Genomic DNA, 230,686 nt, shown 5'->3' with positions numbered 1-230,686 from the left:
ACTGGATGCTGGACGAGCGCGAGCCCCATGAGCTGTGCGCCTCATGCCGTCTGACGCGGGTGATCCCCAATCTGGAGGAGGGTAATAATCGCGTGCTCTGGAGTCGGCTGGAAACGGCCAAGCGGCGCCTGCTGCATTCGCTGTGGACCTTGCAGTTGCAGCCGGTGCCGAAGATGGAGGATGAGGAGGCCGGGCTGGCCTTCGAGTTCATGCAGGATCTGCCGCACGGTGAACGGGTGCTGACGGGGCATGCCGACGGTGTCATCACCATCAACATCGCAGAGGCCGATCCCGCCTATCGGGAGCAGGCGCGGGAGCAGATGGCCGAGCCTTACCGCACGCTGCTGGGGCATTTCCGGCATGAGAGTGGTCACTATTATTTCGACCGGCTGGTTGCGCCTACGGAGTGGTTGGCGCCGTTCCGGGAGCTGTTCGGTGACGAGCGTCAGGACTATGGCGAGGCGTTGAAAACGCATTACGAGAACGGTCCGCGCGCGGACTGGGATCAACATTTCGTCAGCGCCTACGCCAGTAGCCATCCCTGGGAGGACTGGGCCGAGACCTGGGCGCATTATCTTCACATGTTCGATACCCTGGAGACGGCCTATGCCTGCGGCGTGCAGCTGAGGCCGCGTCATGAGGGCGAGCAGAAGCTGGTGATCAAGGCGCCGCCAGTGGCGGCGGGCTCGTTCGACGAACTGGCGCGGGAGTGGTTTGCGCTGACCTATGTGCTCAACAGTCTGAACCGCAGCATCGGAATGCCGGATTCCTATCCCTTCACCTTGACCACGCCAGTATTGGAAAAGCTGCGCTTCGTTCATGAGGTCGTCAATGGGAAGCGGAAGGTGGGCATGGCTGCGGCGCAGGAGCAGGCGGCATAGTGCATTGCCATGCGGCCTTCGGGTGCGCAGCCATAAAAAAACCCGGAAGCAGCTTCCGGGTTTTTCTTTGGGCGGGCCGCTGCTGCGGCCTGGCCCTATGGTTCAGTCCTCCCTGGCTTCGAGTGCACGGTTCAGGCTCAGCGCAGCCAGCGAGCCTACGGCGCCGGAGAGCAGGTAGAAGCTCACGTAGGCCATGCCGAAGTGGGCCGACAATCCCAATGCCACCAGCGGTGCGAAACCGGCGCCGACCAGCCAGGCGAGATCTGAAGTCAAGGCCGCGCCGGTATAGCGATAGCGGGTCTTGAAGTTGGCGGTCACCGCGCCGGCTGCCTGGCCGTAGGACAAGCCCAGCAGGGCAAAGCCGATCAGGATGAAGGTGTTCTGGCCCGATTCGCCGCCATTCATCAGGCTCGGGACGAAGGCGGAGAGGATGGCGATCAGCAAGGCCATGGAGCCCAGCGTGTTGCGGCGGCCGAAGCGGTCAGCGACCAGGCCCGACACCACGATGCCCACCGCCATGATGAGGCCGCCCCAGATCTGGATGACCAGGAAATCGGCGGCTTCACGCAGCGAATACAGCTTGATCCACGACAGCGGAAACACCGTCACCAGGTGGAACAGGGCATAGCTGGCCAGCGCGGCCAGGGCGCCGATGATGATGTTGCGGCCCTGGGTGGTGGCCAGCTCTACCACGCCGGCCGGTTCCAGCTCGCGTTCATCAAGCAGCTTGGCGTATTCCGGCGTCGAGACCAGGCGCAGGCGTGAGAACAGGGCGACCACGTTGATGGCGAAGGCGACGTAGAACGGATAACGCCAGCCCCATTCGAGGAAATCGGCCGTGGTCAGGCTGGAGAGCATGTAGGCGAACAGGCTGGCTGCCACGACGAAGCCCAGCGGCGCGCCCAGTTGGCCCAGTGCGGCGTACCAGCCACGCTTGTGCTCCGGAGCGTTCATCGCCAGCAACGAAGGCAGGCCATCCCATGCGCCACCCAACGCCAGGCCTTGACCAACTCGTAAAAGCGAGAGCAAGATGATCGCCCAGACGCCAATGTGATCAAAAGTTGGTAACAAGGCAATGCCCGCAGTCGAAAAGCCGAGCATGAACAACGCCAGCGTCAGTTTCACCTCTCGGCCGTAGTGCTTTTGAATCGCCATGAAGATCGTGGTCCCGATGGGGCGGGCCAGGAAGGCGAAGGAGAAGATCACGAAGGAGTAGAGCGTGCCTTCCAGTTTCGGATCGTTGGGGAAGAACAGGGTCGGGAACACCAGCACCGAAGCCAGCGCATAGACGAAGAAATCGAAGTATTCGGACGCTCGTCCGATGACCACGCCGACGGCGATTTCACCGGGTTCGATCCTGGCGTGGTCGTGGGAAGTGGAAGGTTGGTCCGATTGCGGTCTGAATTCACCCGAACCTTGACTGTTGTGGATGCTGGTGCTTGCCATGGCTTTGTCTCCCACTGTTAGAGGTTTAGTCGCAGTACGTACTACTAATCCCAACCTGGCAGGTGGCAGCTGACAGGGTGGGACAAAACGTCCAATCGCCAACACACTTTATTGGCGTTACATTACCACGCTCTGATACATACGACTGGAATTTTCCTTCATGGTTTCTCAAATCCTTCGTCGCGGATTGCTCCTGCTTCCTGCGCTTTTGTTGGCTGGGTGCAACACCGTCGTGATGAATCCTTCCGGCGACATCGCTAACCAGCAAGCGCGCCTGATCGTCATCTCGACCGCCTTGATGTTGCTCATCATCGTTCCGGTGATCATCTTGACGCTGCTGTTCGCATGGCGTTATCGCAAGAGCAACACTTCTGCTCCCTACGAGCCGGACTGGGATCACTCGACCCGTCTGGAGCTGGTCATCTGGGGTGCACCCCTGCTGATCATCATCGCCCTGGGCCTGTTGACCTGGATCACCACCCACACCCTGGACCCGTACCGTCCGCTCTCGCGTATCGACGCCGAGCGTCCGCTGGCTCCGCAGGTCAAGCCGCTGGTGGTGGAAGTGGTGGCGCTGGACTGGAAGTGGCTGTTCATCTATCCGGAACAAGGCATCGCTACTGTCAATGAGTTGGCCGCGCCGGTGGATGTTCCCATCCAGTTCAAAATTACTGCGTCCAATGTGATGAATTCCTTCTACATCCCTGCATTGGCCGGCCAGATCTACGCCATGCCGAGCATGGAAACCAAGCTGCACGCGGTCATCAACAAGGCCGGCGAGTACGACGGTTTCTCCGCCAACTACAGCGGCGCCGGCTTCTCGCACATGCGCTTCAAGTTCCACGGCCTGGACCAGGCTGGCTTCGACGCCTGGGTGCAGAAGGCCAAGGCTGACTCCAGCAAGCTGGACCGTGCCGAGTACCTGAAACTGGAACAGCCCAGCGAGCGCGAGCCTGCCCGCCTGATCGGCAGCGTCGAGCCGAACCTGTTCCACGCCATCGTGAACCGCTGCGTGGCTGCCAACACAGTTTGCATGGACAAGATGATGGCCACCGACCTGAACGTGAAACCGGGCCAGCAAAAGGCTGAATGATTTCCTTGCCTGGTAGCCGTATCAGCGCAGCAGAACACCGCTGCGCCCCAATTTCCTTTTTCCCCGGGAAGTAAAGATGTCTGACAATTTTGACCTGATAAAGCTGATCTTCGGTCGCCTCAGTCTGGAAGCGATTCCATACCATGAGCCGATCCTGATCGGTACCTTCGCCATGGTGGCGCTGGGCGGCATAGTGGTACTGGGCCTGCTCACCAAATATCGCCTGTGGGGCATGCTGTGGCGCGACTGGTTCACCAGTATCGACCACAAGCGCATCGGCATCATGTACATCGTGCTGGCCATCGTCATGCTGCTGCGTGGCTTTGCCGATGCGGTGATGATGCGCGCACAGCAGGCCATCGCCTTCGGCGACAACGCCGGCTTCCTGCCGCCGCACCACTATGACCAGGTGTTCACCGCCCACGGCGTGATCATGATCTTCTTCGTGGCCATGCCCCTGGTGACGGGTCTGATGAACTACGTCGTGCCCCTGCAGATCGGTGCGCGCGACGTGGCCTTCCCGTTCCTGAACAACTTCAGCTTCTGGATGACCACCTTCGGCGCACTGCTGGTGATGGCCTCGCTGTTCGTGGGCGAATTCGCCCGCACCGGCTGGCTGGCCTACCCGCCGCTGTCGGGCATCCTGTACAGCCCTGACGTGGGGGTGGACTACTACATCTGGGCCTTGCAGGTGGCCGGGGTAGGGACACTACTTTCCGGCATCAACCTGGTGGTGACCATCGTCAAGATGCGCGCCCCGGGCATGAACATGATGAAGATGCCGGTCTTCACCTGGACCTCGCTCTGTACCAACGTCTTGATCGTGGCCGCCTTCCCGGTGCTGACCGCCGTGCTGGCCATGCTGTCGCTGGACCGCGTCTTCGGCACCAACTTCTTCACCAACGACATGGGCGGCAACGCCATGATGTACGTGAACCTGATCTGGATCTGGGGTCACCCCGAGGTCTACATCCTGGTGCTGCCGGCCTTCGGCGTGTTCTCTGAAATCGTCTCGACCTTCAGCGGCAAGCGTCTGTTCGGCTACACCTCCATGGTCTATGCGACCGTGGTGATCACCATCCTGTCCTACCTGGTGTGGCTGCACCACTTCTTCACCATGGGTTCGGGCGCCAGCGTGAACTCGTTCTTCGGCATCACCACGATGATCATCTCGATCCCGACCGGTGCCAAGATCTTCAACTGGCTCTTCACGATGTACCGTGGCCGCATCCGCTTCGAAGTGCCGATGCTGTGGACCATCGGCTTCATGATCACCTTCGTCATCGGTGGCATGACCGGCGTTCTGCTGGCCGTTCCCCCTGCCGACTTCGTGCTGCACAACTCGCTGTTCCTGATCGCTCACTTCCACAACGTCATCATCGGTGGCGTGGTGTTCGGCATGTTCGCCGGCATCAACTTCTGGTTCCCGAAGGCCTTCGGCTTCAAGCTGAACCAGTTCTGGGGCAAGTGCTCGTTCTGGTTCTGGTTCGTGGGCTTCTACCTGGCCTTCATGCCGCTGTACGTGCTGGGCCTGATGGGCGTGACCCGTCGCATGAGCCACTTCGACGACCCGTCGCTGCAGATCTGGTTCGTGGTCGCCGCGCTGGGTGCTGGCCTGATCGCCCTGGGCATCGGTTCCTTCATCATCCAGATCGCCGTCTCCATCCGCGATCGCAAGAAGCTGGCCGACGTCACCGGCGACCCGTGGGATGCCCGTACCCTGGAATGGTCGACTTCCTCGCCGCCGCCTGTCTACAACTTCGCCTTCACCCCGGTCGTGCATGACAACGACGCCTGGGCTGACATGAAGAAGAACAAGTATCAGCGTCCGCTGGGTGACTTCGTGGAAATCCACATGCCCAAGAACACCGGTGCCGGCTTCATCATCGCTGCGCTGTCGGCAGTGCTGGGCTTCACCCTGATCTGGCACATGTGGCTGCCGGCCGTGGCAATCTTCGTCGTACTGGTTGCCGCCACCATCATCCACACCTTTAATTACAACCGCGACTACTACATCCCGGCCGACGAAGTCGTCCGTGTCGAAGCAGAGCGCACACGTCTGTTGAATAGCCATGTCTGAAGCAATCAACCACACGGCCGACGCGACGCCTAGCTCGCGCTATTTCGTCCGCCATCACCATCCGGAGAACGGCACCCTGCTGGGCTTCTGGATCTACCTGATGAGCGATTGCCTGATCTTCGCCTGCCTGTTTGCGTGCTATGCCGTGCTCGGCCGCAACTACGCAGGCGGCCCGACCGGCGCCGAGCTGTTCGACCTGCCGCTGGTGGCGCTGAACACCGCGCTGCTGCTGCTGTCGTCGATCACCTACGGTTTCGCCATGCTGGCCATGCAGGCCAAGAAGCAGCAGAACACCATCATCTGGCTGGTCATCACCGGTCTGCTGGGTGCCGGCTTCATCTACTTCGAGCTGTATGAGTTCCTGCACCTGATCCACGAAGGCGCCGGCCCGACCCGCAGCGGTTTCCTGACCTCGTTCTTCGCCCTGGTCGGTACCCACGGTCTGCACGTCACCTTCGGCATCATCTGGCTGGTCGTGCTGCTGTTCCAGATCAACAAGCATGGTCTGACCGAAGCCAACGGCCGTCGCCTGATGTGCCTGTCGATGTTCTGGCACTTCCTGGATGTGGTCTGGATCGGTGTCTTCACCTTTGTCTATCTGATGGGAGTCCTGCCATGAGCCGCGGCCACCAAGAACACCCGGCCCGTCCGATGGGCCACCACGATGACCATGGCCACGGTCATGGTCATGGCGACCACGCCGCCCACGGCACGATGAAGGATTACGTCACCGGCTTCGTGCTGGCCGTGATCCTGACCGCGATCCCGTTCTGGATGGTGATGAACAAGTCCATCTCCAGCTCGGCCACGCTGGGCATCGTGCTGCTGGCCTTCGCGGCCGTGCAGATCGTGGTCCACATCAAGTACTTCCTGCACATGAACGGCAAGTCCGAAGGTGGCTGGAACATGCTGGCGATGATCTTCACCATCGTCATCGTGGTCATCACCCTGTCCGGTTCGCTGTGGGTCATGTATCACCTGAACCACAACATGATGCCGACCATGTCGCCGGAAAACATGCCGACCGAAACTGTCCCGCAATCGATGCAGGGCATGCAGGGTATGCAACACGGCGCAGCCCAATCGAAATGAGCCCGACGCCGAATCAAGGCGTGAAGCAGGGCAAAGAAAGCGGAGCGGCGCAAGCCGCTCCGGTATCCCGCACAAAGGCCAGCCTGCTGTTGCTGACCCTTTTGGCGGGATTTTTCTTTCTGGTCTTCGCCGCGCTGGGAAGCTGGCAGGTCTACCGCCTGCAATGGAAGCTGGACCTGATCGCCAAGGTCGATGCCCGCGTGCATGCTGCACCCGTGCCCGCCCCTGGCCCCCAGGAATGGCCGCAGGTCTCGGCCGAACGTGACGAATATCGCCGCGTAAGCCTGTCCGGCCGCTACCTCTACAGCCAGACCGTGGCCGTGCAGGCCAGCACCGACCTGGGCAGCGGTGCGTGGCTGCTGACGCCCTTGCAGCTGGCCGATGGCACGCTGGTCCTGATCAATCGCGGCTTTGTCAACGTCTCGCCGCTCAAGCTGGATGCCAACGGCCTGGCCGATGCACCGGCCGGCCAGAGCACACAAGTAGTCGGGCTACTGCGCATGAGCGAGCAGGGTGGTGGTTTCCTGCGCAGCAATGACGCAGCCCAGAATCGCTGGTATTCACGCGACGTCAAGGCCATCGCCCAGGCGCGTGGCCTGTCGGGCGTGGCACCGTACTTCGTGGATGCCGACAAGCCTTCGGCCGAAGCCAACGCCGCCGTGGCACCGGACGCGCAGAAACCGGTCGGTGGCCTGACCGTCATCGCCTTCCACAACAGCCACCTGGTCTACGCCCTGACCTGGTATGCCCTGGCCCTGATGTCGCTGGGCGCAGGTTACTGGGTGATCCGCGATGAGCGCCGCTGGCGCCAGCGCATCCAGGACGCCCGCTCCAAGGGCTGACACGCATGACCGCCGCCGACACCTTCGCCAAGCGCAAGACCCTGCGCGAGCGCTGGCAGCGCCTGCGCCAGGGGGAGCAGAACCCGGCCGGCCACCAGAACATGCTGCTGCTGATCCAGCTGCGCTGGCTGGCGGTGCTGGGGCAGGTGTCCACCATCGCCTTCGTGGTGCTGGTGTTCGACCTGCACCTGCCGCTGCCGCACATGCTGGAGGTGCTGTCCTGCCTGATCGCCTTCAACATCGCCAGCCACCTGCGCTGGCATGAACGGCGCATCGCCACCAACGCCGAACTGTTCCTGGCCTTGCTGGTGGATGTGGCGGTGCTGACCTTCCAGCTCTATCTGAGCGGCGGCATCACCAATCCCTTCGCCTTCCTCTACCTGATGCAGATCATCCTCTCGGCCGTGCTCCTGAAGCCCTGGTCGAGCTGGGCCATCGTCGGTGTCACCATGGTCTGCCTCGCCGGGCTGGCGCTGTTTTCCGAACCGCTGGCCCTGCCGCCGGACCACAATGCCGGCCTGCTGAGCCTGTATGTGGAAGGTACCCTGATCTGCTTCCTGCTCAATGCCGGCCTGATGGTGTTCTTCATCACCCGCATCAGCAGCAACCTGCGTGCCGGCGACGCCTTGCTGGCTGACCTGCGCCAGCGTGCCGCCGAGGAAGACCACATCGTGCGCATGGGCTTGCTGGCCTCCGGCGCCGCCCATGAACTGGGCACGCCGCTGGCGACCGTCTCGGTCATCCTCGGCGACTGGAAGCGCATGCCCGAGATCAGCCAACGCCAGGACATGCTTGACGACATCGCCGAAATGGAAGCCCAGCTGCAGCGCTGCAAATCCATCGTCAGTGGCGTGCTGCTCTCGGCGGGTCAGGCCCGTGGCGAATCCTCGATCAAGACCACCCTCAACACCTTCCTCGACAGCGTGGCCGAGGACTGGCGCAAGACGCGCCCGGTGGAGGTATTCCAGTACCGCAACCTGATCGAGCAGGATGTGCCGGTAGCCTTCGACTCGGCCATCAAGCAGATGCTGGGCAACGTACTGGACAATGCCTTCGAGGTCTCGCCGCACTGGCTGGCGCTGGAAGTCAGGCGCGAGGGCGATCTGCTGTTGATGGAAGTGACCGACCAGGGCCCGGGCTTCCCGGAGTGGATGATCAACCAGATCGGCAAGCCCTACCAGTCCACCAAGGGCAAGCCGGGTCGTGGTCTGGGCCTCTTCTTCGTGGTCAACGTCGCGCGCAAGCTGGGCGGACGCGTCTGGGCCAGCCATCGCAGTGGTGGCGGCGCCTGCGTCACGCTGGAGTTGCCGCTGTCGGCCATCAGCCTGGAAAACCCGCCCGAGGCTGCACCAGGCAGCGTGGCGCCGGATTTTCCGACCGGCGCTTGATGTGCCGCAATGTGCCGCAAGCCGCGCCCACCGGGCGTTTGACTGCCATCATTCCTTTTTCTTTTGCTCGCTGCCATGCCGGGCGCCGTCTCGACATACAATAGCGCCCTGGGAAAGCAGATAGAAGAAATAGGGAATGTACATGCCGGCTGATCGCCTGCTCCTGATCATCGAGGACGATGCCGCCTTCGCACGCACCTTGGGGCGCTCCTTCGAGCGCCGTGGCTACACCGTATTGCTCGCCGCCAGCCAGGAAGAGGCGGCGGCCCATCTCAAGGAACACCAGCCCGGCTATGCCGTGGTCGACCTGAAGCTCGGTGGCAATGCCTCCGGCCTGGCCTGCGTGCAGATGCTGCATGCCCACGACGAGAACATGCTGATCGTGGTCCTCACCGGATTTGCCAGCATCACCACGGCGGTGGAAGCCATCAAGCTGGGCGCCTGCCAGTATCTCGCCAAGCCCTCCAATACCGACGACATCGAAGCCGCCTTCGGCCACGTGGCCGGCGCCTCCGAGGTTGAATTGCCGGCCCGCGCCACCTCCATCAAGACCCTGGAATGGGAGCGCATCCACGAGGTGCTGGTGGAGACCGATTTCAACATCTCCGAAACCGCCCGCCGACTCGGCATGCACCGCCGCACCCTGGCGCGCAAGCTGGAGAAGCAGCGGGTCAAGTAAGCCAAGCAAGCATCAGCAAGCATTCAAGCAGCGACCCAGGCAGCGCCAGACCAGGGCAGCAGTGGTTATCATGGCGCCCGCAGATCAGGCAAGGCCATCTCATCAAAAGGGAATGACGTGAAACAGTTCAACTTCCAGTTCGACTTCCAGCGCAACATCCTGTGGGCGGCCAGTGCCGCCATCCTGTCCCTGGCCGGCGCCAGTGCCACCGTCACCGCCAGCGCCCAGGAGACCATCAGGATCGGCGAGATCAACAGCTACAAGGCGCAACCGGCCTTCCTGGAGCCCTACCGTCGTGGCTGGGAAATGGCCCTCGATGAAGTCAATGCCGCCGGTGGCGTGCTGGGCAAGAAGCTGGAAGTGATCGCCCGCGACGACAACGGCAACCCCGGCGACTCCGTGCGGGTGGCCGAGGAATTGATGGCCCGCGAGCGGGTGGCCTTGCTGTTTGGCGGCTTCCTCTCCAACACCGGCCTGGCGCTGACCGATTATGCCCGCCAGCACAAGGTATTCTTCCTCGCCGCCGAACCGCTGACCGACAAGATCGTCTGGCAGAACGGCAACAAGTACACCTACCGCCTGCGCCCCTCCACCTACATGCTGGTGGCCTCGGTGGTCAAGGAAGCCGTCAAGCTGAAAAAGAAGCGCTGGGCCATCGTCTACCCCAACTATGAATACGGCCAGTCGGCCGTGGCCAGCTTCAAGACCCTCATGAAGCAGGCCCAGCCCGATGTGGAGTTCGTGGTCGAACAGGCGCCGCCGCTGGGCAAGATCGATGCCGGTGCAGTGACCCAGGCCCTGGCGGACGCCAAGCCCGATGCCATCTTCAACGCACTGTTCGCGGCCGACCTCGGCAAGTTCGTGCGGGAAGGCAATACCCGCGGCCTGTTCGATCATGTGGAAGTGGTGTCGCTGTTGACCGGCGAGCCGGAATACCTGGACCCGCTGAAGAACGAAGCCCCGCAGAACTGGATCGTCACCGGCTATCCCTGGTATGCGATCAATACGCCCGAGCACAAGAAGTTCGTCGAGGCCTACCGCAAGAAATTCAATGACTACCCCCGTAACGGCTCACTGGTCGGCTACAGCGCCCTGATGTCGATCGCGGCCGGCATCAGGAAGGCCGGCAGCACCGATGCCGACAAGCTGGCCGCCGCCTTCTCCGGCCTGAAGGTCGACACCCCGGTGGCCAGCATCGTCTATCGCCCGCAGGACCACCAGTCCACCCTGGGCGCCTTCGTCGGTCGCACCGGCATCAAGGATGGCAAGGGCATCATGACCAGCTTCAGCTACGTTGACGGCGCCAGCCTGCAATTGCCCGACGACGAGGTCAGGAAACTGCGCCCGGCCGATTGAGTGTCGTCGTGGTGATCTTCCTTTCCGGCGAGCGCGCGTGACGCCATGACCCTGGCCAGTCTCACCGTGCAGATGGTCAATGGCCTGGCCGATGCCTCCGCGCTGTTCCTGGTGGCCGTCGGCCTGTCGCTGATCTTCGGCGTCACCCGCATCGTCAACTTCGCCCATGGTTCGTTCTACATGCTGGGCCTGTACCTGGCCTATAGCCTGGTGGAACGGCTGGGCGCGAGCGCACTCGGCTTCTGGGGCGCCGTCCTGCTGTCGGCCCTGATCGTGGCGGCACTCGGCGCGCTGGTGGAGGTCGTGGTGCTGCGGCGTATCTATCGCGCGCCCGAGCTGTTCCAGCTGCTGGCCACCTTTGCGCTGGTGCTGGTGATCAAGGACGCCGCCCTCTGGTATTGGGGCCCGGAAGACCTGTTCGGCCCGCGTGCCCCGGGCCTGGGCGGGGCCGTGCCACTGCTGGGACGGCGCCTGCCGCAATACGACCTGCTGCTGATCTTCATCGGCCCGCTGGTGCTGGCGCTGCTGTGGCTGCTGCTCAACCGCACCCGCTGGGGCACATTGATCCGCGCCGCCACCCAGGACCGTGAAATGCTGGGCGCACTGGGCGTGAACCAGGCCTGGCTGTTTACCGCCGTATTCGCCTTGGGCTGCTTCCTGGCCGGCCTCGGTGGCGCGCTGCAGGGGCCGCGCATGCCGGCCAACCTGGCCCTGGACCTGGATACCATCGGCAACGCCTTCGTGGTGGTGGTGGTCGGCGGCATGGGCTCCATCGGCGGTGCTTTCGCGGCCGCGGTGCTGATCGCCGAAGTCAAGGCACTCTGTATCGCCGTGGGCAATGTCTCCGTCTTCGGCTTCGACCTCTCCCTTTCGCGGCTGACGCTGGTGGTCGAATTCCTGGTGATGGCCGTGATCCTCGTCCTGCGCCCCTGGGGTCTGTTCGGCAAGCCGCTGGCGGCGGTGCGCGTGGCGGCGGCCCATGCCGCGCCGCTGGAAGCAGGCGGGCGCGTCGCGCGCCTGGCCGGGCTGGCATCGCTGCTGTCGCTGCTGGCCCTGCCGCTGTTGGCGGGGCGCTTCCCCTATCTGCCGGTATTGATGGTGGAAATCCTGATCGCCGTGCTGTTCGCCGCCAGCCTGCATTTCCTGATGGGGCCGGGGGGCATGGTGTCCTTTGGTCACGCCGCCTATTTCGGCCTGGGCGCCTATGCCGCCGCGCTGGTCTCGTTGCGCCTGCAGTGGCCGCTGCCGCTGGCGATGGTCAGCGGCGCGCTGACGGCGATGCTGGCCGCCCTGTTGTTCGGCTGGTTCTGCGTGCGCCTGTCGGGCGTGTACCTGGCCATGCTCACGCTGGCTTTTGCGCAGATCGTCTGGGCCGGCATCTTCCAGTGGGATGACCTGACCGGCGGCAGCAATGGCCTGGTCGGTCTGCGCCCGGGCGAGGCGCTGGCTTCCCCCGTGGCGTATTACTACCTGGCGCTGGCTTGCGCCGCACTGGGTGTTTACCTGTTGCGACGCGTGGTGCAGGCGCCGTTCGGCCTGGCCCTGCGCGCCGCACGCGATGCGCCGGTGCGGGCCGAGGCGCTGGGCATGGATGTGCGCGCCTTGCAGTGGGGCGGCTTTGCCGTGGCCGGTCTGTTCTGCGGCCTGGCGGGCGTGCTGTTCGCGTTTTCCAAAGGCAGCATTTCTCCCGAGGTGGCCAGCGTGGGGCGCTCGGTCGATGGGCTGGTGATGGTGCTGTTGGGCGGCGTGCAGAGCCTGCTCGGACCCTTGCTCGGCGCTTCGCTGTTCGTCTGGCTGCAGGACCTGGTGGCACGCGAGACCGATTACTGGCGCGCCTTGCTGGGCGGGGTGATCCTGTTGCTGGTCCTGCTCTTCCCGGGTGGGATCGTGGGTGCCTTGCGCGGCTGGCGAGGACGGGGGGAGGGCGCATGAGCCTGCTGCACGTACAACACCTGTCCAAGACCTTCGGCGGCGTGGCCGCGCTGGATGATGTGTCTTTCGAACTCCAGGCTGGCCAGATGCTGGCCCTGATCGGCCCCAATGGCGCCGGCAAGTCCACCTGCTTCAACCTGATCAACGGTCAGTTGCGCCCCGATGCCGGCGCGGTGCTGCTGGCGGGCGAGGACATCGCCGGCATGCCGGCGCGCCATATCTGGCAGCGCGGTGTGGCCCGCACCTTCCAGGTATCGGCCGCCTTCGGCTCCATGACCGTGCTGGAAAACGTCCAGGCCGCCTTGCTCTCGCACCGGCGTCAGTTGTGGCGCTGGTGGCGTCCTGCGGCTTCCTGCCTGCGTGATGAAGCCATGGCGCTGCTGGAGCAGGTCGGCATGGCAGTGCAGGCGCGCCGTGCCTGCGGGGTACTGGCCTATGGCGACATCAAGCGGGTGGAACTGGCCATGGCGCTGTCCAACGCACCACGGCTGCTGTTGATGGACGAACCCACCGCCGGCATGGCGCCCCGCGAGCGCCAGCAATTGATGGCCCTGACGCGGCGCCTGGTCAGCGAACGCGGGCTCTCGGTCCTGTTCACCGAACACAGCATGGACGTCGTCTTCGCCTTTGCCGACCGCATCATCGTGCTGGCACGTGGCCAGTTGATCGCCCAGGGCGAACCCGAGTCGGTGCGGCGCGATACCCGTGTGCGCGAGGCCTACTTCGGCAGCGGTGCCAGCTTCGGCGAGGCCAATATGGGGAGCCCGGCATGAGCGCAGCCTTGCTGCAGGTCGCGGCGCTGAACGCCTTCTACGCCCGCGCCCATATCCTCTTCGATGTCAGCCTGGAGGTGGGCCGGGGCGAAGTAGTGGCCCTGATGGGCCGCAATGGCGCCGGCAAATCCACCACCCTCAAGGCCGTGATGGGGCTGCTGGAGGGGACGCGTGGCAAGGTCAGTTTCGGTGGTCGCGATCTCACCCGCCTGGCACCGTATCAACGTGCGCGGCTGGGCCTGGGTTTCGTCCCGGAAGATCGTCGCATCTTCACAGAACTGAGCGTGCTGCAGAACCTGGAAGCAGGGCGCCAGCCACCGCGTGCCGGTGCGCCGGTCTGGACACCGCAGGCGGTGTTCGATCTCTTTCCCAACCTGGGCGCCATGCCTGAACGCCCGGGTGGCCGCATGAGCGGTGGCGAGCAGCAGATGCTGACCATCGCCCGCACCTTGATGGGCAATCCCCACCTGCTGCTGCTGGACGAGCCTTCCGAAGGGGTGGCGCCGGTCATCGTGGAGCAGATGGCGACCATGATCATCCGGCTCAAGGAACGCGGCATGTCGGTGTTGCTGTGCGAACAGAACACCCACTTCGCCAGCCTGGTCAGCGACCGTGCCTACCTGCTCGATCAGGGCCGTATCCTCCATCACGGCACACCGCAACAGGTGCAAGCTCATCAGCAGCAGTCCGGCCTGTAGCAAGGGCTTCAAAAGGATGTAACAAAGCACCGTCGCGCTTGTTGCAATTGCGGGGGAACCGTTGAGCCTGCCTGTGTCCAAACTCCTGAAAACAGCTTGTTTCAGCTCGCCTTTTCTTGCCACGCTGCAACCGAGCCCACCCATACGGAGAAGAACACAATGCCCACACTTGCCAAGCGCCCTCCGGTGCATTGGCCTGCCGACGACTACAACGATGCAGGATTACGTAACGACCACGCCAAGGTCGCGGTAGGCGATGACGCCAACGATATCTTTTTTGCCGCCGTCGAAATGACGCGCATGCCGATGATCGTGTCCGATCCGAACCAGCCGGACAACCCCATCATCTTCGTCAACAACGCCTTCATCAACATGACTGGCTACAGCCGGGCCGACGTGATCGGCAAGAACTGCCGTTTCCTGCAAGGCCCGGAAACCGACCGTGCGGTGGTGGCGCAGGTGCGCGAAGCCGTGCTCGAACGGCGCGAGATCGCCACCGAGTTGCTGAACTATCGCAAGAACGGTTCCACCTTCTGGAATGCGCTCTTCATTTCACCCGTCTATGACCAGCATGGCGAACTGAAATACTTCTTCAGCTCGCAACTGGACATCAGCCGCCGCCGGGACGCCGAACAGGCCCTTGGCCAGGCGCGCAAGATGGAAGCACTGGGCCAGTTGACCGGCGGGATCGCGCACGACTTCAACAACCTGCTGCAGGTGATCAGCGGCTACCTGGACATCATCAACCTGGCCCTGCGTAGTCCGGTGCCGGATCTGGGCCGCGTGGCGCGCAGTACCGACAGTATCCGCAAGGCCTCCGGCAAGGCCGCCATGCTGACGCAGCAGTTGCTGGCCTTCGCCCGCAAGCAACGACTGGAGGGGCGCACCATCAACCTCAACTCGCTGACCGAGGGCTTTACCGATCTGGTGCAGCGTACCCTGGGAGGCGATATCCATGTACGCACCGCACTGGCGCCTGGCCTCTGGAATTGCCGTCTCGACCCGACCCAGATGGAGGTGGCGCTGCTGAACATCCTCATCAACGCCCGCGACGCCATGTCCGGCAAGGGAACATTGCGCATCCAGACCAGCAATGAAGACCTGAGCAGCGATGAACCTGCCTTGCAGCTGGGCTTGAAGCCGGGCCTCTATGTCTGCCTGGCCGTGGTCGACGACGGCCCCGGCATTCCGCCCGACATCCTGCCGCGCGTGATGGACCCCTTCTTCACCACCAAGGACGAAGGCAAGGGGACCGGGCTGGGCCTGTCCATGGTGTATGGCTTCGTCAAGCAATCGGGCGGTTCGGTACGGATTTCCTCGGGGCCGCAGGGTGGCACGACGGTAGCGATCTACTTCCCGGCCACGCAGGACCAGGTCGGCGGCAGCTTCGAGTATGACAACCGCACCCAGAGCCAGGGTGGTCACGAGCACATCCTGGTGGTTGACGATAGAATCGAGGTCGCCGAACTGGCCCAGGACATGCTGGAAAGCCTGGGCTATCGGGTGCGCATGGTCAATTCCGCCAACGAAGCGCTGCAGTTGATCCGTGCCGGCGAGCCGGTCGATCTGCTCTTCACCGACCTGATCATGCCCGGCCACATGAATGGCGTGGTACTGGCGCGGGAGGCGCGGCGCATGTTACCTTCGCTCAAAATTTTATTGACTACCGGTTACGCCAGCGAATCGATAGAACGGCATGGAGCCGACGGAGAATTCCCCGTCCTCGACAAACCGTATCGTCATGATGAGCTGGCCCGCAAGATCCGCATTGTCCTCGACGGCGCCACTGGCGTGAGCTGAAAACAATAACAACAAGCCGTCCGCCTCTGCCCGCTCTGCCCGAACAAAGGGAGTCGTCCATGCAATTGGATCATCTGTTGGCCAGGGCACAGTCCCTGGCCTACCGCATTTCCGCCGATTTCAACGGCCAACCGCTGCCGCCGGACCGCCGCGCCATCGCTGCCATCGGCTGCCTGACGGTGGCACAACAACATCACTGCGGCATCATCCTGCTGCTGCGCGATGACATGCCGGTGCACGCCTCGGCCTTCGCACTCATCGGTCATCAGATCGAGACCGCCTTCAATGCCCTGTGGCTGTGGTATTGCGCCAGCGATGAGGAACTCGGGCGCTTCCTCGCCGACGGCAGCGGCAAGACCATGCGCCAGCTGGTGGCGCAGGTCGATGGCGTGCTGGCCGGCAGCGACGGGCCGGAGGCAGCGCTCCTGCGCGATCACTGGGCGCGCCTGAGTGACTTCGTCTTTTCCGGCGAGCGTCGCATCCGCCACTGGCTCAACGCCAATGAGGTCGATGCCATGTATGCCGAGGAGGCCGTCATCGAACTGCTGGAACTGTCCAATTCCATCGCCGAACTGGGCCTGGCCAGTTTCCGCACCATCCACGACAAGCATTTCACCGCACCGCGCAGTGGCGAGGCAGCACCGGTCAGGCTGGATCTGGCCAAGTAAGCCGTGCCGCCGCCTGCGCCGCACTCATCCCGGGTGACCAGGGCAGGCAGCCCAGCAGCGGTGCCTGCAGGCGCTGCGCCAGGCTCTCGATCATGGCCTCGGCCTGATCTTCCTGCGCATCGATCAGGTTGGCGACCCAGCCGACCAGCGGCAAGCCCCGCGCCAGCACCGTCTGGCACGTGAGCAGTGCATGATTGATGCAGCCCAGGCGAATTCCTACCACCAGCACCACCGGCAGCCCCAGCCTGGCCACCAGATCATCGCTGTTGTGGCGCTCATCCAGCGGCACCATGAAGCCGCCGGCCCCTTCCACGATCAGCACATCGCAGGCCTGCATCAGCTGCGCATGACATTGCGCCAAATGGTCGAGATCGATGCGTCGTCCTTCTTCGGCTGCGGCGATATGGGGGGCCGTGGCGCGCCGGAATAGATAGGGGTTCACCAGCGCTGCCGGCAGTGTCACGTTGGCGGCCGCCTGCAAGGCCAGCACATCCTCGTTGCACCACTGCCCAGCCTGCAGGAAGGCACCCGAGGCCACCGGCTTCATGCCGCCAACGCGCGCGCCCCGCGCCGCATGCAGATGGATCAGTGCCGATGCCACCAAGGTCTTGCCCACGCCGGTGTCGGTACCGGTGACGAAATAGCTGCGTCCCATCATGCTCCCCGCATCTCGGCAAAGGTGGCATCGAAGGCGGCATGCAGGCGTTCGCCCAGCCACTGCGCCTGGTCGGCATCGAGGATATAGGGCGGCATCACATAGACGCTGGACCCGATCGGCCGCACCAGCAGTTCGCGCTGTGCCGCCTGTGCCGCCAGCCGGCGCGAAAATCGATGGCTGGCCGCCTGAGCCGCATCAAGGCCATCGACACCGTCAAGCACGGCATCACAGGCCCAGATCAGGCCGCGCTGGCGCACGTGGCGCACCCGGTGGTCCTGTGCCAGCGGGGCCAGACCTGCCGCCAGCACCGGGGCGAAGTCGCGGTTGCGCTGCAGGACCTGTTCATCCTCGAAGATCGCCAGGGTCTCCAGCGCGGCACGGCAGGCCAGGGGATTGCCGGTATAGGAGTGCGAATGCAGGAAGCCGCGACGCACATCGTCATCATAGAAGGCCTGATAGATCGCCTCGCTGGACATCACCAGCGACAGCGGCAGGTAGCCACCGCTGATGCCCTTGGACAGGCACAGCAGATCCGGCCAGATACCGGCCTGCTCGCAGGCGAAGAAGCTGCCGGTACGGCCGCAGCCGACCGCGATTTCATCGGCGATCAGGTGCGCGCCATAGGTGTCGCACAGGCCACGCAGGCCGCGCACATAGGCCGGGTCATGCATGGCCATGCCCGCCGCGCATTGCACCAGCGGTTCCACGATGACGGCAGCGATGCGTCCCTCGCCCTGTTGCAGCAGTCTTTCCACATCGGCCAGCGCCTGCCGGGCGACATCGGCCGCGCTTTCGCCATCGCGGGCCTGGCGCGCATCGGGCGAGCGGGCCACGTGGGCCGGCCGCAGCAAGGCTTCGTAGGAGGCGCGGAACAATGGGGTATCCGTCACGCCCAGCGCCCCCACGGTCTCGCCGTGATAGCCGCCGGCGATGCAGATGAACTCGTTCTTGCCGGTCTGCCCCGCGTTGCGCCACGCATGCACGCTCATCTTCAGCGCGATCTCCACCGCCGAGGCGCCGTCGGAGGCGTAGAAGCAATGCCCCAGTGCCTGCCCGGTCAGCGCACCCAGACGTTCGGACAAGCGCACCACCGGCTCATGCGTGAAGCCGGCCAGCATCGCATGTTCCAGCCGGCCCAACTGATCGACCAGGGCAGCATTGATGCGTGGATTGGCATGGCCGAACAGGTTGACCCACCACGAACTGATCGCGTCCAGATAGCGTCGGCCCCCGGTATCGACCAGCCACGCACCCTGGGCGCGGTCGATGGCGATGGGGGGCGTGCTTTCGTGACGGCGCATCTGCGTGCAGGGATGCCAGACGCTGCGCAGGCTGCGGGCGGCCAGGGAGTCATGCGGTGTCATGCGTGGGTTCCTTCGTCCGCCAGCGATCGCAGGGCGGCGATCAGGTGGTCGACCTGTTCGGGCGTATGCACGGCCGACAGGCTGATGCGCAGGCGGGCGCTGCCCTTGGGCACGGTCGGTGGGCAGATCGCCGGCACCCAGATGCCGCGATCGCGCAGCGCGGCCGCCAGTGCGCGGGCCGCCGCGTTGTCGCCGACGATCAGGGGCTGGATCGCGGTGGAAGAGGGCAGCAGCGCCCACGGCAAGCCGGCCAGCCCCTGCCGCAATTGCGCAGCCAGTTCGCGCAGACGTTCGCGCCGCCAGTCGTCCCGGGCCATCAGGGCCAGGCTGGCCGAGGTGGCCACCGCCAGGGCCGGCGGATGGGCGGTAGTGAACATGTAGGTACGTGCGCGCTGCGTGATCCATGCAATCAGTGACGCCTCGCCCGCGACAAAGGCGCCCGCCACGCCGGCCGCCTTGCCCAGCGTCCCCATGCAAAGCACATGGGGCGAACGCACCGCGGCCTGTGCCAGGCTGCCGCTGCCGTGCTGGCCCAGCACACCCAGGCCGTGGGCATCATCTACCAGCAGCCAGGCATCGTGCTGCGCGCACACGGCGGCCAGTTCGGCCAGCGGCGCCAGGTCGCCGTCCATGCTGAAGACTGCATCGGTCACCACCAGCCTGCGCCCGGTGGGACAGCGCGCCAGCACCTGCGCCAGCCGCGCCACATCGTTGTGGGGAAACACCTTCAGGCTGGCCCCGGACAAACGGGCGCCATCGATCAGCGAGGCGTGCGCCAGCCTGTCCACCACCACCGTATCGCCGGTCCCCACCAGCGCGCCGATCACACCCAGATTGGCCATGTAGCCACTGGAAAAGGACAGCGCCGCCGGCAGTCCGACGAAGCGTGCCAGTTCCTCCTCCAGCTTCTCGTGGGCCGCACTGTGGCCACTGATGAGCGCTGACGCGCCAGCCCCCATGCCGTATTGCTGCAAGCCCGCGATACCGGCCGCCACGATCTCGGGATGCCTGGCCAGCCCCAGGTAGTCATTGCTGCAGAAGGACAGCAGCTGCCGTCCTTCCACCATCAGCAGCGGCCCTTGCGGACCATCCACCACGCGCCGCGTGCGCAGCAGGCTCTGGCTGGCCAGTTGGGCCAGCTCATCGGAAAAATCATGCATGAAAGGTCTTTCAGAACACCAGCGGCAGGTGATCCAGCGCGCTGTAGGCGGCATGCTGCTGCCGCCGGGGTGGGGTGGCCGACAGTGCCAGGGTGGGCAGGCGTTGCATCAGCGCGGTGAAGGCGATTTCCGCCTCCAGCAGGGTCAGCGCCGCACCCAGGCAGACATGCGGCCCCTGGCCGAAGGACAGGTGCATGCCTTCATCGCGCCGGATGTCGAAGTGCTGCGGCCCGGTGAAGCGGCGTCCATCATGATTGGCCTGCCCGATATGCAGGATCACCAGTTCACCCTGTCGCAGCGTCCGGCCCGCCACCTGCAGATCGGTCAGCACACGGCGCCCGGTGTATTGCACCGGGCTGTCGTAGCGCAGCATCTCGCGCAAGGCCGTGCGCAGCAGGGTGGGATCTGCCTTGAGCGCCGTCCATTGCGCAGGATGCTGCAGCAGTGCCAGCAAGCCATTGCCCAGCAGATTGCGGGTGGTCTCGTAGCCGGCAAAGAGCAGGGTGCAGCACTGCGCCAGCATTTCGTTGCGGTTGATCCGTTGTTCCCGCTGCGCCTGCAGCAGGCGCGCGACCAGGCTGTCGGGCGGCAGGGTGTCGGCATCGTTCACGACTTCGCCAAAGAAGTCGCACAGGGCTGCCATCGCCGCCTGGGCCGCCAGGGTCTGGCCCGCATCCGGCGTGGGGCTGCCGATGAAGGCGGCCAGATCAGCAGCCCAGTCGATGAAGGCCGCTGGCACACGGTCCGGCAATCCCATCAGGCCGGCGATGGCCAGCGCCGGCAGTGGCCGGGCGAAACGGCTGACGAAATCGAAACCCTGCGGCGCCAGCGGATCGGCCACGATGGCATCGATCAACTGACCGGCAATGCGCGTGATGGCAGGCCGTTGAGACTCCAGGTCGGTCGGCTTGAAACCCGGGTTGAGCACGCCACGCAGACGTCGATGGGCGCGGCCGTCGAGCAACAGCACCGAGCGCGAAAAGAGTCGCTTGAAACGGTGTTGTGCTTGCAGTTCGGCCGGCGCCGGGTCCAGTGCATCCAGTCCAGCCAGGCCACTGTTGATCCAGCGCGCCCCGCGTCGCACCGACAGGCGCGGATCGCGCAAGCCCGCCGCCACTGTCTCGTAATCGCTGATGAGCCAGGCGCCACCGCAATGCGCGGCGCTCCATTGCACGCTCATCAGGCCGTCGCCGGGGCGGCCTGCAGGCCCAGCCGCGACAACAGGTCGAGGTCGGATGAAACGGGTGCATTGGCCGTGGTCAGCAACCTGGCCCCGAGGAAGATGGAATTGGCGCCGGCCGCAAAGCACAGCGCCTGGGTGGCCTCGCTCATGCTCTCGCGTCCGGCTGACAGACGGATCACCGCGTGCGGCAAGGCAATACGCGCCACCGCCACGGTCCGTACGAATTCGAATTCATCCAGCGGCGGTACGTCCTCCAGGGGCGTGCCGGCAATCGGTACCAGATGGTTGATCGGCACCGATTGCGGTGGCACCGGCAGGCGTGCCAGCTGTGCGATCAGGCCGGCGCGCTGGGCGCGGGTTTCGCCCATGCCGATGATGCCGCCGCAGCAGACTTGCAGGCCCGCCTGCTGCACTCGCTGCAGGGTATCGAGCCGGTCCTGGTAGCTGCGGGTGGAGATGACCTGCCCGTAGAAATCGGGAGCAGTATCCAGATTGTGGTTGTAGTAGTCCAGACCGGCCTCCTTCAGGGCCTCGGCCTGCGCCTGCTCCAGCATGCCCAGGGTCATGCAGGTTTCCAGGCCGAGGGCGCGCACCTCGCTGACCATGCTGGTCAGTGCCGCCATGTCGCGCTCCTTGGGATTGCGCCAGGCCGCGCCCATGCAGAAGCGGGTGGCACCCTGCTCGCGGGCGGCGCGGGCCGCCTGCACCACCTCGTCTACCGCCATCAGCTTGCCGGCCGGCACGCTCGCCTCCTTGTGATGCGCCGACTGCGAGCAATAACCGCAATCCTCGGCGCAGCCACCGGTCTTGATCGACAGCAGGCTGGACAGCTGCACCTGGTTGGCCGGGTGGTGCTGGCGATGCACGCTCTGCGCCTGGAACAGCAGATCCAGGAAGGGCAGTTCGAACAAGCGTTCAACCGCCGGGTTGGACGCCGGGACGCTGGCCTGCGGCGGCAGGAAGTGCAGGGGAGCGCTGGCCGGGACGGTCGCGGAGGAAGGGCATTGGCTCATCGATAAAATCCGGTTCGTGAGTAAAAAGGCTTAGAATTTCGTTCCGGCGGATTCTATCTTCGTCCAATTTCGTTTAACAATTTCTTTTTTAATAGATTATCTATACTTTGGCTGTATGAAAAACGACCCAGGCAGTACCGTCTCTCGCATCGCCGAGGTTTTGCGCACGCGCATCATTCGCGGCGAAATCGCAGGCGGGGCGGCCCTCCGGCAGGATCACGTGGCGCAGGAATTCCAGTCCAGCCACGTGCCGGTGCGCGAGGCCTTTCGTCAGTTGGAAGCAGAAGGATTGCTGCTCACATTGCCCCGTCGCGGGGTACGGGTAAGCATGGTGGACCGCGCAGCGGTGAAGGAAAATGCGGAGATGCGTGGTGCCCTGGAGATCCTGGCGCTACGCCATGGCGTACGCAAATTCACCAGTGAACACATCGCCCGGCTGGAGCAGGCGCAGGACGACTGTGCGCGGGCGGCCTCGCTGGTGGAGTGGGATGCCGCCAACAACCTGTTCCACGACATTCTCTCCAGCGAATGCGGCATGCCGCGCCTGCTGGCGGTGTTGAAGCAGCTGCAGCTGACCAATTCGCGCTACCTGTTCTCGACCGGCTTCAAGCGTGGCTGGCAGCCGCGTTCGGATCACGACCACATGCTCATCATCGACGCCCTCAAAGGCAAGAAGACCGATCGCGCCGTGCAATTGCTGAGCATGCATATCGGCACGATGGAACGGGTCGGCTTCGTGGCGGCCTAGTCGACTCGGGTCAGCCGGGGCAGCCAGGTGCGCTAGCCCGGCAAGCCGGACAGGCTGAACTGCGACGGCGGCACGCCCACATGACGCGTGAAGGCCACGCTGAAGGTGGAGGCCGAGCTATAGCCCACCTGCTGCGCCACCTCCGCCATGCCGGCGTCGGCCCGCAGCAGCAGGCGCTTGGCCAGTGCCATGCGCCAGGCCAGCAGGTATTCCATCGGCGCCAGTCCCACCTCGCGCCGAAAGCGTTCGAAGAAGGACGAGCGCGACAAGGCCGCCTGCCGTGCCAGCATGACCACGTTCCAGTTCTCGGCCGGCCGCGCATGCAGGGCACGGATCGCCTGCGCCAGGCGGGCATCGGCCAGACCGCGCAGCAGGCCCGGCGTAGGCGCCGCACCGGCCTCGGTGGTCGAACGCAAGGCCTCGATCAGCAGCACTTCCAGCAGGCGTGCCAGCACCATCTCCCGCGCCGGCCGGGCGGCGCGGAATTCCTCCCCCACCAGCTGGGCCAGCGTGCTCAGGCGCGCATGGGCGCGCACCACCACCAGATCGGGTAGCAGCGACAGCAGCAGCGGCGTATCGGGCGAGTCGAAGACGCAATGACCCACCACCAGTTGTACTTCCGGCGCCAGGTCCAGGGGGCCGAGGTGATAGCGGCCATCGGGCAGGCGGGGTGGCGGGTTGTCTTCGTCCAGCAAGGCGGTGTCGCTGTCCTGCAGGCTGGACAGCGTAAAACCCTCCAGCGCCGGCGCCAGCACGAAATCGCCCGCTTCCAGGACGATATCCTTGCCATCGTCGCGCAAGATGCGGCAACTTCCCTCGATAACGGTGCAGTAGAACGCCAGGTCGGAACGCGAACGGCGCACCCGCCAGCCGCCTGCCGCTTGTACGTACTTGGTATAGCGGGCCGCCGGTTGCAGCAGGGTGACGACCTCGGCCAAGGGATCGATGGAATCGGACATCTCTGGACGATGGCAAATGAATGATGGACTCTGGATTGTAGCAAGTCCGGTGCGCTGCGCCTATTCTTCGTCCTGTCGTTCCCATCCATTCAAAGGAGTCCATCATGAAAACCATCCTCATCACCGGCTGTTCTTCCGGCTTCGGCCTGGAAATCGCACGTTACTTCCTCGACCGCGACTGGAACGTGGTCGCCACCATGCGCAGTCCGCGCCAGGACCTGCTGCCGGCCTCGTCCAGGTTGCGCATCCTGCCGCTGGACGTTACCGATGAGGCCAGCATCCGCGCCGTGGTCGCGCAGGCCGGCCCGGTCGACGTGCTGGTCAACAATGCCGGCATCGGCGCCCTGGCCGCCGTGGAAGCCCAGTCACCGGCGCAGGTGCGCGAGATCTTCGAGACCAATACTCTGGGCAGCATCGCCATGTGCCAGGCCTTCATCCCGCAGATGCGCGAGCGCGCCCAGGGGGGGGTGATCAACGTCACGTCCTCGGTGACCTTGCGATCCTTGCCCTTGCTGGCGGTCTATACGGCCAGCAAGGCCGCCGTCAATGCCTTTACCGAATCGATGGCGCTCGAACTGGCCAGTGTGGGCGTACAGGCGCGCCTGGTCCTGCCCGGCCGCGCCCCGTCCACCCGGTTTGCGGAAAATGCCCGGCCGCGCTTGGAGGGCGCCATCCCCGACGCCTATGGCGCGCTGGCGGCCCAGGTGTTTGCCAACTTCCAGGACAACACCCAGGTCACCCATGCCAGCGACGTGGCCGAGGCGGTGTGGCAGGCAGCCACCGATCCGGGCGCTCCGATGCGTATTCCGGCCGGGGAAGATGCCCGGGAATGGGCGGCGACAGCGGTGTGAATGATGTCCGGGTGTCCTGAAACGGGATTCCAGACATCGGCGGACGCATGGAGCGAGTCGAGGAAATGAAGCGGCACAGGCTGGCCTGGAACGTAGCTCTGACGAGCGGATGAAGTGAAAGTCGGGGTAGGGTGGTGATGTATGGATTTGTGTTCCCATTAAATCCATACTAATATCGGCGTGGTCACGTTGGCCTGCCTCTTTCCCTCTTACCCTTCTTCACGTTGGTTCGCTTCATGAAAAAATCCGCACGTCCGCAGGACTGGGTCGGCAGCTTTGCCGCCAATGGCGGCCCACGCTATCTGCAGATCGTGGGCTTCATGGAACAGGCCATTTCCGACGACCGCTTAAAGCCCGGCGACCGTCTGCCCCCGCAGCGCCAATTGGCAGATCGTCTGGACGTGGACCTCACGACCGTCACCCGCGCCTATACCGAGGCGCGGCGACGCCACCTGCTCGAAGCGCGGGGCGCGGCCGGCAGCTTCGTGGCCGCTCCCAAGGTGGACCTGAGCCAGGTGCTGGACCTGTCGATGAACATTCCGCCTCCGCCTGCCGGCATCGACCTGGACGATCTGCTGCGCCAGGGTGTCTCGCAGGTCCTGATCCATAGCGACGCCGACCTGCTCATGACCTATCACCTGGGTGGCGGCAGCAGTGCCGACCGCGCTGCCGGCGCGATGTGGTTGCAGGAGCCTTTGGGCCACATCGACGAAAGCCGGGTGCTGGTCTGCCCCGGGGCGCAATCGGCGCTGGCCGCCTTGCTGTTGTCGCAGACCCACCCGGGTGAGGTGATACTGGCCGAACCGCTGGCCTATCCGGGACTGCTGACAGCAGCGGCCCAACTGGGACGCCGGGTGGTGGCGGTGGGTGTGGATGGCGAGGGCATGCGGCCGGACCTGCTGGTGACGCTTGCACGCAAGCACCAGGCGCGGGTGGTCTATCTCAACCCGACCCTGCAGAACCCCACCACCCATACCATGCCGGCCACGCGCCGGGCCGAGATCGCGGCCGTGGCGACCCGGCTGGACCTGCGCATCATTGAGGACGATCCCTACTGGCGCTTCGCCGCCCAGCCGCCCCGGCCGCTGGCCTACTATGCGCCACGGCATGTGTTCCATGTCTCGACCTTGTCCAAATGCCTGTTGCCGGGGCTGCGCACGGCCTATGTGGTGATGCCCGAGGGCCAGGAGCAGGAAGAGGTGCTGGGGGCGCTGCGTTCCTTCGTGCTGATGTCGACCCCGCTGATGACTGCGCTCTCGACGCAGTGGGTGCACGATGGCACGGCCACCTCCTTGCTCGAAGGGATCCGCAACGAAGCCTGGGCCCGTCAGGAGCTGGCCCTGCGTACGCTGGGAGATCCCGGGCTGGCCGGGTCGGGCGGGATTCATCTGTGGCAGGCGCTGCCGCCCCATTGGAGTGGCCAGGAGTTCGTCATCAGGGCCGGCCAGGCCGGCCTGAACGTGGTCTCGCACAGCAGTTTCGAGGTGGAGCCGGCGCCGTCGGGCCCGGGCTTCGGAGGCGGCGGTGCGGCGCATATCCGCATCTCGCTGGGACGCTCGCGCAGCCGCTTCGAACTGGTCAATGCCTTGCGCCGCCTGAGCGAGCTGACCCGCCGCCGCAGTATGCGGGAAGTGGTGGTGTAGCGAGGGGAGTGAGTCGCTAGTGCGGCGCTAGTGCGGCGCTAATGTGGCAAGGCCGAGGCCCCCGGGGACATCCCCGTATGGCGACGCGCTGCCGCCAGGATCTCGAAAGCGGCCTCATCTTCGGAGTGGGCCGCCAGCGGCAAGGAGCCGCGGCTGATCTCGGTGCGATCCTTCAGGATCGCGTAGGAGCCTTTCCAGCGGCCTTCGCTGTCGTCGGCCTGATAGACCAGCAGATAACCGTCGAACTCGATTTTCTTCATCGTCATTCTCACCAGGGCAATGAGGTGTCCGAGCTGCCTGAGGTATCTGACTCCGCCGTCAGGGCGGGCGGTCAGCTCAACAGCAGCAGTTTGCCGAAGTATGCCGCGCAGATTGGCGGCTGGATGTCGTCCGCCTGCGCAATCGTTTGTAGGACAAGAGCTATGGCATCATGCGCGCTGAATTGTCGCCTTGTTTGCTAGCTTCGCTACCTCCGCCACCTTCCTTCGCCACCATGGAAATCCGCCAGCTCCGCTATTTCGCCAGCATCGTCGAACACGGCAGTATCGGCAAAGCCGCCCTGGAGCTGGGCATGGTCACATCGGCCCTGTGCCAGCAGATCACCCGCCTGGAGACCGAGCTGGCCACCCGTCTGCTGCAGCGCACCTCCACCGGCGTGGTGCCGACCGCAGCGGGCATCGCCTTTCTGAAGCAGGCCCAGCTGGCACTGCGCCACATCGACGATGCCGCCCTGGCGGCGCGACAGGCGCGCCTGTCCGGGCATGTCAGCGTGGGCATGGCCTCCAGTACGGCGGGGGTGATGGGGCTGGCCTTCATGCAGGCCATGCACGAACGCTATCCGGAGGTGCGTCTGCGTATGGTGGAAAGCCTGTCCGGTCACCTTGGCGCCATGCTGGGCGCGCGCCAGATCGACCTGGCCATCCTGTTCCAGGAAGAACCGGCGCAACGCTGGAGCGTACTGCCCCTGCTGGATGAGCGGCTGTTCGTGATCGGCGCCCCCGCGCTGGCCAGCATGCCCGTTGCGCGCCAGGCGCGCCTGGGCAAGCTGGGGGATCTGCCCCTGATCCTGCCGACCCGCAAGCATGGGCTGCGTTCGCTGTTGGATTCGGCCTTCCGCCATGCGGGCTACACACCCAATATCGTCCTTGAGGTGGATGGCCTGCCGATGTTGATGGACGCCGTGCGCGCCGGCATGGGGGCCACTATCCAGCCTGGTGCGGTCCTGGCCCGGGCCGAGAATGCCGACCTGGCCAGCGTGCCGGTGGCCGATGGCGACGCTTCCCGCCCCAACCTGATCGTCAGCGTCTCCGATGACGAACTGTCTCCTGCCGGGCTGGCCGCCAGGGTGCTGCTGGCCGAGGTGGCGCGTACCCAGGTGGGGCAGGGCCGCTGGCCCGGTGCTACCCTGCGCGGCACCGGTCTTCACGAAAACTGAACACCCCTTGCCGGCGCGCCGATAGCGGCGCACCGGCAGGCTGCCTATAGTCGCCTCCCTGGACATATCACAAGGAGGGGACGGCGATGTTGGACGTTCTGGTTATTGGCGGTGGCAACGCTGCCCTGTGCGCGGCCCTGATGGCACGCGAGGCCGGCGCCTCGGTCATGCTGCTGGAATCGGCGCCCCGCGCCTGGCGCGGGGGCAACTCACAACACACTCGCAACCTGCGCTGCATGCACGACGCACCGCAGGACGTGCTGGTGGAGGCCTATCCGGAAGAGGAATACTGGCAGGATCTGCTGAAGGTCACCGGCGGCCTCACCGACGAACACCTGGCGCGCCTGACCATCCGCGCCTCGGCCACCTGCCGGCCCTGGATGCGCAAGCATGGGGTACATTTCCAGCCGCCGCTGTCGGGCGCGCTGCACGTGGCGCGTACCAATGCCTTCTTCATGGGCGGCGGCAAGGCGCTGGTCAATGCCTACTACCGCAGTGCCGAGGCACTGGGCGTGGACATCCGCTACGAGACCCCGGTGGACGCCATCGAACTGGATGGCACGCGCTTCGTCGCTGCCCGCAGTGGCCGCCAGCGTTTCACCGCCCGCACCTGCGTGCTGGCCGCTGGCGGCTTCGAATCCAATCGCGAATGGTTGCGCCAGGCCTGGGGCCAGAACGAGCGCGGCGAATGGCCGGCCGACAATTTCCTGATCCGCGGCACCCGCTTCAACCGTGGCGAGCTTTTGCGCCACATGATCGAGGCTGGCGCCGACAGCATCGGCGATCCCACCCAGGCCCACATGGTGGCCATCGATGCCCGCGCACCGCTCTATGACGGCGGCATCTGCACCCGTATCGACTGCGTCTCGCTGGGCGTGGTGGTCAATCGCGACGGCCGGCGCTTCTACGACGAGGGCGAGGATTTCTGGCCCAAGCGCTACGCCATCTGGGGCCGCCTGGTGGCGCAACAGCCGGGCCAGGTCGCCTATTCCATCATCGACAGTCAGGCCATGGGACACTTCATGCCACCGGTGTTCCCCGGCGAGAAAGCCGAGACCCTGGCCGACCTGGCACGCCAGCTGGGGCTGCCGCCGGCACAGTTCGAACAGACCGTGCGCGACTACAACGCCGCCTGCCGCCAGGGAAGGTTCGACCACACCGTGCTGGACGACTGCCATACCGACGGCCTGCAGCCCCCCAAGACCCACTGGGCGCGGCCGCTGGAGCGGGCGCCGTTCTACGGCTATGCACTGCGACCTGGCGTGACATTCACCTACCTCGGTTTGAAAGTGAACGACAAAGCCCAGGTGCATTTTGCCGGCAGGCCCAGCGACAACCTCTTCGTGGCAGGCGAAATGATGGCCGGCAACGTGCTCGGCAAGGGCTACACGGCCGGTGTGGGCATGTCCATCGGCACCGCCTTCGGGCGTATCGCCGGAGTGCAGGCCGCCCAGTTCGCCACCCGATCTTCCGGAGTTTCCCATGCAGCAGCTTGAAGCCCTGACCGATGCCGCGCGCCGCGACGCGCAGGCCTGTTCTGCCAGCGTTGCCCCGGGCGGGGCCCGCATCATTCCCATCCTCCCCGTCAAGGCGGCACCGGCCATGAACGCCGACGAGGCCGAAGTGGCCCGGCAGATGCAGATCTGCAATGCCTGCCGCTATTGCGAAGGGTTCTGCGCGGTGTTCCCGGCCATGACACGCCGTCTGGAGTTTGCCAAGGCCGATGTCCATTACCTGGCCAACCTGTGCCACAACTGTGGCGCCTGCTATCACGCCTGCCAGTACGCGCCGCCCCATGAATTCGCGGTCAACGTTCCCAAGGCCATGGCGCGGGTACGACTGGACACCTATTCAAGCTATGCCTGGCCGGCCGCCGCCGGCGCACTGTACCGGCGCAATGGCCTGACCCTGGCCCTGGCGCTGGCGGGCAGCCTGGCCCTGTTCCTGTTGCTGGCCCTGGCGGTCAACGGCACGCTGGCCAGCAGCCCGGCAGGCGGCAATTTCTATGCGGTATTCCCGCATGGACAGCTGGCGCGCATGTTCGGCGCGGTGTTCGCCCTGGCGGTGCTGGCGCTGGGCATGGGTGTCAGGCGCTTCTGGCGTGATATCACGGACGGCACGGCCGGTGCCCCGGGCAGTGCAGCGGCGGCCGAGGCCACCCGCGACGTGCTGGCCCTGCGTTATCTGGATGGCGGCCACGCAGAGGGCTGCAACGAGTCCGATGACGGCTACACGCTCATACGCCGACGCTTCCATCACTTCACCTTCTACGGTTTCATGCTGTGCCTGGCGGCCACCTCGGTGGCGACCCTGTACCACTACCTACTGGGGCTGGAGGCGCCATACCCCGTGCTGAGCCTGCCGGTACTGCTGGGCACGGCGGGCGGCATCGGCCTGCTGGTCGGCCCCGCCGGTCTGCTGTGGTTGAACCTGCGGCGGCATCCGGAGCAGGGCGACCGTCGCCAGCGGCCCATGGATCGCGGCTTCATCGTCCTGCTGCTGCTGGTCAGTGCCACCGGTCTGGCGCTGCTGGCCTGGCGTGACAGCGCTGCCATGGCGGCCCTGCTGGCCCTGCACCTGGGCTGCGTGATGGCCCTGTTCCTGACCCTGCCTTACGGCAAGTTCGCCCACGGTATCTATCGCAGTGCCGCATTGCTCAAGTCCGCCATCGAGAAGCGGCAGCCCCTGCGGCACGACCCCGGATCGGCCTGATCCCGGGCCGGCCAGCGCGCCGGCCCACCCGGTTTTTCATGAACACAACAGCAAGGAGACTTTCAGCATGAGCACCCAACCCGAGACGCGCGGTTCGCGCGCAGGCGCCGTCCTGCGCGTGACCAGCGGCAATTTCCTGGAACAGTTCGATTTCTTCCTGTTCGGCTTCTACGCGACCCACATTTCCAAGGTCTTCTTCCCCACCAGCAGCGATTTCGCTTCGCTGATGCTGACCTTCGCCGTGTTCGGTGCCGGTTTCCTGATGCGGCCACTGGGTGCCATCGTGCTGGGCGCCTATATCGACGGAGTGGGCCGCCGCAAAGGTCTGATCGTGACCCTTTCCATCATGGCCAGCGGCACCATCCTGATCGCCTGCGTGCCTGGGTACGCCAGTATCGGCCTGCTGGCGCCGCTGCTGGTCCTGATCGGACGTCTGCTGCAGGGTTTCTCGGCCGGGGCCGAACTGGGCGGGGTATCGGTCTACCTGGCCGAGATGGCCACGCCCGGCCGCAAGGGCTTCTACACTGCCTGGCAGTCGGCCAGCCAGCAGATCGCCATCGTCATGGCCGCGCTCATGGGCTATGCCCTCAATCTCTGGCTGGATGCAACGCAGATCGCTGCCTGGGGCTGGCGCATTCCCTTCTTCGTGGGCTGCCTGATCGTGCCGTTCATCTTCCTGCTGCGTCGTTCCCTGCAGGAGACCGAAGCCTTCAAGGCACGCGCCCATCGTCCTGCCTTGGGCGAGGTCTATCGCACCATGCTGGCGAACTGGAAGACCGTGATCGCCGGCATGCTGCTGGTGGCCATGACGACCACCACTTTCTACCTGATCACCGTCTACACGCCGACCTTCGGCAAGTCGGTACTCAAGCTCTCGACCCAGGCCAGCCTGGTGGTGACCTTGCTGGTGGGGCTGTCGAATTTCTTCTGGCTGCCCATCGGCGGCATGGTGTCCGACCGTATCGGGCGGCGCCCGGTGCTGCTGAGCATTACCGTGCTGGCGATTCTGACCGCCTATCCCGCACTATCGTGGCTGGCCGCCGCACCCAGTGTGGAACGCATGCTGCTGGTGCTGCTGTGGCTGTCGTTCTTCTTCGGCATGTACAACGGCGCCATGGTGGCGGCACTGACCGAGATCATGCCGGAGCAGATCCGCGTGGCCGGCTTCTCGCTGGCCTTCAGCCTGGCCACCGCCGTATTCGGCGGCTTCACCCCGGCCATCTCCACCTGGTTGATCGAACTCACCGGCGACAAGGCTGCGCCCGGCTACTGGCTGACCTTCGCTGCTGTCTGCGGCCTGTCGGCTACGCTGATTCTCTATCGTGGGCAGGCCGTTGCGGTGCGGGCAGCCGCCTCGCGGGCAGGCTGAGCGCCGCCCGGCATCTGCCGTTTCCGGGCATTCAATGCATTTAATGCGTTCAGTGCACCGTAGCCGGCACCAGCAAACCATTGAGCGCATCGCCGACGATCAGTGAGGGCAGGGAGCGATGGTCGTTGGCGAGGATGACGCTGTCCTTCTCGACATCGCCCGGCAGCACCAGCTGCGCGATGTAGCGGCAGTCGCCGCTGCAGGTGTAGCGCAGCACGGTCTGGCCGCGCACCGCCTCCAGGATGGTCTGCCCGTGTTCCACGCCGTAATAGCGCACGCTCACCAGTTGCTGTGAGGCGTCGGCATCGGGGTCGCGATAGAAGTACGTGCCGCGTTCGACCCGCGTGTAATGCGGCCACGGCATGCTGCCGGCTGGTGCCAGGCCGTCGATCTGGCGCGCATCCAGCCCCAGCCGCAAAGCTTGGGGGAGTGGCACCGGTACGGCGGCTTTGCCCTGGTCGCTGATATCGGCCTGGCCTGCGGCGGCGGACAGTTCGGCCTGACGCCGACGGTACCAGTCCAGCAGGCAGGCGCGGTCACTGCAGTGCTGCTCGCGCCAGCGCCATTGCGCATCACTGGCGGCGCGAAAGGCGCGCTTGTCGGGGGCCATGTCGCGGGCCTGGCGGAAGGCCCGGCCCAGGGCGTCATCCATGGCCGATAACTGGGCATCGCCACAGATGGTCTTTTCGTTGCGGGAAGCGGCCTTGCCGCAATCGAAGCTGGCGGCCAAGCTGCCGGAGGCGACCAGGAGCGCCAGCAGGGCCGGCAGTGCTGGCAAAGCGAGATGGGAAAGCTTGTTCATGGCGAGACTGTCCGTATTGCGAGCGAATGACGGGCGCCAGCTTCGCATTGCGCGCCCCGACGCAAAACGCGGAGAAGACAGGGAAAATTTCCAAAATCTTTGCAACTGAAAAAGCGTGTTGGGTTTGTCTTCACATTCATCGTGCTGCCTGCCTGCGCAGGCCATGTCACATGGCAGTAGAATCGCGGTCTTCATGCCATTTGCGCGATCCGCGCAAGGCACATAACCAGCACACAACCAGCACGCAGCAGACCGGTGACAGGCACAGAGGACAACACCCCGCAATCGCAATTGCGCCCAGGCGAACGTGCCGGCTTCATCCTGAGCCGACACTGGCGCGACACGCCGGCGGGCGTCGAGATCGAGCTGTGGCTGGCCACTGACAATGGCCCGCAATGCCTGCGCCTGCCGCCGCAGGAAGCGGTGGCCTTCGTGCCGCAGGCGGAGGCCGAACGGGTAGACGCCCTGATCGCCGGCGAGCGCGGCATGCAGTTGCGTCCGCTGGAACGACTCAAGGACTATGGCCAGCGGCCGGTGATGGGCCTGTATGGTCGCCATTACCGCAAGCTGCTGAAGATCGAAAAGGCGCTGATCGCTGCCGGCATCCCCGTCTATGAAGCCGATATCCGGCCGCCCGAGCGCTACCTCATGGAGCGTTTCATCAACGCGCCGCTGGCCTTCCAGGGCGTCGACGATGGCCAGGGGGGGCTGATCGAGGGCCGCATCCGCGCCTTGCCGGGCTACCGCCCGCCGCTGAAGCTGGCTTCGCTGGATATCGAGACCAGTTGGCAGGGCGAGCTCTACAGCATCGCCATCGAAGGCTGTGGCCAGCGCAGCGTCTATGTGCTGGAGCCGGACAGCGGAGCTGCCCGGCAGTCAGGCGAGGCGGTCGCCAAGGCGGCCGAGGCCGGTTTTGCGCTGCAGTTCTGCGACAGCCGTGTCGGGCTGATCGAAGCCCTCAACGACTGGATGGCGCGCCATGATCCGGATGCCCTGATCGGCTGGAACCTGATCCAGTTCGACCTCAACGTGTTGCAGAAACAGGCCGACAAATATCGGGTTCCGCTGCGCCTGGGGCGGGCCGGACGGGCCCTGGAGTGGCGCGAACACGGCCTGCGTGCCAACCACCTGCTGGTATCGGCCCCGGGGCGGCTGGTGATCGACGGCATCGAAAGCCTGCGTTCGGCATTCTGGAATTTTCCGTCCTTCAGTCTGGAAAACGTAGCGCAGACCCTGCTGGGAGAGGGCAAGGCAATTGCCACCCCCTACCAGCGCATGGACGAGATCGACCGCATGTTCGCCGATGACAAGCTGGCCCTGGCCACTTACAACCTCAAGGATTGCGAGCTGGTCACGCGCATCTTCGTGCACACCGAGATCCTGTCCTTCCTGCTGGAGCGAGCCAGCGTCACCGGCCTGCAGGCCGACCGCAGCGGCGGTTCGGTGGCGGCGTTCACCCATCTCTACCTGCCGCACATGCACCGCAAGGGCTATGTAGCGCCCAACCTGGGCGATGCCGAGCCGCTGGCCAGTCCCGGCGGCTTCGTCATGGATTCGCGCTCGGGGCTGTATGACTCGGTGATCGTGCTGGACTACAAGAGCCTGTATCCGAGCATCATCCGTAGCTTCCTGATCGACCCGGTGGGGCTGGTCGACGGCACCCTCAACGAGCCGGAAGAGCAGACCGTGCCCGGTTTCAACGGTGGGCGCTTCTCGCGTCGCAGCCACAGCCTGCCGGCCATCATCGAGCAGCTGTGGCAAGCCCGGGAAGCGGCCAAGGCACAGGGCAACAAGCCCTTGCAGCAGGCGCTGAAGATCATCATGAACTCCTTCTACGGGGTGCTGGGTTCGACGGTGTGCCGCTTCTTCGATTCGCGGCTGGCATCGTCCATCACCCGGCGCGGGCATGAAATCATGCATCGCACGCGTGAACTGATCGAGGAAGAGGGCTTCGAGGTCATCTATGGTGATACCGATTCGACCTTCGTCTGGCTGCGTCGCACCCACGACGACGAACAGGCGCGCCGGATCGGCCTGCGCCTGACCGGCCGCATCAATGACTGGTGGCGTCAGCACCTGGCCGATGAGTACGGGCTCGAGAGCGCGCTGGAACTGCAGTACGAGGTGCATTACCAGCGTTTTCTGATGCCCAACGTGCGGGGCGCCGATACCGGCAGCAAGAAGCGCTATGCCGGCTATGTCCGCAGCGCCGACGGCCAGGACAAGGTGACCTACAAGGGGCTGGAAACGGTACGCACTGACTGGTCGCCGCTGGCGCAGCGCTTCCAGCAGGAGCTGTATCTGCGCATCTTCCGGGGCGAACCCTATCGCGACTACATCGTCGGCTATGTCGCCGACCTGTTCGCCGGCCGGCTGGACGAGCTGCTGGTCTACCGCAAGCGCCTGCGGCGCCAGCTGGACCATTACGAAAAGAACGTGCCGCCACACGTGCGGGCGGCGCGCATGGCCGACCAGGTCAACCAGCAGGACGGGCGGCCCCTGCAATACCAGCAAGGCGGCTGGATCAACTACGTCATGACCACGGCCGGCCCGGAACCGCTGGAAAAGCGCAGTGCCGCCATCGATCATGGGCACTACCTGGAGCGCCAGCTGGCCCCGGTGGCCGATGCCATCCTGGTCTTCGTGGGCGACAGCTTTGCGGCCGTGACCTCACCCCAGCAGGAATTGTTCTGAAGCGCCGCAGAATGAAAAAAGGCCGGATTCGATGAATCCGGCCCTGCTTGCCTGCGCTAGCACTGGTCAGTGCAGGCGCGAATCCGACTCACGTCCCGAGCGCGGGTCGTACTGGACGCGCAGCGGCACCGGCTGCTGGCGCGGCTTTTGGTACAGCTTGTGGCGCAGGAACAGACCGAAGGCCAGCACGCCCGCGACCACATAGAACGCATAGAAAGCCGCGAGATAGCTACCGTAGTGAAGCAGGGTGTCGATGATGGCCATAGGTCCTCCTTGGGGAGTCATTCAGTGTCGATGGCCTCATCGTATGCCGGGACGTCGGTGCCGGATATCAGGGTTTTTCTGATGTGTGTCGCTGCAACGGCAACTGTACCCACAACCTGCCGACGCTCCATCAGCGCCCCGGACCCGGCTGCGCCATGGCGGCGGCAGGCGGCACTTGCAGATGTTGCAACAGCTTGGACACCATCAGGATCACGGTCAGGCTGACGATGCAGAAGAACACCGCCAGCGGCGTGAGGCTATCGATGGACACGAATCCGGCCAGCCCCATCATCCCCGAGGACACCAGCAGCAGCGCAAAGCCGAGGATGGCACTGGTCAGCCCGGCGATATGCGGGAAGATCGAATTGCCCTTGGCCATCAGCGTGGGATACATGGCCCCGGCGCAGAAGCCCATCACCAGCACCGGCGTGATCAGCGTCCACACCTGCAGGCCCACGGTCAGGGCCAGCACCAGCATGACGAAGGCGGCACCGGCCATGACCCGCGCGCCGATGCGCAGGCGCGCTTCGGCACTGGGCAGGCGGCGATGCTGGATGCGATTGGAAATGCCGCCCAGGAAATACATCATGCCGATGGCCAGCGCCATGTAGCCGAAGAAGGTCGGTGGCTGATGCAGGGTGTTCTGCACCATGAAGGGGCCGACGATGTTGAACACCAGCAGGATGCTATAGCACAGGCCCTGGGCCAGGAAGCAGCTCTGGAACACCGGGCTGGCCAGCACCATGCGGGCATTCCTGAACAAGGTCCTGGGGTGCAGGTGCACTGGCTGGGCCAGCGTCTCCCGGTAACGCCACAGGATGGCCCACATGGCGAAGGAGTAGATCAGCAGGAACACCAGGCAGGAGCGCCAGCCGAAGGCTTCCTGCAGGTGTGCGCCGATCACCGGGGCGACGATGGGCGCCAGGCCCCAGGCAATGGCCATGTAGGTGTAGGCATGCACCAGCGCCTGGCCGGCAAAGGAGTCGGTGATGATGGCCTTGGCCAGCAGGTTGGTGGCGGCGATGCCGAAGCCCTGCAGGATGCGGGCAGCGACGAAGGTTTCCAGGTTGGGCGCCACCAGGGTCAGCACGCAGCCCAGCGTGAACAGGCCCAGCCCCAGGGCCAGGATGCGTTTGCGGCCGAAGGCGTCGGCCAGCGGTCCGAACACCAGCTGTCCGAAGGCATAGGCGATCAGGTAGCCGGTCACGCTGGTCTGGATGGCCTGGGCCGAGGTGGCGTAGTCGATCGCCATCTCCGGCAGCGCCGGCACGTACAGATCGATGGCCAGCTGGCCGGCCGAGGCAAAGGCGCAGATCAGGAACAGCAGGAAGCGCGGGTGGTTCGGAGACGGCTTGGCAGAAGAGCTCATGAAGGGGGATGCTGCGTAGACAAAGACCGCTATTGTGAACCTTGATGCAGTTTTCTGCTGGCAGCGGCTCAGCTCGGCCGGACGGTCTGCATAAAGTTTCATTCCTGATCAGAGCAGAATGGCAAGTTCTGATGCCTGTAAAACATCATCTTGTAGAAATAATTCGAGACGAGAGCAGTAAACTTTCGATATTCGACTCTCCTCGTTCCCACGGACGTATCGTCTGCCGACCGCAAGCCAGCGCGCCTGCCGCGGCAGGTGGCGCGGCGGCGGCTGCCAATTCCTTGGGGGAGGGAGATATCGTGAATTTCATTTTTCGCCGGTTTTCGATCCGGCAGATCTTTATCGCGCTGGTGACGGTGATTGCCATGCTGATGGCGCTCATCGTGCTGGCCGCCTATGAGGAGGAAAACGCCAACATGGCCCTGAACCGGGCCAATGAGCAGCGTTTCAGCTCCTTTCTGCTGGCCGCCGAGCTGCGCCAGAGCTCGGACGACCTGACCCGGCTGGCGCGCACCTACGTGGTCACCGGCGATCCGGTCTACGCCCAGCACTACCAGACGGTACTGGACATCCGCGACGGCAGGCGAGCACGTCCTCAGCACTACGAGCGCATCTACTGGGACTTCTTCGATGCCGAGGGGCGTGCGCCGCGTCCGGACAGCAATGTCAGTGCGGCGCTCACCGATCTGATGCGCGAGAACGGCTTCACCGCCGCCGAGCTGAGCAAGCTGACCGAGGCCAAGAACATTTCCGATACCCTGGTCCAGATCGAGACCCGTGCCATGGAGATGGTCAAGGCGCAGCGCGCCGCCGGTGCCAGCGCCAACCGCAACGAACTGGAACAGGCACGGCAGATGATGCATGACGCGAGCTACCACCAGAACAAGGCCCGGATCATGCACCCGGTCGACGAGTTCTTCGCCATGCTGGACCAGAGGACGGCCGGCCAGGTGCAACAGGCGCAGGAAGCTGCAGACCGCATGACGCGGGTGGTCTACCTGCTTATCGGCGTCAGCCTTGTGGTGCTGACCGGCACGCTGCTGGTGGTGTACAAGGCCATTGCCGGTCCGCTGGCGGGGGCGGTGGAGGTTGCCCGGCGTGTCTCCCATGGCGACCTGACGGCGCCGATCGATGTCGGCTACAAGGGAGAGACCCGCATGCTGCTCTACGCCCTGAAGGAAATGCGCGACGGGCTCACCTGCATCGTGCGGCAGGTCCGGGAGGGGGCCGACTCGATCCGCGTATCAGCGGCCCAGGTCGCCTCGGGTTCCCAGGACCTGTCCTCGCGCACTGAAGAGCAGGCCGGTTCGCTGGAAGAGACAGCAGCCTCGATGGAGCAGATGAATGCCAACGTGCAGCGCAACGCCGGCAACGCCCAGCGCGCCAGCCAGCTGGCTGGTACCGCCTCGCAGGTGGCGCGCGAGGCAGGGTCGGTGGTGGCCGAGGTGGTGACGACGATGGCCTCGATCAAGGATTCCTCGCACCGTATCGTGGAGATCATCACGGTGATCGACGGGATTGCCTTCCAGACCAACATCCTGGCGCTCAACGCGGCGGTGGAGGCGGCCCGGGCCGGTACCCAGGGCCGCGGCTTCGCGGTGGTGGCCGGCGAAGTGCGCAACCTGGCGCAACGTGCCGCAGCCGCTGCCAAGGAGATCAAGCTATTGATCGACAATTCGGTGGACAAGGTCGAGAGCGGCAACCTGCTGGTCAAGAAAGCCGGCCAGACCATGGCGGAAGTGGTCGAGAGCGTGCAGCGGGTCAACGACCTTATGGGCGATATCGCCAGCGCGAGTGTGGAGCAGTCCAGCGGACTGCAGCAGATCTCGATGGCGGTCAAGCAGCTTGACGACGTCACCCAGCAGAACGCCACCCTGGTCGAGCAGACCTCGTCGGCCTCCGATTCAATGCAGGAACAGGCCGACCGGCTGGCGCAGCTGGTCGGGGAATTCAAGCTCTTGCCCAACTTAGACGAGGAAATCCCGCTGCTGCTGGTGGATTAGGGTACTTTCACAAGCTCAGCTGACCAGGCGCGCGCGCAAGGCATCGAAGCGCGCCGGCCATTCCCGGCGCCAGCGCTCGCGCAGGGCCGGTGCCATCCAGGCGGCGTCCAGGCCGTTGAGCATGAAGCCGCGCAGGGCATCGATGTCGGCGCCCAGCTGCAGCATCATCAGCCAGGCCCCGGTGGGTGTGACCAGATGCAGGGTCGGGTCGTCGGTGTTGGGGTGCAGGCGCAGGCCGGCGGCCAGCATCTGGCGGATCGGATGGTCCTGCGCCCAGCGTTGTGGCGCCAGCGTGCGCAGGTAATAGGAATTGGTCGGCACCACGGTAAAGATCAGGCCGCGTTCGATGCAGCGCTGCAGCAGTGCCGGGTTGTCGACGATGGTATAGCCGTGGTCGACGCGGTCCACCTGCAGCAGGTCGATGGCGGTGGCCACGTTGTTCCAGGGCATGCCGAATTCGCCGGCATGCGCGGTGGTCTTCAGGCCAGCTTCACGCGCCAGGCGGTAGGCGGTCTTGAACAGCTCGGGGGGGCGGTCGTTCTCGCGGTAGTCCATGCCGATGCCCACCACCTGCGGCGCCGGATGCTGCAGCATCCACTGCACCATGCTCAGGGCCTCGTCGGGGCTGGCTTCGCGGTCGATGCTGGGGATCAGGCGGCCGATGATGCCGATGTCCCGTTCTGCAGCCACGATGGCGCGCACGATGGCGTCTTGTGCGGCATCGTAGGCGATGCCCGAGACCCGCACCGTGCCGGTCGGATTCCAGAAGAATTCGCTGTAGGCCACGCCGTGCTGCCAGGCGTCCTGCAGGTATTCGTAGGTGATGCGGTAGAGGTCGTCGGGCTGGCGGATCAGCACGGCATCGAGGGCGCGCAGCACGCGCAGCACGCCGACCGGCTTTTCGCCGCGGGTGTAGAAGGCTTCGATCTCTTCGGCCGAGACCGGATGGCCGGCACGCGCGGAAAGTTCGCTGAAGGTCTGGCGGCGCACCGCGCCGAACAGATGGCAATGCAATTCGACCTTGGGCAGGGCGCGCACGAATTGTTCGAGCGTCAGCGGGCCGGTATCGGTGGGGTCGTTAAAACTCATAGACGAAACATCGCGGAAGATCGGTTCAGGGAGGAGTGGCGGGGGCGTCTTCAGGACAGCGTGCCCAGCAGCTCCTGCATCATGCATTGCATGGCACGCGGGCCGTCGACGGTCATGGCGACCTCGGTATTGGCCGGGGCGCGCCGGGGTACCCGGAATTCGCACACCGTCATGCCCCGCGTGAGCCGGCCCTGCAGTTCGATATCCACCCGCGCCGAGCGGAAACTGAACAGTTCCGGACGCTTGAGCCAGATCGCCACCGCCGGGTCGTACATCGGCATGGGCACCGAGCCGTCCGGACTGCGGATGCGCAGGTAGGCATCGAAGTAGCCGGCCAGCCAGCGGGCGCGGGGCGTGCCCAGGGCGCGCACCTGCTGCACCTCGTCGGCGGTCACCAGCAGTTGACGGCACAGGTTCAGCCCGAACATGCGCAAGGGGATACCGGATTGGAACACCAGATCGGCCGCTTCGGGATCGGCAAAGATGTTGAATTCGGCGGCCGCCGTGTGATTGCCCTGGTCGGCCGAGCCCCCCATGAGGATGATTTCCTTGACCATGGAGGCGATCTCGGGCGCACGCTGCAGGGCGATGGCCACATTGGTCAGCGGCGCGATGCACATGAGGGTGATCTCGCCGGCGTGCAGGCGGATCGCCTCGATCATGGCATCCACCGCGTGCGGCAGCGGCGAACGCTGCAGTTGCTGCGACTGGCGCGCTTCGAGTTCGGCGATGTCGACCTGCGGCAAGGCGTCACCGGTGGTGGCCATGCCGGCCTGGCCGAGGATGGATTGCGCGGTCTCGATGTTGCCGGCCAGCGGCTTCTCGCAACCGGCATAGACCGGCACATCCAGCTGATAGTGCTGCTTGATGCGCAGCGCATTGTCGTAGGTGGTCGCCAGCGGCGCGTTGCCCGCCACCACCGACACGCCCAGCCAGTTCACGTCGAGGTTGGCCGACAGCATCAGCATGGCCAGCCAGTCGTCGAAGCCGGGATCGGTATCAAGCCAGATCTTGTGCATGTTCTTGTTTTCCTTGGAGGGTAGGGGCCTGCTCAGGCCGGCAGCGTCAGGGCCTGTTCCAGCGGCAGGTGGAAGGCCACGTCGTCGCCTTCACGGGCTAGTGCCTGGGCGGCCGGGGCCATGCCGCGCACTTCGCCCAGGGCAGTCTGCAAGAGATATTCCACCGATTCACCCAGGAAGCCCCGTGACAGCACGCGGCCCTGGTAGCTGCCGCTGCCGACCTGGACCTGCTGCACGCGCCAGCCGGCGCAGGCGGTGCCAGCGGGCAGGCCAGGGCAGGGCAGGCTGCCATGTTGGCCATGTTGGCCGTGGAGGGCGCCGTCGCGGTATTCGAACAGGTTTTCGAAACCCATGAAATTGGCGACGAAACGGGTGCGCGGGGCATTGAAGAGGCGCTCCGGCGTATCCAGTTGCTCGATCTTGCCGCCGTTCATGACCACGATGCGGTCCGACATCGCCAGCGCTTCATCCTGGTCGTGGGTGACGTAGAGCATGGTGATGCCCAGTTCACGCTGGATGCGGCGCAGCTCGGCGCGCATCTGCACGCGCAGCTTGGCGTCGAGGTTGGAGAGCGGTTCGTCCAGCAACAGCAGCTTGGGCTCGATCACGATGGCCCGTGCCAGCGCCACGCGCTGCTGCTGGCCGCCCGACATCTGCGCCGGCAGGCGAGCTTCGAAACCGGCCAGGCCGACGGCGGCAATCACCTTCTCCACCCGCTGGCGCAGTTCGGCCGCAGGTACCTTGCGCAGGCGCAGTCCGAAGGCCACGTTGTCGAACACGTTCAGGTGCGGGAACAGGGCATAGGACTGGAACACCAGACCGATGTCGCGCTTGTTGGGCGGCAGGCGGCTGATGTCGCGTCCGTCCAGCGTGATGCTGCCGGCGCGCAGCTCGATCAGGCCGGCGATGGCGCGCATGGTGGTGGTCTTGCCGCAGCCGCTGGGGCCGAGCAGGGAAATCAGCTCGCCCCGGGCCACGTCCAGGTCCAGCCCTTGCACGGCGGTCTTGGCGTTGCCATAACCGAGGGCGACTTGCTGCAGTGTCAGGTAACTCATCACGTTCTCACATCACATGTATTTGGAAATGCCCAGCACCTTTTCGGTGACCAGCACGAAGGCCATGGTGAACAGCACCAGCAGCGTGGACAGCGCCGCGATGGAGGGATCGAAGCTGTTTTCCATGTGGCCCAGCATCTCGATGGGCAGGGTGCTGATGCCAGGTCCGGTCAGGAACAGCGATACCGGCACCTGGTTGAAGGAGGTCACGAAGGCCAGGAAGAAGGCCGCGATCACGGCGCCCCGGATATTGGGCAAGACCACCAGGCGGAAGGTCTGGGCGCGGGTGGCGCCGAGGGTGATGGCGGCTTCCTCGATGTCCACGCGCAGATTGGCCAGGCTGGAATAGACCACCCGCACCGCATAGGGCGTCAACAGGCCGACGTGGCCGATCAAGAGACCCAGGAACACCGGCGCGTCGATCACCAGCACGAAATGGCGCAGCAGGCCCAGGCCCACCAGCATGGCCGGGATGATCAGGGGCGAGGTCAGCACCTGCTTGATCACCGCCATGCCGGGCGGCGGCATGCGTGACATGGCATAGGCCACGGGCACGCCCAGCAGCAGGGCGATCACGGTCGCCAGCAGGCCGATTTCCAGGCTGGTACCGAAGGCCTGGCGGAATTCGTCGGCCTGCAGCACCGCCACGATCCAGCGCAGCGAATAGGAGGGCGGCGGGAAGGCCAGCGTCTCGCCGCCGCTGAAGCCAGCCAGGAAGACGATGATGAACGGTCCCAGCAGGAACAGCATCACGGCCCACAGCACCAGGCGCGGGAACAGTCCTTGTTTCATGTCGTCCTCCGGGGAGCGGCAATGCGTTTCAATCCAGCGTTGACGGCCAGCGTCATCGCCACCAGGATCACCGCGATCACGTTGGCGGTGCCGAAGTCACTTTCCACGCTGACCTTCTGGTAGAGCAGGGTCTCCAGCATCAAGACCTTGGGGCCACCCAGCAAGGCCGGGGTGACATAGGCGGTGACGCTGCCGGTGAACACCAGCGTGCCGCCCACGATCAAGCCCTCCTGGGTCAGCGGCAGGGTGACGCGGGTAAAGACCTGCCAGGCATTGGCGCCCAGGGTGGAGGCCGCCAGCGCCAGGTCGGCGGAGATGTTTTCCATGGCGCTGACCAGCGACATCAGCATCAGCGGCAGCAGCAACTGCAGCAAGCCCACGAACACCGCCATCTCGGTAAAGAGCAGGCGTTGCGGTTCATCGGTCAGGCCCAGTTGCAGCAGCACGGCATTGACTGCGCCATTGCGCCCGAACAGCACGATCCAGGCATAGGTCCGCGCAATGGGCGAGACCATCAGCGGCAGGATCATCATGCCCAGCACCAGTCCGCGCCAGCGTGGTGCCACCCGGACGATGGCTTGCGCCGCGGGATAGCACAGCAGGGCCGAGCACAGGGTGACCAGGGCGGCGATGCGCAGGGTGCGCCACAGCACCTGCAGGTGCAGCGGCTCGGCGAAGAAATCGGCGAAGCGGGCCAGGCTCCATTGCAGCGGGCCGCCGTCCAGGCTGTCCGGGCCGCCGGTGCGGAAGGCCCCCAGCAGCAAGGCAGCCACCGGCAGCAGGAAGCAGACCACGGTGAAGATCAGCGCCGGCGTGACCAGCATCAGGCCGAGGCGGGTTTTGGATTGGGCGAGCATGTTGGGCAAACGATGTCAGGAAGATGAACGACAGCGACGGCCGCCATCCCGCAGGAGAGCGGCCATCGACGATGGCGTCGGGCGTGTCGGCCGGATTACTTGCTGATGCCCTTGTTCCACTGTTCCAGCCAGCCGGAGCGGTGCTTGAGCAGGTCTTCCGGCTTGACGAACTTGAGCGAGGCGATATGTTCGCCGCCATAGGTATTGAATTCGGCCTTGTCCTTGGGCAGCACCACCTGGGTGTTCACGGGTGAATCCACCAGTTCCATCGCCAGCGCGGTCTGCACGTCCTTGGACAGCCAGAAATCCATCAGTTGGTAGGCCAGGTCGGCGTTCCTGGACTTGGCGACGATGCCCATCACATTCATGCCGGCGGCCTGGCCTTCGGCGGGGATGGCCCACTTCAGCGGCATGCCGGTCTTCATCAGTTGCGACCAGGTGAAGCGCGCCACTGGGGCGACCCAGATTTCATCCTGGGCAAAGAGCGAGGACAGCTGCGCGCTGTTCTTGGTGAAGGTGACCACGTTGTTCTTGATGGTCAGGATCTTCTGCATGCCGGCGGCATAGTCGCCACCCTTGCCACCCCAGGCCAGATCGGCCATCTGCAGCGCCAGCGGGCCCTGCGTGGTGCTCACATCCGGCAGGGCGATGCGGCCCTTCAGTTCGGGATTCCAGAGGTCCTTCCAGGACTTGGGTGCGGCGGTCTTGTCGCTGCGATAGACCAGACCCACCGAGTAGATGGTGTAGCCCACGGCGTAGTTGCCGCCGATGGGATTGCGTGCGAAGGGATAGATCTGGCTGTAGTTCTTCAGCTGGCTGTAGTCCAGCGGCTGCACCAGACCCTTGCGGGCGGCTTCCAGCATGCCGAAGTCCGACAGCAGCACCAGGTCCACCACCGGGTTGTTGCGGCGGGCATCCAGCTTGGCGATGCGGTCGGCATTGTTGCCGGTCTCGACCACGATCTCGCAGCCGCATTTTTCCTTGAACGGTGCATAGACCAGCTTGTTGAACAATGGCTGCGAAATCGGGTAGGCCGACAGCACCAGGGTGCGCTTTTCCGCGTGGACCGGCGCGCTCAGCAGGGACAGGCCGAGGCCGGCAGTGACCAGGGCGGCCGAAGCACGGGTGAAGGGGACTTTGTTCAACATGACTATCCTTGAAACCGACAAAAGACTTGTATTGTAGGCCCGACCGCCGCGGGAGCCAGCGGCCAGGCCTGGGGAGAACGATCAGAAGACGTGACGCACGCCCAGCATCAGCACCGCCTGCTTCTTGTCACTGGAGGACGGGAAGCCGAAGACGGTGGCCTTGGTGGCATCACCAGCGGCCATCTGGTAGCTGTAGGTGATGGCCACGTCGGTACGCTTGGACAGGAAGTAGTCAGCCTGGAAGTTGACCTGGTGCCACTTGGGGTTGGTGTTGATGGTGTCGTACTTGCCGGTGGTATAGAAGTAGGACGCGCCCAGGTTCAGTTGCGGCGTGTAGTGGTGCACCAGGTTGATGTCCACGTTCTGCAGGGTCAGCTTGGTGTTGTCCAGGTATTCATACTTGACGTTGCTGTACATCGCGCCGAAATCGGTATTGCCCACGATGTAGAAGCCGCCGGTACCGGCGATGCGCTGGCGGCGCACGCCGGCCGAGCTGTTGACCGCGCTCTTGTTGAAGATCAGCAGCGAGCTGGCGTAGTCGTTGCCCATGGCGCCGTCCGGGCTCTTGCTGCTGTTGGGCTGATCCATCTGGGTGTAGGCCACGGCCCAGCGGAAGTTGCCGCCCTTGTAGCCGGAACCGATGCTCATGACGCGGTTCACGGTGGCGTCGCCGGCCGCTTCACCGAAACCATAGACGGCGGTGACGTTGAAGTTGTTGAAATAGGGGCTGACGTACTTGACCGAATTCTGCACGCGCAGATTGTTGTAGCCGTTGTCGTTGTCGCCGATGTGCACGCCGTTGCTGGCGATGACCACGGGGCCGAGGTAGTCCTTGACGGCTTCATACTGGCGGCCCAGGGTCACGGTGCCCATGCTGTTGGAGGACAGGCCGACCCACGACTGGCGACCGAACAGGCGACCGTTCTGGGCGGCGCCGCCGGTCATCATGTTGAAGCCGTTTTCCAGGTTGAAGATGGCCTTGTTGCCGCCGCCCAGGTCTTCCTGGCCGCGGAAACCGATGCGCGGGTTCTGGTTGGTGCCGGACAGCGCCTCGAAGTTGTGCGGACCGCCCTGATTGCTGAGGTAGCCCACGCCACCCGAAATCAGGCCGTAGATCTCGACCTTGCTTTGTGCTTGCGCCTGTGCGCCTGCCAGCGCTGCCGGAATAGCCAGTGCGCCGATCATCCAGTGTTTTTTCATTCCTGCCCCTGTGGTGAGTCTTGATGAGGTCTTGCGACCGTTGTTTATGGTGGTACTGCAAACGGTGTGGAGGATAGGACAAGTGCTTAAATAATATAATTTGTTTATATTTATAATTTCATAAACTGAATTTATAACCGAGACGGTTTTCCTGCCCTGTCTTTTTGGCAATGCCATGATCAAATTGAATCAGAAAGTCACCCTTCGTCACCTGCAGGCGCTGGTCACGCTGGCCGACACCAACAGTTTCAGCCGCGCCGCCGATGCGCTCGCGGTGACCCAGCCGGCCCTGTCGGCGTCCATCAAGCAGCTCGAAAACCAGCTTGGGACGCGGCTTTTCGACCGCACCACGCACCAGATCAGCCTCACCGCGCAAGGGGCCGTGGTGCTGGAATACGCGCGTCACCTGCTCAATACGGCCAGCAATATCTTCGACGATATCGAGCATGCCATCGGCACCGGACGGCACCGTATCCGGGTCGGCGCCATCCCTTCGGCGGTCACGCTGACGGCGGCGGTGATCGCCCGTTACAACCAGGCGCACGACGAGCATGTGGAAATCCTGCTACAGGACATGCCCAACGACGCCCTGCTGGACGCCTTGCACTCGGGCAAGCTGGACTTCTGCGTGGGTATCAAGCCACCCGACTCGCTGTCGTCCCAGACGCTGGAAACGGTGACCCTGTTCGAGGATGAGCTGGTCCTGATCGTCTCCCGCCACCATGCCCTGGCCGGGGCCAAGGAAGTGCAGTGGCGGCAGATGGCCGGGGAAGAGATCGTGCTGTTCACCCAGGGCAGCGTGTGGGAATTCGCCTCGGCAGCGCTGATGCAGCACGGACTGGCGTCCTCGCGCCGCTATCAGGTGGTGCACAGCGAATCGCTGTACGGAGTGGTACGGGCCGGCATTGCCATCGGCATCATGCCCAGCCTCTACACCACCTACCTGCGCGACGACAGCCTGCACGTGGCGCCGCTACGGCAACCGACCCTGAAGCGCAAGATCGTGCTCATGCGGCGCAACGAGATCAGTCGCAGCGACTGGACCGACCATTGCTTCCGTGAACTGCGCAGTGACCTGAAGCAGGCCAATCACTGGTTCTGAGAGACTGCCGCTCAGTAGCGCGCATCGGCGGGCTTCTTGTCGCGGGGCCAGTCGTTGACCTTGGGTGCGAAGTCCGGACGCGGCTGGTGCGTGAAATATTCGGCCACATCCAGCGCCTCCTGATCGGACAAGCCTCCTTGACCAAGCGGAAAGCGGTCGTGCAAGGCGATCGGCATGTTGCGCTTGACGAAGGCTGCCGCAGTGTAGGTGCGCGCCATGCCGGCACCGATATTGAACGAGGCATCGCCCCACAGCGGTGGGTATACCCACTGGCCGGCCTGATTCTTGACGCCTTCGCCCTGTTCACCATGGCACAGTGCACACTGCGCGGTATAGACACGCTGGCCGTTGACCGGATCAGGCTTGAGCCGGGGATCGATCTTGCCCACGCCACGGCCTGCGACCTTATCCTCGGCTCGGGTATCGCGCCGCATCCAGTCGATGTAGGCCAGCATGGCCTTCATGTCTTCCGATCCCGCCGGTAGCGGCTTGCCGTTCATGGAGCGCTGGAAGCATCCGTTGATACGATCTTCCAGCGTAATGAGACGCCCGGCGCGCGCGGCATAGCTGGGGAAGAAAGACGACACGCCCACGTACGGCGAACCGTCGGCCACGGTGCCGGCATTGAGGTGGCAACTGGCGCAATTGAGTGCGTTGCCGACGTGGCCGGGCAGCATGCGGCTGGTCTCGATGTTCAGGCGCGCGCCGCGTGTCAGCTGGGAGGCGTTCTTTTCACCGAGCATGTCGGCCAGGCGCGGTGTGACGAAGGTCGCAACTTTGGCCTTGTCCATGCCGATGCTTTCACTCAACTGGGCGCGCATGCGGCGCACCATCGTTTCACTGATGTCGGCCTTGGTGGTGCGGCCCCAGCTGGCGCGGGCGAAGTTGAGGATCTCGGCGATCTCGCGGTCGCTCAGTGCAGCGAACGGCGGCATGGTCATCGCCCGTGAATGCGCCTGGGTGCTCGCCGAGCGCCAGCCGGTGAGCATGATGTGGATCAGGGAGGACGGGTCTGCCGAATGCAGCGCAGGATTGTTGGCCAGGGTGGGGAACACGTCTTTTACCCCGGCGCCGTCCGGGCGATGGCAATCAGCGCAGAATTGCACGTAGCCCAGTCCTCCCCGGCTGCCGTAGAGTTTGTCAGGCGACGGAGCTGAGCTGAGCGTAGTCGGCATCTGCATTGGCAACTCGCCGGGGGCAGGCTGCAGCGAGGCCAGATAGATGCCGATGGACTGCAGGTCGTCGTCGCTGAGGTACTGGGTGCTGTGCTGTACCACATCGACCATGTTACCGGCCACGCTGCCGAAACGGTTGCTGCCGGTCTTGAGCAAGCGGGCCACATCGTCCGGCTTCCATAGGCCGCGCAGGCTCAGGGCACGCCAGTTTTCCACGGTTTCGCCGCTCAGGAAAAACTGGCCGTTTCGGCCACCGTCGCTCATGGCCTTTTCCTGGAAACCGATGCCGCGTGGTGTATGGCAGGCACCGCAATGGCCCAGCCCCTGGACGATGTAGGCACCCCGGTTCCACTGGTTCGACTGCGACAGATCCGGCTGGAACGGAGTGCGGTCGAGGAAGGCCATGTTCCATAGGGCCATGCCCCAGCGCTGGTTGAACGGAAACGACATGCCCAATGCCTGGTTGGCCTGTTGCACCGGCTTTACCCCTTGCATCAGGTAGGTATAGAGCGCTCGCATATCCTCTTCTGTCATCTTGGCATACGACGGATAGGGCATGGCCGGGTAGAGATGATGGCCATCCGCGGCGACGCCTTCGCGCATGACACGGTCGAACTGGGCGAAGCTGTAGTTGCCGATGCCAGTCGCGCGATCCGGCGTGATATTGGTGGAATACAGTTTGCCGAAGGGCGTGTCCAACGGCAGCCCGCCGGCCATCGGCTTGCTCCTTTCGTGGGTATGGCAGGCTACGCAATCGCCCAGGCGCGCGATATAGCGCCCGCGCATTATCTGTTGCCGGGTACCGGCATCCTGTGTGGCGCTGTAGTCGGCGGGCAGATCGTCGATGACGTCGTTCGACGGTGGGGCGGAGGGCGGCAATGAGGTCGCCGCGACTGGCCGCAACGTCGCTGTGACAGACAGGCAGAGCAACAGCAGGCCTGCCGGCACGGACAGGGTAAGGCGGCGGAAGGGGGCGGACGGTAGCTGCATGATCGTGGCTCGCTGAGTTCAGATGGTATCGAGCAATATTTAACGCCCGTCCTCTCCCACCGACGCGGCGGTGATCCCAACCGCCTTGATATGCCGCAAACAATGGTAGTGATGCGCCGTCGCGGGTTTTGCCAGATCGCACAATAGCGCATGCCATAAGAAACGCCGTTCGGTATGAACAGCACCGGACGGCGTTTCATCCAAAGGGTGGTCTATTTGCCGGAAGACCGCAGCGACATGCGCTGCAGGATGGGCATGCGATCGAAGAACTGGTGCCACAGCGCGCCCAGCACATGCAGGCCCACCAGGAAATAGACGGCATTGCCCATGAATTCATGGACTTCCTTGATCGGCCCGCGCAAGGCCATGTCCTTGGCCAGGATCACCGGCAGGGTGCTCCCGAAGAACACCACCTCGCGGCCACCGGCCTGGGTGAAGAGGATGCCGGTCACCGGCAGGCCGATCATCACCACGTACAGCAGCAGGTGTACCGCATGCGCCCCCAGACGTTGCAAGCGGGGCAAGGACAGTTCGGGCGGCACGCCCAGCATCTTGCGGGCGATCAGGCGCACCACCACCAGGATCAGCACAAGCTGGCCGGCGTGCATATGCACCGTGCGCAGCAGGTCGCGCAGGGGATCGCCCTTGGGAACATCGTCGCGATATTCGATGGTGGCCAGCGCCACCACGAACAGCAGGAACATCAGCCAGTGCAGGGCGGCCGAGAGCGGGTGATAGCGTGTTCGTTGCAGGGTGTCGGGATATTGGTTCATGCTGGCTCCTCCTTGGCTGGCGAAACCGGAATAGTAAAGGCAGAAACTTAGACCGGCATTAGCCTGGCTCAAGAAATCGTGCGGCAGGCAGAGTCCTCGCCGGCAGGAATATCGAGGATCACCCGCAGGCCCTGGCCTGTAGACGCATCAGCGTGCTCCAGCCGCAGGCCGATATCCAGTCGCGCCGCGAGCGATTGCACGATGGAAAGTCCCAGCCCGGAGCCTGGCGCGCCCGCCGGGTCGATGCGATAGAAGGGCTCGAATACCCGCTCCCGCTGCTCGGCGGCGATGCCCGGGCCGGTGTCGCTGATTTCCAGGCGCACCTGACCTGCCTGGGTGGCGGCCTCGCCTGCAACGGCGATGCTGACGCGCCCGCCGGGCGGGGTATAGCGCACCGCATTGTCGATCAGGTTGTTCAACAGCAAGCCCAGTTCCAGCGGGTTGGAGCAGACCTCGACCTCCAGGCTGCCATCGACGCCCAGGTCGATATCCTTCTGTTGCGCCAGCGGCAACAGGTCTTCCAGTACCGGTCGTACCGCCTCGCGCAAGATGAAACGACGACATTGCGAGGCATTGGCCGACTCACCGGACTCGCCACCCTGGGCCCGTGCCAGGGCCAGCATCTGCGCCACCAGCGCCTTGCTGCGTTCGATGCCGCTGCCCAGGCGCAGCAAACGTTCGCGGGCGGTGTCGGACATCTCGCTCTGCTGCAGCCGCTCGGCCTGCAATGACAAGGCTGCCAGCGGGGTACGCAACTCATGGGCGGCATCGGCCACGAAACGCCGCTGGCTGCGCATGGCACCTTGCACCCGGGCCAGCAGGCGGTTGATGGCCTCCACGAAGGGAAGGATTTCGGTGGGCAGGGCGGTGGTGGCGATGGGTTCCAGCTGATCATCTCGGCGCTGGTCGATGTCCCGGCGCAGGCTCTGCAGCGGGGCGAACAGCTTGCCGATGATGCGTTGCAGGGCCAGCAGCAGGACCGGCACCAGGATCAGCACCGGGATCAGCGCACGCCAGGCATTGCGGTAGGCAATGCGATCGCGGACATCGGTTTCCTGCGACAGGGCGATGCGCCGACCCGATTCCAGCGCTTGCACGTAGACCCGGAAATTCTCGTGATGCATGAAGACGGTCTGCAGACCGTCATGCAGGTCCGCCGGCAGCGGCAAGGGGCGCTGCCCGTGCTCGGCCTGGGCCGTCGTCTCTCCCGGTAAGGCTAGCCATTGCACGGCGATGCGAGATTCGTGATCGCCACCGGGATAGCGGCCTACGGCACCGGCCTCGGGCAATGTGCCGCCCATGCGGGCGATCAGGGCGCCCACCTGGCGCAACATGTCATCCTGCATGCGGATCGAATCGCGATAGGCACTAATGAAGCCGAAGCAACCCGCGCCCACCGCCACCAGCAGGATGGTCGCGGTCAGTGCCAGCGACAGGCGCGCCTGCAGGGAGCGGCTCATACTGGACGCGCGACCATCCATCCCATGCCCCTGACGTTTCGGATGGCGTCCTTGTCCAGTTTCTTGCGCAATGCATGGATCAGGAATTCGACGGCATTGCTCTCCACTTCCTCGCCCCAGCCGTAGATGCGTTCTTCCAGATCGCTGCGCGAGAGAATGGCGCCGGGGCGTTGCATCAGTGCCTGCAGCAAGGCGAACTCACGGGCCGACAGGCTCACCGGTGGCGATTGCTGCCAGCGGGCGGTCTTGGTGCCCAGGTCCAGTTGCACGGCGCCATTGTCCAGCAGGTCGGTGGCGGCCCCCGATTTGCGTCGCATGACGGCGCGCAGGCGGGCCAGCAGTTCGCCCAGGGCGAAGGGCTTGAGGACATAGTCGTCAGCCCCTGCATCCAGGCCATCGATGCGATCCTGCACGCCATCGCGGGCGGTGATGATGAGCACGGGAATATCGCAGCCACTGCGCAACTGGCGCAAGACGGAGAGACCATCGCGACCAGGCAGTCCGAGATCGAGCAGGGCGGCCGCGTAGACCGGTTGGTGGGTGGCCGACAGGGACGAGGCAGACGACAGTGCGGAGAGTGCGGAGAGGGCAGCGGCCCCGTCACGTACCCAGTCGACCGCATACGAAGCCTCGCGCAGCGCCGCGCGGACCTCCTCGCCGATCATGATGTCGTCTTCTACCAGCAGTATTCTCATCGCCTTGCCTGGGTGGAGCCGGGACGTTGTACCGGCGGCGTTAGAGTCTACGGCAAAAGTGTGGGGGAAAGGAAATGCTGGCGGGGCCTATCCTGCCGATGGTATGGCTTGCATGACGGAATAGCGGACGCAGGTGGCGGTGCGCCTGCGCCTCAAACCGCTGATCAGAGCCGGCCGTTGCCAATGCGCTGCGCTGCGAACGCCCGTGCGGCTTCAATGGCCTGTTCGCGGCTGTGGGCCGGCAGATTGGTTTCCACCCGCTGCCGTTGGACCACGCAGATACTGCGGCGCGAACCTGAACGGCCGCGGTAGATGGTGACGAAAGGCATCCAACCGGTATTGGACAGGTTGGAAAACGCCTCCAGCACGATCTCGTATTGCCCCATCACTTCGATATCCATTCTTCCTCCGTAGTCGGTTTCCCTTCATCTGGCGCGGGCCGGGAACAGCCGGGATGGACGCAGGATAGAAAGCCTGCGGCCTGCGCGCCACACCATGGCGTGCTGTGCTGTAGCGCGCAGGGCCGCATCTGTACTGCTTTTGCGGCTGTTGTGGTGGTTTTTTCGCGACTGCGAACTGTGTTCCCCCCGGCTGACGGGCTGTGTATGTACCGCGCCCGTGGTGCCGACCCTAGACTGCGTTCCAATCGACCCAATGGCGCCCGCAATGGCGTGAGGAAGGAACCGCATCATGAGAACCAACAGGCAGGGAGGCGATGGCTACAGTCGCACCATGATCGAATGGTGTGCCTATGCGGCCGCACTGGGTTTTTCGGCCTTGCTGATCGCCAACTTCGTGTGGTCCGAGCGGCGTCTGATCCATGCCGACGAGACCACGCGCATGCAGACCCAGGCCCGCATCATCGAAGAAAATCTGGCCCATCAGTTCCAGGGCGTGCGCAATGCGCTGGAGAGTGCCCGCAATGCCCAGGCCGACGGTGCCAGCTGTCATGCGGATTGCCAGAGCCTGCTGCTGCAATCGCTCAAGCGCGCCATGCCGGGTGTGCGCGCCATCGTGGTGCTCAATGGCAGCGGCCATATCGTGCGCTCGGCTGACGACATCGCCGATCGCCGTCTGGACGACCGCGATTTCCTCTCGCAGATCCCGCGCATGTCGTCGGGGCAGGTGATGTATGTCTCGCAGCCCTTCGAAAATACGCCGGGCGTGTTCAACATCAAGCTGTCGCTGCCCATCACCACGGCCGATGGCCGCGTCGAGGGCGCGGTCAGCGCCATCCTCAATCCCGAATACTTCGATGCCGTGATGCGTTCGGCGCTCTACGCCGACGACATGAGCATTGCCATCACCGGCGAAGACGGGCGGCGCCTGCTGTTCGTGCCGGCCAATGCGGCGCAGATGCGACAGGCCGGGCAGGGCCGCGCGGGGCCGGACGATTTCCTGCGCCAACATCTGCGCAGTGGCGAGATCACCAGCGTGCAGACCGGCAAGGACGCCCAGGGCCAGGCGCGCATGATGGTGCAGCGGACCATCACCAGCCGCGAGCTGGGGCTGGACAAGACCCTGGTCATCAGCCTCTCGCGTAGCGTCGACCATATCAATGCCGGCTGGCATGAGCCGGCACATTCGTTCCTGCTCATGTGGCTGCTGTTCGCTCTGGCGGCGGCGCTGGTGCTGGCATTGCTGCAGGGACGGCGGCGTGCGGTGCAGGTGCTCACCCACCAGCGCGAGCTGCAGCATGCGGAGATGACCGAACGCATGGAGCTGGCCTTGTCCGGCGCCAATCTGGGCCTGTGGGACTGGCATATCCAGGCCGATACGCGCAGCGTCGACGGGCGTGCCAATGCCATGCTCGGTTATCCGCCCGAGCGCCAGTTCGACGCCCCCGGCGAATGGCGCACGCTGGTCAACCCGGAACACATGGCGGCCCTGGATCACGCGTTGCGCCTGCATCTGGCCGATAGTCGCCATTGCTTCGAGGCCGAATACCAGATGCGCCACAAGGAAGGGCACTGGGTCTGGATACAGTGTCGCGGCAAGCTGGTCGAGCGCGATACGCACGGCCGTCCGCTGCGCATGGTGGGCACGCGCATGGACATCAGCGCACGCAAGGCGGCCGAGGAGGAGATTGCGCGCCTGGCCTATTACGATGGCCTGACCGATCTGCCCAACCGGCGCCTGCTGCTGGATCGCCTGTCGCAGGCGGTAGCGCGCTATGCCCGCGCCGGGCAGTATGGCGCGGTGATCTTCGTCGACTTGGACAACTTCAAGGGCCTCAACGACACCATGGGTCACGATACCGGTGATCGCCTGCTGGAACTGGTGGCCATGCGCCTGCAGCAGGTCACGCGCGAAATCGATACCGTGGCCCGGCTGGGTGGGGATGAATTCGTCATCCTGCTGGAAAACCTGGGCAGCCAGATCGAGGAAGCGGAGAACAATGCCGAATGCGTCTGCCGCAAGATCCTCACCGCGCTCAATGCCGGTTACGAACTGCAGGGCAGTGAGGTGCGCAGTACGCCCAGCCTGGGGGTGGTGCTGTTCGGAGCCGGCCGGCATACCGTCAATGACCTGCTGCGCCAGGCCGACATGGCGATGTACGAGGCCAAGGCCGCCGGGCGCAATACCTATCGCTTCTTCTGTCCCTCCATGCAGGAAGTGCTGGACCAGATGGCGATGCTGGAAAACGATCTGCGTCACGCCCTGGTACGGCGCGAACTGCGCCTGCATTACCAGCCCATCGTGCGTGCTGACGGCAGCCTCGCCGGTGTAGAGGCGCTGATGCGCTGGCAGCATCCGCAACGCGGGATGGTGTATCCGGCGGCCTTCATCGGCCAGGCGGAAAAGGCCGGTCTGATCGTAGAGTTCGGACAATGGGCGCTGACCACTGCCTGCGAGCAGCTGGCCGCCTGGGCTGGCGATGCGCAGACGGCCCACCTGACCATCGCCGTCAATGTCAGCGCGCGCCAGTTCCGCCAGCCTGACTTCGCGCAATGTGTGCTGGACATCCTGGAGCGCACCGGTGCCAATCCGCGCCGGCTCAAGCTGGAGTTGACCGAAAGCATGCTGCTCACCGACGTCGATACGCTCATCACGCGCATGGCCATGCTCAAGGAGACCGGTCTTGGCTTCTCGCTGGATGATTTCGGTACGGGCTACTCGTCGCTGAGCTATCTCAAGAAACTGCCGCTGGACCAGTTGAAGATCGATCGATCCTTCGTGCAGGACATGCTGCAGACGCCGCATGCCTGGTCCATCGTGCAGACCATCGTCAACCTGGCGCAAGGCCTGGGGCTGGATGTGGTCGCGGAAGGGGTGGAGACCAGCGAGCAGTGGGCGGCCTTGCGTCGTCTGGGCTGTGCCGGTTTCCAGGGCTATCTGTTCGGCAAGCCCATGCCGCTGGAGGAGTTGCGGATGGGCGTGACGCTGGCCGCACCGGGCCATTCGGAGGGCGGCGAACCGGGTACCGGCGCGCCGCGCAGCATTCATCTGGCGCTGATCAGTCCGGTGGCGGGCGGCTGAAAGGCCATCGGGCTCAGTCCCGCTTGCATCTCCCGCTCGGCACGCCCTGCACTTGCGACCATGTCGTGACAGAGTTCACCCAGGGTGCGCACAGCTGCTTCGACGTCGCGTTCCCAGGGGAAGCTGTAGTTCAGGCGGATGCAGTGATGGAAGGCCGGATCACTGCTGAACATGTCACCCGGCGCCACGCTGATGCCGGCCTCCTGGGCGCGCGCGTGCAGTTCGATCGCCCGCACCGAGCGCGGCAGGCTGACCCACAGCAGATAGCCCCCTTGCGGCTGCGAGCAGTGGGTGCCGGCGGGGAAGAACCGCAACACCGCCGAACGCATGATGCGTTCGCGCTGCATCAGTAATTTGCGCAGCCGCCGCAGATGGAAATCATAGCCCTCGTTCTGCAGGTATTCCGCCACCGCCCGCTGGGGATGGGTGGGCATGCTCACGCTGTTGAGGAACTTGAGCTGCTCCACGGCCTGCCGATAGCGGCCTGGCATAGTCCAGCCGATGTGCTGCTCCGGGGTGAGGCTCTTGGAGAAGGAGCTGCAATACAACACCAGACCCTGCTCGTCGTAGCTCTTGGCCGGGCGTGGGCGCTGGTCGCTGTAGTGCAGTTCGCCATAGACGTCGTTTTCCACCAGCGGCAACTGGTAGGAAGCCATCAGTCGCACCAGCGCCTGCTTGCGCGAGTCTGGCATCAGGTAGCCCAGAGGATTCTGGAAGTTGCTCATCACCACCGCACCGGCCACCTCGCCACTGGCCAGGGCACGGTCCAGCGAAGGCAGGTCGATGCCCTGGCCGGGATCGGTCGGGATGGGCAGGGCGCGCATGCCCGCACGTTCGATGGCGTGCAGCAGGGCGTAGTAGGTCGGAGACTCCACGGCGATGGCCGCACCCGGCCGGGCGATGGCCTGGAGGCAGAGCTGCAGGGCTTCGGTGGCGCCCTGGGTGATGATGATTTCGCTGGCCTGGACCGGCAGTCCGGTCTCCAGATGGCGACGCGCGATCTGGCGGATCAGGTCGAGGTTGCCGGGTGGCAAGGTGCCGATCAGTTCGCGCTGTTCGCGGCGCTTGTAGAAGCCCTGTGCCAGCTGCGTGATCCGTGCCGACGGGAACAACGCCGGGTCGGGGTAGGGCGAACCCAGCGGGATGCGGGCATTGCAGTTGATGGAGCGCAGATTGTGCAGCACCAGCGCTGCTGGCGTGGCATCCGCAGGTGGCACCGGCAGGCAAGCGGGGCGCGCCGGTATCGGCACGGGGCCGGGCGGGCAGGCCGCTGCCTGGCGCATGCGTACGAAATAGCCCGACTGCGGGCGGCTCTCGATCAGTCCCTGACTCTCCAGCAGGAGGAAGGCCCGGATCACCGTGGAAATGCTCAGGTGGTATTGCTGGCTGGCGCGACGGACGGAAGGAATCTTCTCGCCCGGCAGCATCACGCCTTCCTGGATCTGGCGCCGGATGGTGTCGGCGAGGGTTTCGTAGAGCTTCATGGGTTTTCCCGTAGCAAAGCAATCGGATGGACGCATCCTAGGACCGCGCTGTCAGGACGCCAATCATACGAAGGTATGGACGCTTGCCGGTTTCACCCGCGCTTCCCCATGCCATGAGAGCGGCCCCGCTCCAGGCCTGCGCCAGCGGCCGGTTTTCATCCGATGGGCACCCTATACTTTGGTGTAATACATGTGCTTTGTCCGCCTTGCAGGTTATATACTCGCGTCCGGAAGGAAGGATCGCCATCCGCGGTCCTGACCATCATTCAGGGACCACAACCGGTCCACATAAAAACAGGCAAGCCAGCAGGGGGGAGCAGTATGTACCGATTCAATCGTTCGCCGGCAGTACCGGCCGCGGCCGCGGCACTGACGGTAGCGATCTTTGCCGTGGATGCACTCACCGAGCTGGACGTGGCCATTGCCGTGCTCTACGTCGGCGTGGTGCTGATGTCGGTCTGGATCTGGCCACGGCGCGGCGTGATCGCCGTGATGCTGTTCTGCATGGGGCTGACACTGCTCGCTTATCTGATCTCCCATGGTTTCTTCAAGGATGAGGCGGCCCTGACCCGTTGCCTGGTCAGTCTGGCCGCCATCGCCATTACCGGATTTCTGGCCGTCAAGGGGCAGGATGCGACCATTGCCCTGCTGCAACGGGAAGAAGCCCTGAACCAGGCCCGCAGCCAACTGGCCCACGCCAGTCGGGTGAGCACCTTGGGTGAACTCACCGCCACCATCGCCCACGAAGTCAATCAGCCGCTGGCGGCCATCGTCACCCACGGCCAGGCCGGCCTGCGCTGGCTCAACCGCGAGGAACCGGTACTGGAGGAAGTGCGACGCGCGGTCGATGCCATGCAGCAGAACGCCAAGCGGGCCAGCGAAGTGATCCAGCGCATCCGCAGCATGGCGCGGCCCTCGGCGCCGACCTTCGTGCCGCTGGATGTGAGCCAGATCAGCGCGGAAAGCTGCGACATGCTGGGCCGCGAATTGCAGCGCCTGCGTGTAAAGCTGCGGCTGAACCTGCCGCCAGGATTGCCGGCCGTGCTGGCCGACAAGGTGCAATTGCAGCAGGTGCTGATCAATCTGGTCATGAACGCAGCCCAGGCCATGCACGAGGCGCGGACCATTGCGCCGGTGATCGAAGTGCGTTGCGGCCTTACGCCGGAGGGCATGCTCTTTATCGAAGTGGCCGACAACGGTCCCGGATTCACCGAAGAGCAGCTCAAGAAGTTGTTCGACGCCTTCTTCACCACCAAGAAAGAGGGCATGGGGATGGGGCTGGCGATCTGCCGCTCCATCCTCGAATCGCTCGGCGGCACCATCGTCGCCGCCCATCGCAAGCCACAAGGAGCCTTGATGACTGTCCAGCTGCCGCCGATCCAGGGAGATGAACAATGAGTTCGGTGGCGCGCGTAGCCGCTGCCGAGTCCGCACCCGCGGTGCCGGTGGTATATATCGTCGACGACGACCCGGCCCTGCGCGAGGCGCTGGACAGCCTGCTGCGCTCGGTGGGCCTGCAGGTGTTCGGTTATGCCAGTGCCATCGAATTCCAGCAGCGTCCGATCCAGAGCAGTCCATCCTGCCTGCTGCTGGATGTCCGTCTGCAGGGCGTGAGCGGGCTGGATGTGCAGGCCGAACTGGTGCGCAGCGGCGTGGACATGCCGGTGATCCTGATGACTGGCCATGGCGACATCCCCATGAGCGTGCGGGCCATGAAGGCCGGTGCCATCGATTTCCTGACCAAACCTTTCCGCGAGCAGGACTTGCTGGACGCCGTGGCCACCGCCCACGAGAAGGACCGGCTGCAGCTGGAGCAGCGCCTGGCGCGTACCGGCCTGCAGGCACGCTATGCCAGCCTGACGCCGCGCGAGGCCGAAGTCATGTGGCTGGCCGTCAGCGGGCTCCTGAACAAGCAGATCGCCGGAGAGCTTGGCACCAGCGAGGTGACGGTGAAGATCCATCGCGGCCACGCCATGAAGAAGATGCAGGCACGTTCCTTCGCCGACCTGGTGCGCATGGGTCAGGCCCTGGAGCAGCAAGGGCTCAAGCCGCGCGCCTGAAGCCTGGCGCAATGCCACGGCAGGGTGCCGGCCGGCCAGGCCGAATGGCGTGTCGGCGCCCGTCTTACCCCCGCTCATACCAATGTATGATTCCCGCCCCGGCCCGGGCTTGATAACCTGCAATCAAGAATTCGTCTCATCCATGCGGATGCAGAAGACAGGCCGGCGCTTCGAGCCGGCATCGCCAAGGGAATGCAGTGAACCAGCCAAGCAAGATTGCCGTAATCGATGATGACGCCTCCATGCGCGAGGCCCTCTCGGCGCTGATGCGCTCAATGGGATGGACGGTGCAATGTCACGCCAGCGCCGACGACTTTGTCGCCGAACAAGCCTATGAAGCCATGGATTGCATCGTCACCGATGTCCAGATGCCCGGCATGAGCGGCGTGGAATTGCTGGAATGGCTGCGCGGCCGCCAACTGGCCATGCCGGTGGTGGTAATCACGTCGTATCCCACCGTGGCGGTAGCGGCGCGTGTGGTGGCGGCCGGCCGCTCGGCCTTCCTCGGCAAGCCCTTCGATGGCGACGAGATGCTGCAGACGGTGGAAACTCTACTCAAGCAATGACCCGGGGGGGAAGATGGAAAATCTGATGCAGCAGACCCAAGCCATGCCACGCCGCTGGAAAGACAGCCTGCGCAGTCTGGTGACCGCAATCGCACCGGCAGCCCAGGAGATCAGCCTGCGGCAACGCCTGGCCCGTCATTCACGCTGGCCCATCTACCTCTTGCTTACCCTGGTCGTGGCGTGCGGCGCCAGCCTGTCCATGGTCATGCAGAACACCGTGGAAAACATCCGCCATGCCGCCGATCCCCTGGTGCACTGGACCCTCAATGGCATGGGCATGCATGACGTGACCGAACTGCTGCGCGAGGGCGGCATGGTGGACCTGAACCTGAACCGCATCGCCCGTCTGGTGCACTGGTTCAATCTGCTGGCACTGGCCACGGCGCTGTTCATGATGTATCACATCCGCGCCCGCTTCCGCTCCGAAGACGCGCTGGCACACCAGGCCGCGCACGATCCGCTGACCGGCCTGGCGCACCGCCGCTCGCTCGAACACCGCTTGCTGCACCTGCGTGGCCGCAGTCATACCCTGGTGCTGGGCAGCGTCGATCGCTTCGAACGCGTCATCGGCGCCTACGGCCATGAATTTGCCGACGCCATGATCACCGATATCGCATCCCGCCTGCGCAGCATTGCCGGGGCCTATCACGGCGAGGTCTTCCGCCTGGATGGCGCCAATTTCGTGATCCTGTATCGCCACCATGTCGACTCCGAGGATTTCTCGCGGGCGCTGGTCGCCCTGCAGGCCGGCATGCAGCGGCCTTTCAGCTGCCGCGCCCACGAAGTCTATTCCAACCTGAGCCTGGGGGCGGCCGAGTATCCGCGTCATGGCGGCGACGCCGTGCAACTGCTGCGCAATGCCGACGCCGCGCTGCAATCGGCCCGTGCACAGGGTGGCAACATGCTGGTGGCCTATTCGGAAGCGCTCAACGCCGAAGCGGTGGCCCGGGTCGAACTGGAGGCCCAACTGGTACACGCCCTGGAGCGCAACGAACTGGAACTGCACCTGCAACCCCAGCAATCGCTGCAGGACGGCAGCCTGGTCGGATTCGAGGCGCTGGTGCGCTGGCGTCGCCATGGCCAGCTGGTGCCGCCGGGCGATTTCATCCCCGTGGCCGAGGAATCCGGCCTGGTCATCGCCATCGGGGAATGGGTGCTGGAACGTGCCTGTGCCCAGATCCACACGCTGCGCAACCTGAGCGGACGCGACATGGTGGTGGCCGTGAACATCTCGGCGCGCCACTTCGGCCACCCCGATTTCCTGGCGCGCATGCAGGCGCTGCTGGCGCGCACCGGCATCAATCCCGCCTGCCTGGAACTGGAAATCACCGAAGGCGCCGTCATGGAGCACACCGAGGCTGCCGTGCAACTCTTGCACGAATTGCGCGCACTGGGACTGAAGCTGTCGATCGACGATTTCGGCACCGGCTATTCCAGCCTGGCCTACCTGAAACGCTTCCCCATCGACAAGCTCAAGGTCGACCGCTCCTTTGTCAGCCAGCTACGCCCCAATTCGCAGGACGCTGCCATCGTGCAGGCGGTCATCGGCCTGGGCCATACGCTGGACATCAAGGTCATTGCCGAGGGCGTGGAAACGGTGCAGCAGCGCGAATGGCTCAAGCGCCTGGGTTGCGACGAAATCCAGGGCTACTTCTACAGCCGCCCATTGGCGGAGCCGCAGCTGCTGGGTTTCGTGATCGGCCAGATGCGCGAAGAAGCGGCGGCCTGAACGGGCAGGGCACACGGTCTTCAGGGGCCGGACGCGATGCGACCGGGGCGGTCTTTGGCGGGATCGGTGGCGTGCATTATGATAGCCACCCGGCGGACGAGACCAGCGCTATCTGCTTCACCTGCGCGGCCGTCGGATCGAGCATTCCAGCCCGGTTCAGAAAACCAGAAAGTGAGCCCTTGCGTCATGTCGCACGAAGAAACCCCATTGCCATCGGAAGAAGGCGCGCGCCGCGGCAGTCCCGGTGAAGTCCTGCGTGTCTTCCTCAAGCTGGGGCTGACTTCATTTGGCGGACCGGTGGCGCACCTGGCGTATTTCCGCGACGAGCTCGTGGTGCGCCGCCGCTGGATTGGTGAAAGCAGCTATGCCGATCTGGTCGCGCTGTGCCAGTTCCTGCCCGGCCCGGCGTCCAGCCAGGTCGGTTTCGCCCTGGGCCTGTTGCGTGGCGGCCCGTGGGGCGCCCTGGCAGCCTGGGCGGCATTCACCTTGCCATCGGCGCTGTTGCTGCTGGTCTTTGGCCTGGTCGCTGGGAGCATGTCGGGTGTCCTCGGTACCGGTCTGCTGCACGGTCTGAAGATCGTGGCCGTGGCTGTGGTGGCCCAGGCGGTCTGGGGCATGGCGCGCACCATCACGCCCGACCGCCAGCGCATCAGCATCGCGCTGGGTGCGTTGATGATCGTGGTCGGCGCCGGCAGCGCCGTGGGCCAGATCGCCGCCATCCTGTTTGGTACCGTGGCCGGCTTGTTGTTCTGTCGCGACCTTGCCGTGACTCGCCGGGGACAATTGGGATTCGGCGTGTCGCGCGGTGTCGGCCTGGCCTGCCTGGCTGCTTTCCTGCTGTTGCTGGTCGGCTTGCCGCTGGTGGCGACGTGGTCCGGGCTGCATGCTGTTTCGGTGTTTGATGCCTTCTATCGTTCGGCCTCACTGGTCTTCGGCGGTGGACATGTGGTGCTGCCCTTGCTGCAGGCCGAAGTGGTCGGCCCCGGCTGGGTCTCCAACGATGTCTTCCTGGCCGGTTATGGTGCCGCGCAGGCGGTGCCGGGTCCGCTCTTTACCTTCGCCGCCTACCTCGGCACGGTGATGCAAGCCTTCCCCAATGGCGTGGCAGGTGCCGTGCTGTGCCTGCTGGCGATCTTCCTGCCGGGTTTCCTGCTGCTGTTGGGCGCGCTGCCGTTCTGGGACGACTTCCGGCAACGGCCGCTGGCCCAGGCCGCCATGCGCGGGGCCAATGCCGCCGTAGTCGGCCTGCTGGCGGGGGCGCTCTATAACCCGGTGTGGACCAGTGCAGTGTTCAATGCCCGCGATTTTGCGCTGGCCGTGACCGGCATGGTGCTGCTGATGGCCTGGCGCCTGCCGCCATTGGCGGTGGTGGTGATCCTGGCGCTGAGCGGGGTCCTGCTGCAGGCGCTCTGAAGCCTGGCTGCTGTTGCCGGGCTTGCAATCAGGAAACCCCTGATGGCGTGCGCGTGGTTGCCGTCCTATCGTGAATCCACGATAAGGAGGGGACCATGTGTACCAACGCCATGAGCATCGCACGCCGCCATCTGGGCATCATCGTCCGGCTGTGCGACATGTCCGAACAGGATGAACCGGTCGCCGAACTGGTGCGCGCCACCGTGAGGAACTGCCTGCTGGCGATGCAGACGGCCGGCACCGAAGCGGCCGAGGCCAGCGAGATCATCGGACAGCTGCTGCAGCATGAACTCGCCGGCGTCCCGGCCGACCGGGACAAATACCGCAAGGTACTGGAAGCGGCCCACCTGCATGCCGAATACCTGATGCTGGCCGATCGCAGCGCCGCCCACTGAACGTCGCCACTGCCGGCCGCCGGCCGTCATGGCCTATCCCGTGTGATCAATAGCTGCCGTCGAACTGCTCGGCCGGTACCGGCTTGCCGAACAGGTAGCCCTGGTAGCGGGTGCAACCCAGGGCGGCCAGGAATTGCTGCTGCTCGCGGGTCTCGACGCCTTCGGCAATGACTTCCAGACCAAGCGCATCGGCCAGGGCGATGATGCTCCTGGCGATGGCGACATCGCTGGGTGTGGCCAGCAATTCACGGACGAAGGACTGATCGATCTTGAGCTGGTCCAGCGGTAGGCGCTTGAGCAGCGACAACGAGGAATAGCCGGTACCGAAATCGTCCAGCGCCAGCGTCAGCCCATGGCGCTTCAACTCCAGCATCTTGTCGATGGTGGCTTGCACGTCCTCCACCATGGCCGACTCCGTCAACTCTAGCTTGAGGTGGGCAGCCTGAGCGCCGGTCTCTTCGATGGTGCGCAGGATGTCCTGCACGAAATCCGGCTGACGCAGCTGGAGCGCGCTCACATTGACCGCGATGACCACCGGTGGCCGATTGCCGTTGTCGCTGCGGTTCCAGCGCACGGATTGGCGACAGGCCTGCTCGAACACCCAATGGCCCAGTGGCAGGATCAGGCCCGAGGCCTCCGCCACGGGAATGAAGAGGCCAGGCGAGACCGGGCCCCGGAAGGGATTGTGCCAGCGCGCCAGGGCTTCCACGCCGATCAGGCTACCGGCCTGGTCACGCTGCGGCTGGTAGTGCAGGCTGAACTCTCCGTTCTCGATGGCGCGGCGCAGGTCGTTCTCCAGGCCGGTGCGGAAATGCAGGGCCGATTCCATTTCCTGGTTGAACAGGCAGAAGGTATTGCGTCCCGCCTTCTTGGCCGCGTACATGGCCAGATCGCCCTGGCGCAGCAGGTCCTGTACGCTGGCATGCGGGTCCTGCATCAATGCCACGCCGACCGAGCAGGTCGCGAAATGTCCGACGCCATGGAAGTCGAAGCGCGCTTGCATGGCATCGATGATGCGCTGGGCGAACTGGCTGGCCAGCAACTGGGCCTGTTGTGCCGGCAGTCCATCCAGCAGCACCACGAATTCGTCTCCGCCCAGACGCGCCACCATGCCGGTACGGCCGACCAGGTTCTGCAGACGCTGCGCCACCTGCTGCAAAAGCTGGTCGCCAACGGTGTGGCCCATGGCGTCATTGAGGTCCTTGAAGTTGTCGACGTCGACGAAGAACAATGCTCCCACGCCTTGACCGCTCTCAGCCCTATGGCCACGGTGGCTGGCGGGCTGGATCTTCTCCAGCAGCAGGCGGCGGTTGGGCAGGCCGGTGAGCGGGTCGTAGAAAGCCAGTTGACGGGTTTCCTCCTGCAGGCGCTTCTGGCTGCTGATGTCCAGCAGCGTCCCGACATAGTGACTCACACCACCGGCGGGGTCATTCACCGCGGTCAGCGTGAGCACGGCATGGAATTCGTCGCCACCGCGACGCTGTACGCAGAGCTCGCCCTGCCATTTCCCCTGGCTCTGGATCAGGGCCCACAGGCTGGTCCGGAAATCCCGGTCTTCCTGCTCCTGACGGCAGGGCGGCATCCCCTGGGCATCCAGGTCAAGGTCGCCCTGTCGATAACCGGTCAACTCGGTGAAGGCGGCGTTGACATCGAGCACGCTACGATCGGCACCCATGACCCAGATCGCCTCCGAAGAATGGAAGGCCGCCGCAGCGATACGCAATGAGGCTTCGCTTTGCCTGAGCCTGGCGGTGCGGCGGGCGACTTCCCGGCGCAGGTAGGCGGCGATCAGCAAGGCGCAGACCAGCAGCGCCAGAGCGCCGCCCAGCAACCACCAGACGTAGGTCGGCAGCGAGGTCGCGCCACGGCCCCATTTGCGCAGGATATCGAAGTAGATGGACTGCGGATCGGCCTGCCACTGTGACAGGGCGCGGTCGATGGCCGCCAGGGTCTCCGGGGGCTGTTGCCTGCTGCTGACGAAATACAGCTTGACCGGCTGGAACACGATGCTGGTGTCGGCCAGACGATAGCGGTCGGCCAGCATGTCGCCCGCCTGCTGGCTGGCGATGATGCCATCGATCTCGCCGGCGGCGGCCATGCGGAAACCTTCTTCCACGTTTTTCAATGGCACCAGGGTCAGTTTGATCCCGGAGTTATCCATCAGGGCGCGGAAATAGCTGGCCTGCACCGAGCTGTCGAGCAGGCCGATCTTCTTGCCCTTGAGATCGAACACCGAATCGATCACCACGGACTGGTTGCGATACAGGATGGACCAGCTGTAGAGCGCCGGCACGGCGGAGTATTGCAGCACTTTTTCACGCTGCTCGGTCCAGGCCACATCGGGGAGGATATCGATCTTGCCTTCTTCGGCCCATTGCAGGCAGGTCTGCCATTCGCAGGGCACGAAACGCAGTTGCCAGTCCTCGCGGCTGGCGATCTGGCGCAGCAGGTCGATGTGCAGACCCGAGGCGGTGCCGGCACTGTCGAAGAAGATCTTGGGTGGATTCTGGTAGACGCCGACCGACAGCACCTTGGCCTGGCCCTCGGAAAGGGTCAGCAGGCAGCACAACAGGAGCAGGAGGCGCCATGGACGCCACCTCTTGCTCCACCCCTTGCGCTGCACGCCCGCGGCCACACCCTGGCCCGGCTGCCTTGCCTCTGTCGCAGGCGGATTGCTGGCCGACATGTTTGCCACAGCGATGTGTTCCTTATTTGGTTTTTTGTCTACTTTATAGAACATCAAACCAAATTGGAACGTTTACCGCCATTGCCAGTTACGTCGGTTTGTTGGCATCAGCCGGGGCAAGGGGAAAACGCGGGGGCGTAGCGTACGCCCCGCGCTCTTAGAAGAATCCCTGGGTTGGCAGGCGGACCTGGTTCGCGCTCAGGTTGCCCAGTGCAAAGGCCTTGTGCGAGGTCGGGTTGTGGGTGGAGATGGTGCGGATGTTGCGCCAGTGACGATCCAGATTGGCCGAGGTGAGGGTGGCCGAGGCTCCGGCGATGTCGAACAGGGCCGTGGCGGCGTGATGGGCGATGCGATCCACCACCACCTTGGCGCGTGCGGCGGCAGCGGCGGCATCCTGCAGGCGGTCATCGGCATCGGCCGCATTGCTCTTCAGGGCGGCATAGGCGCGGTCGGCCTCGCTGGCGGCGGCCAGCACGATGGCGCGGGTGGCAAAGGCATCGGCATCGCGTTCGCCCAGGGCGCTCAGCAGGATAGGGTCATCGGCCGCCGCAGGTGTGGGGGCGTAGTAGTAATTGCGCTTGCGTTTGGACAGCAGCGCGCTGGCGTCGCGTGCCACTGCGCTGACCACGCCGGCTATGACCGCCGTGAGGAATAGTTGCGCAATGGTCGAGCCCAGCACCGCCTGGCGCGCTGGTACCTGATCCGGCAGCAGCACTTCGTGCGGGGCCACCAGGACATTCTCGAAGTTGGTGGTGCCGCTGCCGGTCAGGCGCTGGCCCATGCCGTACCAGTCATCCACGGTCTGCACGCCTTCGCGCTGGCGGGGCAGCAGGACCACCGCGCGGCGGCCGTCTTCCACTGACACCGTCACATGCAGCCAGTCGGCAAAGAGCGAACCGGTCGAATAGAACTTCTGGCCGTTGAGCACATAGTGCTCACCCTGGCGGACCAGACGCGTAGACAGCACACCGGTGCCGCCGATCTGTGCCTGTCCCAGTTCGGTATGGGAGGCGCCGATCAGGTCGCCGGCACGCACGCGCTCGCGCAGTGCAGCCACGCCCGGATGTTGCAGCGGTGCGTTGAGCACGCGTTCCAGGGCCACATGGTGATTGCGCCAGATGTGGGCGATGTTGGGATCGGCCGCCCCCAGTTCGATGGCGGCCTCCAGGGTCTGAACGAAGGTGGCGCCACCGCCACCGTAATCGGCGTCGAGCCGCCTTGCACCGAATCCGGTGGCCTTGATTTCTTCGATCAGGGCAAAGGGTTGTTCACGTTGTGCATCGCGCTGGGCTGCGCCGTCGGCAATGCGCTGCAGGAGGTCGGAGGGAAGTGTGCTCATGAGGTCGATGGTGTCCGGGAGAATGGATGCCGCAGGCCGGATGGCCGGGATGAGCACATCATAGAGCTCCGGGCAGGCAAGCCAAACTGCGCATTTCGCATTAGCTTGCTTGGGCCAGTCATATGCGGCCGATATGGCCGATATGGCCGATATGGCCGATATGGCCGATGTGGCCGATGTGGCCGATGTGGCCGATGTGGCGGACACCAGCGCTCAGTTTTCGCTTACGGTGGTTGGAGAACGTCTGAACCGGGCGATCAGGAACTTTGCGCATTCATAAGCAGGGAAGGCAAGGACGCCCCAGGCAAATGCCATGACAAGCTCAGGCAACGGCAATGACGAGAAATGGAAGGCCTCGGTCAGTGCCGGAACGTACAAGGCCGCCAGCAGCATGGTCACGGCGAGCGCCGAAATAATCAGTGCCGCACCATTGCTCGGGTAGAGCGCCTGCAGGAAGTGGCGTCCAGGGGCCAGCGCCGAAAACATCAGACTGAGATTGAGCACGACCAGCACGATGAACCCGGCAGCACGGGCCTGGCCTGGCGCGAGTCGTTCCAGAAACCAGGCATAGCCACAGACCGCGAATGCCAGGGCCAGACCGCCCTGCATCACCGCCAGCAGGAGGGTGCGCGCTTCCAGCAGCGGCGCGTTGCCGTCGCGACCCGGCGCACTGCGCTCGCTGCCGTCCGTTGCCGCATTCTCAAAGGCCAGCGTACAGGCAGGGTCGACGATCAGCTCCAGGAATGCAATCTGCATCGGATAGAGGATCAAGGGCCAGCCGCAGATGACAGGCAGCAATGCCATGCCGGCGATAGGCACATGCATGGACAGGACGTAGGTCATCGCACTGCGCATTCTGGAAAAGATCCGCCGCCCCGTCAGGATGCCCTCCACGATGGAGGAAAAGTTGTCGTCCAGCAGGATCAGCGAGCCGGCTTCCCTGGCGACATCGGTACCGCGCCCTCCCATGGCGATACCGACATGCGCGGCCTTGAGCGCAGGCGCATCGTTGACGCCGTCGCCGGTCATGGCGACGATCTGGCCGTCGGCCTTCAGTGCCGCCACGATGCGCAACTTCTGGTGGGGCGTGATGCGCGCGAAGACGCTGGTGGTGCGCAGCCGGCGGGTGAGTTCGTGCTCATCCAAGGCCTGCACCTCATCGCCCAGCAAAATCCGGTCGGCACTGATGCCGGCCTCCCTCGCGATGGTCTGCGCCGTGCCGGGATGATCACCGGTGATCATGATGACCCTGATCCCGGCCCGATGACAGGCCTGGATCGCCGCCGGTACGGCCTCTCGCAGGGGATCGGCCAGTGCCAGCAGGCCCAGGTAGCGCAGCGCGAAGCCGGTCTGCGAGGCCGGTAGCGGACCGCTCCAGTTGCAGCTGGCCACGGCGATCACGCGCAAGCCATGGCTGGCCAGGTGCAGGACATCGTGCTGCATCTGTTGCACTTCTGCCGGCGCCAACCCACACAAGGATGCAATCGCCTCCGGCGCCCCCTTGGTCGCTACCAGCAAGGGGGTGTCTGCATCGCCTTTCCAGACCAGCGTCATCGCCCGCAGCTCGGGACTGAGCGGGTATTCCTGCAGCAGCTGCGTGACCGCTGGCGGTGCGAAGCGTTTGGCGCTTTCCCCGGCCAGCTGATGAAAGGCCTTCTCCATGGGATCGGTGGGACGCTGGCTGCTCGCCAGGGCGGCGGTTTCCAGCAGCGTGCGCCACTGCGGCGAGGTGATGCCGACGTCGCTCTCATCGAAGTAGAGATGGTGCCCGGCGCTCATCGCCTGTACGACACGCATCCGGTTCTCTGTCAGCGTTCCGGTCTTGTCGGTGCACAGGACCGTGATCGAACCCAAGGCCTCGACCGCCGACAGGCGTCGCGTCAGCACATTGGCACGCGCCATGCGCCATGCCCCGATGGCAGGAAAGACCGTGAGGATGATGGGAAGCTCTTCCGGCAGCAGCGACATCGACAAGGCGATTCCCATCAACATGGCCTCGGTCCAGCGGCCATGGGCATAGCCTTCGAGAACCACGAGAAGGGCGCTCAGCGCCAGGCCGGCTACGGCAAACACCTTGACTGCACGAGCCACGTGCCGCTGCATCGGGCTCGGTTCCTCGACCAGCTCATGCAGCAGACTGCTGATCTTTCCCAGTTCACTGCGGGCGCCTGTGGCGCTCACCCGGGCGATACCACTACCTCGTACAACCAGTGTGCCTGATCGCACCAGCATCGCGCTGTCGGTTTGCGCAGGGGAGGGCTGATGCCATTCGGGTGTCGTTGGTAGGCCGCGCTTTTCGACCGGGCAAGCCTCTCCGGTCAGCAATGATTCATCGATCTGCAGATTGGTGGCCTCAAGAACGTCCGCATCTGCCGGCACCCGGGCGCCTTCCTCCAGAAGGATCAGGTCGCCCCGCACCAGATCCTGGCTGGGCACGCGCACCGTCCGACCCGCGCGGATTACAAGGGCGGTGGGGCTGTTGAGCACGCGCAGGGCGGACAGCGCATGCTCGGTCTTTCCCTCCTGATAGAGTGTCAGCGCCACGGTGAGCGCAACCATGAACAATAACAACAAGCCTTCGCGCAGATCGCCCAGGGCCAGATAGATGGCAGCGGCCGACAGCAGGAGCACGAACATCGGCTCCTTCAGAACATTGATCAGAGCCCGTCCCATCCGGCGCCGTTCGGATGTCAACACGTTCGGCCCGTCCTCGGCAAGGATGCGCGCCACTTCGGAAGGTAACAGGCCTTGGTAATCATCCTTCGACTCTCGCATCCGAACCTCCCTCGATGTGCATAGCGATATTGCTTCGGCCGATTTATCTGATCTGCATCAGTTCTTCGTCGCGCATGTCGCCCATCATGGACGGCAGCTATTTCGGCTCGGGCGCGGTTCCTGCCCTGGGTCACCGACGTCAGGACAGACAATGCGAATGTTGACTATTTCCCTATTGGCGAGCATGGCACTCTTGATCATCTATGTCGTTTTCTACTTCGTCGTTCAGTACGTCGTTCAGGACTGAATTTCAAGGCAGTGAATACGGACCACTCCCATCACGGCGGGATGGCCCGGTAGTGCTGCGCAACCAGGCGCGCCACGGCGCAGGAGGCCAGCCGTGTTTCACGTGAATCGGCGCGGCTGGTCAGCACCAGCGGCAGGCGTGCTCCAAGCACCAGACCGGCACTGACGGCACCACCCAGATATTCCAGTTGCTTGGCCAGCAGATTGCCGCTTTCCAGATCGGGGACCACCAGGATATCCGCCTGTCCCGCCACATCCGAGACGATGCCCTTGACCCGTGCCGATACCGGCGAGACCGCATTGTCGAAGGCCAGCGGGCCATCCAGTACGCCGCCGGTGATCTGCCCGCGATCGGCCATCTTGCATAGCGCGGCGGCGTCCAGCGTGGCCGGCATCCTCGGATTGACCGTCTCCACCGCCGCCAGGATGGCCACCCTGGGCAGCTTGACGCCAATGGCCTGGGCCAGGTCGATGGCGTTGCGGATGATGTCGGCCTTTTCTTCCAGCGTCGGTTCGATGTTCACGGCTGCATCGGTGATGATGAAGGGCCGCGGGTAGGAGGGCGTCTGCATCAGGTAGCAATGGCTCATGCGGCGCTTGGTGCGCAGCGCCGGGCTGGCCACCACGGCGCTCATGAATTCGTCGGTATGCAGGCTGCCTTTCATCAGCATCTCCACCTGTCCCTGGCTGGCCAGTTCTACCGCACGTGCAGCCGCCGCGTGGCTGTGGGGAACGTCTTCGATGGGGAACGCGGAGATATCCAGCTTCTGCTGCGCCGCCAGGGCCAGCAGCTTGGCCCGGGGCGCCACCAGTACCGGCAGGATGATGCCGGCGGCATGGGCGTCCAGTACCGCCGACAGGCTGGCCGCGTCGCAGGGGTGGACGATTGCGACCTTGACCGGCCCCAGCTGGCGCGTATGGTCGAGCAACTGTTGCAGCTCGCCATCGCCCATCTTCATGCTGACTTCCGGCAAGGTGGTCCGGCGTCGCACGATGGATTCGGTGGGTGCGATGACGTCGGCCTCGCCTTCGATCACGATGACATTGTCCTGATTGACGCAGGCGCATTTGAGCGTCAGCCGGTGCCGGGCCTCGTCACGTGCGACCACGGTGACGCTGGTCTGCAGCGTATCGCCGATGCGGACCGGATGCAGGAACCGCAGGGTCTGGCCGAGATAGATCGTGCCTGGCCCCGGCAGCCGGGTCCCCAGTACCGCCGAGATCAATGCGCCGCCGAACATGCCATGCGCGATCAGCCCGTGGAACCGGCTTTCCTTGGCGAAGGCGGCATCCAGATGCTGGGGATTGGCGTCACCGGAGATGACGGCGAAGAGCTGGATGTCGGCCGAGGTGAGCGTGCGGGTGATGGTGGCAGTGTCACCGATGGCGATTTCCGCGAAGACCCGGTTGCGGATCAGGCCGAGCAGGTCGTCGCTGGCGTGCGTTTCTGTCATGTTGGCGGGGCTGCCTGATGATGCTTGGGTCATGGTGTCCTCGGGTGGGAATGGGCCGGAGCGGATTCGGCGATGTGGCGCTCACGCTTGCCCGGGGCGTTCATGCGACGATGTGATAGCCCGCATCGACATACAGGGTGTTTCCGGTGATGACGCTGGACGCATCGCTGGCCAGAAAGCTGCACAGGTCACCGACATCGTCGATATTGGCCAGCCGGCGCAAGGGCGAACGGCGGGCGGCGTCGGTCAGAAACTCCTCGAAACAATTCAGTCCGGAGGCCGCCCGCGTGGCCAGCGGCCCCGGCGACACGGCATTGACCCGAATGCCAGCCGGGCCCAGGTCGCTGGCCAGATAGCGTACGCTGGCTTCCAGCGCCGCCTTGACCGGCCCCATCACGCCGTAGTTGCTGACGACCTCGTCGGCACCGACATAACTCATGGTGATCAGGCTACCGCCATTCTTCATCAGGGGCTGAGCCAGGCGGGCCATACGGATGAAGGAATGGCAGGATACGTCCATTGCCTTGGCAAATCCCTCGGGCGAGCAATTCACGACGCGGTCGTGCAGATCCGCCGCTGGTGCAAAGGCGATCGAATGCAGCACGAAGTCCAGCCTGCCCCAGTGCGTCGTGATCAGTTCGAACAGCTGCTCCATCTGGCCAGGTTGACTGACGTCCAGCGGGCTCATGATGGTGGCCCGCACCTGATCCGCCAGGGGTTCCACATAATGGCGCGCCTTGTCGTTGAGCCAGGTCACGGCCAGCTCGGCGCCGGCCGCGTGCAGTGCACGGGCACAGCCCCAGGCGATGCTGTGCTTGTCGGCGATGCCGACCACCAGGCCTTTTTTTCCTTCCAGCGAAAGCACCATCCTATTTCTCCATGATGTAGGCTCCGGGCGCATCGTCCATCCGCCCGGCTTTTGCGCCGCCCAGACGGGGCGGAGTGGTGGGCTCGCCCGAATGCTGCGCCAGCCAGGTTTGCCAGGCGGGCCACCAGGAGCCTTCGGTGACGGGAGTCTCTGCGGCCCATTGATCGGGCGGGCAGTAGGCGCCACCGGCCGGCCGGGTGCGCATCTGGAACTGGCTGCGCGGATGCCCCGGCGGGCTGACGATGCCGGCATTGTGGCCGCCGCTGACCAAGACGAAGGTGATTTCCGCAGGGCACAGATAATGCAACTTGAAGACCGAGTGCCAAGGGGCGACGTGGTCGCGGACCGTTCCCACCAGGAATACCGGGGTATTGATGTCACTGAGCGCGACTGGCTTGCCGTCTACGGGATAACGGCCTTCGCTCAGATCGTCATCAAGGAACAGCCGGCGCAGGTATTGCGAATGCATGCGAGCCGGCATGCGGGTGGCGTCCGCATTCCATTCCATCAGGTCGCTGTTGCGGGCCGGCGTACCCATCAGGTATTGGCCGATCACGCGTGACCAGAGCAGGTCGTAGGAGCGCAGCATCTGGAAGGCGGCCGCCATCTGCGTCTGGCTGAGCGTGCCGGCCTCTTGCATCTGGGCCTCCAGCAGGCTGATCTGGCTTTCGTCGATGAACAGGCCCAGTTCACCCGGCTCGCTGAAGTCGGTCTGGGCAGCCAGCAAGGTCAGCGATGCCAGGCGCGGGTCGCCGTCGCGTGCCATCGCGGCCGCTGCAATGGCCAACAGGCTGCCACCCAGGCAATAACCGGCGCCATGTACTTTCTGACCGGGCACGATGCGGTTGACCGTGTCGAGGGCGGCATGCAGACCAGCGTTCAGGTAGTCGTCCATGCCCAGGTCGCGGTCTTCGGGACCGGGGTTCTTCCAGGAGACGCAGAATACCGTGTGACCGCGCTCGACCAGATAGCGGATCAGCGAGTTCGCCGGTGACAGGTCGAGGATGTAGTACTTCATGATCCAGGCCGGAATGATCAGCAGCGGCTCCGGATACACCGCCTTGCCGGCTGGGGCGTACTGGATCAATTCCATGAGGTCGTTGCGCAGGACCACCTTGCCGGGCGTGATCGCCACATCCTTGCCGGGCAGGAAGCTGCGATCGGTACTGGTGGGCTGTTCCAGCAGCAGACCGACCATGTCGTTCATGCAGTTCTGCAGACCGAGCAGGAGATTGTTGCCGCGTTGTTCAGCGGTGACGCGAAGGACTTCCGGATTGGTCAGCAGGTTGTTGCCTGGAGAAAAGAGGTCCAATAATTGCCGTGCGGCGAAACTGACCACATCAGCGTGGTGCTTTTCCACACCCCAGACATCGCGCGTGGCGGCGCTCCACCACTGCTCAGTGAGCAGGAAGCCCTGGTGCCACAGGTTGTAGGGCCAGCGCTGCCAGTCCGGTGCGGCAAAGCGGCGGTCCGCGACCGGCAGATCGGAAGCCTGGGTGTGGGCACTGCCCATGTAATGCAACAGTCGGTTGCCCTGCTGCAGGGCCAGGCACAGTAATTCAAGGCGTTTGCCGGGCGAGACAGCCAGGTGCGCGGCCCAGTCGATGGCGGCCAGCAGTCCCGACGCCAGCGACAGCGAGCCGCTGGAACGGGCCAGAGCCGCATGCACCTGCGCGTCCAGGCGCTCGGTCGGGCTCAGTGGTGAAGCTGCGTCAGTATCAGCGGCTGCGAGCGTTCCTGGCCCGGCGGGCCAGCGTTGTTCCGGGGCGTTCATGCGTTGAGGCGGGCGCGGCCGCGTTCATGCTGTTGCTGGCAGGCGAGACAGCGCTTGGCGGTGGGATAGGCAAACAGGCGTTCAACTTCGATCTCGGCGCCGCAATCCACGCACAGGCCGTAGCTGTTGTCCGTCAGCCGTGAACGGGCCTCGGTGATGTCCAGCAGTTCGTGCAATTCCTGGTCCGACATCACCTGCTGGATGCCGAGCCGGTCAGACTGCTCGTCATCGGCGAAGTCGTCTGTGCGCATGCGCTGGCGCAGCGAGGTTTCGGCTTCATCCAGCAAGGAACGAAGCCGGATGAGCTGGGTGGTCGAGAGATGTCGCATGGGCGCTCCAAGAACTTGCCCCGAAGCCAATCGTGCCGGGGATTGCATGTGGCAACTCTGCGCCTTGCCCCGCCAGAGGCTACTGATTTAGGTCAAAACGCGCGGGAGGGGCCGATGCCTTCCCCTGTTAGAACTTGACCTGCATCAGTTTTACGCCTGGTGCGGTCCGTAAAATCTTCATATAACTTCCAGACATTGTGAACGTTGCGGGTGTGCAGACACTCGTCGGCCGCCCCTGCGATCGGGACTCGGCATTGATTGCGACCCCAGGAGAAACTCCATGCGCACATCCACCCGGGAACTCATCTTCTTCGAAATCGAAGAGATGGCGAGAGAACATCGGCAGATTCTGGAAGGCTTCGCCCAGTTGGCAGCAGTGCCGGAGGCAGAATTTGCAGCGTCCTACGGACGGCTGCTGGACCAGATCGAAGCCGACTTCAGGGCCGAGGAAAGCATCATGGAAAAGATCTGCTATCCGGACCTGCGTAACCATCTGCGGGACCATGCCAGCCTGCTGGGAATCTTGCACAAGGCCCGGCCCTATATCGACGAGGGCGACATGTCCTTCGCCGACATGGTCAGAGGGACGATGCCGCTGATGCTGGTGCATCACATGACCGTGATGGACATGACACTGGCCGACGCGATTGCTGGCTTCGTCAAGAACGAAGTTGAACAAGGCCGGTGATGACGGATGCGCTGGCGATCATGTCGCGATGATCTGACGCAATTCTGTACTCATCAATCATCAATCATCAATCAGTACCAATTTCGGAAAGGAAATCCCATGGCTGCCCCCAATATGGATAAGTTTGCTGATCTCTGGCTGGCCTGTGCCAGCCATCAGATCGAGTCCGGTGTCGAACTCGGCGCCAGTGCGCTGGATTGCATGAGCAAGATCTATGATCTCGACACCAACTTCCTGCGCCGCGAGACAGGCAATGCGATTCTGCTGGCCAAGCAATGCGTGGAGGCAAGGACACCGGTGGAAGCCGCTTCGATGATGGCCGAGCGCTGGCGCGGTGAGATGCAGGAAAGCGCGGTCTTTGCCAAGCAGTTGGGTGAGTTGCTCGGCGATGTCACCGTCAAGCTGAATCACTCGATGCAACAGCGCATGATCGCTGTCAACAAAGAATGCGTCAGTTGCCTGCATGGCGCCGGCAATCACCGCTTGCCTGGCAATGCTGATATGGCGCATCTGTTCGACAAGAGCTTCCAGGAACTGCCGGGCATGTTCGGCAAGATGATGGAAAGCGGCAAGCAGATCACCGAGGCCTGGAGCGACGGCCTCAAGCACGTGGTACCGCAGATGCTTGCCGCAGCCAACGTGGCCAACGATCATGCCGCCAGGAAATCGGCGGGCAAGGTCGCCAAGGCCGAATCCTGATGCGGGGCGCTACCTGCGTGCTTGCCTGACGATCTCAGTGCGAAGGCAGCGCCCAGTCAGGCCGCTCAGGCGTTTCCGTGTCCACCACGATGACGTAGCGGCCTGCCCCTGTCACGTCACCGACCGGCATGCTCGGCACGATGCGCATACCGGCGTTCCTGGCGGCCTGGTACTCCGCATCCAGCACTCCGTGTTCGTCCAACAGTTGATTCAGGGACGCCGGAATGCGGATGCAGCCCTTGGACTGGCGGGTCCCCAGCAGGGGTTCGAGCAGGTCGGGATCAGTCGCGTGCATCTGCAGACGCATGGTGCCGACGCCGCCCTTGCCCCATCCACGGGTGGCGTTCTGCCACCCAAGGTCGAATACACGCATGCCGCGCACGCCATAGCCCCGAATGCCGTGCGAATTCCTCGTTCCCAACGCACGGTAGTCGGGATTGTCGACGGCGTGCCGATGAACGCCGGTCGGCGTCAGGAAGTGATCAAAACCGCCAGGGCGGCCAGTCGATACCGGTGTCGCGCCGATCAGCCGGCTTGGCTGCCCGTTATCCACCCAGTAGGGGGCCAGCCGAGATAAGGCCAATGTTCATACATAAGCCTAAAAGTAATGAAGGTCTGTGCCCTTATAACTCAATCAATCTTTTGGTGCGAGTGCCTCAAGGGGCTCTATTGAGCGCTGCCAACCACGCATAACCCCTACGACGCGTTGAATGCAGCTGATTGTGTCAAATACCATCTCTGGTAATGAGTCCTCCCCTGTCGGCACAGAGAGACCCGCGCCGTTTAAGACGGTGTGTGCCATCCCATGCAGGCGAAGTAATTCGTCGCGCAATCCGTCTTCTGAGCGCAGCAAATCTATGACCTGATCAAGTTCATCGACGATAGTTAATAAAGCCGAAGTGTCGAATTCCTGCTGAAGTTTTTTTAGAGCACTGTTATCTACCAATCCATAGGCCGTTTTTATGTTTTCGTGTTCTTTAGTCATGCGCCTCCCTCTGCGCCTTTTGGTGCTTCCGCTCTAGCTCTCTTGGCAGCCTGTTTGAATAGTGCCTCCTTAAGCCAAGCCTCCGGCGGACGTTTCATATCAAGGAAATAGTTTCCGAAGCGTTTGACGCCCGTGGTGCCATAGGGACTCATATATGTTGCATCTTCAACGGCAATTTGCTCACCTTCTGCATAAAGCTCCTGGATGATTCGCATCATATCCACCGTGTTCTGCAAAATGACAGCAGAAGCCACTAGGTCGATATATCTCACTCTCTTTTGCTGCTCGTTCAAGTCGTTTTCGGTGATGACGTCACCGCCAAAATCGAGCCATTTGGTGAAGGCATGGTAAGACTCGATTTTATTGGTCGTAGCGGTCACTTCTTGACGCATCTCCTTTTGCGAAATCCAGCGCAACAGGTAAATGGTGCGCAATACTCTGCCCAGCTCCCTTGCGGCGGCAAAAAGTCGATTGTGGCGGCCGTCATGACTCAATTTTCGAAGGAGCATCGGAGACGCCACCTTCCCTTGCTGGATCGAGATCGCTACTTGCATGAGATCTTGCCAGTGGTTCTGGATTACTTTCCAGTCCACGACATCACTAAACAGTCTGTCGATGTGCTTGTACTTAGTGGCCTTGTCAGCTTTATAGAATTTTAGATCCTTCCAGTTACGAATTCGAGGCATTAGCTGGATGCCATTCAGATAGGTGAATGCAAATACGACCTCAGATTGCCCGTGCGTGTCCGAATAGACCGTGTCTGGCTGGACGCTCAGACCCGCTTTCATCAGACCTTCAATGACATATATCGCTTCCAGCATTCCCGGCGGGATAAAGCTGCGGAAATTCGCAATGTAGTTGTCCGCCACATGACGATATGCCACCGCGCCCATCCGCTTGTATCGGAAGTGCATGCCGACAAGGAGATTTTGTTCGTAAAAATTGTGATGAGTGGCGTCAGCAGCCACCTTCGTTCCGTCTCCCCAAAGTTTCGGCAGTTCCAATCTGAGGTATAGCTCCGTAAGGTCGCGACAAGCGTTGTCTAGTTGTTCCAGGCTCATATGGCGCTGGTTGACATAGGAAAGCTGATGAGGCGTGACGCCATTGGACAGATGTCGAGCGGCCTGATGCGGCCCAAGGTTGCATCCCATTGCGAATACGGTCAGCAGGTAACGTTCGCGAGCATTGCGTAATTTGGGGTCGTCACCGGACTGCGGCCCGAAATTACGAGTGAACCCCGTCCAATGCTCAATGTTGGCGAGGATGTCGAGCAGATTGCGAGGCACGAGCCGGCTATCTATCGCAGCTTGCAGCGCAATGGCTGAGGCGGGAATCTCGCGGGCGGTGACGCGCCTCAAAGTCGGCTCCCCATTGGCGCCGATCGATACGTCGCCGGCGTGCTGAGGAAATTCGCTATCCACCTGCGCAGCCGTGTCCGCCAACATGCTTTTGAGGTTTTCGACGAACGCTTGAGGATTGGCAACAATACCAATCCGGTCGCAATAATCTGGGAGTAGTGCCTCGCACTCCTTCCAAGAGAGAAGCTGGCCACGGTAATCGGCAAATGAACCAGCACCTTCGATACACACGTCGCCACTACGCAGATCACTGGCCAGATGGGAGAAGACGCAAACTTCTAGGTAACGACGATTAGTCGGGTTTCCAAGGCCGTGAGAACGTCGGACAAGTTTATGCCATCGTTCTGAAGCAAACGATAGATCTACCTCATCGGCGATCCACTCTGCTTTCCGGTGTTCGTTTTCCATTACGATATCCAAAGCTTTGAGAAGAGCCTTGTCCTGCGTGGCCGGATGAAAAACCAGCACCTTCGCCATCTGGAACATGGCAGCTCGCCAAGATTTGAAAGGCTTCCAGAGCAATGGAAGATGATTTCCCCCACTCCAAACTCGGATTGCCTCACAATCGCCCTGCAGCCGTTCCAAGCTGCCATGTGGGGCCAAGAGGTCGCGGATACGTCTTCCTGTCGGAGCATCTTCCATACCTTCAGCGAGAATCTCCACAACCTGTTCTAAGGTTGCGACAAGCTCTTCACTGAGCTCCCGCTGCCGCGCCTGCAGAACCTGCAATTCTTCCCGCGCGCTTTTGTGAATAGCGCTGATGCGTCGAATGAACATCTCGGCAATGTCGTCCCGGGCACCGATCCGCATGTGATAAATAAGAGCCAGAATAAGCGTTTGTCTTTTCGCTGGGTTGTAATCTTTCATTTCTGCCGCATCGAGGACGGCTGCACGGTCGGAGAGATGCCGCAATTTGTTGGCCGGCACATCTTCCAACAGCGTTCCGGGATCGGGCAATGACTCTAGCCAATTTAGCTGGTCCAAGACTAAATCGAGATGCTTGCGAGAAGCCTTCTTAGCAGAGCGCTTAATCTGGTGATAAAGGGATCGGCGCTGTGGTAGTTCCGTATCTAGAAGGCTGTCAAGCCACTGCCTTTGGGCAGAGGACAAGCGTTGGGAGATCTTTTTGTAGAGCGCGGACTCCACTGCAGCGTGAGCTTTTTCGGCAATAGTGTCCAGGGTGCTAAATGCAGGGAGCTCGTAACCTGACCGTACCAATTCCTCGACCGTGATATTGATGATGTCTACACGAGTATCAACGATGGCGGCCGCACGTTGGGAGATCTCGACAGTAATCGGCCTGGTCTTCACATGCTCATATGGCGTTACCCCGAGTAGCGTGCGGATTGCCTTGTGATGGCGATAAGGAGATATGTTTGAGTCGGGGTATGAAATCGCATGAACGGGCTGCATACCAAGACTCGCAGAAATATGCTCCACGATTTCCGCGGGAATAGCATCAATGGCAGGAAAGTAGCGCAAAAACTGAAAGCATTTCAGATTCACCAGTAAGGCCAGGCGCCGCGGCGCGGAGCGGGCGAAACCGGCGGCCCATTCTATTTCTTCAGGCCGCGGCGTGAAGGTTGCATGAAGATCTTTAAGTGTCAGCGTACGTGGAAATCTAGGATACGCAGTCCGTTCGATACTGGCCATGGTAAGGGGATCCTTGGCAGGGTCGTTCAAAGGCGAAATCGTTGAAAAATCGGAGTGACATCAACAGGCTCCACGGACATTGCATCAGCCGAAGGTTCGTTGTCAATGGCAAGTTTTCACGCTCTCAGATATTCTTTGTAGGTTGACCAGACTCAAGTCACGACATGAATATATTGTGACCACGAGATGCTATAAACTGTGGAATGAAATGATCCAAAACGTGATCGTCTTTGATCAAAACTGCACAATCGAGCTTGCATGAAAAAACGTCAAACCTACTCGACCATCCTTGAACGCGGCGGCAAAGTCTCGTGGCCGAAGGCATTGACAGACTGGAAGATAGGCCAACGTGTTTTCCTGTCCATTAAGGACGGAGCTATTGCCGTGACTACCCGGCCGGCGCGCTCAATGGACGGGCGAATATTTTCCGCCCGCGTCGGTCGCAAATTCAGCAGCAGGCATTTCTCAGCTAGCTGATAGCTACCAGCTAGCCTCCAAGTTGAGCCGGCTCAAGTTGCGAAAGCAACAGATCCTTTAGTCACTAAAGGCAGCAATTTCGCGTGCGAAATTGTCCTCCCGCCGGACCAACTCCATTATCAAGAGGATCACGTGGCAAGAATTCTCGTTGTCGACCTCGAAGCGACCTGTTCGGACGACGGCAGCATCCCGCCGGAAGAGATGGAAATTATTGAAATCGGTGCCTGCTGGGTCACCGAACGTGGTGTGGTGCTGGAACGGTTTCAGCATCTGGCGAAGCCGCTGGTGCGGCCGGCCCTTACGCCATTTTGCAAGAAGTTGATCGGCATCACCCAAGAGGAAATCGATCAAGCGCCCCTGTTTCCTGTCGCAGCGCAGGCGCTTCAGGCCTTCGTCAGGGAGGTAGTGTCCAGCGATACTGTCTGGATGAGCTGGGGAAACTACGATCACAAGCAACTGACCAGAGAGGCCCAGCGCCACGAGATTACGATGCCCTTGGCCATGCCCCATCAGAATGCCAAGCGGTTGTTTGCGAAGGTTCAGCGCATTGGCAAGGAGGTTGGCATGGCGCGGGCGTGTGCGCTGGCGGGCATTCCTCTGGAGGGGCAGCATCATCGTGGGCTGGACGATGCAGTCAGTATTGCCAAGCTGATGCCATGGGTATTGGGGCATGCCACACTTTCGGGCCAGAGCCATGTCCCTGAAGTTCACAAATGAGGGAGCATACGATGTCGTTCAACGTCTTCATCGACACTGAGTTCACTGACTTTCTCGACCCGCAGTTGATCAGCATCGGCCTGGTCGCACAAAGCGGCGAGGAGTTTTACGCCGAGCTGCCTTACGAGGTGCGTGAGTGCAGCGAATTTGTCAAGGCCGCGGTCCTTCCACTCTTGGGATACGCACCGCATGCGGAAATGACCAAGGACGACCTTTACCTGCAGATGACCAATTGGCTTAAGTTGGTAAGGCCGAAGGATCAAGAGGTCTTCATTTGCTACGACTACCAGACGGACTGGGATCTCTTCTACGATGTCTTGGATGGACGGGGGCCGCCGTGGTGCAAACGTCGACTGGTCGCCGATCGCATCAATGAGCTATTGCGGTACGAGTTCCACAAGCAGCATAATCTGCCCGAGCACCACGCCCTCAATGATGCCAAGGCGAATTGCTACGCTTTTCGTGAATTGCCACCGGCCTCTGTTGGCGAGACCATTGCATAGATCGTCTGGACATCTCCATAGACGCTGCTAGATCACCATATGGGGGAATCGCAGAGTGAAGCGCGTTTTCTTCTGCGCCGAGCGTATGGTGACATCCCCTTGGTGAGCCCGCATGATGGCCAGCGTAATGGATAAGCCAGCCGAATCCGTGTCAACCTTGGTGCGGGACTTGTCTGCTCGATAGAACCGGTCAAACAAGTGAGGCAGATGCTCCATCGGAATCTCGGGGCCGTCATTCTTAACGGCTGCTAGAGCCTTCAGACCTGTCGATCGACACGACGATACTGCCGGCCGCTGGCATGTAGCGCATGGCATTGGAGATCAGATTGCTCGATGCGCGGCGGACCATAAGGCGATCTCCACTGATGGTGGCATCGCCCGCCAGATGCACCCCTTTTTCCTCTGCCAGGGCATCATAGAAGTCGAAAAACTCGGTAATTTCCTCCTGGAGCTGGAGCGGCTCATAGCTAGGCAGGATGATGCCTTTTTCGGTCTGCGCCAAGAACAGCATGTCGGAAATGGTTCTGGCCAGACACTGCAATTCCTCGGCATTCGAGGAAAGCGTGTCCCGATAGGCCTCATTGGTGCGCTGCTGGCTCAAGACCACATCCGTTTGCGCCAGCAAGTTGAAGGTCGGCCGAGATTCTAGAAATTTTGCAGGCATTAACTTAAATCTTCGATTTTTATGCCAATTTTGTGGCGACAATTTGTTCCGCCCCCTGTTTTAGGGCTGGAGAATATGGTGCTGAAATTTATTATCAGCTCCATTTTTAAGGTGCATTCCGTCTTAAATTAAGAGCACCGCCACATTTCAATAGTTCTAATTACATTGCATAGATGTAACTATCTAGTAGCAAATCAGTCATGCCTACCTCCCTAAAATGGGTTTATCGCTAAGGCGATTATTCAACTAAAAGGAGGTATTTATGAAATTCAACTTGTTTGTTGGCACAGTCTGCTCTGCGCTTTTCATGTCCCTTGCCGCTGCTAATTCAATGGCACAAGTGTCAGATCCCTATGGAACGGTTGCGAGTCAGGCGTTGCCAGACCGCATAGTTCAAGTCGATGGTGGAACAAAGTTCATCAATGTTCACCAGGGGGAAGTAATCAAGTTCGTTTTCCAAGATCAAAGCTTTACTTGGAAATTCGATACATTCAATCGGATGTCGTTCGAATTTGGTGTAATTGCACCGAAGAACTTCGCCAATTCCAAGGCAGTGATATACCTTGATCCCAATCCGCTGTATACAGGTTGAATCAGATGGAATATAGCTGCTGGTAAGTGCTGCTAATTTCGAACATAGCTTCGGTCTCACTTATTGAGGGCGAAGCTTTTTTTCTAGATTGTCCGTATTTAGCGAGCATTAAGTCCCGTCTTATGCAGATTCCTTACCGCGTAACAGTTGGCTCTCGCGTCATTTAAGGCATGGTGTGTTGATTCGCTCGCGGATTTGACCGTCTCCCTTTGCCCCATCTTCCATCGCCTACCAAAGGCTGCCACACGGCCGTACGCCCCCTCATATCCCAGTTCTTTCAGATCCAGGAACATCTGTTTCGGGTTCTTCGTTGCTTGCGAGATTTAGCGGATTCAGCGCTCAGCCAAGCGGAGAACCTGGGAGCAAACTCATCAAGAGAGCCAGGCGAATGCCTTGCTGGGTATCCTGATTCGATCGCGTCTGACCGAATATAACTGTGAACCGTATTGCGGGAGATGTCCAGGCGGCGGGCGATTTCACAGATTGAGATCTGCTCTCTGATGTACCAACGTCGAGTAATTCCAAGTAGGGCCACGTTTGTCACTCCGTTCTCCCGCTCACTGTCATGAGCAGGATTGTGGTCTAAACATGGGCAAACTTAAGATGCAAAATTCCTAAGTGGATCACATTTCAATGCTATTCAACAACGCTTAATCACATTTTAGTCAGAAGAGACGACGAGACCAAGCGGCCGAAGTAGCTTCTTCATACCATCCGTACTCATCATTTCAATCTTAGGTGTCACTGTTGCGAACAACTCAAGCAGTTGATATTGCACGTAAACATTATCCGTTGCTATGACGTCCATAGTTACATCTGGTACTTTGGCAGTCACCACTCGGATCGAATGACTTCCCGCCTCAACTTTCAGCCGCGCAAACGTCATAGGCCCTAATTTAGCCTCCAGTTTCCCATCAACAAACACGTCCGATGCTTCACTTCGTTGTTGTGCGTAAGGGCGTACCACATAAATGTAGGAAGCCCCCGATTCAGCCCGTTGTAAGGATTTTGCCTGCGCCTCATGTTCGGCATCCTGTACCGGAACAGCGACACAGTGGCCTGCCTGTTGGAGAATAGTGCAGTGAACAAGCCCTTGGTGTTCGGTAGCGCAGCCGACCACGAAGAGGCAAACGGCGATCATGGATGTTTTCCCTAGCGACTCAGTTATTGTCGTCATTTCGAAATCCCCTCCTTTTGAGTGAACGTATGTGTATGGTGTCGATAAATTCAGGTGATCTTGGACACACTCAGTTACGCCTTGACGAACGTGCATTAAGCGATACGCTACGGGCATGACAAACATCGAAAGCAATGGAGCGGTAATCATACCGCCGACCATTGGCGTTGCAATCCGGCTCATGGCCTCGGAGCAGGCGCCGCTTCCCCACAGAATTGGAACCAGGCCCGCCAGGATGACGGCCACGGTCATCGCCTTTGCACGGCCCCTGAGCACGGCACCTTCGCGGATTGCATCCTCCAGTACCGGGACTGAGATAGCGCCTATGCATACAAACTTCCATCGCAAAAACTGATTTCACTGTGAACCCAGCGTTGCAAAAAAATCCGGAATTTGCATTACTGACTTGTAATCGACCGGCAATCTGTCTGTGCGACGCCGTTTTCTATAATTCATTTTAACGATTGGCCACCAAATGCCAATTAAAGCAGCTCCAGTATCGATGGAGCTTTCTGAAATGATTTATGGAGAATTGATATGACCCAAGCCACCACCCGTGTGTTCGCCTTCTCACTGCTGGCATTTGTAGCGAGTGCCGCGTTTGCTCAAAGCGGCACCCCTGAAGTCAATCAGCGCGATGCTGCTAACGTCGTAGCACGTAATAACTATCCGATCGTCCAGTTCGTCAGCACGAAGACCCGTGCTGATGTGCTCGCTGAGCTCCAGCAAGCCCAACGCGAGGGCTTGATCACGAATGGCAATGACTATCCGATCGTTCGTCAAGCATCCTCCCAAAAGACTCGTGCCGAAGTGCAGCATGAGGTGTCGACAGCTGGCAGTGTTGCATCCTCCCTGTATCAGGGCGCCTGACTTCATCCAGCGCCGGGATGTGTCGGTGCCTAACAATCTCCCCTGACTTGGCCACTGCCGCTCTGAACGGCAGTGGCATTTTTTTGCTATGGCGTATGTTGAATTTAGTCGCTAAAGCCTTTAGGCAGATCGGGGCGCAATTCTGGGGAAGTGCAAGGTAAAGCGCGTATTGCCCTGCGCTGACACCACGGATACATCCCCTTGGTGTGCTCGCATGATTGCCTTGGTAATGGATAGGCCTAGTCCAGCAGAATCGGAATCCATCTTGGTGCGAGATTTGTCGGCTCGGTAGAAGCGGTCAAACAAATGCGGCAGATGTTCGACCGGTATATCGGGCCCATTATTTTCGACTTGTACCAATGTGCCGTCCTCTGAACGCAGGAGCGCCACGACAATCGCGCCCCCCGGCGGCGTGTAGCGCATTGCATTGGATATCAGATTACTTAGGGCCCTACGTACCATCAACCGATCGCCTTTGATCAATGCCTCCCCAACAAGATTCATTCGAACATCTTTTTCCTCGGCCAATGCATCGTAAAAATCGAACAGTTCTGTAATTTCGTCATGCATATTAAGAGGTTCATAGCTGGGCAAGCTGATTCCGTTCTCAGTCTGCGCTAGAAAAAGCATGTCAGAGATCGTACGAGCCAGTCTCTGCAATTCTTCTGCATTTGATGACAGCGTATCCCGGTAGGCATCATTGCTGCGATGCTGGGTCAACACAACGTCCGTCTGGGTCAGCAAATTTGTAATGGGGGTGCGAAGTTCGTGGGCAATATCGGTCGAAAAATTGGTGATGCGATTGAAGTCGAGCTGAAGCCGTTCCAACATGGCGTTAAGCTTGCCAGCTAAATCTGCAATTTCAACTGGTAAAGTCTCGACCTGCATGCGCTCACCAAAATTATGCGAAGAGATCACCTGTACTTTGTCTGACATTGCGCGTAGCGGAGAAAGTCCGCGGCGGGCAGCCCACCAGCTCAACAGAACGACGATCAAGGCGGAACCGGCAATGTATATAACAAGCGTCGTCTGAAAATTGCGCATGAAATGGTCGTGCATCTCGGTATCGACAGCGACAATCACCTGTAAATTCCCTCCGCTCAGATCATCCCTCAATGGTGCTTTGATCGCCTGAAACTCCTGGTGACCGTTTATCGCCACCGCGAAGGAACGGCTGGAGGTAGCCTTTCGCGCTGCCGCGATGACCTGCTCGGCAGACTCGCCGAGCGTTGAATACAACGCTTTCCCGTCAGAAGAGCTAATATGAACGTAGAAGCCAGGATGGTTATGTAAGGCTTCGCCGAAAGTCGAGTTAATGGCGTTTGCGCCCCTCTCATCGACAACCATGCGGATAAGCTGCAGTTCCTTTTCCAGTAGCAGCTCGTCCTGATCCGTGAAGTGTTTGGCTACGGTGGAGATGATCAAGAGTCCCAGGCCCACCAGAACTGCCGTTGACGCAAGGGCAAATAATGCCGTCAGCCGAACCGTGAGGGAGCGTTGACGGATCATGTGGAACTTTCCACATGATCGGGCGCATCTAGGATATAGCCCACGCCCCGGACAGTCAAAATCAGCTTCTGCTCAAAGCCATCATCTACTTTCGCCCTCAGCCGTCGGATAGCCACATCGATTACGTTCGTGTCGCTATTGAAGTTGATATCCCATATCTGGGAGGCAATCAAGGAGCGCGGCAATACCTCGCCGCGGCGTCTGGCCAGGAATTCCAGCAGGGCAAATTCCTTGTTCGTCAATACCAGCTTACGGCCGCCGCGGCTTGCGGTGCGACGCGGCAGGTCCAGGACCAGATCAGCGACCGCTAGGCGGTCTTGAAGAACAGCGCTACTGCCTCTGCGCAGCAACGTACGCACCCTGGCTAGTAATTCGGAGAAGGCAAATGGCTTGACCAAATAATCGTCGGCCCCTATCTCCAGCCCTTTGACACGGTCGGACACGCTATCGCGAGCTGTAAGAAACAGTACGGGTACCGTTTTTTGGGATTCGCGCAATGATTGAACAATTCGCCAGCCATCCACGTCTGGCAGCATCACATCAAGAATAACCAAGTCATATGGCTCTGTCATGGCGAGGTGGAACCCGTCCAGACCATTTTTTGCCAGGTCAACAACGAAGCCAGCCTCGTTGAGACCGCGCTGGATGTACTCGCCGGTTTTCGGCTCATCCTCGACAACAAGAAGTTTCATGATGAAAACATGTAGGGAGATAGCTACATGGTACGTCCTGCGAACAAGAATGACGAGTTCATTACAGGAATGTAATGATCGGGTAATCCAACTGATCGCCAGGCGTACTTATCATCAGCGGCATACATCGTCACTTCGGAGAGTTTCATCCTATGTCGAATTCATCATCCCTGCAGAGCTCACGCCGCCGCTTCGTAAAGGGCCTTGCCGCCGGCGGCGTGCTACTGGGGTTGTCCTCGCGAGCACTCCAAGCCGTTGCCCAGACTGTTGAGAAGCCAGCCAGCCCTTCGGCTGCCCCTGTGCTGACAGGTAACGTTTTCGATCTGGTGGTCGCCGAGTCGGTGGTCAATTTCACCGGTAAGCAAACCGTCGCTACAACCATCAACGGGTCGCTTCCTGCGCCGACACTTCGTTGGAAGGAAGGTGAAATGGTCACTATTAACGTGACCAATAAGCTCCGCGAGCACACATCTATCCATTGGCACGGCATCATCTTGCCTTTTCAGATGGACGGAGTACCCGGTATTAGCTTTGCGGGCATTGCTCCTGGCGAGACCTTTACCTACAAATTCAAGGTCAAGCAAAGTGGCACCTATTGGTACCACTCCCACTCTGGTATGCAAGAACAAACCGGGATGTACGGAGCAATCGTCATCGATCCCATTGAAAACAGTAAAAAACTGGCCGATCGAGAACATGTGGTGCTGTTCTCAGACTGGATGGACGACAACCCCATGTCGGTCTTGTCCAAACTCAAAAAGCAGGGGGATTTCTATAACCTGAACCGACTAACCGCTGCGGACTTCATTCGCGATGCTCGCAAGGATGGTGTCAAAGCAGCAATGGATAATCGTGCGATGTGGAACGAGATGCGCATGAATCCGACTGATCTGGGCGATCTTTCTGCAGCCGCACTGACGTTTCTGGCAAACGGCGTGACGCCAGCGGGAAATTGGACCGCGCTGTTCAAACCAGGTGAGAAAGTGCGCCTGCGCTGTATCAACGGCTCTGGCAATACTTTTTATGATGTGCGCGTTCCTGGACTGAAACTAAAAGTTATTCAGATCGACGGCGTTGATATCGAGCCGGTGAGCGTTGACGAGTTTCGCTTTGGGCCTGGCGAAACTTGCGATGTGGTGGTGGAACCCAAAGAAGACGCTTATACGGTATTTGCTCAGTCCATGGAGCGTACCGGCTACGCCATGGGTACTTTAACCGTTCGAGCAGGTTTGAGCGCCCCCGTGCCGGCAGTCGACAGGCCCGAGTGGCTGAGCATGGCCGACATGATGGGTGATATGTCTTCCATGGGTGGAATGGATCACGGATCTATGGGGCAGATGAATCACGGTGCGATGGGCAATATGTCATCCATGAGTATGGACTCAATGTCCAGCATGGATTCCATGGATAGTAATGTCCCGATGCAGAACATGGGCGCACAACCCATGCAAGGCATGGATCATAGCCAACATCAGATGGCTGCTGCCAGTCCATTGAAGGTTCCGAGCAAAAAAGCGCGGCATGCGAGCACTGAATATGGGCCTAGTACTGATGCGCGTGTCGATTCTGCTCGGACCAACCTGGACGATCCCGGCGTCGGTCTGCGCAATAACGGCCGCCGAGTGCTGACTCTGGCCGACATGCACACCATCGGCGGACCATTGGATAACCGGGGCCCGGAGCGTGAAGTTGAACTTCATCTGACCGGAAATATGGAGCGCTATGCCTGGTCACTCGACGGCCTGGAATTCGGTAAGTCGACTCCCATTCATTTCCGTTATGGAGAGCGCCTACGGGTCATCTTACACAACGACACAATGATGACCCATCCCATGCACTTGCATGGGATGTGGAGCGAACTGGAAATGCCTAACGGCGATTTTCTCGCAAGACGTCACACCATCCCTGTGCAGCCTGCTCAACGCATCAGCTTCCTCGTCACTGCAGACGCCTTAGGCCGTTGGGCTTGGCACTGCCACCTCATGTACCACATGGATATGGGCATGTTCCGTGAAGTCGTCGTCAGCTAACCAGGATCTGCACCGAAAGGCATACCCAGAATGACTCTTACCCGTTACTCAACTCAGATTCTCGTGTTGGCGCTCGCATCGGCTAGCATGAACGCAGCTTTGGCCCAGACCCACGAAGGACATGCAGCGTCCGCGGGCGACTCAGCTTCCCAGCCAGCAATCACGACCATGGACAGTATGGACTCGATGAATGGTGGTTCGGCCATTCCCCCGGGATCAATGGACCACGGCGCCATGAATCACTCCGGCATGAATCATGGCGGTATGAACATGGGCGGGATGGATATGGGATCTAGCTCGACAGCTCCATCGGACGCCCGCGATCCGCATGGCTATTCCAATGGCTACACCCTCGATACGGGGCCCTACGCCCAGAAAGACACGGGCGCGTTAGTGATGTCGGACATGCACTCCTTTGGCTCCTTCCTGGTAGACCGGCTGGAACGCGTCCATACCCGAGATGGCAATTCGATCGCTTACGACACGCAAGGCTGGATCGGCAATACCTACGACAAGTTCTACATCAAGGCCGAAGGAGATATTGAGAAAGGCCGGGTGGGCGATTCCCGGACCGAATTGCTATGGAGCCACGCCATCACGCCTTATTGGGATAGCCAACTCGGTTTGCGCGTCGACGTAGGGAGCAATCGTCCAGGTCGTAACTGGCTAGCGTTCGGTGTTCAGGGCTTGGCACCTTACTGGTTTGAAGTTGAAGCCACCGGCTACGTTGGCGACCAAGGTCGCACCGCATTAAGACTGGCCGCTGAGTATGAAGTGCTGCTGACCCAGCGTTGGGTACTGCAGCCTCGTATCGAGGCAAATCTGTATGGCAAAGAAGATCCGGACCTGGGAATAGGTCGAGGACTGTCCAGTGCAGCCTATGGCATGCGTCTACGATATGAATTTTCCCGCCAGTTTGCCCCATATGTCGGGATTGAACGTAATCAAAACTTTGGCAAGACTGCCAGCTATGTTCGTGGTGCTGGCGGCAATGTTGGCGAAACCAAGCTTGTTGCAGGTGTACGTATTTTGTTCTAACCCCTCATTTTTTCTGATCATCCACAGGAGAGTTGTCATGTCTTATCAGTCCTTTATCGCCAAATCGGTTGTCACCATTGCTGCTGCAGCTTTTGCCACTGCGGCGTTCGCGCATCCCAAACTTCTGGGCTCCAACCCTGAAGACAATTCAACTGTAAGTGCCCCGGAAAAAATCGAATTGCGGTTCTCCGAGAACCTTTCCAAGCAGTTTTCCGGAGCTAATGTAATGATGACAAGCATGCCGGGCATGAGCCATGGCTCCCCCATGAAGGTGGCGGCAAAAGTTTCTGGCGCTGACGATCCGAAAATCATGATCATTACACCCAGTCAGCCACTGATGCCAGGTGTCTATAGCATTGAATGGCGAGCTGTGTCCTCGGATACCCATCCGATCACCGGCAAGGTCACTTTCACGGTGAAGTGAGCTAGCGATGGATTGGATGACCGTTGTGGTGCGCTTCGCGCTGTATGTGGACTTGATGCTTGTGTTCGGCTTGCCCTTGTTTCAATTGCACGCCATGCGCAAACCTGAACGTTCATCCGCATTAGCTGGGAAGTTCTCGAACCTAACCATTGGTGCCACCATTGCCGGCGTGATTTTGTCGGCTATAAGCATGATTTTGATGGTCAAGGCAATGAGCGGCGCGGCCGATTTCAGTTCGATCGAGCAGCATATGATCGAGATGATGCTTACAGATACGCCGTTCGGAATGGCTTGGTGCTTACGAATGGCCATGCTGGTAATAAGTGTCTTGGCGGGGATACTTCTTACGCGAATGCCCACCTTGAAATTTGTAATGATGAGTTTGGCGGGGGGGATCGCATTGGCAACTCTATCTTGGGGGGGCCACGGCGCAATGGATGAAGGGGTGCGCGGGCAGTTGCATCTCGTTGCAGACATTATTCACCTGTTAGCAGCTGGTGCATGGGTTGGTGCCCTCGCTGTGTTCATTCTTATGTTGATACTGCGTTACGGTAATGATGCCGCTGATATCTCGGTGCTGAGCCGCACTCTTAACGGCTTTGCGCTCATGGGCACGGCCATTGTGGGCTCATTATTGATAACGGGCGCGCTCAATTACTGGCTCATCGTAGGTCCGACCATAAACGGTCTATTCTCGACGACCTATGGACAGCTGCTGGTTGCCAAACTGGTGCTGTTCGGCATGATGCTGCTTCTGGCGGCAGCTAACCGCTACCGCTTGAGTCCTTTGCTCGAACGGGCGCATCTAGTTGGCGAGTACGGAGAAGCAATTGCAGCCTTGCGTAGAAGCCTATTTATTGAGACATGCTGTGCATTCCTGATTCTTGCTCTCGTTGCCTGGCTAGGAACTTTAGGGCCAATGGCAGAATGACTCCATGATGGAGGGCACGATCCTATGGCTGCGATGTTGATGGGATCTTGCTCTGCTCATAAGTCTGAATTATTTATATGAAATTAAATGAGAAATTTTCTCGTTGCACAAGTCCTCTGCCTGGTTTCTCTTTCGGCAAATGCATCTGCTGAGGTAATCACCATATATAAAGACCCAAATTGCGGCTGCTGTATTGCGTGGGCTGAACACATTAGTCAGGCTGGCTACGCGATGAAAGTGATCGACCGGGGAGATATTTCGGAGATCAAAAAGCAGCTCGGCGTACCGGAATCACTCCGGTCGTGTCATACCGGCGTAATTGGCGCTACTGGTCAAGTAATTGAGGGGCATGTTCCAGCGACCGTGATTCCGAGGCTCATTGCCTCTCGGCCGACCCAAGGCGTTGCGGTACCTGGTATGCCCGCCAACTCCCCAGGAATGGGGAGGATGGATGGAAAACTCGTGACCGTCGATTTCTCGGGCAGAGAGTTTTCTCGGAACTAATCGGTCACTTAGCGCTTGACCAAGCATAGGACTCAAAGCGAGCAGGACGTTGGCCAGATTGCATCACTATCCTGCGGTCTGATCGCCCGTAGCATCGGGTGAGACCGATCTCTAACCCGAGGAGCGCATGATCCATGGATGAACACCATCGCCATCGTACGGGGCCCAACACGAGCCCAGCGTTCAGCGCAATCGAAGAAAAAAGCCAGACTGATCCGGTTTGCCACATGAAGGTGGCTCCCGATCCCTACCGGAGGATTGAACACGGCGGGAGAGACTTTTACTTCTGCGGTGACAAGTGCATGGGGAAGTTTCGTACAAATCCAACCGCATATGTCGGAGATTCATCAAAACCCGAGGCAAGCACGGTATCGTCTGACGGAACTGTCTATACATGCCCCATGCACCCGCAAGTCAGGCAGCCATCGCCGGGAAATTGCCCCATCTGTGGGATGAGCCTGGAGCCGCTGCTACCATTGGACCAAGAAGAGGAGAACCCTGAGCTGCGGGACTTCCAAAGGCGATTCTGGCTGACGTTACCCTTGACGGTGCTTGTCACGGTGCTGGCCATGGCCGGCAGCCGCCTATTTCCACATGGCCTGACCGGTCAAAGCTGGATCGAGCTCGCGCTCGGTACACCCGTGGTCCTCTATGCCGGATGGCCGTTCTTGACACGGGGTGTCGACTCGATTGTCCGCCGCAGCCCCAATATGTGGACCCTGATCAGCACGGGCTTGGTAGCCGCCTATGGCTATAGTGTGGTCGCAACTGTCTTCCCCGAGCTATTCCCCAAGGCCTTCATCGAACACGGGCGGATCGGTGTCTACTTCGAAGCCGCGGCCGTCATCATCTCACTGACCCTGCTGGGGCAGATCCTGGAACTACGGGCGCGCTCGCAGACCTCTGCCGCCATCAAATCACTGCTCGGCTTGGCACCTAAAACAGCTAGACGGATCGCTGCAGATGGTACGGAAGAAGATATCCCCTTGAGTAACGTTCACATTGGAGACCTGCTACGGGTCCGACCAGGCGAAAAAGTCGCTACTGACGGGGTGGTCGTTGAGGGAGAGAGCGCCATTGACGAGTCGATGTTGACTGGCGAACCGGTCCCCGTTACCAAGCGACCAGGTGACAAGGTTATCGGGGCAACGATCAATGCCAGCGGAAGCCTGATCATCCGCTCCGAGAAGGTCGGATCGCAGACCATGCTTTCGCAGATCGTTCAGATGGTTGCCCAAGCCCAGCGCTCGCGCGCCCCCATGCAGCGGTTGGCCGACGTTGTTGCCGGCTACTTCGTCGGGATCGTGGTCGGCATTGCTGTGCTGACGCTGCTTAGCTGGGGATTCTTTGGGCCACAACCCAGCTGGGTCTATGGCTTTGTCAACGCGGTTGCGGTGCTGATTATCGCTTGCCCGTGCGCGCTTGGCCTGGCCACACCCATGTCCATCATGGCCGCCACTGGCCGGGCCGCAACCCAAGGCATTCTGTTCCGAGACGCAGCGGCCATCGAAAGCATGAAAAAGCTCGATACGCTCATCGTCGACAAGACTGGCACCCTGACGGAAGGAAAGCCAGCATTCGATCGGATAGTCGCCGCACCGGGCAGTCAAGAGACGGAAGTGTTGCAGCTGGCGGCAAGCCTCGACCAGGGAAGTGAGCATCCACTAGCGCACGCTATCGTGGCCGAGGCACGCCGGCGCCAGCTTTCCTTGATGACACCCAGCAGCTTTGAATCTTCCAGTGGAATAGGTGTTCGAGGCGTGGTCAACGGCGAGCGGATGGCGCTGGGCAATACCGTGCTGATGGAATCTGAAGGCGTCTCTTCGACACCGCTGCTGGCTGAAGCAGAAGCTTTGCGTGCCGAAGGTGCCAGCGTGATGTATCTAGCGAGAAATGGCGTGCTTTTGGGGCTGCTAGCAGTCTCTGATCCCGTGAAGGAAACTACACGGGAAGCGCTGGCCAGTCTAAAAGAAGCCGGGCTCACGGTGGTCATGGCCACCGGTGATGGCACAACCACGGCGAAAGCTGTTGCCGGGAAGCTCGGCATCTCTGAGGTCTACGGGGAGGTCAAGCCCCAAGACAAGCTCGCGCTCGTAGAACGTTTCCAGGCCGAAGGCAAGATCGTCGGGATGGCGGGCGATGGGATCAACGATGCTCCGGCGCTAGCCAAGGCAAATGTCGGAATTGCCATGGGGACCGGTACCGACGTGGCAATCAATAGCGCTCATGTCACCCTGGTGAAGGGCGATCTGCGCGCCATCGCGCGTGCAAGAGGATTGTCGGTAGAAACCGTGCGCAACATGCGACAGAACCTGAGCTTTGCTTTCCTCTACAACGCATTGGGCATTCCGTTGGCAGCCGGGTTGCTATTTCCCTTTACTGGACAACTTTTGTCTCCAATGGTGGCGGCGGTAGCGATGAGCCTGAGCTCGGTATCGGTGATCGGAAACGCGTTGCGCCTAAGGGGTACCGGCACTGAGAGCGACCATCGGGAGACCTCAAGCCGCATGTAGTCAGTCAGGTCATTTCATAGGGCCTGATTAGCATGGTTGAGCTAGAGCCGGATTTTTGTTTCTGGTAGTGAGGTTTTCAAAATCTCCCGGATACGGGGGCGAATTCTGTGAACATCGTGCCCTGGACTTACTCCTATGGTCAGTAGGTTTTCGATCACTCGACCCAAGGAGGCCATATGTCCATCTCATCAAAAGGCGTATTGGTAACAGTAGCATTCATCGCCTCAACGATGGCGTTTTCGCAAACGAAATTCTCCGGTGCTCATCCAGACGAGGCACCGGCAAAGAGCAATCTCGATGGTCACATGAAGAAAACGGCATCGATTGCGTCGTTCGACGAGCAGTTTCTCGACACCATGGCAAAACACCACGAAGAGGCCGTCAAGATGGCCGAGCTGGTCGATAGCCGCAGTGCGCACGACCAGCTAAAGCAAATGGCGAAGAAGACCATTGAAGACCAGGGGGCCGAAATTGCACAGCTACGCGAATGGAAGTCGCAATGGTTTCCCAACAAAGGCAGTGCTGTGAACATGAAGCTGCCCGGCATGATGCAGTCTATGAAGGGCATGTCGATGGAAAAGCTTCAGTCGAGTCAAGGCGATGACTTTGATGTCATGTTTCTCGACATGATGATCAGGCATCACCGCGGGGCGCTAGCGATGGCGCAGGACGCCATCAAGAAAGCTCGTCATCCAGAAATTGTTGCCTTCTCCAAGAAGGTCATCGCACAACAACAAGAAGAAATTTCCACGATGAGTCGCTGGAAAAAGGAATGGAAACCAGGAACCCCCTGAGGGGGAATCACCTGGTTATCTGCTTGCCTTGGCTCTGGCGTTCGCCCGAGCGCAATCCGGGCGGTCAACCTGCCCATTTACCAAGGAGATCGAAATGTCCCGTGAAGAATTTCGCGCCTGTATCGAGGCCTGTTACGCGTGTGCGGCAGCTTGCGACCAATGTGCCGCCGCCTGTTTGAAGGAAGAGGATGTCAAGATGATGGCCCGGTGCATTGCCACCGATACCGACTGTGCCGACATTTGTCGAACTGCGGCTGCTCTGATGGCGCGCAGCAGCGAGTTCGCCCAGCAGGTATGCAAACTCTGCGCACAGATTTGCAAGGCATGCGCTGAAGAGTGCGCCAAACATAAGGCAGAGCATTGCCAGGTGTGCGCACAAGCCTGTACGCGTTGTGCTGAAGCGTGCAGTCAAATGGCGGTCTGACGTCGCGTTCTAGGTCCGGTCACCCCACTGGATAAGGAGGTGTAAGCTATTTTTTGCGAGGCGACAGGCCGGCGTCTCGCCAATGAGCGCGCAATTCCGCGCTGAGGCTTTCATGCGCGTCCAGCTTTGCTTGCAGGGCTGCGCGTTCGATTTCAGCTGCCTTCAACAACTGAGCCGCTGTCGCATTTTCTTCCTCCGCACGTCCCAGACTGGCCTGCAACCGCTCGTTGGCAGCGCTCCTATCGGCGAGCTGCGATTCTAGAATCTGATTTCGGTTTGCGACGTCTTGCAATGTGTCAATTCTTTGCTGGAGCCGTGCCGCAACACTGCGCTGCTCATAGAGGGCTTGCTGTGCGTGCAACAGCTCTGCGACTAGCCGTACGCCTTCCTGGTTGACGCGGGTCACTTCCTCCTGTTTAACGATGGCCTCCTGCCTGAGCTGGCGCAACTCGGCCTGCAGGGTCTGGATCTGCTGCTCATGGCGTCGTAGATCTTGTTCTCTCTGTTCTTTGGTTGCGGTTCGGTAGTGCTCAAGCGCCTCCCGGGCATGCTGATGTTTTTCTTCCAAAGAACTTCGATGCTGCTCGTTCTCTGCAAGCCGGTCGTGAAGGGCCTGAACCTGCGCCTCAAGTGCGCGGCGGGCGGCAATCTGTTCGTGGAGCTGGGCGCGTGTCTGGTCATGAACTTGGGCCTCATGCGTCCGGGTGGCTTCAGCTTGGGCCAGTCGCGCCGTCAAGTCGGCCGCCGTTTTGCGCACCGTCTCTAGTTCGGTAAGGAGCCGACCTGTCGCGGAATCAGCCTCGGATCGAGCGGAGTTTACCTGGACGTCCGCCTCGGCCTGCAGCTGAGCTGCAAGGCGTTCCACGAGATCCTGGATGGCCTCGCTGATCGTGCGTGAAGGGGCAGCGGAGCTGCCGTCCTCTTCCTCCAGCTCCTTGAGATACTTATGAATCGTGGTCTTGGAGCCGGTATTGCCCAACTCGACGCGAACGGCGTCCACAGAGGGACGCCGCCCCATGGCCAGTAAGGTGTCACGTGCCTTCTTGACCTCGGATTTATATAAGCCGGTGCGCGCCATAGCGATCCCTGTTTTTGATAATGGATTACATAATACGTATTTACATACTAAATTAGAAGATCTTTCTGGGCTAACGGGGTGGAATTTACAGATTAAATATTGACTCGTTATGTATCCTGATGGGCTAAAATCGACGTCATCCGACTCCATCCACCTGTAATGCCGCCTTTTTAAGATTCAAGCGCCATGATCCAGATTGATGACTACTTGCGGGCCGCCACCCGGGACAACACCCGAAAAAGCTACCGCGCCGCAGTGAACCATTTCGAGGCTGAATGGGGCGGCTTCCTGCCGGCCACCGCCGATAGCATCGTGCGGTACCTGGCCGCCTATGCGGGCGTATTGGCGCACAACACCCTGAAACAACGCATCTCTGCACTGGGTCAATGGCACGTCGACCAAGGTTTTCCGGACCCGACCAAGGCACCTGTGGTGCGCAAGATGCTGCGCGGCATCCAGGAACTGCATCCCGCGCAAGAAAAGCGGGCCAAGCCGCTGCAGCTTGATGCGCTTGAGCAGACCTGCGCCTGGCTCGAACAGCAGCGCGAGCAGGCACGGCACCAGGGGCGCTTCGGCGATCTGCTCCGTCACACCCGCGATAAGGCGCTGCTGCTCATTGGATTTTGGCGCGGATTTCGCAGCGACGAGCTGGCCAGGCTGGAAATTGATCGCATCGAGGCCGTTGCCGGCGAAGGCATGACGATTTATTTGCCACGCACGAAGACCGACCGAAGCCTCAAAGGCACCACCTACAAAACGCCCGCGTTATCGAAGCTATGCCCGGTGGCAGCCTACCTAGACTGGTTGGCTATCAGCGGTCTGAAATCGGGCGGCGTTATCAGGGGCATTGACCGCTGGGGCACGATTAGCGAAGGTGCCGTCAACGCGGCCAGCATCATTCCGTTGTTTCGCCGGATCTTAAAGACCGCTGGGGTTACGGACGTCCACCTTTATAGTTCGCACTCATTGCGCCGAGGCTTTGCCAGTTGGGCCAGCGCTAATGGATGGGAGATGCGGGCGCTGATGGAGTACGTGGGATGGAAAAACGTCAGTTCGGCTTCGCGATATGTAGATTCGCCGGATCCATATCACCGAGAAATGTTGGAGCGTCTCATTCCCAAGACGCCTCCTCTGCTGGAGCAATCCTGAGTTGAGCATTGCCTTTCTAGCCGACGATGATTTTTTGTCAGGCCCATGGCGGGGGGATTCAGCGCAAGAAATTGAATAAGCTCCGGTACATGGACGCAGTAGAGATGGTGTTGGGCACTCCAGCTCTATCTGGATCGAGGAAATATAGCCTGGCGAAGCTATTCCCCCCCTTTGTAGTGAGCAGTGCCTTTAATTCCGCTTTTAAAGCATCTTGGGCATCTTGTTTTGCCGTGTCGGTCGACCCTCACGTTCTACTACCTGGGCAGAACGAAACGTCAGAAGTCCGTTATTGACCGATAGCGGTCCACTTCTACCAAAATCCAACACGCTCTTGTTTTAATCTAATAATTCAATAATAATTGAATCATTGGATTGATTGGAGCTGTGATGGAAACCAAGACCGTTATTGCCGCACTGGCTGCTTTGGCACAGGACTCTCGCCTGGCCATCTTCCGCTTTCTCGTTCAGGTCGGGCCAGAGGGCAGTGCTGCCAGCAAAATAGGGGAAGCCTTGGACATTGCTCCCTCATCCCTGTCTTTCCACATGAAAGAACTCTCGCATGCCGGTCTGGTGACTTCGCACCAGGAGGGGCGCTTCGTCATCTATGCCGCCAACTACACCGTCATGAACGATGTTCTGGGGTTCCTCACCGAGAACTGCTGCGGTGGCAACGTGTGCTCGCCGGTGACGGCATGCTGCGAGCCAACCGCTACTGCCGAATAATCAATGCCTGGAACCGCCAGGCCTTCACGCCAAGGAGTCACCATGTCCACTAGCCAACAGAAGACCTACAACGTTCTTTTCCTCTGCACCGGTAATTCGGCCCGCAGCATCATGGCCGAAGCACTGCTCAACACCATGGGCAAAGGCCGTTTCAATGCCTACAGCGCAGGCAGTCATCCGGCCGGCGCCGTCAATCCGCTGGCGTTAGAACAGATCCACGCGACTGGTTATCCGCTGAATGACCTGCGCAGCAAGAGCTGGGACGAGTTTGCGGCACCGGATGCCCCAAAGATGGACTTCATCATCACGGTTTGCGACAACGCCGCCGGCGAAGTATGTCCGATCTGGCCAGGACAACCGATCTCGGCCCACTGGGGATTCGAAGATCCAGCGGCTGCTACCGGCACCGACGAGCAAAAGCGCGCCGTATTCTCGAAGGTTGCCCGCCAGATCATGACCCGCGTGAACATCTTCGCCAGCCTGCCGTTCCACACGCTCGAAAAGACCTCGATCAAGCGTGAGATGGACGCTATCGGCGCCACCCCGGTTTAAACCTCACGGCGAGAGCCCGATGGCTCTCGGCTCCTGATTCATCTTCTTCGACCAAGGAAAGAAAGTGCTGGCCGCTTTTGTCATCTTCCTGCTCACCCTGATTTTTGTGATCTGGCAGCCCAAGGGGCTCGGCATTGGCTGGAGTGCGTGCGCTGGCGCGGCCGTGGCTTTGGCTGCCGGCGTCATTCATCTTTCGGACATCCCGGTTGTCTGGCACATCGTCTGGAACGCCACGGGTACCTTCATCGCCATCATTATCATCAGCCTGCTACTGGACAAGGCCGGCTTCTTCGAGTGGGCAGCTTTGCACGTAGCCCGGTGGGGTGGTGGTCGCGGCCGCATGCTGTTCGTACTGCTGATCCTGTTGGGCGCAGCCGTATCTGCCCTGTTCGCCAACGATGGCGCCGCGCTGATCCTGACGCCGATCGTCATCGCCATGCTGCTGGCGCTGCGATTCTCGCCCCAGGCGACGCTGGCCTTTGTCATGGCAGCCGGCTTCATCGCCGACACGGCCAGTCTGCCACTGGTGGTATCCAACTTGGTGAATATTGTCTCGGCGGACTTCTTCAAGATCGGATTCGCGGAATATGCCTCGGTCATGATCCCCGTCGACATCGTGTCAGTCGTGGCGACGCTCATCGTGCTCTTTCTCTACTTCCGTCGAGATATCCCCGCAAACTATGACCTGACCCAGGTTCCGGATCCCGTCGCGGCCATCCATGATCGAGCAACGTTCGTCGCCGGCTGGTGGGTGCTTGCGCTGCTGCTGGTGGGTTTCTTCTGGCTGGAAGGCCTCGGTGTGCCCATCAGCGCCGTGGCGGCGGTTGGTGCACTGATCCTCCTGGCAGTTGCAGGCAAAGGCCATGTCATTTCTACGCGCGAGGTCATCAAGGGCGCGCCCTGGCAGGTCGTGTTCTTCTCGCTGGGGATGTACCTGGTGGTGTATGGGCTGCGCAATGCGGGCCTGACGGACTACCTGACAAGCGCGCTGAACGGCTTTGCAGAGCACGGCGTCTGGGGCGCTGCCCTCGGTACCGGCTTCTTGACGGCTTTCCTGTCGTCCATCATGAACAACATGCCGACGGTGCTGGTGGGCGCACTGTCGATCGACGCCACCACAGCCGAAGGCGCGGTGAAGGAAGCAATGGTCTACGCCAATGTCATTGGCAGCGACCTTGGCCCCAAGATCACCCCCATCGGTAGCCTGGCGACCTTGCTCTGGTTGCATGTGCTGGACAAGAAGAGCATCCACATCTCATGGCGCTATTACTTCCGGGTGGGCGCAATGCTGACGCTGCCCGTCCTGCTGGTGACGCTGTCCGCCTTGGCGCTGAGACTGGGAAGCTGAAGTGGATGCCCGTAAATCGACCTGGCTGATTCCATCACTTGGGCTGACCCAGATTGTCGGCTGGGGCTCGATGTTCTATGCCTACGGGATCTTGATGCAGCCGATGCAGACTGAGCTGCAGCTCTCCAAGCCAGTCGTGGTCGGAGCTTATTCCCTTGCGCTGCTCATTTCGGGGCTAATGTCCACGCTGGCCGGCAGCATCATTGACCGCATCGGTGGCCGGCTGCTGATGGGCGCCGGAACCGTATTGGCCGCCTTGATGCTGGCGGCCATGTCGTTCGTTCACGATGCGCAGGGGCTTTATCTCATCTGGGCGGTAATCGGGCTGGCCATGAGCGCGACGCTATACCAGCCGGCGTTCGCCGTGTTGACCCAGGTCTTCCAAGCAGATTTCCGCCGCGCCATCACGATGTTGACGCTTTTTGGTGGCTTTGCCAGTACCGTCGCCTGGCCGCTGACCCAATGGTTGCTGGAGCAGTATGGCTGGCGGACGACGTGGCAGATTTACGCGGTGGCCAACCTGGTGATCTGCCTGCCGGTTCATATGCTGCTTCCAGCAGCCAGGTCTATTCAGAAGACCAAGGCCGCCGCCAATAAGGATTGGGACCTGAGGGCTGTGCTACGGCAACCGAGTTTTTATGCAGTGACGACGGCCGTGACCTTGAACGCCCTGGTGTTCTCGGCAATGTCGTTGCACTTGATGTCGATTTTGCATGATCGCGGAATGACGCCGTACTATGCCGCCGCAATCGGAGCGATGATTGGCCCCATGCAGGTGTTGGGCCGAATCCTGGAGACCACGATCGGGAAGAAGGCCAGCACCAGGCAGACGGGCCAGTTTGCCATTTCCTTGCTGCCAGTAGCTTTGCTTCTGCTCTATGCCCCAGCTGACTGGCTGGTGCTCTACGGACTGTTTGCCATCCTGTACGGCATGGGCAACGGCGTCATGACCATCGTTCGCGGGACGCTGCCAGCTGAGTTGTATGGCCGTGAGGCCTACGGCGCCATCAGCGGCGCGATGGCAACTCCGGTCACGATCGCTTTCGCAGCCGGTCCGTTCGTCGCATCGCTCCTCTATAGCGTCGGGGGCGGCTATCCCGGTGCCATAGCTGCCCTGGTTGCCATAGCGGCGACGGGAGCAATTCTCTTCTTTTTCGCTACGGCGGCGATTCGCCCGCAATCAGAGCCGATTTCACAATAGGACCTCATCATGACGATCATCTATCACAACCCTGCATGCGGGACCTCCCGCAACACCCTGGCCATGATCCGCAACAGCGGCGAAGAGCCGACAGTGATTGAGTACCTGCAGCATCCACCCAGCCGTGAGCAGCTGGTCAAGATGATTCAGGATGCCGGTCTGACGGTTCGCGAGGCCATTCGCCAGAAAGGCACGCCTTACGCTGAGCTGGGCCTGGATGACGTCACCTTGACCGACGATCAACTACTGGATGCAATGCTGGCAAATCCCATCCTGATCAACAGGCCGTTCGTCGTGACGACCAAGGGAACCAGGCTGTGCCGTCCGTCCGAGTTGGTATTGGACATCCTCCCGAACCCGCAACAAGGCGCTTTCACCAAGGAAGACGGCGAAGTCGTGATCAATGCGGAGGGCCAACGTGTCGCACCAGGTAACTGATCTGCCCAACGTCGATCCCGGCCAATTCAAGGTGCCTGCAATCGGCGACTTCTCAAAAATTGGCGCATCGACCCACCGTCCGCGCTTTCTCCTGCTGTACGGATCTGTTCGTGAACGCTCTTACAGCCGATTACTGACCATGGAAGCGGCACGGCTGCTGGAAGCGATGGGCGGCGAGGTCAAGATCTTTGATCCCCGCGGCTTGCCGCTGCCGGATAGTGAGCCGGAGACACATCCTAAGGTCGCGGAACTACGCGAGCTGGCGAACTGGTCCGAAGGTATGGTTTGGTGTTCGCCAGAGCGCCACGGCGCTATGACCGGCATCATGAAGGCCCAGATTGACTGGATTCCGTTGACACAGGGGGCTATCCGTCCTTCACAGGGCAAGACCTTGGCCGTCATGGAAGTGTCCGGTGGATCGCAGTCCTTCAATGCTGTGAATCAAATGCGGATTTTGGGGCGCTGGATGCGGATGCTGACCATTCCCAATCAATCCTCGGTGGCCAAAGTGAGGTGTACTGTCAATAGCGGACACGCTTGTCTCAAGCCGCCTGCGGCTGTTTGCTGAATTCTTCAGCGAACAACGCTGGCGGAACAAATCCGATGCGGGAATGGCGCCGCTGTCGGTTATAGAAAATCTCGATGTATTCCTGGATCGACGCTTGCGCCTCGGCGCGGGTGGCATAGCGACGATGATGAACAAGCTCGTTTTTCAGCGTGCCCCAGAAGCTCTCCATCGGCGCGTTGTCGTAGCAGTTCCCCCTGCGCGACATCGAGGCTCGCATGCCGAACTGCGTCACCAGATCGCGGTACGCGTGGGCGCAATATTGACTGCCTCGGTCCGAGTGATGGATCAGTCCCGGCGCCGGGCGTTTGTTGGCAACAGCCCTCCACAGCGCTTGCGCCGTCAGATCCTGCGTCATCCGCTCGCCCATCGCGTAGCCGACGATCTCGCAGGTGAAGACGTCCTTCAGGCCGGCCAGATACAGCCAGCCTTCGGCAGTTGGAATGTAGGTGATATCCGTGACCCAGACTTCGCCCGGCCGCGTTGGCGTGAACCGCTGTTCCAGCAAATTCTCAGCCACCGGAAGGTCATGCTTGGAGTTGGTCGTCGCCACGAATTTACGCCGCTGCTTGCAGCGCAGTTTGAGCTCCCTGCGCAGCCGCGCAACGCGATCGCGTCCGACGTCGTGGCCCTGCACGGCCAATTCGTGCTTGACGCGCCGCGTGCCATAGGTCTCGCGGCTTTGCCGGTGCGCGGCGGTGATCAGCACTTTCAGTCGGCTGTCTTCCTGCGCTCGTGTCGACGGTTTGGCGTGCAGCCAATCGTAGAAGCCACTGCGCGAGACGCCCAGCGTCTTGCACAGCATCGTCACGGGAAATTCGAGTCGCGCCGTTTTCATCCACGCGTACCTGGCAGCGACTCCTGCGCAAAGTACGCTGCCGCTTTTTTTACGATATCCCGCTCCATTTTTGTCTCGGCCAGCTCCTTGCGAAGCCGCGCGTTTTCTGCCTCCAGTTCGGCCACCGTACGGCTGCCTGGCGGCGTCGCTTCTGATGGACCACGGCGTGCTGCTGCCACCCAATTGGCGAGCGTCCCCTTGGGAATGCTCACGCTGGCGGCTGCCTGTTCGATCGAAAGACCCTGCGTCAAAACCAGCTTCACAGCTTCTTCACGCAGCGCAGTGGGGTACGTCTTCTTCAATTTCTTCATAAAGGCTCCTGTCGGTGCAACTCTACCAAACAAGAGTGTCCGAAAATCTCAGGCTACCTCAAAGCGTACCTAGAATTTGACGACGCCGGCAGGATGAAGCCATCGCCTTACTACGAGCGGGTGGTCGATGTGATGGAAGAACTGTTCAAATTCACGCTGCTAACGCGTGATGTCTCGCCGTTCCTGACCGACCGATACAGCGAACGCCGAGAAAGCGCATTAGAACTGAGCAAGCGAATGAACCAGAAATCTATTTAAACCCAGCTCATCGAGACATGATCTATAATTTGTGCGATGAAAATGCTTCGTACATTTCTGATAGTGTTGCTAGCCATTGCCATTCCCCTTGAGGGATTGGCGGCTGTGCGCATGGTCGAAATGATGCGTAGTGTCACTCCTGCCATGGAGATGTCGGTCTCCGCAAACAGCTCGGACGAAACTTGCGTCATGAGCATGTCAAGTGGGGACAAGTCATCAAAATCGACGGCGCCATGCAAGATGGGAGACGCCTGCAAGATTTGCCAAGTGTTTCCGTCGACCACACCTTCAGCGGACGTTAATCTGCAGGTTCTTCCCTTGATCGCAACGGTCTCCCTGTTGCCCGAATCGTTTCTTCCTTCCCACGATCTGTCCGGATTGTGGCGTCCCCCTCGTTCACTCTGATCGTTGCTGATTTCTTGACACGCTTGGCTTGAGCGCCAAGTGGTCTTTCGCGCGCTTTTTCGCGCAGTCACGCTATGGAGTGAACAATCATGTCCTTTCACAGGATATCCGGGGCCCTGCTTGCTTTGCTGGCAGGGATGTCCGGCCTTGCCCACGCGGCTCCCTTATCTTTTAACGCTGCGCTCGATATCGCCGAGCGCCAGTCTCCCAACCTGGCCTCCAACAGGGCTCAAATTGCGGCAGCCCAATCATCGGCGATACCCGCAGGTGCTTTACCTGACCCCAAGATCTTTGCCGGAGTCGACAACTATCCCGTCTCCGGGCCGGATCGAGGCCGACTCAATGCCGACTCCATGACGATGCAGAAAATCGGCGTCATGCAGGATTTTCCCAATGCGGCCAAGCGCCAGGCCCGCGTTGCCGTAGCCGAAGCTTCGATCGAAACTGCGCAAGCACAGCGGCAAGTGGAGCGCCTCAAGCTGCGCCGAGCCACGGCCTTGGCTTGGCTCAAGCGCTATTTCCTGGAACGCAAGATCTCGCTGTTCGATGATTTGGGCAAAGAGAATCAGCTTCTGGTAGATGCCGTGCGCGCCCAGATCGCGTCTGGCCGTACCCAGGTGGCCGATAGCGTAATGCCCAAGCAGGAAGCGGCTCAATTGGCTGACCGTCGTGATGAACTGATCCGCGACCTCGTCAAGGCCAAGTCCGGCCTCCGCCGCTATGTGGGTGGTGAAGCCGATGAGCCACTGGTCGATGCGTTGCCTGAGCTGCGCATCGATGCTGACCATTTACGCGATCACTTGCACAAGCATCCGGAACTGGAAGCCTATTCTGCGGAGAGCCACAAGGCGGAAGCAGAATTGCGCCAAGCGCAGGCGATGAAGAAATCCGATTGGGGTGTCGAGCTAGCCTATCAGCGACGTGACCCGCGCTTTGGCAACATGGTGTCGGTCCAGTTCACGTTCGAGATTCCAGTTTCCCCCGCGACAAGGCAGGATCCCCTCATCGCGGCTAAACAGCAAGAGCTATATCGCATCGATGCAGACCGCGAGGCCATGCTGCGCGATCACACCAACGAGCTCGAAAGCGATCTGGCCGACTACCAATCCTTGACCCGGCAGCTTGAACGCGCTAACCAGACGGCCTTGCCGCTGGCACAGCAAAAAACCGACCTCCAATACGCCAGCTATCGCGCAGGCAAAAGTGACTTGACGACAGTCCTCGCGGCACGCCGGGAAGTCGTCGACCAGCGCCTGAAAATCATCGATTTGGAGGCGCAAAGATCCGCAGTCGCCGCCCAACTCTATTTCGCCTATGGGGAAGATCAACAATGAAAAAAAGCACTTACCAGATCGCCGTACTGATCGCGGCGGTTGCCGCGGTGAGCGGCATGGGTGGATATTGGATGGCCCATCGCGCCGCCGGCGCCGAAGCCATGCCTATCAAGACAGGGAATCCTGCCACGCAAGTTGAACGCAAGGTACTGTATTGGTACGACCCGATGATGCCGAATCAGCGTTTCGACAAGCCGGGAAAGTCGCCGTTCATGGACATGCAACTGGTCGCGAAATATGCGGATGAGCAAGGTGACGGCGCCGGCGTCAAGATTGACTCTGGGATTAGCCAGAACCTGGGAATGCGCACCGCCAAGGTCGAGCGTGGCAGCTTTTCGAGCACCGTGCGCGCTGTCGCCAACGTGCAGCTCAATGATCGCCAGGTGGCGATTGTCCAGGCCCGAAGCAACGGCTTTGTTGAGCGGGTCTACGCACGTGCTCCTGGCGACGTCATTGAACGCGGCGGGCCCCTGGTGGACTTGCTCATTCCGGAATGGGCTGGCGCCCAAGCGGAATTTTTGGCGGTGCTCGGTACGAAGGACCTGGCGCTGATCCAGGCCGCCCGTGCACGTCTGCAGTTGCTCGGAATGCCGGCTGATCTGATTAGCCGTGTAGAGAAAAGCGGCCGACCTCAGACGGTAGTGACCATCGCTGCACCTATTGCGGGCTTGATTCAGACCTTGGATATCAGGAGTGGAATGACGGTATCGGCCGGAGCGCCTTTGGCCAGGATCAACGGGCTCGATACCGTGTGGCTAGAAGCGGCAATTCCTGAGGCGCAAGCCGCACTAGTCAACGTCGGCGGTAAGCTGGAAGCGGATTTTGCGGCGTACCCAGGCGAAAAATTCACAGGCAAGATCCTTGCCGTTCTGCCGGAGAGCAACGCCGACAGCCGTACCCTCCGGGTTCGCGCCGAGTTGCCCAATCGCGATGGCAAATTGAAGCCGGGCATGTATGCGCAAATCGGCTTAGGAGGCGGCAAGGCAGCACCAAGTCTACTGGTACCGTCTGAAGCGGTCATCCGCACCGGCGCGCGCAATATCCTGCTGGTCACAACAGGCGATGGTCGCTACCAGCCGGTCGAAGTGAAGCTTGGCCAAGAATCCGATGGAAAGAGCGTCATCCTGGATGGCGTCACTGAAGGCCAACAAGTTGTCACGTCCGGTCAATTCCTCATCGATTCCGAGGCCAGCCTTAAAGGCGTGCTCGCGCGGCTGAACACTTCACCAGGCGCCGACGCCAAGAGCGCCCAGATGTCACTCAATGAGGCGACCGGGAAAATCGAATCACTGCGGGACACTGACATCACGCTCTCGCACGGTCCGGTCCCAACACTGGGTTGGGGAGCCATGACAATGTCATTCAAACTGGCGCGGCCTGAGATGGCAACACGTCTCAAGGCGGGAGATAGCGTGCATTTCGGTTTCCAAGAGAGAAATGGCAATTATGTGATCGAGAAGCTGGATCGGAGCACGCCATGATCGAAAAACTCATCAAATGGTCGCTTCGCAGCCGCTTCCTGGTCTTGTTTGGCGTGCTTTTTCTGGGGGCCTGGGGGGTATGGGCGCTCAAGACCACCCCTGTGGACGCGTTGCCCGATCTTTCGGATGTTCAGGTCATCATCCGGACTACCTATGCTGGCCAGGCGCCGCAAATCGTCGAGAACCAGGTAACGTATCCGCTGGCAACTACCATGCTGTCGGTGCCGGGTGCAAAGACGGTGCGGGGCTACTCGTTCTTCGGGGACTCCTTCGTCTATGTCTTGTTTGAGGACGGCACGGATATGTATTGGGCACGTTCCCGGGTACTGGAATATCTCAACCAGGTGCAGGGGCGCCTTCCGGCCTCGGCCAAGGCATCACTGGGGCCGGACGCTACCGGCGTCGGCTGGATCTATGAGTACGCGCTGGTCGACAGGAGCGGGCAACACGACCTGGCCCAGTTACGTAGCCTGCAAGACTGGTTCCTGAAATATGAGCTCAAGAGCCTGCCCAATGTCGCCGAAGTCGCAACGGTAGGCGGCATGGTCAAGCAATACCAAGTAGTGCTCGACCCGGTGAAACTGGCGGCCTACAGCATCGGGCAAGACAAGGTTGTCGACGCGATCAAAAAGGCCAACCAAGAAACCGGTGGCTCGGTGCTGGAGATGGCGGAAACCGAGTACATGGTGCGGGCTTCCGGCTATTTGAAGACGCTGGCGGACTTCCGCAACATTCCCTTGGCGACGGGGAAAAACGGCGTACCCGTCAAACTGGGCGATGTAGCGGCCATCCAATTCGGGCCGGAGATGCGCCGCGGCATTGCGGAACTCAATGGCGAAGGCGAGTCGGTGGGCGGCGTCATCATCCTGCGCTCAGGCAAGAATGCGCGGGACACCATTGCGGCCGTCAAGAGCCGACTGGAAGAGCTCAAAAAAAGCCTACCCACCGGTGTTGAGGTCGTACCTGTCTACGACCGCAGCCAGTTGATCGATCGCGCCATCGACAACCTGTCGCACAAGCTGCTTGAGGAGTTCATCGTCGTTGCGGTTGTTTGCGGCCTGTTTCTCTGGCATCTGCGTTCCGCACTGGTGGCCATCGTCTCTCTGCCACTGGGCATCATGATTGCCTTCATCGTCATGCGGTATCAGGGCGTCAACGCCAACATCATGTCCCTAGGAGGGATCGCCATTGCAATTGGTGCTATGGTCGATGCCGCCGTCGTCATGATCGAGAATGCGCACAAGCATATCGAAGAGTGGAAGCATCGACATCCAGGGCAACCTTTACAGGGGGAAACCCATTGGAGAGTCATCGGTGAGGCGGCGGCAGAGGTCGGACCAACGCTGTTTTTCTGCTTGCTGATCATTACGCTGTCATTTATCCCGGTATTTACCCTCGAGGCGCAGGAGGGACGCTTATTCGGGCCATTGGCATTTACCAAGACCTATGCAATGGCCGGTGCCGCCGGACTATCCGTCACACTGATCCCGATCCTGATGGGCTACATGATCCGCGGGAAGATCCCCTCGGAGAACAGCAATCCGCTCAATCGCTGGCTGATTCGTTGCTATCGGCCGTTACTGGAAGCCGTCTTGCGCCGCCCTAGGACGACACTGGCAATTGCGGCGCTTGCGCTGTTGACGACCTTATGGCCGATCAGCCGTTTGGGCGGTGAGTTCTTGCCGCAGATGGATGAGGGGGATCTACTCTATATGCCGTCAGCCTTGCCAGGCTTGTCCGCATCCAAAGCTGCCGAACTGCTGCAACAGACCGATCGCCTGATCAAGACGGTTCCGGAAGTCGCCAGTGTTTTCGGCAAAGCTGGCCGTGCTGAGAGTGCGACCGATCCAGCCCCCCTGGAGATGTTCGAAACGACCATTCAATTCAAGCCGCGTGATCAATGGCGCCCCGGCATGACGCCGGCAAAGTTGGTGAATGAGCTTGACCGGGTCGTCAAAGTGCCTGGCCTATCGAACATCTGGGTACCGCCCATTCGTAACAGGCTAGACATGCTGGCTACCGGGATAAAAAGCCCGATTGGCGTCAAAGTGTCAGGCACTAGCCTGGTTGATATCGACAAGACGGCGCAACAAATCGAACAGGTTGCCAAAGAGGTGCCAGGTGTCAGCTCCGCGCTCGCCGAACGTCTCAGTGGCGGACGTTACGTGGATGTCGATATCGACCGGCTGACTGCCGCCAACTACGGTCTCAATATCGCTGATGTCCAGAGCATCGTCTCGTCGGCCATCGGTGGGGAGAATGTCGGTGAGACGATTGAGGGACTGGCACGTTATCCGATCAGCGTTCGCTATCCGAGAGAGACTCGCGACTCGCTGGAGCGACTGCGCGATCTGCCGATCCTGACCGCCAGCGGGCAGCAGATCACCTTGGGAACCGTCGCCAAGCTGAAGATCAGCGATGGCCCGCCCATGCTCAAAAGTGAGAATGCTCGGCCCAGCGGCTGGATCTATGTCGATGTCCGGGATAGGGATCTGTCATCTGTGGTCGCCGATTTGCGCGCTGCGGTCAGTTCCAAAGTAAAGCTAACGCCCGGACTGAGCATTGCTTACTCGGGGCAATTCGAATACCTGGAGCGGGCAAATGCACGTTTAAAGCTAGTGGTGCCGGCGACGCTGATGATCATCTTCGTGCTGCTCTATCTGACGTTCCGACGCTTCGATGAGGCAGCATTGATCATGGCGTCACTGCCATTTGCTTTGGTCGGCGGCATCTGGTTTCTCTATGCCCAGGGCTACAACCTATCGGTTGCCACCGGTGTCGGTTTCATTGCTCTTGCGGGCGTGTCCGCTGAATTCGGCGTCGTCATGCTGCTGTACCTGAAGCAGGCGGTCTCTGTCCGTGAACAACAGGTAGGCGCTATCTCGGTCCCCGTACTGGAGGATGCAATCCGCGAAGGTGCCGTGCTCAGGGTACGCCCAAAAGCGATGACCGTGGCCGTCATCCTGGCGGGGCTGATTCCGATTCTGTGGGGAAGCGGTGCCGGCTCCGAAGTCATGAGCCGGATTGCAGCGCCGATGGTCGGCGGCATGATTACCGCTCCGTTGCTTTCGATGTTCGTCATTCCGGCCGCGTATCGCTTGATGCGTGGTCGTCAACCCAAAGCCAATCCGGCTTAATTTATCTTCAAAGTGAAAGGAAGTTGTCATGAAGAACGTGATTTACGCCATGCTTTTTACCGCATCCCTGGGCAGCATTGCGCCCGTGTTTGCCGCAGATATGCAGGGCATGAAAATGGGCCAGGCTGATGTTGGCGAAATGGTTTCTCATGGAACCGGGGTCATCAAGAGCCTCGACCCGAAGCAGAAAACCGTTACCTTGGCGCATCAACCCATTAAAGAACTAAACTGGCCAGCGATGACCATGGGCTTCAAAGTATCGGATGAGAAAATGCTACAAGGACTCAAAGTCGGAGACCAGGTCACATTCGACTTAAAGGGGAGTGGAGCCGCACCTGTCGTGACGGGAATTCGTCCAGCTAAATAAGCCGGGTACCGTCCGTGATTGCAAATTTCCTATGCGACACGGACGGTTGGATGTGAGCAAGGCATCGATATGCGCGCAATGGCAACCAATCATCTACGAAATATGAATAATGGATTATTTCTTAATTACTTTTTCGCTTATGTATGAACATTTGCTTTATCTCGGCTGGCTCCCTACAATGGCGCTGCCCGCGATCTTAACGTCAAGGTGGAGAGCTTCCCGTCCAATCTCGTGGCGGGGCAGTTCGGTTTTGCCAAGGCGCCCTATTTCGAGATCGACAACCCGGCCGACCGCGCCGTGCCGACCGTTAAGTTCTAAGCACCGGCTCACAAATTCCCGCCGATATTCCGATAGCCCGGCTTTGCGCCGCATACTTTGACAAGACGACGATCATGATCGAACTGACCATCACCCCGCCCGGCCACCCGCTTTCCGGCAAGGTGGAGCCGCCCGGTTCCAAATCCATTACCAACCGTGCACTTCTGCTGGCCGGGCTCGCCAAGGGCAAAAGCCGTCTCACGGGCGCGCTGAAAAGCGACGATACGCTTTACATGGCAGAAGCGCTGCGTGAGATGGGTGTCAAGGTAACCGAGCCTGACGCCACCACCTTCGTGGTGGAGAGTTCAGGTGTGTTGCATCAGCCGGAAAAGCCGCTTTTCCTCGGCAATGCCGGCACAGCCACCCGCTTTCTCACCGCCGCTGCCGCCCTTGTGGATGGCGCCGTCATCATCGATGGCGACGAGCATATGCGCAAACGCCCGATCATGCCGCTGGTGGAAGCCCTGCGCTCCCTCGGCGTTGAGGCGGAGGCGCCGACCGGCTGCCCGCCCGTCACCGTCTGCGGCAAGGGTACGGGTTTCCCGAAGGGCAGCGTCACGATCGACGCCAACCTTTCCAGCCAATATGTGTCCGCACTTCTGATGGCCGCCGCCTGCGGCGACAAGCCTGTCGATATCATCCTCAAGGGCGAGGAAATCGGCGCGAAGGGCTATATCGATCTCACCACATCGGCCATGGAAGCATTCGGTGCGAAGGTGGAGCGGGTGAGCAACGCCATCTGGCGCGTGCATCCGACGGGTTACACGGCAACCGATTTCCACATCGAGCCGGATGCCTCCGCCGCCACCTATCTCTGGGGCGCTGAGCTTTTGACCGGCGGCGCCATCGATATCGGCACGCCGGCCGATAAGTTCACCCAGCCGGATGCCAAGGCCCATGAGGTCATGGCGCAGTTTCCCCACCTGCCCGCTGAAATCGACGGTTCGCAGATGCAGGATGCCATTCCCACCATTGCGGTTCTCGCTGCCTTCAACGAAACACCGGTGCGTTTCGTCGGCATCGCCAATCTGCGCGTCAAGGAATGCGACCGAATCCGCGCCGTCTCACTCGGCCTCAACGAAATCCGCGATGGTTTGGCGCATGAGGCAGGCGACGACTTGATCGTGCATTCCGATCCCTCGCTTGCGGGCCAGACGGTGAATGCCTCGATCGACACTTTCGCCGACCACCGTATCGCCATGAGCTTTGCGCTGGCGGCGCTGAAGATCGGCGGCATTGCCATCCAGAATCCGGCCTGCGTGGGCAAGACCTATCCCGGTTACTGGAAGGCGCTCGCCTCGCTGGGCGTCGAATACTCGGAAAAGGAAACCGCTGCCGAGCCGCAGCATTAGAAGAACGGTATTGGTTTTCCGTCATTCCGGCCCTGAGCCGGAATCCAGTGCGATCAAGTCCTTGATCGCGAAAGACTCTTCAAGCCGCGCAGACGCGCGGCTGCTGGATACCGGGTCTAGCCCGGTATGACGGCAATGACTGTATTCTGAAACCGGAAACGCTCCATTCCCTTAAGGAGAAATCACCCGTGAAGACCATCGCCGCAAGATTTCTCGCGCTGTTCGTCTTCCTGGGCGCGGCCTTCCCGGCTTTCGCGGAAGAGTTCATCCGTTCGTATCATTCCGTCATCGAGGTTGCGCGAGACGGAAAGCTGACGGTGACGGAGAGCATCACCGCCCGCGCCGAAGGCCAGAACATCAAGCGCGGCATTTTCCGCGATTTTCCGCTTTATGCGCTGGATGCGAATAACCGCCGCACCAAGGTGGATTTCAGCGTCGTTTCGGTGGAGCGCGATGGTGCGCCCGAGAACTGGCGCACCGAAACCATCGATGGCGGCATCCGCATCTATACCGGCAGCGCCGACCGTTTTCTGCCGACCGGCGAACATATCTTCCAGATCACCTACACCACCGCCCGGCAGATCCGTTATTTCAGCGATTATGACGAGCTGACCTGGAATGTTACCGGCAATGGCTGGCAATTCCCCATGGGCGAGATTTCCGCTACCATCACGCTGCCACAGGGCGTGAAAGCCACGGATACCGCCGTCTTTACCGGCCCTCTTGGCGCGAAGGGCAAGGATGCGCGCATTCTCAGCGAAGGCAACGAGGTGTTCTTCGCCTCCACTCGCCCGTTTTCGGTGGGCGAGGGCATGACGGTTGCCGTCAAGCTGCCCAAGGGTGCGATTGCCGCGCCCGCGAGTTCGCAGGAGACAAGCTGGTGGCTGCGAGATCATATGGCCATCCTGATCTCGGGCGGCGGGCTTCTGGCCGTTCTCATCTATTACCTGCGGGCATGGTCCGCGGTGGGCCGAGATCCGGCCAAAGGCGTGGTCGTGCCGCGCTGGGATGCGCCGGAAGGGTTGTCGCCGGCGCTGGTCAATTACGTCGACAATAGGGGCTTTTCGGGCGCCGGCTGGACGGCGCTTTCCGCGTCTGCCCTTGATCTTGCCGTCAAAGGTTACGTCGTTCTGGAAGACCTGAAAAATTCCATCGCGGATAGGAAATTCAACCGCATGAGGCCAAGTATGGCACGAGTTTTGGGCCTCGAAACACGTTCGGCCAAGGAAGGTTGAGCGCTCGCTTGCCGCTCAATGGCAAGAGCTTGGGAGGCAGTATGCATTTGGGCCTGGCGCGCGCGCAGCTGCTTCCCCGCAGCGATGGATACCGCCGCTTCACTGGGTCACCAATTGACGCGCTGGTCTACCTCGTCGGGTTGAGCTGCCAGATCCCAATCCGGCTCGCCTTGCGCACCATCATCCACCGGCGCGTCGCAGCCCTCCCACAGCGGTGGCCCGCGTGCCGGGGTGATGTGCGGGGGGGCAGACTCCACCCCGATGTGGTTCAGGATGTGGCGGATTTCGGCGCTGTGGGTGATGAAGGCAATGATGCGCATCTGCCCACCGCACATGGGGCACAGCAGCGGAAATGCCTCGTAGATGCGGGCAATCAGCACCGCCCACAAGTAATGCGCCGCTCGCTTCGGGCGTGCTTCAGGTTCGGGTGTGGGTGTGGCCGCGTTGCCCGGCGCCGCCACCCCAGGTACGCCCGCGCCAGGTTGTGCAGTCTCCACCGTGGCTGGTTGCGACGCAGCAGGCTGAGCCAGCGCCGTTACCGCCGCCCTGAGCGGCGAGTTGGGTGCCAGCACACCAAAGTAGCGGTGCCGGTGGGTGCGTGGCGGTGGCACCAGCGCGGCGATGCGGTCGATCAGTTCCAGCGGTGTGAGGTGCAGCTCATCTGCCTTGGCACCACGCTTGTCACTGGTGGGCTCGCTGCGCTGTTTGGCACAGCGGTACACCAGTTTGCTTCCCTCTTTGCGTAGGCGCTCCATGGAAAACGGTGGACGCGCGCAATAGCGCAGCAGCCGCTCCAGCGCAGCGCGGTCGTGGGCTTCGATGCACACCCCCGCATCCACCGAGAAGCCGCTGTGTTTGTAGCCCAGCATGTCTTTGGCGTCACAGTTCTCCAGCAGGCCCCGAGCAACGAAGGCGCGCAGGATGCGTTTTTGCAGTGTGGTCTGCACTGGGGCCACGGTAGCCGCATCGATGCCGGTGGCCGCGTGAAAGATGACACCCGGCGATGAGATTCGAGGGGTCGCATCAGCATCGCCCTCGCCCTCCACTTCCTCAAACACCCCGTCCACCACACAAACGTGGAAGTGGACGTGTTCATTGAGGCTGGAGCCGAATCGGTGAATGAAGGCGATGGCACCGATGTGCAGGCCTGCCTTGTCCATATGGGCCGCACCGGGGCTGTGGGTCTGCAGAGTTTGTGCGATCACCCGCAGAAAGATGCGCAGCACCATGCTCAGCACCGCTCCGTCGCGCTGCATGAAGTAACGAAGCCGCTTGGGAACCGACAGCACCCACTGGCGCACCGGCAGGCGGGGGAAAACGTGGTCGTTCAGGTGCGCTGCTGTCTCCACCATGCGCCGGGTGGTGCACGAGGGGCAGACTCCCCGGCCTTTGCAGGAGAAGGCTACAAAGTAGTCGTGCCCACAGTCGCCGCAGCGAGCGCGGGCAAAGCCATGGGCAAAGATGCCGCACTCAAGATACTTGGCAAACGCTTTGCGCACGAAGGGCTTGGGGGTGTGGTGGTCGCCCTGGCCGTCGAACTGACCCGCGCTGGCCAACTCTAGCCAGGTCTCGTAGTGCTCGGCTACCGTTTGGTAGAGCAGCGTGCGTTCGGGGTGGCGTGGGTTGTAGAGCTTGGGCTTGGAAGTGGCTGACATGAATACTGTACAAATGCACAGTATTCTGCGGCGATTGTTTGGGTACGCAAAGCACAAGGCCCGAACCGTCGCCAGTTCGGGCCTTGTCAGGGTAGCTTGGCTGCGGACTTACTTGCGCGCAGGCGGCACATCCGTGCAGCTGCCATGCGCCACTTCCGCCGCCATGCCGATGCTCTCGCCCAGCGTCGGATGCGGGTGGATGGTCTTGCCGATGTCCACTGCGTCCGCACCCATCTCGATAGCCAGCGCGATCTCTCCGATCATGTCGCCCGCGTGGGTGCCGACCATGCCACCGCCCAAGATCTTGCCGTGGCCCCGGCCAGCATGGCCGTCTCCTGATCCTGCTTCGGGGCTGTCGTCGAACAGCAGCTTGGTGACGCCTTCGTCGCGGCCGTTGGCAATGGCGCGGCCCGAGGCCGCCCAGGGGAACAGGCCCTTCTTGACCTTGATGCCCTGCTGCTTGGCCTGGTCTTCGGTCAGGCCCACCCAGGCCACTTCGGGGTCGGTGTAGGCCACGCTGGGGATCACGCGGGCGTTGAAGGCGGCGCTGGCCAGTTCCTTGTTGCCCTGCAGTTCGCCGGCGATGACCTCGGCCGCCACGTGCGCTTCATGCACCGCCTTGTGCGCCAGCATGGGCTGGCCCACGATGTCGCCGATGGCGAAGATGTGCGGCACATTGGTGCGCATCTGGATGTCCACGTTGGGGTCTCCTCGTTTTCAGTGCAATAAGTGACGGTACGAAAAGCTAGCACTGGCGCGGAGGTGGTGTTGGTAGATCGTTGATTTCATTGACTTTCCTGTTCACTTTCAAATCTGCGATTCGTGGCGTCAAACCGTGGTCGGTTTCATCCATTGGTGCCAGTTATCGATGCATTTGGCCGCGAAGGCAGGATTTGGTCAGCATAGCGGTCAACCGGGAAGCGAAACACACCCCGCAAGTTGATGCTCTCCAGCCTGGTGGGCGCAATCTTCTCGATCAGTTCCGGTGGAATGACCTGGCGGCGGTTCGACCAGCGATCCAGGACCGCCTGCATCTGTGAGGTATTCCACGCCATCACGATGTTGGCCATCAGGCTCAACGCATCGGCCACAGCCTGCATTTCATCGACACGTTTGGCCTGCGCCGGGCTGATCCGGCCGGTATAAATGGCGCGCTTGAGGGCGTTAACAGCCTCGCCCCGATTGAGCACCCGGCGCAACTCGTTCCTGAAAGCGTCCTTGACAAAGTAGTCAGCCAAAAACGCCGTACGCAGCAACCGCCCCAATTGCACGCCAGCCTCATAGATTGGATCGCCCTGGGCGGCAGAACCGAACCGCGCAAGAGCTGCCACCGCACTGGCATGTCCGCTCATGACCGAGGCTGCCAGGTGCACCAGACTATCCCAATGCTTTTCGATCAAAGCGACGTCGACATTGGCTTCGCACACCGCAGCGATTTCTGCGGGCACTTTGGTGCCGCGTGGCACAAAGAGGTGGCGCTGTTTGAGTTCCTTCAACCGCGGGCAAAGATCAAAACCAAGCAAACGGGCATGTGACATGGCAAAGTCGGTGTAGCCATGGGTATCCACAGCAAGCTGGCTGGTCTCCAGCTTTTCTTGGCGGATGACACCTTCAATGGCCACGCCCGCCTGGCGCTCATTGAGCACAAAGGGCTGCGCATGGAAGATGCCCCACCGGTCTTTTACATGGGAGTAGATTCCAATGGAAGGTGTGTTGCGCCGAGGATCAAGCCGGGCTTGCCACACCCGTTTGGTGGTCTCCATGGTCATCATGTCAGAAGATGCCAAATCGGACCGCCCCCAGGTGGCGGCAATCGGGTGTCGCTGCATGAATTCCAGCACAGCCTGGCAGGCCTGGCTCAGACGCCGTTCGTCCCGCGCCCAGCGCATGGCCTGGCGAATGCTGGTGGCAGACAATTGCGGAATCATGCGCGCGCATTCGACCGCAGTCAGACTGGTGCCGTGGGCCATGATGCCGGCATAGACCATCAGCAGCTCGTCGGTAGAGCGCGGCTCACGTCCGAGCATGATCCAGCTAAAGCGCACCTGGGCGTCAACGGCCAGAATCACTTCCGGCAATTGAACCTCACCGATGCGGTGATCCAAAGCCGCGCGCAGCTTGGTCACTTCTGGGTCTTCGTCCTCTGCGGGCAATGGCGACAAATGGAGTTCATCATCCACGCGCAGTACGCCACTGCGGGCTGCAGCGGCCACCGCATCGACACCGGCAGTTACTCTGGCCAGCAAAGGCTTCAAGAAAGTGGCAGCCTTGCTGGGTAACGATAGACGGGCATAGTGTTTCTTGGACTCTGCCTGCCAACGCTCGTCCGTGAAGAACAAGCGCGCACGACCCCGAAAGCTCAGGCTGTGCTCAATCCAGACCGAGCCATTGCGCACCGCGCGGCGCAGGGCAAACAGGGTGGCCACCTCCAACGCCTGAAACGCCCGTTCCCGGTCTGGGCTGGAGATCGAAACCTGCCAGATCATTCCCAGACTTGGTGCCACCACTTCAACTGGCAGCTTTCTGGATCCTTTGAGATATAAAGCTTGCAGCTTGGCAAGGTACTCGATGGCAGGATGCTCGCCGGTGGCCTGCCAGGGCAGCTTTGCAATGGCGACGAGCAACGACCGCACGGGGCGAATTCCATCAATCAATCCCTCGCGGACCAGGGAGGCCCTGCTCGGTGGTTTGCGTTTCTGGGTTTCGGTGATCAAGGCTTCAAGACGGGCACGCAACTCAGCATCTGGCACCGCACCTTGCGCGCTCAAGGCAACAAGTTCGCCGAGCAGCGTTTTGTACATTGCGGCCCAATTGACGGTAGCGGGGACATCGGCGGCAGCCTGACGCCACAGATCGGCGATCCGGCGCTGCACCATAAGGATCAACTGGTCTGTGGTGGTGAACAGGCAATACCGAAGAAAGCATGCGACCTCCACGGTGCGCGCTGGCTCTTTGATCTTGGCTCCGGCTGAGGGCGGCCTGGAGACAAGTCGGCGCGCGTAGCGGCGCAAGATGAGATCGGGGATGTCTGCCAGGTGCTTATGAACGTCCAGCGTGTAAAGCAGGTCGATGCGCTCCAGTACCTCGCTGATTTGGCGGGTTGAGTGTTTCGCCGGTGCAGCCCATAGCCAACTCTGCTGGGTTTGTCCATCTGGGCGCAGCTCTGAAACTGAGGCTCGCCAGCGATCAAGTGTTGCTGGATCAACGCTGGCGGCGATGGCGGTGCCTGTTTCAACTTCAAGCTGGGCAAGTGCCGCCGCAATCAGTGTCCGAATTGCCCGCTCGTGCACGATCACCAGCTTGTTCTTGTACAGCCATTGACGCGCCCGCACGAGTAGCTGATCGCGGTCGGCGCAGCGCGCCACTTCGTCGCGCAGTTCACGTACCAGTGAGCGGCGCTGGTGCTCGCTCATCCACTGGAATCCAAGGACCGTGCAGGCTACTTGTTGGTGATCGAATAGCGTGCGCCCGCGTTCATACATGGCTCTCAGCGAGGCGACTTCTGGTGCTGCAATGCCAAGCTCGTTGCCAAGGTGGCGCCACAAGGCTACTGGAATTACCCGAAAGGCACCGAGCAAACGCCCACTCATGCGCAGGAAACCAATATGGAGCGCCAGACCAAGCTTGTGGGAATCACCTCGGCGTGCATTGATTGCGTCGCGCTCGGCACCATCGAAGGTGAAAAATGCCTTCATCTCGAAGTCGCTGATATCGCGGGGGAGCCCACGCATCCCCAAAAACGTTGTGTGCCAACCCTGCATCGTGAACCTCAAAAGTGGGAGGCCACCATACCCGTTTACAAAGCGAACAGGAAAGTCAATGAAATCAACGGTCTACCCAGACCACCCCCGCGCCAGTGCTAGCTTTGCGTACCGTCACTTATTGCACTGAAAACGAGGAGACCCCGTCGCAGGCGTTCGGATCGGCATCGGTTTCGTTCCCTGTCTTGGCACGCGCTTCGAAGCGTTGATAACACTCCAACCCGCAGAAGTGCTCGACGTATTCCGCGCCTTCCGGGGTGAAGGCGGCATCGAGCGGGATTTCCTTGCAGCACACGCAGCAACTGGTGGTGGTCGAGTCACTTGCATTCATGGTGGCACCCCTCCATTGACTGACGAAGACGGCGAATGCCGCCGCCGGCATTGGCTTCGCGAACAGGAAGCCTTGTCCTGTGTCGCAGTCCGCTTGTCGCAATAGATCAAGACTCGCCGATGTTTCCACGCCTTCAGCCACCACATCCATGCCCAGCCCGTGCGCAAGCTGAATCACGGTGTGCACGATGGTTTGGTCGCGGCGGTCGTTGGCGAGCCCGGCGACAAACGATTGGTCGATCTTGAGCGTGCTGATTGGGCAGCACTTCAGATGTTGCAGACAGGAATACCCCGTCCCGAAGTCATCGGCGGCGAAGCGCACACCGATCTGCCGCAAGGCGTCCAGGGCGGGGAAGATCGCCGGATCACCAAACGCGACCGATTCGGTCAGCTCGATTTCGAGATACTCGGCGGGCAACTCGGCATCAGCCAGCACGCCCTTTACCCACCCGTCGAAGTCCGGTCCCACTTGGCTCGCCGAAACATTGACGGCCAGCCGGAACGGTCGCCATGCCAGCATTCGCCAGTCACGCATCTGGCGGCAGGCTTCGCCCAGCACCCAAGCGCCGATTTCAGGCATCAGGCCGGACGATTCGACCACGGGCAGGAACTGGCCCGGTGGCAATAGTCCAAGCGTCGGATGACGCCAGCGCAACAGGGCTTCCGCGCCGACAATCCCACCACTGCGCAGATCGACGACGGGCTGGTAGTGCAGTTCAAGCTGCCCGCGCTCGACCGCTTGGGCCAGTTCCGGCGTCGTCCATCCATCCGGCCGGAAAGCGCTCATTCTCTTTCCCTGAATGCCCGCAACGCCCGCGACAGGGACAGAAGGAACAGGCCGGTCAAACCGAGCGCCGCGATGACCCAATGCTCGCCGAGGAAAGCACCGGCGGTTGTGCCGGCCAGCACGACAGCGAGGATGGGCAGGTGGCAGGGGCAAGTCAGCACAGCCAGTCCGCCCCACAGGTAGCCGGTGATCGGTTTGTGCGTCTCGGACGGCAAGCGCTCGGGGTTGTTCATGGCAGACTCTCCGCGTGCTGTGCCGGCTCGGTCGGCAGGGTGGCCAACTGCACTTCCAGATCGGCCAACGCTTCGCGCCGACGCTCGACGAACTGACGCAGCAGGGCAAGCTGCGCGGCCGCTTCGTCGCCGTCCGCCGCATCCAGCGCCCGGCACAGCCGCGCCAGCGCGTCGAGGCCGATGCCCGCCTCGAAGGCCGCCCGCACGAAGCACAGCCGTTGCAAGGCGGCGTCATCGAACAAGCCGTAGCCGCCTGGTGTGCACGCCACCGGGCGCAGCAATCCGCGCAGCAGGTAGTCGCGCACGATATGCACGCTCACCCCGGCATCAAGAGCCAGCCGGGACACCGTGTAGGCGTTCATTGAACACCTCCTTTTTCTCACCCGGCGCAGCAGGAAAGCTGCTTCACATCCTTGTTGAAGGTCTGCGCCGCGAGCTTCAACCCCTCGACCATCGTCAGGTAGGGGAACAACTGGTCGGCCAGTTCCTGCACCGTCATGCGGTTGCGAATGGCCAGAGCCGCCGTCTGGATCAGTTCACCCGCTTCCGGCGCGACCGCCTGTACGCCGATCAGCCGATGGCTGCCTTCCTCGATAACCAACTTGATGAAGCCGCGTGTGTCGAAGTTGGCGAGCGCACGCGGCACGTTGTCCAAGGTCAAGGTGCGGCTGTCGGTCTCGATCCCGTCGTGGTGGGCTTCCGCCTCGCTGTAGCCCACGGTCGCCACTTGCGGATCGGTGAACACCACGGCCGGCATTGCGGTCAGGTCGAGCGCCGCATCGCCGCCGGTCATGTTGATCGCGGCACGGGTGCCGGCCGCTGCCGCCACATAGACGAACTGCGGCTGGTCGGTGCAGTCGCCGGCCGCGTAGATGTTCGGGTTGCTCGTGCGCATGCCTTGGTCGATGGCGATGGCACCTTGCGCATTGACAGTGACCCCCGCTGCGTCCAGCGCGAGGCTGCGCGTGTTCGGTGTCCGACCGGTGGCAACCAGCAGTTTGTCGGCGCGCAATTCACCGTGCGTGGTGGTCAGCACGAATTCACCGTCCATATGGGCGACCTGGCTGGCTTGCGTGTGCTCCAGCACCTCGATGCCCTCGGCACGGAAAGCGGCTGTCACCGCCTCGCCGATGGCCGGGTCTTCACGGAAGAACAAGGTATTGCGCGCCAGGACCGTGACCTTGCTGCCCAGCCGGGCAAAGGCTTGCGCCAGCTCCAGCGCCACCACCGACGAGCCGATTACGGCAAGGCGTTCGGGAATGGTGTCGCTCGCCAGGGCCTCGGTGGAAGTCCAGTAGGGTGACTCTTTCAAGCCCGGAATCGGCGGGACCGCCGGGCTGGCACCCGTGGCGACCAGGCAGCGGTCGAACATCACGACGCGCTCGCCACCCTCGTTCAAACGGACGGTAAGGCTCTGGTCGTCCTTGAAGCGCGCCTCACCGTGCACAACGGTGATGGCCGGATTACCGCCCAGGATGCCTTCGTACTTGGCGTGCCGCAGTTCGTCGACGCGGGCCTGCTGCTGGGCCAGCAGCTTACTGCGGTCAATCGTAGGCACAGTTGCCGCAATACCGCCATCGAACGGGCTTTCCCGGCGCAGATGGGCGATGTGGGCGGCGCGGATCATGATCTTGGACGGCACACAGCCGACATTGACGCAGGTGCCGCCGATGGTGCCGCGCTCGATCAGCGTGACCTGCGCGCCTTGCTCGACGGCTTTCAGCGCCGCCGCCATCGCGGCTCCACCGCTGCCAATGACCGCTACCTGCACCGGGGGCTCGTTGCCACTGTGCTTTTCGGCGGCGGCCATCCATCCCCGCACCTTGTCGAGCAGTCCGACGCGGTTGTCCGCCAGTGGCGCATCGGCTAGCGTTGCCTTGTAGCCCAGTCCGGCCACGGCGGCAGTCAGCGCGTCCGGCGATGTGCCCGGCACGATGGCGAGTTGCGCTGTGCCCTTCGGATAGGACACCAGCGCCGACTGCACGCCTGGCACTTTTTCCAGCGCTTCCTTGACGTGCGCCGCGCACGAGTCGCAAGTCATGCCGGTGATTTTTAGATGGGTCATGCAACAGATCCTTTATCGTTTGTGGCGCCAGACAATGACGTCCGTTGTGCTGCGGTGCCGTTTTCAGTGACTCACTGCTTGACGCTGGACGGATAGCCCGCGTCTGCGGTTGCCTTGGTCAGCTTCTGCACGCTGGTCTTGGCATCGTCGAAGGTGACGACCGCTTGGCGTGTCTCGAAAGTCACGTCAACTTTGCTGACGCCTTCGACCTTGGAAATCGCCTTCTTGACAGTGATCGGGCAGGCGGAGCAGGTCATGCCCGGTACGGACAGCGTGACGGTCTGGGTGGCGGCCCAGACGGGGGCAACAACGGCGGCGAGGGCGAGGGAGGCAAACAGTTTCTTCATGGTGAACTCCGATCAGTAGAAAAATGGCATGACGTAGGGAAATCCGAGCGCGACCAGAACCAGCGCGGCCACGATCCAGAAAATGAGCTTGTAAGTAGCTCGCACTTGGGGAATCGCGCAGACCTCACCCGGTTTGCAGGCCGCTGCCTGCCGGTAGATGCGCCGCCAGGCGAAGAACAACGCCACCAGCGCCACGCCGATAAAGATGGGGCGATAGGGTTCCAACACCGCCAAGTTGCCGATCCAAGCGCCGCTGAACCCCAAGGCGATCAGAACCAACGGCCCGAGGCAGCAAGCCGAGGCGAGGATGGCGGCAAGCCCTCCAGTGAAGAGCGCGCCGCGCCCGGTTTTTGGTTCAGACATGCGCTTGTCCTTTCGAATTGAAATTGGATAGCGTAACCTTACTTCCGTACTCATGTACGGAGTCAAGCGATATGGAAAACAATTTGGAGAACCTGACCATTGGCGTTTTCGCCAAGGCGGCCGGGGTCAATGTGGAGACCATCCGTTTCTATCAGCGCAAGGGCTTGTTGCTGGAGCCTGACAAGCCCTATGGCAGCATCCGCCGCTATGGCGAGGCGGATGTAACGCGGGTGCGCTTCGTGAAATCAGCCCAGCGGCTGGGCTTCAGCCTGGATGAGATCGCCGAGCTGCTGCGGCTGGAGGATGGCACCCATTGCGAGGAAGCCAGCAGTCTGGCCGAGCACAAGCTCAAGGACGTGCGCGAGAAAATGGCTGACCTGGCGCGCATGGAGGCCGTGCTGTCTGAGTTGGTGTGCGCCTGCCATGCGCGAAGGGGGAACGTTTCCTGCCCGCTGATCGCGTCACTACAGGGTGGAGCAAGCTTGGCAGGTTCGGCTATGCCTTAGCGTGCTTTATTTTCCGTTTTCTGAGACGACCCCGAGATGGCGGAAACCGAGTACATGGTGCGGGCTTCCGGCTATTTGAAGGCGCTGGCGGACTTCCGCAACATTCCCTTGGCGACGGGGAAAAACGGCGTACCCGTCAAACTGGGTGATGTGGCGACCATCCAATTCGGACCGGAGATGCGCCGCGGTATTGCGGAACTCAATGGCGAAGGTGAGTCGGTGGGAGGCGTCATCATCCTGCGCTCAGGCAAGAACGCGCAGGACACCATTGCGGCCGTCAAGAGCCGACTGGAAGAGCTCAAAAAAAGCCTGCCCGCTGGTGTTGAGGTCGTACCCGTCTATGACCGGAGCCAGTTGATCGATCGTGCCATCGACAACCTGTCGCACAAGCTGCTTGAGGAGTTCATTGTCGTTGCGGTCGTTTGCGGCCTGTTCCTCTGGCATCTGCGTTCTGCCCTGGTTGCCATCGTCTCTCTGCCGCTGGGCATCATGATTGCCTTCATCGTGATGCGGTATCAGGGCGTCAATGCCAACATCATGTCCCTAGGGGGGATCGCCATTGCAATTGGTGCCATGGTCGATGCCGCCGTTGTCATGATCGAGAATGCGCACAAGCATATTGAAGAGTGGACGCATCGACATCCAGGGCAACCTTTGCAGGGGGAAACCCATTGGAGAGTCATTGGTGAGGCGGCCGCAGAGGTCGGACCAACGCTGTTTTTCTGCTTGCTGATCATTACCCTGTCGTTTATCCCGGTATTCACGCTGGAGGCGCAGGAGGGACGCTTATTCGGGCCATTGGCATTTACCAAGACCTATGCAATGGCTGGTGCCGCCGGATTATCCGTCACGCTGATTCCGATCCTGATGGGCTACATGATCCACGGGAAGATCCCTTCGGAGAACAGCAATCCGCTCAATCGCTGGCTGATTCGTTGCTATCGGCCGTTACTGGAAGCCGTCTTGCGACGGCCTAGGGCGACACTGGCAATTGCGGCGCTTGCGCTGTTGACGACCTTATGGCCGATCAGCCGTTTGGGCGGCGAGTTCTTGCCGCAGATGGATGAGGGGGATCTACTCTATATGCCGTCTGCCTTGCCAGGCTTGTCCGCATCCAAAGCTGCCGAACTGCTGCAACAGACCGATCGCCTGATCAAGACGGTTCCGGAAGTCGCCAGTGTTTTCGGCAAAGCCGGCCGTGCCGAGAGTGCGACCGATCCCGCCCCCTTGGAGATGTTCGAGACGACCATTCAATTCAAGCCGCGTGATCAATGGCGCCCCGGCATGACGCCGGCGAAGTTGGTGAATGAACTTGACCGGGTCGTCAAAGTGCCTGGCCTGTCAAATATCTGGGTGCCGCCCATTCGTAACCGGCTAGACATGCTGGCTACCGGGATAAAAAGCCCGATTGGCGTCAAAGTGTCAGGCACCAGCCTGGCCGATATCGACAAGACGGCGCAAGAAATTGAACAGGTTGCCAAAGCAGTACCGGGCGTCAGCTCCGCGCTCGCCGAACGTCTCAGTGGCGGACGTTACGTGGATGTCGATATCGACCGGCTGACCGCCGCCAACTACGGTCTCAACATCGCTGATGTCCAGAGCATCGTCTCGTCGGCCATCGGTGGGGAGAACGTCGGTGAGACGATTGAGGGACTGGCGCGTTATCCGATCAGCGTTCGTTACCCGAGAGAGACTCGGGACTCGCTAGAGCGCCTGCGCGATCTACCGATTCTGACCGGCGGCGGCCAGCAGATCACCTTGGGAACTGTTGCCACGCTGAAGATCAGCGATGGTCCACCCATGCTCAAAAGTGAGAATGCGCGGCCCAGCGGCTGGATCTATGTCGATGTCCGGGAGCGGGATCTGTCATCTGTGGTCGCCGACTTGCGCACTGCGGTCAGTTCCAAGGTAAAGCTGATGCCCGGGTTGAGCATTGCCTACTCGGGACAATTCGAATACCTGGAGCGAGCAAATGCACGTTTGAAGCTGGTGGTGCCGGCAACGCTAATGATCATCTTCGTGCTGCTCTATTTGACGTTCCGGCGCTTCGATGAGGCAGCATTGATCATGGCCTCACTGCCATTTGCCTTGGTCGGCGGCATCTGGTTCCTCTATGTTCAAGGCTACAACCTCTCGGTTGCCACCGGTGTCGGGTTCATCGCTCTGGCTGGCGTGTCCGCTGAATTCGGCGTAGTCATGCTGTTGTACCTGAAACAGGCGGTCTCTGTCCGTGAACAACAGGTAGGTGCTATCTCAGTCCCCGTACTGGAGGATGCAATCCGCGAAGGTGCCGTGCTCAGGGTCCGCCCAAAGGCGATGACCGTGGCCGTCATCCTGGCGGGCCTGATCCCAATTCTGTGGGGAAGCGGCGCCGGCTCCGAAGTCATGAGCCGGATTGCAGCGCCGATGGTCGGCGGCATGATTACCGCTCCATTGCTTTCGATGTTCGTCATTCCGGCCGCGTATCGTTTGATGCGTGGTCGTCAACCCAAAGCCAATCCGGCTTAATTTATCCTCAATGTGAAAGGAAGTTGATATGAAGAACTTGATGTACGCCATGCTTTTTACCGCATCGCTGGGCAGCAGCGCGCCCGTATTTTCCGCAGACATGCAAGGCATGAAGATGGGCCAAGCCGATGCTGGCGAAATGATTTCTCATGGGACCGGTGTCATCAAGAGCCTCGACCAGAAGCAAAAAACCGTTACCTTGGCACATCAACCCATCAAAGAACTAAACTGGCCGGCAATGACCATGGGCTTCAAAGTATCGGATGAGAAAATGCTACAAGGCCTCAAAGTCGGAGACCAGGTGACATTCGAATTGAAGGGGAGTGGAGCCGCGCCCGTCGTGACGGGAATTCGTCCTGCCAAATAAGCCTGGCACCGTCCGTGCTTACACGTTCCTAATGCGACACGGACGGTAGGACGTGAGCAAGGCATCCATAAGGTCGAAAAGGTAACCAATCATCTATGAAATATGAATGATGGATGATTTCTTAATTACTTTTTCGCTTATGTATGAACATTTGCTTTATCTCGGCTGGCTCCCTCATAGGCGCCCTGGGGCGATACATAGCTGCCCACCGATGCATTGAGCGCCAGGACGACACCGTCGGTGGCGGCGCGTATCGTGTACTTTTGCAACAGCGCCTGGGCTGCAACATAGGTTTGCGACAGTGCCTCGGCCTGCCGCTGTTGCACCATGATGTCGTAGCGCCAGGCCCCGGCACGGACCAGTGCGAACTGACGCCTGGCCACCTCCAGGCTGGCCTCGGCCTGATACAGCGCGTCCGCAGCGTTATCGAGCACATCCTGGCTGATCGAGCGGGCATCCAGGTTCCGACTGGCGCGGCGCTTGTCGAACTGGTCCCGGGCGGTCCTCAGATTGGCATCGGCCAGTACCACCTGGGCGCGGGCGACCTGCAGGGCCTCGGGGCGTGGCTGCGCCTTTAGCTGGGATAGTTGCGCCTGCGCGGATTCAGCCTGCAGTCTGGCCTGCTCGGTGCTGGCCCGCTGCACGGCATCGTCCAGTACCAGCAAGGCTGCGCCCGCCTTGACTTGCTGGCCTTCTGCGACCAGCACCTGGATGATCCTGCCGGCGACCTCCGGGTAGACCGGAATGTTGGCGCCTCCAGCCTGCTCGCTTTCGATGATGCCATTGGCATAGATGGCGTCGGGGTAGGGATTGGTGACGGGGCGAAGGCGGGTGGCGGAGGCTTGCGTTCCAGCCCGAACAGCCAGGCCGCGCCCAGGCCCATGATCAGGCCGACGATGGCCAGAATGAAGATGGATCGGTTTTTCATCCAGGCCCCTTGTCCAGCCCGGTGACCTTGCCGTCGGCCATGTGCACGATGCAGTCCGCGAATTCATTGATGCGCGCATCGTGGGTGACGATCAGGATGCAACGTTGCGGGTTGAGCACCTTCTCCCGTAGAAAGGAGAGGATCATGTGGCCGGTGTCGCCGTCCAGCGAGGCGGTGGGTTCGTCGAGAATGAGGACAGGGGGAGCACCAACGATGGCCCTGGCGATGGCCACACGTTGCTGCTCGCCGCCGGAGAGCTTGACCGGCAGCATGTCTCCCCGGCCTTTCAGGCCCACCACCTCCAGCAGTTCGTTGGCCGCGACCAGCGCGGGTTGCCAGGCCTGTTGCCTCAGTATCAGCGGGATGGCGACGTTCTCGGCGCTGGTCAGTCGCGGGAAGAGATGATAGTCCTGGAACACGAAACCGACGCGATGGAGACGGAAATCGGCCAGCTGATCGTCGTCCAGGGACCAGAGATCGACCCCGTCGACCCTTACCGTCCCCTCGTTTGGCCTGAGGATGCCGGAAAGGATGCTCAGCAAGGTGGTCTTGCCGCTGCCGGAGGGCCCGACGATGAAGGAGATTTCGCCGAAGCAGGCTGTCAGGCAGGCGTGATCAATGGCCAATACCCGCGTGGCCCCTTCACCGAAATACTTGACCAGGCCGTCGGCGACGATGGCTTTTCTTTTTCTTGTCAGCGCTTCGATGTCGGCCTGCATCCTCTTTCCTCCAAGGCGGGAGTGTTGTCTGGCGCGCCGCTGCAATGCCGACGCCGGTCGCGAGCCGGTGACGGGTGTCCTTGAACATCTGCTGGAATGATGCGCCGCTGCTGCCTGGCGGGCGTGACCTACGTCAAGAATTTCGCAGCGCCTTCAGGCGCTGCGCGGTGTGGCGGCCTTCCGCTCAAGCACCAGCACCTGGCCCCTCTCCGTTGCTGGTGTTTTCTCGCAGGGCTGCTCCATCTGATCCTGTTCATACTGGTCCCAGGAAACGGCGCCGCTGGCCAGTTCTTCGAGCGCGTGAAGCGCCAGGACATGCACGTGGCGCACACTGACTTCGATCAGGCCGGCTTTGCGGAAGCGGGTGATGAGACGGCTCATGCTCTCATTGGTCAGGCCGAGGAAGAGACCGATATCGGTCCGGCTCATGCGCAATGAGAAGTCGTTTGCGGAGTGACCGCAACGCGAGGAAATGCGGGACAGGTCCAACAGGAAGGAGGCAAAGCGCTGCTCCGACCTGGACTTGAGCAACAGGCTTTGCTGCTGCATCGATGTCACCTCGTTGCTCAGGCGGCGCAGGATCTGATGCTGCAGGCTGGGGATCTTTCTCGACAGGTATTCCAGACCGTGGAAGGAGACCTCGCAGATCTGGCTGTCTTCAAGTGCGATTGCATCGACGTCATAGTGGGTATGTGATGCGCTCTCCATCCCCAGCAGGTCGCCGACGTGGTGAAAGGCGATCACATCCATCCCACCGTGGGTGGAGACACGCACGGTCTTGAAACTGCCCATGCGGATGATGAAGAGCTTGGTGCATTCGTCATGCGCCCGATAGGCAAACTGGCCCCGCAGGACCCGCCGCCGCCGTCCTACCAGCTGTTCGAATTGCTCTATTTCCGCGGCGCTGAGGCCTTGCGGAAAACACTGCCGCTGCACGATGCAGCTCTTGCACGTCAATACGGGAAACAGGCGGCTACTGCCGGTGGTGTCGGACTTGCTCATGTCGGGCTCCAGGCCCCCGGTGGGTGGCGGCTCGATGGTTTGGGGACCACTTGTGTTTCCGCCGGACAAACGCTTTCCTGATGCCCACACTTTCTGTTTGTTATGAGGGCGGGCCCATCGCAGGAGCTTTTCTTCAAGATAGTGAATGCGGAGGTTTCCACATACCGTGGCAAAGGCCACAAACTGATGTAGATCAATGATCTGGGCTCCATTGCAAGAAAGGAGCAAAGCGACCGGCTGATCAATGTGTTGCTCAAGGCTGTTCAGTAATAACTGGTGAAGACCTTGTCCCACGCAAGGCGGGCTGACAGACGGATCGAATTCCCGCTGCGGCGATAGAAATGATAGAACCGGAAGAAGGGAGAGATTTTCATGATTGATGGATATGCAGATGGGCCGTGGACAAAATGATCGGGGAGGGCGGCGGAGAATCTTCCTTCCTGCGGTATTCTCCCGGCGATATCCCGTGGTGCTTGCGGAACAACCTGGAGAGATGTTCGCCGCTGACCAGGCCGCATCGTCGTGCGATTTTCTCGATCGGCAGGTCGGACTCCTTCAGATAGAGGCACGCGGCCTCCAGCCGGATCCTGGTCAGAAAACTGTGGGGCGTTTGCCCGGTTTCCCGTTTGAATTCGCGCTGAAAGTTACGCTCGCTCATGGCCACATGATCGGCCGCGTCGGCCAGGTTGATCGGCGAGGCCATATGCTCTTCCAGCCATAGCAATGACTTTTGGATGCGATCACTTCGGTGGCGTTTTTCTCCCGTCTTGAAGGTGCTGTCGCGGGAGATGGCGGGCTTGAACTGGTGATGTTGCCGGACTGTCAGCGATTGCTCGATGCGGTTGGCGAAACTGCCGCCGAGATCATCTTCGATGAGGGAGAGGGCGATTTCAGCACCGGTTCCGGAGTCTGCGGACGTAAAGACGTTTTCGTCCTGGATGATGATGTCGCTGGACTGGATATCGACCTTGGGAAATTCCCGATGCAGTTTGTCCCGCAGCGCCCAGTGGGTAGCGACCTTTCTGTGGTCCAAAAGACCGGCACCCGCCAGGACGAAGACCCCCGTGCAGAGCGCAGCGATGCGCCGGGGATCCGCGGTGGGCGTTCGTAGCCACTGCAGTAGTTGCTGGTTCTTGTAGTCCGCGAAATTTCCGCGACCATCGGCGATGATGATGCTGTCAAAGGCGCTCATTGCCACGTGCTTCAACGCCAGCGTGCCGATCTGTACTGAACTGGACGTCGTGATCATGCCCCCCATGACCGAAAGCAATGAAAAATGGTAGCCGTTGCTCCTGGAAAACATGGAGGAGAGCATCTTGTCCGCGACGAAGAAGACCTCGGCGATTTCGGCCAGGTCCGCCAGGATAACCCCATCCGAAACGATGACCCCTACCTGTTTGATGGAGCTGCTTTCTTCACTTAATTCTTTTGATTGATAAGAATGCATTTGCGCGTTCCTCTGTTATGGGTATAGCAAGAACAAGCCTCAACGCGAGCCCTGTTTCCCCCCGGACATCACTGAAATGAATGGAATATTCAGTCCACTGACTTCTTGCTTGACTCATCTTAGTGGTGCTAGATGCGATTCAAAGTGGCGACTTTTGACGGGCGTCAAACATTTCATCTAGCGCTATACAAAAATGAATGTATATGTCGGTCGTCCAGACTCTTGCACCTCCATCTGTTTCAAAAAAGGCAGGCTTCTGGTCATTCCGTCGCCAACCCATGCTTCGTAGCCACTTCCTGCCGCGCGGGAAACAACATGGCGGTCTTTCGTCGCTTACCGGCTAAGAGACGATACGGCCGTCGTGCCAGGCAGCTTCGTGCTGTCGGTGGTCAGAGGTGCCAGGCCCAGTCGCCGCCTCACGAATGGATCGGAGTATTCGTCATCGGCCGGCGTGGCGCTCGGCAAGGCGGGCAAGGCCACCGTTTTCCCCGGGCAACTCCGGCCGGTCGCTTCAACCGCCTTCTGATTGGCCGCGCTCTGGCACAGCAAGGCCAGGGCCACGTCCTCCATCCCCATGGCGCGGAATTCACGCGAGTCCAGGCGCCGCACGCAAGCGTCATCGACCATGGTGGTGCCACCGGTGGCACCGAAGCCCACCATGCTTACGCCGAAAGACGATGAACCCATGCAGGTATCGGAAAACGTGGAGGTCAACGAGGGGGCGGCGATAGGCGGGGTAGTGCGTACCGTGTAGCTGCCCCCGTAGTTGATGGTGGTGGGTGTACCGGCACTACTGCCGTCGGACCCACCCACGCCGTTGGCCACCGAAACCATGACACTGGACGCATTTCCGGTCGCCGCGCCGCCGGTTGCACTGCCTCCCGACGCCGTACCCCCCATTGCAGCGCCCCCCGCCCCGCCCATGCCACCGTTAGCCGTCGCCGTGGCAGTGGGATCGGCCCAGGCGGATGATGCGACAAGTGCTGTCATCAGCAGCACCAGGAAAGTTTTGTCCACGCTAGCCCCCTTCTGTTAGTGGGGGAGGTTTCCTCCCCCGGTTCTTGCTATAACGGCCTCTGCCTGATCAGCGGATGAATGCGCTTGCAGCCGCATTGCCACCGTTACCACCATTGCCACCCACGGCCGGGCCACTCTGGGCGCTGCCACCGATGGTGGTGGAAACGCCTGCGCCGCCGCCGTTGTAGTTACCACCAGCCGAGGCGTTGGCCGACCCGGTCGAGGACGTGGTGGCGCCACCGACTGCCACCGCATTGCCATTGGCCGTCTGGACATTGCCCGGAACGGACGAAGGCGAGGGGAAGTGGTATTGGCTAGTGGCGGCACCACTGGATGTGGTGACGCCGCCGATGGCCTTGGTGCCGCCGGTGGAGGTCAGATTGCCCCCGGTGTTGGCGATGCCGCCGATGTTGGATTGGCTGGCGCCGCCGCCGGTCGCATTGCCGCCAGTGGTGGAGCCGGCGCTGGCGTTACCGGAGACGGCGCCGCCGCCGGCACCGCCGTTACCGGCCGTGGAAACCACCACAGGGTTGGTGATGCGCGTGGTAGTGGCGGCAGGTTGCGGTTGGTGGCCCGGAAGCTGGAATGCCATGGCCGATGCGCTGAACGTGGAAACGATCATTGCAGCCAGATAGATTTTCTTCATTGCGTGCTCCTATTCACAAGATTGAGTGTCGATGTCGACTGCGGCCACTTGCCAGCACATGGCTTGCAGAGAAGGGTGGTCGATATCGGCCGTGATCTGAAGGGAGCGCGCGCCAAACGCTGTTGGAGGTGATCCCCCTATGCCCGCCGCCCCGATCAAGATGACCTTCGGCAGAGAAAATAGTAGAGATACTGGTGTTGGCATTTACGCCAAAATCATGATCGCTCTGGCCGCCACAAATGGCGCTTTTTGCCGGAATTGGTTGCATTTTGGTCGCTGATGTCTCCTTATGGGGACAAAAGCTGACAATGAGCTGACAGGTGCGGCGTCAGCGCTTGATCCGGGTGCGGCTCTTTTGGGGTATCGGAGGAGGGATCCTGCCCGGACTGTAACGTCCTGACGTAATTCAGATGGGAGTTGGCGCAGCCCTGTCCTGTTGACGCTGCCCGTTCTGCCTCCGGCAAGCCACGTCATTGTGCTGAACCGGTGAGCGCCTTGAGGCGAGTGAGTTCTCATCCACGCAGATGGTAGTGAAGGTACCGTCGGGCGGCGGCTGCGGTCGCGGGCCTTGCGTTGGTCCATGAGCCACTCTAATGGATCAATGAGGTAATTTCACTTTTTTTCATGGATGACTGCGCTTAAGATTCGCTTCGAACATCGTCATCACCAGGACGGCCAGAGGCTGAATCACCATGACCAAAGAATTTACGTTTGCCATCAAGAGCATCCGCTTCGACGAGGACTATCGTCCTTCCGAGAACACGCGCATCACTACCAACTTCGCCAACCTTGCCCGGGGCGAAAGCCGGCAGGAGAACCTGCGCAACACCTTCCGCATGATCGACAACCGCTTCAATGCCCTGGCGCATTGGGATAATCCGACAGGCGAGCGCTATCACGTCGCGCTGGAGATCATCTCGGTCGAGATGAAGATTGCCGGCGAGCGCAGCGGTCCGGCACTTCCCTTGATCGAGATATTGCAGACGACAGTCATCGATCAGCAGACGGGCGAACGCACTGCCGGCATCGTGGGCAACAACTTCTCCTCCTATGTACGCGATTACGATTTCAGCGTGGTCCTGCTGGAGCGCAACCGCAACCAGCCTGTCTTCAGCGCGCCCGAGGATTTTGGCGACCTGCATGGACGGCTGTTCAAGTCCTTCGTCGAGTCTGACGTGTACCGGGCGCATTTCGGCAAGCCGCCGGTCATCTGCCTGAGTGTCTCCGGCAGCCGGACCTACCGGCGCACCGAGAACCGGCACCCGGTATTGGGCGTGGAATACCTGCAGGACGAGTATTCGCTGACCGATGAATACTTCGGCAAGATGGGCATGCAGGTACGCTACTTCATGCCGCCCGACAGCGCCGCGCCGCTAGCGTTCTATTTCTCCGGCGATCTGCTGGGCGACTACACCAACCTGGAACTGATCAGCACCATCAGCACGATGGAGACCTTCCAGAAGATCTACCGGCCCGAGATCTACAACGCCAATTCGGTTGCCGGCAAGTCCTATCGGCCCAGCCTGAAGCACCAGGATTATTCCCTGACCCGCATCGTCTACGACCGCGAAGAACGCAGCCGGCTGGCGGTGGAGCAGGGCAGGTTTGCGGAAGAACACTTCATCAAGCCTTACCAGGCGGTACTGGCGCAGTGGTCCAACCATTACGCCCATTGATTAGCCGCACGGATTCATACAACAGAACAGGTCATCCAACGTGAAAAAACTCTTACCCACCTCCACCGCCGGCAGCCTGCCGAAACCTTCCTGGCTCGCCGAACCCGAGAAGCTCTGGTCGCCCTGGAAACTGCAAGGCGAAGAACTGCGTGACGGCAAGCGCGATGCCTTGCGCCTGTCCCTGCAGGAACAGGTCCATGCCGGCATCGATATCGTCAGTGATGGCGAACAGACGCGCCAGCATTTCGTGACGACCTTTATCGAACATCTGGACGGGGTCGATTTCGAGAAGCGCGAGACCGTGCGTATCCGCGACCGCTACGATGCCAGCGTGCCCACCGTGGTCGGTGCCGTCTCGCGCCAGAAACCGGTCTTCGTGGAAGACGCCAGGTTCCTGCGCCAGCAGACCGGGCAAACCATCAAATGGGCGCTGCCCGGCCCCATGACCATGATCGACACGCTCTATGACGCCCACTACAAGAGCCGCGAAAAACTGGCGTGGGAATTCGCCAAGATCCTCAATCAGGAAGCCCGGGAGCTGGAAGCGGCCGGCGTAGACATCATCCAGTTCGATGAGCCTGCCTTCAATGTCTTCTTCGACGAAGTCAACGACTGGGGCGTGGCCACGCTGGAACGTGCCATCGAAGGCCTGAAATGCGAAACCGCCGTCCATATCTGCTATGGCTACGGTATCAAGGCCAACACCGACTGGAAGAAGACCCTGGGCTCCGAGTGGCGGCAATACGAGGAAGCATTCCCGAAGCTGCAACAGTCCGGCATCGATATCGTCTCGCTGGAGTGCCACAATTCGCGCGTTCCCATGGACCTGATTGAACTCATCCGTGGCAAGAAGGTAATGGTCGGCGCCATCGATGTGGCCAGCAATACCATCGAAACCCCGGAGGAGGTCGCCGACACCCTGCGCAAGGCGCTGCAGTTCGTCGATGCCGACAAGCTCTATCCTTGCACCAACTGCGGCATGGCACCCCTGGCGCGCGACGTCGCCCGAGGCAAGCTCAATGCACTTGCTGCCGGCGCGGAGATCATCCGCCAGGAACTGGCCAGGCAGGCGTAGGCATACCCGTTTGGACGGGCGCCGCCAGCGGTGCGCGGTGATCGTCCAGGCTGACGCTGAGTTTTCATATCCATTTGGGTAGTTGCGATCCCAAGCCGCATTCCTGTTCCATCATGTCATTGACCAGCACAAGCATCGACCCATCGCGTTTTCGCGACGCGCTCGGGCATTACGCCTCCGGCATCACGGTGATTACCTCGCTGGTGGACGCCTCGCCGATCGGCTTCACTTGCCAGTCCTTCTACAGCGTGTCGGTGAATCCGCCACTGGTGTCTTTCAGCGTCATGTCCAGTTCGGTTAGCTATCCGGCGATCAGGCGGGCAGGGCGCTTTGCGGTCAATATTCTGGCCGCCGATCAGGCGCAAATTTCCAGCCAGTTCGCCCGCCGTGGCCAAGACAAGTGGCAGGGGTTGGATTGGCAGGCGTCGCCCCTGGGCAACCCCATCATTGCCGGCAGTCTGCACTGGCTGGATTGTCGGATTCATGCTGAACATATCGCTGGCGATCATCTCATCGTCATCGGCGAGGTGCTTGCCATGGACCAGCAAAAGCCGGCAAGCGCACAGCCATTGCTGTATTTTCGCGGGCAGTATCGGGACCTCGCAGAAGCCGTGGACGCCTGAACACCTGCGCCGGGATGGACTGACCGGGTGGTTGACCTGTTTTTTGATATGAATATATACTTCGTATATGAATCATATATATACAGGTCAATCATGGGTATTGTGAACATCGACGACGACTTGCACGACCAGATCCGCAAGGCCACGGCCGTATCCTGCCGCTCCATCAATGCGCAGGCGGCGTTCTGGATCAAGATCGGCGTTCTGGCCGAGACCAATCCAACGCTTTCCTTCAACGAGATCATCGCCCGCGAATTGCAGGAGGCCGGGGTAGTCACGCCCAGTGTCAGAGTGACGGCGACATGAAGAAGCGCCCCGAAGAAATCTCCCTGATGGCCGAATCAGGCAGGCTGCTGGCCAGCGTATTCAGCGGGCTGGATCAGATGGAGCTTGCCGGCATGTCTACCATGCAGGTCAACGACTGGGTTGACCGCTTTATCGTCGAGGAGCTGCACGCGCGGCCGGCCAGCAAAGGCCAGTATGGCTACGCGTTCGCCCTCAATTCATCGCGCAACAACGTGATCTGTCATGGTGTGCCGTCGGGAACGGAGATCCTCAGGGACGGCGACATCGTCAACTTCGACATTACGCTGGAGAAGAACGGCTATATCGCCGACTCCAGCAAGACCTACCTGATCGGAGCGGTCACGCCGGAAGCCCGGCATCTGGTGCAGATTACCTACGAAGCCATGTGGAAAGGCATCCATGCCGTGCGACCAGGCGCCCAGCTTGGCGATATTGGCTATGCCATTCAACGTCACGCGCAACGTCACGGGTTTTCGGTGGTCCGCGAGTTCTGCGGCCATGGCATCGGCCGGGAAATGCACGAGCCGCCGGAGGTATTGCATTGGGGACGACCGAAGACGGGGATGGTCCTGCAGGAAGGAATGGTATTTACCATCGAGCCAATGCTGAATCAGGGGCACCATGCCTGCCGCACGGAAGACGACGGCTGGACCGTGGTGACGGCCGACGGCAAGTTGTCGGCGCAGTTTGAACATACTGTGGCAGTGACCAGGAAAGGCGTGCAGGTGTTGACGTTGCGGCCTGAAGAAGGCTTCATTTCAGCTTGAGCCGGAATGTCTAAAACTTCGCATAATTTGTATTATGTAAAATTATACCGACGAGAGATTTCGTACATGAACGCTCCAGGAAGAGCGTTCCAGTTCACATCAAATTCCATAGGATCAATGTTGGGTGGCGTGGTGGTAGCCGTTGTCGGCATCGGACGGTCTGCGGTAAGCCGTCCCAAGGAGTACTCGTTGCGATTATTCGACCCCTCGCTCTAGAGATGAGAGAACTTCCTTGAAGCATTTACCCTAACAGGCAATGATCACGCTCCCTTCCCTTCATTTCTTGGCGGTCTTGGAAGTGGCAGGAACTGCATAGCGATCACCATTCTTTTCAAGAAATCCAAAGGCTGGATCTAGCAGTACACATAGATGTAGCTTGCCGTTTTTTTCAGGACATTTATCCGTCTGAATTTGAAGTTGAGATATGTTTTCTTCAAGCTTGGCTATTTGATCTCGCCGGTCTTGAATCTCGCTTAGAGAAGGTGTCCAAAAATATGCGAAGGTGCATATTGCGATGCCAAGTAAAGCAGATACTCCCCCTACGATGAATGGTTGAGATTTTTGAGAATTTTTATATGCAGCTGCCGCGGCTTCGGCGGCTCTTGTCGCAGCCGCGACCGATGTTGTGAGTTCGTGCGTGCAGGTTTTTGTCGCCTCTAGAACGGCGTGGTCAACGCGCTCCTGCAATAAGGTCGGCATTTGATTTTTTACAGCGTTTAGTTGAGCGATCTGGTTGCGAAACTCTTCAAGTTTTCTCGCAAACTCCTGTCGATCATTGATTGTCCCTTGCAGTGCCGTGAAAGCAAATTTCATCAGCTGGTTCAATTGATCTTCGGAAAGTGACATTATTTTTCTTTACCTATAAGTGTGTCTGAGGATGTGGTCATTTATTGAATGGTTCATAAGCTCATTCCACGTTCCTGTGTTTTTTCCAGTTTATGTTCGCGAACGAGGGTTCGCTCTTGCTCTTTGGCCCGCTCTTGAACCAGATACTGGGCGTGATACTGCCTCAAGCTGTAGTTGAGATGCCTAAAATCATCCACCTGGGAGTAGTTAATCCTTCCGCCCTCGCCTACCGAGATAATGAAACCGCCAGATGAACCACTACCTTCTGCTGTGTGCGTAGCAGCCAAGGCATTTAGGTACATAGTGAAAGTCAGGGAAAGGTCAGGACCTAATCCAAGAGCTTCGTCTGCCATAGCTTGGAAAAATCCATTCAGATCTACATTCTGATTGATCGGAGCTCTTTCAAAATCCAGATACGGGCAAAGTTTTTCTATTCCACAGTTTTCGGGCAATCCCTGTCCTGCACTCACATACCAGTGAACGCTTCGGGAGATATCTCCCAAATGCGGCTCTTGGCTAAGCAAACGCTCTAAAAAACTGCGCTTGTGTATCTCTTTGCTGTCTTTGTTTTCGGTGCGTTTGAATTCAAGAATTCGCATCATGCGTGAGCCCCGTACAACGAGGTCCGCTACCATTGCGTCCAAAGGAGTCTGCTGCAACAGATCGATGGCCAGCGGCAGATTTTTAGTGTGGCCTTGCCTCAATGCGACACGTGCCCCGACATGGGCACCAAATCCAAATAGGAAGTTGCCAATAACTACGTTTTCATACACCTTCAACGCACCCGCCCTCGAATTGTCAAAAAAACAATCATCAATCTCGCCCCAAGAGATTTTTAATGACTATTGTACTAAAGTTACCATAATGCAAGATTTCTTTTCAGATAGATTGCGAAGGGGTGACCCAGCCGATCCGAAGCTACCGCTGCCAAGGATTGTTTGAATTGGAGAACGCAGTCCGAAACAGGTTTCCGATAAGGTTCGAAGACGACGCCCTTCTCTTATGCAGGATGCATCCGGTCACTTATTCAGCACTCGTAAAATAGCGACGCAGATTAAAACCGTTTATATCGTAATCGTGGACGCAAAAATCATGCGGTAACAGTCCAATCCGTTCCGCTCACCTTCTAGAATCACCCCGTCCCGCACTAATCACGCCCAAAAGATCCTGCCTCTTTCATACGTCTGTATAACGTACGTTCGCTCATACCCAAGCTTGCTGCCAGCTCCTTGCGGCTGCCGTTGAATTCGCGTGCTATCTCTACAAGATCGCGCACTTCACTTGCAGGCTTGTCCAATCCGGGCGCTCGCGGCGGGTAGAAACGATCCAGTGCGAGATGCTCTTTCTTGATCACTCCATCGTCCGCAAACAGGCGCGCTCGCTCGATCACGTTGCGAAGTTCGCGGATATTTCCAGGCCAGTCGTGTTGCATCAGCTGCGTCATCGCGTCAGCAGAGATTTGCAGCGACTTGCCTGCTCCCCCTGCCCCTCGCTGAAGCAATGACTCGACCAGCAAAGGTATGTCATCACGTCTCTCGCGTAACGGCGGCAGATGGAGCGGGAAAGCACTGATGCGGTAGTAAAGGTCCTGACGGAAATCGCCTTTTGCCACCATTTCCTGCAGCGGCTTATGGGTTGCTGCCACGAGGCGAAATTCGGCCTGCTGTGTGTCGACCGCACCAACGCGCCGGAAAGTGCCGGATTCAATCAGCCTCAACAGCTTGACCTGCATCGCCAATGGCACGTCGCCGATTTCGTCCAGGAACAAGGTGCCCCCCTTGGCTGTTTCAACCAGGCCCGCCTTGCGGACGTGGGCGCCGGTAAAGGCGCCCTTTTCGTATCCGAACAACTCGCTCTCGAACAGGCTCTCGGTCAATCCCGAGCAGTCCACCACCACGAACGGCCCATGCACCCGGGGACTGGCTTCATGCACTGCGCGCGCAAACAGTTCCTTGCCACTGCCCGACTCTCCAAGCAGCAAGACCGGTAGATCCGACATCGCCACCCGCTGCAATTCGCCCAGGGCACGATTGAAGGCTGCTGACTTGCCAACCAGCCCCTGACGACTGGCCTGTACCGAGGCATGACGCACCGTCTGCAGACGCTCGACGAACCCCACCACGCGATGCTGGTGGTCGATGATGGGCCGCAGCTCAACATCCACATGTTCTGGTCCGCGCGGCGTGTGATGAATGTGCAGCACTCGATCCGGGCCCTTGGTGGCCAGCGCACGTTGCAAGGGGCAATGCTCTCCGGCCTGGTCGCAGGGAACCTGGTAATGGTGTGACATTGCATAACACTTGTGGCCAATGGGCGCCCTGCCAGCTGTGGCGAACTGGCGCTTGTAGGCGGTATTGGCAGCCAGAATCTCGTACTCCGTATTCATCACGATCATCGGCGTGGGCTCATGGTCCAGATAAGAAATCAGGGCCTGTACCTGGAACGACTGCAAAACATCGGGTAGCGACTCCACGAATTCTCTCGCTTTCTTCAAGACTAATTCAGGCAAATGCTGCCTTCTGGATGGTTCTGGCAAAGGGACGTCGGCGACCAGTCCGTGCAGGACCCATCACCTCATCTGGGTCGGCGCACCAACGCTGCCAGGTGGCAGTATGACACTGCCAATTGGCAGTGTCACTGGCAGTCATTCGATCTGCAGGTGAAGCGATTTAAGAAAATATTCCTTACAAATCAATTGGTTGAGCAAGTTTCGTGATCTGGCACAAGTTTTGATATGAAGAAAATATCTGACAACAGAGGACGACAACATGGACAACCTGCATATTGAAGGTCACTTCGACCCTGCCACCAGTACTGTGAGCTATCTGGTACTGGATCGCACAACCCGGCAATGCGCACTGCTGGATAGCGTACTGGACTACGATCCCAAATCCGGCCGTACCTCTACCAGTAGCGCCGATCACCTGATCCGGCGTGTGCAGGAGCTCGGTGCCTCGGTGCAATGGATCCTGGAAACCCATGCCCATGCCGACCATCTGTCTGCGGCCCCCTATCTCAAGCGCAAGCTGGGCGGACGCATCGCCATCGGTGAGCACATCCGCCAGGTGCAAAACGTATTTGGGGCGCTTTTCAATGCCGGCAGTGAATTTGCCCACGATGGCAGCCAGTTCGATCACCTCTTCGCCGATGGCGAACGCTTCCAGATCGGCGCTCTGCAAGCGCGTGTCATGCACACCCCCGGCCATACGCCTGCCTGTATCACCTATGTCGTGGAGGAAGGTGACCAGATCGCAGCCTTCGTCGGCGACACCCTGTTCATGCCCGACTACGGGACCGCACGCTGCGATTTCCCCGGCGGGAACGCCCGCACCCTCTTCCATTCGATCAACAAGGTACTGAGTCTGCCGCCGCATACCCGTATCTACCTGTGTCACGACTACCAGCCCAACGGCCGGCAGCTTCAGTTCGTCACCACCGTGGCGGAAGAGCGTAGCAATAACATCCACGTCCGCGACGGCATCAGCGAGGAGGAATTCGTGGCCATGCGGACTGCCCGTGACGCCACCCTGGCCATGCCGGTGCTGCTGCTGCCGTCGGTGCAAGTCAACATGCGCGCGGGTCAGTTGCCACCGGCCGAGGCCAACGGCATGCGCTATCTGAAGATCCCGCTGGACGCAGTCTGATCACCCACCCTGAGGAGTCATCATGAAATGCAATGTAGGCGGTATCGACCGCATCTTGAGAATCGTCATTGGCGTCGTCCTGGTCATCCTTGCGGCGACCGGCACCGTGGGATGGTGGGGCTGGCTGGGCCTGATCCCGATAGGAACCGGCTTGTTCCGCTTCTGTCCGCTGTATCCGCTGCTGGGCATCAACAGTTGCGCTACCCGGGATCGCTGATCCCCCTCCCCTTGCTGGCCGACGCCGGGGCGTCGCCGCCAGGGGCACATCAATCAAGGAGACATTCCATGAACATCAAGCAACTGACGGCCAACTTGTCCGTCTCGGCCCAGATCATGCCTGCCGATATGGAAGAGATCGCTGCAGCCGGCTTCAAATCCATCATCTGCAATCGTCCGGACGGGGAAGCCGGCGACCAACCCAGTTTCAGAGAGGTGGAACAACAAGCTCAGACTGCGGGCATCGAGGCGCGCTATCTGCCGGTGATTCCTGGTCAGGTGGCCAATGCCCAGGCTGACGAATTCGATCGTCTGCTCGAAGATCTGCCCAAGCCCGTGCTGGCCTATTGCCGCAGTGGCATGCGCAGTACCACGCTGTGGGGGCTCTCGCGCGCCGGCCGCATGTCCACGGGGGAGATATTGACCCGTGCCGAACAGGCGGGTTACGACCTGAGCGCACTGGTGCGCAGAATCAACCAGAGCAATGCCACCCCATTCGATGTGGCCGACTCGACACACAAGGTAGTCATCGTGGGTGGTGGCGCGGCAGGGATTTCGGTGGCGTCGAGCCTGCTGGCGCGCCAGCCTGGACTGGATATTGCCATCATCGACCCGGCCGATGTCCATTATTACCAACCTGGCTGGACCCTGGTGGGCGGCGGCGTATTCAGGCCGGCGCAGACCGCCCGGGTGATGGGATCGTTGATCCCGCGCGGCGTACGCTGGATCAAATCGGCCGTGGCAGGTTTCGAGCCGGAGCGCAATGCGGTCCTGCTGGAAGGCTGCCGTGTGGTCAAGTACGAGCAGCTGGTGGTCTGTCCCGGTCTGAAACTGAACTGGGACGGCATCGAAGGCCTCACCGATACCCTGGGTCGCAACGGCGTGACGTCCAATTATCGTTATGATCTGGCGCCCTACACCTGGGAACTGGTGGAGCGCTTCAAGGGGGGCGATGCCATCTTTACCCAGCCGCCTATGCCCATCAAGTGCGCCGGTGCCCCGCAAAAGGCCATGTATCTCTCTTGCGATGCATGGCGGCACGCCGATGTACTCAAGAAATCGAATGTGCAGTTCCGCTCCGCTGGTGCGGTGCTCTTTGGCGTGGCCGAATACGTGCCAGCCTTGATGGAATACGTGCAGGCCTATGGCATCGACCTCAACTTCGGACAGACCCTGACCGCCATCGATGGTGGACGCAAGATCGCCACCTTTGCAGTCAGCTCCCCCGACGGCAGCTCACAGAAAGTGGAAGTCCCCTTTGACATGATCCACGTGGTGCCGCCGCAGACGGCGCCGGACTTCATCCGCAGCAGCCCTCTGGCCGATCCGGCCGGGTGGATCGATGTTGATCAATCGACCTTGCAGCACAAGCGCTTTGCCAACATCTTCGGGCTGGGCGATGCGGCCAACTCGCCCAATGCCAAGACCGCCGCTGCGGCCCGCAAACAGGCGCCGGTGGTCGCCCACAATGTGCTCCACAACCTGGGTCGGCAATCTGTTCAGGCCCGCTACAACGGCTATGGCTCCTGCCCCTTGACCGTAGAACGCGGCAAGATCGTTCTGGCCGAATTCAACTATGGCGGCAAGCTGGCACCCAGTTTCCCGGCATGGATGCTGGATGGCACGCGCCCATCGCGCCTGGCCTGGCTGCTCAAGGAGCGCATCCTGCCGCCGCTGTACTGGGAAGGCATGCTCAAGGGACACGAGTGGCTGGCGCAACCCGAAATGGTCGGTTGAGGAGGCACAGATGAGCATGAGCCTGTTACTGGGTGCCTTGGTGGGCTGCATCATGGGGCTCACCGGTGCCGGTGGCGGTATCCTGGCCATTCCGCTGCTGGTGTTCGGCCTGCATCTGAGCGTGCCGCAGGCTGGACCCATCGGTTTGCTGGCCGTTGGCATTGCTTCGGCGATGGGGGCGGTGATCGGTTTGCGGGCTGGCATCGTACGCTATCGCGCCGCCGCGCTGATCGCCGCCGTCGGCATTGTCCTCACTCCGCTAGGCACGTGGCTGGCCCATCAGCTCGATACCCGCTACCTGACGCTGCTGTTTGCCATTGTCATGGCATGGGTGGCCATCAAGGGCATGCGGGATGCCCGGCGCAGCAGGACGGCCGCGGCCACCGTACCAGATGACTGCCCCTGCCTGCGCGACCAGAGCGGACGCTTCGTCTGGACACCCCGTTGTGCCAGTCGCCTGGCCGTCACGGGTGGTGTGGCGGGTGTGCTCTCGGGGCTGCTCGGCGTGGGTGGCGGGTTCGTCATCGTCCCGTCCTTGCAGCGCGTGACCGACCTGGCCATGCAGTCTGTCGTCTCGACGTCGCTGGCGGTGATCGCGCTGATTTCGCTGGTCAGTGTCGGCACCAGCATGGTCAGTGGTCACTTCGATCTCGCAATTGGTTTGCCATTTTCCGCCGGCGCAATGGCCGGAATGTTGCTAGGCGGGAAGCTCGCAGTACGCTGGCACCCCGCCCATCTGAAACTGGCGTTTTCGATAGTTTGCATGGTGGTTTCTGCTGGCCTGATCATGAAGTCCATTCACTGATCATTTGGCATCCATGTTTTCATTTCAAATCCGCTTGTCGTCTCAGATTGCCGTCGGCACCTGTTGCGGTAGCACCTGATTCATCCGGGGCCCTAGACTTTTTGATAAGCGTGCTGGCTCTGCTCCCTTGTCTGGAAGCGCGACATGATCAGCGTAAGCACCGCCGAAAACACCAGCAGCCCAGCCACGAAATACAAGCCACCGGCATAGCTGCCGCTCGAGTCCTTGATCCAGCCGATCACGCTGGGCGCAACAAAGCCGCCAAGGTTGCCGATGGAATTGATGGTGGCAATGCCGGTGGCCGCGGCCGTGCCGGAGAGGAACATGGTCGGCATGCTCCACAGCGGCGGCTTGGCGAAACTGATGCCCACGTTCACCAGCGTCAAGGCCGCGATCAGCCCTACCACGCTATTGGCGCCGGCTGCGATCACCGGCCCCACCGCCGCGGCAACGCAGGCGATGATGACGATCAGACGCCCGCGCGGCGCCTCGGGCGGGAATTGGGGAATACGGACGGCCGGCTGGGCGATGGCAATCGCCGCATCGAACATGCCTTTCAACAAGGCGTCGATCCGGGCCCGCTCGGACGGTGGTTGGGCAGTGGGCATTGCGTCTCCGGCAATGGCAGGCTTGATGTGCCTGTCTTCGATTTTTTTAGCGCGAGGCCACACCGCCGGCACCCGAAACCGGGGCCGGGAGGGAGCACGCTTGTCGGCAGAGGCGGTCCGTTCGGACCGCTGAAGAATGGCTTACGCCGCCTTCCGGGTGTGCGCCGCCTTGCTGACGAAGGCGCAGACGGCTGCGGTGACCTGCGCCGTGGTGGCCTTGCCACCCAGGTCACCGGTATGCAGCGACGGGTCGGCGGTCACGGCTTCCACGGCCTGCATGACCTGTGCCGCCGCTTCGTGCTCGCCCAGGTGGTCCAGCATCATCACCACCGACCAGAAGGTGCCCACCGGGTTGGCCAGGCCACGGCCCATGATGTCGAATGCCGAACCGTGGATGGGCTCGAACATCGAGGGATAGCGGCGCTCCGGATCGATGTTGCCGGTGGGGGCGATGCCCAGGCTGCCGGCCAGCGCGGCGGCCAGGTCGGACAGGATGTCGGCATGCAGGTTGGTGGCCACGATGGTGTCCAGCGTGGCAGGACGGTTGACCATGCGTGCGGTGGCGGCATCGACCAGTTCCTTGTCCCACTTCACATCCGGGAATTCCTTGGCAATCTGCACGGCGATTTCATCCCACATCACCATCGCATGGCGCTGGGCGTTGCTCTTGGTGATGACGGTCAGCAGCTTGCGGGGGCGCGACTGCGCCAGCTTGAAGGCGAAACGCATGATGCGCTCCACACCGGCACGGGTCATCATCGACACGTCGGTGGCGGCCTCGATCGGATGGCCCTGGTGAACACGGCCGCCCACGCCGGCATATTCGCCTTCGGAGTTTTCGCGGACGATGACCCAGTTCAGGTCTTCTGCCTTGCAACGCTTCAGGGGCGCATCGATACCCGGCAGGATGCGGGTCGGGCGCACGTTGGCGTATTGATCGAAGCCCTGGCAGATCTTCAGGCGCAGGCCCCACAGGGTGATGTGGTCGGCAATGTGCGGGTCGCCGACCGAGCCGAACAGGATGGCATCCTTGTCGCGAAGCGCGTCCAGCCCGTCGGCCGGCATCATGGCGCCGGTCTTGCGGTAGTAGTCGCCACCCCAGTCGAAGTCCTCGAAGTCGAACTTGAATGTGCTGCTGGTGGCGGCCAGCGCCTCCAGCACCTGGCGACCCGCTGGTACGACTTCCTTGCCGATGCCGTCACCCGGAATGGTTGCGATGCGATAAGTCTTCATGTCTCCGGCCTTTCATAAAATGTTTTGGTGAGTGGCACTCTACTGGCGTTCGCTCTACAAAAACCGGTGCTAAACTCAAAGCATCCTTAACTTAAATTTAACAATCGCGTATGCAAGACGTGGTTCTTCCCTCGGATTTACGCTTCTTCTCGGTGCTGGCGATGGCCGGCAGCCTGTCGGCGGCGGCACGCGAGCTGGGCCTGACGACGGCAGCCGTGAGCAAGCACCTGAGCCAGATGGAGAGCCGCGCAGGCGTGCCGCTGGTCAACCGGACCACCCGCCGCATGACCCTCACCCCGGAGGGGGAGCTTTATCTGGAACACGCCCGTCGGATCCTGGATGAAATCGACGAACTGTCCGAACTGCTGGGGAGTTCCAAGCGGCGTCCGGAGGGCTTGCTGCGTGTCAATGCCACCCTGGGTTTCGGACGCAGCCATGTGGCGCCGGTGATCTCGAAATTCGTCGCCGAGTATCCGCAGGTCGCGGTGCAGCTGCAGCTATCCGTGATGCCCCCGCCGTTGACCGACGACAGCTTCGATGTCTGCATCCGCTTCGGCGAGCCGCCTGATACGCGGGTCGTGGCCAGGCGTCTGGCGCCGAACGCAAGGCTGCTGTGTGCCGCGCCCCAATACCTGGCACGACGCGGCATGCCCGTCACGCCACACGACCTGACCAAGCACAACTGCGTGGGAATCCGGCAAGGGGACGAAGCCTACGGGCTATGGCGGCTCACCGCCGGAAGCGGCGCCTCTTCCAAGACGGAGGCAGTGAAGATTCGCGGCAACCTGACCACCAACGATGGCGAGATCGCTGTGAAATGGGCCCTGGAAGGACATGGAATCCTGCTGCGGGCGGAATGGGATGTACGGGGCTACCTGGAAGACGGGCGGCTGGTTCGGGTCCTGCCCGGCTGGCAGTCACCCAATGCCGATATATATGCCGTCTACTCCCAACGTCATCAGATGTCCAACCGGATCCGGGCCTTCGTGGATTTCATTGCGGCACAACTGGAACTGGCCGATATCGCACCGGCTGGCCGTCATGAACCCGGCGGAAGCGTTCGTCAGTCCCAGCGCAAGCGGAAGATCACGCCTTAGGGGCTTAGGGGATGTTAGGGGCTGTCGATCCGCCGCATGGCGGTCTTTGAAACGGCTAACGATGCAGCCGGCTCGACGCTGCCGGTCACCGGTTCAAGCCGGCATCTTCTGGTCCCGAAGACGGCGCCTGCTGATGACCCTCTCCTTCATGATTTCTCTGCTGGTGCCATGCCAGCGTCAGCGCTTCGTGGGTTTCCAGCCTGGCGCGGGCGGCCGCCAGTTCTATTTCCGTCTCCTGTAACTGCTTGCGGGCGCCGGCCAGGGCTTCCTCGGTCTCGGACCGGCTGGCCTGCAGGCTTGCCAGCGCTGCATTCCTGTCGGCCAGTTGCGCCTCCAGCACCTGCTTGCCGGCTGCCACCTGCTGCAGCGATTCCAGCTGCTGCTCGCGCCGATCCGCCAGTGCCTGTTGCTCCACCAGGGCTTGCCGTGCATGCGAGAGGTCGGCCACCAGGCGCACCCCTTCCTGGTTGACGCGGGTGATTTCCGTCTGCTTGACGATGAGCTCCTGGCGCAGTTGACGCAGTTCGGCCTGCGCCGTCTGGAGTTGCTGCTCATGCTGCCGCAGATCCTGCTCGCGCTGTTCCTTGGCGGCGCTGCGGTAGTGGTCCAGGGCAGCGCGGGCGTGCTGGTGCTTGTCTTCGAGGGAGAGCCGATACTGCTCGTTTTCCTGCAGGCGTTCCTGCAAGGCGGTGGAGCGCACCTCCAGTGCACGCAGGGCGACGGCCTGTTGCTGGCATTCCTCCCGGCTGCTTTCGTGGGCGGCACGGGCAGCGATCAGGGCTTTTCCGGCCAGGTCCAGCCGGGTCGACAAATCCGCATTGGCCGCGTTGGCCTCGGCCAGGGCCTGCTCCATCCGGGCCGTGACTGCCCTCACCTCTTCCCTGGCGGCGCTCACGCGCTCATCGGCCTCGGCCTGCAGCTGGGACGCCAGGCGCTCCACCATCTCCTGCAGGGCCGCGCTGATGCTGCGAGGCTGCTGTCCGATGCCCTCCTCTTCTTCCAGTTCCTTCAGATATTTGTGGATGGTGGTCTTGGACCCGGTATTGCCCAACTCCACGCGTACCGCATCCACGGAGGGGTGCCGTCCCAGCGCCAGCAGGCTGTCGCGGGCTTTCTTCACTTCCGATTTGTACAAGCCGGTCCGGGCCATGATCGCATCCTGTTATTTGATGATGTATTACATAATACGTAATTACGTAATACAAATGAAGAGATATGGCCAAATATAATCTTAATATTGAGATTCGATATTAGATGATTATCTGTTCCCATCGGCTAAAATGCCGCTTTTCAGCCCTGCTCTTCCTCTTTTGCGCCTGATGCGCGCGACTCGCCATGATTGCCATTGACGACTACCTGCACGCTGCCACCCGCGATAACACCCGTCGCAGCTACCGTGCCGCCGTGAAGCACTTCGAGGAGGAATGGGGCGGCTTCCTGCCGGCCACGGCGGACGGGATTCTGCGTTACCTGGCCCGCTATGCCGGCGTGCTGGCGCACAACACGCTCAAGCAGCGGGTCTCCGCGCTGGGCCAGTGGCACATCGACCAGGGCTTTCCAGACCCGACGAAGGCGCCGGTGGTCCGCAAGATGCTGCGCGGCATCCAGGAAGTGCATCCCGCCCAGGAAAGGCGTGCCCGCCCGCTGCAACTGGATGCGCTGGAGCAGGCCGTGGGCTGGCTGGAGCAGCAACAGGACCTCGCTCGCCAGCAGGGCCGCTCTGCCGATCTGCTACGGCATGCACGCGACAAGGCCTTGTTGCTGATCGGTTTCTGGCGGGGCTTTCGGAGTGATGAACTGGCACGCCTGGAAGTGGAGCGCATCGAGGCGGTGGCCGGCCAGGGCATGCGCATCCAGCTGCCGCGCACCAAGACCGACCGCAGTCTCAAGGGCAGCACCTATCTGACGCCGGCGCTGTCGCGGCTTTGCCCGGTGGCGGCCTATCTTGACTGGCTGGCGGTGAGCGGCGTGCGCAGCGGTCCGGTATTGCGCGGCATCGATCGCTGGGGCCGCATCAGCGAGGACGCCATCCATGCCGCCAGCATCATTCCCCTGCTCCGGCGCATTCTGGGCGCGGCCGGCATTGCCGATGTGCATCTGTACAGCGCGCACTCCTTGCGCCGCGGCTTTGCCAGCTGGGCCAGCGCCAATGGGTGGGAGCTGCGCGCACTGATGGAATATGTCGGTTGGAAGAACATCAGCTCGGCCTCGCGCTACGTGGATTCGCATGATCCCTATCATCGCGATATGCTGGAGCGCTTGCTGCCGGCCAAGCCTTTGCCTTCACCCGCAATCGATGCGCCAGACAGTTAAGGCCGGCATTTTGACGCAACGCGCTGCCGCAAGCATGCCGACAGTGGCAAACTGGCGTCTTTGGAAAACATTGGCTGGCATGCATCTTGATAGAGGGTGCTCACCGACATGGAAGGAATCCACATGACCAAGCTCCACATCGAAGGGCATTTCGACCCCGCCACCAGTACCGTCAGCTATATCGTGCTGGATCGCTCCACCGGACAATGCGCACTGCTGGACAGCGTACTGGATTACGACCCCAAGTCTGGTCGCACCGCGACGGCCAGCGCCGATCTGCTGATCCGGCGCGTGGGGGAACTGGGCGCCTCGGTCCAGTGGATCCTGGAAACACACGCCCACGCCGACCACCTGTCGGCGGCTCCCTATCTCAAGCGCAAGCTGGGCGGGAGTATCGCCATCGGCGAACACATCCGCCAGGTGCAGGGTGTGTTCGGCAAGTTGTTCAATGCGGGGGGTGACTTTGCCCGGGACGGTAGCCAGTTCGATCACCTGTTTGCCGATGGCGAACGGTTCCAGATCGGTGAGCTTCATGCCCGCGTGATGCATACACCGGGCCATACGCCGGCCTGTATCACCTATGTCGTGGAAGAAGCCGGCGAGGTCGCGGCCTTCGTCGGCGATACCCTGTTCATGCCCGACTACGGCACCGCCCGCTGCGACTTCCCTGGCGGGAATGCGCGCACCCTGTTCCGCTCCATCCACGAGGTTTTGAGTCTGCCGGCGCACACCCGGATCTATCTGTGCCACGACTACCAGCCCAATGGCCGTGCCCTGCAATTCGAGACCACCGTCGCCGAGGAGCGCCAGAACAACATTCACGTTCGTGACGGTATAAGTGAAGAAGAATTCGTCACCATGCGCAGCGCCCGTGATGCCACCCTGGGTATGCCGGTATTGCTGCTGCCTTCGGTGCAAGTCAACATGCGCGCCGGCCAGTTGCCGCCGCCTGAGGACAACGGCGTGCGCTACCTGAAGATTCCGCTGGACGCGGTCTGAACGGCTCCGTCCTCAGCCAATCAGTCTCTCAGTCTCTCAGTCTCTCAGTCTCTCAGTCTATTTGCAGTCCGGATTGCCGTGCGTGCGCAGGCACTGGCTGCGGGCGCAGGCGGCGATGACCTGGTCGCGGCCGTATTCGTTGATGTCGACCGTGACGTAGACCGGGTATTGCTGGTACTCGGTGCGGGTGATGTCCTGGCAGACAGTATCGGTACGGTTGCCGTTGGTGACTGAGCTGCAGCGGGTCTGCCCGGTCGGCACCTGGATGGGGCGGGTACGCATTTCCATGCGGGTCTGGTTGATCACCGGGTATTGCGCGTAAGCCGCCGGTGCACACTGGCTTTCGGTGGCGCGATAGGCTTCGGTGGCACAGCCCGATAGCGCCAGCCCCAGGCACAACATGGCAAGGTAGTGCCACGGCGCGCGCTGCCGCGCCTGGCCAATCGACCGGCGCGACCGGTGCGACAGGCCAGGTCCGGGCGAGGGGCCGAGGGCGGGCTGGGTGGATTTCATGGGTTCTCCGGCGATCAGGGTAGGCAAAACGGCGATCATGCTACCTCAAATACCGGGCGTCCCGGGGTTTTCAAAGAGCCAGACCCTGCCAGCCGCCCTGCTTCCACTGCACCAGGCCGCTGCCGGCAAAGCGCCACAGATGCAGCCATCCATGCTCCAGCAACTGCCGCACGATGGCATGGCGGGAGACGATGTCATCGATGGCTGCCTGCGGGGCGTCCACCACTACCGTCAGCCGCAAGGGCTCATGCACCCACTGCTGGCCGTCATGCAGTGACTGGCGCGACAACCCGATGCGCAGATCGCCGCCATTGCCTTCGAATACGCCAATGGTGCCGCCCACCACGTTGTGCAGCAGCTTGTTGCCGCTGCCCAGCCGCACCGGGTCGCTGGTGGACGCGTGGTACTGCCAGTTGATCCAGTGGGTCACCAGCATGGGTGCGGTCATCAGCAGTTCCAGCACGCTGCCGTCGGCGTCCTGACTGGCGTCGTAATCGTGCAGGAAGCAGCGACCGCCCAGATCCAGCCCACGGCTGCGCGCGCGGGGCGCAATCAGAAAGGCGGCATTGCCGGTGAGCCCCCATTCCGGGCGGGTCTCGGCACCGTCATTGGCGCGCCGGCGCAATGCCTTCAACAGGGCTGGCGGCGTCAGCCTGTCCTGCAGGCCGAGCCGGCCGGCGCGTTCACGGCGCACCCGATCGCCGGCCTCGGCCAGGGTCGGTTGCAAGGCATCCCAGCGCTGGCGGGCGTTCGTCGGCAAGAGGTCCAGATCGAAGGCCTCCACCTCGTCGGTGGTGGTGTTGTGCAGGAGGGCCAGGAAGCGGCTGTCCTCGGGAATGAGGATCCCCCGCTCCAGCAGGCCGCGCCGCACCTCGATCTCATTGAGTAGCTGTGCCAGCGTACGGGCATTGACCTCGCCGGTCTGGCCGCAGCAGGCGCCACAATCCAGGGCGGCCGCATGCGCATTGTTGGCCGACTGGCTGCCATGGCCCACCAGCAGCACCAGCGGCGCGATCTGCCGATCCAGTCCCATGGCGTGCAGCACCCGCGCGGCCAGGGTGATCTTGTCGGGAAGCGAGATGGCGTTCAATTGCGGACGGCAGAGCTGGCGGTACCGGCTCGGCAAGCCGTGCAGGTCGTCCCGCGCGCGTTCGGCCTGTCCGGGGCGCAACCACTTCCACAAGCCCCCCAGCGCCGTCACGCCGGCCACCTCGACGAAGGAAAACGCCGACCCCGGCCAGCGGGTATTGCCCTGCCACTGTTCCTGGGTGGCCAGGGTCTGGCGCCGGCTGCGGCTCATGGCGTCGGTCAGCACGCTGCTGGGCCGGGCGGCACCGGCTGGCTGGATGGCGTCGCGCACCTGGTAGGCCGGTGCCAGCAGGCCAGGCAATTGCGGACGACTGGCTTCGCTGGCCAGCGGGGTATAGGCCACCGGCAGACCGAAGAAACCGGCAAAGCCCAGGGTCTGCATGCCGGGATGCACGCTCTCCAGGGCGCGGCGCAAGGGCTCGCTGCGCACGTCGATGCAGAAGGCGGCTTGCACCTCGATGGTAGGCGCAGCGCTCGCGGTGGGCTCGCCATGGCGCTGCAGTTGCTGCGCCAGACGGCGCTGATAGCCGGCCTCCAGGGCCACCTGCCAGAGTTCGTCCACCAGCAGATCGTGCTGCGCCTGTTGCAACCGTTCCGGCGACCGCGCCCAGGCCTGCTGGACGGTGTGAAAAGCGTGACCGGCCGCGGCATCGTCCTTGCACTCCAGCAGCAAGGCGCCCCAGGCCATGCGGATGGCCAGCAGTTCGCGCAGGTGCTGGTCCTCGCCCTGTTCAAGGCGCGCCTGCCAGCCTAGATACGCGCACCATGAGGCCCAGCCATTGACCGTCAGCAGCACTGCTTCCAGATAATCGGCCCAGACTTCACTGGACAGGCCCAGGTGCTGCATGACCCAGCGCTCGGCCTCATGGGCGCTGGCCGGCAAGGCGCGGATCCCATCGGCGATGTGTGGCAGGCCCATCAACAGGCCGATGCCGTGGTCATGCTCCAGCGTCTCGCGCCAGAAGGCGTAGAGGCCCATGCCGCGCTGCGGCTGCCAATCGGCCTGGTGACGGTCGAAATAGGCGGCACAGGTCTGGCTGACCTGGTGCGTGATGGCCTGCCGCCAGGATAGCCGGGTATGGCGCTGCGGATCGTTGTCCAGGACGTCGATCAGCAAGGGCAGCCGCTGCACCTGGGTGGGCGAGGTCAGCATCGCCAGGCAATGGGCCTCGTCGATGCCACGGTCGGCCGCTTCCTGCGACTGTTGCAGCGCATAGCGCAAGTCGTCGCGGGTGACGCGGCCCTGCTCCCAGGCCTGGCGCAACTGCTCCTGCGGCGGGAAGACCTGGATCCCGCCCAGCAGCAGCATGCGCGCAGCAACCTGGCGCAGCGGCATACCCACGCGGGTCCAGTGGGGATTGACGGCAATGGCGCGATCCAGTGGCCAGGCCGGGGCAATGGCGCCGCAGGCGTCCTGGCAGGCTTGTTCGAGCAGGCGGTCCTGTTGCCCGGTCCAGGCCTGTGCCTGCACCGGCGCGCTGGCCAGCGCTGCCTGGGCATTCTGATGGAAGGCATTCATGGGTGTTCTCCTTGTGATCCGGATCTGGCTGGCTCAATGCCGGGCATCGCCCAGCAAGCTGGGCGCGGTCTGCGTTGTACCCTGATTTGCGGCCGCCCGGCGCGCTTTGGGCGCCCAGTCGGATGGCCACAGGGTCAGGGCCAGGCGGGTGTAGGCCTCATCCAGGTAGAAGCCGGCGTAACTGCGGCGACGCCATGCCGCCATGGCTTGCGGGCGAAGCTGCAGCAAGCCCATGCAGACATACAGGGCCAGCATGGTCAGCAGTGCCAGCACACCGTAGCCGGTGCGGGGGAAATCGACGATCTGCAGCGGCAACAGGTGCGCCACGAGAGCGGCCAGCGTCAGGCCGGCGGCGCCACCCAGCCCCAGGCCGACGCTGCGCAGGCGTGACCCTTCCGGCCGCTGCGGCAGCCACAACAAGGGTGCCCAGGCCAGAGCCAGCACCCCGCTCCACCACCACGGCCAGGCCGCATGGGGACTGACGCTTTGCAGGGCCACGACCAACGCAGCGCTGAGCAGTGGTGCTCCGACCACGCTGGCCGTGGATGGCAGGGCCGGCGCATGCAGGGCTTGCAGCCGGGTGTCCCGCACCACCGACGACGCGGACAGGAAGGCATGCGCCTTGTACAGTGAATGACCGATCAGATGCAGGGCCGCAAACATGTACAGGCCGGCAGCGCATTCGAGCAGCATGAAACCCATCTGCGCCACGGTGGACCACGCCAGCTTCACCTTGATGCTGATGCGTGTGAGCATGACCAGCCCGGCCAGCAGCACCGTCCCGCCACTGAACACCAGCAGCACGCTGCGCGCGGCCACGGCCTGCTCCAGCAGCGGTGCAAAGCGCACCAGCACGAAGCCGCCGAGGTTGACCACGCCTGCATGTAGCAGGGCCGAGACCGGCGTGGGCGCCTCCATCACCTGGATCAGCCAGCCATGTACTGGCAGCAAGGCGGTGCGCAGGATCACCGCCAGCACCAGGCAGAGTGCGCTCAGCTGCAGGCCCGGGGACATGCCCTGTTGTTCCGCGTGAGACCAAAGCGCCGGCAACGAACCGCTGCCGACTGCCGACCACGCCAGTGCGGCCGCTGCGACCAGCAGCACATCGGCCAGGCGGTCGGCGATGCGTTTCTTGTAGGCCGCCAGGCGAGCGAAGGGCCGGTCCGGGTAGAAGCACAGCAGCTTTTCCAGCGCCAGCCCGACCAGCGCCCAGGCGACGATGAGCACCAGCCAGTGGTCCGCCAGCAGCAAGAGGTGCACGGCCATCAGCACCACCGACAGGGCCGCGATGTACTGGCGCTGACCGCCCTCCCCCTGCAGGTAGCGTGCCGAAAAGCTGCCGATCACCGTGCCCAGGCCCTGCACCAGCAGCGCCAGCACCAGACCGAGGGTGGACGTACCCAGAACCCCGGGCCAGGGAGCGCCATGGCAATCGAAGAACAAGGCTGCCACGGCCAGCGACAATGCCAGCAACAGCGCCAGGCCTGAGAGTGCCTGGTAACAACGCCACAGGCGCGTGGCTGGCAGCGAGGTGCCGGCCGCCAGGGTGGCCATGGCGAACATCAGCCCGGGCGCCGCCCAGGCTGCGCAGGAAAGAACGGAAATGGTGGTCATGACAGGAAGCCTCATGCAGTGCGATGGCGGGATGATGCTTGTCAAAGATCGTTCTGTAAATTACATTTATATGAACAAATCAATCTATAAAAAAGAACGATGCGACTAGAACAGCTTAATTTCCATCATCTGCGCTATTTCTGGCGAGTCGCCAAGCTCGGCCATTTGACCCGCGCGGCGGAAGAGCTCCATACCTCGCAATCGGCGGTGTCAGCCCAGATTCGTCAGCTGGAAAAGCAGCTGGAAGAAGATCTCTTCATCCGCGAGGGCCGTCGACTGAGCCTGACTGATACCGGTCAACTGGTCTTCACCTATGCCGACAATATCTTCGGCTTGAGCCAGGAAATGCTGGGCCGCCTGGAAGGCCGCTCCGCCGGCATCACCCGGCTGCGGGTGGGCAGCGTGGCGACGCTGTCGCGTAACTACCAGGAAAACTGGCTGCGCCCCATGATGTCGGACGCCACCGTGTCGCTGACCCTGGAATCGGGCTTGCTGGAGGGCCTGCTGGAGCGCCTGGTGCAACACCAGCTGGACGTGGTCCTGGCCAACGAGACGGTGCCCTCCGACCCGGATCGTCCGCTGCACTGCCGTTTCCTGGGCAGCCAGGCGGTATCGGTGGTGGGCCCGGCGCAGCGCTGGGAAAGCCGCAGCCTGCGTATCCCGCAAGATCTGGAAGGCGTGGACATGGCGCTGCCCGGGCCGCGCCACGCACTGCGCATGCAGTTCGACGCCCTGTGCATTTCCAACGATGTGCGCCCTCGCATGCGCGCCGAAGTCGACGACATGGCCATGCTGCGACTGATCGCCCGCGACAGCGGCTGGCTGACCGTCCTCCCGGAAGTGGTGGTGCAGGATGAACTGCGCAACGGCACCCTGGTCGTGGCCGGGCAGACCAGTGAACTGGTCGAGAGCTTCTACGCCATCACCACGCCCCACCATCATCACGACGAATGGCTAGACAAGCTGCTTGGCGCCGGGCCCGACGCATCTGGAGGGAAGCGTATCGCCGCCAAGTGAAAATCCATAGACGACTGCTATTGCCGTATTGGCAATGATTGCATTTCGTGCATGTGGCTCAATAGCACTGTTGTCATTGGAGTAGTAGCGTACACTGGGGCAGTTCAGGATGAGCTTTGTCAAAGCCACCTGCTCCACGATAAGAAACGCGGCGGGGAAGATGAGAAAGGCACTTTTCAGGTATCGCAACGAGTTGGTCCGGATCGAGCTCAAATGTCCGGCCAGCCCCGACGGCGGTGCTACAGGCGGCAGTGGAAGAACCGGTGTCGGTGGGTGGACCTGGGATCTCTATATCAATGGCGAACTGCAGTTTTGCGGACAGGACGCGCCTTTTGCATTTGCCGAAGAAGCCATGGCGGCCGCCAGACAGGCCAGTTGTCGGCTGATCGATCTGCTGCACGCCGCTTCCTGAATCATCCGGGCGAGGATCTCGCCAACACCGGTCCGCCGCCTGCTTGCTTGCGCGTCCTCTGCCGCAGCCCCGCCCGCACTCCTGCCTGCAGTCCCTTCTCTTTCCTGCCCCTTTTCTGAAATCCTTGCGTTGTACGTTTGCGGCCGTTATTATATATTTTAATATATTATCTTTTATGATATTGAAAACGCATGAGCAACGTAACCCCGCTACGCGCCGAACAGATGCGCCAGGCCGCCGGTGAAGCGGTCACCGCCCTGAAAGTCCTTGCCAATGAAGACCGCCTGCTGCTGATGTGCCAGCTGTCGCAGCAGGAGATGTGCGTCAGCGAACTGGAAGAAGCGCTTGATATCCGGCAGCCCACCCTGTCGCAACAACTGGGCGTGCTACGCAACGAGGGCGTGGTCACTACCCGCCGCGACGGTAAGCGCGTCTACTACCGTGTGGCCGATGAACGGCTGCTCGCGATGCTCGAACTGATGTACCAACTCTACTGCCCGAAGGAATGAACATGCACATTGCGTGGAACAGTTTTACCCCAGGCGGGGCGCTGGTGGGCGGTATGCTGATCGGGGCCGCTGCCGCCCTGCTGGTGCTTTTCACTGGCCGCATTGCCGGTATCAGCGGCATCGTGGCCGGGCTGCTGCAGCCCCCCTCGCGCGACACCGGCTGGCGCGTCCTGTTCGTGCTGGGACTGTTGCTGGCGCCGCTGCTCTATGGCGCCGTCACGGCCCTCCCCGCGGTGCGCATCGATGCCGGCTACCCGCAGGTCGTGCTGGCCGGCTTGCTGGTGGGGGTGGGCACGCGCTACGGCGCCGGCTGCACCAGCGGGCATGGCGTCTGTGGCTTATCCCGCTTTTCCCCGCGGTCGGCAGTCGCCACTGCCAGCTTCATGGGCGCCGGCTTCGTCAGCGTCTACCTGCTGCGCCACCTGGCCGGATTCTGAGTTCACCATCCATGGATGCAAAGATGAATAAAAAAGAGATGCTCGCTGCGCTCGCTGCAGGGGTAGCCGGCCTCCTGTTCGGCCTGGGACTGATCGTTTCCGGCATGGCCGATCCGGCCAAGGTACTCGGCTTTCTTGATCTGGCGGGGGCGTGGGATCCTTCGCTGGCCTTCGTGATGGGTGGAGCGATCGGGGTCGGTGTGATCGCTTTCGCGCGCGCCCGCAAGATGCAGCAATCGCTGCTGGGACAGCCCATGCAACTCCCCCCTGCCACGCGCATTGACCGGCGCCTGATTCTGGGCAGTCTGCTGTTTGGCGTCGGCTGGGGAATCGCCGGCATCTGCCCGGGCCCGGCACTGGTGCTGCTGGGTGAGGGAGAACGTAAAGGGATGGTATTCGTCGTCGCGATGCTGGCGGGGATGGTACTGTTCCGATGGCTGGAGAGCAGGTCACGCCACGGCAGTCAGGGCTGAACGTAGAGGTTCATACCCTCTACCGGATTTGCACCCGGCCTGCCGCGGCGTCGTGTCGCTGCCGTTCAACTGTGGCCGGCGGCCTGGAACATCCCCAGCAAGGAAACGCCACCGATTAGCGCCAACACCGCAATGGCGGCAACGATTGCGATGGCAGTCTTGGGCTTGCGATCGGACATGATGTTCTCCTTCTGGTGATGGTGCTATGTCAGGCTCTGCAGCCTTTGCAGTGTCAGCGGAAACGAATAGGCGATCCTGCAGCCCAGACTAGCAGAGCGCTAAAACCAGCGGCATCGGCCACTACCGCGAGCGGCCCGTCATCCCGTCTGTCATCCTCGTGGGACTGCAGGAAGTCAGCGCCCGTCAGTTTCTTCACCAAGCGGCCAACAAATGCGAATTGCCCTCATTTTCGCTAATTGTCATGGCATTCTCGCCGCCCCACCCCTAGAATCTGCGCCATTCCGACACCTCGTCTACTGCATAGCCATGCCCAGATTCCATCTCGAACATCACAAGGTCGATGCCATTTCCTGGCTGCGTGCCGCCGTCCTGGGTGCCAACGACGGCATCGTCTCCACTGCCAGCCTGCTGGTGGGCGTGGTGGCCGCCAACGCCAGCCACGAAAATGTATTGCTGACGGGCGTGGCTGGCCTGGTGGCTGGTGCCATGTCCATGGCCACCGGCGAATATGTCTCCGTGCATTCCCAGGCTGATAGCGAAAAGGCGGCCTTGAGCCAGGAGAAGGAAGAACTGGCAACCGACCCCGAGGGCGAACATCGCGAGTTGATGGCGATCTACATGCGCCGTGGCCTGAAGCAGGAAACTGCTAACCAGGTAGCGACCCAGTTGATGGCCCACGACGCCCTGGACGCCCATGCACGCGATGAGCTGGGCATCTCCGAAACCACCACCGCGCGCCCGGTACAGGCAGCACTGGTCTCGGCGCTGAGTTTCGCCGTGGGCGCAGCCTTGCCGCTGGCCGTGGTATGGCTGGCCCCTGCAGGCGTGCTGCTGGAGGCGATCGTGATCGCTGCCCTGTTGTCGCTGGCGGTGCTGGGCGCGGTCGCGGCCCGGACCGGGGGCGCCAACCTCTGGAAGGGGGCCTTGCGGGTCAGCCTGTGGAGCTCGCTGGCCATGGCCAGCACAGCGGCCATCGGTTCATTCTTTGGCGCTGCCGTCTAGACGGGCCAGCGCGGTCACAGCCAGCCCAGCCATTGCCCCCAGACCAGTCGCCCCAGATAGCGTGAGGGCAGCAGTGTGAAGAGCCCCGCCACCAGACAGGCGCCGACATAGATGCCCTGCATGGTGCGCCGATGCTGGACGATGTCTCCGCGCCTGGCTGCGGTGACGGCGCGATAGAGCCCCACCCCGGTCAACGGCACCAGCAGATGCAGTGGCGAAAATCCGCCGACATTGGGCAAGTCATGCGAACGGATGAAGAGCGCTGACAGCGCGGTGATGACCATACAGCCCAGCCAGCCATAACCGAGGAGGCGATGCCAGCGCGGACGTACCGTGCGACCCAGGCGGGTCCAGAGGGCGAGCGGGCCGATTGCCGCGGCACACAACGCAGCACTCAGGTGTAGGGTGACGATGGGGGTCGGGGACATGGCGGTTTCCGGTAAAACGATGGACCCGATTGTCACGGCTGTCCCCACGCGTCGCCAGCGTCATGCGACCAGATGCAGATTGCCTTGCCTGAAATGCTGCCAACGGGAGCAGCCGTGCCGCCACCGTTCAGACTACTGCCTTCAGGAACTCGACTGAGGCTCGCGGACTACCTTTCCTCTCCCACCAGCTCCCGCACCCGCCGCGCTAGCACATCGGCTGCAAACGGCTTGGTCAATACCTGCATGCCCCGTTCCAGGTGGCCATGGTTGAGCACTGCGTTCTCGGCATAACCGGTCACGAACAGCACCGGCAAATCCGGTCGCGGCGCGCGGATGGCGTCGGCCAGTTGGCGGCCATTCATGCCATTGGGCAGGCCGACGTCGGTGATCAGCAGGTCCAGCTCCGGATAGGCTTGCAGCAGCTTCAGGGCGGTCGGCCCATCTTCGGCCTCCAGCACGCTGTAGCCCAGGTCGGACAGGACCTCCACGGTCACCATGCGCACCAGCGGTTCATCGTCCACCACCAGGATGGTCTTGCTGCCTGGCGCTGCCGTGGCGCCGGCTTCGTCCGGCATGAGCAGGTCTTCTTCGCCCGCCTGGCCGTGGTGGCGCGGCAGGTAGATGCAGAGGGTGGCGCCCTGGCCCAGTTCGGAATAGATGCGTACCGCACCGCCCGACTGGCCGGCAAAGCCATACACCATGGACAGGCCCAACCCCGTCCCCTGCCCCGTGGGCTTGGTGGTGAAGAAGGGATCAAAGGCACGCGCCACCACGTCCGGCGACATGCCGGTGCCGGTATCGCTCACGCATAGGGACACATACTGGCCCGGCGTCACACCGCGCTGCATGGCCGCCATGTCGTCCAGCCAGCGGTTGGCAGTCTCGATGGTGAGGCGGCCCCCATGCGGCATGGCGTCGCGGGCATTGATGCAGAGGTTGAGCAAGGCGTTTTCCAGTTGGCCGACGTCCACGAAGGTATGCCAGAGCCCGCCGGCGGCAATGGTTTCCACCGTGATGGCCGGGCCGACGCTGCGGCCGATCAGTTCGTGCATGTCGGCCACGATGCGATTGAGGTCGGCGGGCTTGGGGTCCAGCGTCTGGCGTCGCGAAAACGCCAGCAGGCGCTGGGTCAACGCGGCAGCACGCTTGACGGCAGACTGTGCACCATTGAGATGGCGTTCGATGTCGCTGATGCGGCCCTGGGCCATGCGCACCTTCATCAGTTCCAGGCTGCCGCTGATGCCGGCCAGGATATTGTTGAAGTCGTGCGCCAGGCCACCGGTCAGTTGCCCCACCGCTTCCATCTTCTGCGCCTGGCGCAGGGCCTCCTCAGCTTCCAGCAAGGCGTTGGTCCGTTCCTGGACGCGCTGTTCCAGGGTCTCATTGAGCGAGCGCAAGGCGGCCAGGGCGCGGTCACGCTCGGCTTCGACGGCGCGCCGGCCTTCGATATCCATCAACACGCCGGGGAAGGTGCTGGGTACGCCATCCGGGGTCAATTCCACGCGGCCGTTGGCTTCCAGCCAGTAGTAGCGACCATCGCGTCGACGCGTGCGGTACTGGTGGGCGTAGGTGCCGCCCCGGGCCAGGGTTTCACGGATGCGGGCCGACAGTAGTTCGCGGTCGTCAGGGTGCACCGCTTCCATGATGTCGGCGATGCACAGGCGCGACAGGTCGCGCTCTGGCGCCAGGCCGAAGGCCACGGCAAAGCCCTCGTCGACGTTCAGGCGGTCCGAGGGGATATCCCAGATCCAGGTGCCGATGATGGCGCCGGCTTCCAGGGCCAGTTGCACGCGCTGGACGTTCTCGCGCAAGGCGGCCTCGGTCCGGCGACGCGCCGTCACGTCCCGGAACAGGACCGAGACCTGGCGCATTTCCACCGGGCCCACGCGCGTGGCGGAGACCTCGATATGACGACCGACGGCCTTGAATTCCTGCTCGAAACGCAGCGGCTGGCCGGTCAGCAGGACCTGTCCATACACATCCAGCCAGACCTGGGCATTCTCGGGCTCGATTTCACGCAGGCGCTTGCCGACGATGCCCTCGATGCCGGTATGACGGTAATAGCCGGAGTTGGCCTCGATATGAACATAATCACTCAAGGGGCCATGCGGCCCATCGATGAACTCGATGATGCAAAAACCATCATCGATAGCCTCCAGCAAGGCGTGACGATAGGCGCTGCTGAGGGGGCTATTCCCCTCCATTGCCGGTTGCTGATCCAAAATAATGCCCTTCCTGATCGTACTGTCTTCGTACGGGTCGATTGACTGCCCACGTCCACCCACTTGCGCCGCTACGGTAGAGCTTCGTGGCAAGCTTATCGGAAAGCTTGGCGTCGCGGCCACTTTCCGAGACAAATCCCCTGCCATGACAGGCCAGCTTGCCGCACGTAAAATGGCGGCCTGCCGCTTCCTGGCAGATTCATTCTTGTTGATTGGCTTCTATGACCCAAGGTCTGCCCGAAACGCTCCCGCTGGCGCAAAATATTCCCGCGCGGCTGGATCACCTCGTCCTCAATACCCACTACGACATCGATGCTGCCCATGCCCAGCTGCAGGCGCTGGGCTTTACGCTCACCCCGCGCGGCTATCACACACTGGGCTCGGTCAACCATCTGGTGATGTTCCCCGGCGGCTACCTGGAGTTGATCGGCCAGCCCCGCGACAGCGACAAGGTGCGCCAGGAAATCCTGGACAGCCCGCTGGGCCTCGACGGCCTGGTCTATGCCGTGGCCGACGTGCCGGCCTGCCACGACGCCTGGCAGGCACTGGGCCTGGTGGTGAAGCCGGTGCAACACTTCTCGCGGCCGGTGCTGCTGGACGGGGTTGCCACCGATGCCCGTTTTTCCACCGTACGCCTGATTCCCGGCCAGTTCGCCGCGGGACGGGTCTACGCCTGCCATCACTTCACGCCGGAACTGGTGTGGCGCCCTGAATGGATGGGCCATGCCAATGGCGTGCAGGGTCTCACCAGCATGCTGGTGACCGATGCCGATCCCGAGGCTACCCGGGCCGCCTATGCCCGCCTGGGGGAATGGAAAGACGGTTTCGCACTCGAATTTGCCGATGCCGCTGGCTTGCAGGCGCGCTTTGGCGGGCTGGCCGCCTTTGCACCGCAGCGCCCGGCCGCTTTCGCGGCGCTGCGCTTTTCAGGCGGCGACCTCTCACGCATCAGCGCAGGGGCCCAAGCCCTGGGGCTGCCGCTGCACCAGGAGCCGCAGCGGCTGGTGGTGGCCCTACCGCCATTCCAGGCGCTGTTCGAATTCCTGGGCTAGCGCTGTTGCAGCGCTAGCGCGCATCGGCCGCAGCGTGCGGGGCGCAATCGTCGGGTATCTTCTCGCCGGGGGTGATCAGCGGAATCACCGCTGCCACCGGTGCTACTAGGGCCAGGGCGGCGGCCGCCCCGGCCCGCGCAGCCAGGCCTTCCTTGCTGGCACCGATGTCGGGCTTGGCGAAGCTGCCCCGCACATACAAGGGGGTGCGCAGCGACAGGATGCGAACCTGCTTGGTGCGCGGATAGACGTTCAGCGCCAGCTTTTCCTGTCCCAGATCGACTTGGCCGGTGATGTCGATGGCCGCGTCCTCGGTATTGAGGATGCCGTGCCGGACCTGCGCCACGCCCTCCTTGATCGTCACATCGGCGGCGCCGCATAGCAGTTTGACCTGCTGGTCGCGGTACATCTTGGCAAACACCGCGTTGGCCAGGTTCAGACCGGCAGCTTCCAGGATGAACTGGCTGATGGTGCCCTGGCTCAGATCGGCCTTGATCCGCCCGTCGGCGCTGGCCATCATGGCGGCGACCGAGTTGCCGCTGCCGTTGAGGCGGGCCTGGCCGTCCAGCTTGCCGAAGCTGGCGTCGATCCTGGCCAGTTTCGGAAACAGCTGGCGCACCTGCACCCCATGCAGGTTCACTTGCAGGCTTGAACGGATGTCGTTCTGGCGGCCATCGAGCGTGAGTTCGCCGTCCCCCTTGCCACCGGCCATGGCAAATTGCAGGGGCGCGACGGTTAGCACCTGGTCCTTCAGCCGCAGGGTGGTGCTGGCGTCCTGCCAGTCCAGCCCACCATGCAATTGCACGCGACTGGCCTTGAGTTCGATGTCGGCATCCAGCCTGGCCCAGCGCTGCGGCTGCGCCGGGCGTTCCGGCAGCACACGATCCTGGCGCTTGCCTTCGCTTTTACCCTCTTTTTTGCTCTCTTTCTGCTTGCCACCGGCGGCCGGCACGTAATCCTCCAGCCGCAACAGATCGGCGTGGGCGGTCACGCTCAGGTGGTTCTTGGGCGGGCCACGGTAGTAATGGGCATCCCCGGCGAAATCACTCTCACCGACCTTGCCGGTGAAGCGTTCATAGCGCCAGTCCCAGGCCTTGGTGGCGTTATCGCGATCGGTTTTGCCCGCGCCCGCGGCCTCGGCCCGCTGGATGGTCAGGCCGCCCTGGGTGCTGAACGCACGCGTGGCCGGCAGAGGAACGCCGCTGGCGGCATAGAGCCGGTCCAGGCTGTCGCCACTCAGGCGGATCTGCAGGTCGGCACGCCGTAGCTGATGAGGATTGACGAGATTGCCGCTGATCACGGTGTGGACTTCACCCACGTCGCCCTGTGCCTGAAGGGGATAGACGCTGCCTTCGTTGAGCAGGTCGGGCAAGGGGCCGCCGCGCAATTGGCCCTGTATGTCAGCCTCACCGTAGCGGCCCGATACCGCTGCCTGCAGGACCAGTCCAGGCGGACTGTCGCTGCCCTCGGCGGAGCGCATGGCGGCCGCACTCAGGGGGCGGGCGTCGAAGCGCAGGTCCAGGTCCAGCGGCTGATCCACATAGCGGATCTGGGCATGGTCGAAGACGATCTGGTGGATGTCGAAGCTCCAGCGCGAACGTGGCTGGTCGGAGAAGCGCCAGTTCTTGCGGCGCTCGTCGGCCCGTTCCATGACCAGGTCCAGGCCGGTCACGCGCATGTCGGTGATATGCCAGTGCCAGTGCAATAGCGGGAGTGGGGAAAAATGCAGATCCAGCAGACTGGCCCGGACCAGATGGTCGGCGCTCTGCGCCCAGTCCGGGTTGCCGATCTGCAGGTCACGTGCGGTAAAGTGCAGTTGCGGCAGCCAGGATCTGTCGCTTTGGGGTGTGGCCGGGGCCAGCGACCAGGACAGGCTGATCGGGCCATCGACCCGTATTTCCCGGGCCAGCATGGTGGAGAGCTGGCGGCTGATCCAGGGCTTGACCAGGTTCCAGTCGAATAGCGCCACCAGCAGGGCCAGCAAGGCCGCCAGCGCCACCAGCGCGGTCACGCACCAGGTCAGCAGGCAGCCCAGCCTGGCCAGCAGTGGCCTCCCAGGCAGCCTTACCGGGTGCACGCGCATCTCCGCCCTCCTTCACTTTGCATGGTTCTGTCCTGACCGCTTAGGTTTCATCCAAACGCGACAGTATCAGCTGTAGGACCCTTGCTGGCTATAGGAGAAGCGGCCGGCCGCTTGTCAGAGGGATGGCAGGCCCAGGGCTCAGAACACCACGCCGGAACCGAGGATGATATTGGCATAGGGGGTGCATTCGCCGGTGCGGATCAAGGCCTTGGCGCGGGCACTCTGGCGCTTGAAGTCTTCATGCGGGACGCTGCGCTTGCCGGCCAGTCCCAGCGCTTCGACCTGGGCGGCCAGGGCGGGACTGACGGTCTGCATTTCGTCGGCGACGACGTGGAATTCGACCTGCAGTTCGCTCAGCACCGTCTGCAGCACGGTCATGAAGTCCGGCACGCCGCGCGTGACCGCAAGGTCGATCACAGGGACGCCGGCCGGTGCCGGCAAGCCGACGTCGCCGATGACCACGGTGTCGCCATGCCCCATGGTGGCAATCAGCTGGGAGATGGCGGCGTTGAGCAAGGCGGTCTTTTTCATGGCATTCCTGGCAGAGAAATCAAATGATCAGAGCACGACTTCGTCGCGTGTCGGGATGGAGGTCTGGGCGCCGATGCGCGTCACGCTCAGGGCAGCAGCGGCCTGGGCGTAGGCGATGGCGTCGAACGGGTCGCGCCCCTGGGCGATGGCACCGATGAAGCCGCCGATGAAGGTATCGCCTGCAGCCGTGGTATCGACCGCCTGCACCTTGCGCGCCGGCAGATGGTCTTGCCGGCCATCGGCGAAGGCGCCGTAGACGCCCTTCTCACCCAGCGTGACCACCACATTGCGTGCGCCCAGCGCATGCAGGCGCGCGGCCAGTTGCGGGATGTCGTCGGAGTTGGCCACGGTACGCTCTTCGGCCAACATGGCAGCTTCGATCTCATTGAGGATCAGGTAATCGACCTTCTGCAGCAGTTCGCGAGGCAGCGCCTGCGCCGGCGCCGGGTTCAGCACCACGGTCTTGCCCAGGGAGTGGGCCATCTCGATGGCGTGGATCACGGTGGGGATGGGGACTTCCAGTTGCAGCAGGACGATGGAGGCCTGTTCTATCAGCGGGCGGGCGCGTTCGATGCGTTCCACGTCCAGGCGGCCATTGGCGCCAGCGGCGATGACGATGCTGTTCTGGGCGTTGGCGTCGACCATGATGGAGGCAATGCCGGTGGCTTCGCCTGCCACTTCGTCGAGGTAGCGGTCATCGATGCCGCAGGCAGTAATGGACTGGCGCATCTGGGCGCCGAAGGCATCGTCGCCCACGCAGGCCACCATGGCCACTGCGGTGCCCGGCGCGGCCAGGCGGGCGCAGGCCACAGCCTGGTTGGCGCCCTTGCCGCCGGGGATGGTCATGAATTTGTCGCCCGCCAGGGTTTCTCCCGGCATGGGCATGCGAGGCACGCGCAAAACCAGGTCCATGTTGACGCTGCCGATGATGACGATCATGTGCTTTCTCTTATTTCTTTATCTTGTTGTCGAACGGGGCGGTCGAGCCCCGCAGTTGCAATTGTGGCGCTACCGTCTCGCGGCGCGCCGGCAGGTCCGGGTCGGCGATGCGTTCCAGCAGGAACTGCGCCGTCAGGTTGCCCAGCCTGCGGGTGTTCTGGGCCACCGTGGTCAGGGGCGGATGGACGAACTGGGCCAGTTCGATGTCATCGAAGCCGACCACCGACAGCTGGCCCGGCACGTCGATCTGCAATTCGCCCGCGGCACGCAGCACGCCGATGGCCATCATGTCGTTGCAGCAGAAGATGGCGTCGGGACGCGCATCGGCGGGACGCTCCTGCAGCAGTCGCATGGCCGCCTGGTAGCCGCCGATGCCGCTGAAGTCGGCATGCAGCAGGTCACTGGGCGCAAGCTTGCCACCGCCCTCCTCCAGCGTCTGGCGGAAACCCTGCACCCGCTCGTCGGACAGGTCCAGCCCCTCCGGTCCGGCGATGCAGGCCACGTGGCGCCGCTTCAGGTCCAGCAGATGGCGGGCTGCCAGGCTGCCGCCGAGGGCGTTGTCGGTGCTGACCAGATCGATGTCCAGTTCCTTGGGGGCGCGGTCCAGCAGCACGGTGGGGATGTCCAGCTTGCCGGCCGGGTTCAGGTCGGACTGGTTCAGCGTGGCGAGAATGAGGCCGTCGCAGCGCTTGGTCTGCAACACCAGCAGGTAGTCGCGCTGCTTGGCCGGGTCATCGTCGGAATTGCACAGGATGACGCTGTAGCCGGCGCCATAGCAGTGGTCTTCGATGCCCCGCGCCAGCTCCGAAAAGTACGGGTTGGTGTTGTTGGGGATGATCAGGCCGATACTGCCGGTGACCTTGCTGCGCAGCGAACGCGCCAGCGCACTGGGCACGTAGTCCAGTTCCTTGACCGCGGCCAGCACGCGCTCCCTGGCCTCCGGGCTGACCGGACGGGTCTGGTTGAGCACGTGCGAGACCGTGGTGTAGGACACCCCGGCCAGCCTGGCGACATCCTTGATGGTAGACATGGCGTGGGTGCTGCCGTCAGCGAGCGTGGCGCTGGCCACGACGACGATAGGTGTCCAGGATCACGGCCACCACGATGACCGCGCCGGTGATGATGCGCTTCATCGGCTCGCTCACGCCCACCTGCGCCAGGCCGGCTTCCAGTACCGAAATGATCAGCACGCCGATGAAGGTGCTGACGATGGAGCCACGCCCGCCCATGAGGCTGGTGCCGCCGATGACCACGGCCGCGATCACCTGCAGTTCCATGCCCACGCCGCCGTTGGGATCGGCCGCTTCCAGGCGCGACACCTGGAACAGCGCTGCGATGCCGGCCAGCCCGCCCATCAGGGCGAAGGCCAGGATCTTGCTGGGGTTGGGATTGACCCCGGACAGGCGCACCGCTTCTTCGTTGGTGCCGATACCGATCCAGTAGCGCCCCAGGACGGTCCGCGTGAGCACCAGTTGCGCAATGATGACGATGGCGATGGCCGAGAGGAAGGCCGGCGACATGCCAAACAGCACCGGCGAGCTGATGACGTCCACGGCGCTGCCGATGTATTCGGTGCGCGAGTTGGTGACCTGGTAGGCCAGGCCGCGGGCGATTTCCAGCACGCCCAGCGAAACGATGAAGGACGGAATGCGCCAGTGCACCGACACCAGACCGGTCAGCGTGCCGCACAGCGCCGCAACCACCACGCCCAGGGGGGCGGCGGCGTACAGCGGCCAGCCCCAGCGCACCATGGCCATGGACAGCATGGAGGCCGCCAGTGCCATCACCGAGCCGACCGACAGGTCGATGCCACCGATGATGAGGATGAAGGTCATGCCCACCGACATCACCACCAGCGGCGGGATGTCATTGGAGAGCGTGATGAAGGTGGCCGCACTGAGGAAGTTTTCACTCAGGAAGGCGAACATCACGCACATCGCCAACAGCGCGGCGATGAGACCCAGGTAGTTCTTGAAACCGGCCAGGTAGGCCGCTTGCCGGCTGGCGGCAGGAGTGGAGGTAGAGGAAGTTTGCATCTGTCTCGTCAATTCTTGGCAGTTGAAGTTCTGGCTGGGCGCAGGCGGCCCGCTCAGGCCGTGTTGCCGGCCACATGCGCCGCTTCGGCGGCTTCCTGGCGTCCGACATAGCCACTGAAGGCAGCCGCCAGGATGCGCTCCTGCGACCAGTCGTCACGGCTGAAGGTGTCGGCGATGCGGCCGGCGCTCATGACGGCGATGCGGTCGCAGATCTGCATCAGTTCGCGCAGGTCGCTGGAAACCACCAGCAGGCCCTTGCCCTGTGCCGCCAGTTCGGCGAAGAGGCGGTAGATATCGGACTTGGCGCCGATGTCGATGCCCCGGGTGGGCTCGTCGAAGAGCATGATCGGGCAATCGCGGTACAGCCAGCGTGCGATCACCACCTTCTGCTGGTTGCCACCGGAAAGTTCACCGGCAGCCTGCGCCACGCTGGCACTGCGGATGCGCAGTTTCTTCACATAGTCGCGAGCGACGTCGGCTTCGGCCGCGTGGTCCAGCATGCCGCCCCGGCTGACGCGGCCCAGATGGGCCAGCGAGGTGTTCACGCTGATGGCTTGCGGCAGCAGCAGGCCCTGCCCTTTGCGGTCTTCGGTGACCATGGCAATGCCGGCCTTGACCGCATCCTTGGGACTGCGGATGCGGGCCGGTTGCTGGCCCTCGCCGATGAAGACTTCACCCTGGTCGGCGCGATCGGCGCCGAAGATCAGGCGCAGCAGTTCGGTGCGGCCGGAGCCGATCAGCCCGGCGATGCCCAGCACCTCGCCGGCATGCAGGGCGAAGCTGGCCGGCTGTACCACGCCGGCCCGACCCAGACCGCGCACGCGCAGCAGGGGCGCGCCGATACGGCGATGGCCGGCGTCCAGGTCAACCTTGGTCAGTTCGCCGGCCATCAGTTGCACCAGTTGCTCGGTGGAGTAACGGCCGATGTCGTCGTTGCAGACCAGCTTGCCGTCACGCAGCACCACGATGCGGTCGGCGATGCGTTTCAGTTCTTCCAGCCGGTGCGAGATATAGATGATGGCCACGCCTTCGGCGCGCAGGCGCTCGATGCGCGAGAACAGCAGTTCCACCTCGCGGTTGGTCAGCATGGCCGTGGGTTCGTCCAGGATCAGGCAACGGCAGCTGCCGATCAGGTTGCGGGCGATCTCGACCATCTGCTGATGACCCAGACCCAGGTCGCCGACCGGCGTCCACGGGTCCAGTTCGCCCAGGCCGACCACTTCCATCTGGGTACGGGCGGCCTCGGCCAGTTTCTTGCGGTCGATCCAGCCAAAGCGACGCGGCAGCTTTTCCAGGAACAGGTTTTCGGCAATCGACAGCGTGGGGATCAGGTTCAGTTCCTGCATCACCATGCGGATGCCCAGCGCCTCGGCCTGGGTGCGCGACACCGGTTGATAGGCTTGGCCATCCAGTGTCATCTGGCCGGCACTGGCATCGACCAGGCCGCAGATGATCTTGGACAGCGTACTCTTGCCGGCACCGTTTTCGCCGGTCAGGGCCAGCACCTGGCCTGGATGCAGATCCAGGTCGATGCCGTCCAGTACCGGTGCGGCATAGCTCTTGCCGATGCCGGACAGGGTCAGCAAGGCGGCAGTTCGGGAGGGGGAGTCGTTGGGCTGCATGGGTCTTTGGCGCGCATGGAGCGGCGGCAGAAAGGACGATGAGGAAGCAAAGGCCTGCGCCGCAGAACGGGCGCAGGTACCTTGCAAGTGAGACGCGGGTGGCTGCACTAGCGCACCAGTGCAGGCCTGCGCCGCGCTTGCCGCCAGCTTACTTGGTGACCAGCGAGACCTTGGTCTCGACCACGCCGCCCAGGGCGCTTTGCGGCTTCTTCTCGGAGACCGCCTTCAGGGCGGTTTCGATGCCGAACACGGCCTGCTGCTGGGCGAACTGGTCAACAGTGGCCAGCACGCGGCCATCCTTCAACATCGGCTTGATGGCGTTGATGTTGTCGTAGCCGACCAGTTGCACCTTGCCGGTCTTGCCGGCGGCGCGGATGGCGGCCACGGCGCCCAGGGCCATGTTGTCGTTGCCGGCCAGGATGGCCTTGATGTCCGGATGGGCGTTCAGGATGGAGGCGGCGACCTTGTTGCCCTGGTCGATTTCCCACTGGCCGGACTGCACGGTCACCACATTGGCGCCGACGTCCTTCATCGCATCCTGGAAGCCTAGGGTGCGCTGCTGCGCGTTGAAGGTGGTGGAGACGCCTTCGATGATGGCGACCTTGTCACCCTTCTGCAGTTGCTTGCCCAGGAAATCGCCGGCCAGCTTGGCGCCCTTGCGGTTGTCCGGGCCGACGAAGGGCACGGTGATGCCCTTTTCCTTCAGCGCCGCGTCGTCCAGCTTGTTATCGATGTTGACCACGATGATGCCGGCGTCGATGGCCTTCTTGACCACCGGCACCAGCGCCTTCGAATCGGCCGGGGCGATGACCAGGGCGTTGACCTTGGAGACGATCATCTGTTCGACGATCTTGATCTGGTTGGCGGTGTCCTGCTCATCCTTGATGCCGTTGGCGATCAGGTCGAACTTGCCGGCATTGGCCTTCTGGTATTCGCGGGCGCCGTTTTCCATGTTCAGGAAGAACTCGTTGGCCAGCGACTTCATGACCAGCGCCACCTTGGGCTTGGCCGGGGTCTGCGCCAGGGCGGCGCCGGGGAGGACTGCACAAGCCAGGGTAGCAATAGCGAAATGGCGGCGGGTGAATTTGTTCATCTGGGTCTCCAGTATTGATGTTGCCGGCGTTTCCTAGAAGATAGACGCCGTTATCGTTGCGCAAACGTTTGCGCGAGTTGGAGAATAGCACCGCAAAATAAGAAAATAAAGCTGCAGTGCAGCTTTTTTTTCATTTTGCGGGGACGACAACGGAAGGTCGAGGAGGGGCTGGATACCTCACCCAGCGTGGCTCTGCGCGCAGTTGGAGCGCAGTCGGTGGGCCAATACAAACGGCGGGAGGCGCCGGCATGGCACCTCCCGCCGTGATGAAAGTACGGAGGAACTGGAGATACGAAATTCAGGCAGCCGAGCGGTAACCAGCGCAGCACCGCTCCCATGTCCAGGCCCCTGCCCAGGATGGAAAACGGCATGCTTCAGGCTGGCGACTGGTTTTACCCTTTCGTCTGCGATTCAGGCAGGTGCTGCATGTTGCACGCAACCCGCCGACTGCGACGCACCGGATCGAGGCCGGCGCGCGCCCTGGCAATCCTGTACGGGGATCAGTGACCGAAATGGGTACGGCGCCAGACGTAAGCACCAAAGGCACAACTGCCGATCACCACATACAAGGCATACCACGCCAGCATCTGGCTACCATAGGCCATCAACATTTCCATCAGGTTCATGTCTGTCTCCTCTGCTATGACTGCTGCGCTGTTATTCGCGCAGCTTATCGTCCCAAGGGATGAAAATGTCGAAACAACAACATCCCCCACTTGCTGCGGGCCTTGCTGTCACCCGAAAACGGCCCGGCGCCCTTCCACGCCGCGCCGATAAAGGCCCGTGCAAATATCTTCCTACTGCCAAATGATGATGTAAAGAATCCATTATTCCGCGCAGCAGCATTTGGCGCCGGCCCTGCCCTGCATCAACAGAACCATGCAGCAGTGCGCATTCTCACGGATGAGCACATAAGCCCATTGCAGAGCGGATATGCACTAACGGTGTGCAAAAACTTAATTTTTGATCAATCTTTTGCGTTGCAAAACCGAAAGTTGTTGAATAGTCGCCAAACGACGACGTGATGCGAATTTGACGCGGGATTGGGACGCTTTTAGGCGGCATCCGCCCTGCTTGCCGCCCCGACATGTCACGATGGCCTGATGTTCACGCCGCTTATATCTTGCGCCACAACACCAGCGTTCCGCACAGGCCCGCCAGGATGGAACCACCCAACACGCCGAGCTTGAGCTTGGCTTCGAAATCGGCGCCCAGGCCCTGGAAGGCCAGGCCGCCGATGAACAGGCTCATGGTGAAACCGATCCCGCACAGCATGCACACGCCGATGAACTGGCGCGTGGTGGCGCCGGCCGGTGCATCGGCCAGTCCGCTGCGCACCATCAGCCAGGCGGCGCCGAAGACGCCGATGGTCTTGCCCAGCACAAGGCCGGCGGCAATCCCCAGCGGAATCGGCTCGAACAGGCTGCCCAGCGACATCCCCTGCAGCGAAACGCCGGCATTGGCAAAGGCGAACATCGGCAACACCAGGAACGCCACCCAAGGGTGTAGCCCGTGTTCCAGTGCGCCGGCCAGCGGCTGCTCGTCGGCATCGCGCATGGGAATGGCCAGCGCCGTCACTACCCCGGCCAGCGTGGCATGGATGCCGGACTTGAGTACGCAGACCCAGATCACCAGGCCCACCAGCAGATAGACGTCGGCGCGGCGCACGCCGCTGCGATTGAGCAGCACCAGCACCAGCGTGCCCATGCCGGCGCCGGCCAGCATGCCCAGTGAGAGGTTGTCGGTATAGAACAGGGCGATGACGACGATGGCGCCCAGATCGTCGATGATGGCCACGGCCGTCAGGAACACCTTGAGCGAAGTCGGTACCCGTGAGCCCAGCAGCATGACGATGCCGATGGCAAAGGCGATATCGGTGGCGGCCGGGATGGCCCAGCCGCGCAAGGCGACCGGGTCGCCGAGATTGATCAGGGCATAGATCCCGGCCGGCACGACCATGCCGCCCAGGGCTGCGGCGGCGGGCAGGATGGCCTTCTTGCGCGAGGCCAGTTCGCCTTCCACGAATTCGCGCTTGATCTCCAGCCCGACCAGGAAGAAGAACACCGCCATCCACAAATCATTGACCCACAGCAGCAAGGGCTTGGACAAGACCACCAGTCCACCGATATCGACCGTGCCCTGGATGCGCGTAAAGGACTCGTAGGCCTGACGCCAGCCACTGTTGCTGACCAGCAGCGCCAGTACGGCGGCAATGGCGAGCACGATGCCACCGGCCGCTTCATGCGCGAAGAATCGGGTAAAGGCGTTACCGCCCTGGGATTGGTGAGGGGTGTGGGCCAATGGCTGCTCCTTGTTGTCGTTTCATGAACCAGGCCAGACTGTAACAAGGCAGCGCCCGTTCTCCAAGTCTTGACGATGGCTGGGACGACTCCCACCGGTACATCAAGCGCAAACAAAATGAACAAAAAAAAGGGCCGTCCCTCTCCACAGGAACGGCCCGACCCTCCACACCACAAACCTTATACGGTACGCCCCGCTACAGGGACGCGCCTTGATGGATCAACGGAACACCAGGACTGGCACCTTGCTGCGTGCCAGCAGCTTCTGCGTCTGGCTGCCCATGAGCAGCCGGCCCAGCGTCGAACGCGCCTTGGAGGCCATGAAGATGGCGTCGCAGTGTTCGCGTTCGGCCACGCGCATGATTTCTTCGTAGGGGCGGCCGCCCTGGGCCACCTGCACCGAGCAGGGAACGCCCTGCTCGCGCGCCATTTCGGTGATCATTTCCACGCTGGCCATGGCACGGGCGCGGCCGGCTTCGTCGGTACGGGCCACGTCCACGCCCACGCTGACTTCCGGGATGGACAGTGCCCGCAGATTGCCGGCCACCGACAGCCCCACCAGATTGCTGCCGCAGCTTTTCGCCAGTGCGATGGCCGCCTTCACGGACTCGTTACACAGACGGGAACCATCGGTTGCCAGCAGTATGTTCTTGAACATGATGACCTCAGGGGGTGACAGGAATGGCGTCGGACTCGTTGTGCATTTCGCCTTGCGTATTGCGTATTGCGTATTGCGTCGAGCTCGTATGACTGCATACTAAGGCCGTGCCATCTGAAGCGACTTGACATGCATCAAGCGCCACGGGCTCGCCAGGCCCGTCGTGCGCGCATTTGCGCTGGATCAAATGGCGCCCTGCCCGGGAGCTGCGGATGCAAAAACGGCCTGCGCAATGGCAGGCCGTCCGCTGGCATCCAGGGGGCTCGTCTATGTCGGACGAAATGCCAGGAAGCGCTCCACCAGTCGCTGCAGCACCGGCTTGAGCTGGCCGGCCAGGGTGTGATCCAGGGCGTATGGGGCCTCTTCCTGCATGTAGCTGCGCTGGGCCAGTTCCAGCTGCATGGCGTGGACCTGCTGCGCCGGCTGTCCATAGTGGCGCGTGATATAGCCGCCCTTGAAGCGGCCATTGAGCACCGCCGGGTAGTGCGGCGCCAGTTGCTGCGCCAGCGCCAGCAGATCCTCGCCCAGGCCCGGCGCGCAGGCCGCACCACTGGCGTTGCCGAAATTGAAGACCGGCAGTTCGCCCTCGAACAGGTGCGGGATGAGCGAACGGATCGAATGCGCATCCCATAGCAAGGCGTATCCGTGGATGGCCTTGAGCCGCGCCAGTTCGCCCTGCAGGGCGGCATGATAGGGATGCCAGTAGATCTGCAGGCGGCGCGCGATCTCGGCCTCATCCGGCTCGCAGCCGGGACGATACAGGGCGACGTTGTCGAAGGTGGTCAAGGGGCACAGGCCGGTGGTGTTCTGCCCCGGATACAGGCTCTGCCCATCGGCCGGACGGTTCAGGTCAATGGTGTAGCGCGAGTGGAAAGGTCGCAGCACCGAAACGCCCAGCGTACTGGCGAAGTCATAGAGCTCGGCGATGTGCCAGTCGGTATCGTCGACCTGCAGGCCGGTCTCGCTGAAGGACGATTGCAGGTCCTGCGGCAATTGCGTGCCGACGTGCGGCATGGAAATCAGCAAGGGGGTGCTGCCCTGGTGCAACTGGTAGATATCGTTCGACATGGTTTCTTCCTCAGTCCTTCAACAGTTCGGCAACGGCGCTGCGATAGGCGCGACGGGCGCTGTCTTCCAGCGCATGATGACCGGCCGCGACCACCTGGCGGCCGCCAACGTAGACATCGCGGATGGGCTGGCCGTCATGTTCGCAGAAGACCAGCGCCGACAGCAATTGCTCCGGGCTGCGGTCGGCCAGGTTGATGTCCTCGCCGTCGAGGACGATGAAATCGGCACGCTGGCCCACGGCCAGCCCCGCCACCGGGCGTCCGCTGGCAGCGGCACCACCCGCCACGGCGCGAGCATACAGGCGCTCGCCGACGATGGGCTCGGCTTCGGAAGCCAGCACGTTGCGGCGGCGATGGTGCAGACGCTGTCCATACTCCAGCAGGCGCAGTTCGGAGCGCAGGTTGATGGCGATATTGCTGTCCGAGCCGATACCCCAGCGCGTATCGGACTCCAGCAGACGGGCCGCATCGATGATGCCGTCGCCCAGATTGGCTTCGGTCGTCGGGCATAGCCCCACGACGGCACCACTGGCGGCGACGGCCTGGTATTCGGCAGCATCCATGTGGGTGGCATGCACCAGGCACCAGCGTGCGTCGATGGCCTGCAGCGAGTGCAGCAACTGCACCGGTCGCTGGCCGCACCAGGCCAGGCAGTCCTGGACTTCACGTTCCTGTTCGGCGATATGAATATGCACCGGGGCATCCTGTCCGCCGGACTGGTGCCGCAAGCCGCTGACCAGTTCCTCCAGTCCTGCCGGCGATACTGCCCGCAGCGAATGCGGTGCCACGCCATAGCGGCGCATGGGATTTTCCGGCAAGGCGTGCAGCAGACGCTCGCGCAGGGCCAGCAGGCTCTGTGCCGTGCCGATGAAGCGCGCCTGCTCGGCCAAGGTCGGCTGGCTGCCGAAGCCACCATACTGGTACAGCACCGGCAGCAAGGTCATGCCGATGCCGACATCGCCGGCCGCCTGCATCACCCGCAGCCCCAGTTCGGCCGGATCGGCATAGGCCGCGCCGCCGGGGGCGTGGTGCAGGTAATGGAATTCACAGACCGAGGTATAGCCTGCCTTGAGCATCTCGATGTAGAGATGGCGGGCGATGGCTTCCAGATGTTCCGGTTGCAGGCGCTGGGCGAAGCGGTACATCAGCTTGCGCCAGCTCCAGAAGGAGTCGGAGGGGCTGCCCATGACTTCGGTCAGCCCGGCCATGGCGCGCTGGAAGGCATGCGAGTGCAGATTGGGCATGCCGGCGATCACCGGGCCGCTGGCCACTGCGGCTTGTCCCGGGGCCTGGTCGGCACGGACTTCGATGAGCGCGCCGGTCTCGTCCCAGCGCAGCATGACATCGCGGCGCCAGCCTTCCGGCAGCAGGGCCAGGGGGCAGAATATCGTGCCGCCGGCAAAGGGAGTGAGGTATTGTGGGTCTAGTTCGCGAGGCGATGCCATGTGCTCACCTTTATTATTGGCGTTTCTTGAAAATGGATGCCGGGCAAGGCCATACCGCTTGGGGCGGGTGGAAGATGACCGTGCCGGCACTCGAAGGACTAGCTCTGCGTTCCTTCAGGGGTGAGGCGGATGCAGACCGCCAGCACCACGCTGCCGGGCGTGCACAGCAGATCCGGCTGGCGCGTGCCGTGACCGTCACGCAGGCGGGCGAATTCACCGCAACGCAGGGCTTGCTGCAGACCGCTTTCGTCCGACAGGCAGGCCGCGCCACGCGCTACATACAGCAATGCGGTATCAGCCGGCAGGCAGCGGGAATTCTGCTCGCGCAAGACCACCACCTTGCCGCTTGCACGTTCGCGCCGGACCATCAGGTTGAAGTCCAGCGTCGGCGCGCCATGCAACTGGACACTGATGGCCTGTTCACCCGGGAACTCATGCGGTACGAAGCATTCTGCCAGATCGTGGACGCGCGCTCCGTCGGTATACATGCCAAAGCCACCACCTTCGAGCAAGACGATGGTGCGGTCGATGCCGTTAAAGGTCGAGAACGCACCATCGGCACCCACATCGGCCACGCTGACCCGCCACAGGAAACCGGAGAAATCCGACTGCGGTGGCTCCACGCAGAGCTCACGCGTCTGCCCGCCCTCGTTCTTCCAGGGGACGGCAGTGATGCGACCCAGTTCGCCCACGAACTGGATGGGGCTGGCCGGTTTTTGCGCGCGGGCCGGGGCCTCTGTCTGGCTCAGATCAAGCGCCATGGGCGACCTCGCGTGCCAGCATGGTCTGCAGGAAGCTGCGGGTACGGGCTTCGCGCGGCGCAGTGAAGATGGCCGACGGCGGGCCGGATTCGACGATGCTGCCGTGATCCATCACCACCACCACATCGGCCACTTCGCGGGCAAAGCCCATTTCATGGGTGACGATGAGCATGGTCATGCCTTCGGCCGCCAGGTCCTTCATCACCTGCAGCACTTCGCCGACCAGCTCCGGGTCAAGCGCCGAGGTCGGTTCGTCGAACAGCATGACCTTGGGGTCCATGGCCAGGGCGCGGGCGATCGCCACCCGCTGCTTCTGGCCACCGGACAGCGTGCCGGGGAAATCCTTGGCCTTGTGTTCCAGGCCGACCTTCTTCAACAGCCGCAGGCCCTTCTCCTGTGCCTCCTTGCGCGGGACGCCGCGCAGGCAGGTGGGGGCCAGTGTGATGTTGTCCAGCACGCTCAGATGGGGGAACAGGTTGAAGGACTGGAACACCATGCCCACTTCGGCGCGCAAGGCGTCGAGCTTGGTTTCGGGCATCATCCGACCGCCCTCCACCACCGGATGGCCGCTGACCACCGCGGTGCCGCCTTCGGCGGTCTCCAGGCCGTTCAGGCAGCGCAGGAAGGTACTCTTGCCACTGCCACTGGGGCCGATGATGACCACCACCTGGCTGGGCTGGACTGAAAAGTCGATGTTCTTGAGGACGACATGACTGCCAAAGGATTTCTGCAATCCCTTGATTTCGACGATGGGCTGCGACATCAGACCCTCCCTTCCGAACGCAATACTTTTTCGATCCGGCGCAACACCAGGGTGGTGGCGCTGGTAAGAACCAGATAGATGACGGCGATGGCCAGATAGGTCTCCAGCGACCGGTAGGTCACGCTGATGATCTTCTCGCCCTCGTGCATCAGGTCGGCGATGGTCAGCAGCGACACCAGCGCCGAATTCTTGATCAGCGCGATGAATTCATTGCCCAGCGGCGGGATCATGCGCACGAAGGCCTGCGGCAGGATCACCCGGCGCATGGCCATGCGGTAAGGCAGGCCCAGCGAGCGGGCCGCTTCCATCTGGCCGCGCTCGATGGACTGGATGGAACCGCGCACGATCTCGGAGACATAGGCCCCGCTATAGATGCCCAGCCCGAGAATGCCGCAGACATAGGCCGGCAGCAGCAGGCCCAGGTGCGGCAGCCCGAAGAACCACAGGAACAGCTGTACCAGCAGCGGTGTACCCCGGACCAGGGTCAGGTAGACGGTACAGATGCCATAGATGAAGCGGCGCTGCGGATTGAGACGACCCAGGCCCACCAGCAGGCCCAGTACACAGCCCAGCACCAGCGAGGCGGCGGTGATTTCAACCGTGACCAGGGTGCCGTGAAAGAGCGCCGGCCAACTATCCCAGACGCCTGAAAAATCCAGATTCATGAAATGCTCCGGCAAAAGAGGTCCCGTTCCCGGTCGGATCGTCAACGGGCCGGGCCTTGTGCGGTCTCAAGGAAGGAAGATGCGTGAAACTGCGTGAAAAAATGCAGGAAAGTATGCACGTAGGGCAGCGGCCGTCGGCCTCACCGGCTCACGCCGGCCGCTACCCCGGCCCAAGCCGGTGCTTGAAGCGTAGCTTACTCGGCCTTGCCGAACCACTTGTCGGTCAATGCGGTATAGGTGCCATTGACGCGCAGGGTCTGCAGGGCCTTGTTGAGTTGCTCGGCCAGCTCGGTATCGCCCTTGCGCATGGCGTAACCATAGAGCTCGGTGGTCAGGCCCTTGTCCAGCACACGTACCAGCGGCTGGGTACGGGCATATTCCACCGCCGCGGGACGGCCGGTCACCACCGCATTGACGCGGCCGGTGGCCAGCAGGTCGAACATGGCCTGGTTCTTTTCCACTTCCACGCGCTCCACGCCCGGGTAGTTGTCCTTCAGGTAGCTGACCGACTTGGTGCCCACCTGGACCGAGACGCGCTTGCCCTTGTTCAGGTCGTCCGGCACCTTGATGCTGGTGTCGTCACGACGCACCAGCACGGCCAGGCCGCCACGGTAGTAGGGATCGCTGAAGTTGACCACCTTGCGGCGCTCGTCGGTCATGTAGATGGCCGATGCGGCGATGTCGAAACGGTTGGAGATCAGGCCGGGAATGAGGCCCTTGAAATCGATATCGACCCACTGGACCTTCTTGCCCATGGTCTTGGCCAGGGCTTCGATGAGTTCGATGTCGAAGCCGGTGCGCTTGCCGTCCTTGACGAATTCCATTGGCGGGAAGGTGGCGTCGGTGCCTACACGGATCACGTTGTCGGCGGCGTGGGCGGCCGGCATGACGGCAGTCAGCATGGCAATGCTGGCGGTGAAGGCGCAAAGAAGCTTGGAAATCTTCATCATGAGTTCCTCAATAGAAACGACAACATGGACTGGACGCCGGAGCATTCCGGCGCGATGGACTGCAAAATCCCTGGGGCATTCCGCCCGTCACGCCCCTAGGACGGCGCGACCGGGCAGGTTCAAAAACGATTACAGATGCGCTGTGCCGCTTCCACCGTCATGCGCACCAGTTCCTGCTCGCGATTGCCCACGCGCAGCGCCGGTGCCATCAGGGTGATGGTGCCTTCCAGACGGCCATTGGAGGTCATGATGGGAACGGAGACACCCCACACGCCCAGGTCGACTTCGCTCTCGCTGATGCAGTAGCCGCGGCGACGGATTTCATCGAGCTGGGCTTCCAGCGCGGCGACCTCTTCCGGCTTGTCCACGAGCTGGTCGGCCACCAGTTTCTGTTGCAGCTTGCGCGGCATGAAGGCCAGCAGGCTCTTGGCCGAAGCGCCCTTGAGCAGCGGATGCGCCCGGCCCTTGGTGAAGGAACAGCGCAGCGGCTGGTCGCTTTCTTCCATGGCGATGCACACCATCTGGCCATTGATCGGCACCAGCAGGCCCACGCTCTCACCGCTGCGCTGGACCAGGGAGATGATCTCTTCCCGGCTCTGGCTGATCAGGTTGGAATTCTGGTCGAAGCCCCAGGCCAGTTGCACGCCGGTCGGACCAGGCTCGAAGGTGCCCGAGTTCATATGCTCCTGCAGCAATCCCCACTTCTTCAGCGAGGCCAGGTGGCGATAGACGGTACTGACCGGCTGTTGCACCATCGCAGCAATCTGCTTGGCGCTCACGGGCTTGCCGGCACGAGCCACGCCGGCGAGGACGTGGAGTACGCGGTCAACAATGGTAGAGGTTTGTGGAGAGTCCATGACGGAAATATAAGGTTAAATTCTCACTCTAGGTGAACGATTCCCGCATATAGGGAAAAAATTTGAAAAAATTTCGAAGGACATTTCATGTATTCCCAAGCGGCGGGTGAATTTTCTCACCTGTAACGAAAATTTCCTCATGCTATTTTTTAACTGCCTAGTGCTTAAATTGTTATGGTGTCGACACTTCTTCCCTTTTTTAATCAAAGTGCTATGATTAACCGCATCAAATCCCTTGGATTGTCGACACGGTAAAAATGAGATGAGCGAGCTGATTGCGTTGCCCAGTGCCGAACGTGAAGGAGAAACACTGTCCGAACACGTTTTCCGCAAGATCCAGAGCGCCATCGTGCAGGGCGAAATCGCGCCCGGCAGCAAGATTTCCGAACCCGAACTGGCCCGCACCTATGGCATCAGCCGCGGACCATTACGCGAAGCCATCCACCGGCTGGAAGGCCAGAACCTGCTGGTCCGGGTTCCGCATGTGGGGGCCCGGGTGGTCTCGCTGACGCTGGAGGGGCTGGTGGAACTGTTCCAGATCCGCGAATCCCTGGAAGGCATGGCCTGCCGCCTGGCCGCCCAACGCATGAGCCGCGCCGAACTCGACGAACTGCGCCGGGTGCTGGAAACCCACGAGAAGGATGAAGCCTTCCAGGCCGGGCGCGGCTATTACCAGCAGGAAGGCGACTACGACTTCCATTACAAGATCATCCAGGCCAGCGGCAACCAGATCCTGACCCGCATCCTCTGCGGCGAGCTGTACCAGCTGGCCCGCATGTACCGCATCCAGTATTCCGCCGCCCCAAACCGCCCGCGCCAGGCCTTTGCCGAACACCACCGCATTCTCGATGCCCTGGCCGACGGCGACGGCGAACTGGCCGACCTGCTCATGCGGCGCCACATCGGCGCCTCCCGTCGCAACATCGAACAACAGATCGCGCAGAGGGAGAGCGGCAGCGCGAACAGCAGGCGCGATCAGGCCTGAGCGCAGTCATCGCCACGAAACAGCCCAACCCACAATCATTCCAATTCCATCAACGAGACACGAGCCAACTGCCATGAATACCCAATACCGCAAGCCACTGCCCGGCACCCGCCTGGATTACTTCGACGCCCGCGCTGCGGTGGAGGCCATCCGCGCCGGCGCCTGGGAGGGACTGCCCTACACTTCCCGCGTGCTGGCCGAGAACCTGGTGCGCCGCTGCGACCCCGCCACCCTCTCCGATTCGCTGCGTCAGCTGATCGAGCGCAAGCGCGAACTGGACTTCCCCTGGTTCCCGGCCCGCGTGGTGTGCCATGACATCCTTGGCCAGACCGCGCTGGTGGACCTGGCCGGCCTGCGCGATGCGATTGCCGACATGGGTGGCGATCCGGCCAAGGTCAACCCGGTGGTGCCGGTGCAATTGATCGTGGACCATTCGCTGGCGGTGGAATGTGGCGGCGACGACCCGCAGGCCTTCGAGAAGAACCGTGCCATCGAGGATCGCCGCAATGAAGACCGTTTCCACTTCATCGACTGGACCAAGCTGGCCTTCGAGAATGTGGACGTGATCCCGCCCGGCAACGGGATCATGCACCAGATCAATCTGGAGAAGATGTCGCCGGTGATCCATGCCAAGGATGGCGTGGCCTTCCCCGATACCCTGGTTGGTACCGACAGCCATACCCCGCATGTGGATGCGCTGGGCGTCATCGCCATCGGCGTGGGTGGACTGGAAGCCGAGAACGTCATGCTGGGCCGCGCCTCCTGGATGCGCCTGCCCGACATCATCGGTGTGGAGCTGACCGGTCGTCGCCAGCCCGGCATTACCGCCACCGACATCGTGCTCTCGCTGACCGAGTTCCTGCGCAAGCAGAAGGTGGTGGGCGCCTATCTGGAATTCTATGGCGACGGCGCTGCCAGCCTGACCCTCGGCGACCGCGCCACCATCTCCAACATGGCCCCGGAATATGGCGCCACCGCTGCCATGTTCTCCATCGACCAGCAGACCATCGACTATCTCAAGCTGACCGGCCGTGAAGACGAGCAGGTCAAGCTGGTGGAAACCTATGCCAAGGAAGCCGGCCTGTGGTCCGACACCCTGGTCAAGGCCGAGTACGAGCGCGTGCTGCACTTCGACCTCTCGACCGTGGTGCGCACCCTGGCCGGCCCCAGCAATCCGCACAAGCGCCTGCCGGTCTCCGAGCTGGCCGCCCAGGGCATCGCCGGCAAGGTCGAGAACGAACCGGGCAAGATGCCCGACGGCGCCGTCATCATCGCCGCCATCACCAGCTGCACCAACACCAGCAATCCGCGCAACGTGATCGCAGCGGCGCTGCTGGCACGTAACGCCAATCGTCTGGGACTGGAACGCAAGCCCTGGGTCAAGAGCTCGCTGGCGCCTGGCTCCAAGGCGGTCGAACTGTACCTGGACGAAGCCGGTCTGACTGCCGACCTGGAGAAACTGGGCTTCGGCATCGTGGCCTTCGCCTGCACCACCTGCAACGGCATGTCCGGTGCGCTCGATCCCAAGATCCAGCAGGAAATCATCGACCGCGACCTGTATAGCACCGCCTTGCTGTCCGGCAACCGCAACTTCGACGGCCGCATCCACCCCTATGCCAAACAGGCATTCCTGGCCTCGCCGCCGCTGGTGGTGGCCTATGCGATTGCCGGCACCATCCGCTTCGACATCGAGCAGGATGTGCTGGGCAAGTCGGCTGACGGCCGCGAGATCCGTCTCAAGGACATCTGGCCCAGCGACGAGGAGATCGACGCCGTGGTCGCCAGCGCCGTCAAGCCACAGCAGTTCCGCAATGTCTACACGCCGATGTTTTCGGCCCGCGTGGATCGCAGCCAGTCGGTCAGCCCGCTGTACAACTGGCGCGCGCAGAGCACCTACATCCGCCGTCCGCCCTACTGGGAAGGCGCGCTGGCCGGCGAGCGCACGCTCTCGGGCATGCGCCCCCTGGCCGTGCTGGGTGACAACATCACCACCGACCACCTCTCACCCTCCAACGCCATCCTGCTCGATAGCGCCGCCGGTGAGTACTTGGCCAAGATGGGCCTGCCGGAAGAAGACTTCAATTCCTACGCCACCCACCGCGGCGACCACCTGACCGCGCAGCGCGCCACCTTCGCCAATCCCAAGCTGTTCAACGAGATGGTGAAGAAGGCCGATGGCAGCGTGCAGCAAGGTTCGCTGGCGCGCCTGGAGCCGGAAGGCAAAGTCATGCGCATGTGGGAAACCATCGAAGCCTACATGGAACGCAAGCAGCCGCTGATCATCATCGCCGGCGCCGACTATGGTCAGGGTTCCTCGCGTGACTGGGCCGCCAAGGGCGTGCGTCTGGCCGGTGTGGAAGCCATCGTGGCCGAGGGCTTCGAACGCATCCACCGTACCAACCTGATCGGCATGGGCGTGCTGCCGCTGGAGTTCAAGGCCGGCGAGAATCGCAACACCTATGCCATCGACGGTACCGAAACCTATGACGTCATCGGCCAGCGCCGCCCGCGCGCGGACCTGACCCTGGTCATCCATCGCAAGAACGGCGAACGCGTCGAAGTGCCGGTGACCTGCCGTCTCGATACCGCCGAAGAAGTCTCGATCTATGAAGCCGGCGGCGTGCTGCAACGCTTCGCCCAGGACTTCCTGGAAGCCTCCGCCAGTGCCGGCCAGAACGCAAAGGAACAAGCATGAGCCAAGTCCCCCAGATCCGTATCCCCGCCACCTACCTGCGTGGCGGCACCAGCAAGGGCGTCTTCTTCAAGCTGGACGACCTGCCCGAAGCCGCCCGCGTACCCGGTCGCGCCCGTGACAAGCTGCTCCAGCGCGTCATCGGCAGCCCCGATCCCTATGGCAAGCAGATCGATGGCATGGGCGGCGCTACCTCCAGCACCAGCAAGACGGTCATCATCTCGCGCAGCAGCCGTCCCGGCCATGACGTCGACTACCTGTTCGGCCAGGTCTCCATCGACAAGGATTTCGTGGACTGGAGCGGCAATTGCGGCAACCTGTCGGCCGCCGTCGGCCCGTTTGCCATTGCCGCCGGCCTGGTCGATCCCTCCAAGCTGCCGCAGGATGGCGTGGCCGTGATCACCATCTGGCAAGCCAATATCGGCAAGACCATCGTGGCGCATGTCCCGATCCGGGGCGGCCAGGTGCAGGAAACCGGTGACTTCGAACTGGACGGCGTGACCTTCCCCGCCGCCGAAGTGCAACTTGAATTCATGGACCCGGCGGCCGAGGAAGAAGGTGCCGGCGGTGCCATGTTCCCCACCGGGAACGTCGTCGATACGCTGGACGTGCCCGGCGTGGGCAGCTTCCAGGCCACCATGATCAATGCCGGCATTCCGACCATCTTCCTCAATGCGGAAGAGATCGGCTACACCGGCACCGAGCTGCAGGACGCCATCAACAGCGACCCGGCCGCGCTGGCGCGTTTCGAGACCATCCGCGCCCACGGTGCCATCCGCATGGGCTTGATCACCAAGGTAGAAGAAGCCGCCACCCGCCAGCACACTCCCAAGGTGGCCTTCGTGGCCAAGCCCAAGGAATATGTCTCATCCAGCGGCAAGACGGTGGGCGTGCGGGATACCGACGTCCTGGTGCGCGCCATGTCCATGGGCAAGCTGCACCACGCCATGATGGGGACCGCAGCGGTAGCCATTGGCACGGCCGCGGCCATTCCCGGTACCCTGGTCAACCTTGCCGCCGGTGGTGGCGAACGCACCAGCGTGCGCTTCGGCCACCCCTCCGGCACCTTGCGCGTGGGTGCCGAGGCCAGGCTGGAAGACGGCCAGTGGGTGGTCACCAAGGCCATCATGAGCCGCAGCGCCCGAGTGCTGATGGAAGGTTGGGTGCGGGTGCCGGGGGACGCTTTCTGACCCCGCAACCGCACGCCTAACGCCAGTGCTTCAGCCGCGAGGTCTTGCCGACACCGGGGTTGAAGCTGTTGGTCGGGTCGAGCCTGCGATAGAAATCTTCCAGTGCGGGTTCGGCCCGGTATTGATGGCCGACGTTATGTTCGGCCGGGTACTTGGCGCCCTTGGCGTCGAGCAGGGCCAGGATGGCTGATTTGACCTGCTCGCAGTCTTCCCCCTTCCGGACCAGGTATTCCTGGTGCATCACGTGGCAAAAGAAGTGGCCGCAATACATGGTAAAGCGGATCTTCTCGGCGATCGCGGGCGGCAATTGCTCGAACCAGTCGCGGGTATTGCGCGGTAGCGCGATATCCAGCGCCACGATGTCTTCCACTTCCTGCGCATGGACGGCGCGATAGCGCACGATGGCGGCGCCCACCACGAAGCGGTTGAGGAAGGCCGCCCTGCCCTCGGCGGCATCACATTCGAAGAAATCCCCCGTCACCGACGGCATGCGCGCCTGCAGGAAGCCCCGTGCGAAGGCCGCGCCGTCTTCACTCATCTTCAACAGCAAATGGTGCTGATAAAGATCCCGATATTGCGTCAACCGCGCCGGCAAATGTCGCGGCAACCACTCAGAGAGCCGCTGCAGCAGGCGGTCACTGCAGCCGGGGCGCAGGCCCAGCCGCTCCAGCCAGGCGTCGACCCGGCTCTTCATGGCGAAGGCCTGCATCAGACGTTCCGTGCCGAAATGATGGATGAAGAGGAACAGGTCCTTGCCATAGCGCTCGCTGGCCTCGAAGGCGGATCGGTGCATGTATTCGCCGGCAATCGGCAGATGCGGCGACTGCTGCAGCAGGCCGCGCCGGATGTCTTCCAGTTCGGCGGCGTCGTTGCTGCCGATGTAGAACACGGTGGACGAGGCATCGGCCGTAAAGGTGTCCAGCCGCAGGGCGAATACCACCACGTGGCCGGCCGAGCCTGAGGCCTCATAGAGGCGGCGCGGGTCGGCGTTGTAGCGGGCTGGCGTGGCGGCGTCGACATCGCGCACATGCTGGGCATACTCATGATCGGACGCATGGCGACCACCGCAGTCGCAGTCGGCAGCAGCGCCAACGCCACCACTGTCGGTATTGGGCAACTGGCCGCTGTCCAGGCGGTCGAGGATTTCTTCCGGTGTCTCTCCCAATTCCAGCCCCAGATGATTGACCAGACGCAGTTGACCGTCGCTATCCACCTGCGCATACAGCGACAACTGGGTGTAGGCCGGTCCACGGCGTATCAGCGAGCCACCGGAGTTGTTGCAGATGCCGCCGGTGACGGAGGCGCCCATGCAGCTTGATCCGATCACCGAATGCGGCTCCCGCCCAAGCGGCTTCAGGGTCCGTTCCAGCTGGTCCAGCGTGACGCCGGGCTGGGTCAGCACCTGCTGTCCCTGTGCCAGCAGTTCCAGCCGACGCAGGCGCAAGGTGTTGAGCACGATCACGGGCCGGTCATAGCCCGCTTCTGCAGGACTGGAGCCGCCCGTCAGGCCGGTGTTGGCCGCCTGGCAGATGACGATGGTGTCGGCCGCATGACAGGCCTGCAGCACCTGCCACATCTGGCGCAGGCTGCCGGGGCGCACCACGGCAGCCGCGTCGCCCTGGCCATAGCGATAGCCCCGGCAATAGCGGCGCTTGGCGGAGGCGCTGGTCAGCACGTGGGGCGGGCCCACGATGTCCTGCAGCTTGCGGATCAAGGCTTCCATCGTCGGGCTCACTGGACGAAGAAGCGCACGCGGATGGCATCGATGGCAACGGCGATGAAGATCATCACCCCGCCAATCATGCCGACATAGAACGAGGGCACGTTGGTGATGGCCAGGCCGACCTGGATCACCGTCAGCAACAGCACGCCACCGAGGATGCCCAGTACGCTGCCACGCCCGCCGAATACGCTCACACCGCCGATGATGGGGGCGGCGATCGCATACAGCAGATAGCTCGCGCCCTGGTTGGAGGTGATGGCGATCTGCCAGGAAGCCAGCAGATAACCGGCAACCCCCGCCAGGAAACCGGCCAGTGCGTAGCAGATGATCTTGATCCGGTGCACCCGGATGCCGGCCGCATGCGAGGCCAGCGCATTGCCGCCCACGGCGTAGATGGAGCGGCCCAGCACGGTCCGGCGCAGCAGCACCGACATCGCCAGCAAGGCCAGCACGAAGATCACCGGCATGATCGGCCAGCCACCGAGGGTGGCCGAGCCGATCCAGATGTAGCCATCGGCGAGGTTGGTGATGGTCTTGCCCTGGGTCAGCGCCAGCAAGGCGCCCTGCAGCACGATCATCATGGACAGCGTCTGGATCAGCGAGACCATGCGCAGTCGGGTGATGCACAGGCCGTTGAACCAGCCGATCAGGGTGGCCACCGCCACGCCGGCCAGCATGGTGATCCACCATGGCCCGCCGACGCTGGCATACAGCCAGGCGCCGATGGCCGAGGAAAAGCCCAGGTTGGCCGGCAGCGACAGGTCGATCTCGCCCACCAGCAACGGCAGGGCCACTGCCAGCGCCAGCAGGCCCAGCACGGTGGCCTGGACCAGGATGTTCTGCAGGTTCATCACGCTGAGGAAGAACTGGCTGAACAGGCCGAAGCCCAGCACCAGGGCGACCAGCCAGATCCAGACCACATTGCGCAGTACCCAGCCCAGTACCTGGCGGGGCCGGTGTGATGAACTGCCCTGTGGCCTGCCTTGTGGGCCAGGTTGTCCGCTGGCGGACTGCGGGGCGCCGGGCGTGGCGCCGATTTCTGTTGCGCTTGTCATGCGGGTGTCTCCTTTTTTCATGGTCTGTTCCAGACGGCGCTCATTGCGAAAGCTGGCGCAGCCTGTCGGTACTGATGTCGTCGCCCTCGACCACGTGGGCGATACGCCCGCGCTGGAAGATGCAGACGCGGTCCGCTGCCCGGGCCAGTTCATCGACATCGGTGGAGACGATGATCACGCTCACGCCGGCCCGGCTCAGCTGATCGAGGATGCGCAGGACATCCTGCTTGACACCCACGTCGATGCCACGGGTCGGCTCGTCCAGGATCAGCAGGCGCGGCATGGTCGCCAGCACGCGCCCCAGGCAGACCTTTTGCTGGTTGCCGCCGCTGAGGGTATTGACGGCCTCGTCGGCGCTGCCGGCCTTGATGCCCATGCGAGTGAAGTAGGAGGAACAGACCTGCTGCTCCTGTCCACGATCCACCAGGCCGCGCCGGATGCGCTGGCGCAGTGAGGACAACGCGATGTTTTCACGGATAGACAGATGCCCCACCACACCGTCGCGACGGCGGTCGTCGGAAAGATAGGCGATGCCCATGGCGAAGGCCTGGTCTGGCGTCTGCGGCACGCGGGCTGTCGCCTCGCGCGCAAAGGCGATCTGCCCGGCCTGCAGCGCTGCCAGGCCGAACAGGCTGCGCGCCAGCTCCTTGGCCCCCTCCCCTGGCAAGCCGGTGAAACCGACGATCTCGCCGGCGCGGATGTCCAGCTGCGCCACGTCCAATCGCTCTCCCCGCACGCCGCTCAGGCGGATCCCTTCCTCGCCCTTGGGGGATAGACTGCGATCGCGCTGGAACAGGTCCAGTTCGCGCCCGAGGACAAACTCGGAAAGCCGGGAGGAATTCAGGCTGCCCACCTCCTCGCAGTTGGCCACCAGTTCGCCGTCGCGCAGTACGGTGACGGCGTCGCAGATGTCGAGGATTTCATCGTTGAAGTGGGAAATGAAGAGAAAGGTCACGCCGGATGCGCGCAGCTGGCGCATGAAGTCGAACAGCTGCAGACGGTCCGGCACCGTGAGTGAGGCCGTCGGCTCATCGAGGATGATGACGCTGCCGCCGGAGAACATGGCCCGCAGGATATTGAGCTTGCGACGGGCGACGGCATCCAGGCTACCGGCCAGGCGGTCGGCCTCGATACCGGTGCCGGCCAGCATGCGCGTGGCGTTCTCGCGCATGCGGCGCCAGGCGATGAAACCGCGTGAGGCCGGCCAGAGGCCCAGCATCAGATTTTCCATCACCGACATGTGCTCGATGATCATCGGTTCCTGCGGTACCAGGAAGACGCCGGCGGCTTCCATGCGCTTGACGTCGGCGCCCTGGATCTCCTGGTCGTTCAGGAAAATACGGCCTTCGCTGGGAGCGCGCTGGCCGGAAATGATGCCCACCAGCGTGCTCTTGCCGGCGCCGTTTTCGCCGAGCAGGCCGTGGATGCTGCCGCGGCGGACGCCGAGGTTGATGGAACGCAGTGCATGGAAGGCGCCATAGCGCTTGCTGATGTTTTCCACGCGCAGGGCCAGGTCCGGGTGGGCCTGTGCCGATGCACGGGGGGCTGCTTGGGTCGTCATGGCGCCTCCTTGGCGAGTGGTGATCCGCTATTGGCCGCTATTGGCTCATCGGCCGGCAGGCCTTCTGGCCATCAGGTCATCACGTATAGGCGATGCCCCAGACCTTCTCGGCCACGTAACCCCAGTGCCGCTGGTCGGCGGCATTGCTGCGGTCGATCACGAAGGGTGGAATGATCAGCGTGGGACCGGTCTGGCCCTTGACGATCTGGCCCTTCTCCCAGAAGTATTTCTTGTTCTCGTACGGCCCGATGGGGACTTCCTTGCCGGGGATGGAATACTTGACCAGCATTTCCACCGCCACCTCGCCGTAGGCGATCGGGTCCTGCGAAACGCAGGCGTCCATGTAGCCATCCTGTATCCAGCGCAGCGCCACCGGCTCGCCATCGATGGTGACGAAGATGACGTGGTCCTTTTCATCAACCTTCTTCCAGCGGTTCTTCTGCTGCAGGGCGGTGGCGATGCCGCGTGCCGGCGAATCGCTGGGCGCATGCACGGCGTCCAGGTCAGGATGTTCGGACAGCGTGGCCAGGGTGACGGACAGCATCTGGTCCAGCTTGCCTTCGGTGGGTCGGGCAATGTAGGTGATGCCGGGATACTTGGCGAACTCGGCATCCATGCCCTCCTTGCGCTGGCGCCAGGCCACGCTGGCCAGCGCGCCGTAGCAGTTGAGCACCTTGCCCTTGGGGCTGCCGTGCTTCTTGATCAGTCGGTTGATGATTTCCCTGGCAGCCATGACGCCGCCCAGGCGGTTGTCGAAGCTGACGGTGATGGCGACGTTGCCGCTTTCGGCCGGTGTATCGATGATGGCCACCGGGATCTTCTGCTGGTTATAGCGGCGCAGCGCGCTGACGATGGCCTGGCTGTCGATCGGGTCCGACACCAGCGCCGCCGGCCGCGAGAGCATCAGCGATTGCCATTGCTCCAACTGGCGGGTGTTGTCGAAGCTGGCATTGGTGGCCTGGAAGCTGCCCTGGTTGGCTTCGACGGCGCGCTTCACGGCCGCCTCCTCGATCACGAAGAAGTAATAGTCCAGGCTCTTGTTGCTGAATGGGATCAGCAGTTTCTGCTGCGCCGATGCCCAGCGCGTGGTGGCCATGGCCCCCAGTGCCAGGCTGCCCAGGACGATCTGGCGGCGGGTGGATTGGTGATTGTGCTTCATGTCTACCTCCAAAAATTTATATAGTTTTGCTATAAAAATGATGCAAGCGAGGCCATGCTGACTATCAGTGAAACGCTTCTGCTTACATCAGGGGCCATCCTCGGGGAAAAACACAACAAGAAAAAACGTAAGGCTAGGCAAAAGAATGCTTGTGCCAGACGGACGGAGTTTTACTAGATCTCTGCACGCAAGCGAACATGGGAAGTGCCATCAAAGCAGCCCACCACCATGCCCGCGGCTTCACGCGTGAACAGTCCGTTCTCGACCACGCCGGGGATGCGGTTGAGTTCGGTCTCCAGCAGCGGAGCATTGGCGATGCTCAGGCAATGGCAGTCCAGGATGAAATTGCCGCTATCGGTCACCACCGGCCGCTCGTCCCGGGTACGACGGACGATACGCGCCTCGACGCCCTGCCCTTGCAACAGCCTAGCGATCATGCGTTCGGTCTGCTTCCAGGCGAATTGCACCACCTCCACCGGCAGCGGGAAAGCGCCCAGCCGGTCGACGATCTTGCTCTCGTCACAGATGGTGATCATTTGGGTGGAGGCGTGGGCGATGATCTTTTCCCATAGCAGGCAGGCGCCGCCGCCCTTGATCATCTGGAAGTCGCGATCGATTTCATCCGGACCGTCGATGGTCAGGTCGAGCTGGCCGATCTCATTGGGGTCCATGATGGTAATGCCGACTTCGCGGGCGACGTCGATGGTGGAGCGCGAGGTGGCGGTACAGGTGACGTCGAGGCCATCGGCGATGTGCTTGGCCAGTTCCCGCACGAAGAAGTGCGAAGTGGTTCCCGAGCCCAGTCCCAGGCGCATGCCATTGCGTACGAATTCCTCGATGGCGCGGCGGCCGGCCAGTTTCTTTGCTTCGTTCTGGTTCAACTGCATGGATATCTCCTCTTGAAAAACACGGGCCCGGATGCGGGTGGGCAAAGCGCTAGATCTTGTCCGTCATCCAGGAATCGAGCGCCGGCAACTGATCGGGGAATTCGCTGTTGCTGGCCACGGCAATGGCGGTCACCAGCATGTTGACCACCAGGTGGTGATTCAGACGCGAAGCCAGCGGCGTCATGAATTCGGTCTGGTCATAGGGCAAGACGGCAATGAGGGCATCCGTGACCGCTGCCAGCGGGCTGTTGGCTGCGGTCACCGACACCACCCGGGCGCCGCCGGTACGGGCCGCCATGGCCAGCTCCACCATGCGCTTGGTATGCCCCGATTGCGAAAAGATCAACGCCACTTCGTTGGGGCGCGAGCGCTCGGCGTGCATCCATTGCTTCTTTTCTTCCATCACCGCCGAGCAACGCAGGCCCACGCGCTGGAATTTGTGTTCAGCATCCAGCGCGGTGATCTCGGAAATGCCGCTGGCATAGATGCCGATCCAGTTGGCCGACTGCAGCAGGGCCGCTGCCTCTTCGATCTGGCGCGGTACCAGATCGTCCAGTGCGCGCTGGATGGCGGACAGGGAATTACGGCAGGTCTTGCGCACGATGTTGCCGATATCATCGTGCCTGGTGATCTGCTCGTAGACGAAGGGCGCCGTGGGCACCAGGCTTTGCGCCAGTCCCAACTTGAAGTCCTGATAGCCGTTGAAGCCGAAGCGGCGGCAGAAGCGCACGATGGTCGGGTCGCTGACGGCACAACGCTCGGCCAGCGCGGCCATGGTCATGTGGATCACCTCGCCCGGCGCCTGGCTGACGAAACGCGCGATACGCAATTCGGCGGTCTTCATTTCCTCTTGCTCGCGCAGTATCTGCTGTAGCAGGCTATTGCTCATGACTGTCCTTTATTGTCGGCTTTTATTGTCGGTTTTTCACAGGGGGCGATTCTATAAGACAGCAGGTCCTCCAGACGATGCAGCCTTTGCGCCTGACCAACCCTGACATCGCTGCCGCCCCCCCAGGGCACCACGAAGAACGGCACGCCGGCCGCAGCGGCCGTGGCCTGGTCGACCGTGGTATCGCCGACGTAGGCCCAGGCGCCCTCGGCCAGCGCCATCTGTTCGGCCACCGCCAGCAGATGGCCGGGATCGGGCTTGCAGGCCGGTACGGCATCGGCGCCCAACGCCACTTCCACCAGCGGCGACAGCTCCAGCAGATCGAGGATTTGCCGCGTCAGCGCATGCGGCTTGTTGGTGCAGATGCCCAGACGGATGCCGGCCGCCCGCAGCTTGGCCAGGTCTTCGCGCACATGGGGAAAGAAGCGCGTATGACTGGCCGGATTGCGGCGGTAGTGAGCGATGTAGCACGCCACGGCGGCATCCAGTTCGGCCGTGCCAAGCGCGACACCCTGTTCAACGAGGATGTCCTCGATCAGGCGGCGCGGACCATTGCCGATGAAGCGTTCGACCTGCGCCACCTCCAGCGCGGCATGGCCTTGTTCGGCCAGATAGGCATTGACGGCGGCGGCGATGTCGGGCGCACTGTCGATGAGTGTGCCGTCGAGGTCGAAGATGAGGGCCTCGTAGCTGGCGTGTGCGTGCTGGTTCATGGCGCCTCCCCGAGCTCTGCCAATGCGCCCAGGCGGGCGAAGCTGCCGGTGAGCAGCGGATAGAGTTGCTGATAGATGGCGCGGGCCTGCTCATAGCGCCCGCGCCGGGTGACGTCGGGGCGCTCGCGGGTAAGCTCCGGCAGCAGGCTGGCGGCGTGGTCGATGTCCGGCCATACCTGCATGCTGACGCCGGCCAGCAGCGCTGCGCCCAGGGCGGCTCCTTCGGCCGCGCCCTGGCGCGTGAGGACGTCGCAACCCAGCATGTCGGCCTGGATCTGCCGCCATACTGCCGAGCGCGCGCCGCCGCCGGAGGTGCTGACTTCGGCAGAGGAGACGCCCATGCTGCGCATCAGGTCCTGCATGTCGCACAGGGAATGCACCACGCCCTCCAGTACGCTGCGCGAGAGGTCGGCGTGATCATGGCGGGCATGGAGGCCGATGAAGGCGGCACGGGCTGATGGATCGGGATGGGGGCAGCGCTCACCGTTGAGGTAAGGCAGGAACAGCAAGCCATGTGCCCCGGGAACGCTACGCCCGGCGGCCGCAGCGATGGCCTCGAAGGATGGTGGCTCGCCCGCGCCGGCACACAGCACATTGAGGAACCAGGCCAGCGCCCCGCCCGCATTGAGTGACACGCCCATGGCATGCCAGCGCTGGGCAGCGACGTTGCAGAAGACCTGTATCCGTCCATCCGGCGAGGACAGGGGTTGATCCAGCGCAGCGGCGACGATGCCGGCGGTGCCGATGGTGGTCTGCAACGTGCCGGGCGCCACCACGCCGGCACCCAGCGACTGGATCACGCTGTCGCCGCCGCCCCCGATGACCGGAATCCCCGCTGCAATGCCAAACATGGCGGCGGCCTGTGCGTGCACATGGCCGCTGACGACCTGCGATTCGAAACAGGCAGGCAAATGGGCGGAGTCCAGTCCGGCCAAGGCGATCAGCTCGGTCGCCCACTGCCTGCGCCGTACGTCGAACAGGCCCGTGCCGGATGCGTCGGAGACCTCGGTGGCGATCTCGCCGGTGAGCACGTAACGCAAATAATCCTTGGGATTGAGGGCGACCCGCAGCTGTCCATACCATTGCGGCTCGTGCCGCTGCATCCATAGCAGCTTGCCGCCGGTATAGCCGACCAGCATGCGGTTGCCGGTGTGGGCCAGCAAGGACGGCAAGCCACCGGCCGCCTGCGTGATCCGGTCAGCCTCGGCCTGGTTGCGCTGGTCGTTCCACAGGATGGCCGGACGCAGCGGCCGGTAGTGTTGATCCAGCGCGGTCAGGCCATGCATCTGGCCCGACAGGCCGATGCACAGCACCTCGACCGATCCCGCTGCCTGCAGCACCTGGGCCACGGCCTGGCGCGCCGCTGCTATCCAGTGGGCCGGCTCCTGCTCGACCCAGCGCTCGCGCGGTTGCGACACCGGATAGCCGACGCTGGCGCTGGCGAGGATGCGTGCATCGGTCGCGAGCAGCAAGGCCTTGCAGGCGGAGGTGCCGAGGTCTATTCCCAACAGGCAGGCCGTCATGATCAGACTCCCACGCCGTGATGCAGACGCACGTGCTTGAACTGGAAATACTCCAGCAAGCCCTCGCGCCCGTGCTCCACGCCGACCCCGCTCTGCTTGCGCCCACCGTAGGGCGCATTCATGATGCCGGCGTCGACATGGTTGATGGCCACATTGCCGACGTCCAGCTCAGCCGCGCAGCGATGGATTTCCTGCAGGTTCTGGGTATAGGCGTAGGCGGCCAGGCCATAGGGCGTGTCGTTGGCCAGCGCGATGGCCTCATCCAGCGTATCGAAGGGCGCCACGCCGACCAGCGGGCCGAAGGTCTCTTCGCGCATGACCAGCATGGCGTGGGTGCAGTCGGCCACAATGGTGGGCTGGAAGAAGAAGCCCTGCGCGAACTGCTCGCCATCCGGGGCAGTGCCGCCAGCCACCAGCCTGGCGCCCTGCTCCAGCGCATCCTGCAGGTGCACCCGGGTCTTCTGCAGGGGCGCAAGCTGCGCCATTGATCCTACGTCCGCCTGCGGATGCAACAGCCCGTCGCCGATGACCAGCGCGCGCGTGGCCGTGGCGAACTGTTCCAGGAAGTCCGCATAGACGGTGCGCTCGACATAGATGCGATTGATGGCGATGCAGATCTGACCCATGTTGCGGAAGGAACGCCGCACGGCGCCCCGTACCGCTTGTGCCAGATCGGCGTGGCGGGTCACCAGCATGGGGCAATTGCCGCCCAGTTCCAGCGACAGGCGCTTGATCGAAGGACAGGATTGCTGGATGCGCAAGCCGGTCTGGCTCGATCCGGTAAAGGCGATCTTGGAGACAGACGGGTGTTGCACCAGCGCCAGCCCAACGCTGGCCCCATCGCCAGTCAGCACGGTCACGATACCGGCCGGAATGCCTGCCTGCCGGGCTTTCTCGGCGATATACAGTGCCGTGAAGGGAGTGAATTCGGAGGGCTTGACGATCACCGCGCAGCCTGCGGCCACGCCGGCGCATAGCTTCCAGCCGACCAGTTCGGCCGGATAGTTCCAGGGGGTGATGGCCGCCACCACGCCAATGGCTTCGCGCATCACCAGGCTCTGGTAACCGGGCTGGTCATTGGGAATGATCTCGCCGTGCACCCGCAGGGCTTCTTCGGCATAGAAATGGCAGGCTTCAGCCAGCTTTCTGATCTCACCCAGGGCCTCGCCGAGAGGCTTGCCCTGTTCTGCCGTCATCACCTGGGCCATGGCGGACGCGTCATCGAGGATCAGGCTGCCCAGCCTGTGCAAGGCATCGGCGCGGACCCGTGCCGGCTGGCGCGACCAGGGGCGCCAGGCAAGCTCGGCCGCCGCGACGGCAGAATCGATCTCGGCAGAGGTGGCCACGGCAATGTCGCCGATGGGCGTGTTGCGGGCGGGATTGCGCACCTGCAGCCGCGCGCCCTGCCCCTCGACGAACTGGCCTGCGATAAACAGCTTGCCCGACAACCGGGCCAACACGTCCTGCATGATGCACCTCCTCGAACGACGGAAAATCTAGTATAACTAGATAAATGCGCCGAGAACAACTTAGAGGTGTTGAATTTTTTCTATATTTTTAACGATAAACGTCCAAAAAGATTCCGCGCGTCAAAAGGTAGGCCCGATTTATGTAGCATTACTATCATTTATGATTTCAAGGAGACACAAACATGAACACACGCTCACCCCAGGACCTCACTGGCAAACTGGCCCTGGTGACCGGCGCCGGGCAAGGCATCGGTGCCGCCTGCGCGACAGCACTGGCCGAGCAAGGGGCCACGGTGGTCTGCACCGACCTTGACGGGAATCGTGCGACCGCCATCGCCGCCGGACTGGCGCGGCCGGGCCAGGCTTTCGCGCTGGATGTGACCGACAGCAGGGCCTTGAATACCCTGGCCGCGAGGATTCCACCGCTGGACATCCTGGTCTGCAATGCCGGCGTGGTCAGCAACACGCCGGCCGAGGAAATGGAAGATGACGAATGGGACCGCGTGCTGGCGGTCAACCTGGGCGGCGTCTTCAAGACCTGCCGGGCCTTTGGCCGACGCATGCTGGAACGTGGCAGGGGCAGCATCATCAACATCGGCTCCATGTCGGGGATGATCGTCAACGTGCCGCAGCCGCAGTGCCACTACAACGCCTCCAAGGCGGCGGTCCACCACCTGACGCGTTCGCTGGCGGTGGAGTGGGCCACGCGCGGGATCAGGGTCAATGCAGTGGCGCCGACCTATATCGCCACACCGCTGCTGCAGGAGCTGGAAAAGGAAAAGGCCTTGATCGCGCGCTGGATGGATCTCACACCCCAGCAGCGCATGGGGCGCCCGGACGAAGTCGCGGCAGTGGTGGCGTTTCTGGCCTCGGAGGCGGCCAGCCTCATCACTGGCGCCGTCATCCAGGCCGACGGTGGCTATACCTGCATCTGAGGCTTCAAACTTTTGGCCACCTTGCCAAGGTTCGGGAGTCCGCGAGAGCGACGGTTTCCGCCGTCATCATCTTTCTTGCCAACCTTGGGGCAAGACCACTCAGATGGGACCACCACTTTTCTTCAACCTGGCATTGGCCTCCATCATTTTGACCAACTGATACAGCGCCGTCACGGTCGGCGTCGGCACCCCCTGCTCGACGCCGTGCCTGATCACGGCGCCATTGATGAAGTCGATTTCGGTCTGCCGTCCGGCTTCGATATCCTGCAGCATCGATGGCTTGTGGTTTGTGTGCATCCTGAACGCATGATCTATCGCCTGCTCTACCTGAGGCAGACTGACCGGAATCTGCAGTGCATGGGCCACGGCCACCGTTTCGGTGGCGATGCGCAATGCCAGGCTGCGGCCTTCACCGCTTGATCCGACCGTACCCACATTGCAGCCGCTGACGGCACAGACCGAATTCAACGCTGCATTGAAAGCGATCTTTTCCCAGATGGCTTGTTGTACCTGCGGGTCGGCGCTGCAATGGAGGCCGGCGAGGCTGAAGATTTCGGCGATCTGGCTCACCTCCGGGCGGAGCAGCCCCGACAGCGTCCAGATCCTGACCTGGCCATCGCCATGGCTGTGCACCACCCCGGCAGACCTGAGGTCGGCGGGCAGGTTGGTCATGCCGACGATGATGCGTTCGCGTGGAATCACTTCGGCAATGATTTCCGCATTCCCCAGGCCATTTTGCACCGATAGCGCCCAGGTTCCCGGCCCCACCAGATGACCCAGGGCATGGGCGGCGCCGTGGGTATGGAAGCCCTTGGTAAAAAAGACGATCAGATCAAACGGCTCGGAGAAGGTGTCGGCCGTCCCGACCGGCACCCTCACCGTATGCACGCCCTTGTCATCGCTCAGGGACAGGCCGTTACTGCTGATCGCAGCGATCGTAGCGGGGGTGACTTCGATGAAACTGACCTGCTGTCCACTCAGTGCGAGACGCGCACCAAACAGGCCTCCCATGGCGCCAGCGCCGACGATGGCAATGTTCATGCTGAATGTTCCTTCTTCAGATGCGCAGGGACTACCGTAGCGCGGGGAATATGCTTGCGTACCGACAGCAACGCGACAAAGACGAACAGCATCGCCCCTGCCAACATCGCCAGATAACCTGAGGCACCGCCCTGGGTGATCACGATGGCGCCGGCAAAGGCGCTCAGGATGGCGCCCAGCCGACCGAAGGCCAGTGCTGCGGCAGTGCCGGTGGCGCGCACCTGGGTCGGATAGATATAGGCGCACAGCGCGTACATCGTGCATTGGACGGCATTGACGAAGAGCCCGTGCAAGCCTATTCCCACCACCAGCAGCGTGGTCTGGCTGGCCACGTCCAGGCTGCGCAGCAGCAATGCAGTCGCCGCGGCGGCCAGGCAGCACAGCAGCATCGGCACCCGTGAGCCGAAGCGGCCGATGATCAAAGCGCACAGCAATGCCCCGAGGACGCCACCGACGTTGTAGGCCGTCAGGCCGTTGCCGGCCACCGAGGGACTCAGTCCCTCTCCGGCCAGCATCGTGGGAAGCCAGCTGAATGCACTGTAGACAGCCAGCAGGTTCATGAAGAAGGCGATCCACAGCGCCATGGTGTCGCGTGCCAGCCCGGGGGCAAACAGCGCGCCAAATCCCGCGCGCTGGTGCGTGGTCTGTTCACGCACATCGCTGAAGCGGATGTCGGCTGCCACCGCGCGCGACATGCGCAGCAGCAGGCGTCGCAGCTCATCCCAGCGATGCGGCTGGCGCGCCAGGTAACGCGGCGACTCCGGGATGACGAACCACAGCAACACCGAAAATGCGACCGGCAGCAGACCGCCCAGCAGGAACAGCCCGCGCCAGCCGTAGTGCGGCAACACCAGGTTGGCGAACAAGCCCGCCAGCATGCCGCCCAGCGGAACGCAGACGATGGTGGCCGTGACTGCCAGCGTGCGTCTGCGGGCCGGGCTGAATTCGGCCGTCATGGTGGTCGAGGTCGGCAAGGCCCCGCCGATGCCCAGGCCGGCGAAGAAGCGCAGGATGGCAATGGTGGTGATGTCCGGCGAGAGCGAGATGAGGCTGGTGGCCAGGCCGAAGACGAAGACACTGCCGATAATGGCCAGGCGACGCCCGAAACGATCCGCGAACAGGCCGGCGAAGGCGCTGCCGATGCCCATACCCACCAGGCCGGCCGCGACCGCCGGAGCGAAGGCGTTGCGCGTGATCCCCCATTCCTTGATCAGGCTGGGGATGGCGAAGCCGATCAGTTGCCCATCGAAGCCGTCCATGACGATCGACAGCGCCGCCAGGCACACCACCAGCTTCTGGAAACCGGTAAATGCGCCCTCATCCAGCACGCGTCCGATATCGACGGTCTTGGCTTGTTCTACGGTGTGGGTGCTCATGCGCGCTCCCGGGCGTTGCCCACGGTGATCGCGGGGGTGGGTGAAGCGATGCGCGCGGGCGCGCAGTCGTGCGGCAAATGCCAGGATGTCATAGTCATGGCGGTCTCCTCGTTGATATCGCGCGGGTCCGATGCGGATCGGCCCGCTGTTGCGATTATTGTTGTGGTGTTCGGTCAGGCCGGATCTGTGCGTGCCTGATGCCGTCCGGCTCAGAACGGGTAATGACGTGGCGTGGTTTGCACCGTGACCCAGCGCAGGTCGGTGAATTCGGCGATGCCGGCCTTGCCGCCGAAATGGCCGAAGCCACTCGACTTGACGCCGCCGAAGGGCATCTGTGCCTCGTCGTGGACGGTGGCGCCATTGATGTGGCAGATGCCCGACTCGATGCGGCGCGCAAGGCTCAGGGCGCGGGCGACATCGCGGCTGAACAGCGCTGCCGACAAGCCATATTCGTTGTCGTTGGCACAGGCGATGGCGGCCTCATCATCCTTGACCCGCACGATGGGCTTGACCGGTCCGAAGGACTCTTCGTGGTAGATATTCATCTGCGCCGTTACGTGGTCCAGCAGCGTCGCCGGCATCAACGTGCTCTCGGCCTTGCCGCCGCAGACCAGCGTTGCGCCCTTGGCCAGGGCATCGTCGATGAGGGCGTTGCAGCGCTGTACGGTGGCCAGATCCACCACCGAACCCAATACCACCGGTCCCTGGCGCGGATCGCCCAGCGGCAGGCTGCGCGCCTTGGCGGCCAGACGCGCGACGAAGTCATCGGCGACGCGCTCGTCGACGATGATGCGCTCGGTGGACATGCAGATCTGCCCCGAATTGGCGAAGGCACCAAAGGCTGCGGCCTGTACGGCCGCCTCGATGTCGGCATCGTGCAGGACGATGAAAGGCGCCTTGCCGCCCAGTTCCAGCACGGCGGGCTTGAGGTGCCTGGCGCATTGCGAGGCGATGAGGCGGCCCACACGGGTCGACCCGGTGAAATTGACCCGTCGCACCGCCGGGTTGGCGATGATGGCCTCGACAATTTGCCCGGCGTCTTGCGGTGCGTTGGTAATGAAGTTGACCACGCCCGCAGGCAGGCCGGCATCCTGGATGGCTTCGATGATGAGGCCATGCGTGGCCGGACAGATTTCGGAGCCCTTGAAGACGACGGTATTGCCGCAAGCCAGCGGCAAGGCGATTGCACGTACGCCCAGGATCACCGGCGCGTTCCAGGGAGCGATGCCCAGCACCACGCCAGCGGCCTGGCGCAGACCCATGGCAAGGTTGCCGGGGACGTCCGAGGGGATGATCTCACCGGCAATCTGGGTCGTCATGGCCGCGGCTTCGCGCAAACCGTCGGCGGCCAGATGCACGTTGAAGGCAGCCCAGTGGTGCGAGGCCCCGGTTTCGGCGGCCATGGCGTCTGCAAACGCCTCGGCGCGGGCCTGCAACGCATCGGCCGCGCGGGTGAGCAAGCTGCGGCGCTCGCCCGGGCCCATGGCTGCCCAGTCGGGAAAGGCGTCGGCCGCTGCCTGCACCGCCGCGCGGGCGTCGGCCACGGTGGCCGCTGGTGCGCGAGAGGCCACGCTGTGGTCAAGCGGATTGCGCCGCTCGAAGTAGGCAGCATCGGCGGCGAAACAGCGCTGGCCGTTGATAAGCATGTTGACTTCCTGCATGGTCTCCTCCTGTTGTCTTTATCTCGGGGTTCAGTTCACGATGTCCGGTTCAGCGCCGCGCGGGCGCAGCAAGGCAGAAAGCTCATCGCACCAGCACTTCCACCAGGCGCGGTGCATCGGCAGACAAGGCCGCTTGCAGCGCGCCGGCCAGTTCGGCAGGATCGCTCACGCGCACGCCCTGGCATCCCATGGACTGGGCCAACGCGACGAAATCCAGTCCAGGCAGGTCGGTGCCCTGGACCACATCGTCGGCGCCGAAGCCGAAGGCCGGTGCGAAGTCCTGCAGCGCGGCGTAGCGGCCATTGTTGATGATCACGAAGGTAATGGGTAGGCCCAGTTGTACCGCGCTGTAGATGGCTTGCGGCGAGTACATCGCCGAGCCATCGCCGATGAGCCCGATCACGCGCTGGTGCGGCCGTGCCAACGCCACACCCACTGCCGCCGGCATCCCATAGCCCAGACCACCGCTGGCCATGGTGTAGAAACTGCCGGGGCGGGTGAAGGGCAAGTAGGCTTGCATGGTCGGCCGCGAACCGGGGGCTTCCTCGACCACGATATCCTCCGCAGCGCGCACGTCGGCCAGGGTCTGCATCGCAAAGGCGGCGGACATCGGCGTCTCTGGAGCGGCGCGCGTGCGCGGCTCACGCCGGGCCGGCTGCAGGCGGGTCGCCGGTGGCTGCTGCGCCATCTGCGCCAGCAGGTCTTGCAGGCCCAGACGGATATTGCCGACGATGGCGCTGCCTTGCGGGGTCCAGGACGCGGTCATCGGATCATCGATGAGCTGGTACAGCGTCGCCCCAGGCGGCAGATGCGGGCCGCTGCCTTCGACGTGATAGGTGAAAGCCGGTGCCCCCGCCACGAAGACCAGATCGTGGCCCTCCAGCAGCTGCACGATCTTCTCGCGCATGGCCGGCAGGAAACCGGCAAACAGACTATGGTCTTCGGGGAAGCTGCAGCGCGAGGACATCGGTGCCACGAACACCCGTGCGTGACAGGACTCGGCCAGACGGATGGCCTCATCCCAGGCCCCGGCGCGGTCCAGTTCCGCACCGACCACCATGGCCGGGCGCCGGCTACTGCCCAGCGCGGCGGCCAGCGCTGCGATGGCACCCGCTTCGGGCCGGCTACAGGTAGTGACTTCGGTGGCCGCGAGCAGCTCGGCGGGTTGCTCCCAGTCATCCACGGGAATGGAGACGAAGACCGGGCCACGCGGCTCCTGCATGGCGATGTGATAGGCCCGCGCCAGCGCACGGGGAACGTCGGCCGCACGCGCCGGTTCGATGCTCCACTTGACGTAGGGCTTGGCCAGTTCGGTTGCCTGCGAGGCCGCCAGGAACGGGTCCAAAGGCAGGATGGAGCGTGCCTGCTGGCCGGCGGTGATGATCAGCGGGGTACGGTTGCGAAAGGCGGTGAAGATATTGCCCATGGCATTGCCGACCCCGGCCGCCGAATGCAGGTTGACCATGGCGGCCTTGCCACTGGCCTGGGCGTAGCCGTCGGCCATGCCGACCACCACGGCTTCCTGCAAGCCCAAGACGTAGCGGAAGTCGGCGGGAAAGTCGCGGAACATCGGCAATTCGGTTGAGCCGGGATTGGCGAAGACGGCGCTCATGTCGAGTCGACGCATGAGGTCGAATACGGCATCACGCACGGTGATGGCGCGCAATGGTGTCTCCTGCATACAAGATCCTGTGGAAGGCCTCATGGTTGGGCCGGGTGGATGATGGGAGGCAGTATGTAAGCTCGTCACGTCTTTGAAAATTGCCAAATTGGATAAAAGTCATGACATTTGGTAATGTGTAGCTGATCTGCCGGTGAGTCATCGTGCTGCCCTCACCCACCCTATCCGCGCTATCCGCGCTATCACCAGGAGACATCATTGAGTTTCAACCTGCAGCAGCTGGAAATGTTCAATGCCATCGTCGCTGCAGGGAGCCTGGGGCGCGCGGCCGCCGCCCTCGACCTGACCCAGCCGGCCTTGAGTCGCGCGATCAAACGTCTGGAAGAGTCCGTCGGCGGAGCGCTCTTCGAGCGTCACACCAAGGGTATGCACCTGACACCGCTGGGCAAGGCGCTATTGCCGCACGCGATGTCGTTGCAGCGTGAAGCCCGGCAGGCCCGCGAAGAACTGGACGCCATCCGCGGCCTGGCAAAGGGTGTCATCAAGGTGGGTGCGGTGGGCAGCATTGCCAGTCTGGTGCTGCCACTGGCGGTGCGTGGCGTACTGGACAAGTGGCCCAACCTGCGGGTGGAGATCATGGAGGGGGTATGGGACCGTCTGGTCGAGGGCTTGCTCACGCATGAGATCGACCTGGCTCTCGGTACCTCCGGCGCCGAAAGCGATGGCGTAGCGGCCATCTCCGACTGTCGCTGGAGCGACCTGAGCTATGTGGTGGCCGGGCGCGACCATCCACTGCGTGAACGCGGCAAGATCAGCCTGGCCGATACCCTGACGCAGCGCTGGGCCTTGACGCCCCGGGGTACGGGACCGTATTTGCACGTGAAGGAAACATTCGCCCAGGCCGGCTTGCCCATGCCCGAGATCGCTGTCGAATCGCGTTCGGTCACGGTGCTCAAGGGCCTGGTCGCGCGTTGTGGATTCGTGGGGTGGATGTCCGGTCCGATGTTCGATACCGAAAGCAAGGCGGGAGTGATCAATGCCCTTGCGGTAGAGGGCCTGAATGCCCCGCGCACGTTGACCGCATTCCGCAGGCGGCAAGGGATATTGCCGGCGCCGGCGATCCGCTTGCTCGATGAGTTGCGGCATCTGACCGGTTCCCTGCCCTCCAGCTAGCGCCTACATCAAATGAAAACACCCTGCAGCGTCACTGCCTGCAGGGTGGGTAATCATCTCTTCATCGGCTTGCTATCGGGATGGTGGCCCGGGATCAGACCCGGTAGATCTTCTCTCCGGTCTGGACGATCCTGAATTTCTCATTGGTCAGCGGGTCCAGCGCGCGACCATCGGCCAGCTTGTAGCTACGGCTGAACGCCAGTGCTGCGGCATCGGCTTCGTCCTGCTGAGTCTGATACACCTCTACGTGGTAAGGTGCGCCGGTCTTGCCCTTGGCATCGAATTTTTCCACCAGATCCATATGTCGTCTCCTTAGTCGTGGCCTTGCGCCAAGGACAAAGATAGCAGATTTGATCGTGCTTTCCAGCGCATTGCATGTTGCAGCGCACAGCAACGGCACGCGGGCTGGGCTGCAGCCCAGCGCGATCAACGATCAGTAATGCAAGGTCACCCCGACGCCGAACTGCCGCGTCACCTCGGCCTTGTTGAGCCCGAACTTGGCGCCGGCATCCAGATCGACCGTCTTGTTGGGCGACCAGATCACGCCCACCAGCGCATAGGAAGGCAGCTTGCGGCTGGATGCATCCGGGTTCTGGGCAACGCCCGTATCGGCCACCAGGCGCCATTGTTCATCCAGGCCGTACCAGACTGCAGCCGAGGCGCGCCACAGGGTCTTGCGCTGCGACTGCTGGTCACTGTCGAGCTTGAAGCGGTTGACGCGCACACCCAGGTTGCCGTGCAAGGTCCAGGGGCCGTTTTCGTAGGACGCGATACCGGTCAGGGCGGCGCTGCTCTTGCCATTGCCCAGGCCCTTCTCTTCTTCGCCGCTGGGCATGAAGACTTCCGGCTTCAAGGCCAGCGCCAGGCCATCGGCCTCGTAATAGCGCCACTTGGCGCCCAGCGAGACGTCCCCCACACCCGTGCCGGTGGGCGACTGGAAGGTCTGCGGCAGGTTGAAGAACAGGTCCAGCTTGTCAGTGACGCCATAGGTGAAGGTGAAGGCGCCGACATGACTGGCGTCGCCGCTCTGTTTGCTCCAGTCGGTATTCATTTCAAGCTGGATACCGCCAGCACCTTGCACGCCGGCATCATCGGTGACCAGCGGGTGCGCGGCGAAGGCCGACTGGCTGGCCGCCAGCAACAGCCAGGAAAGACTCAGGATTTTCTTGTTCATGGTGGACCCCATTTTTTGCTGTGATCAGTACGGCACTGCTACCCGGCCACCACGATGACACAGCCACGCCCGTGCGGACGTGACAGCGCACACCGCAGGCGGGGAGTACAGAGACGTGGTCGGAGCGAACCGAAGGGAAAGCGCGCCGTCGCATGTTCAGAACACGATACCAAAGGCGCAAATCGCGCATTCCGAACAGAAAGAGCGCTGACAAGGCCTATTTGATGAATATGTCCTGATGGATGGCTGCGGTAAATGCCGTGGCTTTTACGGAAGGAACATCATCGGGCGGGCTTCAGCTGGCCTTGCAGGCGTATGGAAGCGCGGTTCATGAACACCCGCCGTGTGACGCCAAGTGGCGATGGCCAGACTTCAGGGGCCAGGCCACAAGGCCGCAGCAGGCGAACTGCATTTCCAGAGCGAGGGGGATAGTACCATCGGCACCTGACAAATCAGCAACAAAAAGCTTCGATATTTGCTGACAAAATCTGCCCGCGACGAAACCTGGATCAGCCAGGTTGTTCGGTCGCGGCGGCCAGTGCCGATCCGAGTTCGCGCAGCACCCGGGTGGGGATCTTGAGCATCGCACCCCACTCGCTCCAGTCCCAGGAGACGCGGGCGCAGAGGTATTCCAGGCTGGAACTGGGCAGCTCGAAACGCTCGCCCAGTTGCAGCAGGTGCGGCAGCAAGGCGGCGCGGGTGGCATCGTCTGCCACGCAGATATCGGCCACGCAGGCGGCCAGTTCCAGCAGGCGGATCAGGCGCTGCTGGCGGTCTTCCTCGTCCAGCCCGGTGCTATCGGCCGCCTCGTGGTGCAGGACGGTTTCGCAGAACAGCTTGGGGAACAGCCAGTCCTGCATCATTGCAGCGGCCAGTTCCAGGTGGTCGAAGCTGAAGGCCTGCTTCTCTTCCTGGCGCAGGGCGGCAGCGGGAGCATCCGTCCCGACGCCGCGCAGGATCTCGCCATAGCGCTTGGGACGCGCCGAGGCCAGCGCCAGCCGTCCGATATCCGCCAGCAAGCCGATGGTGAACATCTCCGCCGGCGGCGCGACCGGGATCAGGTCGGCCAGGGCCTGGCTGGCGCAGGCCATGGCGGTGGAACGGCTCCAGAAGGCGTCATAGTCGAACTCGGCACAATCGCCACGGCGCGCCGATTCGGTCAGGGAAATCGCCAGCGCCATCTGGCGCACGGCCTGCAGGCCCACCATCAACAGCAGGTCGACATTGACGGAAGCGACCATCCGCCCCTTGTTGAGGTTGGGGATATTGGCGATCTGGATCAGTCGCCCGGCCAGTACCGGGTCACCCTGGATCTGGGCCACCAGGTCAGGCAGGGCGATGTCTTCCTGCTGGCACATCTGCATGATCCGCAGACGCACCCCGGACGGGGCTGGCAAGACTTCGGAGTCCTGCAGTTCGCGGAAAATCAGGGGATCGACGTAGGTAGACATGAGGATTCGTGGGGTTCTCGGGTGATGAGCCTGGCGCAAGGCCAGATGCGATGGCCACAAGGATACCCAATTAATGACCGTTGTGCGTTGCGCCATTGCAAAGTCCACGCACAAGGAATGTCTCTTTTTTCATTCTCGCTGACAAGGCGGCAAGACGCACGCCGACATCCTGCACAAGCGCGTGCGGGTAAGCTGATCCGGTCCGGATTCAGCGGGCCTCAGCGATGAATGCATCATAAAAACCTGAGGCAAAGCGAAGACAAGGACAAACAAGCACAGACAAAGCGGCTCAAAGCCGGTACAAGCATCCGGGCCCAGGCTGCACATTGAGCCCAAGCACAGCGCAAGGAAAAAAGCAGACATGGAAGACATGGTAGTGGTACGCAAGGAAGGCCTGTACTGCGTACCCGGCGATTTCTACATAGACCCGTGGCGACCGGTGGCGCGCGCCGTGATCACTCACGCCCATGCCGACCACGCCCGCATGGGACATGCCCACTACCTGGCGGCCGCGCCCGGCGCCGGCATCCTGCGTGCCCGCCTGGGTGCGGACATCCACCTGCAGGCGCTGAATTACGAAGAAAGCATCACCCACAACGGCGTGCGCCTGTCGCTGCACCCGGCCGGCCATGTCCTGGGTTCGGCCCAATTGCGCATGGAGTGGCAGGGATGCATCTGGGTCGCCTCGGGCGACTACAAGCTCGAAGCCGACGGCACCTGCACCGCCTTCGCCCCGGTGCGCTGCCACACCTTCATCACCGAATCCACCTTCGGCATGCCCATCTACCGCTGGCAACCGCAGGCGGAGATTTTCGAGGACATCAACCGCTGGTGGCGCGCCAACGCCGCCGAGGGCCGGGCCAGCGTGCTGTTCTGCTACTCCTTCGGCAAGGCACAGCGCATCCTGCACGGCATCGACCCCGGCATCGGCCCCATCGTCTGCCACGGCGCGGTGGAACCCCTGAACCGGCTCTATCGCGAAGCCGGCGTCTTCCTGCCGCCGACCGCGACGGTCGGCGAAGCCGAAGCCACCAGGCGCGGCAAGTCCAACGCCTATGCCGGCAGCCTGATCATCGCCCCACCCTCAGCCGCCGGCTCGCCCTGGATGCGCCGCTTCGGCGACTACAGTGATGCTTTCGCCAGCGGCTGGATGCGCCTGCGCGGCACCCGACGGCGGCGCGGCGTGGACCGGGGCTTCGTACTGTCGGATCATGCCGACTGGCCGGCCCTGCAGGAAGCGATTGCTGCCAGCCGCGCCGAACGGGTCATCGTCACCCACGGCCAGGTCGCCACCATGGTGCGCTGGTTGCGGCAGAACGGTCTCGATGCCGGGGCCTTCACCACTGAATACGGCGACGACGATGTCGAGGACAGCGGCGCGGCGCCACCAGCCACTGCGCAGGAACAGTCCGGCCATGCGTGAATTCTCGCGGCTCTATGCCGAACTGGATGCCACCACCTCCACCACCCGCAAGCTGGCGGCCTTGCAGGACTACTTCCAGCGTGCCGATGCGGCCGACGCCGCCTGGGCGGTGTATTTCCTGGCAGGCGGCAAGCCCCGCCAGGCGGTACCGACCGGCCTGCTCAAGCAATGCGCAATGGCCTATGCGCAGATCGATGAATGGCTCTTCGAGGAGTGCTATCACAGCGTAGGCGATCTGGCCGAAACCATTGCCCACATCCTGCCGCCACCGACCCGCACCAGCGACTTCGGTCTGGCCTACTGGATGCTGGAACGCATCGCCCCCCTGCGCGGTGCCGAACCGGAAGTGATCCGCAGCGCCCTCTTCGCGGCCTGGGATGAACTGGACTGGCAGGGCCGCTTCCTGCTCGCCAAGCTCATTGGTGGCGGCTTCCGGGTGGGTGTCTCGCGCCTGCTGGTCACCCGTGCGCTGGCCGCCGTGGCGCAGCTGGACCCCAAGCTGCTGGCCCAGCGCATGGTCGGCTGGACCGATGGTCGCGCCCGCCCTGACGCCGAACGCTTCGCCCGCCTGATCGGCCCCGATGACGGCCAGGACCATCGCCTGCAGGGCGGCCAGCCCTACCCCTTCTTCCTGGCCCATCCGCTGATTGAACATCCGCGCCAGCTGGGGCCGGTCGGTCAGTGGCAAATTGAATGGAAATACGACGGCATCCGCGCCCAGCTGGTGCGCCGGCACGGTAGCAACTGGCTGTGGTCACGGGGGGAAGAGCTGATCACCGAACGCTTCCCCGAACTGGCCGCGCTGGACCTGCCGGACGGTACCGTCATCGACGGCGAGATCGTGATCCGCCTGCCTGATTCAGGTCAGCAGGCCGAACGCGTGGCGCCCTTCGCCGACCTGCAAAAACGCATCGGTCGCAAGAATCTCACTGCAAGAATGCTGGGCGAGCTGCCCGCCGGACTGATCGCCTATGACCTGCTGGAGCAGGATGGGCATGATCTGCGCGGCCTGCCTCAGCAAGAACGCCGCGCCCGGCTGGAACAACTGATCCAGCGCCACGCCGCACCGGCCCTGATGCTGGCGCCGCAGATCGTGGCAGCGGACTGGGATGCGCTGGAACAACTGCGCGCCACCTCGCGCCAGCGTGGCGTGGAGGGCATGATGCTCAAGCAGGTCGACGCCCACTATGGCATCGGCCGTACTCGCAACGTCGGCACCTGGTGGAAGTGGAAGGTCGATCCCTATTCCATCGATGCTGTCCTGATCTATGCCCAGGCCGGTCACGGCCGGCGCGCCTCGCTCTACACCGACTACACCTTCGCGGTCTGGGACACTCCCCCTGAAGCCGGCGGCGAGCGCAAGCTGGTGCCCTTCGCCAAGGCCTATTCGGGCTTGACCGATGCCGAGATCGCCGTGGTCGACCAGACGATTCGCAAGACCACGATAGAAAAATTCGGCCCGGTACGCAGCGTGCGGCCGTCCATGGTGTTCGAGATCGGCTTCGAGGGCATTGCCCTGTCCACGCGCCACAAGGCTGGCATTGCCGTGCGCTTCCCGCGCATCCTGCGCCAGCGCGTCGACAAGAGCGTCGACCAGGCCGATACCCTGGACAACCTGCGCGCCCTGCTGCCGTCGTCACCTGTCACCGAGAGCGAGGAAGATGCCCAGCCCGCCCAGCAAGACCACTAGCCAGCGCCCGCCCAGACGGCGCAGCGCCAGCCCGCCAAAGGCGGCGGTCATCCCTGCCGCCGTCGAGGACTGGTTCGCCCAGCGCCGCTGGGAGATATTCGATTTCCAGCGCCAGGTCTGGCAAGCCGCGCAGCAGGGTCGCAGCGGCCTGCTGCACGCCGGCACCGGTGCCGGCAAGACCTATGCGGTCTGGTTCGGTGCGCTGCTGCATGCCCAACCCGGCCTGGGTCGGACCGACGCGCCCACCACGACCCAGGGCTTGCGCATCCTGTGGATCACCCCCATGCGTGCCCTGGCGGCCGACACCCTGCGTGCCCTGCAAGCCCCGCTGGCCGATCTGCTGCCACACTGGCAAGCCGGCATGCGCACCGGCGACACCGGTTCCGGCGAGCGTGCGCGCCAGATGAAGTCCTTGCCGCAGGCCCTGGTGACCACGCCAGAAAGCCTGTCACTGCTGCTGTCCCAGGCGGATGCCCGCCAGCGCTTCGGCAAGCTGGACGCGGTCATCGTCGACGAATGGCACGAGCTCATGGGCAACAAGCGCGGCGTGCAGGTGCAACTGGCCCTGGCGCGCCTGCGCCGCTGGCGGCCCGGGATGGTGGTGTGGGGATTGTCGGCTACTCTCGGCAACCTGGAGCAGTCCCTGCAGGCCCTGCTGGGCCCCGAAGCCGCCGAACACGGCGTGCTGGTGCGCGGCGAACAGCGCAAGCGCATCCTCATCGATACCCTGCTGCCGCCGCAGGCCACCCGCTTCGCCTGGGCCGGGCACCTGGGCCTGCAGATGCTGCCGGCGGTGGTGGCCGAGATCGATGCCAGCGGCAGTACCCTGGTCTTCACCAATACCCGCTCCCAGGCCGAGCTGTGGTACCAGAACCTGCTGGAGGCCCGCCCCGACTGGGCCGGCATCATCGCCTTACACCATGGCTCACTTGATCGCGAAGTCCGTGAATGGGTGGAACAAGGCCTGCGCGACGGCCGCCTCAAGGCCGTGGTCTGCACCTCCAGCCTGGACCTGGGGGTGGACTTCACCCCGGTGGAGCGGGTGCTGCAGATCGGCAGCCCGCGCGGCGTGGCGCGACTGCTGCAGCGGGCCGGCCGCTCCGGCCATTCGCCTGGACGCAGTTCGCGCGCCACGCTGGTACCCACCAACAGCCTGGAACTGGTGGAAGCCGCCGCCGCCCAGGATGCCGTCGCTGCCGGCCGGGTGGAACAGCGTCCGGTGCCGGACACGCCCCTGGACGTGCTGGTACAGCATCTGGTGACCATCGCCCTGGGCGGTGGATTCCTTGCCGACGAGTTGCTGGCCGAAGTGCGCCAGGCCTGGTCCTACCGCCATCTGCGCGAGGATCAATGGCAGTGGGCGCTGGACTTCGTGGTGCGTGGCGGCCAGAGCCTGGGCGCCTATCCGGAATATCACCGCGTGCGGGCCGGCGAGGATGGGGTCTATCGGGTCGAGCTGCCGGCCATCGCGCGCCGCCACCGCATGAATATCGGCACCATCGTCGCCGATGCCAGCCTGCATGTGCAGTACATGAAGGGGGGACGCATCGGCACCATCGAAGAAGGTTTCATCGCCCGCCTGCGACCGGGCGATCGCTTCCTCTTCGGCGGGCGCGTGCTGGAGTTCGTCCGCGTACACGAGATGACGGCCTGGGTCCGCCGCAGCAGTGCCGGCAGCGGTGCCGTGCCGCGCTGGCAAGGCGGCCGCATGCCCTTGTCCTCGACCCTGGCGCACGCCGTGCTGGATCGCCTGGAACAAGCCGCGCAAGGCCACTTCGACGGTCCTGAGATGCAGGCCGTGCGGCCGCTGCTGGCGCTGCAGCACGCCTGGTCGGCCCTGCCCACGGCGCAGCAGCTGGTGGTGGAAACGCTCAAGAGCCGTGAAGGACATCACCTCTTCTTCTATCCCTTTGCCGGCCGCCTGGTGCACATGGGACTGGCCTCGCTGCTGGCGTGGCGCCTCAGCAGGGAGCGTGCCGCCACCTTCTCCATCGCCGTCAACGACTACGGGTTCGAATTGCTGGGCGCGGACAAGGTCGAAGCGCACCGCCTGGAACCGCAGCAGGCCCTGGCCCTGTTCAGCGAAGAGCGGCTGCTGGAGGACGTCCTGGCCAGCCTGAATGCCACCGAGCTGTCGCAACGGCGCTTCCGTGAAATCGCCCGTATCGCCGGGCTGGTATCGCAGGGACATCCCGGGCAGCGCAAGAGCGCACGCCAGCTGCAGGCATCGTCGGCCCTGTTCTTCGAGGTCTTCCGCAAGCACGACGCCGGCAACCTCTTGCTGACCCAGGCCCAGCGCGAAGTATTGGAACAGGAGCTGGAACTGGAACGGCTGCGCAGCACCCTGGCCGAACTGCGCGCACGCCCCCTCACGCTGGTGCCACTGGAGCGGGCCACGCCGTTTGCCTTGCCGCTGCTGGTGGAGCGCTTCCGCGAAAAACTCTCGACCGAAAAGCTGGCCGACCGCGTGGCGCGCATGTTGCGCGAGCTGGAAGGTGCCGCCGACAAGACCAGCGCCCAGGCCAGGCCACAGCCGCGACCGCGTCCCCGCTCCAGCCCCCGCGACCGTACTGGATGATGAGCCCATACCCCAGCTTCGACGCCGCCGGCGCGACCCTGACCATGCTGCCCGAACGCGCCCTGCTCTGGCGCGGGCGCGCCATGCTGATCCTGGCCGATGTCCACTTCGGCAAGGCGGCTGCCTTCCGCGCCGGAGGCATCCCGGTTCCGCACGGCACCACCCGGGCCAACCTGGACCTGATCGATACGCTGGTGCAGCGGCATGCGGTGCGCCATGTGGTTTTCCTGGGTGACTTCCTGCACGCACGCGCCGGGCGGGTGGCGGGCACCCTGCAGGCAATGGCCCGCTGGCGCAGTTGCAATGCCGGTCTCAGCCTCACGCTGGTGCGCGGCAACCATGACCACCATGCCGGCGATCCGCCGGAAGCACTGGCGATGGAGGTCGTGGACGAACCCTGGCGGGTCGGTCCCCTGGCGTTCTGCCATCACCCCCAGACGGTCGACGGCGCCTTTGCCATCGTCGGCCATGTGCATCCGGTCTACCGGCTCGCTGCCGCAGGCGACGCCTTGCGCCTGCCCTGTTTCGTGGTGGATGGCCAATGGGCCATGTTGCCGGCTTTCGGCGACTTTACCGGGGGCTATCGTATACATGCCCAACCCGGGCAGCGCATTTTTCTTGCTGCAGACGATTGCGTGTTGCCCTTACCTGACTGAACCTTGCTGCGATGTGACGTATCATCGGCCGCGCAATGACACGTCCATTACAAGGAGAATCCGGAGATGAAATTCAAGACTAGCCTGCTGGCCCTGACGTTCGGCCTGACTGCACTTAGCTCCGTCGCCGCGCACGCCGACGGCCTGGCCGCCATCCACAAGGCCGGCGTGGTGCGCATCGGCGTACCGCAGGACTTTGCTCCCTTCGGCTCGATCGACGGTGACATGCACCTGCAAGGCCTGGATATCGACGTCGCCCGACTCATCGCCGACAAGATGGGCGTGAGGGTGCAACTGGTACCGGTGGCCAGTGCCAACCGCATTGCCTACCTGCAGACCCACAAGACCGACCTGATCATTTCAACGCTGGGCAAGAATTCGGATCGCGAAAAAGTGATCGATTTTTCACAGCCCTATGCACCCTACAACAACAGCGTGTTCGGCGTGGCCAGCATCAAGGTCAGCAACGCCGCCGACCTGGCCGGCAAGACCATCGGCGTGGCGCGTGGCACCTTCCAGGATCTGCAGCTGACCCTGAGCGCACCCACCAGCGCCAACATCAAGCGTTACGAGGACAACAATGCCCTCATCTCCGCCTATACCTCCGGTCAGATCCAGCTGGTCGGCACCGGTGACTTCGTGGCCCATGCGCTGGCCGAACGGGTGGCCGACAACAAGCCCGTGCTGAAGTACATCATCCAGGAGTCGGCCTGCGCCGTCGGCCTGAACAAGGGCGAGCCGGCGCTGCTCAACAAGGTCAACGAGATCCTGACCACGGCCAAGAAGAGCGGCGAGCTCAACGGCATCGTCCAGAAGTGGCTCAGCGTGCCGCTACCGGAGAAGATGGCCAACACCTACCACTGACACAGACGACCACCCGGAAAAAACAAAAAACGGCGGGATTCCCGCCGTTTTGCATGGCAACGCCGGATCGGCATCAGAACTTCGAGGACACCGCCAGACCCCACTTGCGCTCCGCATCGCCGGTATCGGGCAGCAGGCCATTGGAATAATCCAGGCTCAGACCGACGTTCTGGTTGAAGTTGTAGGTCAGTACCGACTTCCAGTAATGGATGCTGCGGTCTCCCTGCAACGCCTTCAGGCCTGTAAAGGTCGTGGTGAAATCGAAGGGCAGCGCCGGATTGGTCGACGACAGCGTGAACCCGGCCTGCGCGCCCAGGCGGATGAAGTCGCGATGCTGGTCATACACATCCGGGTCACCGCGATTGATGTAGATACCGTTACGGCTCTGGCCTATCAGGATGGGCTTGAACGCCAGGCCGTTGCCCCAGCGCAGGAAATCATTGAGCCCACCCGGCCGCACCGGCGTGAGGGTGAAGTTGACCGTCAGCAGGCGGCTGCCATCGGTGTTGTTGACCAGGTAGTCGGGACGCGCGGTCAGGTCTTCGGTATTGGCCGTATCGGCATGGGCGAAGTGGAAGGCCGACAGCATCCCGACCTGGGTGGTACGCGTGGTGGTGACGTCGCGATTACCGGCATCGTAAGTGGTCACCCGGTTCTGCTTGAAACCGACATAGGGCACTGCCTCATAGGTACTGCCCGGCTCGCCCATGGGGCGCTTGTCCAGCGAATAACCGGTGTAGACCACCACATCATTGGTCCGCGACTGCGCCACGTCGTCATTGGCCAGCGCCAGCCGGGCCCGGTCCACCGAGGCAAAGCCGGCCTTGTCGCGGTGATCGATGGAGAGCTGGTCAGGATTGCCGCGCACGCGCACGTGATCCATCCAGCCGGCCTGTTGCGCGACAGCCGGTGCCGATGTTGCCGCTGTTGCTGGCGTGGCCGGACCGGCCGCCGGCGTGGCAGCACCACCCGCTGCAGTTGGCGCCACCCCCATGGCCAGGGCGGAACCGGCATAGGCCATGGCAGGCGCAGCCTGGGCCGTGGTGCAGCTCAGCCCCGCCCGGTTGTTGTCGCGGAAAAAGGCGGCCACATCACTGCGGCCGCTCGGCTTGATCTGGGGGTCCTTGCCATCCAGCAGTCGTTGCACTTCTTCGGCCATGTGATCGACGTTGCAGCTATCGCCCTGACAGGCCTGTCCAGTGGCTTTTTCAGCGGCGCGCTTCTGCAGTAGCCAGGCCACCAGCGCCCGTGGCGAGGACAGCGGTGCGGGCTCCTTGCCCACCGACAGATAGGCCGTGCTGACCGGATAGGTGCGGATCAGGCTGGCGGCCAGTTGATCCTTGTCCAGTGTCAGGTCGTTGCGGCACAGGCCGGTAAGCTCGGCCGCCTGGGCCAGCGAGAGGGAGACAGGCGCGGCCAGCACCAGGGTGGCCGCATAGCGTGGGAGTCGTCGTCGCATGGAGTGGAAGGAATGAGCAGTCAAGGGATTGGGAGAACGGACAGAACGGGGAGAACGAGAAAACAGGGACAGTGCGGCACCAGAAAAGAACGACTGCACCGCGCAAGGAAAACGGAAGAAAGCTTCCAGCAGCATGGGACCGGCTGGAACGGACGCCGAGCGCCCGGGAATTGCCGAGAAGTACCAAAGATGACCGAAGATGACCTGGGATCACCCGAGAATCACCAGCGGGCGCCAGACCCGCCGCTTCAGCCGGCCGACAGCGGCAGTCCCGGCAGCGGGCGCAGGTCCAGCTGGCCCAGCAGGTAGGGCTGGATCACCAGCTTGTAGCTGTCCAGGTCAAAACCCTTGAGGCTGGCCGCCGGACGGGTCGGCAGCTGGCGGTGGTCGCGATCCAGCGAACCCAGGTAGCGCCAGTGATCGATCACATGCACCTGCTGCCAGCCCTCGCCCTGTTCGACGATGCCCATCGGGCCGGCATACGGCCAGGGCAGGATGCGCAGGTCTTCCAGCGCCTGCATCAGGCGCTGCTGGTGCTGCTCGGGGGATTCCTCGCCGGTGCAGGCGCCGCGGCAGCGACGGATCTGGCGACCGAAACAGGCCATGCCGAAACCGCCCGGCTGCTCCAGCCCGGTGACGATGGAACACAGGCCATGGCCCTGCACCAGCTTGTGCAGCGCTTCCTGCGCCGCCCGTTCGCTGGTGAAGATGCCGAACAGGTTTTCGGCGCGGCTGAATTCCCGCTCGGCCACCTGCGTGACCTGTGGCTGGCCTTCCGCGCTCAGGCGCAGGGTGAACAGGCCGCGCTTGCTGCGTTGCTTCTTGTTGTGAGCCGGGCGCAGGTCGCGCAGCAGAGAATTTTCCAGCAGGGCCGCGCCCAGTTCACCGGCCGTGCGGCGACACTCGATGCGACGGGTCTGGCCGATCAGGAACTGCTCTTCATGGTTGTGCAGATGCGCCAGCACGCGGCTGCGCAGGTTGACGCTACGCCCCACGTACAACGGAGCATCGTCCACGCCACGGAAGATGTAGACGCCGCAGGCATTGGGCAAGGCCTCGATGCTGGCACGCTCGATATGCAGGGGATAGCTGAAGGTCGCCGCCCGATGCGCTGCCGGCTGGGGCGCATTGAAGGTGGCCAGCGGATGACCGGGCGCCCCCATGCCGCGCTGTCCTTCCTGGGCCAGCAGGCGCTCCACCAGTGCTGCCGGCAGCTTGCGCGGCGCGGCGCCACCCGGCGTCACGGCGCTCGCGTGTGGCATCAGGGAAGGCATGGCGGCCTGCAGGGGACGGGTAAAGAGCTGGGTCAGCGAAGTGCGGTGGCTGAGGGTATTCATGGCGTGGGCCAATTCCTTCTTGGTATTCATGGCACGTCTGGACGTGCTCGACGGGTTTTGCAAAAGGCCCGGATGCACCAGGCCTTGAAGTTAAAGTGAATTATGAAGTTGGCCCGCCGCGCCCACAGTCGGCAGGAAGATGAAGATCGTGTAGGACATTGCCGCCCTGCCCAGCTTGACGGCCACAGCGCCGCCACCGCACGAACCCGGTTCAGACGGGCTCGAAGGCGTCCAGCATGGCCTTGCTCAGCCGCTGCCTGGCCTTGCCGAAACCGGCCCAGGGATCATGGTCCTGGAGGTCCTTGAGCCGCTGCGGCATGGTGGCGACCTTGAAATGATCGGCCGTGATGCCTTGTTCCAGCTCTTCCCAGGTGATCGGCACCGACACCGGTGCCCCCGCCCGGGCGCGTACCGAATAGGCGACCACGGTGGTCGCGCCCGGGGCATTGCGCAGGTAATCGATGAAGATCCTGCCCTGACGCGCCGCCTTGCTCATGCGGGCAATGAAACGGTCCGGCAGCACCCGGGCCAGATGGGCGGCTACCCGGTGCGCCCAGTCCTTGACCACGTCCCAGCGATGATCAGGACGGATCGGCACCATCACATGCAGGCCCTTGCCCCCGGAGGTCTTCAGGTAACACGCCAGGCCTATCTCCTGCAGCAGGCCGCGCACCAGCTGCGCACCCTCCATTACCGCAGCCCAGGGCACATCCGGTGCTGGGTCGAGGTCGAATACCACCCGGTCCGGCTTGTCCAGCGCACGGCCGGTGGCGCCCCAGGCATGCAGTTCGAGCACGCCCATCTGCACCGTCGCCACCAGGCCGGCAACATCGTTGACCATCATGTATCGGGCGCTGCCCTCGCCTTCCGGGACCTCGATGGCGTCAATCGCCTCGGGCATCCCCTGACCGATGTGCTTCTGGAAAAAGCATTGTCCGCCCTGCCCGTCCGGACAGCGCACCAGCGACAAGGGCCGTTGCTTCAGTTCAGGCAGGATGAACCCGGCCACGCTCTGGTAGTAGCGGGCCAGCTCCAGCTTGGTCAGGCCGGTATCGGGGAAGAGGATCTTGCCAGGATGCGTCAACTTCACCCCTGCGACCGTCACGGGTCGGGAGAGATCCGCCTTGCTCGCAGCTTTGCTGCCACCGGCCTTATCGTTATTACCGCTCTCATCGCCCTCTTCGCCCTCATCGCCTCCATCGGCCGGCTGCGCCAGCGCTTGCTCCGTCTCGCGCACGATGTCACGGGCCTGCTTGTCCTCCCGCAGCGCCAGGAAACTGCCGTGTCGCAGAATCCCCGAGCGGGTCCACTGGGCGAACCTGACCTCCGCCACCAGCTTGGGGGCCAGCCAGTGCACGCCACGCCGTTGCTGCCCCGTCGGCGGGTTGACGAAGGCCGGCTGGTCCTGCTCCAGCTTGCGGAACTGCTTCAACAGCTGCTCCAGCAGGCGATCATCGAAACCGGTGCCGACCCGCCCGGCATACTGCAACTGTCCCTTGTCGTCATGGACGCCCACCAGAATGGCACCGAATCCGCTGCGCTGGCCAGCCGGCTCGGTATAGCCGGCGATCACGAATTCCTGGCGATGCTCGCACTTGAGCTTGAGCCAGTTGCGGTCGCGACGTCCGGTATAAGGGGCATCGGCGCGCTTGACCACGATGCCCTCCATGCCATGCTGGCAGGCGTGCTGGAACACCTCATCGGTATGACCGACGATGTGCTCGCTGTAGAGCAGCAGTCCGTCTTCATCCGCGCCGGGAATCAGGGTGCGCAGCAATTCCTTGCGCTGCAAGAGCGGAACCTCCCGCAGGTCGTGACCATTCAGGAACAGCAGATCGAAGGCATACAGCGCCAGCCGGATGCCATTGGCCTGCTGCCGGTCGCCGCGCGCCAGGGTCTGCAAGGCCTCGAAGCTGATCCGCCCGTTCTCGTCCAGCGCCACCACTTCGCCGTCGATCCAGGCATCGTCCACCGGCAGTCGTTCCAGGGCCTTGACCAGGATCGGCCAGCGATGGCTCCAGTCCAGACCTTCGCGGGTGAAGATGGCAGCCCGACCGGCGTCGATGCGGCACAGGCCGCGATAGCCATCGAACTTCAGTTCGCTGAGCCATTCATCACCCTGCGGCGCCTGATCGACCAGCGTCGCCAGTTGCGCATCCATGACCTCCGGCAGCATGCTTGGGCGTGGCTGGGCGTCTGCTGCCTCTGCGCTGGAGGGTGGCTGCCTGGAGGACTTGGATGCTTTCTTCGACCGGGCCGCTCGCTGGCTTTCCTGCCCTTTGTCACCTGCGCCAGCCTCGTCACCGCGATCCTTCACGCTCTCCGGCCGCAATTCGGTGATCGCGGCTGCCTTGCCGCTGCGGGCGGCATCGTCATCGTCCTTGATGAGCAACCAGTTTTCCTTGCCATCGGCCGCCGGCTTGCCCATGCGGACTAGCGCCCAGCGTCCCTGCAGCTTGTCGCCCTGGAGTTCGAAACTGAGATGGCCCTTCTTCAGGCCGGCGTGCACGTCGCCCTGTGGCAGCCATTGGCCGCGGTCCCACAGCACCACATGGCCTGCGCCGTACTGGTGTTCCGGGATGTCGCCTTCGAAGGTGCCATAGTCGAGCGGATGGTCTTCCACCCGCACGGCCAGCCGCTTGTCATGCGGATCCAGGCTCGGTCCCTTGGGAACGGCCCAGCTCTTGAGTACGCCATCCAGTTCCAGACGGAAGTCGTAGTGCAGGCGCCGTGCATGGTGGCGCTGGATGAAGAAGTGCAAGCCGCCCTCGGCCGCCCGGGCTGACCGGCGGCCTTTGCCGGAGGGCTCCGGAGTGAGCGTGAAGTCGCGCTTGGCATGATAGCGATCCAGGGACGAAGCACTCATGCCTGTGCCCTCCGCGAGGTGCCGCTGCTTTTGGCGCTTTTACGGCTTTTGCTGCTGCTCTTGGCGCTCGTGGTGCCAGCGGCGGCCTTGGTGCCATTGCGGGTGCTGCTACGCTTGGCAGCAGGCTTGCGGTCAGCCAGCTTGTGGACTTTGGCGCCCTGGGTCGGCTTATCTTGGTCCTCTTCCTTTCCCTCTTCTTCATCCACATCGCCGCGACCGCTCTTGCGCGCCTTGGCCGACGCCTTGCCGCGCCCGTCCAGACTGCTCTTGAGCAGCGCCATCAGGTCCACCACCTTGGCCCCGCTGCTGGCGGGCGCGGCGGCTTCGTCGGGTTCGGCAACCTCATGGGTCTGCCGGCTCTTGATCTTCTTCTTGATCAGGCCCAGCACGTCGTCGCGATAGGTGTCGTGGAACTGCTCGGGCTCCCACTCGGCGGACATGTGATCCACCAGGGCGCGTGCCATCTCCACCTCCTGCCGGGTCACCGCCGCCTTCTTCGACTTGCGCGACGGCACCGGCAGGTCGTCCGGTGCGCGCAATTCGCTGGGGTAGCGCAAGGTGATCAGTTGCAGCATGTCGCCCTGCGGAATGAGGGCGGCCAGGTGCTGGCGGGTGCGGATGACGATCTGGGCAATGGCCATCTTGTCGCTGGCCAGCAGGGTCTCGCGCAGCAGCGCATAGGCCTTGTCGCCGCCCTTGGCCGGGGCCAGGAAGTAAGGTTGTTCGTAATACAGGATGGGGACCTGCTCGCGCTCCACGAAGCTCTGGATGTCGATGCTCTGGGTCGCCTCCACATTGGCGCGGCGCAGGTCTTCATCGGACATGAGGACGAACTTGCCGTCCTCGTATTCATAGCCCTTGATGATGTTTTCCCACGGCACTTCACGGCCGGATTTCTTGTTGTAGCGCTTGTAGCCCACCGGTGACAGATCACGCTTGTCCAGCAGCGTGAAGTCCAGTTCATCGTGCTTCTCGGCGGTATAGAGTTCGACCGGGATATTGATCAGCCCGAAGCTGATCGCCCCCTTCCATAGTGCGCGTCGCATCGCTTCCTCCGCAGTCTTGCTGATGCGCCGATTATGCGAGCCCGGCCCCGCTGCCGCAGTCGGCCGGCGGATGAAGCCGGCGTAGGAATGTGCCGCAGCCGCGCGCCGTTCCGCCCTTCTCCACCTTCTCCTACACGGATTTACCGGATAGACCGATACAGCCGCGCCGGATGGCGTCTTACCCTTGAACGACTCATCCTCGTCCATGGAGCCGACATGTCCGCCACCGTTGCAGAAATCCTCATCGACACCCTGTACCAGATCGGGGTGCGCCAGATCTTCGGCGTCGTCGGTGACGCCCTGAATCCCCTCACCGATGCCATCCGTCGCGACAAGCGCATCGAATGGATAGGCGTGCGTCACGAAGAAGGTGCGGCCCTGGCCGCCGCCGGCCAGGCCAAGCTGACCGGCCGCCTGGCAGTCTGCTGCGGCACTACCGGCCCCGGCGCCAACCACCTGGTGGCGGGCCTGTATGAAGCCCGCAAGGACCACGCCCCGGTCCTGGCCATCTCCGGCGGCGTGCCAGCCGCGCGTCGAGGTATCGATTATCTGCAGGAAAATTCACCCGACCTGCTCTTTCGCGACGTCGCGGCCTACAGCCAGATCGTCACCAGTGCCGACCAGGCGCCTGCAGTCTTCCACCAGGCCATTGCCCAGGCCTACGCCCAACGCGGCGTGGCCCACCTGAACCTGCCGGCCGACATCATCGGTGCCCGTACCTCCCATACCGTCCCCAGCCTGCACACCCTGCGCGAGCGCGCCGAACTGGCGCCGCCGCCGTCCGACATCCAGGCCGCTACCGAACTGATCAACGCTGCCGGCTCGGTCGCCATCTTTGCCGGCAATGGCTGCCGGGGCGCCATCGATCAGGTGCTGGCCCTGGCCAGCAAGTTGCAGGCGCCGGTGATGCACACCTTCCGCGGCAAGGACCTGATGGCCTATGACCACCCGCACTGGATCGGCGGGGTCGGCCTGATCGGCGGCGCGCCGGGCACCGATGCGCTGCAGGCGGCAGAGTTGATGCTGATGCTGGGATCGGACTATCCCTATTCGGAATTCCTGCCCACCAAGTCCAAGGTGATCCAGATCGACGAACGCGGCTTCGTCCTCGGACGACGGGCGCCGGTCACGCTGGGCATCACCGGCTCGGTCGGTCCCAGCGTGCGGGCGCTGCTGGAAAAGGTCGAAGGCAAGACCGACGGCAGTTTCCTGCAGAAGGTCAATGGCGAGCGCGAACGCTGGAACGCCAAGCTCGACAGCGCCGCCGACATCAAGCCTCAGCACAAGAAGATCAAGCCCCAGAGCCTGGCTCGAGCGCTGAGCGACCTGGCCGACGACGATGCGACCTTCGTGGTCGATACCGGCGTGGTGACGCTATGGTGTGGCAACTGGATCCGCCAGCGCGGGCAGCAGCGCATCCTGGCCTCCTTCAACAATGCCGCCGTCGGCACCTCGCTGGGCCAGGCCAACGGCATCCAGGCGCTGGATCGCCAGCGGCAGGTCGTGGTGGCGGTGGGCGACGGTGGCTTCACCATGTTGATGGGCGAGTTCATGACCAGTGTGGAGCACAAGCTGCCCTTGAAGGTGGTGGTCTTCAACAACCGCGAATGGGGCCTGGTCCACCTGGAAATGGAAGAAGCCGGCATGCCCGCCTTCGAGGGTTCAGAATTCCCCAATGCCGATTTCGCCGCCTTTGCACGCGCCTGCGGCGGTCAGGGCTTCACCGCCCGCACGCCCGACGAGCTGCAGGAGAGCCTGCAGCAGCTGCTGGCAGCGCCCGGCCCGGCGGTGCTGGATGTCTTCATCGATCCGTCCGAATTGCCGGTCATGCCGCACATCAAGATGGAACAGATATGGCGCTTTGGCCTGGCCAAGGTGCGCGAGAGCCTGATCGCCATGAAAGGAGGCTGAACATGGAAAGCCAGACGAGCATTGAGCAGCAACGCGAGGACTATGCACGCGAATTGAAACGCCGCTTCGAGGACTACAAGCAGTGGGCCATGACGCACTGGCCGGTCGCCGAGCAGCCGCTGGATGATGCCGCCTTCGTGGCCTCGCAGCGTGAAATGGAATTGCTGACCGGCAGCAGGCTGCACCCCGGACGTCAACCCGATGCGATTCCCGCCGGTGGTCAGCAGCAGGCACAGTTCGAGGATGTGACGCCGGCGCCATGGCCATGAATGGTGCCATCGGAGCCGTATAGAGGCACATAAAGGCAGATAGAGGCGCATTACTGCAGCATTGCCTGCATTCTTACGCAGGCTTGCGCCGCAGGCTTATACCGCAGCCCGGGACGGCACAGTAAGCTGGGTTTCACCGGTCACATCGGTTGCACATCGTTTGACCGATACGTCGATCCGATCTGGTCGGCAAGATATCTGCAAAAGGTCTGCATACATCGCGAAGACTGATATTTCAAAGTTAAAGGAGGTCATCATGAGCGCAAGCAAACAGAACAAGGATCATCGTCCCAACCAGTACGACACCCCTTCGGAAGTCGCGCTGGACGAAGCCAACGAGATGAGCTTCCCGGGCAGTGACCCGGTGGCCACCTCCAACATCACGCGCATCGAAAAGGCGCCCGAGATGGACAAGGCCAGTAACGATCACCAGAACCGCAACAAGGTTCGCCAGAACACCCCGGACTGATCCGTCATCCGCCCCCAACGAGGGCGGCCGGTGCATGCCGGCCGCCCTTTTTCCATCAGGGAGATTGAACATGAGCAATCGCTATCAACAATTGAAGGTCGCGGTCCTGGTGACCGACGGTTTCGAGCAGGCCGAACTGCTGGAGCCGAAAAAGGCGCTGGAAGCCGCCGGTGCCACCGTGCACATCCTCTCCGACAAGACCGACAGCGTGCAGGGCTTCAAGCATGTCGACAAGGGAGAATCGGTGTCCGTGGACGGTAGCCTGGATACGGCCCGCCCCGAGGACTACTCCGCCGTGCTGCTGCCTGGTGGTGTCGTCAACGGCGACGCCATGCGCCTGCTGCCGCAGGCCCGCAATTTCATCCGCGCTGCCAATGATGCGGAAAAGCCCATCGCCTCCATCTGCCACGGCGGCTGGCTGTTGATCTCGGCCGGCATCGCCAAGGGCCGCACCGTCACCAGCTGGCCCAGCCTGCAGGACGACTTCAAGAATGCCGGCAGCCAGTGGGTGGACCAGGAAGTGGTACGTGACGAAAACTTCGTCTCCTCCCGCAAACCCACCGACATTCCGGCCTTCAACAATGAATTCATGAAGCTGCTGGATGAGCAGCAACGTCGCGAGCAGGGCCAGCAGCCTGACGCGACGGGCGGCGAGCCGGCATTGACCGAAGCCGGTGGAGAGGCCGATACCACCAGGCCACGCCTGTCGGAAAAAGGCAGCGCGCCAGCCGCTCCGCCCAGCCATGAAAACGAGGCCTTTGCCGTGGCCCATGGCCAGTCGCCGCAAAGCGATGGCTGATCGGGTCTGAACCATCGGGCTGCATACGGCTTCATACGGAAAGAGGGGTGATCCCCTCTTTTTTGCTTTTTGCTTCGTAGTTTTTTCTGCAGACCTGAAGACTTGAAACCTGTAAGCGGAAGCTTGCGGCGAAAACGCAAATGCCGTCCGCAACCTGCGTTACGGACGGCAACTACATCATCGGGACAGCTGTTACACCCCCGACATCACGTCAATGCATCAGCCCCTACGCTGCCCCAGGGCGGCGCATGGCTTGTTCCAGCAATGCCAGGGCGACCTTCTCGGCTTCCTTGCGCTTCTTGCAGATACGTACCGGCTGACCCTTCAGGTCGTGCAGGTCCATGTGCCAGAGGTGATCGATGCGGGTATCGAGATAGGCGACGTACTTGTGCTTGTCCAGCTTGGTCACGCGCGGCATGAAGTGACCGGCTTGCTGCTGTTCAACAGATTTGGCGAAGTGTTTCATGGCAAGTCTCCTCGGCACGGTGGCGAGATGGGACGTCATGACGGGCGGGGCAAGGCTGCTATCAGCATAGTCGATGAGGGCGGCAGCGAAAGGGCTTTTTGCGTTTTTCGCGGGACCGCCCCCATCATGGGCAGGGGCGGACGGCCTTATTTCTTGGCGGCATCCACCTTGCTCTTCAGGTCACGGCCCATCTTCAGATGTTCCTTGAGCCCCGGCAGGGTCTTGGCGGCAAAATTCTTCACATCCGGGTCATCGGCCGAGGTAGAGGACTTCTGGAACAGCTTGACCGCATCCTCATGGGCCGACACTCCGATCATGCTGGCGTAGCGCTTGTCGAAGGTGTTACCGGAGAGCTTTTCGAGGATGGCGATCTTGGCGCGCTCGGCCATGCTCGGTTCGGTAGGCAGGGTGACATCCTTGCTTGAAGCCAACTGCTTGAGCTCGTCGCCGACGGTGCCATGCTGGTCAATCATCTTCTGCGCGAAATCCTTGACGGCCGGATTGCTGCTCTTTTCCAGCGCGACCTTGCTGGCCGCGATTTCGGCATTGCCAGCCTCGGCGGCCTTGGTCATGAAGCTCTTGTCCTTGCTGGTGACAGAGTCGGCCGAGGCGCTCAAGGCCAGCGTGGCGCCGGCAATGAACAATGCGCCCGCGCCCAGCAGGCGGCGGGTGCGATGGCGGGTCATCAGATCCGAAGAGGCGAAGGGAATGGAACGCATGGCGATACTCCTTGTGGTTATGGTTGAGCTAAAGAGGGTGAGCCCGCGATGCCCTGCGTGGCATGTCATGCAAATACTGTAGTAAGGATGGCGTCTGCCTTGCATCAGACAGCGCCAATGAAACCTGTAGGAATCGATGAGCGCGAGGGAAGCACGCATGCGGCACGATGGCGAGCTGGCAGCTTGGCCGCCTCAGGCCTGCTCCTGCGACCGCTGGCGGCGACGATTGCGCAGGTACAGGATCTGCCCCAGCAGTGCCGTCCCCAGCAGGAAGACATTGGACACCACGAACACCCAGTCGCCCTGCAGCAGACTGTAGGTCACGAAACCGGCCGAGGCCGCCAGTTGCCCGGTAAACAGCCAGTGCGAAACGCCCTGGGTGGAACGACTGCGCCACTGCTCATAGACCTGCGAGGAGATGGTCAGCAGCAGGATCAGGGTGGCGCCCCAGCCGATGAGGTCGGTAATGTGATCGGACATGATGGTTTGGTGGGAGCCCTTACAGCCCCGGGGAAGCGGTCGATGCAGCGATGGTGAAGCAGCCAGGCCAGCCATGCAGTCGGCCGGCCTCGCAAGCCACTGTAGGAAGAGTCCGCGGATGGCCGGTGATGCGGCGGCACGTCGGTGCATTCGCGCAGCCCTGCGCGAATCTGCCGACCCGACAATGGGGCGCTCTGGCATTGCGGCATGGGTGTGCCTTGCTTAGGCTGGAAGAGTAGTGGCAGTGGATATGACGGTCGCCTGCCTGGTGGCCTGAAGAAAACTGCACGATTTACACAACACAATTTACACAAGTCAATTTCGCTCTCCCGCTTTCGAGGCTTTCCCCCCTTTTCATTCTTCCCAGGAGGTCAACATGCACGCTACCCGCACCATTGCCGACGTCATGACACGTGGCGCCCATACCTTGAGCCCAGACGATTCCGTGATCCATGCTGCCCAGGCCATGGAAGCCCTTGATGTCGGCGCCCTCCCCGTCTGCGATGCACAGCGCAGGCTGGTGGGTCTGGTCACCGACCGCGACATCGTCCTGCGCGCCGTCGCGCCCAACCGCCTGACCGAGACCATGCCCCTGACGGAGGTGATGAGCCATGATGTGCTGTGGTGTTACGAGGATGAACCGGTGGACGATGTGCTGGACGATATGGTGCAGCGCCAGATCCGCCGCCTGCCGGTCATGGATCGCGAGCGCAATCTGGTGGGCATGGTCAGCCTGGGCGATGTCGCCGCCAAGACGCAGAATCGCGGTGTGGGCGAGGCTTTGGCGGAGATATCGCTGCCCGCTGCGCCTACGCGTGGCAGCATCGATCCAGCGTCCGAGAATGGCTATGCCTTGCCGGAAGTCAGGGACGGTGATCTGAGCGAGGTCAATCTGGGCCGAAGCTAGGCCTGGGGCGGGTGTCGGGCAGGAGCGACAACTTGGCGTGTAGGTTTTTTCCTACGCATCAATCGGGTACTGTCCGATCTTCTTTTTTGCAGTGCATCGCTACTATGCATTCCAACGAACTCGAAACCGAGGACCCGAATTCCGGCAAGAACGTCCCCCTCCGTCTTGTCATGAACACTGTCCATCCCCCATCGGTTTATCCCCACGAGTCGTTTTCATAAGCAGAAATTCTCCGAAGATTCCCCCGATCCTCGGCGTCTTATATCCCTCCCCCTCAGGCCGCCTCCCCCAGGCGGCCATTTTTTTGCCTGCGGGATTTGCCGCCTTTGCCGATTGCCGCCCCTTCTCGCGTCTAAATTCCGCCCTGTCTTGCTTGAGCCCCGTGTTCCCGTTGTACGGCGATGTAGTCCAGCGCATCGGCATAAGCCGCATCGCTGTTGCTGCGCAGCGCTTCGCAGACGTGGGTGGACGCCGGGTCCTGGCCATTGGCGCCGATCAGGACGATACCGCGAAATCCGCCGCCTTCGGCCTGCTGTACGCCTGGCTGCAGCACAGGCGTACGCAACTCGTCGAGCTTGTCGCCGCCTGGAATATCGATGGGAATGCTCATGGAAGGCTCCTGAAAAAGTGAAAGATTGGACGATTGCCCGGCGCGGCAAGCTGATGCACGTCAGCCATCGGTGCATTGGCCACCGCCTTGGGCCAAGAAGAAGTATTCTTGTCAGGATAAAAAACGCTGAAGGAAAAGACAGCAAGAGGCCACCGGGGATCTGCGTAGGAAGGGGCGAAGATGAGTTCGCCCGGCGCTGGCCTGAGGTCGATGCGGTCTGTTTCCTGATGCGTGTGCTTTTACCCTGGAACCGTCATGCCCATCGAATACCTGCGCCGTCTCACCAGTCCGGCGCGCACCGACCTGTCCAATCGCCACCTGGGGCGTTCACTGGCCTTCATCGCCGGTGCCGTCAATGCCGGCGGCTTCCTGGCGGTCGGGCAGTACACCTCGCACATGTCGGGCATCGTCTCCTCCCTGGCCGACAACCTGGTCCTGGGCGAGACCTTGCTGCTGGTCTCGGGCGCCAGCGCGCTGCTGTCCTTCCTGCTGGGGGCCGCCTGCTCGGCGGTGATGATCAACTGGGCCAGGCGCCGCGGCCTCCACAGCGAATACGCCATGCCCCTGATGCTGGAGGCCATGCTGCTGCTGTGTTTCGGCATCCTGGGCAGCAATCTGGAGAACCATCGGCTGCTGTTCGTGCCGGTCACGGTGGCGCTGCTGTGTTTCGTGATGGGCTTGCAGAACGCCATGATCAGCAAGATTTCCCGCTCCGAAATCCGTACCACTCACGTGACCGGCCTGGTTACCGACATCGGCATCGAGATCGGCAAGATGTGCTACTGGACCCTGGCCCCGCGCCAGCCCGGCGAATTACACCAGGAAGACCCGGTCCCCGGAGCGCGCCGCAAGTTCATGCTGCTTTCCTCCCTGTTGCTGATGTTCTTCGTGGGGGGCGTGGTAGGCGCGCTAGGATTCAAGGCCGTGGGCTTTGTGGCGACCATGCCGCTGGCGGCGGGATTGTTCGTGTTGGCGCTGGTGCCGATGATGGATGACCTGGCACGTTCCTGAAGGCGTATAACTGCCCTGACAAAGCTGGAAAATTAAAGAATTTCGATAAAAACCATGATTTGGCGTGATAAATTAAGATTTCTCGATAAAAATTAAGAAATCTCGATGCCATGACGCCACTGGGCTATCAACATCTGATCGATGCACTGCATCTGAACGTCACGCCGCTGGAAAAGGTTGCCTACACCGACTCCTCGGTGAATCGACGCATGGATACCGAGACGCGCATTCTTTTTCCCTCTTCGGTGGCGATAGAGCCGAGCTTGATCGGGCATCTGGAATTTGCGCTCAAGCATGAGGGCGTCAATCTGGAGGTGATCGATGCGGCCTTCGAGCATATCCCACCCACGACATTGGTCGAACAACTGGCCATCAAGCCCACGGGCGAACACATCCGGCGGGCCTGTTTCCTGTGGGAGTGGCTGACCGGCCGCACGCTGGAGGTGGCGCCCATGAACAATGGCGGCTATGTCGACCTGTTCCCGACGGATGAGTACTACACCGCCCCCGACCCGGTGCGATCAAGCAAATTCCGGGTCCGGGACAATGCTCTGGGCAACCCGGCGTTCTGTCCGGTGGTGCGTCGCCGCGCCATCCCGCAAACGCCATCGCTGGACGCCTTGCTGGCGCAGGCGCGGGATACCCTGGCGGCCCTGCACGACCCGGAACTGCACCGCCGCGCCGTGGCCTACCTGTATCTCTCGGAAACCCGCTCCAGCTATGCCATCGAATCGGAAACGCCAAGCTTCGACAAGCAGGAACGGTTTGTCCAGCTGCTGCAGCGGGCAGGAGAAGCAGGAGAAGTGAACGAAGCCTGGCTGGTCGGGCTACAGAACGTCATCGTGCGGGATGTCTACAGCCAGGAAGCGTCTTATCGCCATCAACAGAACTGGCTCGAAGACAGCAGCGGACGGGTCAGTTTTTTCCCTGCCCCTGCAGACGATCTGGACCACGTCATGCGCGGTTGGGAAAGCTTCATCAACGATACCCGTCGTTGCCCCGACCTGCTGGTGCAAGCGGCCTGTGCGGCCTTCGGCTTCGTCTACCTGCACCCCTTCCTGGATGGTAACGGGCGTCTGCACCGTTTCCTGATCCAGCACGTGCTGGCGCGGTCTCCCCTGCTGGAACCGGGAACGCTGGTTCCGGTATCGGCAGTCATCAGCAAGAACATCCCGATCTACGGCGCGCTACTGACGGCATTTTCCCGGCCGGTCACGACGCTCTGGGACTATCGTCGAGGTGACCAGGGTCCAATTGTGATCCGCAGCCCAGGCAGCCGTGCCTATCGCTTTCTGCGGGCGGACCGGGAAGTGGCCTTCCTGCACGAGATGATCAAACAGGCGGTACAGGATGAAATTCCGAGGGAACTGGCCTACCTGAAAGGCTATGACGCAGCCTTCGCGCAACTCAACGATGAGTTCGACCTGCCGCAGAAAGACCTGTCGGCGCTGATCCGCATGATCCAGTCGAATAACGGCACGCTTTCGCTGCATCGCAGAAGGCAATATGGCCATCTGCCGCGCTCCGTGCTGGACCGCATCGAGCAGGTCACCCGAGAAATGTTCGATGCGGCCGATATGCCGCCAGAATCCTAGGGCCTGTTCCGACTCAATCTGCGAGATGCGTTGCGCCCAGAAGGCGTGGTGGCAAGGCGCCCGGCAAGGCCTCCAGCGCGCCTTCTGGGCGCAACCCTCCGGGAGAGGCCGCCAAGCGTCGGCTGCCGCTGTTGCAGCTCCTTGCCCTAG

201 protein-coding genes and 8 pseudogenes (1 of these 209 cut by a window edge) are annotated in these 230,686 nt (G+C 62.3%); 100 read left to right on the top strand and 109 right to left on the bottom strand.

Translation table 11 applies throughout. The features are described 5' to 3' along the window. Window positions 1–881 carry the 3' portion of a zinc-binding metallopeptidase family protein gene (locus HWE04_RS10580; protein WP_241812423.1) on the top strand. It extends 277 nt beyond the left edge of the window, so the window shows 881 of its 1,158 coding nt (coding positions 278–1,158); its start codon lies beyond the left edge, outside the window; the stop codon is at window positions 879–881. Between the two features lie 102 nt (window positions 882–983). On the opposite strand, the gene HWE04_RS10575 is transcribed toward HWE04_RS10580, so the two are convergent. Then, on the bottom strand, window positions 984–2,327 hold the full coding sequence (locus HWE04_RS10575) for an MFS transporter (RefSeq protein ID WP_241812368.1): 1,344 nt from the start codon (window positions 2,325–2,327) through the stop codon (window positions 984–986). A gap of 160 nt (window positions 2,328–2,487) precedes the next feature. Here HWE04_RS10575 and cyoA point away from each other — a divergent pair, with 160 nt between their 5' ends. The 13 genes from cyoA to HWE04_RS10510 all read left to right on the top strand — a co-directional run bounded on the left by cyoA (window position 2,488) and on the right by HWE04_RS10510 (window position 16,728). Beyond that, entirely contained in the window at window positions 2,488–3,420 is a 933-nt protein-coding gene (gene cyoA / locus HWE04_RS10570) for a ubiquinol oxidase subunit II (RefSeq protein ID WP_241812367.1), read from the top strand. 76 nt (window positions 3,421–3,496) lie between these two features. Continuing rightward, a complete protein-coding gene (cyoB, locus tag HWE04_RS10565; protein WP_077238012.1) occupies window positions 3,497–5,500 on the top strand; it encodes a cytochrome o ubiquinol oxidase subunit I in 2,004 nt (667 codons plus the stop codon). Continuing rightward, window positions 5,493–6,119: a cytochrome o ubiquinol oxidase subunit III gene (gene cyoC / locus HWE04_RS10560; RefSeq protein WP_077238011.1), complete on the top strand. Its 627-nt coding sequence runs from the start codon at window positions 5,493–5,495 to the stop codon at window positions 6,117–6,119. The genes cyoB and cyoC overlap by 8 nt, the downstream gene beginning before the upstream one ends. Then, on the top strand, window positions 6,116–6,592 hold the full coding sequence (gene cyoD / locus HWE04_RS10555) for a cytochrome o ubiquinol oxidase subunit IV (RefSeq protein ID WP_006462265.1): 477 nt from the start codon (window positions 6,116–6,118) through the stop codon (window positions 6,590–6,592). The genes cyoC and cyoD overlap by 4 nt, the downstream gene beginning before the upstream one ends. Next, window positions 6,589–7,434 (top strand): SURF1 family protein, encoded by an 846-nt coding sequence (locus HWE04_RS10550; protein ID WP_241812366.1) that lies wholly within the window; start codon window positions 6,589–6,591, stop codon window positions 7,432–7,434. The genes cyoD and HWE04_RS10550 overlap by 4 nt, the downstream gene beginning before the upstream one ends. Before the next feature lie 5 nt (window positions 7,435–7,439). Further along, the gene (locus HWE04_RS10545) at window positions 7,440–8,822 is read left to right on the top strand and encodes an ATP-binding protein (protein WP_241812365.1); all 1,383 of its coding nucleotides are present in this window, start codon (window positions 7,440–7,442) and stop codon (window positions 8,820–8,822) included. A gap of 142 nt (window positions 8,823–8,964) precedes the next feature. After that, window positions 8,965–9,501, top strand: coding sequence for a response regulator transcription factor (locus HWE04_RS10540; RefSeq protein WP_006462262.1), 537 nt, complete (start codon window positions 8,965–8,967; stop codon window positions 9,499–9,501). A gap of 156 nt (window positions 9,502–9,657) precedes the next feature. Beyond that, window positions 9,658–10,857 (top strand): ABC transporter substrate-binding protein, encoded by a 1,200-nt coding sequence (locus HWE04_RS10535; RefSeq protein WP_369878606.1) that lies wholly within the window; start codon window positions 9,658–9,660, stop codon window positions 10,855–10,857. Window positions 10,858–10,902: 45 nt separating this feature from the next. After that, entirely contained in the window at window positions 10,903–12,789 is a 1,887-nt protein-coding gene (locus HWE04_RS10530; protein ID WP_241812364.1) for an ABC transporter permease, read from the top strand. Continuing rightward, window positions 12,786–13,562 carry an ABC transporter ATP-binding protein gene (locus tag HWE04_RS10525; protein WP_241812363.1) on the top strand — a complete coding sequence of 259 codons (777 nt, stop codon included), beginning with the start codon at window positions 12,786–12,788 and terminating at the stop codon, window positions 13,560–13,562. Before HWE04_RS10530 ends, HWE04_RS10525 begins: the two co-directional genes overlap by 4 nt. Beyond that, entirely contained in the window at window positions 13,559–14,260 is a 702-nt protein-coding gene (locus HWE04_RS10520) for an ABC transporter ATP-binding protein (RefSeq protein ID WP_241812362.1), read from the top strand. Before HWE04_RS10525 ends, HWE04_RS10520 begins: the two co-directional genes overlap by 4 nt. Window positions 14,261–14,419: 159 nt before the next feature. Continuing rightward, window positions 14,420–16,060: a histidine kinase famiy protein gene (locus tag HWE04_RS10515; protein WP_077238005.1), complete on the top strand. Its 1,641-nt coding sequence runs from the start codon at window positions 14,420–14,422 to the stop codon at window positions 16,058–16,060. A 59-nt stretch (window positions 16,061–16,119) separates the two neighbouring features. Continuing rightward, the gene (locus tag HWE04_RS10510) at window positions 16,120–16,728 is read left to right on the top strand and encodes a DUF6988 family protein (RefSeq protein WP_241812361.1); all 609 of its coding nucleotides are present in this window, start codon (window positions 16,120–16,122) and stop codon (window positions 16,726–16,728) included. On the opposite strand, the gene bioD is transcribed toward HWE04_RS10510, so the two are convergent. From bioD to bioB, 5 genes are read right to left on the bottom strand one after another with little or no spacing between them, the layout of a single operon-like run. Next, entirely contained in the window at window positions 16,706–17,386 is a 681-nt protein-coding gene (gene bioD, locus HWE04_RS10505; protein ID WP_241812360.1) for a dethiobiotin synthase, read from the bottom strand. The two genes, HWE04_RS10510 and bioD, sit on opposite strands and share 23 nt — an antisense overlap. Next, complete coding sequence (gene bioA, locus HWE04_RS10500) at window positions 17,383–18,750, bottom strand: adenosylmethionine--8-amino-7-oxononanoate transaminase (RefSeq protein ID WP_241812359.1); 1,368 nt, start codon at window positions 18,748–18,750, stop codon at window positions 17,383–17,385. The genes bioD and bioA overlap by 4 nt, the downstream gene beginning before the upstream one ends. Beyond that, a complete protein-coding gene (gene bioF, locus HWE04_RS10495; RefSeq protein ID WP_241812358.1) occupies window positions 18,747–19,910 on the bottom strand; it encodes an 8-amino-7-oxononanoate synthase in 1,164 nt (387 codons plus the stop codon). Before bioF ends, bioA begins: the two co-directional genes overlap by 4 nt. 10 nt (window positions 19,911–19,920) lie before the next feature. Further along, window positions 19,921–21,090, bottom strand: coding sequence for a cytochrome P450 (locus HWE04_RS10490; RefSeq protein ID WP_241812357.1), 1,170 nt, complete (start codon window positions 21,088–21,090; stop codon window positions 19,921–19,923). Then, a complete protein-coding gene (gene bioB, locus HWE04_RS10485; protein ID WP_241812356.1) occupies window positions 21,090–22,106 on the bottom strand; it encodes a biotin synthase BioB in 1,017 nt (338 codons plus the stop codon). The genes HWE04_RS10490 and bioB overlap by 1 nt, the downstream gene beginning before the upstream one ends. A 115-nt stretch (window positions 22,107–22,221) precedes the next feature. Between bioB and HWE04_RS10480 the strand changes: the two genes are divergently transcribed. Next, window positions 22,222–22,854 carry a GntR family transcriptional regulator gene (locus HWE04_RS10480; protein ID WP_077237998.1) on the top strand — a complete coding sequence of 211 codons (633 nt, stop codon included), beginning with the start codon at window positions 22,222–22,224 and terminating at the stop codon, window positions 22,852–22,854. Between the two features lie 32 nt (window positions 22,855–22,886). Here the strand turns inward: HWE04_RS10480 and HWE04_RS10475 are convergent, their stop codons facing one another. Further along, window positions 22,887–23,813: an AraC family transcriptional regulator gene (locus HWE04_RS10475; protein ID WP_241812355.1), complete on the bottom strand. Its 927-nt coding sequence runs from the start codon at window positions 23,811–23,813 to the stop codon at window positions 22,887–22,889. Window positions 23,814–23,917: 104 nt separating this feature from the next. On the opposite strand from HWE04_RS10475, the gene HWE04_RS10470 reads away from it, so the two are divergent. Together HWE04_RS10470 and HWE04_RS10465 are read left to right on the top strand one after the other, a co-directional pair. Next, on the top strand, window positions 23,918–24,664 hold the full coding sequence (locus tag HWE04_RS10470; RefSeq protein ID WP_241812354.1) for an SDR family oxidoreductase: 747 nt from the start codon (window positions 23,918–23,920) through the stop codon (window positions 24,662–24,664). Window positions 24,665–24,900: 236 nt separating this feature from the next. Further along, window positions 24,901–26,307: an aminotransferase-like domain-containing protein gene (locus tag HWE04_RS10465; RefSeq protein ID WP_241812353.1), complete on the top strand. Its 1,407-nt coding sequence runs from the start codon at window positions 24,901–24,903 to the stop codon at window positions 26,305–26,307. Between the two features lie 38 nt (window positions 26,308–26,345). Here HWE04_RS10465 and HWE04_RS10460 read toward each other — a convergent pair whose 3' ends face one another. Further along, entirely contained in the window at window positions 26,346–26,573 is a 228-nt protein-coding gene (locus HWE04_RS10460) for a hypothetical protein (RefSeq protein WP_241812352.1), read from the bottom strand. Between the two features lie 227 nt (window positions 26,574–26,800). On the opposite strand from HWE04_RS10460, the gene HWE04_RS10455 reads away from it, so the two are divergent. From HWE04_RS10455 to tcuC, 4 genes are all read left to right on the top strand, one after another. Next, complete coding sequence (locus tag HWE04_RS10455; RefSeq protein ID WP_241812422.1) at window positions 26,801–27,742, top strand: LysR family transcriptional regulator; 942 nt, start codon at window positions 26,801–26,803, stop codon at window positions 27,740–27,742. An 86-nt stretch (window positions 27,743–27,828) separates the two neighbouring features. Further along, window positions 27,829–29,238 (top strand): FAD-dependent tricarballylate dehydrogenase TcuA, encoded by a 1,410-nt coding sequence (gene tcuA, locus HWE04_RS10450; protein ID WP_241812351.1) that lies wholly within the window; start codon window positions 27,829–27,831, stop codon window positions 29,236–29,238. Then, window positions 29,225–30,454 carry a tricarballylate utilization 4Fe-4S protein TcuB gene (gene tcuB, locus HWE04_RS10445; RefSeq protein ID WP_274620097.1) on the top strand — a complete coding sequence of 410 codons (1,230 nt, stop codon included), beginning with the start codon at window positions 29,225–29,227 and terminating at the stop codon, window positions 30,452–30,454. The genes tcuA and tcuB overlap by 14 nt, the downstream gene beginning before the upstream one ends. Window positions 30,455–30,521: 67 nt before the next feature. Continuing rightward, window positions 30,522–31,823: an MFS transporter gene (gene tcuC / locus HWE04_RS10440; RefSeq protein WP_241812350.1), complete on the top strand. Its 1,302-nt coding sequence runs from the start codon at window positions 30,522–30,524 to the stop codon at window positions 31,821–31,823. A 49-nt stretch (window positions 31,824–31,872) separates the two neighbouring features. Here tcuC and HWE04_RS10435 read toward each other — a convergent pair whose 3' ends face one another. After that, the gene (locus tag HWE04_RS10435; protein ID WP_241812349.1) at window positions 31,873–32,625 is read right to left on the bottom strand and encodes a lysozyme inhibitor LprI family protein; all 753 of its coding nucleotides are present in this window, start codon (window positions 32,623–32,625) and stop codon (window positions 31,873–31,875) included. A 255-nt stretch (window positions 32,626–32,880) separates the two neighbouring features. Here HWE04_RS10435 and HWE04_RS10430 point away from each other — a divergent pair, with 255 nt between their 5' ends. After that, window positions 32,881–35,319, top strand: a complete 2,439-nt coding sequence (locus tag HWE04_RS10430) for a DNA polymerase II (protein WP_241812348.1) — start codon at window positions 32,881–32,883, stop codon at window positions 35,317–35,319. A gap of 66 nt (window positions 35,320–35,385) precedes the next feature. Here HWE04_RS10430 and HWE04_RS10425 read toward each other — a convergent pair whose 3' ends face one another. Beyond that, complete coding sequence (locus HWE04_RS10425; RefSeq protein ID WP_241812347.1) at window positions 35,386–35,583, bottom strand: hypothetical protein; 198 nt, start codon at window positions 35,581–35,583, stop codon at window positions 35,386–35,388. A 130-nt stretch (window positions 35,584–35,713) separates the two neighbouring features. Beyond that, window positions 35,714–36,952, bottom strand: a complete 1,239-nt coding sequence (locus tag HWE04_RS10420) for a multidrug effflux MFS transporter (RefSeq protein WP_241812346.1) — start codon at window positions 36,950–36,952, stop codon at window positions 35,714–35,716. Between the two features lie 302 nt (window positions 36,953–37,254). Here HWE04_RS10420 and HWE04_RS10415 point away from each other — a divergent pair, with 302 nt between their 5' ends. After that, complete coding sequence (locus tag HWE04_RS10415; protein ID WP_241812345.1) at window positions 37,255–38,958, top strand: methyl-accepting chemotaxis protein; 1,704 nt, start codon at window positions 37,255–37,257, stop codon at window positions 38,956–38,958. Window positions 38,959–38,973: 15 nt separating this feature from the next. Here HWE04_RS10415 and HWE04_RS10410 read toward each other — a convergent pair whose 3' ends face one another. The 7 genes from HWE04_RS10410 to HWE04_RS10380 form a co-directional block, all read right to left on the bottom strand. Next, window positions 38,974–40,047, bottom strand: a complete 1,074-nt coding sequence (locus tag HWE04_RS10410) for an adenosine deaminase family protein (RefSeq protein WP_241812344.1) — start codon at window positions 40,045–40,047, stop codon at window positions 38,974–38,976. Between the two features lie 50 nt (window positions 40,048–40,097). Next, complete coding sequence (locus tag HWE04_RS10405; protein WP_077237986.1) at window positions 40,098–41,066, bottom strand: nucleoside hydrolase; 969 nt, start codon at window positions 41,064–41,066, stop codon at window positions 40,098–40,100. 32 nt (window positions 41,067–41,098) lie between these two features. After that, on the bottom strand, window positions 41,099–42,121 hold the full coding sequence (locus HWE04_RS10400) for an ABC transporter ATP-binding protein (protein WP_241812343.1): 1,023 nt from the start codon (window positions 42,119–42,121) through the stop codon (window positions 41,099–41,101). A gap of 12 nt (window positions 42,122–42,133) precedes the next feature. After that, entirely contained in the window at window positions 42,134–42,913 is a 780-nt protein-coding gene (locus HWE04_RS10395; protein WP_234296739.1) for an ABC transporter permease, read from the bottom strand. Continuing rightward, entirely contained in the window at window positions 42,910–43,770 is an 861-nt protein-coding gene (locus tag HWE04_RS10390) for an ABC transporter permease (protein ID WP_006462232.1), read from the bottom strand. Before HWE04_RS10390 ends, HWE04_RS10395 begins: the two co-directional genes overlap by 4 nt. 95 nt (window positions 43,771–43,865) lie before the next feature. Further along, a complete protein-coding gene (locus HWE04_RS10385) occupies window positions 43,866–44,918 on the bottom strand; it encodes an ABC transporter substrate-binding protein (protein ID WP_241812342.1) in 1,053 nt (350 codons plus the stop codon). 81 nt (window positions 44,919–44,999) lie between these two features. Next, a complete protein-coding gene (locus tag HWE04_RS10380; protein WP_241812341.1) occupies window positions 45,000–46,118 on the bottom strand; it encodes a porin in 1,119 nt (372 codons plus the stop codon). Window positions 46,119–46,293: 175 nt separating this feature from the next. On the opposite strand from HWE04_RS10380, the gene HWE04_RS10375 reads away from it, so the two are divergent. Beyond that, window positions 46,294–47,220: a LysR family transcriptional regulator gene (locus tag HWE04_RS10375; RefSeq protein WP_006462229.1), complete on the top strand. Its 927-nt coding sequence runs from the start codon at window positions 46,294–46,296 to the stop codon at window positions 47,218–47,220. Between the two features lie 11 nt (window positions 47,221–47,231). Here the strand turns inward: HWE04_RS10375 and HWE04_RS10370 are convergent, their stop codons facing one another. From HWE04_RS10370 to HWE04_RS10350, 5 genes are all read right to left on the bottom strand, one after another. Beyond that, the gene (locus HWE04_RS10370; RefSeq protein ID WP_241812340.1) at window positions 47,232–49,385 is read right to left on the bottom strand and encodes a c-type cytochrome; all 2,154 of its coding nucleotides are present in this window, start codon (window positions 49,383–49,385) and stop codon (window positions 47,232–47,234) included. A 212-nt stretch (window positions 49,386–49,597) separates the two neighbouring features. Continuing rightward, window positions 49,598–50,158, bottom strand: coding sequence for a cytochrome b (locus HWE04_RS10365; RefSeq protein ID WP_077237980.1), 561 nt, complete (start codon window positions 50,156–50,158; stop codon window positions 49,598–49,600). Between the two features lie 68 nt (window positions 50,159–50,226). Further along, the gene (locus tag HWE04_RS10360) at window positions 50,227–51,618 is read right to left on the bottom strand and encodes a sensor histidine kinase (protein ID WP_241812339.1); all 1,392 of its coding nucleotides are present in this window, start codon (window positions 51,616–51,618) and stop codon (window positions 50,227–50,229) included. Then, window positions 51,615–52,313: a response regulator gene (locus HWE04_RS10355; protein ID WP_102662479.1), complete on the bottom strand. Its 699-nt coding sequence runs from the start codon at window positions 52,311–52,313 to the stop codon at window positions 51,615–51,617. Before HWE04_RS10355 ends, HWE04_RS10360 begins: the two co-directional genes overlap by 4 nt. A 164-nt stretch (window positions 52,314–52,477) precedes the next feature. Next, the gene (locus HWE04_RS10350; RefSeq protein ID WP_241812338.1) at window positions 52,478–52,714 is read right to left on the bottom strand and encodes a hypothetical protein; all 237 of its coding nucleotides are present in this window, start codon (window positions 52,712–52,714) and stop codon (window positions 52,478–52,480) included. A 289-nt stretch (window positions 52,715–53,003) separates the two neighbouring features. Between HWE04_RS10350 and HWE04_RS10345 the strand changes: the two genes are divergently transcribed. Further along, complete coding sequence (locus tag HWE04_RS10345; RefSeq protein ID WP_241812337.1) at window positions 53,004–55,793, top strand: bifunctional diguanylate cyclase/phosphodiesterase; 2,790 nt, start codon at window positions 53,004–53,006, stop codon at window positions 55,791–55,793. Here HWE04_RS10345 and HWE04_RS10340 read toward each other — a convergent pair. After that, on the bottom strand, window positions 55,757–57,277 hold the full coding sequence (locus HWE04_RS10340) for an aminotransferase-like domain-containing protein (RefSeq protein ID WP_241812336.1): 1,521 nt from the start codon (window positions 57,275–57,277) through the stop codon (window positions 55,757–55,759). The genes HWE04_RS10345 and HWE04_RS10340 overlap by 37 nt on opposite strands. A 321-nt stretch (window positions 57,278–57,598) precedes the next feature. Between HWE04_RS10340 and HWE04_RS10335 the strand changes: the two genes are divergently transcribed. The 6 genes from HWE04_RS10335 (at window position 57,599) to HWE04_RS10310 (ending at window position 63,440) form a co-directional block, all read left to right on the top strand. Beyond that, window positions 57,599–58,675: a sensor histidine kinase gene (locus tag HWE04_RS10335; protein ID WP_241812335.1), complete on the top strand. Its 1,077-nt coding sequence runs from the start codon at window positions 57,599–57,601 to the stop codon at window positions 58,673–58,675. Then, complete coding sequence (locus HWE04_RS10330; RefSeq protein ID WP_006462218.1) at window positions 58,672–59,337, top strand: response regulator transcription factor; 666 nt, start codon at window positions 58,672–58,674, stop codon at window positions 59,335–59,337. The genes HWE04_RS10335 and HWE04_RS10330 overlap by 4 nt, the downstream gene beginning before the upstream one ends. 197 nt (window positions 59,338–59,534) lie before the next feature. Continuing rightward, window positions 59,535–59,903 (top strand): response regulator transcription factor, encoded by a 369-nt coding sequence (locus HWE04_RS10325; RefSeq protein ID WP_006462217.1) that lies wholly within the window; start codon window positions 59,535–59,537, stop codon window positions 59,901–59,903. A gap of 25 nt (window positions 59,904–59,928) precedes the next feature. Then, a complete protein-coding gene (locus tag HWE04_RS10320; protein ID WP_241812334.1) occupies window positions 59,929–61,632 on the top strand; it encodes a putative bifunctional diguanylate cyclase/phosphodiesterase in 1,704 nt (567 codons plus the stop codon). A 186-nt stretch (window positions 61,633–61,818) separates the two neighbouring features. Continuing rightward, a complete protein-coding gene (chrA, locus tag HWE04_RS10315; RefSeq protein WP_241812333.1) occupies window positions 61,819–63,045 on the top strand; it encodes a chromate efflux transporter in 1,227 nt (408 codons plus the stop codon). A 95-nt stretch (window positions 63,046–63,140) separates the two neighbouring features. Beyond that, the gene (locus HWE04_RS10310) at window positions 63,141–63,440 is read left to right on the top strand and encodes a hypothetical protein (protein WP_006462202.1); all 300 of its coding nucleotides are present in this window, start codon (window positions 63,141–63,143) and stop codon (window positions 63,438–63,440) included. A 46-nt stretch (window positions 63,441–63,486) separates the two neighbouring features. Here HWE04_RS10310 and HWE04_RS10305 read toward each other — a convergent pair whose 3' ends face one another. From HWE04_RS10305 to HWE04_RS10275, 7 genes are all read right to left on the bottom strand, one after another. Beyond that, window positions 63,487–66,126: an EAL domain-containing protein gene (locus HWE04_RS10305; protein ID WP_241812420.1), complete on the bottom strand. Its 2,640-nt coding sequence runs from the start codon at window positions 66,124–66,126 to the stop codon at window positions 63,487–63,489. A gap of 157 nt (window positions 66,127–66,283) precedes the next feature. Then, complete coding sequence (locus HWE04_RS10300) at window positions 66,284–67,465, bottom strand: acyl-CoA dehydrogenase family protein (protein WP_241812332.1); 1,182 nt, start codon at window positions 67,463–67,465, stop codon at window positions 66,284–66,286. Between the two features lie 213 nt (window positions 67,466–67,678). Further along, complete coding sequence (locus HWE04_RS10295; RefSeq protein ID WP_241812331.1) at window positions 67,679–70,240, bottom strand: cation-translocating P-type ATPase; 2,562 nt, start codon at window positions 70,238–70,240, stop codon at window positions 67,679–67,681. 278 nt (window positions 70,241–70,518) lie between these two features. Further along, entirely contained in the window at window positions 70,519–71,940 is a 1,422-nt protein-coding gene (locus HWE04_RS10290) for a bifunctional enoyl-CoA hydratase/phosphate acetyltransferase (RefSeq protein WP_241812419.1), read from the bottom strand. Between the two features lie 100 nt (window positions 71,941–72,040). Continuing rightward, window positions 72,041–72,808: an enoyl-ACP reductase FabI gene (fabI, locus tag HWE04_RS10285; protein ID WP_241812330.1), complete on the bottom strand. Its 768-nt coding sequence runs from the start codon at window positions 72,806–72,808 to the stop codon at window positions 72,041–72,043. Window position 72,809: 1 nt separating this feature from the next. Then, complete coding sequence (locus tag HWE04_RS10280) at window positions 72,810–74,582, bottom strand: alpha/beta fold hydrolase (protein ID WP_241812329.1); 1,773 nt, start codon at window positions 74,580–74,582, stop codon at window positions 72,810–72,812. Continuing rightward, on the bottom strand, window positions 74,579–74,911 hold the full coding sequence (locus HWE04_RS10275; protein WP_241812328.1) for a TraR/DksA family transcriptional regulator: 333 nt from the start codon (window positions 74,909–74,911) through the stop codon (window positions 74,579–74,581). The genes HWE04_RS10280 and HWE04_RS10275 overlap by 4 nt, the downstream gene beginning before the upstream one ends. Before the next feature lie 280 nt (window positions 74,912–75,191). Between HWE04_RS10275 and HWE04_RS10270 the strand changes: the two genes are divergently transcribed. Next, window positions 75,192–75,599 carry a bacteriohemerythrin gene (locus HWE04_RS10270; protein ID WP_241812327.1) on the top strand — a complete coding sequence of 136 codons (408 nt, stop codon included), beginning with the start codon at window positions 75,192–75,194 and terminating at the stop codon, window positions 75,597–75,599. Between the two features lie 6 nt (window positions 75,600–75,605). Then, window positions 75,606–76,298, top strand: a complete 693-nt coding sequence (locus HWE04_RS10265) for a phasin family protein (protein WP_241812326.1) — start codon at window positions 75,606–75,608, stop codon at window positions 76,296–76,298. Between the two features lie 34 nt (window positions 76,299–76,332). Here HWE04_RS10265 and HWE04_RS10260 read toward each other — a convergent pair. The 3 genes and pseudogenes from HWE04_RS10260 to HWE04_RS10250 form a co-directional block, all read right to left on the bottom strand. Further along, a pseudogene (locus HWE04_RS10260) lies at window positions 76,333–76,857 on the bottom strand (L,D-transpeptidase); the annotation flags it as partial. A 75-nt stretch (window positions 76,858–76,932) separates the two neighbouring features. After that, window positions 76,933–77,283: a Tn3 family transposase post-transcriptional regulator TnpC gene (gene tnpC / locus HWE04_RS10255; RefSeq protein ID WP_241812325.1), complete on the bottom strand. Its 351-nt coding sequence runs from the start codon at window positions 77,281–77,283 to the stop codon at window positions 76,933–76,935. Further along, entirely contained in the window at window positions 77,280–80,294 is a 3,015-nt protein-coding gene (locus tag HWE04_RS10250; RefSeq protein WP_241812324.1) for a Tn3 family transposase, read from the bottom strand. The genes tnpC and HWE04_RS10250 overlap by 4 nt, the downstream gene beginning before the upstream one ends. Before the next feature lie 258 nt (window positions 80,295–80,552). Between HWE04_RS10250 and HWE04_RS10245 the strand changes: the two genes are divergently transcribed. The 3 genes from HWE04_RS10245 to HWE04_RS10235 all read left to right on the top strand — a co-directional run bounded on the left by HWE04_RS10245 (window position 80,553) and on the right by HWE04_RS10235 (window position 81,991). Beyond that, entirely contained in the window at window positions 80,553–80,771 is a 219-nt protein-coding gene (locus HWE04_RS10245; RefSeq protein WP_241812323.1) for a hypothetical protein, read from the top strand. Between the two features lie 132 nt (window positions 80,772–80,903). Next, window positions 80,904–81,488, top strand: a complete 585-nt coding sequence (locus tag HWE04_RS10240) for an exonuclease domain-containing protein (RefSeq protein ID WP_241812322.1) — start codon at window positions 80,904–80,906, stop codon at window positions 81,486–81,488. 11 nt (window positions 81,489–81,499) lie between these two features. After that, window positions 81,500–81,991, top strand: coding sequence for a 3'-5' exoribonuclease (locus tag HWE04_RS10235; RefSeq protein ID WP_241812321.1), 492 nt, complete (start codon window positions 81,500–81,502; stop codon window positions 81,989–81,991). Between the two features lie 27 nt (window positions 81,992–82,018). Here HWE04_RS10235 and HWE04_RS10230 read toward each other — a convergent pair whose 3' ends face one another. Together HWE04_RS10230 and HWE04_RS10225 are read right to left on the bottom strand one after the other, a co-directional pair. Continuing rightward, window positions 82,019–82,207 carry an ATP-binding protein gene (locus HWE04_RS10230; RefSeq protein WP_229297038.1) on the bottom strand — a complete coding sequence of 63 codons (189 nt, stop codon included), beginning with the start codon at window positions 82,205–82,207 and terminating at the stop codon, window positions 82,019–82,021. 22 nt (window positions 82,208–82,229) lie between these two features. Beyond that, entirely contained in the window at window positions 82,230–82,592 is a 363-nt protein-coding gene (locus HWE04_RS10225; protein WP_241812320.1) for a hypothetical protein, read from the bottom strand. A 325-nt stretch (window positions 82,593–82,917) separates the two neighbouring features. Between HWE04_RS10225 and HWE04_RS10220 the strand changes: the two genes are divergently transcribed. After that, window positions 82,918–83,247 carry a CzcE family metal-binding protein gene (locus HWE04_RS10220; protein WP_154134778.1) on the top strand — a complete coding sequence of 110 codons (330 nt, stop codon included), beginning with the start codon at window positions 82,918–82,920 and terminating at the stop codon, window positions 83,245–83,247. A 1,270-nt stretch (window positions 83,248–84,517) separates the two neighbouring features. Here HWE04_RS10220 and HWE04_RS10215 read toward each other — a convergent pair. Further along, window positions 84,518–84,727: pseudogene (locus HWE04_RS10215) on the bottom strand (efflux RND transporter permease subunit); the annotation flags it as partial. Window positions 84,728–84,961: 234 nt separating this feature from the next. Here HWE04_RS10215 and HWE04_RS10210 point away from each other — a divergent pair. Then, a complete protein-coding gene (locus HWE04_RS10210; RefSeq protein ID WP_154134780.1) occupies window positions 84,962–85,294 on the top strand; it encodes a DUF4148 domain-containing protein in 333 nt (110 codons plus the stop codon). Window positions 85,295–85,414: 120 nt separating this feature from the next. Here the strand turns inward: HWE04_RS10210 and HWE04_RS10205 are convergent, their stop codons facing one another. Together HWE04_RS10205 and HWE04_RS10200 are read right to left on the bottom strand one after the other, a co-directional pair. Next, window positions 85,415–86,803, bottom strand: coding sequence for a heavy metal sensor histidine kinase (locus HWE04_RS10205; RefSeq protein ID WP_154134781.1), 1,389 nt, complete (start codon window positions 86,801–86,803; stop codon window positions 85,415–85,417). Beyond that, complete coding sequence (locus HWE04_RS10200; protein WP_241812319.1) at window positions 86,800–87,495, bottom strand: heavy metal response regulator transcription factor; 696 nt, start codon at window positions 87,493–87,495, stop codon at window positions 86,800–86,802. Before HWE04_RS10200 ends, HWE04_RS10205 begins: the two co-directional genes overlap by 4 nt. Before the next feature lie 152 nt (window positions 87,496–87,647). On the opposite strand from HWE04_RS10200, the gene HWE04_RS10195 reads away from it, so the two are divergent. From HWE04_RS10195 to HWE04_RS10165, 7 genes are all read left to right on the top strand, one after another. Beyond that, window positions 87,648–89,525, top strand: a complete 1,878-nt coding sequence (locus HWE04_RS10195) for a copper resistance system multicopper oxidase (RefSeq protein ID WP_241812318.1) — start codon at window positions 87,648–87,650, stop codon at window positions 89,523–89,525. 30 nt (window positions 89,526–89,555) lie between these two features. After that, complete coding sequence (locus tag HWE04_RS10190; RefSeq protein WP_241812317.1) at window positions 89,556–90,563, top strand: copper resistance protein B; 1,008 nt, start codon at window positions 89,556–89,558, stop codon at window positions 90,561–90,563. Window positions 90,564–90,600: 37 nt separating this feature from the next. Continuing rightward, window positions 90,601–90,987, top strand: coding sequence for a copper homeostasis periplasmic binding protein CopC (gene copC, locus HWE04_RS10185; RefSeq protein WP_241812316.1), 387 nt, complete (start codon window positions 90,601–90,603; stop codon window positions 90,985–90,987). 7 nt (window positions 90,988–90,994) lie between these two features. Beyond that, the gene (copD, locus tag HWE04_RS10180) at window positions 90,995–91,918 is read left to right on the top strand and encodes a copper homeostasis membrane protein CopD (protein WP_241812315.1); all 924 of its coding nucleotides are present in this window, start codon (window positions 90,995–90,997) and stop codon (window positions 91,916–91,918) included. 87 nt (window positions 91,919–92,005) lie between these two features. Continuing rightward, window positions 92,006–92,422, top strand: coding sequence for a DUF411 domain-containing protein (locus HWE04_RS10175; protein WP_241812314.1), 417 nt, complete (start codon window positions 92,006–92,008; stop codon window positions 92,420–92,422). Window positions 92,423–92,556: 134 nt separating this feature from the next. Beyond that, window positions 92,557–94,935, top strand: coding sequence for a heavy metal translocating P-type ATPase (locus tag HWE04_RS10170; protein ID WP_241812313.1), 2,379 nt, complete (start codon window positions 92,557–92,559; stop codon window positions 94,933–94,935). A gap of 176 nt (window positions 94,936–95,111) precedes the next feature. Next, a complete protein-coding gene (locus tag HWE04_RS10165; RefSeq protein WP_241812312.1) occupies window positions 95,112–95,729 on the top strand; it encodes a DUF305 domain-containing protein in 618 nt (205 codons plus the stop codon). A 64-nt stretch (window positions 95,730–95,793) separates the two neighbouring features. Here the strand turns inward: HWE04_RS10165 and HWE04_RS24540 are convergent, their stop codons facing one another. Then, window positions 95,794–96,078, bottom strand: coding sequence for a hypothetical protein (locus HWE04_RS24540; RefSeq protein WP_329802493.1), 285 nt, complete (start codon window positions 96,076–96,078; stop codon window positions 95,794–95,796). On the opposite strand from HWE04_RS24540, the gene HWE04_RS24535 reads away from it, so the two are divergent. Continuing rightward, window positions 96,043–96,153 (top strand): four-helix bundle copper-binding protein, encoded by a 111-nt coding sequence (locus HWE04_RS24535; protein WP_329802492.1) that lies wholly within the window; start codon window positions 96,043–96,045, stop codon window positions 96,151–96,153. The genes HWE04_RS24540 and HWE04_RS24535 overlap by 36 nt on opposite strands. Window positions 96,154–96,199: 46 nt before the next feature. Here the strand turns inward: HWE04_RS24535 and HWE04_RS10155 are convergent, their stop codons facing one another. Next, window positions 96,200–97,231 (bottom strand): DNA-binding protein, encoded by a 1,032-nt coding sequence (locus HWE04_RS10155; protein WP_039783419.1) that lies wholly within the window; start codon window positions 97,229–97,231, stop codon window positions 96,200–96,202. A 186-nt stretch (window positions 97,232–97,417) separates the two neighbouring features. Between HWE04_RS10155 and HWE04_RS10150 the strand changes: the two genes are divergently transcribed. The 7 genes and pseudogenes from HWE04_RS10150 to arsH all read left to right on the top strand — a co-directional run. Next, on the top strand, window positions 97,418–98,380 hold the full coding sequence (locus tag HWE04_RS10150) for a site-specific integrase (protein ID WP_008328784.1): 963 nt from the start codon (window positions 97,418–97,420) through the stop codon (window positions 98,378–98,380). Window positions 98,381–98,767: 387 nt separating this feature from the next. Continuing rightward, the gene (locus HWE04_RS10145) at window positions 98,768–99,103 is read left to right on the top strand and encodes an ArsR/SmtB family transcription factor (RefSeq protein ID WP_008328785.1); all 336 of its coding nucleotides are present in this window, start codon (window positions 98,768–98,770) and stop codon (window positions 99,101–99,103) included. 42 nt (window positions 99,104–99,145) lie between these two features. Beyond that, entirely contained in the window at window positions 99,146–99,655 is a 510-nt protein-coding gene (locus HWE04_RS10140) for an arsenate reductase ArsC (RefSeq protein ID WP_008328786.1), read from the top strand. Window positions 99,656–99,719: 64 nt separating this feature from the next. Beyond that, complete coding sequence (locus HWE04_RS10135) at window positions 99,720–101,003, top strand: arsenic transporter (RefSeq protein WP_008328807.1); 1,284 nt, start codon at window positions 99,720–99,722, stop codon at window positions 101,001–101,003. Window position 101,004: 1 nt separating this feature from the next. Then, window positions 101,005–102,204, top strand: coding sequence for an MFS transporter (locus HWE04_RS10130; RefSeq protein WP_008328809.1), 1,200 nt, complete (start codon window positions 101,005–101,007; stop codon window positions 102,202–102,204). A 9-nt stretch (window positions 102,205–102,213) separates the two neighbouring features. Continuing rightward, complete coding sequence (arsC, locus tag HWE04_RS10125; RefSeq protein ID WP_008328810.1) at window positions 102,214–102,642, top strand: arsenate reductase (glutaredoxin); 429 nt, start codon at window positions 102,214–102,216, stop codon at window positions 102,640–102,642. Continuing rightward, a pseudogene (gene arsH / locus HWE04_RS10120) lies at window positions 102,608–103,150 on the top strand (arsenical resistance protein ArsH); the annotation flags it as partial. The gene arsC and the pseudogene arsH, both read left to right, overlap by 35 nt. A gap of 34 nt (window positions 103,151–103,184) precedes the next feature. Here arsH and HWE04_RS10115 read toward each other — a convergent pair. Next, window positions 103,185–104,356, bottom strand: a protein-coding gene (locus HWE04_RS10115) for an IS3 family transposase (RefSeq protein ID WP_446719221.1) whose coding sequence is annotated in 2 segments (ribosomal slippage) — window positions 103,185–104,074 and window positions 104,074–104,356 — 1,173 coding nt in all. Because the reading frame shifts where the segments join, the coding sequence is not laid out codon by codon here. Between the two features lie 54 nt (window positions 104,357–104,410). Between HWE04_RS10115 and HWE04_RS10110 the strand changes: the two are divergent. The 8 genes and pseudogenes from HWE04_RS10110 to HWE04_RS10075 all read left to right on the top strand — a co-directional run. Further along, a pseudogene (locus HWE04_RS10110) lies at window positions 104,411–104,614 on the top strand (arsenical resistance protein ArsH); the annotation flags it as partial. A 494-nt stretch (window positions 104,615–105,108) separates the two neighbouring features. Beyond that, window positions 105,109–106,353 carry a TolC family protein gene (locus HWE04_RS10105; RefSeq protein ID WP_034350328.1) on the top strand — a complete coding sequence of 415 codons (1,245 nt, stop codon included), beginning with the start codon at window positions 105,109–105,111 and terminating at the stop codon, window positions 106,351–106,353. Then, on the top strand, window positions 106,350–107,834 hold the full coding sequence (locus HWE04_RS10100) for an efflux RND transporter periplasmic adaptor subunit (protein ID WP_008328813.1): 1,485 nt from the start codon (window positions 106,350–106,352) through the stop codon (window positions 107,832–107,834). Before HWE04_RS10105 ends, HWE04_RS10100 begins: the two co-directional genes overlap by 4 nt. Further along, window positions 107,831–110,971: an efflux RND transporter permease subunit gene (locus HWE04_RS10095; protein ID WP_008328814.1), complete on the top strand. Its 3,141-nt coding sequence runs from the start codon at window positions 107,831–107,833 to the stop codon at window positions 110,969–110,971. The genes HWE04_RS10100 and HWE04_RS10095 overlap by 4 nt, the downstream gene beginning before the upstream one ends. A 28-nt stretch (window positions 110,972–110,999) precedes the next feature. Next, on the top strand, window positions 111,000–111,338 hold the full coding sequence (locus HWE04_RS10090) for a copper-binding protein (RefSeq protein WP_034350329.1): 339 nt from the start codon (window positions 111,000–111,002) through the stop codon (window positions 111,336–111,338). A gap of 165 nt (window positions 111,339–111,503) precedes the next feature. After that, on the top strand, window positions 111,504–111,656 hold the full coding sequence (locus HWE04_RS10085; RefSeq protein ID WP_255347958.1) for a LemA family protein: 153 nt from the start codon (window positions 111,504–111,506) through the stop codon (window positions 111,654–111,656). A 74-nt stretch (window positions 111,657–111,730) separates the two neighbouring features. Then, window positions 111,731–113,008: a 3-phosphoshikimate 1-carboxyvinyltransferase gene (locus HWE04_RS10080; protein WP_008328816.1), complete on the top strand. Its 1,278-nt coding sequence runs from the start codon at window positions 111,731–111,733 to the stop codon at window positions 113,006–113,008. A 188-nt stretch (window positions 113,009–113,196) separates the two neighbouring features. Further along, window positions 113,197–114,243: a DUF2207 domain-containing protein gene (locus HWE04_RS10075; protein WP_008328817.1), complete on the top strand. Its 1,047-nt coding sequence runs from the start codon at window positions 113,197–113,199 to the stop codon at window positions 114,241–114,243. A gap of 107 nt (window positions 114,244–114,350) precedes the next feature. On the opposite strand, the gene HWE04_RS10070 is transcribed toward HWE04_RS10075, so the two are convergent. The 9 genes and pseudogenes from HWE04_RS10070 to merT form a co-directional block, all read right to left on the bottom strand. After that, window positions 114,351–115,898, bottom strand: a complete 1,548-nt coding sequence (locus HWE04_RS10070) for an IS91-like element ISCR8/ISPps1 family transposase (RefSeq protein ID WP_008328818.1) — start codon at window positions 115,896–115,898, stop codon at window positions 114,351–114,353. A 108-nt stretch (window positions 115,899–116,006) separates the two neighbouring features. Further along, window positions 116,007–116,612: pseudogene (locus HWE04_RS10065) on the bottom strand (FAD-dependent oxidoreductase); the annotation flags it as partial. Window positions 116,613–116,743: 131 nt separating this feature from the next. After that, window positions 116,744–119,659 carry a Tn3-like element IS1071 family transposase gene (locus HWE04_RS10060; RefSeq protein ID WP_034350331.1) on the bottom strand — a complete coding sequence of 972 codons (2,916 nt, stop codon included), beginning with the start codon at window positions 119,657–119,659 and terminating at the stop codon, window positions 116,744–116,746. Between the two features lie 118 nt (window positions 119,660–119,777). Beyond that, window positions 119,778–120,776, bottom strand: coding sequence for a DUF3330 domain-containing protein (locus HWE04_RS24600; RefSeq protein ID WP_446719220.1), 999 nt, complete (start codon window positions 120,774–120,776; stop codon window positions 119,778–119,780). Beyond that, a complete protein-coding gene (merE, locus tag HWE04_RS10045; protein WP_003132004.1) occupies window positions 120,773–121,009 on the bottom strand; it encodes a broad-spectrum mercury transporter MerE in 237 nt (78 codons plus the stop codon). The genes HWE04_RS24600 and merE overlap by 4 nt, the downstream gene beginning before the upstream one ends. Further along, a complete protein-coding gene (merD, locus tag HWE04_RS10040) occupies window positions 121,006–121,371 on the bottom strand; it encodes a mercury resistance co-regulator MerD (RefSeq protein ID WP_000995360.1) in 366 nt (121 codons plus the stop codon). Before merD ends, merE begins: the two co-directional genes overlap by 4 nt. A 17-nt stretch (window positions 121,372–121,388) precedes the next feature. Beyond that, window positions 121,389–123,074 carry a mercury(II) reductase gene (merA, locus tag HWE04_RS10035; RefSeq protein ID WP_003158917.1) on the bottom strand — a complete coding sequence of 562 codons (1,686 nt, stop codon included), beginning with the start codon at window positions 123,072–123,074 and terminating at the stop codon, window positions 121,389–121,391. A 71-nt stretch (window positions 123,075–123,145) separates the two neighbouring features. Next, window positions 123,146–123,421: a mercury resistance system periplasmic binding protein MerP gene (gene merP, locus HWE04_RS10030; protein ID WP_003131987.1), complete on the bottom strand. Its 276-nt coding sequence runs from the start codon at window positions 123,419–123,421 to the stop codon at window positions 123,146–123,148. 12 nt (window positions 123,422–123,433) lie between these two features. Next, window positions 123,434–123,784, bottom strand: coding sequence for a mercuric ion transporter MerT (merT, locus tag HWE04_RS10025; protein WP_003131974.1), 351 nt, complete (start codon window positions 123,782–123,784; stop codon window positions 123,434–123,436). A 71-nt stretch (window positions 123,785–123,855) separates the two neighbouring features. Between merT and HWE04_RS10020 the strand changes: the two genes are divergently transcribed. The 3 genes and pseudogenes from HWE04_RS10020 to HWE04_RS10010 all read left to right on the top strand — a co-directional run bounded on the left by HWE04_RS10020 (window position 123,856) and on the right by HWE04_RS10010 (window position 127,165). Beyond that, a complete protein-coding gene (locus tag HWE04_RS10020) occupies window positions 123,856–124,290 on the top strand; it encodes a mercury resistance transcriptional regulator MerR (protein ID WP_003131969.1) in 435 nt (144 codons plus the stop codon). A gap of 33 nt (window positions 124,291–124,323) precedes the next feature. Next, window positions 124,324–126,798, top strand: a pseudogene (locus HWE04_RS10015) (efflux RND transporter permease subunit); the annotation flags it as partial. Window positions 126,799–126,826: 28 nt separating this feature from the next. Further along, window positions 126,827–127,165 (top strand): copper-binding protein, encoded by a 339-nt coding sequence (locus HWE04_RS10010; protein WP_008328976.1) that lies wholly within the window; start codon window positions 126,827–126,829, stop codon window positions 127,163–127,165. A gap of 137 nt (window positions 127,166–127,302) precedes the next feature. Here HWE04_RS10010 and HWE04_RS10005 read toward each other — a convergent pair whose 3' ends face one another. From HWE04_RS10005 to HWE04_RS09980, 6 genes are all read right to left on the bottom strand, one after another. After that, the gene (locus HWE04_RS10005; protein ID WP_241812310.1) at window positions 127,303–127,872 is read right to left on the bottom strand and encodes an HlyD family secretion protein; all 570 of its coding nucleotides are present in this window, start codon (window positions 127,870–127,872) and stop codon (window positions 127,303–127,305) included. A gap of 217 nt (window positions 127,873–128,089) precedes the next feature. Beyond that, window positions 128,090–128,791 (bottom strand): ABC transporter ATP-binding protein, encoded by a 702-nt coding sequence (locus HWE04_RS10000; protein WP_446719223.1) that lies wholly within the window; start codon window positions 128,789–128,791, stop codon window positions 128,090–128,092. Window positions 128,792–128,965: 174 nt separating this feature from the next. Next, complete coding sequence (locus HWE04_RS09995; protein WP_241812308.1) at window positions 128,966–130,108, bottom strand: helix-turn-helix domain-containing protein; 1,143 nt, start codon at window positions 130,106–130,108, stop codon at window positions 128,966–128,968. A gap of 76 nt (window positions 130,109–130,184) precedes the next feature. Beyond that, on the bottom strand, window positions 130,185–131,261 hold the full coding sequence (locus HWE04_RS09990) for a GlxA family transcriptional regulator (protein ID WP_241812307.1): 1,077 nt from the start codon (window positions 131,259–131,261) through the stop codon (window positions 130,185–130,187). 333 nt (window positions 131,262–131,594) lie between these two features. Further along, window positions 131,595–132,095 (bottom strand): histidine kinase, encoded by a 501-nt coding sequence (locus HWE04_RS09985; protein WP_241812306.1) that lies wholly within the window; start codon window positions 132,093–132,095, stop codon window positions 131,595–131,597. A gap of 250 nt (window positions 132,096–132,345) precedes the next feature. Continuing rightward, window positions 132,346–132,924 carry a hypothetical protein gene (locus tag HWE04_RS09980; protein WP_006462172.1) on the bottom strand — a complete coding sequence of 193 codons (579 nt, stop codon included), beginning with the start codon at window positions 132,922–132,924 and terminating at the stop codon, window positions 132,346–132,348. A gap of 692 nt (window positions 132,925–133,616) precedes the next feature. On the opposite strand from HWE04_RS09980, the gene HWE04_RS09975 reads away from it, so the two are divergent. The 5 genes from HWE04_RS09975 to map all read left to right on the top strand — a co-directional run bounded on the left by HWE04_RS09975 (window position 133,617) and on the right by map (window position 137,371). After that, window positions 133,617–134,600, top strand: a complete 984-nt coding sequence (locus tag HWE04_RS09975) for a DUF1852 domain-containing protein (RefSeq protein WP_241812305.1) — start codon at window positions 133,617–133,619, stop codon at window positions 134,598–134,600. Between the two features lie 40 nt (window positions 134,601–134,640). Continuing rightward, window positions 134,641–135,675: a methionine synthase gene (locus HWE04_RS09970; RefSeq protein WP_241812304.1), complete on the top strand. Its 1,035-nt coding sequence runs from the start codon at window positions 134,641–134,643 to the stop codon at window positions 135,673–135,675. A gap of 113 nt (window positions 135,676–135,788) precedes the next feature. After that, on the top strand, window positions 135,789–136,298 hold the full coding sequence (locus HWE04_RS09965; protein WP_241812303.1) for a flavin reductase family protein: 510 nt from the start codon (window positions 135,789–135,791) through the stop codon (window positions 136,296–136,298). 93 nt (window positions 136,299–136,391) lie between these two features. Continuing rightward, window positions 136,392–136,604 (top strand): ParD-like family protein, encoded by a 213-nt coding sequence (locus HWE04_RS09960; protein WP_039874457.1) that lies wholly within the window; start codon window positions 136,392–136,394, stop codon window positions 136,602–136,604. Then, on the top strand, window positions 136,601–137,371 hold the full coding sequence (gene map, locus HWE04_RS09955; RefSeq protein WP_241812302.1) for a type I methionyl aminopeptidase: 771 nt from the start codon (window positions 136,601–136,603) through the stop codon (window positions 137,369–137,371). The genes HWE04_RS09960 and map overlap by 4 nt, the downstream gene beginning before the upstream one ends. A gap of 276 nt (window positions 137,372–137,647) precedes the next feature. On the opposite strand, the gene HWE04_RS09950 is transcribed toward map, so the two are convergent. The 3 genes from HWE04_RS09950 to HWE04_RS09940 all read right to left on the bottom strand — a co-directional run bounded on the left by HWE04_RS09950 (window position 137,648) and on the right by HWE04_RS09940 (window position 140,612). Continuing rightward, complete coding sequence (locus tag HWE04_RS09950; protein WP_241812301.1) at window positions 137,648–138,217, bottom strand: hypothetical protein; 570 nt, start codon at window positions 138,215–138,217, stop codon at window positions 137,648–137,650. A 53-nt stretch (window positions 138,218–138,270) separates the two neighbouring features. Continuing rightward, complete coding sequence (locus HWE04_RS09945; RefSeq protein ID WP_241812300.1) at window positions 138,271–138,996, bottom strand: hypothetical protein; 726 nt, start codon at window positions 138,994–138,996, stop codon at window positions 138,271–138,273. Between the two features lie 368 nt (window positions 138,997–139,364). Beyond that, complete coding sequence (locus tag HWE04_RS09940; RefSeq protein ID WP_241812417.1) at window positions 139,365–140,612, bottom strand: sigma-54-dependent Fis family transcriptional regulator; 1,248 nt, start codon at window positions 140,610–140,612, stop codon at window positions 139,365–139,367. A gap of 373 nt (window positions 140,613–140,985) precedes the next feature. Here HWE04_RS09940 and HWE04_RS09935 point away from each other — a divergent pair, with 373 nt between their 5' ends. The 4 genes from HWE04_RS09935 (at window position 140,986) to HWE04_RS09920 (ending at window position 144,619) form a co-directional block, all read left to right on the top strand. Then, entirely contained in the window at window positions 140,986–141,861 is an 876-nt protein-coding gene (locus HWE04_RS09935) for an MBL fold metallo-hydrolase (protein ID WP_241812299.1), read from the top strand. A gap of 22 nt (window positions 141,862–141,883) precedes the next feature. Next, complete coding sequence (locus HWE04_RS09930; RefSeq protein ID WP_241812298.1) at window positions 141,884–142,078, top strand: YgaP family membrane protein; 195 nt, start codon at window positions 141,884–141,886, stop codon at window positions 142,076–142,078. Window positions 142,079–142,146: 68 nt separating this feature from the next. Then, on the top strand, window positions 142,147–143,814 hold the full coding sequence (locus HWE04_RS09925; protein WP_241812297.1) for a bifunctional protein tyrosine phosphatase family protein/NAD(P)/FAD-dependent oxidoreductase: 1,668 nt from the start codon (window positions 142,147–142,149) through the stop codon (window positions 143,812–143,814). Window positions 143,815–143,824: 10 nt separating this feature from the next. Further along, on the top strand, window positions 143,825–144,619 hold the full coding sequence (locus HWE04_RS09920; RefSeq protein ID WP_241812296.1) for a sulfite exporter TauE/SafE family protein: 795 nt from the start codon (window positions 143,825–143,827) through the stop codon (window positions 144,617–144,619). Window positions 144,620–144,711: 92 nt separating this feature from the next. On the opposite strand, the pseudogene HWE04_RS09915 reads toward HWE04_RS09920, so the two are convergent. Then, window positions 144,712–145,086 (bottom strand): annotated as a pseudogene (locus tag HWE04_RS09915) (MFS transporter); the annotation flags it as partial. A gap of 282 nt (window positions 145,087–145,368) precedes the next feature. Beyond that, a complete protein-coding gene (locus HWE04_RS09910; RefSeq protein ID WP_241812295.1) occupies window positions 145,369–146,460 on the bottom strand; it encodes a tartrate dehydrogenase in 1,092 nt (363 codons plus the stop codon). 110 nt (window positions 146,461–146,570) lie between these two features. On the opposite strand from HWE04_RS09910, the gene HWE04_RS09905 reads away from it, so the two are divergent. Next, entirely contained in the window at window positions 146,571–147,557 is a 987-nt protein-coding gene (locus tag HWE04_RS09905; protein WP_241812294.1) for a LysR family transcriptional regulator, read from the top strand. Window positions 147,558–147,642: 85 nt separating this feature from the next. Here HWE04_RS09905 and HWE04_RS09900 read toward each other — a convergent pair whose 3' ends face one another. Further along, a complete protein-coding gene (locus HWE04_RS09900; protein ID WP_241812293.1) occupies window positions 147,643–148,707 on the bottom strand; it encodes a DNA-binding protein in 1,065 nt (354 codons plus the stop codon). 185 nt (window positions 148,708–148,892) lie between these two features. On the opposite strand from HWE04_RS09900, the gene HWE04_RS09895 reads away from it, so the two are divergent. Further along, window positions 148,893–149,870, top strand: coding sequence for a site-specific integrase (locus HWE04_RS09895; protein ID WP_241812292.1), 978 nt, complete (start codon window positions 148,893–148,895; stop codon window positions 149,868–149,870). 123 nt (window positions 149,871–149,993) lie between these two features. Then, window positions 149,994–150,869: an MBL fold metallo-hydrolase gene (locus HWE04_RS09890; RefSeq protein ID WP_241812291.1), complete on the top strand. Its 876-nt coding sequence runs from the start codon at window positions 149,994–149,996 to the stop codon at window positions 150,867–150,869. Window positions 150,870–150,926: 57 nt separating this feature from the next. Here the strand turns inward: HWE04_RS09890 and HWE04_RS09885 are convergent, their stop codons facing one another. From HWE04_RS09885 to HWE04_RS09875, 3 genes are all read right to left on the bottom strand, one after another. Further along, on the bottom strand, window positions 150,927–151,382 hold the full coding sequence (locus HWE04_RS09885) for a hypothetical protein (RefSeq protein ID WP_241812290.1): 456 nt from the start codon (window positions 151,380–151,382) through the stop codon (window positions 150,927–150,929). A 70-nt stretch (window positions 151,383–151,452) separates the two neighbouring features. Continuing rightward, a complete protein-coding gene (locus HWE04_RS09880; protein WP_241812289.1) occupies window positions 151,453–153,990 on the bottom strand; it encodes a YbcC family protein in 2,538 nt (845 codons plus the stop codon). A gap of 33 nt (window positions 153,991–154,023) precedes the next feature. Next, window positions 154,024–155,604 carry an NADH-quinone oxidoreductase subunit L gene (locus HWE04_RS09875; protein ID WP_241812288.1) on the bottom strand — a complete coding sequence of 527 codons (1,581 nt, stop codon included), beginning with the start codon at window positions 155,602–155,604 and terminating at the stop codon, window positions 154,024–154,026. Window positions 155,605–155,703: 99 nt separating this feature from the next. Here HWE04_RS09875 and HWE04_RS09870 point away from each other — a divergent pair, with 99 nt between their 5' ends. The 6 genes from HWE04_RS09870 to HWE04_RS09845 all read left to right on the top strand — a co-directional run bounded on the left by HWE04_RS09870 (window position 155,704) and on the right by HWE04_RS09845 (window position 159,634). Next, window positions 155,704–156,621 carry a LysR family transcriptional regulator gene (locus HWE04_RS09870; protein ID WP_077235418.1) on the top strand — a complete coding sequence of 306 codons (918 nt, stop codon included), beginning with the start codon at window positions 155,704–155,706 and terminating at the stop codon, window positions 156,619–156,621. A gap of 109 nt (window positions 156,622–156,730) precedes the next feature. After that, on the top strand, window positions 156,731–157,033 hold the full coding sequence (locus HWE04_RS09865; protein WP_241812287.1) for a hypothetical protein: 303 nt from the start codon (window positions 156,731–156,733) through the stop codon (window positions 157,031–157,033). Window positions 157,034–157,224: 191 nt separating this feature from the next. Next, complete coding sequence (locus tag HWE04_RS09860; RefSeq protein ID WP_006464830.1) at window positions 157,225–157,542, top strand: ArsR/SmtB family transcription factor; 318 nt, start codon at window positions 157,225–157,227, stop codon at window positions 157,540–157,542. A 2-nt stretch (window positions 157,543–157,544) separates the two neighbouring features. Next, the gene (locus tag HWE04_RS09855) at window positions 157,545–157,979 is read left to right on the top strand and encodes a YeeE/YedE family protein (protein ID WP_006464831.1); all 435 of its coding nucleotides are present in this window, start codon (window positions 157,545–157,547) and stop codon (window positions 157,977–157,979) included. Between the two features lie 23 nt (window positions 157,980–158,002). Continuing rightward, a complete protein-coding gene (locus HWE04_RS09850) occupies window positions 158,003–158,452 on the top strand; it encodes a YeeE/YedE family protein (protein WP_241812286.1) in 450 nt (149 codons plus the stop codon). 486 nt (window positions 158,453–158,938) lie between these two features. Next, a complete protein-coding gene (locus tag HWE04_RS09845; protein WP_006464833.1) occupies window positions 158,939–159,634 on the top strand; it encodes a VIT1/CCC1 transporter family protein in 696 nt (231 codons plus the stop codon). Window positions 159,635–159,648: 14 nt separating this feature from the next. Here the strand turns inward: HWE04_RS09845 and HWE04_RS09840 are convergent, their stop codons facing one another. Then, complete coding sequence (locus tag HWE04_RS09840; protein ID WP_241812285.1) at window positions 159,649–160,062, bottom strand: DUF2306 domain-containing protein; 414 nt, start codon at window positions 160,060–160,062, stop codon at window positions 159,649–159,651. Between the two features lie 167 nt (window positions 160,063–160,229). Continuing rightward, a complete protein-coding gene (locus HWE04_RS09835) occupies window positions 160,230–162,266 on the bottom strand; it encodes a hybrid sensor histidine kinase/response regulator (RefSeq protein ID WP_241812284.1) in 2,037 nt (678 codons plus the stop codon). A 239-nt stretch (window positions 162,267–162,505) separates the two neighbouring features. On the opposite strand from HWE04_RS09835, the gene HWE04_RS09830 reads away from it, so the two are divergent. Next, window positions 162,506–163,336, top strand: coding sequence for a VOC family protein (locus tag HWE04_RS09830; RefSeq protein WP_241812283.1), 831 nt, complete (start codon window positions 162,506–162,508; stop codon window positions 163,334–163,336). 13 nt (window positions 163,337–163,349) lie between these two features. Here HWE04_RS09830 and HWE04_RS09825 read toward each other — a convergent pair whose 3' ends face one another. From HWE04_RS09825 to HWE04_RS09750, 17 genes are all read right to left on the bottom strand, one after another. Next, on the bottom strand, window positions 163,350–165,416 hold the full coding sequence (locus HWE04_RS09825; protein ID WP_241812282.1) for an AsmA family protein: 2,067 nt from the start codon (window positions 165,414–165,416) through the stop codon (window positions 163,350–163,352). A gap of 138 nt (window positions 165,417–165,554) precedes the next feature. Continuing rightward, window positions 165,555–165,947 carry a D-ribose pyranase gene (gene rbsD, locus HWE04_RS09820; protein WP_077237221.1) on the bottom strand — a complete coding sequence of 131 codons (393 nt, stop codon included), beginning with the start codon at window positions 165,945–165,947 and terminating at the stop codon, window positions 165,555–165,557. A gap of 27 nt (window positions 165,948–165,974) precedes the next feature. Then, window positions 165,975–166,886, bottom strand: a complete 912-nt coding sequence (rbsK, locus tag HWE04_RS09815; protein ID WP_241812281.1) for a ribokinase — start codon at window positions 166,884–166,886, stop codon at window positions 165,975–165,977. Window positions 166,887–166,896: 10 nt separating this feature from the next. Then, window positions 166,897–167,916 (bottom strand): LacI family DNA-binding transcriptional regulator, encoded by a 1,020-nt coding sequence (locus tag HWE04_RS09810; RefSeq protein ID WP_241812280.1) that lies wholly within the window; start codon window positions 167,914–167,916, stop codon window positions 166,897–166,899. 16 nt (window positions 167,917–167,932) lie between these two features. Further along, window positions 167,933–168,922: an ABC transporter permease gene (locus HWE04_RS09805; RefSeq protein WP_006464841.1), complete on the bottom strand. Its 990-nt coding sequence runs from the start codon at window positions 168,920–168,922 to the stop codon at window positions 167,933–167,935. 53 nt (window positions 168,923–168,975) lie between these two features. Next, entirely contained in the window at window positions 168,976–170,544 is a 1,569-nt protein-coding gene (locus tag HWE04_RS09800) for a sugar ABC transporter ATP-binding protein (RefSeq protein WP_241812279.1), read from the bottom strand. Window positions 170,545–170,692: 148 nt separating this feature from the next. Beyond that, entirely contained in the window at window positions 170,693–171,637 is a 945-nt protein-coding gene (locus HWE04_RS09795) for a sugar ABC transporter substrate-binding protein (protein ID WP_102662532.1), read from the bottom strand. 500 nt (window positions 171,638–172,137) lie between these two features. Next, on the bottom strand, window positions 172,138–172,263 hold the full coding sequence (locus HWE04_RS24460; protein WP_006464844.1) for a hypothetical protein: 126 nt from the start codon (window positions 172,261–172,263) through the stop codon (window positions 172,138–172,140). A gap of 490 nt (window positions 172,264–172,753) precedes the next feature. Next, on the bottom strand, window positions 172,754–173,938 hold the full coding sequence (gene nhaA, locus HWE04_RS09790; protein ID WP_241812278.1) for a Na+/H+ antiporter NhaA: 1,185 nt from the start codon (window positions 173,936–173,938) through the stop codon (window positions 172,754–172,756). A gap of 219 nt (window positions 173,939–174,157) precedes the next feature. After that, a complete protein-coding gene (locus tag HWE04_RS09785) occupies window positions 174,158–174,595 on the bottom strand; it encodes a universal stress protein (RefSeq protein ID WP_006464846.1) in 438 nt (145 codons plus the stop codon). Window positions 174,596–174,862: 267 nt separating this feature from the next. Continuing rightward, a complete protein-coding gene (gene hutG, locus HWE04_RS09780) occupies window positions 174,863–175,663 on the bottom strand; it encodes an N-formylglutamate deformylase (RefSeq protein ID WP_241812277.1) in 801 nt (266 codons plus the stop codon). Between the two features lie 10 nt (window positions 175,664–175,673). Further along, window positions 175,674–177,107, bottom strand: coding sequence for a formimidoylglutamate deiminase (locus tag HWE04_RS09775; RefSeq protein ID WP_241812276.1), 1,434 nt, complete (start codon window positions 177,105–177,107; stop codon window positions 175,674–175,676). Between the two features lie 98 nt (window positions 177,108–177,205). After that, window positions 177,206–177,868: a HutD/Ves family protein gene (locus HWE04_RS09770; protein WP_241812275.1), complete on the bottom strand. Its 663-nt coding sequence runs from the start codon at window positions 177,866–177,868 to the stop codon at window positions 177,206–177,208. Then, window positions 177,858–178,631, bottom strand: coding sequence for an amino acid ABC transporter ATP-binding protein (locus tag HWE04_RS09765; protein WP_274620096.1), 774 nt, complete (start codon window positions 178,629–178,631; stop codon window positions 177,858–177,860). Before HWE04_RS09765 ends, HWE04_RS09770 begins: the two co-directional genes overlap by 11 nt. Beyond that, the gene (locus HWE04_RS09760; protein WP_006464851.1) at window positions 178,631–179,296 is read right to left on the bottom strand and encodes an amino acid ABC transporter permease; all 666 of its coding nucleotides are present in this window, start codon (window positions 179,294–179,296) and stop codon (window positions 178,631–178,633) included. Before HWE04_RS09760 ends, HWE04_RS09765 begins: the two co-directional genes overlap by 1 nt. Window positions 179,297–179,490: 194 nt before the next feature. Next, window positions 179,491–180,243 carry a glutamine ABC transporter substrate-binding protein gene (locus HWE04_RS09755; RefSeq protein WP_006464852.1) on the bottom strand — a complete coding sequence of 251 codons (753 nt, stop codon included), beginning with the start codon at window positions 180,241–180,243 and terminating at the stop codon, window positions 179,491–179,493. Window positions 180,244–180,365: 122 nt separating this feature from the next. Next, a complete protein-coding gene (locus HWE04_RS09750; RefSeq protein WP_039876652.1) occupies window positions 180,366–181,103 on the bottom strand; it encodes an IclR family transcriptional regulator in 738 nt (245 codons plus the stop codon). 262 nt (window positions 181,104–181,365) lie between these two features. Between HWE04_RS09750 and HWE04_RS09745 the strand changes: the two genes are divergently transcribed. The 3 genes from HWE04_RS09745 to prpF all read left to right on the top strand — a co-directional run bounded on the left by HWE04_RS09745 (window position 181,366) and on the right by prpF (window position 185,970). Then, window positions 181,366–182,088 (top strand): GntR family transcriptional regulator, encoded by a 723-nt coding sequence (locus tag HWE04_RS09745; RefSeq protein WP_006464854.1) that lies wholly within the window; start codon window positions 181,366–181,368, stop codon window positions 182,086–182,088. A 73-nt stretch (window positions 182,089–182,161) separates the two neighbouring features. Next, window positions 182,162–184,783 (top strand): Fe/S-dependent 2-methylisocitrate dehydratase AcnD, encoded by a 2,622-nt coding sequence (gene acnD, locus HWE04_RS09740; RefSeq protein ID WP_241812274.1) that lies wholly within the window; start codon window positions 182,162–182,164, stop codon window positions 184,781–184,783. Continuing rightward, window positions 184,780–185,970, top strand: coding sequence for a 2-methylaconitate cis-trans isomerase PrpF (gene prpF / locus HWE04_RS09735; RefSeq protein ID WP_241812273.1), 1,191 nt, complete (start codon window positions 184,780–184,782; stop codon window positions 185,968–185,970). Before acnD ends, prpF begins: the two co-directional genes overlap by 4 nt. 16 nt (window positions 185,971–185,986) lie before the next feature. Here prpF and dld read toward each other — a convergent pair whose 3' ends face one another. From dld to HWE04_RS09690, 9 genes are all read right to left on the bottom strand, one after another. Next, complete coding sequence (dld, locus tag HWE04_RS09730) at window positions 185,987–187,693, bottom strand: D-lactate dehydrogenase (protein ID WP_241812272.1); 1,707 nt, start codon at window positions 187,691–187,693, stop codon at window positions 185,987–185,989. Window positions 187,694–187,701: 8 nt separating this feature from the next. Continuing rightward, window positions 187,702–188,748 carry an ABC transporter permease gene (locus HWE04_RS09725; protein WP_241812271.1) on the bottom strand — a complete coding sequence of 349 codons (1,047 nt, stop codon included), beginning with the start codon at window positions 188,746–188,748 and terminating at the stop codon, window positions 187,702–187,704. Between the two features lie 40 nt (window positions 188,749–188,788). Continuing rightward, on the bottom strand, window positions 188,789–190,309 hold the full coding sequence (locus tag HWE04_RS09720; RefSeq protein WP_241812270.1) for a sugar ABC transporter ATP-binding protein: 1,521 nt from the start codon (window positions 190,307–190,309) through the stop codon (window positions 188,789–188,791). 79 nt (window positions 190,310–190,388) lie between these two features. After that, the gene (locus HWE04_RS09715; RefSeq protein ID WP_198980592.1) at window positions 190,389–191,468 is read right to left on the bottom strand and encodes a sugar ABC transporter substrate-binding protein; all 1,080 of its coding nucleotides are present in this window, start codon (window positions 191,466–191,468) and stop codon (window positions 190,389–190,391) included. Window positions 191,469–191,641: 173 nt separating this feature from the next. After that, on the bottom strand, window positions 191,642–192,355 hold the full coding sequence (gene rpiA / locus HWE04_RS09710) for a ribose-5-phosphate isomerase RpiA (protein WP_241812269.1): 714 nt from the start codon (window positions 192,353–192,355) through the stop codon (window positions 191,642–191,644). Window positions 192,356–192,404: 49 nt separating this feature from the next. Continuing rightward, the gene (locus tag HWE04_RS09705) at window positions 192,405–193,244 is read right to left on the bottom strand and encodes a MurR/RpiR family transcriptional regulator (protein WP_241812268.1); all 840 of its coding nucleotides are present in this window, start codon (window positions 193,242–193,244) and stop codon (window positions 192,405–192,407) included. Continuing rightward, window positions 193,241–193,957: a phosphoglycolate phosphatase gene (gph, locus tag HWE04_RS09700; RefSeq protein WP_077237207.1), complete on the bottom strand. Its 717-nt coding sequence runs from the start codon at window positions 193,955–193,957 to the stop codon at window positions 193,241–193,243. The genes HWE04_RS09705 and gph overlap by 4 nt, the downstream gene beginning before the upstream one ends. After that, on the bottom strand, window positions 193,954–195,480 hold the full coding sequence (gene xylB / locus HWE04_RS09695; RefSeq protein ID WP_241812267.1) for a xylulokinase: 1,527 nt from the start codon (window positions 195,478–195,480) through the stop codon (window positions 193,954–193,956). The genes gph and xylB overlap by 4 nt, the downstream gene beginning before the upstream one ends. 2 nt (window positions 195,481–195,482) lie before the next feature. Next, complete coding sequence (locus HWE04_RS09690) at window positions 195,483–196,949, bottom strand: aldehyde dehydrogenase family protein (RefSeq protein ID WP_241812266.1); 1,467 nt, start codon at window positions 196,947–196,949, stop codon at window positions 195,483–195,485. A gap of 182 nt (window positions 196,950–197,131) precedes the next feature. Here HWE04_RS09690 and HWE04_RS09685 point away from each other — a divergent pair, with 182 nt between their 5' ends. Then, window positions 197,132–197,884, top strand: a complete 753-nt coding sequence (locus HWE04_RS09685) for an SDR family NAD(P)-dependent oxidoreductase (protein ID WP_241812265.1) — start codon at window positions 197,132–197,134, stop codon at window positions 197,882–197,884. Window positions 197,885–197,983: 99 nt separating this feature from the next. On the opposite strand, the gene HWE04_RS09680 is transcribed toward HWE04_RS09685, so the two are convergent. The 4 genes from HWE04_RS09680 to mdlC all read right to left on the bottom strand — a co-directional run bounded on the left by HWE04_RS09680 (window position 197,984) and on the right by mdlC (window position 203,643). Beyond that, window positions 197,984–198,925 (bottom strand): ketopantoate reductase family protein, encoded by a 942-nt coding sequence (locus HWE04_RS09680; RefSeq protein ID WP_241812264.1) that lies wholly within the window; start codon window positions 198,923–198,925, stop codon window positions 197,984–197,986. Then, a complete protein-coding gene (locus tag HWE04_RS09675) occupies window positions 198,922–200,301 on the bottom strand; it encodes an MFS transporter (RefSeq protein ID WP_241812263.1) in 1,380 nt (459 codons plus the stop codon). The genes HWE04_RS09680 and HWE04_RS09675 overlap by 4 nt, the downstream gene beginning before the upstream one ends. A gap of 209 nt (window positions 200,302–200,510) precedes the next feature. Next, window positions 200,511–201,962 carry an aldehyde dehydrogenase gene (locus HWE04_RS09670; protein WP_241812262.1) on the bottom strand — a complete coding sequence of 484 codons (1,452 nt, stop codon included), beginning with the start codon at window positions 201,960–201,962 and terminating at the stop codon, window positions 200,511–200,513. Window positions 201,963–202,044: 82 nt separating this feature from the next. Further along, window positions 202,045–203,643, bottom strand: a complete 1,599-nt coding sequence (gene mdlC / locus HWE04_RS09665) for a benzoylformate decarboxylase (protein WP_241812261.1) — start codon at window positions 203,641–203,643, stop codon at window positions 202,045–202,047. Between the two features lie 198 nt (window positions 203,644–203,841). Here mdlC and HWE04_RS09660 point away from each other — a divergent pair, with 198 nt between their 5' ends. Continuing rightward, window positions 203,842–204,756 carry a LysR family transcriptional regulator gene (locus HWE04_RS09660; RefSeq protein ID WP_241812260.1) on the top strand — a complete coding sequence of 305 codons (915 nt, stop codon included), beginning with the start codon at window positions 203,842–203,844 and terminating at the stop codon, window positions 204,754–204,756. 94 nt (window positions 204,757–204,850) lie between these two features. Here HWE04_RS09660 and HWE04_RS09655 read toward each other — a convergent pair whose 3' ends face one another. From HWE04_RS09655 to HWE04_RS09645, 3 genes are all read right to left on the bottom strand, one after another. Then, entirely contained in the window at window positions 204,851–205,057 is a 207-nt protein-coding gene (locus tag HWE04_RS09655; protein ID WP_006465222.1) for a hypothetical protein, read from the bottom strand. Between the two features lie 132 nt (window positions 205,058–205,189). Beyond that, a complete protein-coding gene (locus tag HWE04_RS09650) occupies window positions 205,190–205,930 on the bottom strand; it encodes a transporter (protein ID WP_241812259.1) in 741 nt (246 codons plus the stop codon). A gap of 509 nt (window positions 205,931–206,439) precedes the next feature. Next, window positions 206,440–207,381, bottom strand: a complete 942-nt coding sequence (locus HWE04_RS09645) for an HDOD domain-containing protein (RefSeq protein ID WP_077237196.1) — start codon at window positions 207,379–207,381, stop codon at window positions 206,440–206,442. A gap of 361 nt (window positions 207,382–207,742) precedes the next feature. On the opposite strand from HWE04_RS09645, the gene HWE04_RS09640 reads away from it, so the two are divergent. The 5 genes from HWE04_RS09640 to HWE04_RS09620 all read left to right on the top strand — a co-directional run bounded on the left by HWE04_RS09640 (window position 207,743) and on the right by HWE04_RS09620 (window position 214,592). Then, window positions 207,743–208,804, top strand: a complete 1,062-nt coding sequence (locus HWE04_RS09640; RefSeq protein WP_241812258.1) for a ligase-associated DNA damage response exonuclease — start codon at window positions 207,743–207,745, stop codon at window positions 208,802–208,804. Then, window positions 208,797–210,494, top strand: a complete 1,698-nt coding sequence (locus tag HWE04_RS09635) for an ATP-dependent DNA ligase (protein WP_241812257.1) — start codon at window positions 208,797–208,799, stop codon at window positions 210,492–210,494. The genes HWE04_RS09640 and HWE04_RS09635 overlap by 8 nt, the downstream gene beginning before the upstream one ends. Next, entirely contained in the window at window positions 210,466–213,072 is a 2,607-nt protein-coding gene (locus tag HWE04_RS09630; RefSeq protein WP_241812256.1) for a ligase-associated DNA damage response DEXH box helicase, read from the top strand. The genes HWE04_RS09635 and HWE04_RS09630 overlap by 29 nt, the downstream gene beginning before the upstream one ends. Further along, entirely contained in the window at window positions 213,072–213,728 is a 657-nt protein-coding gene (pdeM, locus tag HWE04_RS09625) for a ligase-associated DNA damage response endonuclease PdeM (RefSeq protein ID WP_241812415.1), read from the top strand. Before HWE04_RS09630 ends, pdeM begins: the two co-directional genes overlap by 1 nt. A 66-nt stretch (window positions 213,729–213,794) precedes the next feature. Further along, entirely contained in the window at window positions 213,795–214,592 is a 798-nt protein-coding gene (locus HWE04_RS09620) for a transporter substrate-binding domain-containing protein (RefSeq protein WP_241812255.1), read from the top strand. 73 nt (window positions 214,593–214,665) lie between these two features. On the opposite strand, the gene HWE04_RS09615 is transcribed toward HWE04_RS09620, so the two are convergent. From HWE04_RS09615 to ku, 4 genes are all read right to left on the bottom strand, one after another. Next, window positions 214,666–216,051: a hypothetical protein gene (locus tag HWE04_RS09615; protein WP_241812254.1), complete on the bottom strand. Its 1,386-nt coding sequence runs from the start codon at window positions 216,049–216,051 to the stop codon at window positions 214,666–214,668. A 248-nt stretch (window positions 216,052–216,299) separates the two neighbouring features. Beyond that, window positions 216,300–217,418, bottom strand: coding sequence for a nucleotide excision repair endonuclease (locus HWE04_RS09610; RefSeq protein WP_241812253.1), 1,119 nt, complete (start codon window positions 217,416–217,418; stop codon window positions 216,300–216,302). A 181-nt stretch (window positions 217,419–217,599) separates the two neighbouring features. Then, window positions 217,600–220,254 carry a DNA ligase D gene (gene ligD / locus HWE04_RS09605; RefSeq protein ID WP_241812252.1) on the bottom strand — a complete coding sequence of 885 codons (2,655 nt, stop codon included), beginning with the start codon at window positions 220,252–220,254 and terminating at the stop codon, window positions 217,600–217,602. Then, window positions 220,251–221,300, bottom strand: coding sequence for a non-homologous end joining protein Ku (gene ku, locus HWE04_RS09600; RefSeq protein WP_006465233.1), 1,050 nt, complete (start codon window positions 221,298–221,300; stop codon window positions 220,251–220,253). Before ku ends, ligD begins: the two co-directional genes overlap by 4 nt. A gap of 216 nt (window positions 221,301–221,516) precedes the next feature. On the opposite strand from ku, the gene HWE04_RS09595 reads away from it, so the two are divergent. The 4 genes and pseudogenes from HWE04_RS09595 to HWE04_RS09580 all read left to right on the top strand — a co-directional run. Further along, the gene (locus HWE04_RS09595) at window positions 221,517–223,211 is read left to right on the top strand and encodes a thiamine pyrophosphate-binding protein (protein WP_241812251.1); all 1,695 of its coding nucleotides are present in this window, start codon (window positions 221,517–221,519) and stop codon (window positions 223,209–223,211) included. Window positions 223,212–223,213: 2 nt separating this feature from the next. After that, window positions 223,214–223,480 (top strand): hypothetical protein, encoded by a 267-nt coding sequence (locus tag HWE04_RS09590; RefSeq protein ID WP_182994784.1) that lies wholly within the window; start codon window positions 223,214–223,216, stop codon window positions 223,478–223,480. Between the two features lie 256 nt (window positions 223,481–223,736). Further along, window positions 223,737–223,949 carry a hypothetical protein gene (locus tag HWE04_RS09585; RefSeq protein WP_006465236.1) on the top strand — a complete coding sequence of 71 codons (213 nt, stop codon included), beginning with the start codon at window positions 223,737–223,739 and terminating at the stop codon, window positions 223,947–223,949. Window positions 223,950–224,019: 70 nt separating this feature from the next. Then, window positions 224,020–224,562: pseudogene (locus HWE04_RS09580) on the top strand (type 1 glutamine amidotransferase domain-containing protein); the annotation flags it as partial. Between the two features lie 412 nt (window positions 224,563–224,974). Here the strand turns inward: HWE04_RS09580 and HWE04_RS09575 are convergent. From HWE04_RS09575 to HWE04_RS09565, 3 genes are all read right to left on the bottom strand, one after another. Beyond that, window positions 224,975–225,214 (bottom strand): hypothetical protein, encoded by a 240-nt coding sequence (locus HWE04_RS09575; RefSeq protein ID WP_006465238.1) that lies wholly within the window; start codon window positions 225,212–225,214, stop codon window positions 224,975–224,977. Between the two features lie 146 nt (window positions 225,215–225,360). Beyond that, complete coding sequence (locus HWE04_RS09570; RefSeq protein ID WP_241812250.1) at window positions 225,361–225,933, bottom strand: DUF4142 domain-containing protein; 573 nt, start codon at window positions 225,931–225,933, stop codon at window positions 225,361–225,363. 192 nt (window positions 225,934–226,125) lie between these two features. Further along, window positions 226,126–226,413, bottom strand: coding sequence for a PQ-loop domain-containing transporter (locus tag HWE04_RS09565; RefSeq protein ID WP_241812249.1), 288 nt, complete (start codon window positions 226,411–226,413; stop codon window positions 226,126–226,128). Between the two features lie 376 nt (window positions 226,414–226,789). On the opposite strand from HWE04_RS09565, the gene HWE04_RS09560 reads away from it, so the two are divergent. Further along, window positions 226,790–227,320, top strand: coding sequence for a CBS domain-containing protein (locus tag HWE04_RS09560; protein WP_006465241.1), 531 nt, complete (start codon window positions 226,790–226,792; stop codon window positions 227,318–227,320). Window positions 227,321–227,672: 352 nt separating this feature from the next. Here the strand turns inward: HWE04_RS09560 and HWE04_RS09555 are convergent, their stop codons facing one another. Continuing rightward, window positions 227,673–227,930 (bottom strand): hypothetical protein, encoded by a 258-nt coding sequence (locus tag HWE04_RS09555; protein WP_006465242.1) that lies wholly within the window; start codon window positions 227,928–227,930, stop codon window positions 227,673–227,675. Between the two features lie 255 nt (window positions 227,931–228,185). Here HWE04_RS09555 and HWE04_RS09550 point away from each other — a divergent pair, with 255 nt between their 5' ends. Both HWE04_RS09550 and HWE04_RS09545 read left to right on the top strand, forming a co-directional pair. Further along, complete coding sequence (locus HWE04_RS09550; protein ID WP_006465243.1) at window positions 228,186–228,941, top strand: YoaK family protein; 756 nt, start codon at window positions 228,186–228,188, stop codon at window positions 228,939–228,941. 110 nt (window positions 228,942–229,051) lie between these two features. Further along, a complete protein-coding gene (locus tag HWE04_RS09545; RefSeq protein WP_241812248.1) occupies window positions 229,052–230,536 on the top strand; it encodes a Fic family protein in 1,485 nt (494 codons plus the stop codon). The last annotated feature ends 150 nt before the right edge of the window (window positions 230,537–230,686 follow it).

The organism is Herbaspirillum sp. C7C2, assembly GCF_022627865.1.
Lineage (GTDB): Bacteria > Pseudomonadota > Gammaproteobacteria > Burkholderiales > Burkholderiaceae_D > Herbaspirillum > Herbaspirillum frisingense.
The sequence above is the reverse complement of the archived record's forward strand: the minus strand, read 5'-3'. Positions and strand labels throughout refer to the sequence as shown.

Excerpts from the sequence above, each read along its gene's own strand:
- HWE04_RS10575 (WP_241812368.1), bottom strand. The coding sequence starts at position 2,327 with ATGGCAAGCACCAGCATCCACAACAGTCAAGGTTCGGGTGAATTCAGA.
- cyoA (WP_241812367.1), top strand. The coding sequence starts at position 2,488 with ATGGTTTCTCAAATCCTTCGTCGCGGATTGCTCCTGCTTCCTGCGCTT.
- cyoB (WP_077238012.1), top strand. The coding sequence starts at position 3,497 with ATGTCTGACAATTTTGACCTGATAAAGCTGATCTTCGGTCGCCTCAGT.
- cyoC (WP_077238011.1), top strand. The coding sequence starts at position 5,493 with ATGTCTGAAGCAATCAACCACACGGCCGACGCGACGCCTAGCTCGCGC.
- cyoD (WP_006462265.1), top strand. The coding sequence starts at position 6,116 with ATGAGCCGCGGCCACCAAGAACACCCGGCCCGTCCGATGGGCCACCAC.
- HWE04_RS10550 (WP_241812366.1), top strand. The coding sequence starts at position 6,589 with ATGAGCCCGACGCCGAATCAAGGCGTGAAGCAGGGCAAAGAAAGCGGA.
- HWE04_RS10545 (WP_241812365.1), top strand. The coding sequence starts at position 7,440 with ATGACCGCCGCCGACACCTTCGCCAAGCGCAAGACCCTGCGCGAGCGC.
- HWE04_RS10540 (WP_006462262.1), top strand. The coding sequence starts at position 8,965 with ATGCCGGCTGATCGCCTGCTCCTGATCATCGAGGACGATGCCGCCTTC.
- HWE04_RS10530 (WP_241812364.1), top strand. The coding sequence starts at position 10,903 with ATGACCCTGGCCAGTCTCACCGTGCAGATGGTCAATGGCCTGGCCGAT.
- HWE04_RS10525 (WP_241812363.1), top strand. The coding sequence starts at position 12,786 with ATGAGCCTGCTGCACGTACAACACCTGTCCAAGACCTTCGGCGGCGTG.
- HWE04_RS10520 (WP_241812362.1), top strand. The coding sequence starts at position 13,559 with ATGAGCGCAGCCTTGCTGCAGGTCGCGGCGCTGAACGCCTTCTACGCC.
- HWE04_RS10515 (WP_077238005.1), top strand. The coding sequence starts at position 14,420 with ATGCCCACACTTGCCAAGCGCCCTCCGGTGCATTGGCCTGCCGACGAC.
- HWE04_RS10510 (WP_241812361.1), top strand. The coding sequence starts at position 16,120 with ATGCAATTGGATCATCTGTTGGCCAGGGCACAGTCCCTGGCCTACCGC.
- bioD (WP_241812360.1), bottom strand. The coding sequence starts at position 17,386 with ATGATGGGACGCAGCTATTTCGTCACCGGTACCGACACCGGCGTGGGC.
- bioA (WP_241812359.1), bottom strand. The coding sequence starts at position 18,750 with ATGACACCGCATGACTCCCTGGCCGCCCGCAGCCTGCGCAGCGTCTGG.
- bioF (WP_241812358.1), bottom strand. The coding sequence starts at position 19,910 with ATGCATGATTTTTCCGATGAGCTGGCCCAACTGGCCAGCCAGAGCCTG.
- HWE04_RS10490 (WP_241812357.1), bottom strand. The coding sequence starts at position 21,090 with ATGAGCGTGCAATGGAGCGCCGCGCATTGCGGTGGCGCCTGGCTCATC.
- bioB (WP_241812356.1), bottom strand. The coding sequence starts at position 22,106 with ATGAGCCAATGCCCTTCCTCCGCGACCGTCCCGGCCAGCGCTCCCCTG.
- HWE04_RS10480 (WP_077237998.1), top strand. The coding sequence starts at position 22,222 with ATGAAAAACGACCCAGGCAGTACCGTCTCTCGCATCGCCGAGGTTTTG.
- HWE04_RS10475 (WP_241812355.1), bottom strand. The coding sequence starts at position 23,813 with ATGTCCGATTCCATCGATCCCTTGGCCGAGGTCGTCACCCTGCTGCAA.
- HWE04_RS10470 (WP_241812354.1), top strand. The coding sequence starts at position 23,918 with ATGAAAACCATCCTCATCACCGGCTGTTCTTCCGGCTTCGGCCTGGAA.
- HWE04_RS10465 (WP_241812353.1), top strand. The coding sequence starts at position 24,901 with ATGAAAAAATCCGCACGTCCGCAGGACTGGGTCGGCAGCTTTGCCGCC.
- HWE04_RS10460 (WP_241812352.1), bottom strand. The coding sequence starts at position 26,573 with ATGACGATGAAGAAAATCGAGTTCGACGGTTATCTGCTGGTCTATCAG.
- HWE04_RS10455 (WP_241812422.1), top strand. The coding sequence starts at position 26,801 with ATGGAAATCCGCCAGCTCCGCTATTTCGCCAGCATCGTCGAACACGGC.
- tcuA (WP_241812351.1), top strand. The coding sequence starts at position 27,829 with ATGTTGGACGTTCTGGTTATTGGCGGTGGCAACGCTGCCCTGTGCGCG.
- tcuB (WP_274620097.1), top strand. The coding sequence starts at position 29,225 with ATGCAGCAGCTTGAAGCCCTGACCGATGCCGCGCGCCGCGACGCGCAG.
- tcuC (WP_241812350.1), top strand. The coding sequence starts at position 30,522 with ATGAGCACCCAACCCGAGACGCGCGGTTCGCGCGCAGGCGCCGTCCTG.
- HWE04_RS10435 (WP_241812349.1), bottom strand. The coding sequence starts at position 32,625 with ATGAACAAGCTTTCCCATCTCGCTTTGCCAGCACTGCCGGCCCTGCTG.
- HWE04_RS10425 (WP_241812347.1), bottom strand. The coding sequence starts at position 35,583 with ATGGCCATCATCGACACCCTGCTTCACTACGGTAGCTATCTCGCGGCT.
- HWE04_RS10420 (WP_241812346.1), bottom strand. The coding sequence starts at position 36,952 with ATGAGCTCTTCTGCCAAGCCGTCTCCGAACCACCCGCGCTTCCTGCTG.
- HWE04_RS10410 (WP_241812344.1), bottom strand. The coding sequence starts at position 40,047 with ATGAGTTTTAACGACCCCACCGATACCGGCCCGCTGACGCTCGAACAA.
- HWE04_RS10405 (WP_077237986.1), bottom strand. The coding sequence starts at position 41,066 with ATGCACAAGATCTGGCTTGATACCGATCCCGGCTTCGACGACTGGCTG.
- HWE04_RS10400 (WP_241812343.1), bottom strand. The coding sequence starts at position 42,121 with ATGAGTTACCTGACACTGCAGCAAGTCGCCCTCGGTTATGGCAACGCC.
- HWE04_RS10395 (WP_234296739.1), bottom strand. The coding sequence starts at position 42,913 with ATGAAACAAGGACTGTTCCCGCGCCTGGTGCTGTGGGCCGTGATGCTG.
- HWE04_RS10390 (WP_006462232.1), bottom strand. The coding sequence starts at position 43,770 with ATGCTCGCCCAATCCAAAACCCGCCTCGGCCTGATGCTGGTCACGCCG.
- HWE04_RS10385 (WP_241812342.1), bottom strand. The coding sequence starts at position 44,918 with ATGTTGAACAAAGTCCCCTTCACCCGTGCTTCGGCCGCCCTGGTCACT.
- HWE04_RS10380 (WP_241812341.1), bottom strand. The coding sequence starts at position 46,118 with ATGAAAAAACACTGGATGATCGGCGCACTGGCTATTCCGGCAGCGCTG.
- HWE04_RS10375 (WP_006462229.1), top strand. The coding sequence starts at position 46,294 with ATGATCAAATTGAATCAGAAAGTCACCCTTCGTCACCTGCAGGCGCTG.
- HWE04_RS10370 (WP_241812340.1), bottom strand. The coding sequence starts at position 49,385 with ATGCAGCTACCGTCCGCCCCCTTCCGCCGCCTTACCCTGTCCGTGCCG.
- HWE04_RS10365 (WP_077237980.1), bottom strand. The coding sequence starts at position 50,158 with ATGAACCAATATCCCGACACCCTGCAACGAACACGCTATCACCCGCTC.
- HWE04_RS10360 (WP_241812339.1), bottom strand. The coding sequence starts at position 51,618 with ATGAGCCGCTCCCTGCAGGCGCGCCTGTCGCTGGCACTGACCGCGACC.
- HWE04_RS10355 (WP_102662479.1), bottom strand. The coding sequence starts at position 52,313 with ATGAGAATACTGCTGGTAGAAGACGACATCATGATCGGCGAGGAGGTC.
- HWE04_RS10350 (WP_241812338.1), bottom strand. The coding sequence starts at position 52,714 with ATGGATATCGAAGTGATGGGGCAATACGAGATCGTGCTGGAGGCGTTT.
- HWE04_RS10345 (WP_241812337.1), top strand. The coding sequence starts at position 53,004 with ATGAGAACCAACAGGCAGGGAGGCGATGGCTACAGTCGCACCATGATC.
- HWE04_RS10340 (WP_241812336.1), bottom strand. The coding sequence starts at position 57,277 with ATGAAGCTCTACGAAACCCTCGCCGACACCATCCGGCGCCAGATCCAG.
- HWE04_RS10335 (WP_241812335.1), top strand. The coding sequence starts at position 57,599 with ATGTACCGATTCAATCGTTCGCCGGCAGTACCGGCCGCGGCCGCGGCA.
- HWE04_RS10330 (WP_006462218.1), top strand. The coding sequence starts at position 58,672 with ATGAGTTCGGTGGCGCGCGTAGCCGCTGCCGAGTCCGCACCCGCGGTG.
- HWE04_RS10320 (WP_241812334.1), top strand. The coding sequence starts at position 59,929 with ATGCAGCAGACCCAAGCCATGCCACGCCGCTGGAAAGACAGCCTGCGC.
- chrA (WP_241812333.1), top strand. The coding sequence starts at position 61,819 with ATGTCGCACGAAGAAACCCCATTGCCATCGGAAGAAGGCGCGCGCCGC.
- HWE04_RS10310 (WP_006462202.1), top strand. The coding sequence starts at position 63,141 with ATGTGTACCAACGCCATGAGCATCGCACGCCGCCATCTGGGCATCATC.
- HWE04_RS10305 (WP_241812420.1), bottom strand. The coding sequence starts at position 66,126 with ATGTCGGCCAGCAATCCGCCTGCGACAGAGGCAAGGCAGCCGGGCCAG.
- HWE04_RS10300 (WP_241812332.1), bottom strand. The coding sequence starts at position 67,465 with ATGAGCACACTTCCCTCCGACCTCCTGCAGCGCATTGCCGACGGCGCA.
- HWE04_RS10295 (WP_241812331.1), bottom strand. The coding sequence starts at position 70,240 with ATGCGAGAGTCGAAGGATGATTACCAAGGCCTGTTACCTTCCGAAGTG.
- HWE04_RS10290 (WP_241812419.1), bottom strand. The coding sequence starts at position 71,940 with ATGACAGAAACGCACGCCAGCGACGACCTGCTCGGCCTGATCCGCAAC.
- fabI (WP_241812330.1), bottom strand. The coding sequence starts at position 72,808 with ATGGTGCTTTCGCTGGAAGGAAAAAAAGGCCTGGTGGTCGGCATCGCC.
- HWE04_RS10280 (WP_241812329.1), bottom strand. The coding sequence starts at position 74,582 with ATGAACGCCCCGGAACAACGCTGGCCCGCCGGGCCAGGAACGCTCGCA.
- HWE04_RS10275 (WP_241812328.1), bottom strand. The coding sequence starts at position 74,911 with ATGCGACATCTCTCGACCACCCAGCTCATCCGGCTTCGTTCCTTGCTG.
- HWE04_RS10270 (WP_241812327.1), top strand. The coding sequence starts at position 75,192 with ATGCGCACATCCACCCGGGAACTCATCTTCTTCGAAATCGAAGAGATG.
- HWE04_RS10265 (WP_241812326.1), top strand. The coding sequence starts at position 75,606 with ATGCGCTGGCGATCATGTCGCGATGATCTGACGCAATTCTGTACTCAT.
- tnpC (WP_241812325.1), bottom strand. The coding sequence starts at position 77,283 with ATGACTAAAGAACACGAAAACATAAAAACGGCCTATGGATTGGTAGAT.
- HWE04_RS10250 (WP_241812324.1), bottom strand. The coding sequence starts at position 80,294 with ATGGCCAGTATCGAACGGACTGCGTATCCTAGATTTCCACGTACGCTG.
- HWE04_RS10245 (WP_241812323.1), top strand. The coding sequence starts at position 80,553 with ATGAAAAAACGTCAAACCTACTCGACCATCCTTGAACGCGGCGGCAAA.
- HWE04_RS10235 (WP_241812321.1), top strand. The coding sequence starts at position 81,500 with ATGTCGTTCAACGTCTTCATCGACACTGAGTTCACTGACTTTCTCGAC.
- HWE04_RS10230 (WP_229297038.1), bottom strand. The coding sequence starts at position 82,207 with ATGGAGCATCTGCCTCACTTGTTTGACCGGTTCTATCGAGCAGACAAG.
- HWE04_RS10220 (WP_154134778.1), top strand. The coding sequence starts at position 82,918 with ATGAAATTCAACTTGTTTGTTGGCACAGTCTGCTCTGCGCTTTTCATG.
- HWE04_RS10210 (WP_154134780.1), top strand. The coding sequence starts at position 84,962 with ATGACCCAAGCCACCACCCGTGTGTTCGCCTTCTCACTGCTGGCATTT.
- HWE04_RS10205 (WP_154134781.1), bottom strand. The coding sequence starts at position 86,803 with ATGATCCGTCAACGCTCCCTCACGGTTCGGCTGACGGCATTATTTGCC.
- HWE04_RS10200 (WP_241812319.1), bottom strand. The coding sequence starts at position 87,495 with ATGAAACTTCTTGTTGTCGAGGATGAGCCGAAAACCGGCGAGTACATC.
- HWE04_RS10195 (WP_241812318.1), top strand. The coding sequence starts at position 87,648 with ATGTCGAATTCATCATCCCTGCAGAGCTCACGCCGCCGCTTCGTAAAG.
- HWE04_RS10190 (WP_241812317.1), top strand. The coding sequence starts at position 89,556 with ATGACTCTTACCCGTTACTCAACTCAGATTCTCGTGTTGGCGCTCGCA.
- copC (WP_241812316.1), top strand. The coding sequence starts at position 90,601 with ATGTCTTATCAGTCCTTTATCGCCAAATCGGTTGTCACCATTGCTGCT.
- copD (WP_241812315.1), top strand. The coding sequence starts at position 90,995 with ATGGATTGGATGACCGTTGTGGTGCGCTTCGCGCTGTATGTGGACTTG.
- HWE04_RS10175 (WP_241812314.1), top strand. The coding sequence starts at position 92,006 with ATGAGAAATTTTCTCGTTGCACAAGTCCTCTGCCTGGTTTCTCTTTCG.
- HWE04_RS10170 (WP_241812313.1), top strand. The coding sequence starts at position 92,557 with ATGGATGAACACCATCGCCATCGTACGGGGCCCAACACGAGCCCAGCG.
- HWE04_RS10165 (WP_241812312.1), top strand. The coding sequence starts at position 95,112 with ATGTCCATCTCATCAAAAGGCGTATTGGTAACAGTAGCATTCATCGCC.
- HWE04_RS24540 (WP_329802493.1), bottom strand. The coding sequence starts at position 96,078 with ATGTTTGGCGCACTCTTCAGCGCATGCCTTGCAAATCTGTGCGCAGAG.
- HWE04_RS10155 (WP_039783419.1), bottom strand. The coding sequence starts at position 97,231 with ATGGCGCGCACCGGCTTATATAAATCCGAGGTCAAGAAGGCACGTGAC.
- HWE04_RS10150 (WP_008328784.1), top strand. The coding sequence starts at position 97,418 with ATGATCCAGATTGATGACTACTTGCGGGCCGCCACCCGGGACAACACC.
- HWE04_RS10145 (WP_008328785.1), top strand. The coding sequence starts at position 98,768 with ATGGAAACCAAGACCGTTATTGCCGCACTGGCTGCTTTGGCACAGGAC.
- HWE04_RS10140 (WP_008328786.1), top strand. The coding sequence starts at position 99,146 with ATGTCCACTAGCCAACAGAAGACCTACAACGTTCTTTTCCTCTGCACC.
- arsC (WP_008328810.1), top strand. The coding sequence starts at position 102,214 with ATGACGATCATCTATCACAACCCTGCATGCGGGACCTCCCGCAACACC.
- HWE04_RS10105 (WP_034350328.1), top strand. The coding sequence starts at position 105,109 with ATGTCCTTTCACAGGATATCCGGGGCCCTGCTTGCTTTGCTGGCAGGG.
- HWE04_RS10100 (WP_008328813.1), top strand. The coding sequence starts at position 106,350 with ATGAAAAAAAGCACTTACCAGATCGCCGTACTGATCGCGGCGGTTGCC.
- HWE04_RS10095 (WP_008328814.1), top strand. The coding sequence starts at position 107,831 with ATGATCGAAAAACTCATCAAATGGTCGCTTCGCAGCCGCTTCCTGGTC.
- HWE04_RS10090 (WP_034350329.1), top strand. The coding sequence starts at position 111,000 with ATGAAGAACGTGATTTACGCCATGCTTTTTACCGCATCCCTGGGCAGC.
- HWE04_RS10080 (WP_008328816.1), top strand. The coding sequence starts at position 111,731 with ATGATCGAACTGACCATCACCCCGCCCGGCCACCCGCTTTCCGGCAAG.
- HWE04_RS10070 (WP_008328818.1), bottom strand. The coding sequence starts at position 115,898 with ATGTCAGCCACTTCCAAGCCCAAGCTCTACAACCCACGCCACCCCGAA.
- HWE04_RS10060 (WP_034350331.1), bottom strand. The coding sequence starts at position 119,659 with ATGCAGGGTTGGCACACAACGTTTTTGGGGATGCGTGGGCTCCCCCGC.
- HWE04_RS24600 (WP_446719220.1), bottom strand. The coding sequence starts at position 120,776 with ATGAGCGCTTTCCGGCCGGATGGATGGACGACGCCGGAACTGGCCCAA.
- merE (WP_003132004.1), bottom strand. The coding sequence starts at position 121,009 with ATGAACAACCCCGAGCGCTTGCCGTCCGAGACGCACAAACCGATCACC.
- merD (WP_000995360.1), bottom strand. The coding sequence starts at position 121,371 with ATGAACGCCTACACGGTGTCCCGGCTGGCTCTTGATGCCGGGGTGAGC.
- merA (WP_003158917.1), bottom strand. The coding sequence starts at position 123,074 with ATGACCCATCTAAAAATCACCGGCATGACTTGCGACTCGTGCGCGGCG.
- merP (WP_003131987.1), bottom strand. The coding sequence starts at position 123,421 with ATGAAGAAACTGTTTGCCTCCCTCGCCCTCGCCGCCGTTGTTGCCCCC.
- merT (WP_003131974.1), bottom strand. The coding sequence starts at position 123,784 with ATGTCTGAACCAAAAACCGGGCGCGGCGCGCTCTTCACTGGAGGGCTT.
- HWE04_RS10020 (WP_003131969.1), top strand. The coding sequence starts at position 123,856 with ATGGAAAACAATTTGGAGAACCTGACCATTGGCGTTTTCGCCAAGGCG.
- HWE04_RS10010 (WP_008328976.1), top strand. The coding sequence starts at position 126,827 with ATGAAGAACTTGATGTACGCCATGCTTTTTACCGCATCGCTGGGCAGC.
- HWE04_RS09990 (WP_241812307.1), bottom strand. The coding sequence starts at position 131,261 with ATGCATTCTTATCAATCAAAAGAATTAAGTGAAGAAAGCAGCTCCATC.
- HWE04_RS09985 (WP_241812306.1), bottom strand. The coding sequence starts at position 132,095 with ATGGTTTCGGTGGCCAACGGCGTGGGTGGGTCCGACGGCAGTAGTGCC.
- HWE04_RS09980 (WP_006462172.1), bottom strand. The coding sequence starts at position 132,924 with ATGAAGAAAATCTATCTGGCTGCAATGATCGTTTCCACGTTCAGCGCA.
- HWE04_RS09975 (WP_241812305.1), top strand. The coding sequence starts at position 133,617 with ATGACCAAAGAATTTACGTTTGCCATCAAGAGCATCCGCTTCGACGAG.
- HWE04_RS09965 (WP_241812303.1), top strand. The coding sequence starts at position 135,789 with ATGTCATTGACCAGCACAAGCATCGACCCATCGCGTTTTCGCGACGCG.
- HWE04_RS09960 (WP_039874457.1), top strand. The coding sequence starts at position 136,392 with ATGGGTATTGTGAACATCGACGACGACTTGCACGACCAGATCCGCAAG.
- map (WP_241812302.1), top strand. The coding sequence starts at position 136,601 with ATGAAGAAGCGCCCCGAAGAAATCTCCCTGATGGCCGAATCAGGCAGG.
- HWE04_RS09950 (WP_241812301.1), bottom strand. The coding sequence starts at position 138,217 with ATGTCACTTTCCGAAGATCAATTGAACCAGCTGATGAAATTTGCTTTC.
- HWE04_RS09940 (WP_241812417.1), bottom strand. The coding sequence starts at position 140,612 with ATGATCGTGATGAATACGGAGTACGAGATTCTGGCTGCCAATACCGCC.
- HWE04_RS09935 (WP_241812299.1), top strand. The coding sequence starts at position 140,986 with ATGGACAACCTGCATATTGAAGGTCACTTCGACCCTGCCACCAGTACT.
- HWE04_RS09930 (WP_241812298.1), top strand. The coding sequence starts at position 141,884 with ATGAAATGCAATGTAGGCGGTATCGACCGCATCTTGAGAATCGTCATT.
- HWE04_RS09925 (WP_241812297.1), top strand. The coding sequence starts at position 142,147 with ATGAACATCAAGCAACTGACGGCCAACTTGTCCGTCTCGGCCCAGATC.
- HWE04_RS09920 (WP_241812296.1), top strand. The coding sequence starts at position 143,825 with ATGAGCATGAGCCTGTTACTGGGTGCCTTGGTGGGCTGCATCATGGGG.
- HWE04_RS09910 (WP_241812295.1), bottom strand. The coding sequence starts at position 146,460 with ATGAAGACTTATCGCATCGCAACCATTCCGGGTGACGGCATCGGCAAG.
- HWE04_RS09905 (WP_241812294.1), top strand. The coding sequence starts at position 146,571 with ATGCAAGACGTGGTTCTTCCCTCGGATTTACGCTTCTTCTCGGTGCTG.
- HWE04_RS09900 (WP_241812293.1), bottom strand. The coding sequence starts at position 148,707 with ATGGCCCGGACCGGCTTGTACAAATCGGAAGTGAAGAAAGCCCGCGAC.
- HWE04_RS09895 (WP_241812292.1), top strand. The coding sequence starts at position 148,893 with ATGATTGCCATTGACGACTACCTGCACGCTGCCACCCGCGATAACACC.
- HWE04_RS09890 (WP_241812291.1), top strand. The coding sequence starts at position 149,994 with ATGACCAAGCTCCACATCGAAGGGCATTTCGACCCCGCCACCAGTACC.
- HWE04_RS09885 (WP_241812290.1), bottom strand. The coding sequence starts at position 151,382 with ATGAAATCCACCCAGCCCGCCCTCGGCCCCTCGCCCGGACCTGGCCTG.
- HWE04_RS09880 (WP_241812289.1), bottom strand. The coding sequence starts at position 153,990 with ATGAATGCCTTCCATCAGAATGCCCAGGCAGCGCTGGCCAGCGCGCCG.
- HWE04_RS09875 (WP_241812288.1), bottom strand. The coding sequence starts at position 155,604 with ATGACCACCATTTCCGTTCTTTCCTGCGCAGCCTGGGCGGCGCCCGGG.
- HWE04_RS09870 (WP_077235418.1), top strand. The coding sequence starts at position 155,704 with ATGCGACTAGAACAGCTTAATTTCCATCATCTGCGCTATTTCTGGCGA.
- HWE04_RS09865 (WP_241812287.1), top strand. The coding sequence starts at position 156,731 with ATGAGCTTTGTCAAAGCCACCTGCTCCACGATAAGAAACGCGGCGGGG.
- HWE04_RS09860 (WP_006464830.1), top strand. The coding sequence starts at position 157,225 with ATGAGCAACGTAACCCCGCTACGCGCCGAACAGATGCGCCAGGCCGCC.
- HWE04_RS09855 (WP_006464831.1), top strand. The coding sequence starts at position 157,545 with ATGCACATTGCGTGGAACAGTTTTACCCCAGGCGGGGCGCTGGTGGGC.
- HWE04_RS09850 (WP_241812286.1), top strand. The coding sequence starts at position 158,003 with ATGAATAAAAAAGAGATGCTCGCTGCGCTCGCTGCAGGGGTAGCCGGC.
- HWE04_RS09845 (WP_006464833.1), top strand. The coding sequence starts at position 158,939 with ATGCCCAGATTCCATCTCGAACATCACAAGGTCGATGCCATTTCCTGG.
- HWE04_RS09840 (WP_241812285.1), bottom strand. The coding sequence starts at position 160,062 with ATGTCCCCGACCCCCATCGTCACCCTACACCTGAGTGCTGCGTTGTGT.
- HWE04_RS09835 (WP_241812284.1), bottom strand. The coding sequence starts at position 162,266 with ATGGAGGGGAATAGCCCCCTCAGCAGCGCCTATCGTCACGCCTTGCTG.
- HWE04_RS09830 (WP_241812283.1), top strand. The coding sequence starts at position 162,506 with ATGACCCAAGGTCTGCCCGAAACGCTCCCGCTGGCGCAAAATATTCCC.
- HWE04_RS09825 (WP_241812282.1), bottom strand. The coding sequence starts at position 165,416 with ATGCGCGTGCACCCGGTAAGGCTGCCTGGGAGGCCACTGCTGGCCAGG.
- rbsD (WP_077237221.1), bottom strand. The coding sequence starts at position 165,947 with ATGAAAAAGACCGCCTTGCTCAACGCCGCCATCTCCCAGCTGATTGCC.
- rbsK (WP_241812281.1), bottom strand. The coding sequence starts at position 166,886 with ATGATCGTCATCATCGGCAGCGTCAACATGGACCTGGTTTTGCGCGTG.
- HWE04_RS09810 (WP_241812280.1), bottom strand. The coding sequence starts at position 167,916 with ATGTCTACCATCAAGGATGTCGCCAGGCTGGCCGGGGTGTCCTACACC.
- HWE04_RS09805 (WP_006464841.1), bottom strand. The coding sequence starts at position 168,922 with ATGCAAACTTCCTCTACCTCCACTCCTGCCGCCAGCCGGCAAGCGGCC.
- HWE04_RS09800 (WP_241812279.1), bottom strand. The coding sequence starts at position 170,544 with ATGCAGCCCAACGACTCCCCCTCCCGAACTGCCGCCTTGCTGACCCTG.
- HWE04_RS09795 (WP_102662532.1), bottom strand. The coding sequence starts at position 171,637 with ATGAACAAATTCACCCGCCGCCATTTCGCTATTGCTACCCTGGCTTGT.
- HWE04_RS24460 (WP_006464844.1), bottom strand. The coding sequence starts at position 172,263 with ATGAACCTGATGGAAATGTTGATGGCCTATGGTAGCCAGATGCTGGCG.
- HWE04_RS09785 (WP_006464846.1), bottom strand. The coding sequence starts at position 174,595 with ATGTTCAAGAACATACTGCTGGCAACCGATGGTTCCCGTCTGTGTAAC.
- hutG (WP_241812277.1), bottom strand. The coding sequence starts at position 175,663 with ATGTCGAACGATATCTACCAGTTGCACCAGGGCAGCACCCCCTTGCTG.
- HWE04_RS09775 (WP_241812276.1), bottom strand. The coding sequence starts at position 177,107 with ATGGCATCGCCTCGCGAACTAGACCCACAATACCTCACTCCCTTTGCC.
- HWE04_RS09770 (WP_241812275.1), bottom strand. The coding sequence starts at position 177,868 with ATGGCGCTTGATCTGAGCCAGACAGAGGCCCCGGCCCGCGCGCAAAAA.
- HWE04_RS09765 (WP_274620096.1), bottom strand. The coding sequence starts at position 178,631 with ATGTCGCAGCCCATCGTCGAAATCAAGGGATTGCAGAAATCCTTTGGC.
- HWE04_RS09760 (WP_006464851.1), bottom strand. The coding sequence starts at position 179,296 with ATGAATCTGGATTTTTCAGGCGTCTGGGATAGTTGGCCGGCGCTCTTT.
- HWE04_RS09755 (WP_006464852.1), bottom strand. The coding sequence starts at position 180,243 with ATGAAGATTTCCAAGCTTCTTTGCGCCTTCACCGCCAGCATTGCCATG.
- HWE04_RS09750 (WP_039876652.1), bottom strand. The coding sequence starts at position 181,103 with ATGGACTCTCCACAAACCTCTACCATTGTTGACCGCGTACTCCACGTC.
- HWE04_RS09745 (WP_006464854.1), top strand. The coding sequence starts at position 181,366 with ATGAGCGAGCTGATTGCGTTGCCCAGTGCCGAACGTGAAGGAGAAACA.
- acnD (WP_241812274.1), top strand. The coding sequence starts at position 182,162 with ATGAATACCCAATACCGCAAGCCACTGCCCGGCACCCGCCTGGATTAC.
- prpF (WP_241812273.1), top strand. The coding sequence starts at position 184,780 with ATGAGCCAAGTCCCCCAGATCCGTATCCCCGCCACCTACCTGCGTGGC.
- dld (WP_241812272.1), bottom strand. The coding sequence starts at position 187,693 with ATGGAAGCCTTGATCCGCAAGCTGCAGGACATCGTGGGCCCGCCCCAC.
- HWE04_RS09725 (WP_241812271.1), bottom strand. The coding sequence starts at position 188,748 with ATGACAAGCGCAACAGAAATCGGCGCCACGCCCGGCGCCCCGCAGTCC.
- HWE04_RS09720 (WP_241812270.1), bottom strand. The coding sequence starts at position 190,309 with ATGACGACCCAAGCAGCCCCCCGTGCATCGGCACAGGCCCACCCGGAC.
- HWE04_RS09715 (WP_198980592.1), bottom strand. The coding sequence starts at position 191,468 with ATGAAGCACAATCACCAATCCACCCGCCGCCAGATCGTCCTGGGCAGC.
- rpiA (WP_241812269.1), bottom strand. The coding sequence starts at position 192,355 with ATGCAGTTGAACCAGAACGAAGCAAAGAAACTGGCCGGCCGCCGCGCC.
- HWE04_RS09705 (WP_241812268.1), bottom strand. The coding sequence starts at position 193,244 with ATGAGCAATAGCCTGCTACAGCAGATACTGCGCGAGCAAGAGGAAATG.
- gph (WP_077237207.1), bottom strand. The coding sequence starts at position 193,957 with ATGAACCAGCACGCACACGCCAGCTACGAGGCCCTCATCTTCGACCTC.
- xylB (WP_241812267.1), bottom strand. The coding sequence starts at position 195,480 with ATGACGGCCTGCCTGTTGGGAATAGACCTCGGCACCTCCGCCTGCAAG.
- HWE04_RS09690 (WP_241812266.1), bottom strand. The coding sequence starts at position 196,949 with ATGCAGGACGTGTTGGCCCGGTTGTCGGGCAAGCTGTTTATCGCAGGC.
- HWE04_RS09685 (WP_241812265.1), top strand. The coding sequence starts at position 197,132 with ATGAACACACGCTCACCCCAGGACCTCACTGGCAAACTGGCCCTGGTG.
- HWE04_RS09680 (WP_241812264.1), bottom strand. The coding sequence starts at position 198,925 with ATGAACATTGCCATCGTCGGCGCTGGCGCCATGGGAGGCCTGTTTGGT.
- HWE04_RS09675 (WP_241812263.1), bottom strand. The coding sequence starts at position 200,301 with ATGAGCACCCACACCGTAGAACAAGCCAAGACCGTCGATATCGGACGC.
- HWE04_RS09670 (WP_241812262.1), bottom strand. The coding sequence starts at position 201,962 with ATGCAGGAAGTCAACATGCTTATCAACGGCCAGCGCTGTTTCGCCGCC.
- mdlC (WP_241812261.1), bottom strand. The coding sequence starts at position 203,643 with ATGCAGGAGACACCATTGCGCGCCATCACCGTGCGTGATGCCGTATTC.
- HWE04_RS09655 (WP_006465222.1), bottom strand. The coding sequence starts at position 205,057 with ATGGATCTGGTGGAAAAATTCGATGCCAAGGGCAAGACCGGCGCACCT.
- HWE04_RS09650 (WP_241812259.1), bottom strand. The coding sequence starts at position 205,930 with ATGAACAAGAAAATCCTGAGTCTTTCCTGGCTGTTGCTGGCGGCCAGC.
- HWE04_RS09645 (WP_077237196.1), bottom strand. The coding sequence starts at position 207,381 with ATGTCTACCTACGTCGATCCCCTGATTTTCCGCGAACTGCAGGACTCC.
- HWE04_RS09640 (WP_241812258.1), top strand. The coding sequence starts at position 207,743 with ATGGAAGACATGGTAGTGGTACGCAAGGAAGGCCTGTACTGCGTACCC.
- HWE04_RS09635 (WP_241812257.1), top strand. The coding sequence starts at position 208,797 with ATGCGTGAATTCTCGCGGCTCTATGCCGAACTGGATGCCACCACCTCC.
- HWE04_RS09630 (WP_241812256.1), top strand. The coding sequence starts at position 210,466 with ATGCCCAGCCCGCCCAGCAAGACCACTAGCCAGCGCCCGCCCAGACGG.
- pdeM (WP_241812415.1), top strand. The coding sequence starts at position 213,072 with ATGAGCCCATACCCCAGCTTCGACGCCGCCGGCGCGACCCTGACCATG.
- HWE04_RS09620 (WP_241812255.1), top strand. The coding sequence starts at position 213,795 with ATGAAATTCAAGACTAGCCTGCTGGCCCTGACGTTCGGCCTGACTGCA.
- HWE04_RS09615 (WP_241812254.1), bottom strand. The coding sequence starts at position 216,051 with ATGCGACGACGACTCCCACGCTATGCGGCCACCCTGGTGCTGGCCGCG.
- HWE04_RS09610 (WP_241812253.1), bottom strand. The coding sequence starts at position 217,418 with ATGAATACCAAGAAGGAATTGGCCCACGCCATGAATACCCTCAGCCAC.
- ligD (WP_241812252.1), bottom strand. The coding sequence starts at position 220,254 with ATGAGTGCTTCGTCCCTGGATCGCTATCATGCCAAGCGCGACTTCACG.
- ku (WP_006465233.1), bottom strand. The coding sequence starts at position 221,300 with ATGCGACGCGCACTATGGAAGGGGGCGATCAGCTTCGGGCTGATCAAT.
- HWE04_RS09595 (WP_241812251.1), top strand. The coding sequence starts at position 221,517 with ATGTCCGCCACCGTTGCAGAAATCCTCATCGACACCCTGTACCAGATC.
- HWE04_RS09590 (WP_182994784.1), top strand. The coding sequence starts at position 223,214 with ATGGAAAGCCAGACGAGCATTGAGCAGCAACGCGAGGACTATGCACGC.
- HWE04_RS09585 (WP_006465236.1), top strand. The coding sequence starts at position 223,737 with ATGAGCGCAAGCAAACAGAACAAGGATCATCGTCCCAACCAGTACGAC.
- HWE04_RS09575 (WP_006465238.1), bottom strand. The coding sequence starts at position 225,214 with ATGAAACACTTCGCCAAATCTGTTGAACAGCAGCAAGCCGGTCACTTC.
- HWE04_RS09570 (WP_241812250.1), bottom strand. The coding sequence starts at position 225,933 with ATGCGTTCCATTCCCTTCGCCTCTTCGGATCTGATGACCCGCCATCGC.
- HWE04_RS09565 (WP_241812249.1), bottom strand. The coding sequence starts at position 226,413 with ATGTCCGATCACATTACCGACCTCATCGGCTGGGGCGCCACCCTGATC.
- HWE04_RS09560 (WP_006465241.1), top strand. The coding sequence starts at position 226,790 with ATGCACGCTACCCGCACCATTGCCGACGTCATGACACGTGGCGCCCAT.
- HWE04_RS09555 (WP_006465242.1), bottom strand. The coding sequence starts at position 227,930 with ATGAGCATTCCCATCGATATTCCAGGCGGCGACAAGCTCGACGAGTTG.
- HWE04_RS09550 (WP_006465243.1), top strand. The coding sequence starts at position 228,186 with ATGCCCATCGAATACCTGCGCCGTCTCACCAGTCCGGCGCGCACCGAC.
- HWE04_RS09545 (WP_241812248.1), top strand. The coding sequence starts at position 229,052 with ATGACGCCACTGGGCTATCAACATCTGATCGATGCACTGCATCTGAAC.